Below are 230,686 nucleotides of genomic sequence, written 5' to 3'. Positions count from 1 at the left end.
TCAAGCTGTCGTCCACCTGCCAGGTCTTCTCCATTACCCATCTGCCGCAGGTGGCGTGTATGGCCGATCACCAGTACCTGATCCGCAAAAAAGTCGAAGACGGCCGGACCATGACCGAAGTGGAATCGCTGTCGGCCGACGGCCGGATTATGGAGCTGGCCCGAATGCTGGGCGGGGTGGAAATCACCGAAAAAACGCTGCATCATGCGCAAGAAATGCTTACCCTTGCTGAGGAAAGCAAGCTTTCTGAACCGTAAGCGGGACAATGATTGACAGTAATAAAAGCCTGGGGGCAAGGTTATCTTATAGGTACGCAATTGGCGACCACCTTTTTCGTCAAGCGAAAGAAGCAAAAGGGAGCGTGACGAGCCATTGAAGCCGAACCTCAGGAAGTTAATGCCCGGCCTTTTACTTGCCTTCTTTCTTGGTTATTCAGGCATAACGGGAACTGTCCAAAGCTATGCTGAACCGCTGGTTCCGGGTCCACAGAAGTCTGTGGTCCAGGATCATGAGCTAAGGGTCATTCCCGGAGGACAGACGATCGGCGTCAAAGTTAAATCTGCAGGAGTTCTGGTTGTGGGTCATCATCTGATTGAGGTAACCAAGCAGTCCAAGCTCTCCCCCGGTGAAATTAGCGGCCTGGTCCCCGGTGACCTGATGGTCTCCATTAATGGGGTGAAGCTGAATGAGGTCTCCAAGGTAGCCCAGCTGGTCGAACGTGCAGGCGAAGCCAATCAGTTCCTGACCATCGTCTACAAACGTGCCGGCAAGGAGCATACCGCCAAGCTGAAGCCCGCGTACGACCGCACGGACAAGGTGTGGAGGCTAGGGCTCTATATCCGTGATTCCGCAGCCGGTGTAGGTACATTGACTTTTTATGCTCCTGAGCAAGGGGTGTATGGAGCACTGGGCCATGTCATTACAGACATGAACACAGGAACACCGATTGTTGTAGGCAGCGGTCATATCGTGCAATCCAGCGTTACCTCCATTTCCAAAAGCCAGGATGGCGATCCCGGTGAGAAACGTGCTGTCTTCTACAAAGAAAGCCAAGTGCTCGGCAATGTGGAAAGTAATACGAATTTTGGAATTTTTGGTAAAATGAGTGTAAATCCCGAGCACAGCCTGTACAAAGAACCGATTCCGGTTGCCATGAGCGAGCAGGTAAAAGAAGGTCCGGCCCAGATCCTGACCGTGGTGGATGGCCAGCAGGTGGAGCGTTTCGATGTCGAGATCATCCATGTGTCCCACCAGCAGACACCCGCCACCAAGGGAATGGTGCTGCGAATCACTGACCCACGGTTAATCGACAAGACCGGCGGCATCGTACAGGGCATGAGCGGCAGCCCGATTGTGCAGGATGGCAAGCTGATTGGAGCCGTTACTCATGTGTTTGTGAATGACCCGAGATCAGGGTATGGGTGTTTCATCGAATGGATGCTGAAGGATTCCGGCGTCTCCGGACAGATCAACCTGTCCCCAATTAATCTTAAGGCGGTTTAGCCTTAAGATTTTTTTGTCGAAGGGCAGCGATTAACATCGGATTTTGAATTAAAATATTTAATTATAATCTAAGGTAGAAAAAAAATAAAGAAAAATAATTTTCGACAGAAGGATATTCGATCAGCATGTCGAAAACCTAAGGGGTGAAGAAAAATATGTTATTTTCGAATAGCAGATATATTTAAGGAGGAAGCAGCCAGTGCAGAATATTGAAGTGTTGTTGGCCGATGATAACAGGGAATTTACGAACTTGCTATCCGAGTACATTACGGAACAAGAGGACATGACTGTAACAGGAATTGCCTATAATGGTGAAGAAGTGCTGCAAATGCTCAGTGAAGCCCGCAAGGTACCTGATGTGCTGATTCTTGATATCATTATGCCTCATCTGGATGGACTCGGTGTGCTGGAGCGGCTGCGCGATCTGAACCTGAATCCTCAGCCCAAAATCATCATGCTGACCGCCTTCGGTCAGGAGAACATCACACAACGAGCTGTACAGCTGGGCGCATCTTACTATATTCTGAAGCCGTTTGACATGGAGGTCCTGGCGAACCGGGTCCGCCAGCTGGTCGGCAATCAGGGAAGTATGAGCACTTCTTCCAGCATGTCTAATTATTCTTCGTCCCGTTCCAACAACGTCGTGCCGTTGTCCAAGGGCAGAAACCTGGATGCCAACATCACCTCCATTATCCATGAGATCGGCGTTCCGGCCCATATCAAGGGCTATCAATACCTGCGTGAAGCCATTACAATGGTGTATAACAATATTGAGATCCTGGGAGCGATCACCAAAACTCTGTACCCGGCGATCGCCGAGAAATTCAAAACAACGCCATCCCGCGTGGAACGCGCCATCCGCCATGCGATCGAGGTCGCCTGGACCCGTGGCAACATTGACAGCATCAGCCACCTGTTCGGCTATACCATTAATATCTCCAAATCCAAGCCAACTAACTCGGAATTTATTGCCATGGTAGCCGACAAGCTGCGGATTGAGCATAAGGTTTCTTGAAAGGGTAAGGATCAGGATATGTGAAGGGTTTGTGGGGGATTGGGAATTGATAAGTGTACTAATACCGTTGTTTATTGGGTTTGTCAAAAACCTAATGAAGGGCGGTATTTTTTATTATGACAGGCATCCAATTTCAATTGGATAACTTTATGCTTTATTGTTCATCCAAGAATTTGTCGCGAAAAACACTTGCGAGTTACGAGCTATCGTTGAAGCTATTAGCCAAATAGTGGATTAGGAAAATTGAAGCTCAGGGATTCACAGTGAAGCTGGAATTCGCCGAAGCTTCTTAAAAGATTTGGACATTCTTGGTTTTAGGAGAGAGTGTCTTTTTGCGGTAAAAATGTGGCAATGACCTATAATCAGCAGTTGTGACTCCCACGTATTTCCCTATATTCCCTTTTTAACACAGGGTTGAAGAGCCAACTAAAAGAATTGGATTCAAAGACCCTGTTTGATTAAACTCCAGATACGTTCGAACCTGTCTTGGTAGTCTGGTAAATTCCAGGATTCTTTGAAGGACGGGAGGCTAAACACCGCAAACGCGGAAAGAATCGCCTCCGCCCGTTCTAAGTGGGGATCGTGATAGTCCATGAATCCGTCAATAATTTGGTAGGAATCCCATAGAACGTCGCGTAACACCAGTGGATTGCTATCCACGTATTGTGTATTCAAGGCAAACATCTTGGGATTCTCGTTATAGGCGCGTTTTTTGGCGTTAGCAAATGCCCAGAGCCAATCGTGGAGCAAGTCCTGTGCATTCATCAAATTAGTCATATCTAATTTAATTTGTTCTGAAATCATCCGGTTGAACCAGCTCTTAGACACGGCTGCCCAGAGCTCTTGCTTATTTTTGAAGTGTTTATAAAGCGCTGCGTGGGTGATACTTAATTCATCCGCAATTTGTGAGAGCGTCACTTCGGATTTTTCCGTGCGTTCAATTAATGCCTCGGCTGTTTCAATAATGAGCTCTTGTGTGATTTTAGCCATTTAATTTGGCCGGTGAATATGGGTATTTTGAAGCAAATCATTTGCCTTCAAGCACCCGCGTAACACCGTGCTGCCAACCCTTCTTTCTGCAAAAAATTCTTTAATAACTGTTTGTACGTTTGCCTGTATCTTAGCACAAAAAAGGATGAGTAACAATTGTTGACTTTTGTAACCTCTGGTATTATGCTTGTTGTGTAAGTTACAAAAACGAATAAATGTTACTTATTATTCAGTGCATAGGAGGTCATTAATCATGAAAGCGGCACAGATCACCAAATATTCAAAAAAGTTCATAGTAGAAGTCAACGATATTCCAGTCCCGGAAATAAGTGATAACGAAGTTTTGGTCAAGGTGAAAGCAGCGGCGGTTAATCATTTGGAATTGCTCATCGGTACCGGGAGCGTGAAGCTGATCCAGGATTATGAGTTCCCATTGGTACTCGGTAACGAGCTGACGGGTGTTATTGAAAAGGTCGGCAAGAAAGTCCAGGGTTTCAAAGTTGGCGATGCAATTTATTCACGCCTGCCACTACAAAAAATCGGTGCCTTTGCGGAATACGCGGCGATTAATGCAGATGCCATCGGGCATTTACCCGCTAATCTGGATTTTGTGACCGGTGCTGCTGCACCATTAACAGGATTGACTGCCTATCAAGGTTTGCATGAAGAATTAGCTGCTAAAGCTGGCGAAAGCGTGTTTATCCCCGGAGGCTCTGGGTCATTTGGCCAAATGGCCATTCCTATCGCCAAAAGCATGGGGCTCAAGGTCATCGTCAGTGGAAATCCGCAAGCACGTGAACGGACAATGGCGGCTGGAGCAGACCGATTGGGAACAACTTAGTAATGTTGATTATGTGATTGATACCTTGGGACCAAGCGAATTTGATCATGAACTTTCAATTATTAAAGCAGGAGGTCGCCTTCTTTCTCTGCGGACCGGTCCTAACAAACGTTTTGCCGAAGGCCTGGGCATGCCAGGTTGGAAACAAAAGCTCTTCACCATTGCTGGGGCTAAGTATGATCACAAAGCGAAGAAAAAGAAAATTCAATATCATTTCATTTTTGTTCGCAGTGATGGCGAACAATTAAAGAAAATTACGAAGATTATTGAAGATAACGGGATTGTACCAGCGGTGGACCCGACAGAATTCCACATAGAAGATATTAACGAAGCACTGAATCTTGTTGCAACAGGTCATCCTAAAGGAAAAGTCGTTATCCAATTTTAAGGAGAGCACCCAATGAAGGGTGCACAAATTTATGCCGCGATTGCTAAGATTGCGACGGGCCATAGCCAAGGGAAAGTCATATTGAAAGTAGATGATGAAGAATGAAATTGAAAAATAGAACGATATTGGTGACAGGCGGGACGTCTGGGATTGGCTTTGCTTTTGCTAAACGTTTTCTCGAGATGGGAAATACCGTGATCATCACGGGGCGCTCACAACAACGTATCGACCAGGCAGTGCAGAACAATCCCGGACTCATTGGGATGGCGGCAGATGTTAGTGATCCCAAAAGCGTTGAGCAGCTTGCTAAAGAACTAACCATACACTATCCGAAACTGGATATTGTTTTCAATAACGCTGGTATTATGCACGAGTTTGACTTATTTGATGAAAGTATCACCTATGAGCACCTTACCGCAGAAATCACCACAAACTTGAACGGCACAATCTATGTCACCAAGGCATTGTTGCCATTGTTAGCCAAACAACAGGAGGCAATGATTGTTAACGTTAGTTCACTACTTGCTAATGTTACAGTTGCCAACGCACCGACTTATTCTGCAACGAAGGCTGGCGTCCACATGTTCAGTGATGCATTACGTGAGCAAATCCGTGCCAAAGGAAAAAATATTCATGTGATGGAACTTTGTCCACCCGTTATTTCTGAAACCAATCTCACAGACACTTATGATGAAGGGTTCCTGAATAAAATGATCTCTTTGCCATTAGCAAAGCTTGTTAATGCTGGTATTAAAGGTATGGAGAAAAACAAACTACGCGTGAACGCAGGTTTTACCAAAGTTATGCGCTTTTCAATGAAGTTCGCCCCGGATTTCATCACGCATACTTGGGGTCAAATGATTCTTAAAGCAAATTAATACGAGAGTATTTAAAATGACAGATCGGGTGTTTCTCAATTGTTTTTCACCTTTCATTAAAAAATTCTTTACCGATCGTTCTAGAATTGATATACTTAGTACAAGTTAGATCTAACAGTTTAGTTTTCCTGTTCTAATTAGAATGATCATTCTTTAATTGTCCGAAATCAGAATATTTATATTGAAAGGGAGAGAATAATATGAAGTACACAGTGATTACAGGAGCAAGCTCAGGAATTGGATATGAGACGGCATTGGCGTTTGCTGCACGTGGCAATAACTTAATTCTGGTAGCTAGAAGATTAGATAAATTAGAAGAGCTTAAATCAATAATTCAGGATATGGATTCTAATGTAAATGTTATTGTTTGTTCAAGTGACCTGTCTGTTACAGAACAGGCCTATACACTGTATAACACTTTAAAGGAATACCAAATTGAGACCTGGATTAACAATGCCGGGCTTGGTGAAGCTTCTTTTGTAGCAGACCAGAATTTAGATAAAGTTGAAACTATGTTACGTGTCAACATCGAATCCTTGACGATCCTTTCTACACTATTTGTGCGAGATTATGCTGATGTAGAAGGAACTCAGTTAATTAACGTATCATCTGCACTCGGATATGCCATTGCTGTTGGGAGTGTTGCTTATTCTGCATCTAAATATTATGTTAGTGCCTTCACCGAAGGGCTTGCAAAAGAACTAGAGCTTAAAGGTGCGAAATTAAAGGCAAAAGTTTTAGCACCTGCAATAACCGAAACGGAATTTGTGAAGAAATCAATAGATGCTGAAGAATTTGATTACAAACTATAAATGAGCAAAAACGGATACAAAAAATTCCAAATCAAAGATCATGCTAATTTTAATCGTTTTTGAATCACTTGAAAAGGAATGTTCTTTCGGCCGCAGTCATAGATAAACTGGGCGATATCTTGTTTGACTTGCTTGCGAACGGTGCGTAGCCCATCGCCAAAGGAACAAGGCTGTTCAAGCCCCACGGTACAGAACAAATGTGTCCAGGCGAGTAGTGCCCATAGACGAATAAACGCAGTGGCCGAGCGAACTTGATACGTCTCGAATCCTAAATTACCTTTGGATTGTCTAAAGAAGATTTCAATCGGCCATCTTTTGCTGTAATACGTACAAATCGTCTCTGTCTCTAAAGACACATTCGTGCACAAAAAGGCGCGTAAAGCTTTCGGCTGACCAAAGGCTTGCTCAGGCCAACAGAGAAGTACGACTGCATTCGGGATGTCGTTTAAGGCTCCCTCATATCGGTACGTCCAGTACGAAGAACCATTCACGGTCACGAGGTGAACGTCTTTTTTGGACACATGCGCGGCAAAATGCTGAACCGAGATCCGGATGCCTTGCGGATAGAGAATACGATTGGTTTTTAAAGCGCCAATCAGGTGGTATCCTGCAGTCGCGTAGCTGTCAATGATCCGGGAGCAAGTAAACCAGGAATCGACAAGCGCATATCCCCCATATGGAGGCAAAGGCATCGTCGCAGCCATGTCACACACATGATCGATTTTAGTATAGACGGAGCCATCCGGATGAACTTTTTTTCTGTCGTATAGATCTATAGAATGAATCAATGCCGCTGCACCACATTGTACGATAGTGGCCTGAACCTGATGGCCCCAGACGGTTTTACCTTCGAGATGCGAATGATGATATCCAGTCTGTTCGATGGGAGACTTGGCCTGTGACGAAGGCTTGGTCTTCTTGCAAATCGAATCATCATGAATCACAAATAGAGGCTCCGCCGTTTGTGTGGACTCGCGGAGTACATGACGAATAGATTCTTGCTTCACTTTATGTTGAAGAATCCTTTCGTCCCAGTGCCCGTGAGTCAAAAAGTGCCCGAGAGCAGTGCGGTGACACGGGCTATAATCGGCTAGATCTACGACCTTACCCCGAAATCCTTTGGACGTTGCTGCTGCCATGTAAGATAGGATATGATTCATCACGGGTTTAGAGAAATATAAAGGCAACCGGTGCTGCAATAAATAGTTGCGAAGCATTTGATGATCAGGTACGATGGCGGTATGGGACATTGTGAGTTCTCCTTCGGCTAAAAAGTGTGTTGTGGTGACTACTTTTTAACACAAGGAGAGCACTTTGTCTCTATTCTTTTTGATTTTACAGTTTACTGGAAGCGAATTTGCTCATTTATAGTTACAAAGCAAACATGCCTAAGTACCACACTGCCAAACAAATGGCGGGCTTCATGGTGGAGCTTTATGATAGCAACGAAGTGGTAGGTATTGTTGACCAGAACTATGTTTTCAATCTGAGAGGCCAAATCTATCCAATAATTTCAGAATTTTAAATTGAATTAATATATCCGTGTAAATTCATTTAAAGAGGAGAATATCAGAATGGAAAAATTATGGAGTAAAACGAAAATTGGAAACCTGGAATTACCACATCGCTTAGCGATGGCACCAATGACACGCAGCAGAGCGGAAGAAGATGGTACACCGGGAGAACTAAGTTCCCTTTATTATGCTCAAAGAGCTTCTATGGGATTACTTATTAGTGAAGGTACACAACCTTCTGATGATGGTCAAGGGTACTTATGGACACCTGGCATCTATACTGAAAAGCATATTGAAGGATGGAAAAAGGTTACAGATGCGGTGCATGAAGCAGGTGGATTTATGTACATCCAATTAATGCATGCTGGTCGTATGTCGCACCCCGACAATACAGCACATCATCGTCAAGCCGTTGCACCATCTGCAATCGCACCCGGTGTAGAAATGTTTACGGCTACAGGAATGCAGGACATACCCGTTCCGCGCGAGTTAAGTAAAGAAGATATTCAAACGACCATTGCCGATTTCCGAAAAGCAGCAGCAGCAGCTATTCAAGCCGGTGCGGATGGCGTTGAAATTCATGGAGCCAATGGATATCTGATTAACCAATTTATCGGAGAAAATTCGAATACACGGACGGATGAATATGGAGGATCTATAAAAAATCGTGCTCGCTTTGCGATTGAAGTCACGAAAGCCATCGTCGAAGAAATTGGAGCAGAAAGAACAGGCTTCCGTATTTCGCCAGGGACACCTCTTGGTGGGATTCAAGATGGTGAACAAGGCCCTGAACTTTATCTCTACCTTGTAAAAGAATTAGCTCAATTGGATTTAGCTTACCTACATGTCATGCATCTTGGAAATGAAAAACTGCTCCGTGAAATTCGTTCCATTTGGACGAATCCCTTATTAGTCAATCGGGCTGGACGGGCTCTAGAAGATCTTAGTATCGATCTTGATAATGGCTTGGCTGATATGGTACCCGTCGGTGCATGGTCATTAGCTAATCCGGATTTAGTAGAACGGCTTAAAGAAGGTGCTCCATTGAATGAAGCAGATCCCGCAACATTCTTCGGGACCGGAAGCAAGGGTTATACGGATTATCCTACGTTGAAAGAAGTGGAATCGCAGAAGGGCTAAGATTAGTCCTTTGATCAGTGGGTACAGGTACATTTGGTTTGTGGGGGAACAACACGGAGAAGGACTGTGCCCCCATTCTGGATGAAGCTTTGGCTGGAGGGATTAACCTAATCGATACGGCGGATGTCTATTCAAGTGGTCAAGCAGAAGAAATTTTGAGGAGAATTACTAAAAGGACGCAGACAAAATGTCATTCTGGCCACTAAAGGCGGTATGCCCATGGGCGGTGGACAGAATCAATCTGGAAATTCAAAATACTGGATCAAACGAGCAGTAGAGGATAGTTTGAGAAGGCTGCAAACCGATTATATCGAAGAATAAAATCAAGCACCTTGCTTGATTTTATTTACGTTTGACACTTTAGTTTGCGGATCGTTTACTTAAATGTATAATGATTGCTTGAGGTGATTACATTGGCAAGAACCAAAGAATTTGAAGTTAATGAAGTATTAGATAAAGCGATACAACTGTTTTGGATGCAAGGTTACGAGAAAACTTCAATGCAAGATTTAGTAGACTTTATGGGAATTCACAGAAGAAGTATCTATGATACTTTTGGTGATAAGCACGTCTTATATATGAAGGCACTCCAACGGTACGAATCTACTCAATACAAAAAAATGAGATTCTTGGTTGAGAAGCAAGAACCGGTAAGGGAATTAATCCGGCAATTTCTAGAGTCCTCAATGAGGAAAGAAGGAGAACCTCAAGGATGTTTCATTGTTAATTCGGGTGTGGAGCTGGGAGTACTAGATCCCGAAGTTGCATCCCTTGTTGAAAATAGCTATTCAAAAACGGAGAAGTTGTTATATGACCTCGTTCAGACGGGTCAGCAAAGAGGTGAGCTTAGAGCTTCACTGGAGCCTCAGGCCATTTCTCATTATTTAATGAATGCCTGGTTAGGACTGCGTACGATGGTAAAAACAGCAACGGATCAAGGGAAATTAACAAGTATTATTCATACCATACTGAACACTCTAGATTGAAACTTCTTTATCGATATGCTTAGACGGCCGTTGATCGCAAAGGATGAGTACAACTGTCAGAGCATTGATGCGGATTTATTTATTGATGATGACGATAAGCCTTATCTATTGTGGGGACAGGGAGAGAAGAAGCTGCTATCGAATAGACGCAAACTGAGATACCCCGTCGCGGTGGTTTCGGCTATGCCACGCAAGGTTTGAGGAGCTTGATTTATCGGAGTTGATGCCCCAAGGCCGTCATGGATGGAACAGGCGGTCAGATCGACATTCTGCCGACAGTAGCCAATTTGCTCGGGATATCTGTTAACGACCAGTTGCAGTTAGGCAGTGTATACAAACTATCTGTACAACTTCTAGGCATGCGAAAGATAACTTTCGCATGTCTTTTTTATCTAAAGGGCTGCCCAAAGGGGCAAGTTCTGCCGCCCTTTTGGACGATGTGTAAAGCTCTTGGAATTTATAAGATAAAAGCATATAGAAAACTTATGTGTAAGAGGAGAGATACTGTATGGCAAAAATATTATACCGGCTGGGATTTTGGTCGGCGAAGAACCGGATTAAAGTCCTTCTGGGAAGCATTACGCTTTTGGTGGCTGCTGCTATTGTGGCGCTGTCGATGGGAATTCATTTTGGTGAGGAGACTAGCATTCCCGGACTTGCCTCGCAAAAAACACTGGAGGTTATGGAAAAGGAATTTCCAAACCCGCAGGGTGATCAAGGCAAAACCCAATTCGTACTGAAGGCTCCGGAGAACGAAACGCTATCCTCTGAAGCAGCGCAGCAGCTAATTGTTGCCAAGCTCCAAGAAGTTGCAGCAGATCAGGAGGTTGCTTCGGTGGTTGGTCCGTACGATAACCATTCATTGAATGCGGACAGCACGATTGGCTATGCTACAATTACGTATAAAGTGCCAGGTGATGAAGTTACAGAGGAATCAAAAGATTCGGTCACCGAGATTGCGGAAAGTCTGCGGGATGCGGGCTGGCAGGCTGAATTAATCGGAGACGGTTACGTAAAAATGGCAACCAGCAGTCCGACCGAAGCGCTCGGGGTATTGCTGGCCCTTGTGATCCTTGCGGTAGCGCTTGGCTCTATCCTTACCGGCGTCTTGCCGATCCTAACGGCGGCTTTGGGACTTGGCTTTGGGATTATGCTGATTATTATCGGAACGAGTCTGTTTGACATTCCTTCATTCGCTTTATCACTAGCCGGTATGCTTGGTCTGGCTGTTGGCATTGATTATGCGCTATTCATTATCGCCAGATACCGCCAGCAGCTTGCTGAAGGATATGAAAGACGGGAAGCAATCGCCATTGCGAACGGAACAGCCGGGAGTGCAGTGGTGTTTGCAGGAGTAACCGTTATTATTGCTCTACTCGGCTTTTCCTTTGTAGGGGTACCGTTCCTTAGTGCAATGGGCATGGCAGGTGCGCTATGTGTATTCACCGCTATATTGATGACTATATTCGTGGTTCCGGCGATTCTGGAACTGCTGGGTAACCGGATTAAAGCACCAGTCAAACGTTCCAAGCACACTGCCAGTAATCAGAAGCCGGCAAACCGCGGCAATCTGTGGGGAAGATTTGTTACCGGACAGCCTTTAGTGGCTGTAGTGCTGGGTGTAGCGCTGCTGGCAACCATTGCTCTGCCGTTCTTCCACATGGAGACGGGTCTTGGCAATGACGGGCATAAATCGCCGGATAAAACCGAACGCCGGGCCTACGATCTTCTGTCTGAAGCTTACGGTGAAGGGTACCATGGACCGTTAGTTATTCTGGCCGAAACGGACGGCGGGGAAGAGGCTGCGGCCCATCTTCATAAAGTGATTGAAGAAGTGAAAACCTACCCGAATGTCGTTGCAGTAAACCCGGCAGTGACCGGACCCTCCGGGAAGGTGTCGCTGATTACCGTCATGCCGGCAACGGGACCCAATGATTCGGAAACGATAGATCTTGTCCACCTGATTCGTGATAAGGCGACGGAAATAGAGCAGCAGGATCATGTCAAGATTGGTGTAACCGGCAGCACTGCTGTCAATATCGATATCACCCAGAAATTGAACCAGGCCTTGCCTAAATTTTGCCTGATCATTGTAGGTTTGGCCTTTGTACTTCTAATGCTGGTGTTTCGTTCGATTCTGGTGCCGATCAAGGCAGTGCTCGGATTCATCCTGTCACTTGGTGCGACCTTGGGATTTGTCACCTATGTTGTTCAAGACGGTCATTTCCAGAAGCTGTTTGGATTCTATGCGGAAGCGCCGGTGTTTAATTTCCTGCCAATCATTGTAGTTGGTGTTCTGTTCGGTCTGGCGATGGACTATGAAGTATTCCTGGTCAGCCGGATGCGTGAGGAATTCAAGAAGAGCGGAGATGCCAAAAAGTCCGTTCTTGCCGGTATCCGCCACAGCGGCGGAGTCGTATCGGCAGCAGGACTCATTATGGTTGCCGTCTTTACCGGATTCATTCTGGCAGACGAACCTATGGTCAAGGTTATGGGATTGGCGCTTGCATTCGGTGTTCTCTTTGACGCCTTTATAGTCCGGATGCTTATTGTACCTGGTCTTATGACCTTGCTTGGGAAGTCAGCCTGGTATTTTCCGAAGTGGCTGGACCGCTTGCTGCCGAACCTCGATGTAGAGGGGGAGGAAGTAATGAAGGCAGTCGAGCTGAAACGACTGGATGCAGCGGACGAAACCAGAATCAGGCTTCTTGGCTGAAGAAATAAAGGTAGCTCGCTTTGAGAACAGGTGTTATTGGCACGTGATCTGTATGGGAAGCGCAGCATGCGAAAGAACTCTTTCGCGTGCTTTTTTTGCAATTGCAATAAACCTGGTAGCACGTGTCTGCATTGTGATCCTGTCTAAAAGGCTGCCCGAAAGGGCAATACGGTCCGCCCCTATGGACGATGCCGGAAACTCTCCCATCCTATAAGATAAATATATAGAGCAACACATGGGTGAAGAGGAGACGATATTTTTTTCATTATCTAATTCAGAAATTGAGGTGTTTCCCGATGATCCGTCTTTCAGTCGTTTTGGCTGACTCAAAAAAAGAGGGATTATGTACCGTTTGTAGAATGCGTAAAGTTTCATGATTTTTATGCCCAAAAGGGCAGATACCAATTGCCCTTTTGGACGGTGTTGAAAGTCTTACAACATTATAGAATTAAAAGGGGATTGCAGCAAAATACAGTTAGTTAATTATGTTTTGGATAGAGGGCAACAAGTAATAACTGACGCTGGCATAGCCGCGAATTACATGGAGGGAGACACTGGCTTCTATGTATCTTCAGGGTTAAGATATTAGCAGGGTAGGTAATTCCTTAAATTAAAGTTCTAATCATATTAAAGAGTTAATATCAGAAATAGCCCATATCACGCAAAGCTTAAATGCATCAAGCTATTCGCTTATGGGAGCGACCAAAAACTCATCTTCTAACCTTAATAGTATTCATACAACTTCATCCGTTCTTTCTGATGAGGCAGGGAAAATAGTAGACGAAATTGAAATTATTTCGGCTAGAGCATTTAATACAGATAAGGGGGAGGACAATTGAATGAAAAAAACGGAATACAGAATATTAGTGAATTATTCGCTTCCAGGCTGCCGACTTTAATTTGGGTGTCAATTGTATATGCAGGAACGATAATCCTGCAATTTTTAAAGGAGCCCTTAATTTTAGAGGGTGCTGCATTTACCTGTTTATTTACAATTCATGTATTATTACACTGGAATTCCTACAGAATCTCACACAAAAAATTCTGGCTTTATTTCTCAGTTCAAGCCGCTTTAATCTATTTGTGTGCGATTTTAATGCGCGAAGGCTATCAGGCGGTTTTAATTGGACTGCTGCCTATACTGATAGCTCAAAGTCTTAGTTTTTCATTTCGGATTAAGAGAGCAGTGTTCGTTTCACTTATCAGTATTATGGTTTTTTTTGATTCTGCTTTGACTGTTGGAGATACCGATGAACTTATCTTATTTCTTCCTATATTTATTCTGATGCTGATTATTGTGCTGGCTTATGCAATATTGTTCTTCAAGCAGGTTCAGGAGCGGCTCAGAATCCAAAGCTATCTGGAGGATTTGAGAGAAGCCCATGATAAGGTGGAAGAATTAACCCTTGCGAATGAACGTCAGCGTATGGCCCGGGATTTGCATGATACACTGGCACAAGGGGTTGCCGGACTCATTATGCGGCTCGAAGCCGCAGATGCCCATATGTCACAGAATCATGCGGAGCGGGCGCAGGAAATTATCAAGCAGTCGATGCAGCAGGCACGCCAGACATTGGCCGAAGCCCGAAGAGCGATTGACAATTTACGAATGAAATCAGCACCTGAGATGGATTTCAAGGAGGCAATTGGCGATGAAATTCAACATTTTAATGACGCCACAGGGATCCTTGTATCCACGGAATATCATTTGAACAAGCGGTTGTCCAGATTGCTGATGGAACACAGCTTGCATATCATTAAAGAATGTCTGACCAATATTGCCCGCCATGCAAAGGCTGATAAAGTATGGGTTGTGGTTTCTACGCAAAACGACAGGCTTATTATTGAGATTCGGGACAATGGCATTGGATTTAAAACGGATGATATTGGAAAAGATGTCGGACACTATGGATTGCTGGGAATTAAAGAGCGGGTAAGACTAATTGGAGGAGAAATTTACGTGAACAGTAACTCAGAAGGAACCCTTATTAAGCTGGAGACGCCTTTCATTGAAGGAGAACTTAGATGAATTTATATAAAATTCTGATTGTTGACGATCACTTTGTTGTCCGGGAAGGATTAAAGCTGATTCTGGAGACAAGTGAGCAGTTTCAAGTTGTTGGTGAAGCCGAGAACGGCTTACAGGCTCTGCAATTGATTAAGGAGCTGCATCCAGACGTGATTCTGATGGACTTGAATATGCCGGTCATGGGCGGTCTGGAAACGATGAAGGAGTTAAGGAACCAAGGATGCCCGATTCCAGTGATAATACTCACGACCTACAACGAGGATGAATTAATGATCAGCGGCCTGGCTATGGGGGCGAAAGGATATTTATTAAAAGATACCAGCCGTGAAAATCTATTCAGAAACATTGAGTCGGCAGTACATGGGGAGACCTTGCTTTCAGCAGATATAATGGAACGAGTGATTGCTGTCAAGGCGCAGCCGCAAGATCCAATCATTCCTCAACATGAAGCCACTCGCTTGACCGACAAAGAAATACTCATTCTGCAATCTGTCGCCCGAGGGTTGAAAAGCAAAGTAATTGCTATGGATAGGGGGATCTCCGAGCGTACCGTAAAAGCGCATTTAACGACCATTTACAATAAACTGGGAGTGGATTCACGCTCGCAAGCCGTTGCCGTTGCGCTGGAGCGGGGAATTTTGAAAATGTAGCAACGGACTCAGGGGCCCCTATTCCAGAAAGCGGTTCATCTTGAAAACAAACTGCAGTGCTGTCTCCAATAATACGCACGCTGAAATTCGTAGGGACGCATATAATAAACCCTGCCAATCCTTACGCTTTTCGGCGTACGGTATTGGTCGATAACGAATTGATTTACAGGCTTGGAGAAACACGAAGTTTGCCCATGGGCGAGGTGGTTAATCAAAGTGAATGAGAACACGTTGTTATCCCAGGGGTGGTGGTCTTTCTCACAAAGCTATTCATAGAAACGGAAAAATTATGTAAATGTCCCTAATTACAAGATGCAATATTGGAGAAACTTAAATGAAGGAAGGATTGGGTATGAAGTGGATCCGCTTTCAACGAAGCTTTTTTTTACGAATAAGAAATCACGGAAAACGGAGCCTGTTATGATGGCGAGCCATCCCAAGGAAAAGTTCAAGATGGAAAGCGTATAGAATATCTAAGTAAGCATTTGACGCAGTTAAGCCGGGCAATGGAGTCCGGTGTCCAAGTGAAGGGATATTTTGCTTGGTCTCTGCTGGATAATTTTGAGTGGGCTGACGGATACAGCAGGCGTTTCGGATTAATTCATGTGGACTTTAATTCGTTGATACGAACGCCTAAAGACAGCTTTATCTGGTATAAAAAAGTAATAGCCAATGGATGGATGGAGATTTGATACCTTAAAGTCAGCAGTTATGAATTGACAAGCTGTAATATAAAAGAGCAAAGCCTGCAGACATTGTCCGCAGGCTTTGCTCTTGAATAATTCGGGCGGACGGCGATGATGCCGTCCGTTTTGTTATTTCTTGTGTCCGCTCTCGGCATGCAGCTTGGCGATCAGCTTATCGCCTTCGACATCGAGATTCGGAAGCATGCGGTCCAGCCATTTCGGAAGCCACCAGGCCTTGTCACCGAAGACCGCCATTATAGCCGGAACGAGCGTCATACGGATGATGAAGGCATCGATCAGGATACCGAAGGCCAGAGCGAAGCCGATCTGCTTGATCATCGCGTCAGGTGCGAAGATGAAGCCGGCGAAGACAGAAACCATGATTACGCCTGCGGCAAGCACGACGCGGCTGGCGAGATCGTAGCCGTGAACGACACTTTCGTTGCCATGGCGTCCGTGGACGTAGGCCTCGCGCATGGAACTGACCAGGAAAACCTGATAATCCATCGCCAGCCCGTACAGAATGCCGGTGACCAGAATCGGCATAAAGCTAAGCAGCGGTCCTCCCGTATCAAAACCAAACAGGGAGTGCAGCCATCCCCACTGGTAGACAGCTGTAGTCAGACCGAAGGTCGCGAGAATGCTGAGAATAAAGCCGACGGTTGCTTTGATCGGAACGATGATCGAGCGGAAGACAAGCAGCAGGATGATCAGTGACAGAATTACAATAATGGCAATATACACAGGGAATGCATCGGAAAGCTTGGATGACATATCAATATTGATGGCGGTGAAGCCGGTCACACCGAGCTTGACACTATTTCCGGAGGCGAGGCTGGAAGCGGGATCGCGCAGATCCTGCACCAGATCTCTTGTTGCTGTATCCGTTGGGCCTGTTTTGGGGATCAGGCTGATAATGGCGATATCGCCGGTTGCATTGACGCCCATCGGGGACACCAATGTGACGTTATCATGCATTTGCAGCTCCTGAACCAGCTTGCCGAGCAGCTCCATTGAAATTTTATCAGACGGATTTTCCGGTTCGGCTACCAGCAGCAGCGGTCCGTTGAAGCCTTCACCGAAGCCTTTGGAGGTGATATCATAGCTTTGGCGTGCCGGAGTATCCAGGTTGGCCGAGGCGCCGGACGGAATGCCCAGCTCCATTTTTGTTACAGGAATTGCCGCTGTTCCAAGAACCAGGACAACCAGAATAATAATGGCCCAGCGGTATTTCACTGTAATGTTCGCCCAGCGGTGCGAGAACCCGTGGCGGGCTTTGTTTCCTGAAGCCGTGTTTTTCGTGCGCGCCTTGGCTGTGCAGATCCGTTCGCCGACCAGACCCAGCAATGCAGGCAGCAGGGTTAGCGCCAGCAGAACGTTGATCAGAACGCTGGCAGCGGCAACGAGCGCCATGGTCGACAAGAATCCGATGCCGATAACCAGCATGCCGCACAGGGCGATAATTACGGTTAGACCGGCGAAGAATACGGCGCTGCCGGCGGTACCCAATGCCCGGCTTGCCGCTTCGCCGGCGCTTAATTTCTCATCGAGAATGAGTCGCCGCTGCCGGTTCACGATAAACAGCGAGTAGTCGATACCGACAGCCAGACCGATCATCACGGCGAGAATCGGCGTAATGTCATTCATCTGGATAATGCTTGAGAGGGCAAACGCGCCTCCGACGCTGATTCCGACGCCCAGGAGCGCGGTGATCAGCGGCAGTCCTGCGGCAACGACCGAGCCAAGCGTAATGAACAGTACAACAGCAGCAATAACAATGCCGACGGCTTCCGTCGATCCGATGGCTGGAATGCTCTTGAGCGAAGCACTCGGAATGGCTGTGATGCCGGAGCCTGCCTGCTCGACTTCGGTCACGGTATCGATGATGTTATCCGCTACGGAAGAAGGCAGCGACGTCTGCTGGACGGTGAACTGGAACTGGAACAAGGCGATGCTGCCATCGGCGGACAGCATGACGCCGGGAACCGGAACGCCGTCAGCTATCAGCGGGCCGTAAGGGGCAGCTTGACCTGCGGCAGCAGACTGACCTGCAGCGGCCGATGGATCCGCCGTGGCAGACTGACTTGCAGCGGCCGATGGATCCGCCGTGGCAGCTTGGCCTGCCGCGGCAGACGGAGCCGCAGCCGCTGCTTGACCCGCAGCCGCTGCGGCTTGGGCAGCCAGCTCCAGAGGGTTGATGATGTAGTCCATGTTGTAGACATCATTAATGGCCTTCAGGAGCAGCGCTGCACGTTCCGGTGTGTCCAGACGTTCTCCGTCCGGTGCGGTGAAGGCAATGCTCGCCTGGCCTCCGGCAGCAGCAGGAAGCTCCTGTGTCAGCTTATCCAGCACTTTTTGTGATTCGGTGCCTTCAATTTTCATTTCGGAGCTGGACTGGATGCCATTGACACCCAGCAAAGTGCCTACAACACCGAGTACGATGATCCAGGCTGCGATGAAATACCAGGGCTTGGAATAAGCTGACTTGCCTAATCGGTATAGAAATGTTGACATGTAGTGGTTTCTCCTTTTTATCTCTGGGTTAGAAGCCGTTGCGTAAATAAGCAAACATGGAATTCAAATATTGATCAAACGAAAGCGCACCGGAGTGTTCATCCTGTGCTTCGCCCGGCAGCATAACGTTCAGCCGTCCATCCAGAATGGGCACGAATGCTCCATAGACGGCACCGGCAAGAAGATGGGTATATCCGTCGGCATAACGTCCATGGGAGAATTGTTCGAGCAACTCCTGAGCGGCGATCTGCAAGCGGCGGAATACGCTGAGGATATAAGGCTCCAGCGACGGGTACTGATTTGCGAGCGATACGGACTGCCGCAATTTGTGCAGAAACTCAGAAGTGAATTGCAGCTTGAGCAAACTGTACAAGGCATCCAGCGGTGTAGCATCCGCAGGCAAACCAGCGAGCAGCATGTTCTCATCTTCTTTCGTAGCGCTGCCAATAAAATACTCCGCTACCGCTTCCTCTTTGCATGAGAAGTAATTGGCAAAGGTCCGCCGGGAATAACCGGCCTTCTGGACAATATCATCGACGATGAAGCCCTCCATACCTTTCTCAAGCGCAAGCTCAAAGGCAGCTTCGGTTAATGCATAGGCAGTGGCCTCTTTTTTTTTATCGCGCAGCGTCAGCTTGGGGTTCAAGTTCCATGCACCCTCCTTTTCTTGGTCCAGTGAACACTCTGAACTCTATTTACCTGAGTTATTATTGCACAAAGAGCAATAATGCGCAATGAGCAATTAGTTGCGAAATTGTGAACTGCTTTACCTAAATGTGTTCGCTATTTTGCTACAATAGTTAGGTGAAGTACCTGAAATGAAGATTTGCATATCTTTTTTAGGTTTGCCGAAAACCCTTGATTCTACAAAGTTTTGTACAGATTGCAGGTTCCCTTATATTCCGGGGGTGAAGTCTGAATAACTTCTAGGACTCAAAATCCTGCGCTATCGAAACTGATGATAAATAAACCATTAAATGCATTCATAAAGATGCTTAAATCTTGATTTTGATCAAGCGTTCAAGAGCAAGATCGAGATAAATGATAAGATGAGTTGGCGTTAGGATTCAGTCCATACAACGTACCAAAAAAGCAGACACATTGTATTGTGACTGCTTTTTTGGTTAAACAAAAATAAGGATCAGGCTTAAACAACAGAGCTATAAAATCTAACACAACACCTACAAATAAAAATCCAGCTGTAAAGAAGTAAAGAATACCCATAAGTGTTTTACCTTCGTAAAATTTATGTCCATCTAGGAAACCATCAAATACACAGAGCAGCAAGGCAATCCACTTACTTTTGCGTATTCCAATGTAGCCTCCCTTAGCCTTTGACAGCGCCCGCCGTAAGTCCGCTCACAATATACTTCTGGCAGAAGAGATACAGGATGAACACCGGCAGAGAGGTCAGCACCAGATCTGCGAAGATGAGATTCCAGTCACGACTGTATTTGCCGTAGAAATTGTACACGGAGAGCGGCATGGTCCAGTCGGAGCTGTCGGTCAGGAAATAGAGCGGGATGGTGATGTCGTTCCAGACAGACATGAAGACCATGATTGCAACGGTGGCATTGACCGGAATAATCAGCGGAGTCACGATTTTGAAGAAGACATCGAACGTATTGGCGCCTTCCAGAAAAGCCACCTCATCCAGCGCTTTGGGGATGGAGCGGATGAACCCGCTGTAGAGAAATACGCTGAAGGCGGCATTCAGTGAAGCATAGATAAAGATAACGCTGGTGATGCTGCCGTAGAACCCCATCCACTGTACGACACGGATGGTTGTAATAGTAGACATGGGAGCAATCAGGCCCATGAAAAAGAACATATACAGGAAATTCGCTAATTTAGTCTCTCTGCGGACCAGGATGAAAGCCGCTGCCGAAGAGGTGAGGATGTTCAATATAGACGAAATCCCGGTAATCAGCATTCCGTTCAGAAAAGCCCGCCCCAGACCGCCTTCCCGGAACACCTCTGCATAGTTGGAGAACATCCATTTGTCCGGGAGCCGTAGAGAGAATTTGAGCACCTCGGTGCTGGTCATAAAACTTCCGAAGATCATGATGAGCAGCGGCAGAATGATCAGCAGTGAGGACAGAATCAGCAATCCTTCGACCAGGTAGTTGCGCCAAGCCAGTTTACGTGAATAACCCATTATTCCGATACCTCCTTACGGCGCATAAAGATCAGCAGTGGAATGGCGATGATGGTAACTGCGGCGAACAGAAGCGTATTAACCGCCGTCCCTAGCCCCCAGCTGCCTTCCCCGAAGGAGCGCAGGATGATGGTACCCACTACCTGTGAAGCATTGCCCGGGCCCCCGCCGGTGAGCACAAACACTTCGGAGAACACTTTAAGCCCGCCGATCAGGGTGAGCATCAGATTGATATTGATCGCAGGGAGCAGGAGTGGCAGGGTAATGCTGACGAAACTTCTCCACGAACCGGCCCCGTCGATGGTGGCGGCTTCATAATAGTCCTTGGAGATTGACTGGAGTCCGGCCAGGTAGATGGCCATCTGGAATCCGGTATGCTGCCAGATGGAGACAGCGGCAACCGTCCAGATAACGATCGAAGGATTGGTCAGCCAAGCTTGGCTTAAGGAATGCAGGCCCACAGCGTCGAATATGCGGTTAATCGTTCCTTCGGAGCGCAGCATAGGTGTAAACACAATGCTAATAACCAAAACGCTTAAGATCGAAGGGGAATAGAAAATGGCCCGCAGAAAATTTTTGGATTTTAGCTTCATGTTTAAACCGACGGCAAGTGCGATGCCGAGCAGGTTCTTGCCTAGTACGGTAACTACTGCGAAGATACAGGTGTTCTTCATGGCAAGCAGCAGCGTTTTGTCGGTAAAAATACGCTCAAAGTTGTCCCAGCCGATAAATTTGATCGTCTCGCGGTCCAGCCGCCAGTCGGTAAAGGAATAAAACAAGCCAATAAGGGCAGGAAGTACGAAAAAAATAGAATAGATCAACAGCGCGGGCCAGATCAGATAATACGAGTATAGTTTTTTTGATATTTTCATCTCTTCACACTCCATTATAGCTTGGGGCAGAAGTAGAGCCCGGAACCGGACTCTATTTCTGCCTCTGGTATCGTGAATTAGAATCCTTCGACTCCCTTGTCTTTCATCAGCTGGCTGAATTTCTCATCCCATGCTTGGAGAACGCCCTCAGGGTCCAGTCCGCCGGCGAATTGATCTTGAAGCAGACGGTACAGCTCTGCGCGGTCTACAATCATGTAAGCGTCGGTGGTCAGCGCGGTTTTCTTGGGTGTGATGTATTGATCGACAATTTCCTGTTTGTATTCCGGAAGCTCCGGTGTGGTTACATCACTGAAGTTGGATACGTAACTCTGGGTGTCTACGATCTTCTGGGCTACTTCTTTGGTAGCGATGTAATCCAGGAATTTCTTGGCTTCCTCCATATGTTTGGCTTTCTTCGGAATGAACAATTGTCCGCCCAGCGGGCTGGCGCCGAGACTTGGGTCGTCGGAAGAAGGAATAGCGAACAGACCCAGGTGCATATTCGGATCTTTTTCGGTTACATTCTCAATCAGCCAGTCTCCCATGAACATCATAGCCACTTCTTTGTCCAGAAATTTACCAACCGCCATATCATAGCTGTCGCTCAGAATATCAGCGTTGGTATAACCTTTCTTGTAGACGTCATATTGCTGCTCCAGGAAGGTCGCGAACTCCGGAACATCGGCCCATTTCTTCTTGTTGGCATTGATGTCATCAAAAAGAGCCGGTTCATTCTTCGCAGCCCAGTCGGCAAAAGCGGCAGCCGGCCAAATGTTCGCGGCCCAGTTATCCTTGAACGGCATGAAGACCGGTATAACTCCGCTTGCTTTGATCTTCTCGCATACCGCCAGGAATTCTTCGAAATTGTTTGGTATGGCGATCCCCAGCTCTTTAAACATATCCTTGTTGTAGACAACGCCCTGCATGCCTGTATCTTGGCTGACATGAAAGCTGTAGACATGCCCGTAAGCGGAGAGTACTTCTTTATTCAGCAATCTGCTCACCCAAGGCTCGTTGTCGAGAATTTCAAAGTTGCGCTCCAGGTTCAAATCTGTTGTGGCACTGGCGAGGTTGTATTGAACAATGTCCGGTGTCTCGTCAACGGCAAGTTTGGTCTGCAGAACAGTTGCCGTCTGCTCCGCCGGAAGCAGCTGAAGATTCACTTTGATCCCGGTCTCCTGTTCGAACTCATTCAGCAGTTCCTTGGCGACAAACGCCGAATCCTGCGAGCTCTTGGAGATGGCCAGCTCGATGGTAACCTTGCTGCCTTTACTGCCGCTGTTTCCGTTCCCGGTTGAAGAGGTATTCTTAGAGCCGGAGTCGCCGGAGCCGCATGCTGCCAGCGATACTGTCATTACACCGGCCAGTAGGCCTGTTGCCATTTTTTTCATTGTGTCATTCATAGGATCGCCCCCGAATTATATTTGATCTGCCTATTGAATCCGCTTACATTTTGATTATAGATGGATGTCTGTTTAAGGTACATGGCTGTGCTTGACACTTGTTGTGTAATATTCTGAACCGTATTATTCTGAACTGTATACTACTTGTTCATTCACTGGTTTGGTTGTAAAGTAGGAGCATCATACAGAATGAAGGAGGATTCAGCTTGGCGATTATCAACAGAAAATTCCGCAGCGGCCCGTATCAGGCCAGTCTGCAAACCAAGTTCTTTCTGACCTTCGTGTTCCTCCTGCTGATTGTGCTGGGCTGCTTCCTGATCTATGTCAACTTTCTGGTCATCCAGCCGCTGAAGGGGAAGACGGAGAATGAAATGCAGAGGGCAGCCGCCAAAGTCAGCGATCAGCTGAACATCTATATCAATAATCAGAATCAGCTGTCCCAGCGGATTCTTTCGAACAAAGACGTATTCACGCTGCTGTCCGGCGGCGATTACTCCAGGCTGACGATTGAAGGGCTGACGCGAAGCCGCAAGCTCAAGGATATCATGTTCCAGGCCATTGGGCCGAGCCTGAACATTGAGGATATGATTATTTATGATCTTAAAGGTGCGGAGATCGCTTCTTATATCGGCTACGCCGGAAACCCTACTTCCCTGGTGCCGTTCCTTGCGGAAAGTGGAAAGCTCGCGACTTGGAATGCAAGCGGTTACGCCTTGTATCGCCAGGCGGGTGGAATATCCTTTGTGCGGGCGATTATGAATCAGAACGGGCAGGTATTCGGCTATCTGGCGATCCAGCTGAATCAGGAATATCTGAGAAGATCTGCGGCCGGCATCGCCGACAGTGAGGTCTATATTCTGGACCAGGAGAAGCAATTAATCACAAGTTCGCCCGCGCTGCAAGAAGGACAGCAGGTTCCCGAATTTGCGGCGGCAAGAGCGGCCGGAGGGATCTATCTCGACAGCCGCCGCAATTATGTTGCCTATGATCAATCGGTTGAGACAGGCTGGACCACCTATATTATTACCCCGAAGAGTTTTGTGCTGGGACCGGTAAATTCGGTTAAAAATATCTCCATTCTGCTCATCACATCGCTGATCTTGTTCTCTTTCGTCTATATCTATTTCTCTGCCAGGAAGCTGCTGCTGCCCATCCGCAAGCTGCGCGGCCAGATTCTGCGGATCAATTACAGCAATATGAAGGTGAAGGTGGACACACGCTCCCATAACAATGAGCTGATTCAACTGAATGAAGCTTTTCAAGAGCTGCTGGAACGGCTGCAGGAGTCCATTGACCGGGAAAAGCTTGCGCTACATGAAGAGGTCAAAGCCCGGAATTCGGCGCTTCAGGCGCAGATTGCGCCCCACTTTATCCACAACGTCCTGTATCTGATCAGCATCGCTGCACAGGAGGGCAAAAACGCCGTCGTATCGGAGATGTGCAAGCATCTGTCAGACAGCCTGCGCTACATTGTTTCCTCTCCTTATCAGCATGTGAGCTTGACGGAGGAATTGAAGCATACCCAGCATTATCTGGCGCTCGTTCAGCAGAATTTCGAGGATGATCTGGAATGGGAGATTGACGAGGATAGGGCATTTGACCTGATCCATCTGCCTCGCCTTGTCATTCAGCCGTTCGTCGAGAACTGTATTGAACACGCCTTCAAAAGCACCGATCCGCCATGGAAGATCCAGGTGAAGGTGAAGGTGTACAACGGACTGTGGGCCATTGAGATCAGAGATAACGGGGATGGCTTTGAGCCGGGTAAGATTCTGGAGATTCTGGACAATATCCACGGCTCCGACTCAGGGATATACGAGCTTCAGCACAATACGTCCGGGATCGATAATATGGGCATTGTGAATACAGTGAACCGCATGAAGCTGATGTACAAGAACCGTTTGTTTTTTAACATTTACGATCATCCGGAGGAGGGTAAAGGGGCCACGGTCCAGCTGATCGCATCACTTACCAAAGATTTCTACTAGGAGGTAGCTTCAAACCCAATAAACAGGTAGGGAGATACTCTCTAAACGGGGAGGCACAGCTATGTATACCGCAATCATTGCCGAAGACAGCAAGCCGATTCTGCGCAATATTTGGACGCTGATGCAGTCCATGGAGCTGCCAGTCCGCATAACTGCCATGGTGTCGAACGGGGTCGAGGCGCTGGAATATATAAAGTCGCATCCTGTCGATATTCTGTTGACAGATATCCGTATGCCGAAGCTGGACGGGCTTGCGCTGATTGAACAGAGCAAGCTTGTGAATCCGCAGCTGAAGGCGGTGCTGATCAGCGGATACAGCGATTTCGAATATACACGTAAAGCGCTGAACCTGCAGGTGTTTGACTATTTATTGAAGCCTGTGGAGCGCCACCAGCTTGTTGACGTTATGGAACGGCTGGTCAAGCATATGCAGGAGCAGCAGGGGAGTGATAAAGATTTCTTGGAGGGCATTGTGGAACCGCAATTCCTCTCGTCCCTGGAACTTGGAGCGGACTTTCATGCCGCGGATAAAGTGATGCTGATTCTGCGCAGACAGCCGTTCACACCTGCACCCGGACCGGACCGCTGGACGCAGAAGATGCTGTTGGCTTGTCTTGACGAAGCCTGTGCACCGCATGGACGCTGGATCTTTCCTGCCTTGCTGCCGGAACAATATCTTGTCTTGGTGAACGCTTCGGTGCTGGATGTTTACCCGTCCGTTTACGGCTGTATGGAGGCGGTAAGCGGGGCGATGCTGGCTCAAGGCATCCGTGTCTCCATTGCGGCAGAGGCACAGCCTGTCAGGAGCCGGGTTCTGGCTGCATGCTATGAGAAGCTGGACAAGCTGATGAATGAACAGTTGTCCGTATCAGGCCAGCTTATGGACACCAAGTATCCCCTGCCCCAGGGCGTGCTGTCCAGCAGGGAAATGGAGAAACTGGCAGGACTTTTCGCAGATATGATCGGACAGCGGCAAAAAGAACGTTTTACGCTGCTGCTCCAGCAGCAAGTGCTGAATTTTCAGAATTCTAATATCCGGATGGCCGAGCTGGAAAGGTTCATCTGGTCCTTGGCGGAAGCTTTTGGCAGCCTAGGCTCCGATCAGCATTCACGGGATCGGCCAAGACTGGCCGGTGAAGTGCAGCAACTTCTGGCGGCAGAGAGCTATGAGGCTTTCGGGGAAGCACTGCTCTCGTGGACTGGCCAGAGCTTTGAAATGCTGCACCAGAACAAGAAAAGCAGCCAAGAGCTGTTCCAGCAGCTGGAACAATATTTGCGTCAGCAGCTCTATTCCCAGCTGTCCATTTCCGAGGTGGCGCTGGAATTTCATGTGAGTCCTTCTTACATCAGCAGAATGTTCAAGAAGTATTCGCAGAGTACCTTCGTGCATTACTATACGCAGCTTAAAATAGACGAGGCCCGCCGGTTGATTGCCGCCAAACCGGAGATGAAGGCGAGGGAAATCGCGGAGGTTCTGTCTTTCGGAGATCAGCACTATTTCTCCAAAGTATTCAAGGAATACACAGGATGCAGTCCAACTGAGTATAAGCAACAGACCAGAACGGAGGAGGAATAAGCAGAATCTTGTCCTCCGGTTAGCAAGTAAGAGCTCTTTAGCAAGCTGGTACAATGAACTGCCAAATGATAGTATTAGAAGGGCCACCGGTTGCCCCGGCGGCAGACTCTAATAATAAAGTAGGTAATCTCATGGCTGAGACTAATATTCGCGATGCCGCATTAATACATTTTGCCCGTAACGGCTATGAAGGGGCTTCACTGGCGGATATTGCCGAGGATGTAGGCATTAAGAAACCTTCCATTTATGCGCATTACAAGGGCAAAGATGATTTATTCATGTCTGTTGTCGAGTATGCCTGTATCTCCATACGCCAACGGATTATTGGCTATTTTATTCTTAATCAAGAACTGCCTCTGCGGATTAAGCTCGAAGGATTCTTTGACTGGTTGCAGACAGAATATGAGACCGATGAAACCATGAAATTTTTACTTCGTGTATTGTTTTTTCCTCCCGCCCGGCTACATCAGCAGGTGATGGGAATCTCCAACCCATTTATCGAGAGAATGGAGCGTGTTCTCATTTACATGCTCAGAAATCAGGTCAAAGACCCTAAAAACGTAGGGATCGCTTATTTAACAATTGTAGACGGCTGTTTGGTGGAACTGATCTATGCAGGAGCCGATAAATACCAGAGACGTCTGCAATCGATCCTCCCGATATTCTGGAGAGGGATTCAGGAGTAGTGTTACTTTCTTATCATATGGTTGAACTAAGGCCCCTTCGCTCTAGCGAAGGGGTTCTAATTGTTGGCTGGACAGGATTCACAAGAATATTGACTTAAACCGCAAATTGAAGTATATTTTAGCTAACGACCGTTAGTTAGGTAAAGGAAGTGAGATGTTGAGATGATAAACCGTAATTGGTTGTATGTGTTTTCTTCGGGAATTTTAGAAATTTTCTGGGTGTCAGGCTTGAAGCATTCAGAGACTATAGCCGGATGGATATTTACAGTAGCAGCTTTGGCCTGCAGTTTTTATCTGGTTGTGCTGGCGTCGCGGCAGCTTCCGGTTGGAACGGTATATGCAGTTTTTGCCGGTATTGGAACAGGTGGGACCGTTATGGTAGAGAGCCTCGTCTTCGGTGAACCTTTTAAGCTGCTCAAGATCCTACTCATCGTAGTGTTGCTTGTGGGAGTTGTGGGACTGAAGATGGTTACTGCCAATACAGAGAAAGCGACAACATAAGGAGGAATTCAGTATGGCTTGGCTGGCACTTGTTGGAGCAGGTTGCATGGAGGTGTTCGGTGTCATCAATATTAAGCGATTATCCCAGCAGAAGTGGGATGCGCTAGTTTATATGATGTTTACCTTTGGTCTTAGCTTTTATCTGCTCACGTATGCGATGAAGACGATCCCGATGGGTACGGCGTATGCGATGTGGACCGGAATCGGAACGGTAGGGGCAGCGTTTGTAGGGATGGTTTTGTATGGAGAATCCAAGAGCTGGAAGCGTTTGGTTTTTGTCGTACTGATTCTGGGAGCATCCGTTGGCTTGAAATTTGTATCATAGGCGCGCAAGTTCATTAAACCGCTATTCAATTGGGTTCCCCACAATCCAATCGAAGGCGGTTTTTTGTGACTGATATTGAAAAAGGGTATTCGAGTTCGAGTAATCCATCCATTTTATGCTAAAATTGATAGGTGCAAATTCCCAAAATACGGAGTAGATGGAGGTCTATCATGAAACGGATGCCATTTGTAAGACCAACAGAACACTATGATCCGCAGATTATCACGGTGGATAAGGAACTGTGTTCATTGATACAGCAACGCAAGCAGCTCTCAGACAACAATCCGGGGTTCCCGCCATTGGAGCTTATTTCGGAGTGGGCGTCGGAGTATGATCTCTATGATGATTTCTTGAAAGCGGTCTTTGGAACACTGCTAAGTGAAGAATACTTCAAACCTTACGTCGAGCCGATGGGATTCAGACAACACATTCCTGTTCTACAAGCTATAGAAAAAGAAGGGTTGTTCTTTACCTTAACCTCGATCCGCCAATACAGTAATGTAAGTGTGATCACGCTCAGCATGGACTGGGATATGACTGCGCTGCAGGATCAGAATTCTTATAAACACCGCCATTTTGAACTGTTCATAGGAGAGGCATAGGACTGTAAAACGAGTGATGGTGGAAGCACATCTACATCCGGGCATGCATCGTATAATTATGTGGTGACTCCTCCTTTGCCTGATGATATCTCAGGAATGGAGCTGGAGTTCAGGGAATTCAACAAACCCTTCAAGAGGGAAGAGACGGGACTCAATCTCGTTTTTAGTATCTAAAGATAAACATCATATGAAGGGACAACGATGAAACGATCGCAGGTATTCTGATAACTTTACCCTTTCATTCTTAAGTTCATCTTAGATAACTGTATTTCGTACATTTATTTGGCGTGAAAATGGGCGAGAAACGAATTTAGCTGTATTTTGTACATTTATTTCTAAGCAAAATGGGCCTAAATGGCTAAACGGAGAGATTTAGTTGTACGAAATACAGTTAAACCTCTCCCGTCGGCCAAATCAGCCAATATAGCTGTACGGAATGCAGTTAGGCCCCAGCGAGTAAGCCGCGATGAACCTTGCGCGAATCCCGCGAGGGCAAGTGGCAACCGCACAACTGAAGCGTCTTAACCACAGTAGACACAACCGCAGCGTCATAACCGGCATAATCACAGTAGACACAACTGCAGCGTCGTAACCAGCATAATCACAGTAGACACAACCGAAGTATCATAACCGGCATAACCACAGTAGACACAACCGCAGCGTCATAACCGGCATAATCACAGTAGACACAACCGTAGCGTCGTAAACGGCATAATCGCAGCAGACACACCACAGTAGACACAACCGCGTCTGCTCCTCAAGCAATGGCAAACATAATCTCGGCTGCGCAGACCAGCTCACCGTTTACGGTGGCGGTGCCGTGGCCTTTTACAATTTGGCCTTTGACACGGGTGACCTCGAATTCGAGCCGCAGCTGATCGCCCGGCGTGACCTGGCGTTTGAAGCGGCAGTTGTCGATGCCCGCGAGCAGGCCTATTTTGCTGCCGGCGTCTTCTGAGCGGAACATCGCCACTCCTCCTACCTGGGCCAGTGCTTCAACGAGTAGAATGCCGGGCATCACAGGATACTCGGGGAAATGGCCGGTGAAAAAGGGCTCGTTGATGCTCACATTTTTGCACCCCACCGCACGTTTGCCTGGTTCTAGCTCTATGATCCTATCAATCAGCAGAAAAGGATACCGGTGAGGAATAACCTCCCGGATCTGCCCAACATCTAACATGCTACTCGCTCCTCTCAGACCGCGGTGAAACCCGCATAGCTAAACTATACAATATTTCCCTGCCTATGGGCAGCGATCCAGGAGGTTCATATGAACATTTATCTAGTCAGACACGGCAAGGATGAGGAAGGCTACCGGGGGGGTGGAGTACAAGAGGGCTGGTGAGCGAAGGCATCCAGCAGTCCCATAAACTCGGACGTTATCTCAAAGAGCACAGCGATGAGTACAATATACATAGAATTCTGTCCAGCGACTTGACGCGGGCTGTGCAGACGACGCAGGCCATCGAGGATGAGCTGCAGCTGCCAGTTGAGCACAGTGCAGATTGGCGTGAAACTAACAACGGATTGCTGGCGGGGATGCCTGAGGAGCTAGCGCTTCAGAGGTATCCTGGGTTGTTTTTCTCAACGCTAAAGATGGATGAACGGTTTCCGGGTGGGGAGAGTCCAGTTGAATTCGCTGCGCGTATCCAAGATACCTTAGGCAAGATATGTGCTGCTCAGTTAGCAGGCAACCCCGATGAGAATCTGCTGATCGTTACTCATGGCGGGGTGATCAACGTAATCTATCATCTGCTGCTGGGGATTCCTTGGACAAATACTGGCCATTGGTTCCCGGCGGGAAATACGGGTGTGCATGAGCTCACCTACAGTCAGGATCAATGGAAGATTACTAGAGAGAATGGTCTGGATCATTTAAACTTGGTGGATTAAAAAAAAGCTCATTCACAAATGGCCAACCGCCTATACTCTCTTAACATTCTGCCCTATTGTTCCCGCGTTATCTTATACAGTTAACAATAACTGTTGTTTGATTTTATCGTGAGGTTACGTTTCAAAGGTAGTATTTACCCTATCATGTCGTGCTAATCTGACAAAAAGCGACATCCTTAGGGAGGGTTTCAACCAAGTGAGAAGGTATTTACGTTTGTGGAATGCTGCAATTATCGCATCTCTGTTTCTCTCGTTAGTTCAGCCGGGTCTGATCGCAGACGCTTCCAATTCTGCTCTGGCATCGGAAAGCTATGGTACCGTAATTGATTCGCGCCAGGCGGAGCTTGCTCCGGGAGCCAGCTATTCATGGACAGATCTGCAGGATGCGCGCGGCTATCAGAAGGTTCATGCTGTAGAGTTCAATCCGCAGCAGCCCAATCTGGAACTGCAGGCAGGCACCAAAGACGGCAAGGTCTACGGGATGAAAGGTGTTACCGAAATGGCCAAGCATGCCGATGCGCCGGGCAACCGTGTGGTTGCTGGGATCAATGGTGATTTCTACGAAATCTCCGGTTTTGCCACAGGCGTGCCGAATGGTCTGTTTATGGGCGATGGAGTCATCCTGAACAGCGGCTCGGGGTACACCTTCGGTCTGAAGGCGGACGGCGGTTCGATCTACGGCACGCCCAAGCTGACCCGGACGGTGACTATTAATGGACAAACAAGTGATTTGACCAGCATCAACCGTTACCGAAATACCGATCAGCTGGTGCTTTATACAGCAGATTATAATACATCGACCAAATCGACCGCCGAAGGGGACGAAGTGGTGCTGGACATCATCTCCGGCGAGGTCAAAAGCGGACAGACCCTGAGCCTGAAGGTGTCCGAGATCCGCAGCAACCTGGGAGATACTCCGCTGGTAGCCGGCAAGGTGGTGCTCTCGGCACACGGCACTTCCCGCCAGTTGCTGCAAGGCTTGGCACAAGGCGATGAAGTCTCCGCCCGTTTCCAGCTGGACGGTGAGTGGGATCAGGTGAGCGTGGCTATCGGCGGACAAGGTCCGCTGGTCAAGGATGGCGTGGTGCAGACCAACGTTGGTCCGGCAGGGGTGCATCCCCGCACAGCGATCGGGACCAAAGCGGATGGCAGCATCATCCTGTTCGAAGTGGATGGACGCTCGCCCGGCTTCAGTGAAGGTGTAGAGACGCCGGAGCTGGCCCAGATGCTGAAGGACATGGGCGCGGTGCAGGCGATGAATCTGGATGGCGGCGGCTCGTCGACTTTTGCGGCCAGAATGCCTGGCACCAGCGGAGTGAAGATGCTGAATCAAGGCTCGGACGGATTCGAGCGCAAGACAGGCAACGGGCTGCTGCTGGTCAACACAGCGCCGGAGCTGGCCACGGCTGCGAAGCTGGCGATTCAACCGAATGCCGAGCGAATTCTGCAGGGTGCAAGCTATAGCTTCACAGCGGCAGGCGTGGATGCGAACGGGCATCCAACGCCAGTTGAAGGCGCGCTGAGCTGGCAAGCAGATCCTGCGCTTGGCGTGATTGACAGCAATGGGCTGTTCACTGCAGGCAAGACGGCAGGCACAGGGAAAGTTACTGCGGCAGCGGGCGCTGCCGAGGGGAGCGGAGCCCTTGAAGTAGTGGATTCGCTGACCGAGCTGAAGTTTCCCGACGAGATCAAGACCTATACCAGCGGAGCCATCGCACAGCTGAGCGTGAAGGCGCTGCGTGGTGGCCAGGTGGTTCAGGCTGACAACCACAGCTTCGAGTGGCAGGTGGAAGGCAATATCGGTTCGGTGGATGAGAACGGCGTGCTCACGGCAACCGCTGAGAATGGGCAGAACGGCAGAATTATTGTCCGTTATGGAGAAGTTGAGACTTCTTTTGAAGTCAATGTCGGACTGCCTCCGGTAGTGATGGAGGATTTCGAGTCCGGCATCGGCAAATACAGAGCCTCCAGTTCAGCTGCCAAAAGCGTGTTGATCAGCGAGGTAACTGATCTGGATTATGTGCGCAGCGGCAGCAAATCGCTGAAGCTGGAATATGATTTTAGCGGAATGACAGGGACCTCGGGGGCGTATGTGACAGCAACCTCTACCGAGAACCGGGTGCAGATTCCCGGCTATCCCGAGAAGATCGGCATGTGGATCTATGGCGACGGCAACAAACATTGGCTGCGTGGACAGATCCGTGACGGCAACAATGCGGCAAGCCCTGTTGATTTCACCGATCAGGTGAACGGGGTGAACTGGACAGGCTGGAAGTATGTAGAGGTGAACGTGCCGAAGGGCAGAACCACACCACTATCGATGGACATGCCCGTGCGCTACATGGAAACCAGCAATCTGAAGAAAAATGCCGGAGCTATCTATGTGGATGATATCCGCGCTGTGTATGGTCCTTTGAATGAAGACAGAACCCCTCCGGTGTTCACGGAAATAGTTCCGGGTGTGAATGAAATCGTCAAAACGGCAACCCCGACCCTATCCGTTACCGGCCAGGATGACGGGTATGACCCCGTAGCTCACCCCGGTACTACGCTAATTAATCCGGACGCCACCCGCGTCTATGTGGATGGCGAGCTGGTGGAGCATGGATTCTATCCGCCAAAAGGACAGATTAGCTACAAGCCCAAGGTTCCGCTTGGGGAAGGACGGCACAAGGTGAAGGTGGCCATCCGTGATTTAAGTGGCAATCAGACGATTAAGGAATGGTTCTTCACTGTAAATCTGGGTTCTCCGTTCTACGTGTATGATACGCCGGAGGTCGTCTATGCCGGCAATGCGTATACAGTGGACATTAGCGCAGAGAAAGCGGACAAGCTGAAGGAGGGGTTCATCACCTTCCAATTTGATCCGGCGGCCGTAGAGAAGCTGGAAGTGGTCCGAGGCAGCGGATTAAACGGGCAGCAGCTGGAGCCTGTCATTGATGAGGCTACTGGCACAGTCACCCTGAAGTTTAACGGGATCAGCGAAGCCAAGCTGAAGGACAGTGATCTGCTCGGCCAGATCCGCTACACCGTGCGCAGTGATTATGCCGGTCCGTTCACGCTGGAACAGGCTGCGGGAGTGACCGATAAGCCGCTGGTGATTGAGAATACCGCCGGTTCGGTTACCTCTACGGAGGGCAGCGGACAGCCGCTCAGCTCCATTGGTGCTTCGCTGGAAACCACGGTGAAGACGCAGTTGCAGCTGAGCTGGAATCATTATGACATCGCCAAAGGCCTGAATGCAGTATTCACTGTAAAAGATAGCAGCGGCGCGGCAGCAGAAGGTGTGAAGCTGCTCATGGATGGCGTGGAGACGGCCGATGCGGCTTCAGGTGCAGACGGGCTGTTAACCAGTTCTGCCGCAACCGTTGCAGAAGGATCCTATAAGCTGCAAGCGGTGAAGGGCGAGGCCTTCAGTCCGGTGATGGTCTTCAACGTGGCTGCTTACAGCGGGACTGCGGCTCCGCGCAATATCAACGTGACGATGGGAGCCGATGCCGCGACTTCCCGCCAGTTCACCTGGCAGACCGAGCCGCTGACGGCGGATACGGTGCTGGAACTGGTGAAGCAGTCGGAATTCACTACATTTGAGGACAGCAATGTACTGAGAATTAACGGCAACAGCCGAATTTACAACACCAACAACGACGGAACCATGCGGGTGCATAAGGCGGAAGCGCTTGGGCTTGCTCCCGGAACCACTTATGTGTACCGGGTAGGGGACGGTGGCAGCCAAGTAAGCGCGTTGGGAAGCTTCACTACAGCCGATGAGGCAGGTGCGGCGGATAACTTGACCAAGTTCCTGTTCATCGGGGACTCGCAGGCAGACTCCAAGGCAGGCTTTGATCTGTGGAAGGATACGGTAGAGAAGGCTTTTGCCACTATGCCGGATGCAGAGATGCTCGTTCATGCGGGCGACATGGTCGACAAAGGATTCGAGCAGGAGCAATGGAACTGGTGGTTCGATGCCGCCCAGCCGCAGCTGCTGAACACGACGCTGGTGCCGATTATCGGGAACCATGAGGTGATGGGCACGAACGGGAACGGCGATTACCTGGCCCAGTTCCATAATCCGCAGAACGGTGCGGACGGCGTCAAAGGCAGCAACTATTCCTTTGATCTGGAGGATACGCATTTCGCAGTAATGAATACCGAAGTCTCCGCCAGTCTGATGGAGGAGCAGGCCAACTGGCTCGATCAGGACCTGGCCGCCAGCGGCAAGAAGTGGAAGGTGGTATTTTTCCATCAGGGGCCTTACGGCAGCATCTATTCGAATGAACGGGTGCAGTCCACCTGGGTGCCGGTGTTTGACAAGCATGGTGTGGATCTTGTAATGAACGGACATGACCATATCTACCTTCGGACATATCCGATGAAAGGCGGCAAGCAGGTTGCCGATGGAGAGGGCACGCGTTATGTGATCGGCGGATCGTCAGGTCCGAAGTTCTATGCGCTGACGGAGCGGGTATGGCAGGAGAAAATTTATGATGAAGATGAGCAGATTTTTACCGCCGTGGAGATTGAAGCCAATCAGATTACGGTTGTTGCCCGTACAGTGGACGGAGCAGAGATTGACCGCCTCGTAATTGGCAAGGTGCTGCCGCAGTCGGTCACGCTTGACCCAATCGCTGCTCAGCTTGAGCCGGGACAGCAATTGCAGCTGAATGCAGCCGTGTATCCGGAGCAGGCAACCCGCCAGAAGATCGAGTGGTCTGTGGTGCCGGGTGTTGAACCCGCATCAGTGACCGTAGACACCTACGGACTGGTGACTGCTCTGCAGCCGGGAACGGCCAAGGTTAGAGCCGCAGTTCAGGGTTATCCGAATGTGTACGCGGAGAGCACCATTACCGTAGATGTGTTGCAGGGGCTGTCGCTTAAGGGCGCAACTCAGCTGAAGCCGGGGGAAACGTCCCTTACGGTAACGGAGACTGTGTATGCATCTGGCAAACGGACTCTTGTAGGAGAAGGGCTTCGCTATGCCAGCTCCAATGAGCAGATCGCTACCATTAATGAACAAGGACGGGTGGAAGCCCTTCAGGAGGGTTCAACCGTGATCTCTGTCACATACAAGGAGTTCACCGCTTCTTATCAACTGCAAGTCAGCATGGCTGATCCGGTGATCCAAGGCCTGAAGCTGAAAGGGCCGGAGCAGCTGAAGGCGGGAAGCACAGGGGTTGTAGTTGCACAAGCCGTATACAGCGATGGACGCCTATGGGAGCTTCCGGCTGGTGTGGTGTTTACAAGCTCTGAACCGGCTGTTGCCGGGATCACCGCAGGTGGTCAGCTTACCGCCTTGGCAGCAGGCAAAACAACGATCAGCGCCAGTTATGAGGGATTGAACGGCAGCTATGTGCTGACGGTAACTGCGGCGGGAGACGGCGAAGAGCCAGAGCCGACGCCGACGCCAACGCCAACACCAACACCGACACCGACGGCGGAGCCAACGCCGACGCTAACACCGACACCGACGGTGAAGCCAACACTGACGCCACAGCCGACGCCGACACCGCAGCTTACACCGGACCCAGGTCCGGGATGGAATCCGGGACCCGTGGTGACGCCGTCACCAACACCATCACCGTCGCCAACGCCAGCAGCTACGCAGCAACCGGGTGTGGTGGACGTAGCGGCCGAGCAATTAAGCGGTGCCCGCAATACAGCGGGTGAGGCGGTAGTTACGGTGGAAGGCCGGCTCACGGAGCTGAATCTGCCGGGTAATGCCGCCGACCTACTGGGCAATGCTCCGCTGCGCGTGAATGCCGAAGGGATGTCGGTAGTGATTCCGGCGCAGCTGCTCGCGCAGCTTACTGCGCTGGCCCCGGCCGGGGCCGGTGCTGACAGCAAGATCACGCTGCGTGCAGACACGCTCTCTGCCAGCAGCGCGGTACAGCTGCTGGAACGTGCGGCAGCCGCTGCCGGAGCGCAGCTGAAGACGGGAACGGAGCTGCTGGACTGGTCCTTTACGCTGACAACAGCAGCGGGCCAGAGCTTCACACTGCGGGAGTTCAACTCACCGCTGACGATCTCTCTGAATGTAGATTCCACGGAAGACCGGAATCTGCTCGGCCTCTATGTCCTCACGGAGGATGGCGGGCTGGAATACATCAAGAGCCAGTGGGAGGGCAGCACACTGACAGCGTCTGTCAGCCACTTCAGCACCTATGCGGTGCTGGCCTATGACAAGAGCTTCAGTGACCTGAAAGCCAGCCACTGGGCGCTGGCTGCCGTCAAGCAGCTGGCCGCCAAGCAGCTGGTGCAGGGGGTGAGTGTGGACCGGTTCGAGCCGAACCGGAACATCACCCGGGCCGAGTTCGCCGCGCTGCTCGTGCGCGCGCTGGGCTTGGCCGGTGAAGGTGGCACAGCGTCCACCTTCACGGATGTGGCGGCTGGCAGCTGGTATGCCGATGCGGTAGGCCTGGCTGCGCAGGCCGGCATCGTGAACGGCAGCCAGCCGGGCGCGTTCCGTCCTGGCGCGGCGATCTCGCGCCAGGAGATGGCGCTGATGCTGGTCCGCGCGTACGCCTATGCAGCCGGGACCCCGGCTGCGGCGGACTTCAGCGGACCGGCATTCACGGACCTTGCCGCGGCGAAGCCGTGGGCAAGGGAAGCGATCGGGCAAGCGCAGGCCCTCGGGCTGATGCAGGGCCGCTCTGCCGAGCGGTTCGAAGCAGCCCAGAACGGTACGCGTGCCGAAAGTGCGCAGATGATCCTGAATCTGCTGCAGATCATCGAATAGACCAACTGCAAGAGACCGCGGCCGCAGGGCTCGCGGTCTCTTGCAGTTCTGGCAGACGCAGCACCCCTGTCAGAACTGCAGGGTTTAATTTCTGGTTACTACCTAGGCGTCCGTAGGATAGGAGCACCCAAGACTAAGCCGCTGCAACACCAAATAAGTCCAATCCACCGATTTAGTTGCAGAACTGGTTACTACTTAGGACCCAATATGAGAGGAGCATCAAAGTCTGATCGCCAGATAAGTCCAGTCCACACCGAATTAGTTGCGAATCTGCATCTAATTAGAAGATTTTTTCTGTTTTAGAGCAAATAAGTGCAAAAACGCATCTAATTTCGTGTTCTGAACGCTGAATGAGCGATTTGCGTGAAAATAGTTGCAGATTCGCACTTATTTACCCGATATCATCCGTTTCCAGAGAAAATAGATGCACTTTCGGTTACTACTTAGGACCCTGCGACACTCCAAGCCCTTGAACTAGGTAACCTACATTCTAGCGGACCGTATAGCCCCTATTTCCTCCTATCTGCGATCTTTTGACGTCTTACGGACCGTATAGCCCCTAAGTCGTCAAAACAGGCTCTAAAGCGAGGGTTTTCTGTGATATAGAGGCTCCTGGGTCCGTTAATCCTGCAAAACGGCCTATGTACAGCAAATAGAGGCTCCTGAGTCCGCAACCGTCTGAAATCGAAGCGAGGGTTACGAGCGAAGAGGGCTAGGGGACCTAAGTAGTAACCAGATTCGCAACTAATTCCGTGATTGGACTGATGTGGCGATCAAAATTTGATGCTCCTTTCCTATGGGGTCCTAAGTAGTAACCACTTTCGCATCTAATTTCTCTGGATGCTCTAGTGCATCACGTTACATCCTTAGTGGGATCTAAGTAGTAACTAATCCACTACTTATTTCATGACGCGAATGCCTTTTTCACCGGGCCGGTTGCAGGACCTGCATGCCTTCTCTTTCTTCGACCTCTGAGAGAGCGGCGTTTCTCTTGCTTCTGCTGCTTTCCTGCGCTGGGTTTGCTTGGTGTCTGGCTTGTGCGGTAAATGCACCCTTGATCATCGGTACATTTCACCAGGCGCAGCGGTGTGTTCATCCTGGTCTTGGGGTGGGTTTCCCCTTAAGACGATGGCATTGCGAGTCACTTGACGATAGGCAGTTTAAGCGCCCATCGCAGGCGTTCCGCTCACCCGGCTGGAAGATCCAGCTTCTAAATCCTCGCCGGACCCATTATAAATAATATATTCCATTATCCAGCCGCTCTGAAAACGCCAAAATTATCTTTCAGAACATTATTTTCAGGGAATGATTGTTATAATGAAACACAAATTGTTGCGTTGTGTTATGATAGAAGGGAGGTGACTCCTATGAACGCTTCACAGAACAGCCCTGGTGAGCTGGGAAATTTCATCCGGCACATCAGAAAGATCAGAGGACTGACCTTAAGAGGACTTGAAGACAAGAGTGGGATCAGTTACTCCCAGCTCAGCAAGATTGAACGCGGCGAGAGCATTCCGCTGAAGGACAATCTCGACAAGATCATCGAAGCGTTGGGGGCGGACCTTAAGAACCGGATGTACCATCTGGCTGATTATATGCCGGATCTGGAATATATCAAGACCTTGAAGCAAGGGTATCAGTTGCCGCTGCATAACCAGTCCCAGGACTACATCTATGAGACGGCCTTCAACAAGCTGAAGGAGTTTCGGGCTAAGGAAGGCCAGGAGACATCGTTTGTTTCCTTTGATGCCAACGAGGTGATTGTTTACGAAACCGAATATGGGGCAGGAATGGTAATTGAGAAGATTGAGAAATATAATCTTAACGATGTCCTGAATGACAAGTTTGAAGGCAGTTTGGATTCTTTGAGGAAACAGCCGCGGAAAGGGCGCCAGGCCTTTATGTTTGGGGAATGGCTGCGGGAGTACATCTATGAGCTGCAGGAAGAAGAGCAGGAGCAGGTTATAGGGGCACTCAAGGAATTTACTGAGTTCAAAATACATCAAATCAAAGGCGCATTCAAGTAACCGAGGGTGTTAGTATCAACTGCTTTCAACAATGAATAATGTTGCCCTCTCTTGCAGCCATCTATTCATCTTGATCCATAAACAACTACAAAAAATGGTTTGACAGAAAAGGGGATATCCACAAATGAGAATTAACATGAAATTTACCAGCAAGGGCAAAGCCGCTATCGAGAACTTCAACAACGAAGAGCTGCTGGAAATCTTTGCACGGTACATCAAGACTCTGACCAAGAAATATGACATCGAAGTGGACGTGCCGCTTGAAGCCAACCAGAATATTGTACAGGATGGAACGGTTATCGCCATGGCACAGAACGTCAAATGTGATGTGGATACTTTCTTCAAGGAGCTGGGCAGAGATATCAAAGTGCCTTTGAAGAAGAGACTTGGCGGTAAACTTGAGAATGTGTTCAAAACCGAATTTATCGAGTAGAGCACGCTTCAGCAGCAGCCTTGTGGACCGTGCAAATGAAATAAGCCATCCTCCGCTTGGGCAGAGGATGGCTTATTTCAAGTAGAAACGGTTACCCTCCCTAAAGGGACGGTAACCGTTTCTACTTGCCACGTTCAACGCTTATCAACATCCAGCACTTTCCGGCTGGTGAGCACATTACGTACGATTTCGATAAATTCAGGTGAAGCCTCAACCTGCACCGCCAATTCATAAATGTTCAACAGTTGTTCGTCAGACAACATCTCAAGGGATGAGGGGCGCGGAGAAGGATGAAAGTGATATTCCATGAGATTCCTCCATCGGTTATTCAGAATAATATAGCTATATAAGATGAACTTAAGAATGGAGTAGCGGAGTTGTCAGAAAGCCTGATGCATAGGGCTCCGTATGTAACATTCTATAAGTTCACGTTCTAAAGATCATTTAAATGGTACCATTTGGAATTGATCCCGTCTCCTGTCATTCATCCGCTGAATTTTTCTTTACATATGATGGGTAATATGGGATAATTGGAGCTTCTGTAGCCAAATACATATTCTTTTATCTAAGTCTAGGTTCTATTGTTAACATGAGAGGGGTTTATCTATGTTAGAGCGTCCGCAGAGCCATGAATATCCCGATTATCAGGAGCACTATGTTTCTCTGGTACCTCCGGAAGGAGAACTTCCTGCCGTATTTCAGCAGCAGACGGAGCTGTTGCTGGATACCTTTGGTGGATATAGTGAAGAGCAGGGGGACTACCGCTACGCGCCCGGCAAATGGAGTATCAAGCAATTAATTGGACATATGGCCGACACTTGCCAGATCATGTCTTACCGCTTGCTGGTCATTGCCCGCGGTGATCAGACGCCGCTGCCCGGCTTCGACGAGAATGTCTATGTGGATGCCACCCATTTCGAGCGGTTCCCGCTATCTCAGCTGATTGAGCGCTACAGACTTGTGCGGGAAGCTGCAGCAGCGCTGATGTCTGCCCTCCAGGAAGAGGAATGGACCCGGATCGGAACCGTTAACGACCGACCGTTGTCAGCGCGGGGACAGGCCTGTGTGCTGATCGGCCATGATTATCATCATCTGAAGGTGCTTGAAGAGCGGTACCGGATCAGCGTTTGAGTATAGCCCTTATTTTAGGATACAAGCATTCCCGGACCGGACGGTTTAGGAATGCTTTTTGCTGCGCTCTTCTTGTTACAATGGCGGATTCTTATGGCATTTGCGGCAGACCGGATAATAGGCCTCATTGCCGCCGATCTGAATCTGCTTGCCGCTGTAGACGGGTTTGCCGTTCTCGACCCGCAGCGCCATGGTGGCTTTCCGCTCGCAGAACCAGCAGATCGTCTTCATTTCCTCTATTTTGTCCGCATAGATCAGCATATATTTACTGCCCTCAAACAGATTATTCTGAAAATCATTCTTTAGTCCAAAGGCCATCACGGGAATGTTCAGCTCATCAACGATCCGCACCAGCTGGAGAATGCAGTCCTTGCTGAGAAATTGGCATTCGTCAATCAACACACAGTGAGGTTTAGGAAGATTTGTACTAACTATGTCATAGATATTGGTATGCTCATCAATGGCAATGGCCTGCTTGCGCAGACCGATTCGTGAGGAGATATAGCCCACCTCATCCCGGTCATCCAGCGAAGGCGTGAAGATCAGCACGGATTTGCCCTGCTCTTCATAATTGTGTGCAACCTTGAGGATTTCGATGGATTTTCCGCTGTTCATTGCCCCGTATTTGAAAAACAACTGTGCCACATTCATCGTTCCTTTCGTTACCAACTGAGTAATCAAGCCAAAAACCGACTTTACTAGAGTATCATATTCCTTGCGGGAGAAGCCAGTGAAAACATGTTCTCGGCTGCAGCGGATACACGTACCTGCTAAAGTTCATCCTATGGAATGTGTTATAATTGGCGGTAATCTGTTTATGGAAAGGAAGAGCATAGTAATGGCTGATACGATGGAGGAATGGAAGCAACGAATTACTGCATTGCAGGAAACCGGCGAAATCTCCGGCGGGGCTGTTGCCCTGCTGGAAGAAATGGTGGCGGAAATGGCTGAGCTCAGCCGCAGCAACAAGGCGCTTCGCCGGGTCATCCTGAAGTCCGGACAGGCATCAAGCATGTCTACCCGGCTGCGTGAAGCACTCTACGAATAAATAAATGGGGTAATGCCAAATGGTCCTGATCCTGTCTTATCTGAAAAAATACCGTGTTGCCGCCATCGCCGCACTGGTGATGATGTTGATTGAGCTTGCGGTGGAGCTGTCACAGCCGCTCTTGATCTCCAAAATCATTGACGAGGGCATCAGCAAGCAAGATGCTTCGGTCGTATGGTTCTGGGGAACGGTGCTGGTGGCCAGTGCCGGAGTGGCTTTTGGCGCCGGAGTGCTTAGCTCCTTCCTGGCCTCCCACGCCAGCCAAGGGTTCGCTTTCGATCTCAGAGACAAGCTGTATGCTAAAGTGCAGTCGTTCTCTTATGAAGTATTCAACCGCTTCGCGGCCTCCTCGCTGATTACCCGGCTGACGGGTGATGTGTCGCAGCTGCAGGATACCGTCTTTATGAGCCTGCGGTTTATGACCCGGGTGCCGCTGGTCGTTATGGGCAGCGTAATTATGGCTCTCGTGGTGCATGTGAAGCTGGGGCTGCTGCTGGTAGTCACCCTGCCTCTGTTGATCGGGTTCCTCTATTGGGTCATGCGCAAGGCTTCCGCCTTGTTCCGCATAGTCCAAATCCGGCTGGATACGGTGAATGGAGTCATTCAGGAGAATCTGACCGGCATCCGGCTGATCCGCGTGTTCGTGCGGATGGTACATGAGATGGGCCGGTTCGCCTCATTCAGTACAGAACTGATGAAATCCAGTATGTCCGCGCTGCGGCTAACCGAAACCACGATGCCGTTTATTATGTTGATCGTCAACGCGGCGATTCTGGCTGTGCTGTGGTTTGGACGCATTGAGATTGCCGCCGGGGAGGCTACCCTTGGGCAGACCGTGGCTGTGATTAATTATTCGACCCGGATGATCGGGGCGCTCTCTGCCTTGTCCTGGATCGTCGTCACCTTCTCCCGCGCCCGGGCGTCATCCCAGCGGATTGGCGAAGTGATGGAGCAAGGGGCGGAAGCGAGTGAAATGAGTGTGGAAGCTGGTGAGCGGAAGCAAGCCGGTGGAAGTGTGGCTGGTGAGTGGAAGCAGGCAAGTGCTACTGCAGTCGGTATGGTGTACATAGGGCAGCAGGGAACACCGGAGGCAGCAGGTCACGCTCCTATCCAAGGAGCGGTGGAGCTCAACCACGTAAGCTTCTCGTATCCCGAGAGCGACATCCGTGTGCTGGAGGACATTTCCTTCGCTGCGCGTCCAGGGGAGCGGATTGCGATTATGGGAGCCACCGGCTCCGGCAAGTCCACGCTGGTGGCGCTGATTCCACAGCTGTATAAGCAGACTGCTGGCTCTATTTTGATCGATGGGGTAGAGAGCTCGGGTATGGAAATCTCCCGGCTGCGGCGTAATATCGGTTATGTTCCCCAAGAGGTGCTGCTGTTCAGTGGTACGGTGCGCGAGAACATCAGCTGGGGCAACGAACATGCCAGTCTGGAGGAGATCCGGCAGGCAGCGAAGGCTGCGCAGATCCACAAGACGATAGAGGGATTGCCGGATGGCTATGAGACGATGCTCGGCCAGCGGGGTGTGAACCTCTCCGGCGGGCAGAAGCAGCGGCTCACGATTGCCCGGGCGCTGGTCCGGAGGCCCGCGATCCTGATTCTGGACGACAGCACCAGTGCGCTGGATGCCGTAACGGAGGGACAGCTGCTGCAAGCGCTTAAGCAGATGTCCTGCACTACGTTTCTAATTACACAGAAGATCAGTTCCACGGTGTCGGCTGACCTGATTCTGCTGCTGGATGAAGGCAGGCTGATCGGACGGGGCACCCACCGGGAGCTGATGGCAGAGTCGGATCTCTACCGCAAAATACAGGAATCCCAGACAGGAGGCGGATTGCCGCATGTTCAAAGCATTACTTGAGCCTTTCCGCCATCCCAGACCGAACTTTGAGCTGGGGGAAGCCGCAAGCTTCGGTTCTCCCCGGGGGCGCAAGGCGAAGGCCAAAGCCAAGGACTGGGCAGGCACGCTGAAGCGGCTGTGGCAGTATCTAGCCAAACGCAGAGCCAAGCTTATACTTGTGCTGCTGATGGTTGTGTTCAGCTCGGCCCTGGCCCTGCTGGGCCCATTCCTGATCGGGCAAGCGGTGGATGATTACCTGGAGGGTGCGGGAGGGCGCTCATGGAGCTTGTTTCTCCTCTCCCTGGCACTGGTCTATATCCTGTTCTCGCTGACCTCCTGGCTGCAGAATATCTGGATGATCGAGATTGCCCAGGAAACGGTGCTCAGGATGCGCACGGACCTGTTCTCCCATCTGCATACGCTGCCGATCTCCTTCTTCAACCGCAGGCAGCAGGGTGAGATAATGAGCCGCTTGACCAATGATATCGAGAGCGTCAGCTCCACGCTGAACAGCTCGGCGATTCAGATTTTCTCCAGTGTGCTGACATTGGTCGGCACGCTTGGCGTCATGCTCTGGCTCAGTCCGCTGCTGACGCTGCTGACCTTCATTGTGGTGCCGCTGATGCTGCTTGGCATGCGCTGGATTACGCGGCGCACAGGTCCCTTGTTCAAGGAGCGCCAGCGCAATATGGGCGAGATGAACGGATTCATCGAGGAGACCTTGTCCGGCCAGCGGATCATCAAGGCCTTCTCCCAGGAGGAGCGGGTGCTGACCGGCTTCCGTGAGCGCAATACGCGGATTATGCTGTCAGGCTATTGGGCGCAGGCGATCTCCGGCTTCATTCCCAAGCTGATGAATGGGCTGAACAACCTCAGCTTTGCAATTGTGGCTGGCATCGGCGGGTTGCTGGCGATCCGCGGCTCGATTACGGTTGGCGTGATTATCGTCTTCGTGGAATATACCCGCCAGTTCACCCGGCCGCTGAATGACCTGGCGAACCAATGGAATACGCTCCTGTCGGCGATTGCCGGAGCGGAGCGGGTATTCGAGGTGCTGGATGAGGAGAAGGAAGCCAAGGATGAAGGAGCGGCAGTTACACTGGACAAGGTGGAGGGTGCTGTGCGGTTCAGCGGGGTTTCTTTTGCCTATGAAGGCGCAGCGGATACGCTGCATGATATCAGCTTCGAGGCGAAGCCGGGTGAGATGATCGCCTTGGTCGGACCTACCGGAGCCGGCAAAACGACGCTGATCGGGCTGCTGTCCCGCTTCTATGATCCCCGTGCGGGTCTGATTACGCTGGATGGTCAAGATCTGACCACGATCCGCCGCGAGAGCCTGCGCAGCCAAATGGCTTTTGTGCTGCAGGATTCGTTCCTGTTCAAGGGCAGTATCCGCGATAATATCCGCTATGGCCGGCTGGATGCCACGGATGAAGAGGTGGAGGAGGCGGCTAGGCTGGCGAACGCGCACCCCTTCATTATGCGGATGACCGATGGCTATGAGAAAATGCTCTCTGCCGACGGCAGCGGCATCAGCCAGGGGCAGAAGCAATTGCTGGCGATTGCCCGGGCCATCCTGGCTAATCCGGCCATGCTGGTGCTGGATGAAGCGACGTCCAGCATCGACACGGTCACCGAGATCAAGATTCAGGAAGGGCTGCAGGCGCTGATGAAGGGACGCACCAGCTTCGTGATCGCCCACCGGCTCAATACGATCCGCGCCGCAGACCGGATATTGGTCCTGCAGGACGGCAAACTGCTGCAGCAGGGCTCGCATGAGGAGCTGCTGCGCCAGGGAGGCTTGTACAGCGAACTGGTGCACGGGCATGCCGAGGAGCAGCAGGAGGCGCTTAGCTGAGCCGGGGCTGGATTAGGGCTGATATATGAAGCGGCAGACTGACATGATGAATGTGCAGACTGACATGATGAAGCTGCACCTGACATGATGAAGCTGCAAATTGCAGACAGATCCCAACATCCCACTCCGCCGCTGCTGCCACTCAGCCTTGCGATGTAAGTGACATTTAGACTAGCTGAAGGTTCACTCGGATAAAGTGGCTGCTTGGCAGGTAACAGAATGTTTGTCCAATGAGTACCACGAACGTACAACTAATTAGCGGGATCGCAAAACAGGGGGAATGAACTGCGATTCTGCAGCTAATTTAGCGTGATCAACCACCAGTACCACCATCACTGCCAGCACCCACCAGCAGCCGAATAAAGCGATTCTGGTTACTATCTAGTTAGGCTTCGGTATCTACTCTCACTGCTATTTATGCCATATCAAATGTGAACAACGAACACTCAGCGGCATGGTTGACTCCTAAGTTCGATTGATTGATTTAGTTGCGTAAATGCATCTAATTAGCCGCTTTTTTGTGTTTTAGAGGAAATAGATGCAAAAAGGCATCTAATTTGGGATTTTGAGCATAAGAGGGGCAGTAATTTTGCAAAGAACATCACACGAGGAGGCGTGGTAGGCTTATTTACTGTAAGTTACGTTTTGGGAGGGGCGTATTTTGTACACTTTCCCTGGCCCCAGGCGAACGCGTCTGGGGTCTACTCAAAAAAAGCAAAAAAAAGCCACCTCCACTTAAGCCTACACACACCTCATTTTTTTGGATTGGTCTAGCTTCAGTTGTTCATCACTTGTAACTTACCTAAAATTGGATAGGCTTAGGCTTCAACACTTTCGGCCGAGTCGCTGGTCTGCCTCCCTTGTTCCTTCGCCCTTTGCTCGTTCGCTCTTTCGGTCGGTTTAGATGCTTCAGGAAATCCGCCAACGTTCCTTTTATATACAAGCGGAACACGGCTAGCACCCGGCCGATTCGCTGCTTCGGTGCATAACACAGACGGAGCTCTTCGCAGAGCACATACGCAATCAGGTAGAGGTAGATCAGGTTCCATACGGCTTCCGGGTTCCGGCTGCTATAGATTTTTTTCAGGTGTAAGTTGGATTTCATACATTTAAAAAAGAGTTCTACTTTCCAGCGGTAGCGGTACAGCTGTGCGACTTCGAGAGCCGTGATATCCCAGCGATTGGTGAGAACACGAACCAGGTGAGCCTTCTTTTTCTTGTCCGTATACTTGTACTCCACGAGCCGAAATACACCGGTTTTCCCCGTCTTCGGACACGTCAGCTCCACATCCGCATCCAGCACCAGTCCCGCTGCCTTCACCTTCCGCGTTTTAAGCACCTTCACTTTGCTATTTTGCTTGAGGCGAGCGACGAACAGAATACCTGCCTGGAGCCATTGTAGATATTGAGTGTAGTGAATATACCCCCGGTCGAACAAATACGTAATCCCTGTTTGCCAAACCAATGCCGCTAGCACATCAGTGTCCATATCGGCCACCGTCGCGGTAGAAAGCACCGGAGCCATGGGAATCGCCGAGTGCTCGCCCGTCAGGTGCAAGCAGGTATGCATCTTGACGGCGTTTTTTCCAGTTTGCTGGTAGGCCCATTGGCCGCGAACCCGCCCCAGCGTCAGGCTGGTGGAATCGACTGCTGCGAGGGGGCCCAACTTTTTCAGTTTTTTAGGCAGGGACGGTCCTTCCTGTTCCAACAGATGCTCCAGGCGAGAGAGGTATAGCTCACGGAGCACCTCCGGGGGCAGTTCGCCGAGCTTGCGGTTCAAGGACGACTGGTGAATGGATTGAATTCCGGTGCATTCTTGCATCCACGTAGAACTCTCTACATGATCTGCAATCTCTTGAGTCCCTTTTCGTCCTCTAAATATGGCCTCTAAAAAGAGAAACACCGTGTTGCCCCAGTGAAGTTTTTTGGCATAACGGTCGCCGAGCAGCAAGGAAGCATTGCGATCTAACCATTGGGTGACTTGACATAACAACACCTTTTCAGCTACTTTATTAACCAAGAGATCTCCTTTCGTGGGTGTGTGTATACTTCTACGATAATGGAGTCTCTTTTTTTTGTAAATATTCCCTGACTGCTTTGATGTCAGGTTCTTTGCAAAATTACTGTAAGAGGGGGTGATTTACTCGAAATTAGTTGCAGAAACGCACTTATTCGCCCTCTGATGGAGGATTTGACTGGAATTAGATGCATATTCGCAACTAATTGCTCTGAACTTTCCAGGGCAACAGGCTAAATTCTTGATGGGACCTAAGTGGTAACCCATTTGCATCTATGTGCTCCGATCATTCAAGTGGGTCATATTAAATCCTTGCTGTAACCTAGGTGGTAAGCAATTTTTGCATTTAATTGCCCAAACGTTCGAGTGGGACATATTAAATCCTTGCAGGAACCGAAGTGGTAACCACTTTTGTATCTAAATGCTCCGATCATTCAAGTGGGACATATTTAATCCAAGCTGGAACCTAAGTAGTATCTTACTTTTTCCTTTATTTACTCCGAACGTTCCAGCAGCAACAATCCCCGCTGAGATCTATCAGTAACCAGTATTACAGTTAAATTAAATGAACTCTTAAGTATGCTGTGCCGAAATCAGCGGATTGGATGGGTACGAGGAGTTGGATAGGTACGGTTGGGATAGGTAGGGTTGGAATAAAATATAGCAGAAAAAGTAGTGTGGATGATAGGTTTAAGGGGCTTTGGGGACGTCTGGAGCGGAGGCAGCCTGAGCCTGTTGTTTCTCGCGAAACCGCGGACCGGCGTAGCCTTTTTTGCGGTCACGGGTCAGTATCCAGCCGCCGAGGAAGCTCATGCCCGCCAGAAACAGCAGCAGTCCGCCGCCGAAATGGAGCCAGGCGAACACGGGAGTTGTCGTCTCATCGCCATGCATGGAGTAGTAATCGAAGATATCGTCTTTCATCATCAGAAACCCGTTCATGGCCATCAGGCCGGGAACGACCAGAATCAGGATGGCAATGAAGCGTGAAATCAGCAATTTCATCAGAACCCCCACCCCTCCAGAGCCGCTTGGGGCTCTTTGAATTCCTTTTTATGATAACGCTTCATCGTAAAAAAGTCCACGGACATATGACGTTTGTTGGTTTTGTAAAGCGTTCGAAACAGAGTACAATAGTATAGTTCATAGATTGCACGAATGACTGGAGGATACATATCATGACGATTTCATGTGACGTGGCAATACTTGGCGGAGGTACCGGAGGGTACGTGGCCGCGATTCGCGCCGCTCAGCTGGGGAAATCCGTTGTTGTGATTGAGATGGATAAATTAGGCGGCACCTGCTTGCACCGGGGCTGCATTCCGAGCAAATCGCTGCTGCGCAGCGCCGAGGTCTTTGCAGATATCAAGGACAGCGAGAGCTATGGCATCGAGACGGAAGGCGTGAAGCTGGTCTTCCCGAAGGTGCAGCGGCGCAAGGAGAGCGTAGTGGAGCAGCTGCACCAGGGAGTTCAATACCTGATGCGCAAGAATAAAATTCAAGTGCTGAAGGGGAAGGGGCGCGTGATAGGCCCCTCGATTTTCTCACCGCGCAGCGGGGCGGTGGCGGTAGAGCTTGCGGATGGAGAGATGGAGACGGTAGTCTCCGCGAACCTCATCCTCGCCACCGGCTCACGCCCGCGCGTGCTGCCCGGCCTGGAGCCGGACGGGCAGGTAATTCTCAGCAGCGAGGAAGCGCTGCTGCTGGAAGAGCTGCCCGCCTCGATCCTGATCGTCGGCGGCGGCGTGATTGGGGTGGAATGGGCCTCGATGCTGGCCGACTTCGGCGTCGAGGTGACCGTGGTGGAAGCGGCGGACCAGCTGCTGCCGCTGGAGGATGAAGAGATCGCGCGTGAGCTGCAGCGGCTGCTCAAGAAACGCGGGATCAAGGTCCTGACCGGGATGACCGTGGATGCGGCCTCCAGCCGGATCACAGCAGAGGGCATAACGCTGCAGGCCAGCAAGGGGGACCAGGCCCATAGCCTGTCCGCCGAGAAGCTGCTGGTATCGGTAGGCCGTGTAGCCAATGTGGAGAACATTGGCCTGGAGAATACCGATATCCGCACCGACAAAGGCGTGATCGCGGTGAACGCCAATATGCAGACCGGGGAGCCGCATATCTATGCGATCGGCGACTGTATCGGCGGCCTGCAGCTGGCCCATGCGGCCAGCCATGAGGGTATCCGGGCCGTCAACCATCTGGCCGGAGAGAAACTTCACGCCTATGAGACGCACAAGGTGCCGCGCTGTGTCTACACGCGTCCTGAAGTAGCCAGTGTCGGCCACACGGAGAAAGAGGCGAAGGCACTCGGCCGGGACGTCGTGACCGGCAAATTCCCGTTCTCGGCCATCGGCAAAGCCATTGTGCAGGGCCATAAGGACGGGTTCGTCAAGGTGGTCGCCGACCGCGCGAGCGGCGACATTCTGGGCGTGCAGATGCTCGGACCGCATGTGACCGAGCTGATCGGGGAAGCGGCACTGGCGCAGCTGCTGGATGCAACACCATGGGAGCTGGGCGAAGCCGTTCATGCCCATCCCACGCTTTCCGAAATCGTAGGCGAAGCGATGCTGGCGGTAGATGGACGGTCCATCGGCTTCTAAGTTTTCGCGCCGCCACTCCCGGCTGCAGGAATTACTAGAAAGGCGGCAAGCCTTTTATCCAGGCTTTTCTTTTTGGGCAGAATGGGATTATAATGGTCATAAGCCATGAATTAGTACCTGGTTATAAGATCAGGTACGTGGTGAGGGTGGAATTTAAGCCTTTATCCCAATTTTAGGAGGTACCTAACCATGAACAACCCAGGTACTGTAGGAACAGTTAACAGACATAAGCAACTTGGACTCAGTGACGGCCAGGTCATCGATATGTACAGATATATGCTGCTCGCCCGCAAATACGACGAGCGCAGTCTGTTGCTCCAGCGTGCCGGCAAGATCAACTTCCACGTCTCCGGCATCGGCCAAGAGGCGGGACAGGTGGCGGCGGCATTTGCGCTGGACCGGGAGAGTGATTACTTTCTACCGTATTACCGCGATTATGCCTTCGTACTAACCGTAGGGATGACCACGCGCGAGCTGATGTTGTCCGTATTCGCCAAGGCGGAGGACCCGAACAGCGGCGGACGGCAAATGCCGGGCCACTTCGGAAGCAAACGGCTGCGGATTGTGACCGGCTCCAGTCCAGTAACTACCCAGGTACCGCATGCAGTCGGCTTTGCGCTTGCTGCGAAGATGAAGCGCCAGAAATTTGTCTCCTTCGTGACGTTTGGAGAAGGCTCCAGCAACCAGGGGGATTTTCATGAAGCGTGCAATTTCGCCGGTGTCAACAAGCTGCCGGTAATCTTCATGTGCCAGAATAACCAATATGCGATTTCGATTCCGGCTCACAAGCAGTTGGGCGGCAAGGTCAGCGACCGTGCGCTCGGCTACGGATTCCCCGGCATCCGCGTAGATGGCAATGATCCGCTGGAGGTCTACCGTGTCGTCAAGGAAGCGCGTGAGCGTGCCATCGCCGGTGAAGGGCCAACCTTGATCGAAGCGATGATGTACCGGCTGTCGCCGCATTCCACCTCGGACAATGATCTGGCATACCGGACCCAGGAAGAGATTGATGAGAACTGGGCAAAAGACGGCGTAGCCTTTTTCCGCAACTACCTGATAGATCTGGGTTTGTGGAGCGAAGAGCAGGAGCAGGACATGATTGCCGAGTGCAATCTGGAGCTGAAGGCAGCGATTGAATATGCTGACAATGCCCCTTTTCCGAAGCCGGAAGACACACTGCTGCATGTATACGACGAGTCCGCGTCTGAAGGGGAGGCTTAAACGATGGCTATGCTTGAATATATCGAGGCAATCCGGCTGGCGATGAAGGAAGAAATGGAGCGGGATGATTCCGTATTTGTGCTGGGTGAGGATGTGGGCGTCAAAGGCGGCGTATTCACCACCACCAAAGGGCTGCAGGAGCAGTTCGGCGAGGAGCGCGTGCTGGATACGCCTCTGGCGGAGTCGGCGATTGCCGGGGTGGCGATCGGCGCGGCGATGTATGGCATGAAGCCGATTGCCGAAATGCAGTATTCCGATTTCATGCTGCCGGCCACGAACCAGATTATCAGCGAGGCGGCCAAAATCCGCTACCGCTCCAACAACGACTGGAATTGTCCGTTGGTGATCCGCGCGCCGATTGGCGGCGGTATTTTTGGCGGGCTGTATCACTCCCAGTGCCCGGAATCGATCTTCTTCGGCACGCCGGGGCTGAAGATTGTTGCGCCGTATTCGGCTTATGATGCCAAAGGGCTGCTGAAGGCGGCGGTACGCGACCCTGATCCGGTCCTGTTCTTCGAGAACAAGAAATGCTACAAGCTGATCAAGGGAGAGGTGCCGGAAGGCGACTATACGGTGCCGATCGGCGAAGCCAACCTGCTGCGGCAAGGCGACGATATCACGGTTATCGGGTATAGCATGCCGCTGCATTTTGCAATGCAGGCCGCGGAGGAGCTGGAGCGTGAGGAAGGCATCACCGCGCATATTCTCGATCTGCGTACGCTGCAGCCGCTGGACCGCGAGGCCATTATTGCGGCCGCCCGCCAGACGGGCAAGGTGCTGATCGTCCATGAGGACAACAAGACCGGCGGCATCGGCGGCGAGGTGGCTGCGATTATCGCCGAGCATTGTCTGTTCGAGCTGGATGCGCCGATCTTCCGCCTCTGCGGCCCCGACGTGCCGGCGATGCCGATCAGCCCGCCGATGGAGAAGTTTTTCTTGCTCAACAAGGACAAGGTGAAGGCCGAAATGCTGCGCCTGGCGCAATATTAAGCACGGCAGAAGCCGGGCTGATGTAGGGATTCTGCTGTTGACGTTGACGGAATTCAGCTTAAGAAGTAATTCAACTTAAGACGGAATCCAACCCAAAGACGGAATTTTAACTGACCATAGTTATCCAGTTGCTGCCCGGAATTAGAGTTGGAACGTTGGCTTGTAGAAGCTTGCAGAAGCCGGGTATTGGGAGCTATGTACGATGCGCTGTGCTAAGAGCTATGCCTTAAAGGCTATGGCTAAGCGCTAGGAGCTAGGTTCTAGGAGCCAGGAGCCAGGAGCCAGGAGCCAGGAGCCAGGAGCCAGGAGCCAGGAGCCAGGAGCGAAAGCCTGCAATAGTACAGGAATTTTAGACAATTTGAGTATAATTGGAGTAAATACCTGCGAAAGTGCAGGTATTTCCGGTTTAAGCAGGCTGGAAGGCGATATTTACTCTAAAAAGATGTATTTTTGCAGGAATTGGAGCTTAACTCCTACGGTGGCTCGAAAAAGATGTACAAATGCAGGCATTTACTATATTGCGCGCATGTGTATGTGAATACGGAAAAAGCAAATTCTATCGAAGCAAATCAAATTCTGTGAAGTGTGTAATGTGAAGTGTGTAAGAAGAAACGGCTTCGCGGTTCTCTGTAAGAGGCGGTATCCGTTTTTTTAAGAAATAGAGTTACTGCTTAGGCCTTGGTATGATGAGAACATAGAAGATTTGACTTCGTAGTGGTTTCCTAAGTCCAAGCAATTGATTTAGTTGCAAAATTGCATCTAATTAGCCGTCTTTTTCCGTTTTGGAGCAAATAGTTGCAAAAATGCACTTAATTCCGGCGTTTGAACGTAGAGAACTTGATTTACTCGAAATTAGTTGTAATATCGCACTTAATTGCCTCCTGATAGAGGTTTCAGCTGGAATTAGTTGCACTTTCGCATTTATTTACGCCATCACGTTCCGGATTAACATCTAAACCTCGTTGGAACCTAAGTAGTAACGAAATAGAAGGCTAATTTATGGTGTGGAACCTATAAACTCTTATATTTGTAGTAAAACTTTGAGGAGTGAAATCATGAACAACTCTAAGCTGATCGACGTGATCATGCCCCAGCTGGCGGAATCGCTGGTGTCGGCCACTATCGGAAAATGGCTGAAGCAGCCGGGCGATCCTGTTGAGCAATACGAGCCGCTGTGTGAGCTGATCACAGATAAAGTAAACGCGGAGCTGCCATCTACCCTGGACGGGGTGATGGGTGAGCTGCTCGCGGAGGAAGGCCAGACCATCAATGTGGGCGAGGTCATCTGCCGCATTGCCGTGGCCGTGGCTGCGCCAGCGGCCATCCAGGGTACCGCTCCTGCACCGGCGCAGGAGCCTGCCGCACCCGCCGCGCCGCCGGCAAGCCCGACGGCGCGAACCGCAGCCGGCCAAGCTCCGGCTGCGGCTACACCCGGCAGCAGCCGTGCCGCGGCTGCCTCCACAGCTGGCGCGCCGTCTGTCTCCGGCGCAGCTGCTTCCGCCGCTTCCCACGGGGACACGCCTATGCGTGCCCGTTATTCACCGGCGGTGCTGACGCTTGCAGCTGAGCACAACCTTGAGCTGAGCGCCGTGCCGGGCACCGGCCTCGGCGGGCGGATCACACGCAAGGATGTGCTAACCTACCTGGAGAGCGGTGCCGCCGCGACTCCGGCAGCCTCTGCATCGGTCTCTGCCGTCAATCCATCGGCAGGCCCAGCTTCGCCAGCGTCTGCTGTCAATCAATCATCAGTCTCTGCTAGCAATCAATCCCCAGCCTCTGCCGTCAATCCACCGGCCGGAGCCCAGATGCAGCAGCCCACTGTGGAGGAGCAGCAGCAGATATCGGAGCCGCTGCGCCAGTCCGGTCTGCATTTAAGCGAATCGCCGAAGATTCCGACGATTGAAGTGGAAGGCGGGCGCGGCAGCAGCTCGGAATTCCTGATCGATGTAACGCCGGTCCGCAATACGATTGCTACCCGGATGCGGCAGAGCGTCTCGGAAATCCCGCATGCCTGGACGATGATTGAGGTGGACGTGACCAATCTGGTCGCGCTGCGCAACAAGCTGAAGGATGAGTTCAAGCGCAAGGAAGGGATCAACCTCACCTACCTGGCTTTCTTGATGAAAGCCGTAGTCAGTGCGCTCAAGGACTACCCAATTATGAACTCCGTCTGGGCCGTCGACAAAATCATCATCAAACGCGATATCAACATCTCGCTTGCGGTAGGCACCGAGGATTCGGTGATGATGCCGGTGATCAAAAAAGCCGACCAGAAGAACATCGCAGGGCTGGCCCGCGAGATCGACGAGCTGGCGCAGAGAACACGGGAAGGCAAGCTGAAGCTGGATGATGTGCAGGGAGGAACGTTTACGGTCAATAATACCGGTTCGTTCGGCTCCATACTGTCCTATCCGATCATCAACTACCCGCAGGCGGCGATTGTAACCTTCGAGTCGATTGTCAAGAAGCCGGTAGTGATCAACGATATGATTGCCGTTCGCTCGATGGCTAATATCTGCCTGTCTCTGGATCACCGGATTCTGGACGGTGTCATCTGCGGCCGGTTCCTCCAGCGTGTCAAGGACAATGTGGAGGGGTACAACGCCGATACGAAGCTGTATTGATCGGTGGCTGCGGAAAGGGTAAACTTGGAATCAGAAGTATGGAAGAGGAGGGAGCTGCAGATATGAACAGCAAGGTTATCCGCAGATTAGAGATATTCTATGAGTCTATGATGGAATACGGCCAGGCCTGGGAGCTGCAAAAAACAGCCGTAGCACAAATTGATGCCGGTACCCGGCCGGAGCGGCTTCTGTTAATGCAGCATCCCCCTACCTATACGATAGGTTCACAGAATCATCCCGAGCATCTTCTGCTGGATAGTGCGCAGCTGAAGGAGCGGGGCATTACGCTGTTTGAAATCGACAGGGGAGGAGACATTACATATCATGGACCGGGGCAGCTGGTGGGTTATCCGCTGTTGAAGCTCGGTGAAGAGGGCAGGGTCGACCTGCATGGTTATCTGCGCAGCCTGGAGGCTGTGGTGATTGAATATTTGGCCTCCTGCGGGATCGAAGCCGACCGCAAGCCGGAGTATACAGGGGTTTGGGTAGGCGATCGCAAAATCTGCGCCATAGGCGTGAAATTCAACAAAGCCAAATCCAGCCGGGGATTCATCACCAGCCACGGGTTTGCTCTGAATGTGAAGGCAGGGATAGCCGAACACGGATTTGCAGGCATCATCCCCTGCGGAATCAGCGACTACGGCGTAACCTCGCTGGAGGAATGCAGCGGCCGCAGGGTTGAAGTAAGGGAAGTTGCCGAAGCGCTGCTGCCCTTTTTTCTGCAGGAATTTGGCTGTGAAGCCGGTCAAGCCCCCTTGCTCTCCATCAGAGAGGAATGACCGGTGCACATACCAAAATAACGGCAGGGTATCCCTGCCGCTAATGGTTAACGCTGCTGGCGGAAGATTAGCCCGCGAAGAAAGGCTCAATCACCATAAACAGCGTAGAGGCGACCATAGCAATCAACATAACGTAGATGACAACTTTAAACCATTTTTGACGTTGCATGAGTGACTCCTTTGAGATTAGTTTAAGTAATGAGCATAAGTGTTATTATGCCTAGTACAACCATTGTAACGTATCCGCGAAAGAGAGGGAAGTCCAGTGATAGCAGAACAACGATTGATTGAAGAATTCATGGAGCTTGTCCGTGTAGATAGCGAGACCGGAAACGAATCACAGATTGCAGAGGTGCTGAAGCAGAAATTCGGCGCTCTGGGACTGGCCGTAACCGAAGACGATTCCAAGGAAAGAACCGGACATGGTTCCGGGAACTTGTTCGTGACCTGGCCTGCGACTGAGGGTGTGAGCGCTCCTAAGCTGCTGTTCACCTGCCATATGGATACAGTTGTTCCCGGGCAGGGCATTAAGCCGGTGTTGAATGAGGATGGCTGGATTACAAGTGATGGAAGCACGATTCTTGGTGCGGATGACAAGGCGGGACTTGCCGCATTGTTCGAAGCCATTCGTGTCATCCAGGAGCAGGGCGTTCCGCACGGACAGATCCAGTTCGTGATTACAGCCGGTGAAGAATCCGGGCTGCTGGGTGCGCGGGCCATGGACCCGCAGCATCTGGATGCCGATTTCGGCTTCGCTCTTGACTCCAACGGCGAGGTTGGTGCCATTGCCGTTGCCGCACCTACACAGGCGAGAGTTACGATGCAGATCTTCGGCAAATCGGCGCATGCCGGTGTGAATCCCGAGGATGGCATCAGCGCCATTCAGGTGGCGAGCAAGGCGATCGCCGCGATGAAGCTGGGACGCATCGACAATGAGACAACAGCCAACATCGGCAGATTCGCCGGCGGCGGTCCAACGAATGTGGTATGCGATCATGTGCAGCTGGATGCGGAAGCACGCAGTATCGTGCAGGAGAAAGTGCAGGACCAGATCGCATCCATGCGGGAAGCGCTGGAGACGACGGTTCGTGAGTATGGGGCGGAATGCGAGTTCCGCAGCGAGATTATCTACCCGGCCTTCAGCTTCAATGAGCATGATGAAGTCGTGCAGCTGGCGCAGCGGGCGATTTCGGCGCTGGGGCTGACTCCGCGGCTGTTTGCATCCGGCGGCGGCAGCGATGCCAATGTGTTCAATGGTCTGAAGGTGCCAACTGTCAATCTGGCTGTGGGGTATGAGCATATCCACACGACCCAGGAGCGGATCCGGGCCGAGGATATTGTCAAAGTGGCTGAGCTTGTCGTCTCGATTGTGAATGAGAGCGTCAAAGGCTGATTGGCCTCAAGGCAACGAAAGGAGCTGTTCCCGGCTGCAACCCGGGAGCAGCTCCTTATCTTGTCTTGTTGATCTATGAATGCTTGGAAGGCTTGAAGGGCTTACCCGGCCTTGGACTGTGGAGATGAAGTTCTCCGTTTCTGATCCTGCAGCAGCAGAATGTAGCACAGGGGCATGTCGCGTCCATACTGCTCGATCCACCCGGCCAGGACGGCCTTGATTTGATGGGGTTTACCTGCCAAAAGTACAGCGGACGAGCTGGTGCGTTTGAAGATATCGTTCATGTGTGAATTCCTTCTTTCCCCTTAAGTTTGCTATAATACACCCTATGCAGCACCGAGACAAAGGAGACCTGAATCTATGAAAAAAGTTGAAATAAACAGCAACCCCGCATTGGATGAAGTCACACTGTCGACGCAACCGATTTTTGACGGCAAAATTATTACCCTCCAGGTGGACACGGTTAGAATGCCTGACGGCAACACGGCTACCCGCGAGGTAGTCAAACATCCGGGAGCCGTGGCGGTACTGGCGCTGAATGCCGGCAAAATGCTGGTTGTGGAGCAATACCGCCAGCCGATGCACCGCACAGAGGTCGAGATTCCGGCCGGCAAGCTGGATCCGGGAGAAGATCCGCTGGCTGCCGCCGGGCGTGAGCTTCAGGAGGAGACAGGCTTCCACAGCGGTGAGCTGAAGCTGCTGAAGTCGTTCTATACCTCTCCGGGCTTCGCCGATGAAATTATTCATCTGTATGTGACCGAGAATGCGGAACCCGGAGATATGTCGCTTGACGAGGATGAATTTCTGGAGGTTTCCGAGCTGAACCTGGAGGAAGCGTATCAATATATCGAGGACGGGCGGATCGCCGATGCGAAGACGATTATGGCCGTATATGCCTGGCACCTCTATACGCTGACCGGACAATGGCAGTAGAACCTGATCTGCAGAGTTATTACTGTGATCTGCATGTCCATATCGGCCAGACGTCTGAGGGACAAGCGGTCAAAATCAGCGGCAGCCGCGCCCTGACCTTCGCCGGAATCGCCAAAGAGGCTGCTGAGCGCAAAGGAATCGGGCTGGTCGGCATTATCGACAGCCATGCGCCCGGCGTGCTGCGTGACATCCGCAGCCTGCTGGATTCCGGCGAGATGGCCGAGGCAGAGGGTGGAGGCATCGCCTACGGCCAGACGACGATCCTGCTCGGCACGGAGATCGAGATCCGCGAGCCGGGACGCAAGGAATGCCATGTGCTGGCCTTCCTGCCGGATCTTGCGGCAATGACCGACTTCAGCGGCTGGATGAGCCGCCATATGAAGAACGTCAATCTCAGCTCGCAGCGGCTGTATGTTCCGGCCAAGGAGCTGCAGAGCGAGATCTGCGGCCGGGGAGGGCTGCTGATTCCGGCGCATATTTTTACGCCACATAAAGGTCTGTATGGCTGTGCTGCGGAACGGATGGCGGAGATTTTCGATCTGGATCAGATTGCTGCCGTGGAGCTGGGACTCAGTGCAGATTCGGAAATGGCCGGCTATTTGTCGGAGCTGGACCCCTACACATTCCTCACCAATTCGGATGCCCATTCGCTGGGCAAGCTGGGCCGGGAATACAATGTGCTGGAGCTGGCGCAGCCTTCCTTCACAGAGCTGAAGCTGGCGCTGGCGCGTCAGGAAGGGCGGCGGGTCAGCGCCAACTTCGGCCTCAACCCCCGGCTGGGCAAATACCACCGCACCTATTGCAGCAGCTGCGGCAGCATTATCGACGAGGCCTTCGCTACTTCGGAACGCTGCCCTTACTGCGGCGGTGTGAAGCTGGTGAAGGGCGTATTCGACCGGGTGCTGGACATCGCGGATCGTGAGCGGCCGCAGGTGCCGGAGCATCGCCCGCCTTATCATTATCAGGTGCCGCTGGACTTCATACCGGGCCTGGGCCCGGCGAAGATGAGGCTGCTGCTGGAGGCTTTTGGCACAGAGATGAATATTCTGCATGAAGCTGGCGAAGCAGAGCTGTCATTGGTAGCGGGTGTAGAGCTGGCGGCTGCGATTGTGCTAGCCCGTTCCGGGCAGCTTGATCTTACGGCTGGAGGCGGAGGCACGTACGGCAAGGTGGTAAGGGACCCCAAGTAACATCCCGACTTAAGGACAAGTCATAACACGGAAGTCTTTCTCATATGGTGTAACATGTAACCGGAAAGGAGAAGCTCCCTTATGCGAACCTTAAGGCTGATGGTGAAGGAACAGACGCCTCTGTATATTTTTGTGGCTGTATTATTTCTGGTGGGCGTAGTATTCGGGGCATTGATTGTCGGTGCGCTGACGATGGACCAGCAGCAGGAGCTGAGCGATTACCTGGGGAATTTCTTTGTCACCGTTGACCAGCAGGGCTTGGCGTCTGCATCGGATTCATACTGGAGTATTGCTGCGCTGAACCTGAAATGGATCGGGCTAATCTGGATTCTGGGGCTGTCGGTAATCGGGCTGCCGGGCATCCTGATCCTTGATTTTCTCAAAGGCGTGATGATCGGCTTCACCGTTGGCTGCCTGGTCAGCCAGTATTCGTGGCATGGCATGCTGTTTGCGCTGGTCTCTGTCGCTCCGCACAATCTGGTGCTGATTCCGGTGCTGCTCGTGTGCAGCGCGGCCGCGATCGCCTTCTCGCTGCTGATGATCCGCACCCGGGTGCTAGGCCAGCCGAAGCGGACGCCGATCACCCGCCCTTTTACCCGCTACACCTTGCTCTCCTTCGCCATGGCACTGCTGATCCTGGGGATCTCCTGCTTCGAGGCCTGGGTCACGCCTTCTATGATGAGATGGGTGACGCCCATGCTGGTATCGGTGGGATTGTAATCAAACAATAGGTAATCGGGTCGGTAATCGAACCGAAGTTAAATCCATACGCCGAATGGGCGGTAAGTGCGGGGTGTGGCGAAACGGATGTCTTCCTTAGATAAGGAGGGTATCCGTTTTTTGTTGGTTTGTGACCATGTTGTTCAGTCTTGCTTGATTGATACAGCCGGGTTGGACGGCAAATAAGCTGACATGAGCAGATAGCTTGAATCTGATCTAAATCTATCATAAAACCGTTTGACTTCTCAAACCGCGACCCCCTATAATGGAAGAAGTGGTTTGAAGCCCGGTGCGGTAATTTTCCAAGGGGGAGGCAGACAATGGAAGCTCGGATAGACAAAATCAAGCAACAGCTACAATCCCATGGATACAAGCTTACCCCCCAACGGGAAGCAACCCTAAGAGTGCTGCTGGAGAACGAAGAGGATCACCTCAGCGCTGAGGATGTATTTATGCTAGTGAAAGAGAAGGCACCCGAGATCGGTCTAGCCACCGTATATCGTACCTTGGAACTGCTCAGCGAGCTTCATGTCGTGGAGAAGATTAACTTCGGTGACGGTGTAGCCCGCTACGATCTACGTACGGATACCGCCAAACATCATCATCATCATTTAATCTGTGTGCAGTGCGGTACGATGGATGAGATCCGCGAGGATTGGCTGGGTCCGCTGGAGGAACGCCTGGAGAAGGAATACAATTTTACGGTCCTGGACCATCGGCTTGATTTTCATGGCATCTGCCATCGCTGTAAGGACAAGAACAATTCGGACGGGAATACTCCCGAGTAAGCTAATGATCTAATGAGAATTTACCGCACAAGCTCTCTCCGGTTCGCCGGAGGGGGCTTTTTAATGGTTACTGCGAGAATACGTATGCGAAAGACGTCAATAGACCACACTCGCAGCGACTAACTGCATTCTATACATTTAAAATGAAGCGATTCGTCTGAAAAGTAACTTTAGTTGTATTTCGTACAGTTAAATCGGGGCGAAACCTCGTATTTGGGGCTATGGAGGAAATATAGCTGCAGGAAATACAGTTAAAGTGACTTTTGCCGTCAAAAGTGGCTTTTTAGTTGTACAAAATACAGTTAGTTTAAGAGCGAGGGTAGGAGTGAGCGCACCAGCGGATCTGTCTGGTTGCTTGGATTATTGTGCTAAGCACAGTATAATAGATTTTCTGTAGCCGTGCGTGTCCGTGGCGGCACATTCATAAATCCGGCTCCCGGCGCATAAGGTGGAGGACGAGCAGAATTACGAAGCAAGTTTTACCGAAGCGATTCCATGAAGCTGATGCTTGTAAAACTAATTGAATGCTTCCGAAGTAAGTTTTACCGAAGCGGATTCCATGAAGCTGATGCTTGTAAAACTAAGCGAATGCTTACGAAGCGAGTTTTACCGAAGCGATTCCATGAAGCTGATGCTTGTAAAACTAAGCGAATGCTTACGAAGTAAGTTTTACCGAAGCGGATTCCATGAAGCTGATGCTTGTAAAACTAAGCGAATGCTTACGAAGCGAGTTTTACCGAAGCGGATTCCATGAAGCTGATGCTTGTAAAACTTTGAGGAGGCCACAATATGATCATCTCTATACCCAAAACTGTGCGGCGGATGTATTTGTTTATTTTGTTTATCGCGCTGAGCTGGCTGATCTATTCGGTGATGAGCTGGGTAGGGGAATGGATCAGTCCGGCAGATAATTACGGGATTCCGGAAGGTACGGCAGTTAAGGCTTTTCAGAATGTACATCAAGGCGGAGACGGGCTGAGCACCGGAGAACGTCTGCGTTTCTACTATTGGTACGGGGAATGAATACAGCATCCCAAGCAGGAAAAAACTCAAAGACTGTCGAATGAAGCGTAAGGTGGATGTATGCCTTGGCATGTCCCAACTTGGAGCAAAGCTGCCAAAGCTCAGGCTTGAAATGCTGCACAATATCACCGGGAGTAGCTGCGAAAGACAGGAGCGTGAATAGATGAAGTCATATTTGCAGCCGTTTATGCGGTATTTGTCCGGAGATAAGGGCTTGTCGCCGAATACGCTGGAATCGTACGGCAGGGATGTCTCGCAATTCCTGGGATTTGCCGAGGAGCGTGGCGCAGTTCTTCCGGGCGATATCAGAAAATCACATATTATGCTCTATCTCAGCTCCCTGCGCGGAGCGGGAAAGGCCGCCGCAACGGTGAACCGGAATGTGGTGTCACTGCGTGCATTCGTGCATTATTTAATGAAGGAGCAGCTGATTGTCCAGGACCCGACGCTCGGTATGGAAGCGATGAAGCCGGACAAGAAGCCGCCGATGGTGCTGACGATCAGCGAAATCGAACGGCTGCTGGCTGCCCCGAATGAAGAGACTGCACAGGGAATGCGGGATAAGGCGATGCTGGAGCTGCTGTATGCCACAGGCATCAAGGTATCCGAGCTGATCTCGCTGAATGTGGGCGATGTGCATACAGAGATGAAATACGCGCGTTGTACCGGCGGTTCCGGCAAGGAGCGGATTGTACCTATCGGCACGATTGCAGCGGAGACGGTGTCTGTCTACACGGCGGCCATGCGGGACAAGCTGCTGCGCAAGAACCAGGAGGAGCCGGCGCTGTTTCTGAACAGTCTGGGTGGACGTCTAACCCGGCAGGGCTTCTGGAAAATCATCAAAAAATATGCCCGTGAAGCTCATATCGAGCAGGATATCACACCGCATACCTTAAGGCATTCGTTCGCGGCCCATTTGCTGGAGGGCGGAGCCGATCTGCGCTCGGTGCAGCAGATGCTGGGGCATGCCGATATATCGACTACCCAGATTTATAACGGAATCGCACGCCGCAACATGAAGGAAGTCTATGAGAATCATCACCCGCGTGCGCATTAACCGGCTGTAAAAGATGCATTTTGTGAGTAAGAAAGTTATGATGTAATCATACTGTAAGGAAAGCCTGCGGAAGATCATCCCAGGCCTTCCTTAAGGCAGAAACGGATACCGCAAAGCGATCTTGTGCATCGCTAGCTTCGAAGGTTCACCCTTCAGAAGACGGTACAGCCGTTTCTTGTTGTTGGAAATAACAGAGGAAGAACTAACCATTAAAGGAGCGGGATGTAAATGTCCTCATTTAAACGGATCGGATTCATAGTGCTTGACAGTGTCGGAATTGGCGAAGCGCCTGATGCTGCAGATTTCGGCGATGCCGGCTCCCATACACTGGGCCATATCCTGGAGCGAGTTCCCGGTCTGAAGCTGCCGAACCTGCAGAAGCTGGGCTTAGCCAATATTGCCCCGCTGCCGCCGCTTGAGCCGGTAGCTGCCCCAACCGCCTATTACGGCAAAATGCAGGAGGTATCGGTCGGCAAAGACACCATGACCGGCCACTGGGAGCTGATGGGGCTGAAGATTGAGGTGCCTTTTAACACCTACCCTGACGGTCTGCCTGCGGCACTGATCGAGAAGTTCGAAGAAGCTACCGGCCGCAAGGTGATCGGCAACAAGCCGGCTTCCGGCACCGAGATCCTGGTGGAATACGGCGAGGAGCAGATGAAGACAGGCAACTGGATTGTCTACACCTCCGCCGACAGCGTATTCCAGCTGGCCGCCCATGAGGGGATTATTCCTCTAGACGAGTTGTACCGCGCCTGCGAGATTGCCCGTGAGCTGACGATGGCTCCCGAGTTCTCTGTAGGGCGGGTTATTGCCCGTCCGTATGTAGGTGAGCCGGGGAATTTCGTGCGCACCTCGAACCGCCACGATTACGCGGTGAAGCCACCGGAGCCGACCGTGATGAATGCATTGGAGGATGTCGGCAAGGATGTGATTGCTGTCGGCAAGATCAACGATATTTTTACCGGTGAAGGGGTAACGGCAACCTATCCGACGAAGAGCAATGAGCATGGCATCGAAATTACGATTGAGCAGCTGCGTCAGCCGTTCAACGGCCTGCTGTTTACGAACCTGGTCGATTTCGATTCGCTGTATGGCCACCGCCGTGATCCGGAGGGCTATGGCCGGGCGCTGGAGGTGTTTGACCAGGCGCTGCCGGAGCTGCTGTCCACGCTGGGTGAAGACGATCTGCTGATCATTTCGGCCGATCATGGCAATGATCCGATCCACAGAGGAACGGACCATACCCGTGAATATGTGCCCCTGCTTGTATACGGACCTGGGCTGAAGAACCCAGGCAACCTGGGTATCCGCGCGACCTTCTCCGATGTGGCAGCAACGATTGCCGACAACTTCGGGGCGAAGGCTCCCCAATACGGTACAAGCTTTTTGGCAGAATTGAAATAGAGGCGGGCAGGGTGCTGCGCCGCATACGAGTGAACATCCAAGGAGGAATATAAGCATGCAAGCGATAACTCAGAAGGAAATTCAAGAAGCAGCAATTTATATCAAAGACCAGAGTCCGGTCGCACCCGAGATTGGCCTGATTCTGGGCTCCGGGCTGGGCGTGCTGTCAGAACTGATTACAGACGGAATTAGCATTCCTTATCACGATATCCCCCATTTCCCGGTATCGACCGTGGAAGGGCATGAAGGAGAGCTGCTGATCGGCATGATCGAAGGCCGCCGTGTTGTGATGATGAAGGGCCGCTTCCACATGTATGAAGGTTATGGTCCTGAAGTTACGGCGTTTCCTGTCCGGGTCATGAAGGAGTTGGGCGTGGCCAGTCTGCTGGTAACGAATGCGGCAGGCGGAGTGAACACTGAGTTCACCCCCGGCGACCTGATGCTGATCACCGACCACCTCAACCTGACCGGACGCAATCCGCTGACCGGACCCAATGATCCGCAGCTGGGTGTACGTTTCCCGGATATGTCGTCGGCATACAGTCGCCGCCTGATTGAAGCGGCCAAAGAAACGGCTGCTGCCCAGAACTTCACCTTCAAGGAAGGCGTATATGCCGGTCTGCTTGGTCCTTGTTATGAAACTCCGGCTGAAATCGTCATGCTGCGTCGCCAGGGTGCGGATGCGGTAGGGATGTCCACAGTGTCGGAAACCATAGTTGCCCGTCATGCCGGCATTGAAGTGCTGGGCATTTCCTGCATCACCAACATGGCTGCCGGAATCCTGGATCAGCCGCTGAACCATGCTGAAGTCATGGAAACTGCGGAACGCGTACGCGAGTCTTTCCTGAAGCTGGTGCTGGCGCTAATTCCTAAAATGTAATCTAAGCACAGCTGTGCTGAAAGCGACATTACAATCTATTTTCCATGGAGGATCACATATGACACCAACCAATACCGCTTCAGACGCTGTGGCCTACGGCACACAGGTCAAAGAAGCTGCAGCTTATATTCAATCCAGACTGGGCGGATACACTCCGGTCATCGGGCTGATCCTCGGTTCAGGGCTTGGCGATCTGGGCGACCAGATTGAAGATGCCGTATACCTGCCTTATGAAGAGATTCCCCACTTCCCGCGCTCCACGGTGGAAGGACATGCCGGACGTTTCGTGATCGGCAAGCTGGAAGGCAAGACGTCATCATTATGCAGGGGCGTTTCCACTACTATGAAGGATACGCTATGCGCAAGGTGGTCCTGCCGGTATACGTGCTGGCGAAGCTTGGTGTGGGAACACTGGTCATTACGAATGCGGGCGGCGGCATGAACAAGACGTTCACGGCCGGTGACCTAATGCTGATCACCGACCACCTGAACATGACAGGCGACAACCCATTGATCGGACCAAACGACCCGGAGCTGGGTGTGCGTTTCCCGGATATGTCCCGTGCTTACGACCCGGAATACATCCTACTTGCCAAGAAGCTGTCTGCTGAAGTCAAGGGCAGTGACGGGGAAGCTCTTGTGCTGCAGGAAGGCGTATATGCGAGCATCAGCGGACCGACTTATGAAACTCCCGCCGAACTGAACATGCTGGCGTATCTGGGCGGGGATGCCGTAGGCATGTCCACGGTTCCCGAAGTAATTGTAGCCAGCCACAGCAAGCTGCGTGTGCTTGGCATCACCTGTATCACGGACATGGCGATTGGCGAGGAGCTGGAGCCGCTCACCCATGAGCAGGTAGTGAAGGTAGCGAATCTGACCAAGCCGAAGTTCATCGGTCTTGTCCGCGCCTTTGTTCGCGAGGTGCAGCTATAATGAGAGCCGTAGATCTGATCCAGAAAAAAAGAGATGGCGGCGAGCTGAGCCGCGAAGAAATCGCCTTCCTGATCCAAGGCTACAGCCAGGGTGAAATCCCGGATTACCAGATTTCAGCCTGGGCGATGGCCGTCTATTTCCGGGGCATGAATGCCCGCGAGACCGGCGACCTGACCCTCGAAATGGCAATGTCCGGCGACCAGATAGACCTTAGTCCGATTGCCGGCATCAAGGTGGATAAACACTCTACCGGCGGTGTGGGCGACAAAACAACCGTTGTCCTGGCGCCGCTTGTGGCGTCTGCGGGCGTACCGGTGGCCAAAATGTCCGGGCGCGGCCTGGGCCACACCGGTGGAACGCTGGACAAGCTGGAGTCGATCAGCGGGTTCTCGGTGGAGATGACGCGGGAGAAGTTTTTTGACCAGGTGGGGGAGATCGGGGCGGCCGTCATCGGCCAGTCCGGCAATATTACCCCAGCCGACAAGAAGCTCTACGCGCTCCGTGACGTGACGGCAACCGTGGAATCGATTCCGCTGATTGCCAGCTCGGTCATGAGCAAGAAGATCGCCGCCGGAGCGGATGCGATTGTGCTCGATGTGAAGACCGGCAGCGGCGCGTTCATGAAGACGCTGGATGATTCCATCGCACTGGCACAGGCCATGGTAGACATCGGCACGCATCTGGGCCGCAACACGGTTGCGATAATCAGCGATATGGATCAGCCGCTGGGCTTCGGCATCGGCAATGCTCTGGAAGTGAAGGAAGGCATTGAGACGCTTAAGGGCCAGGGGCCCAAGGATCTGCAGGAGGTCTGCCTGATTCTGGGCAGCCAGATGTTGGTGCTTGGCGGCAAAGCCAAGGATGAAGCCGAGGCACGGATCATTCTGCTGTCCCATATCGAAGATGGCAGCGCACTGGCGAAGTTCAAGCAGATGGTAGGCGCGCAGGGCGGAGACGTGTCTCAGGTTGATGCCCCGGATACCTTGCCTGCGGCAAGTCTGCTGGTGGAGGTGACCGCCGTGACCGGCGGGTACGTGGAAGGCATTCAGGCCGAGGAGATTGGCGTGGCCGCGATGTTGCTGGGCGCCGGACGTGAAACCAAGGAGTCGGTCATTGATCTGGCAGTTGGCATTCAGCTGTCCAAGAAGGTCGGCGACGTGGTAGCGGAAGGCGAGATTCTGGCGGTGCTGCATGTCAACGAAGCCAGTGAGGCGAAGGTGGAGGAAGCCAGAGCGAAGGTGCTGGAAGCCTACCGGATCAGCGCCGAGCCGGTTCCGCCGCAGCCGCTGGTGTTCGCTCTGGTGACGAAGGATGGCGTTACGCGGTATTAGGCTGCTGAAGTCTAATTTATCGTTACTACTTAGGACCAGCAAGGAATTATAGGGAAATTCTACCGCTATTTCATCTCAGTAAGGCGATTCGATAAGGTTATAGGAAGTTTTTACCGCTAATTCCGTCTGATCCACTCAATACGCTCTGGATGGACAATTTAGCGGTAACTTCTCCCTATATCCCATGGAAACCGCACATTTGTCTGGATTTAACGGCAGTTTTTCCCTGTAGCCACCTTAGCGTTACTCTTTGGTAACCTCAAACCTGCTTCGGAAGGGCAAGGCTCTAAGTAGTTACATTTTTTGTTACTACATAGGACTACGTATGATAAGAACAGCTCAGACTCAGCTCCATGATCGTTTTCATACGTCCAGACCACCGATTTAATTGCGAAAATGGTTACTACTTAGGACCCCATAGGAAAGGAACATCAAATTTTGATCGCCACATCAGTCCAATCACGGAATTAGTTGCGAATCTGCATCTAATTCACCGATTTTTCCCGTTTTGAAGCAAATAAGTGCCATAATGCACTTAATCTCCGATTCTGAGCGCTGAACAAGCAATTTACTCGAAATTAGTTGCATATTCGCACTTATTTCCCTTCTAACAGCCGTTTACGTTGAAATTAAGTGCGTTTTCGCATCTAATTTCTTTGAAAGGATCTAGTGCAGCATTCACATCCTCAGTGGACCTAAGCAGTAACCGAAAATGCATCTAATTAGCCGAATTTTTCCGTTTTGAAGCAAATAAGTGTGATAACGCACCTAATTTAGGATTTTGAGCGTCATAGGGGTAGCGTCAAGAAGTTTGTGTAATTATTTTTAAGGGTTGTAGGATATCCATTGGGACAATGGATATGAATGGTATTCAAAGGGTCAGGGGGGATCCCCCTGCGAAAATTTCCTTTCATATCCAGTTACGTCTGCCGTCGGTTTTGTTCTTAGCTGTCTTGGGCTGGGGGATACTTTTCCGCAAACTTTTTACTCAAAACGGCTTTCGTTTTGGGGTCCCCAAACCCCCGTAGGACACGTCGGCTCCATCTCTCGTTGTACCCAATCGCTTCCAAATAGACAATCTTTTCGGCGGCATCCATATTGGTCAAACTGTTCATGGGACGCAGCCGTTTGCGGATTTCTTTGTTGGTTCGCTCGATCGGGTTGGACGTGTAAATGGCGTACCAGATCTGGGGTGGGTAGTCGTAAAAGCGCAGCAACACATCCAGCTGTCCCCCCAGGACTCTAGTTCCTTGGGATAGATTTTGCCCCATTTCTTCAGCACCACATCAAAGTTGGCAAGTGCCACATCCTTATCCGGTGCGGTGTAAATGGTCTTCAAATCGCCGACCATCTCGGTCTTGTGGGTATCCCGAATTTTGGGCAGCGTGTTGCGCATCTTGTGGGTCACACAGCGCTGGACATCGGCTTTGGGGTAGGTTTCCTTGAAGGCTTCCTCCAGCCCGGCCAGCCCGTCAAAGACGCCCAGCAGCACCTCATGCACGCCTCTGCGGTGCAGGTCTTGCAGCACTTCCCGCCAGCCATACGCGCTCTCCTTGCCGCCAATAGCGAAGCTGAGAATTTCCCGGTGCCCGTCTTCGTCGATCCCCATCGCGATGTAGATGACTTCACTGGCCACGGTTTGACGCTTCAGTTTGACGTACATGCCATCCAGATAGATGACGGAGTAACGCTTAGAGAGCGGACGATTTTGCCAGGCGGCAACATCTTCCAGCACCGTGCCGGTGATGTTGCTCACGGTGGTTGGCGAGTACGAGGTCCCGAACATTTTTTCGATAAACGAGGCGATATCCCGGGTGCTCATGCCCCCTTTATACATGTGGATCACGGTGTCTTCAAGCCACGCCTCCCGGCGCTGGTAGGGCTCAAAGAGCTCCGTTTGGAATTGACCCTGCCGATCCCGTGGGACGTTCAGGTCGGGGATCAGGCCGTGGCGTGTTTCCCAGGTGCGGGTGTAATATCCGTTGCGAGTATTGGAGTCTTCCGGATGTTCGACACCGAGATAATTTTTGATTTCTTCGCGGAGCATGAGTTCAATCTTTTCTTTCAGAAAACTTTGGATGCTATTTTCGAGTAGATCATGGAACGGGTTTTGTTGTATACTGGTCATTGAGTAGGGCTCCTTTTCTTGGTGACTTTCGCAATCCCAAGGATACCCTACTTTTTTGTCGTTTACTAGACTCCCCGGTCCTTACACAAACTATTTTACGCCATCGTCATAGGCCTGTTTTACTCGAAATTAGTTGCAGATTTGCACCTATTTGGCTGATAATGGACGTTTTGGCTGAAATTAGTTGCAGTTTCGCATCTAATGACTCCAAAGTTTCCAGGGAGCACTCTACATCCTAACTGGAGCTTAAGTAGCAACCATTTTCCAAACTAAAAAAGCGCAACAGAACAGTTCGGAACTGTTCTGCTGCGCTTTTTGTGCATGGATAGGAAACTATTATTTAGTTTTGTTGTGGGTAAGGTCTTGCGCATTCCGCAGGAACAGCTCGCCTTAGACCTTAATCTCAGGCCTGCATCCCGTCAGGGATAGCGGGCCAGCCCCTGCGGCGTTCAAGCGGTCCCGCAGGGATAAGCGCTCCACCCTCCCACCCTCCAAAACACAGTGCCGCCAGACTCATTCGCCAAGCTTGCGGGTGTCCAGAGGGTGCAACCCTTTGGGGCCCTCCCTTGGAAGGGAGGGTTTGGGAGGGATCGATATTTTATTCAAGAATAAATTCTTCTACAGTCTCCAGCAGCCGGAAAGGGCCGCGGCTTGCATTGCTCAGCATAGCTGCACTGACGCCAGAAGCGGGATAGACGGCCGAGTGGAAGGAGACGCCAGGATCGTAGCCCATCACATGGTATTTGAACACTTCATCTCCGCGTTTGGTGATCCACACCCCGTAGCCATAATACTCCTCATTCTCCTCATGCATATGTGGTGTCAGCAGCAGAGAAGTCAGCTCTGGACTCAGCAAGCGGTGGTCAAGCAGCGCCTGCCAGAGCAGCAGCATGTCGGGAGCGGTCACAAAGGCCCCGCCGTCCGACCCTCCTTGGACCGGCAGGGAATACACATTGGTCCGCCAGCCGCCTTGTTCATCCTCTATGTAACCTAACGCTGTATTGCCCGGCAGTGCATCCATGGCGAAATAGCCGGAGTGCTCCATTCCACAGGCTCTAAAAATATGCTGCTCCACATAATCCGTGAACCGCATTCCGCTAAGCTCCTCCACCAGCAGCCCAAGCACAATAAAGCCCGCATTGTTGTAATGGAACCGCTCGCCAGGCGTGAACTTCATCGGTTGACTGCTGAACATCGGCACGAAGTCTGCCAGCCGCCGCAGAGTGTACATCGGCTTCGTTATCCACAGCTCCTCGAAGTCATCCATTAATTCTTCATCGAAATAATCGGCAATCCCCGAGCTGTGCGTGAGCAGCTGATGAACCGTTATGGCCGGATCAAACAGCGGAAACTGCGCTGTATCCATGCAAGCCGCTAATGGGCTGTCGAGGCTAAGCTTGCCCTGCTCCACCAGCTGGCAGACCGCAATCGCTGTAAACAGCTTGCAGCCTGAAGCAATCCCGAAGCGTGTGTCGCTGCGGTTCACAAGTAGCTCTGCCCGATTGGCATAGCCGAAGCTGCCTGCGGCAATGTCCTGTTGGTTATGCTGTACCAGATATGTCCCTGAATAAGTATTCTCTGTAGCCGTCTCAGCCAATTGTGATGCTAATCTACCAAAATTCAAATTATGACCCCCTAAAAGAATCCAATATAGTAACTATTCAACAATTTTACGCTAGTTAACGGAGGCTGTACAGTAAAGAGTTGGCGAATCTTTTACATGGGAATGCAGGGCTGAGTGAGGTTTATCTGTTCGGGACAAGAAAAGCGGGTTAGGTTTGGCAGGTGTGTACATTGTGGACGTTTCCGAATTTGCGATAGTATAAACCCTAACATTACACCAGCAGTCCTGTACTGCCAACGCTGAGGAGGAACTCTTATGGCACTTCAACAAACATTAACCGTTCTTAACGTTTTGGATAGCGCTTTTGTCACAGGGGAGCATGTCCGGCAGTTATTTAGCGAATATCCGCAGGTTACCGTTCAGGTTCAGAAAGTGGAGGGGGCCAAAGGAAGCACTGATTTCGTTAAAATCAACATTCCGGGCAGCGCCGGGAAATCCATAGGCGGAGCAGCACCTACCTTCGGCATTGTCGGCAGACTGGGTGGCATTGGCGCCCGGCCGAGCCGTGTCGGGATTGTCTCGGATGCAGACGGTGCGGTCGCTGCGATTGCGGCAGCCTTGAAGCTGGCCGACATGCAGACCAAAGGTGATGTGCTGAAGGGGGATATTCTGATTACGACCCATATCTGCCCGGATGCTCCAACGCTGGCGCATGAGCCTGTCGACTTCATGGACTCGCCGGTCGATATTATGCAGATGAATGAGCATGAGGTGCTGCCCGAGATGGAAGCGATTCTATCCATTGACACCACCAAAGGCAACCGCGTGATCAATCATAAAGGGATCGCGATTTCACCTACGGTCAAGGAAGGGTATATTCTGCGCGTGAGCGAGGATTTGCTGCGGATTATGGAGATGACGACAGGCCAGTTCGCGGTTACTTTTCCGGTGACGACCCAGGATATTACGCCTTATGGCAATGATCTGTACCATATTAACTCCATTCTGCAGCCTGCGGTGGCTACCGATGCTCCGGTTGTTGGCCTGGCGATTACCGCCCAGTCGATGGTTCCGGGCTGCGGCACCGGCGCCAGCCATGAGGTGGATATTGCTTCTGCGGTCCGGTTCGCGGTGGAGACAGCCAAGGAATATACGTCAGGCATCTGCTCCTTCTACAATAAGGCGGAATTCGCCCGCATCAATGAGCTGTACGGCCCGATGAAGGTACTGCAGTCGCTTGGCAAACCGGCGGTATCTACGCTGTAAGAGGAGATGCGGGCCATGAGGAAGATCGGACTGATTACAATCGGACAAGCGCCGAGGCATGATGTCGCTCCGTTGATTGAGAAGTACCTGGAAGGACGCGCCCGGCTGGTCCAGGCGGGAGTGCTTGACGGTCTTACGGCAGAGCAGATCCATGAACGTTACGCTCCCGGCGACGGTGAGTACGTCCTGACCTCCAAAATGACAGACGGAACTGCCGTCGTGGTCTCCAGAGAACGAATAACGGCTAGGCTGCAGGGCAAAATTGATCAGATGGAGGCTGACGGCATCGGTACGATTTTGCTGCTCTGCACAGGGGTTTTTCCCGGTCTGCACACGTCCGGGGCCCATCTGATCGAGCCTGACAAAATCATTCCGGGGGCCGTTCTCGCCATGACCGGCGGGCGGCGTCTGGGGCTGATCGGACCGCTGCCTGAGCAGGAGCAGGCGATGCATGAGAAGTTCGGCGGGGCGGGGATGGCTGGGTTTGTTTTTGCCGCGGCGTCGCCTTATACGGGCAGTGAGCAGGACTTCCGTGCGGCCGCGGAGCAGCTGAAGGGCCGCGCCGACCTGATTGTGCTTGACTGCATGGGCTATGTGGAGCAGCATAGAGAGTGGGTTGCCGCCGCAGGAATTCCTGTAGTGCTGTCCAATACCTTAATGGGCAAGCTGGTAGCCGAAATGGTGTAATCGGGAGGAAATGACACAATGAATGAACAGCGGATCAAGAATAGTATGAACGTGCTGCGGACCTGTCTTGGGCTGGCGAGCCATGAGGTGCTTGCGGTTATAGCAGATGACTCGAAGCGGGAGCTGGGGGAATCGATTTATGAGGCTGGCAAAAGACTCGGAGCCGAGTCGCTGCTCCTCATCATGCCGGACCGCAGCCGGTCCGGGGAAGAGCCGCCCGCTCCTGTCGCGGAGGCGATGGCGAAGGCAGATGTGGCCGTGTGCATCACGGTTCACTCGTTGACGCATACCGCTGCGCGCAAGCAGGCAGCAGCAGCGGGCACCCGACTGGCGACCATGCCGGGCATGACCGACGACATGTTCAGCCAGGGCGCCATCACCGCAGATTATCTGCAGGTGCAGGCCTTGACGGAGAAGGTCGCCGCCATCTTGACCGGTGGGCAGCAGGTCCGCATCGAGAAGGACGGCTTCCGCCTGTCCTTCCCGATTGCCGGGCGGGACGGTATTCTCAGCACCGGCCTGTATCTTAACCCCGGCGAGTCCGGCAATCTGCCCTCCGGCGAAGCTTATATTGCGCCGCTGGAAGGCCGCGCTGAAGGGCAGATCCTTGTGGACGGCTCTATCGCTGGCATTGGTGCCCTGACGGCACCGGTGCTGCTGACCGTGGAGCAGGGACGGCTGGTCGCAGCGGAAGGAGAATCCGGTGACCGGCTGCTGGCCATGCTGGGCGACGGTGACGGCAGGCTGCTGGGTGAGTTCGGCATCGGCACGAATGACCAGGCCAGGATCACGGGTGTGGTGCTGGAGGATGAGAAGGTCTATGGGACGATCCATGTCGCTTTTGGCAGCAACAATACATTCGGCGGCATTGTGGCTGCCGGGGTGCATATCGACGCGGTGGTGCAGAAGCCGGATGTGTATGTGGACGAGGTTCTGATTATGCGTGCGGGCGAGCTGGTTTAGGATAGAATACGGCTATATTCAGCTGTGGAGATGGAAGCTGTGGAGTCAGCAGAAAGCTTGGGCATAGCTTCTCCCGATAAATGTGGATGCTGCATCATCAAGTTCACCAAAACTCGCTGAAGGAGGTGGCTGTATGCTGGGAATGATACGTGTGATTACGCTGCAGGACGAGCTTGCCATTCACAGGCATGGCGCGCTGATTGAGGAGCGATTCGGCCTGCGGGTGCTGAGCCGCTGCATCCCGGACCAGCCTCAGGGCGTGTTCGATGCGGAGACGGAAGCCGCCTCGGTGCCCAAGATCCTGGCGCTGGCCCAGGAGCTGGAACGCAGCGGCTGCAGCGCGATCGGGATCAGCTGCGCGGCTGATCCGGCACTGGACGAAGCGCGGGCCGCCGTGCGGATACCGGTGCTGGGCGCAGGCTCGTGCGCGGCGCATCTGGCTTTGACGTCCGCGCGGCGCGTAGGCGTGCTGACCATCCTGCACGAGATCCCGCCGCGGATAACGGACATTCTGGGCAGCGCCTGCGTCGGCATGGACCGCCCGGACGGCGTAACCACGACGCTGGACCTGAACACGCCCGCAGGGCGTGCGGGTGCGCTGGCCGGCGCAGCCCGGTTGGTCGAGCGCGGCGCGGAGGCGATCGTGCTGGCCTGCACCGGCTTCGCTACGATCGGCCTTGCGGCCGAGCTGGAGAAGAAGCTGGGCGTGCGCGCTTTTGATCCGATCCTGGCGCTTGGGGCCGCAGCTGCTGCGGCGGCGGTCTGGAACGAGCCGGAATTGTAAATGTGAAGTACAAGGATAGACGCATGACTGCGCGATGGCATAACCGACAGCAGTAGCACAACGGTACAAACACACAACGGTACAACGCTCCATGAATGCCCTTCGCGAACAAATAGTTCGTGGGGGCATTTTTTGTGCCACAGGATAAGTAGGGTTCGAACACCTACTCTACGGCACCACTGCCCAGCTAATTAATTTTTCGGTTATTGCCATACCTGAGCCGAAACCTGCAAAAGTGCAGGTATTTACCTCTCGATCAGCCGAAAGGGCGCTAATTACTCTAAAGGATGTATTTTTGCAGGAATTTGGTCTACGGACTAGCCAACTATGCTAAAAAGATGTACTTTTGCAGGAATTTGCTCACCCCTCGCCCGTTGAGTCCTCTAAGCCAACAGACCTCCCCAATTTTCATCACATTATTAGTCGTTGGCCGACTTTAATGTTCCCTCGGAAAGCTCCAAACTAAAATCTAAATCCTCGCTGGACCTATACAGTAACTTTAAGAGTAGCTATTATTTTGGTAATTGTCATACCTGAACCCAAAACCTGCAAAAGTGCAGGTTTTTTAGCCGTTTAGGGGATGAATAGGGCAATGCCTGCAAAAGTGCAGGCATTTACCTCGCGATCAGCTGGAAGGGCGCTATTTACTCTAAAAGGATGTATTTTTGCAGGAATTTGGTCTGCGGACTAGCCAACTCTGCTGAAAAGATGTACTTTTGCAGGAATTTGCTCAAACCCTCGCTCGTTGAGTCCTCTAAGCCAACAATCCTCCCCAATTTTTATCACACTATTAGCCGGTGGCCGACTTTAATGTTCAGTCAGAAAGCTCCAAACTAAAATCTAATCCTCGCTGGACCTATACAGTAACTTTAAGAGTAGCTAATTTTTTTGGTTAATGCTATGCCTGAGCCATACCTGAATCAAAACTGCAAAAGTGCAGGTTTTTTAAAATATAATTTATATGTTTCACACCATCAATTATCCTTCTATTTCTCGCAGAAATGGATGCCGCCTCTTGCAGAGGACGGCGAAGCCATTTCTACTTGGCCGTTTGGCGGATAAGCACGGAAATGCCTGCAAAAGTGCAGGTATTTACCTCTCGATCAGCCAAAAGGGCGCTATTTACTCTAAAAGGATGTATTTTTGCAGGAATTTGCTCTGCGGACTAGCCAACTATGCTAAAAAGATGTACTTTTGCAGGAATTTGTTCAAACCCTCGCTCGTTGAGTCCTCTAAGCCAACAGACCTCCCCAATTTCATCACACTATTAGCCGTTCGCCGACTTTAATGGCCCCCTCGTTCCTCGCCACGCCCACGCCAATTGAGTCCTTTTCGGCCCAAACCCCCCATATTTCTGCCACACTACCAAGCCATGAATCTCGCTTTAATATCCAGCAGTATCACATTTGTTAAATATTTACCTTACAGTGTGAGGGCAATGTCTGCTAAACTATCGGGAAGTCGAATTTTGGCATATTTCAGAAAAATTCATCAAATACTGAAGACAGCAGAAGGAGGGAGAAGGGTATGGATACACGTGGAATTACATTAAGAGAGCTAATGCAGCTCCCCATTCTGGGCAAGGCGCGCGTGGTCAGCGGACAACAGGGGCTGGACCGCGTGGTGCGCTTCGTAGATATCATGGAGGTGCCGGACCTCCAAGGCTGGATCAGTGAAGGTGTGATGCTGCTGACCACCGCTTACTCCATCCGCCATGACCCTTCGCTGCTGACCGAGCTGGTCTATACGCTGGACCAGTTAGGCGCGGCCGCGCTGGCAATCAAGCCAGCCCGCTTCCTGAAGGAGATCCCCGAAGCCGCGCTTGAAGCCAGCAATATCTGCGGGCTGCCGATTGTGGAGATTCCGCCGGATATTCCCTATACCGATATTACCCAGCCGGTAATGGAGCTGCTGCTCGGCCGGCAGGCGATGCTGCTGCGCCGTGCAGAGGAGGTCTACCGCACCCTGACCACGATGGTGCTGGAGAACAGCGGCATCCAGGCGGTCAGCGACAATGTGTCCGAGTTCCTGAAGGCCCCGGTTGCCCTGGTGGATAATGACCGCCGAATTATCGTCTCCTCCCCCTCCGATTATGAGTGGGGCGCAGCGGACGCGCCGCTCAGCTGGAGCATCAACGTAGATCGGCGGCTGGTTGCGAAGCTGCTGGTGGACAAGCAGCAGCTGGATGACATGGAGGAGGTCGGCATTGAGCAGGCCCGGCTTGTATTCGCGCTGGAGCTGATGCGCAACAAGGTGGCTGAGGATACCGAATTCCGGCTGCGCGGCAACTTCATCGACGAGCTGCTGACCCCGCCGCTGCCCTCGCGCCATGAGGTGGAGCGCCGCGCCCGCCAGCTCGGCATGAATCCCGAGCACAGCTGGGAGGTAGCGGTTATCGAAGGCGAGACCGCGCCGAAGGAGGAGACACTGATCAGGCTGCTGGACCGCGAAGCCCGGCGGCGGGGCGTGCTGCCGCATATGGAGTTCCGCTCCAACCGGGCGGTGCTGTTCCTGCCGACCCCGGAAGCCCGCAGGTTCGCCGGGGCAGGCCTTGCCGAAGAGAGCTGGGGAGACACGCTGAAGAGCTGGCTGCTGGACAAGAACGAGGGACTTGGCGGCTACCGCAGCGGAATCGGGACAGCTGAGCCGCTGTGGAATATCCATGCCAGCTACAATGAAGCCCGCAAGGCGTTGTCCGTCTCCAGGCGTCTGGGCGCGGCAGCGGGCGGTGTAACGAATTATGAGGAGATCGAGGTCTATCATCTGCTGGAGGGCACGAGCGGCCCCGGCTTCGCCGCCTTATTCGAGCGCAAGCTGGGCAAGCTGCTGCGCTATGATGAGGAGCATGACAGCAATATGCTGCTGACCTTCTATCATTATCTGGAGTGCCGTGGCAGTCTGGTCGAAACGTCCAATAGTCTGTTCATCCACCGCAATTCCGTCAAATACCGCCTGGAGCGGATCCGCGACATTACCGGGTTCGACCTGAGCGATCCCCGCGAGCAATTTGTTTGCCATTTGTGCCTGATCTACCATTATTTGCAGGAGAAATAGCGAAATCACGAAAATTATGGCAGATAGTGTTAGGTAATATGACACTATGGCCGGTCTGTAGTGCACAATCGACAAACGGTTGTGCTTTTTTTTAGCTGAACGGGACGTAGAGCGGCTGCAGAAATCTATGTAGAATTAGCACAAATACAAATGAGCTGCAGCACGCAGCAAGGTACCTGACATCAAAGGTCTGATCCGGCCAAGTATTGCTGTGGATGACATCAGAAGCTGTAAGGGGGTGGATTCATTGTTTGCTTATACGATAAAAAGATTGCTCCAGATGATTCCGGCTCTGCTGGGCATCATCCTGATCACCTTCATTCTGTCGAGAGTGCTGCCGGGTGATCCCGCCATCATGATGGCAGGCGAGCAGGCACCGGAGGAGATTGTTAACAAAATCCGCGTGGACATGGGGCTGGACAAACCACTGTACACTCAATTCTTCAGTTATGTAGGCCAGCTGTTCCAGGGTGACATCGGCTATGCCTATCATACCGGACACTCCGTAGCCAGTGATCTGTCCACCCGGTTCCCGGCAACGATTGAGCTGACCTTGTTCAGTATCCTGATCGCCATCCTGATTGCGATTCCGGTAGGCATCGTAGCCGCCACCCGCAAGGAATCGATCGTGGACCACATTTCCAGGGTGTTCTCGCTGATTGGTGCGTGTGTGCCGATCTTCTGGCTGGGGCTGATGTTTATCTACATCTTCTATTCGATTCTCGGCTGGGCGCCGGCACCGATGGGACGGATCAGCGGTGATCTCAATCCGCCGGTACACATTACCGGGCTGTACGTACTGGACAGTCTCCTGTCGGGAGACATGATTGCACTGCGAAGCAGTCTGACCCACCTGCTGCTCCCGGCGATCTGTCTAAGCACCGGCACGATGGCGATTGTCGCCCGGATGACCCGCTCCAGCATGCTGGAGATTATCGACCAGGACTTCGTGCGCACCGCCAGAGCCAAAGGGCTGCGCGAATCAGCTGTCATTTACAAGCATGCACTGGCGAACGCCCTGATTCCTACGCTGACCGTACTGGGTCTGCAATTCGGTTACCTGATGGGCGGCGCCGTGATTACGGAGACCATCTTCTCCTGGCCGGGCATCGGCAGCTATGTGACGGACTCCATTCTGGCTGCGGATTATGCGCCGATACAGGCTTTTACCCTGGTCAGTGCGATATTATACTGCGGGATCAACCTCGCCGTTGATCTGATCTACGGCTTGATCGATCCGCGCATCCGCTATGAATAAACCGCGACAAGAGAGGAGGAGATTCCCCGTGAGCACCGCAGCACATTCAGCCGGGGGCCAGGCAGGCAAGTCCGCCGCGCCCCCCAAGCCCAAAACCTTTCTGACCCTGCTTCTGCGCAACCGCCTGGCGACGGTAGGACTTATCTTCATCCTGATCTGGACCGTGACGGCGATTATCGCTCCTTGGATTGCACCTTATAATCCCTATCTGACGGATATGGCGAACAAGCTGCAAGGCCCCTCAGCCCTTCACTGGTTCGGTACGGACAATTTCGGGCGGGATATTCTCAGCCGCATCCTGTACGGGGCACGCATCAGTATCTGGACCGGCCTGATTGCCGTAGCTATTTCCTTCGTCATTGGTGTTCCGCTCGGCGGAATCGCGGCCTACTATGGCGGCAAGACAGGCACGATCATTATGCGTGTGATGGATGTGCTGCTGTCGTTCCCGTCACTTGTACTGTCGATGGCGATTGCCGCCTCCATTGGCGCTGGACTCACCAGCGCGATGATCGCGGTTGGAATCGTCGGCATCCCCGAGTTCGCCCGCCTGATGTTCGGCCAGACCGTCTCGCTGCGGGAGAAGGAATATATTGAAGCCAGCCGCGCGATCGGGGTGAAGGATAAGGTGATTCTGTTCCAGCATATTCTGCCGAATGCGCTCGCTCCTCTGATGGTACAAGCGACACTGGGCATGGGCTTCGCCCTGCTGACGGCATCCAGCCTCAGCTTCCTGGGTCTCGGGGTCAAACCTCCGATTGCCGAATGGGGCGCGATGATCTCCGAAGGCCGGGAATATATTATTTCCGGGCAGTGGTGGCTGGTTACTTTTCCCGGATTATCGATTGCGACTTCCATTCTTGGTTTCAACCTGCTCGGCGACGGGCTGCGCGATGTACTGGATCCACGGTTGCGTTCGGGCAAATAGCAGTGCCTCTGGGTGGGAAACTCCCGGACTCTGGCACGGCATGATTTCCCGGTAAATATATAGCAGCAAGCTTACAACACAGGCAGGTATAGAAAAGGGAGGAATCACAGATGAAAAAAGTTAAGTTGTTGTCCACCTTCATCGCGTTTTCAGTATTGCTGGCCGGCTGTGCAAGCAGCGCCAATCCTCAGACCCCCGCAGCCACTTCCGGCACAGACGGAGCAGGTACAGGGACTGCAGCCAAGCCTTTTCTGACCGTAGCTTATTCCGAGGGCGGAACCACGATGGACCCGGCGGAAGCCAATGACCTCACTTCGGACACCCTGGTGCTTGCCGCCTACGACCAATTGGTTACCTATGGCATTAAGAGCGAGAACGGCTCCGATATCGCCAACACCGAGGATATCAAGCCGATGCTCGCCGAGAACTGGGAAGTGTCTGACGACAATACCGTATATACGTTCAAAGTTCGTGACGGAGTGAAATTCCAGAGCGGGAATCCGGTGGATGCTGCTTCTGTAGCGTACTCTTTTGACCGGGTGGGCAAGTCCAGCTCCGGCAGCTTCCTCTATGGGATGGCTTCGATCAAGTCGGTAACCGCCAAGGATAACTCCACTGTAGAAATTACCCTGACCGCTCCCAACCATATGTTCCTGCAAATTATCTCCATGTACACCTTCTCCATCGTCGATCAGAAGACTGTGGAAGCCGAAGGCGCGGACTATCTGAAGACCCATGCGGCAGGCTCCGGCCCGTTCGTTCTGGACAAATGGGACCCGGCAAGCGAAGCGGTGTTCACGCCGAATGCAGAATATTGGCAGGGTCCTGCCCAACTGGGCAAGGTGACGATGAAGTTCACTAAGGAAGCCTCCAACCGTGTGCTGCTGCTCGGCAAAGGCGATGTGGACATGGCGATCGAGATTCCTCCGAAGGATGTAACTTCACTTGAGAGCAACGATGCGCTGACGATCAAATCGAATGCCAGCAACCGCATCCTGTACTTCGCCATGAACAACAAGATCAAGCCTTTTGACAATGAAAAAGTGCGCCAGGCAATCAACTACGCCATCCCGTATGACGAGTTGCTGAGCGGTGTAATGTACGGACAGGCCAAGCAGATGAAGAGTTCCGTAGCGAGCAACACGCCGGGCTTCACCGATGCCGGATATGTATATGAATACAATCTCGACAAAGCCAAAGAGCTGCTGAAGGAAGCTGGTTATGAGCAAGGGTTTACTTTTGACTTCACCCTGGGCTCTGGTTTCGACGACTGGGAAGATGATGCTGTCCTGATCCAAGCCGAATTGGCCAAAATCGGGGTAACGATGAACATCAACAAGCTGGCCCGTGCGCAGTTCCTGGAGCAGCAGAAAGAGAAGAATCTGACCTCTTATATTTCGAAATGGACTTCTTTTGTCAATGATCCCGGCTACCACCTTGGATTCCTGATGTACGGCAAAGGTTCTTCTAACTACAACAACTACCAGAACGCCGAAGTAGACAAGCTGTGGGAACAAGCCAACACAGAGACCGATGCGGCCAAACGCGGTGAGCTGTACATGAAGGCCCAGGAAATTATCAACACCGAAGCACCATGGGCTTACCTGTACGAATACAACCGGATCGTGGGCATGAGCAACAAGATTAGCGGCTACGCGTTCTACCCGGATGAGGTTATCCGTTTCTACCCGTTGTCCAAGGCAGAGTAACATAGCGGTATTGTGCAAAAAGAGCGGACAGGGCGGAGAGGCCCTTGTCCCTCTTTTTAAAATTAGAAATAGGCTATTCGCAATAAATTATCCTTCTATTTCCCGCAGAAGCGGATGCCTGAAAGCGATACGTAGTATCGCTGCTTCGGGAGCATACGCTTTGCGAGGACGGCTAAGCCGTTTATACTTGCAAATTCAGAGCATGGCGGTTGGAAATATTCACCGTCCAAAGGAGCCGATACTAATGATAGACTGGAAAGCCAAGGTACTGGAAGCTATTGATGAGCAGCAGGACGAGCTGCTGGAGCTGTGCAGCCGACTGATTCAATTCCCGTCGGAGAACCCGGAAGGAGATTCCCGCGAGATTAGCGCATTTATTATCAATTATCTGAAAGAAGCGGGTATTGGCACTGAGGTGCATCTAGCAACGGATACGATGCTGAATCTGGTCTCCACGCTGGAAGGTAAAGGCGGGACTGGCGCTGGCGCGGACCGCAAGCTGATCTTCTGCGGCCATACGGATGTGGTGCCTGCCGGTGACCGATCGCGCTGGGATTTCGATCCGTTCTGCGGCGAGATCAAGGATGGATATATGCTGGGACGGGGCGCTTCGGACATGAAAGCCGGACTGGCCGGGCTGATCTTCGCAACAGCGCTGCTGGCGAAGCTGGGTGTTCCACTGAGCGGCGAGCTCGCTCTGCTGATTGTGCCGGACGAAGAGACCGGCGGCCACCTGGGTGTGCCGTGGGTGCTGGAGCGTGGTCTGATTACAGGCACCGCCGCTGTGATCGCCGAGCCCTCCGGCCCGCAGAACCCGACCATTGGCCAGAAGGGCAGCTGCTGGTTCGAGTTCACCGTCGAAGGCACGCCGGGCCACGGCAGCCTGCAGCCTATAGTGGGCGACAGTGCGATTGTCAAGGCAGCCAAAGGGATTGAAGCACTCCAGCGGCTATGGGATATCAAGGCCGACCTCCCGGAAGAGGTGAAGGAGATTATCCGCATCTCGCAGGAATATGTGAAAGAGCGCGAGGAGTACGGCGATACCGCCTATCAGGTGTTCGATCATGTCACCGTCAACATCGGGACGATCCAGGGTGGAACCAAGGTGAATGTGGTCGCTGACCGCTGTACGATCCAGGTCGATTCACGTGTGCCGTTTGGCGTGGATTACCGCACCGTGCTGGAGCGGGCCAGCTCTCTGCTGCTGGAAGCGGGCATCGAATCGGAGGTCAAAGGGTTCGGCTTCCAGGGCAACGCCAACTGGACCTCCACCGAGGAGCCGATTGTCAGCGATCTGGTGGAGAGCATTAGCGAAGTGAGCGGCGAGGACGCTTACGGCGTGCTGCAATGGGCGTCCAGCGACGCGCGTCATTTCCGTACACACCAGATTCCGGTGCTGCAATATGGCCCGGCTGAGCTGTCTACGATCCATAATTTTAATGAAAAAGCGCCGGTATGGCAGATTATCCAATCGGCTAAAGTATATGCCTTGACCGCACTGAAGTATCTGGGCGTTGAAGGCGGGCAACACAACTAATCGTTATATAAGATGAACTGTAACATTCTTAAGTTCACGTTCTAGAGGAGGGATCAGGATGGAAGAATTGCTCGAAGTTTCCGGGCTGCGCACGGAATTCGTGACGGATGCGGGCACCATCCGGGCGGTGGACGGCATCAGCCTGTCTGTACGCAAGGGCGAAACGCTTGGTATTGTAGGCGAATCCGGCTGCGGCAAAAGCATCACCTCACTGTCGATTATGCAGCTGCTGCCTAAACGGATCAGCCGGATTGCGGAGGGAAAGATCAGTTTTGAAGGCCGGAATATGCTGGATATGTCAGCCGATGAGGTGCGGGATATTCGCGGCAACCGGATCGCGATGATTTTTCAGGAACCGATGACATCGCTCAACCCCGTGTTCAAAATCGGGCGGCAGATCTCGGAATCGGCCCGCTTCCATCTGAAGCTGGGCAAGAAGGAAGCCGCCGAGCGTGCGGTAGAGATGCTGCGCAAGGTAGGCATTCCCCGTCCGGAGAAAATCGCTCAGCAATACGCCCACCAGCTGTCCGGCGGGATGCGCCAGCGCGTGATGATTGCGATGGCGATGGTCTGCAATCCGCAGCTGCTGATTGCCGATGAGCCAACCACGGCGCTGGACGTTACCATCCAGGCGCAGATTCTGGATCTGATGCGTGATTTGCAGCAGAAGGAGGGCATGTCGATCCTGATGATCACTCATGATCTGGGTGTAGTCGCGGAAATGTGCGACCGGGTAGTGATCATGTATGCCGGTCAGATCGTGGAGGAGACGGATGTTAAGACGTTGTACAAAAAGCCGCTGCATCCCTATACTCGGGGGCTGCTGGCTTCCTTGCCCCAGCTTGCCGGAGAGAACGAACGGCTGACCTCGATCCCAGGCCAGGTGCCGAATCCGGCTCAGCTGCCTCCGGGCTGCCGGTTCGCCCCGCGCTGTCCGGTGAAGATTGACCGCTGCGAGACCGTGCAGCCGGAGCTGCTGGAGGTTGAACCAGGCCACAGCTGCCGCTGTCTGCTGCAACAGGAGGGAATCATATGAGTGCTATCCTAGAGGTCACCAACCTGAAGAAACATTATCCGATCCGCAAAGGCTTATTCTCGAAGCAGGTCGGCGCAGTCAAAGCCGTTGACGGAATTACCTTAAGTGTGGAACAGGGGGAGACGCTTGCAGTAGTGGGCGAATCCGGCTGTGGCAAGTCAACCACGGGGCGGGCCATTCTACGGCTGATTGAGCCGACGGAAGGCGAGATCCGCTTCAATGGGACGGATGTGCGCAGCCTGAATCCCGAACAGCTGCGGCGGTTCCGCACCGATATGCAGATGGTGTTCCAGGACCCGTATGCTTCGCTGGACCCGCGCTGGACTGTGCAGCGCATCCTCGAGGAGCCGATGCGCACCCATGAATCGGCTGCGAACAGCGAGCTGAAGAACCGGGTCGCCCAGCTGATGGAGGTTGTGGGCTTGTCGCCTTACCAGGCGGGACGTTTCCCGCATGAATTCTCCGGCGGTCAGCGCCAGCGGATCGGGATTGCCCGCGCGCTCGCGCTCAATCCGAAGTTCATCGTCTGCGATGAGCCGGTATCGGCGCTGGACGTGTCGATTCAGGCCCAGGTGCTGAACCTGATGCAGGATCTGCAGCAGCAATACGGCCTGACGTATATGTTCATCTCGCACGACCTGTCCGTGGTCAAGTTCATCAGTGACCGGGTTGCTGTGATGTATCTGGGGCGGATTGTGGAGTTGGCTCCGACTAAGGAGCTGTTCGCCAATCCGCAGCATCCCTACACGAAGGCGCTGATGTCTGCGGTGCCGGTGCCGAATCCGGAGCTGAAGAAGACCCGGATTGTGCTGACCGGCGATGTGCCGAACCCGGAGACGCCGCCGTCCGGCTGTGCATTCCATCCGCGCTGCCCGTTTGCGATGGACCGTTGCCGCAGCGAGGAGCCGGTGCTTCGCGAGCTGGAGTCGGGACACCAGGTCTCGTGCCACTTGTATTAAGTGGCAGTGGGGCTTGAAGTAAGAATGCAATGAATAGGATGAATAGGCATTGGTGGGATTGAAGGTGCGTTGACCTGTGAATAGGCCAGAACACCACGGAAATCAGCCTGGATACTTGGGAGAATTGGCCAATACCCGGAGAATAGTTACTCTAAGTGCTTATATGCGTTTGGTGTAATGTGCGTACGAAGTGGATGGGTGGAAACGTGTAGGTAACACTTGCTGTCTATTGTCACACAATGCAGCCTATACCGACTCTTGCGCCTGCACTTGAGTAACATGGGCTTAATTACTCCATGAGCACCGAAAGGTGAAATGGCCGCTCATTGTATCGCTTGAATGTCTACGCAACACTTACTGTTTATAGTCACACAATGCAGCCTATACCGACTCTTGCGCCTGCATTTGAGTAACATGGGCTTAATTACTCCGTCGAGCACCGAATAGCGATTTGAGAGGCCAAAAGGCCTTTGAATTACTCCATGGGTGCTGTTGCGAGCGAAAAATAAGGGATAAATCCCCTAAATTCGCTCCGGCAGCCCTGTGCGAGTGAAAAATAAGGGATAAATCCCCTAAATTCGTTCCCGCAGCCCTGTACGAGTAAAAAATAAGGGATAAATCCCCTAAAATTGCTCCGACAGCCCTGTGCGAGCGAAAAATAAGGGATAAATCCCCTAAATTTGATCCCGCAGCCCTGTGCGAGTAAAAAGTAAGGGATAAATCCCCTAAAATTGCTCTGACAGCCCTGTTCGAGCAAAAAATAAGGGATAAATCCCCTAAAATTGCTCTGACAGCCCTGTTCGAGCAAAAAATAAGGGATAAATCCCCTAAAATTGCTCCGGCAGCCCTGTACGAGTAAAAAATAAGGGATAAATCCCCTAAAATTGCTCCGACAGCCCTGTTCGAGCAAAAAATAAGGGATAAATCCCCTAAAATTGTTCCCGCACCCCCGGGCGGGCTAAATCTAAAAATCAGTGGTTGACTAGAAGTGTGAACAGAGCGGAGGGCCCTGCGGGAATCTGAAGAAACGGCAGTGTTCGCCTTTAAACTGATTTTGGTTTTGAACCTCCCCGCCGCCCTTCCCATAGGGCGGCGGGGCTGTTTTTCTAGGTACCATAAGGGGAATGGACAGGCCTAGGGCCGAGGTAGGATTATTCCGGGCAGAACCAGTTTGAGTTTGAAATACTGTCCAAGCTCTCCTATAATGAAGGACAAAAAGAGACAGGAACCTGGAGGAGTTGGAGAATGAATGGAGAAACCGCGTGAACTGTGGATGGATGCCGCCAAAGGCCTAAGCATTATTTTTGTCGTGATGGGACATTCCGGTGACGGTGCAGCTAATCTGTATCTGTCATGGTTCCGAATGCCGCTCTTTTTCCTGCTTAGCGGGATGGTCTTCAAACCGGTGGACCCGGGGCGATACCTCGGATGGGCTGCGAAACGGACGCGGGGGCTGATGACGCCTTATTTTGCCTACGGATTGCTGCTGACTGTGATCTTGCTTGTGACGAACCTGAATCTGAAGCTGTTTGCCGAGAATATCGCCAGGCTCCTGTATGGAGGATTGTCGCTGACCGGTCCGTATGGCGTATTCTGGTTCATTACCTGCCTGCTGGTTACTCAATTGCTGTTCGGTTATATCCTGCGATTCTCGCTGCGTACCCAAATCACCATCATCACCGCCTGCTACCTGCTGGCCCACCTGATCTCCCTTACCTTCTTACGCACCTACAATCTCCCCTGGAATATGGATGTGTCTCTCCTGGCCCTAACCTACTACGCTATAGGCTACTATGGCAAAAAAACGATCCCACGCCTAATTGCCAGCTCTGCCGCATTGCCACTCCTGCTTGTGCTAAGTAGCGGACTGTTCTGGCTGCAGGGTGCTGGAGTGATCAGCTACAGCCTCAATCTGAAATATAAAGAGTATGACGCGCTGGTGCTGGACCTGCTGATCCCTGTTGTGATCTCGCTGACGATCTGCGCCGCCGTCTACCTGCTGTCGAAGCGGCTGCCGCGGCCGATGTCCAGTCTGGGCAACCTGGGACGCAATACGATCACGATTATGTATCTGCATCTGCCGGTCAATTATGCGCTGAAGCATCTCTTCGGGGTCGACTATGGACTGGTTCCATTTACCTTGCTGGGCGTAGGTCTGCCGCTGCTTGTCGCTGCGGGAGTGGGGCGATTCCCGCTGCTGTCGAAGTTGTATCTGGGCCATAACGGCGGCCGCCGCCCTGCCGTGAGCTATGGGAAGCCGGCGTCTGCGCGTCCGGGACTGACGGGGCGGGAGTAGGCGCTATTTTTTTACCGTGATATGGAATATTTTCCACCCTTTCTGACGAAACTGGAAACAGTACCTGTGATATAAGGTTAACGTTCAGGAGGGGAACCATTGTGAGGAAAATGCGTTATGCTATGCTTGTATTGTGTATGGTTATCGCTGTAATTGGTCCACTGTCCGGCGTTCACGCCGAAGAGAAGGGCAAAACCCCGGCTAAGGCTGCTGCCGCAGACCTCGCTCCGGGCGCACGCTCCGCCATCCTGATGGATGCCGGTACCGGCACCGTGATTTATGAGAAGAACAGCCATGACAAGCTGCCTCCCGCCAGTATCACCAAGGTCATGACTATGCTGCTGATTGTAGAGGCGCTGGATGAAGGACGACTGCAGCTGACCGACAAGGTGCGCACGAGTGAATATGCCGCCTCGATGGGCGGTTCACAGATTTTCCTCGAGCCGGGCGAAGAAATGACGGTCGATGAGATGCTGAAGGGGATCGCGATGGCTTCGGGTAATGACGCTTCCGTAGCGATCGCGGAGAAAATTGCAGGGTCGGAGAGCGCTTTTGTCGATCAGATGAATGCAAAGGTGGGGGAGCTGGGACTGAAGGACACCCATTTCGCCAATTGCAACGGCTTGCCTGCGGACAACCATTATTCCTCTGCCTACGATATCGCGGTGATGAGCCGGGAGCTGTTGAAGCATGAGCGCATTATTAAATACACCGGTTCCTATCAGGATTATCTGCGCAAAGATTCGCCGAAGCCGTTCTGGCTGGTCAACACGAACAAGCTGGTGCGTTTCTACACCGGAGCGGACGGACTGAAGACGGGTTATACGGCTGAAGCCAAGTTCTGCTTGTCCGCCACAGCGGCCAGAGATGGTATGCGTGCGGTAGCTGTTGTGCTCGGTGAGCCAAATACGAAGACCCGCAACAGCGAGGTGTCGGGTATGTTCGACTATCTCTTTTCCCAATACAAGGTGCATACGATCCACAAGACGGGGGATACCCTCGGCACCGTGAAGATTGAGAAGGGTGTGAAATCGGCGCTGCCGCTGGTGGCTAAGGAAACCTACAGTGTTCTGCTCAAAAAAGGAATTACCCAGGAGGGCGTCCGTCATGAGCTGGTGCTGCCGCCAAATGTGAAGGCTCCGGTCACTGCAGACCAGACGGTCGGCAAATTGGTCGTCTACCAGGGGAATACTATAATGAAGGAATACGAGCTGAAAGCTGGGGAAGACGTGGCGAAGGCAGGCTGGTGGAAGCTGTTCAAGCGAACCGCAGGCTCTTTGTTCGGTGTTGATTAATTCGTAGGTTTTTGTTGGCTGCCCCTGTGTAATCTGTAGATTCATAGGGGTTTTCTTCTAGTTTTGTCGGGAAGCAGGATTCCTGATTTGCCGCGTAGAAAGCTTGTCCTTGAAGGGAATCGATATTGCATGTAAGGGCGGTTTTCAAAGCAACGAAGAGGAGAGTGGCAAGCATGAATTCTCATGTGGAAATGGAGCATCACCGGGGTGTGCTGATTGTCCGGTTATCCGGGGAGTTGGACCATCACGCAGCCGATTATGTACGGATGGATATGGATGAAGCGATTATGCGGGGCCAGGTGGAGCATCTGGTGCTCAGTCTGAAGCATCTGCAGTTTATGGACAGCTCGGGATTGGGTGTCATTCTGGGAAGGTACAAGCTGATCCGCAGCAAAGGCGGCAAAATGGCAGTCTGTGATGCCACCGCACCTGTGAAGCGTCTGCTAGAAATGTCGGGCCTGTTCAAAATCATGCCCCTATATGATGACGAGAGCGCTGCACTCTCGGATTTGGAGGTTGCGTTATGACAAACCCTAGTGCCGGAAATTTCATGCAGGTCCAGTTTGCCGCACTGTCGGAGAATGAGTCGTTTGCACGAGTTGTGGTGGCCGCTTTTGTATCCCGGCTGGACCCTACCATGGAAGAACTGAATGATCTGAAGACGGTAGTGTCCGAAGCGGTTACCAACTGCATTATTCACGGATATGACAGTGATCCGGCAGGAGTTGTCCGCATCTCGGCATCCATTGACAACGAGACCGTCCATCTTAGCATCGAGGATCAGGGACGTGGCATTGAGGATCTGGAGCTGGCCCAGCAGCCGTTGTATACCTCCAAGCCGGAGCTGGAGCGGTCGGGCATGGGTTTTACGATTATGGAGAATTTCATGGATGAATTCGAAGTCACCAGTGAACCAGGACGAGGCACCTCCATTTCAATGAAGAAAACTATCGTGTCGAAAAAAGCTTTATACAATTAGGGGTTGGAGCCATGGATGCCGAATCAAAAAAAGCTCCGCCGACCTATTTGGACGATGCGGAGGTCAAACGTCTTATCGCGCTGAGTCAGGCCGGAGATAATCTGGCCCGCGACACGCTGGTCAACTGCAACATCCGGCTGGTCTGGTCGGTGGTGCAGCGCTTCATGAACCGCGGATATGAGCCCGACGATCTGTTCCAGATCGGCTGTATCGGACTGCTGAAGTCCGTTGATAAATTCGACCTCAGCTATGAGGTCAAGTTCTCCACCTATGCGGTGCCGATGATTATCGGCGAGATTCAACGTTTCCTGCGCGACGACGGAACCCTCAAGGTCAGCCGCTCGCTGAAGGAGATGGCGAACAAGGTCCGCAAGATGAAGGATGAGATGTCCAAAACGCTTGACCGCCTCCCGACCATCGGCGAGGTTGCGGCGGCACTGGGCGTAACACCGGAAGAAATCGTGTTTGCCCAGGAAGCGAACAAGCCGCCGACCTCGATCCACGAGACCGTATTCGAGAATGACGGCGACCCGATCACGCTGATTGACCAGATCGCGGATGAGTCGCAGGAGCGCTGGTTCGACAAGCTGGCGCTGAATGAGGCCATCGGGGGGCTCAGCGAACGCGAGCGCCTGATTGTCTACCTGCGTTACTACCGCGACCAGACCCAGTCCGAGGTCGCCAGCCGCCTGGGCATCTCCCAGGTCCAGGTCTCCCGGCTGGAGAAAAAAATCCTGGCCAATATCCGCGAGCAGATTGCGCAATAAATGAGCCCAGCCGCTGTCCCATTGTGTGATGTGACGGGTATCTGCTCGTGGGAAAGCGGAGTTCATAGCGTTGCCTGGTCTTGCGGGCTGTAAGCCTGCAGCAAGAGAGCCGTCCCGGTGGGGACGGCTTTCTTGCTGTGCAAATGCATTTATTCTCTTATAGTTGAACAAATCGCCACTTCTTAGGTCCCGCTGGCGGAGTAGACTGCTGCACTAGAGTTTTCCGGGAAATTAGATGCAGATTCGCACTTAAATCGGTGGATCTTTAGCCTGCTTTGCTGCGTTCTAGAAATGCACTACCGCAGGTTCATCAAAGCCAGTTACAACGGTGGCTTCTTTCATCTGTATCTCAAACACCTCCAGCATTTCTCCAATAGCCTTGAGCGTTTCATCATATCCGGGAACCTTGGCAATGAACAATTCCTTAATCTCACCAAGTGTGAGGTCGCTTTTGCGGACGACCGCCTGAGAAGAACGGATGTGTGCAATCCCTTGTTCCGGAATCACTGTAAAGGCCACCTGATTATTAAGGGTAAACTCGGTTACCTTACGATTGTCGCGGTCCGAAGTGAAGTACAGAATACCCGGGCGGCTTGCATCATAAACAAAGTTGACAATTCGGACATTCGGGACCTGATCTATAGCTGTCGCCAGGGCCAGTCTGTTGGTGTGCTCCAGAATCTGCGTATATTCCTGTATGGTATTTCTGCTCATTTCTTTATGCCTCCTAAAGGTTTACTAGCGGCACAAGCTGACTTAACAAACCTGTGCTTGTTTACCTTTAGATCTTATCACGCGTGATTGACATCTATATGGCAACAATTCATTATTGATTATAGTAAAGGGGGGGGATAAGATGAAGATTGACCGACTTCTCTCGATTGTTATGGTACTGCTGGAACGTAAAACGATGAGCGCCAAAGCGTTGGCTGAGATGTTTGAGGTTTCACTGCGTACCATTTACCGGGATATGGATTCGATTAGTCAGGCAGGAATCCCATTGGTATCTTCTCCGGGCATAAATGGCGGATTCCAGATCATGCAGGAATATAAGCTGGACAAAAAACTGTTTACCACGGATGACATGACTGCCATTCTGATGGGACTGGGAAGCCTGACTTCAATGCTGGGCAAGGAGGAGTGGGTACACACCCGGGCAAAAGTGACCAGTCTTCTTCCCAACGAGCAAGTACGTGAAATTGAATTGAGATCCAGTCAGATCACCATTGATTTAAAGCCTTGGATGGGCAATCACAAGGTGACAACTGCACTCCCTCTGCTGAAGAAGGCCTTGCAGGAACGGGTGTTGCTCTCTTTCATGTAATCTGACCGAAAAGGCCGGCTAACGGAGCGAAAGATCGAGCCCTATAGGTTGGTGTTGAAGGATAATTACTGGTACCTTCACGCCTTCTGCCTGGAGCGCTGCGATTTCCGTCTGTTTAAGCTGGCCCGCATATCTGAACTGGAGATTCTGGAGGAGCATTTTGTGCAAAGGGAGCTGCCCGTAGCGCTATCCGATTTCACAGACCGCATGGCAGCCAAGCAAAAAGAGATTACATTGCTCATGGACGAATCCATTCTTGATAGGGTGCAGGATCATTGTGGAACCCAGAACATCCAGCCTTACGGAGATCAGCAGTTTATCGCCCAGTTCCCCTTTATTGCCGATGACTTCGGCTACAATCTGCTGCTCGGCTTCGGTGACAAGTGCGAATGTCTCGCCCCGCAAGAGGTGAGACATGAACTAATACACAGAATTCAAAGTCTGATGAAGGTGTACCAACCAACGATTACATAGATTACTACTGCTGAATCTGTTACGGACTCATGGCCGGGCAGTAAGAACGAGAAGCTGTTGGTGTTATCAGCTTGGAGCCCCAGCAGCCCTGAAATGCCGGACTTCTTCGACCGAGTTAGTCGGTGTGTGCGACCGCGCTAATTTCAACCAGTTGCTCAGGGGACGCCAGGTATGTTACGCCGATGAGACTTCCGGCCGGCCGGTGTTGTCCCATGTATTCCTTGAACAGCCGAATGCATGGCTCGGAATGCTCTTGCGCATGTGTCAGATAGATCTCCACATAAGCGAGGTTCGACCTCGCAACACCAAATCCCGCCAGCACGCGATCAAGATTCTCAAGTGTCTGCCGGGTCTGTGCCTCGATATCGCCCTCTCCAACGAACGCGCCCTCCATATCGTGGGAGAATTGTCCTGAAATGTAGATGGTGCCGTTGACGCTGTAACCTTGGGTGACGCCGTTACCTTCTTCCCATGCCACACCGTGATTATAGGTTTTGATATTCGTCATTTTTTTTCTCTCCTTTACTTCAAAGTAAGGCTAGTATAGAATGAACGCAAACAAAAATATAGTACGCACTTTTTTGATAGGTACTATCAGAAAGGATAGTATAAATATGAGTATGGCTGAATACAAAGGTAAAGTTAAAAATATTCAAGACACACCTTTTGGTTATACATTGTCAGTCATCGGTGGTAAATGGAAGATGGTTATTATTTACCTCCTAGCAGAAAATCAACCGGTTCGCTTCAATGATCTGAAAAGACAGATAGGAGCTATTACTTATAAAACCTTGAGTTCACAACTTAAAGAATTGGAAGCGGATGGTATGGTGATGCGCAAAGAGTATCCTCAGGTTCCCCCTAAAGTCGAGTATAGTCTCACAGATAAAGCGGAAACACTATTACCCGTTCTGGAAGAGTTATGTGAGTGGGGAGCAAAAAACCAAAATAATTAAATCCCGTTGATGATAGGGTTTGAATTCTTAAAAACTTTGATAGTGGATACCCAATGTTATAATGTTACGTCGAACAGGTTGATTATGGTCAGAACCCACCATGATTGGCCTGTTTTTTTGTTATCTTCTGATAGAGGTAATTCTCCCGACAAAAGCGAGTATTCGATAGTTGGATACACGCTTTTTTTTATTTGGATAGTTAGTCTCATTTCAGATTCAGCACTAGTCTTCAGAACTTGTAATATACTATTATTATGAAGTCGAGCTTACATCATAGATTAGTTAAATGCCTTCACACAGGTGCATAGGTACCAGAGCGTATATATAAAGGAACTGCTAAATTCAGGAGGAATAATCTATGAAGAAGATGGTTATTTTGTGATGCGGGATATCGAGGTAATCGCCAATCAGCCATTATGGGATCATTTTATTGAAACCGCAGCACAAGGCAATAACGCAGGGGTTCGAATAGCCAGGTTTGATACGGATGAGGCCAAGAGTCCTTTTTTTAGTGATTTGTTTTTCAATGACGGACATTACTATCTATTTGATAACAGTGCCGACAACCAAAGAGAAGAAGCATTTTCGTATCTGTTAACATTAAAAGGGAAATCCAACAAATCTTAGTCCGCCGGACGCCCCGATTATCAGACAGTATATAGGAAAAGAATGATTGTGGAGGAGTGGAGAATTTTGATCTATTTATTGGATCAGAACAATGGGCAAGCGTGGTATTTTGAAGTGGATGAAGAGGGGACGGCCTTTAGACAGATGCTGCTGGAGGATGGCAAGGAGAGCAAGATATCTAATCAAAAGAAGTTTGAGTTCTTTCTGTCAGATCAGGACCTGGATATCAATGATCCGAACTTCATAAGAATCTTGCGAGAAGAATTTGAGCAACTCTGGCAGACCCTTAATCAAGATCAGCAGCCGCTGTGGCAAAAGATCAAACAAACCCTGCCGACTGGAACGATAGTTAATGGGTACATCGAAGTTTTTTATCCACAAGGTGTGATCGTAAATATCCCTGCATACAGTGCCTTGGGTTTGGCTGATTATGAAGAATGTGCCGCTAACTCCAAACAGAAAAATATGCATAAGGACTTGCAAGTTCAAGCAGAAATCATAGGCTATGATGATGTGAATTTGTGGGTATTATTAGGTCACCCGAAGGTTTCGGATGAGAGGTGGAATTGAAATTATATTTTCTCAGTCGAGTATTTTTCATAATTAATTTTTTGAGAGAACAAGGCGTAAATGGAATTTACGGAAGGTTAAAATTTTAAGCGGCGGTTGCGACTCGTTGTCTCGATACGGCTATCGCAGAAGCAAGCAGCGCAAATCGCATTAAAATAATGGTAAGTCTGAATTTGAATGCCCCAAACATGCAGTTGGTCTGCGGTTAAATAGTTCTTCATTCAAGAGTTGCAGCGTTCTACACTGGTTCGCTTGTTGTAGAGTTCCTTCCAGCCTCGACTTTCTCGGTGCGGCATCGCATAACGGCGGAGGTCTTGCTGAGTGTTGACCTTGACCACCATTCCATAAATGGAGTAGAACAAGCCGCCATACCCAAGGGCAATCGACAGGGGAATCTAATAAGAGAGAAACTATGTTAATAAGTAATGGCCAAGAAGGAATACCCTTTTGGCCTCTTTCTTATTGAATTTGGAAATTTCAATTTCTATTTATTGAGAAATCATCTAGATATACTTTGCCTGATGCTTTATCTGCTGAGGCATGAAGATGAAGATGGATGCGAACTGTAGCCGCGTTACTGGGTGGAGCAAAGTTTCCATTAAAAGTTACCCAATCCGCAGTATTTTGAGTGAATTCATTAGGAGTAATACCGCCAATCATTTGTCCATTAGAATCATAGTAGAAGAGAATCACCGAAAACTTTGATCGACTCATGCCTTCTAGCTTTACTTTACCTTTCAAATTGTAAGGATTGCCTCCAGAAACCAAAAACTCCTGCCAAATATTCATCGCATTTCCCGATTTAGGAATGGAGGATGCTGAGATCATTTGCGCCTGTTTCCCCTCCGATACTACCGCTGTGGTTAGATCGTATTTTCCAATGATGCCTTGATCAATATGTACTGACCATCCATCTGCCGTACCAGCGTTGCTAAACCCATCTTCAAATTGGGAGTTAAACAGCAGGTTAGTCACTTCTCCCTTGCGTGCTGATAGGCCGTCGATATAGACCGTGCCAGTTCCATTAGCAGCTATGGCATGAAGATGAAGATGGAGTCGAACTGTAGCCGCGTTACTGGGTGGAGCAAAGTTTCCATTAATGGTTACCCAATCCGCAGTATTTTGAGTGAATTCATTAGGAGTAATACCGCCAATCATTTGTCCATTAGAATCATAGTAGAAGAGAATCACCGAAAACTTTGATCGACTCATGCCTTCTAGCTTTACTTTACCTTTCAAATTGTAAGGATTGCCTCCGGAAACTGAAAACTCCTGCCAAATATTCATCGCATTTCCCAATTTAGGAATGGAGGATGCTGAGATCATTTGCGCCTGTTTCCCCTCCGATACTACCGCTGTGGTTAGATCGTATTTTCCAATGATGCCTTGATCAATATGTACTGACCATCCATCTGCTACGCCTTCTATGTTTTGATCGATTTCAAAACTGGAATTGCTGATTAGATTGTTATTTAATTTGGTTTTTATCCTATTTCCATTCAAATCGTAACTATATTTCACAGTTCCGTATGTTGTTGTTAACTCAATTAATTGATTTTTACTGTCATACAGATATTTTTCTGCACTTGCTTCAGAGATAACAAAGATAATGCTTAAGAATGCAAATAGACTCATACATAATGCTCTTTTATTCATATTAGTCTCCTTTAGACGTGGATTTTCTTTTCAATAGTCTATCTATTGTAAAACTATAAAACAATCCATTCTTGTAATCATCCTATAAAATTAAAAAAGAAAAGATATAAAATACTTAATATTGACATATATCATATGTTTCGCTTCTGAAGGCCATATCGTATGATTGTAAAAGTTGGGAATTCACTAGGAGGAATTATGAACAGAAATAGCTCGAATAAAATAAGTTACCTTTTTTTCTTTACGTTAGTTGTTTCATGGCATTCTTGAGTAATTCAGCTTTTGCAGCTGGAAAAGAAGCAAGCATTATTACTCATACGATCCCTTCAACAATGAAAACCGGAGTAACATATCCAGTTTCTGTATTTCAACATGACTGCTCCATCCGTAGCTGGATCTTATGTTTCGGAGTGGAGATGCTTCAAGAGAATGTCGTATGGTTTGGAGAAGCAGTGAATATGGAAATCAAAGTTCTGAATACCCTCCCCGCCCATCAAGCGACCGTAATCTCAGAGAACATTCCAGAGACAATGGCAAAGGGGCACTTTTATCCAGTGACTATAAATGTACGAAACGATGGGGGCGACACATGGTCAGCAGCCAATGGTCATATGAGGTAAGTGCTTTTATGAAATATACATTACCAGTCGGACATGCAGAAATGATAATCATTGAAGCCGATGACAAAGGTAATATCATTAATCAGAGCAGCAGAAGTGTCAATAACGGTGCATGGAAATGGCACTTCCATTCTATTTTGATAGAACCTAATTGGAAGACCAAGTTTATACAGATTAGATTTGCTGTTGGAGGTGAAGAAAAAGCTTATCTGGATATAGACCGTGTGGAAGTTCAATATGTGAAGAATAAGGATAACTGGAAAGAAGACATTCAAGGTAATTCTCGTTATTATTATGGTCCTAATAATGAGCTGAAATATATACTATTAACCGATGGGAAGATTGTTTCGCTAGAGTACAACAACAATGGTGCTTTGGTAAAAAAGAGATTAATTTGAACCATAATAACTAATTCTGTGAAAAGGAGTCATATTTAGTGCGAAAAATAAGAGTAACTGTTGTAACACTATTTTCACTGTTCTTGTATATCGCAATCGGTCATAGTACACATGCGCTGGCGGAAGGAAGCACAGACTCAAGATATATCTTAAAGGATGTAGGGGATCATTCCCAACGGCAGAACATTTACATTTATAACCGGGGGAGATTAGAGACTGAAATTCTAAAAGATAACTCGATGGTGAACTATAGCTATGACAGGAATGGAAACCTGCTCAAACGAGTCAAGTCTACCTCTTCAGAACCCTACGTTTTTAGTAGTTCCGCACAGTCGTATGATATCTATCTTAAAGGAGTCTCCAAGGGGATACAGCAGGTACATTTCCCTACATGGACTCAACAGGGTGATCAAGATGATGTGGAATGGATCTTAGGAGAAAAGATTTCCGAAGGGGTGTGGAAAGCAACCGTCGTCCTATCGAAGCATGGCTATGAAAAGGGAGTATATATCACTCATATGTATGCCGACGGAAAAATGATAGCTAACGCCAATGCGGAAGTAAAAGATACGATGAAAATTACGTCTCCAAGAGAAGTGTCCATGGCAGATGGACCCTATGAAGTGAAGATAGAAGGAGTAGGCAGCACAGTCAGTGAAGTTAGCTTTCCAACCTGGTCTTTGAAGAATGGCCAAGATGATCTGGAGAATCCATGGATCCAAGGTGAGAGGATAACGGACAACACCTGGAGAATTCTAATCCCGTTCAATAAACATAACTACGATACGGGAGTATATGCGACACATATCTATGCAACAGACAAGTATGGGAACTCCTCAGTACTTGGGGGAACAAACGTCAATGTAAAAGGCGAAGCAGGAGGATCGAAAGAAATAGATCTCGCTGGAGTATCCTACGATGTTTTTATTTATGGGATAGATCCTAAAATTCAGAGTGTACATTTCCCTACGTGGACAGCTAACAAGGGACAGGATGATCTGGAATGGATACAGGGTGTCAAAATTGGAGAAGGTGCCTGGAAAGGTACCGTAGTGTACTCCAAGCATAATTCAGAGACTGGCAGATATATCACTCATATCTACTCTAATAACACCAATTTTCTTGGAGCTTGGGAGTACGATGTTACCCATTCAACTCTTGTAAAGGCGCCTACCACTGCAAAGGTCAGCAGCGGATATTATGACATATCTATTGAAGGAGTACCTTCGAATGTAACGTTAGTGGAGTTCCCGGCGTGGACATTAAATAATGGACAAGATGACATAGAGTGGATTCGAGGAGAACGTGTAAGCTCTAACAAATGGCAAGCGAGGATTTCGTTCAACAAGCACAACAATGAATCTGGGGTTTATGCCACTCATATCTATGCTCATGATGCATATGGGAACAGTCTTGGTATCGGTGGCGCTAATGTGAATGTTGGGAATTAGGACCCGTGCGTCCTTCTACTTATGGAGTGTATAACCAGTCAACCAGCTAATAATTAATAGGAGAGATGAATTTGAAATCCAATACATTAAGATTCAAGTTACTTATTATTTTCTTGTGCCTTGCCATTGTCCTACCCAATCTATCAACAGATTACTCACTTCCAACCGTACAAGCACAAGAGAGTGGACAGCCATCGAATTCATTAACATCACTTTTTGAGGAACCTAAAGAACCTTCAGCTTCCTCTTCTTACCCTGCACCGGATGTGAATTACGAGCCCCAGATTACTCATGAATATTTATTTGATGAAGATTTGAACCGAAATAATCTCAGCAGAGCATTAAATCAAAAGATATTGGAAGTGCCGGAAGTCACATGGGAAACCAAGGTTGAAGTTATCAAACAAAAATATGCAAAGTCTCAAGCAAGAGCACGAGGACTCATGTCTACATCTGCCAAGCTTGAACCTATTGCGCTATCTACAGAAGATATTAAGAAACTAATGGAGCTCGGAGCCAACATCGAAGATATATATGAATTGGCTTATTTAAGCAGCGAACAACAGATGGAACCCTTCGAGCTATACCAGAAAAAAGTAGAATACAAGAGTTCATGGGATTTGTTTAGACAATCTTTACCTACTTCGGATCTTGCTAGGGTAACGGAATCCGTTTATAGCACAGATCTGGCCCCTCTGTCTATCCAAGAACTAAGTGTAGCCGACAGCGTGTATTCCGTAACTCAAACAGTCTATGATCAACTTCTGGGAAAAAGATTTAAAGGTACGATCCTCACTTCACTAGACTATAATATCAGTAGTGTGTTTAACGATTTTCAGATGGAAGTGATTAATCAGACCGCTAAGCCACAGTTCTCAGATCGGTCATTATCCAGCGAGACGGTAGATCCCTCTTCAGGATCGCTTACTTGGAAAGATACCCAGATCAGTCTGCCGGGCAGAGATGGACTGGATCTCAACATCGGAGTGATGTTTAATGGAAACCAGGCCCAGCTCATCGACCCGCAGGTTGGGGCGTATAATTTCAACAATAGAAGATATGATCTGGGTACAGGGTGGAGTTTCCGCTTCCCATCGGTAGAGAGAGATAATTACGGAAATATCTCGTATCATGATGGTCAAGGTGCAATCTATAATGTTACGACTTCTTCAGAGAATGAATTGGAGAACTATACCCATCTTAAAGGCTATAAAGGCAAAGATATGCGTTTTGTCTTCGATGCTGCCCAAACCTTTAACAGCGGCCAGTACGGGTCCGATTATTATCTGGAATATGCAGATGGGAAAAGAGAATATTTTGGCGGATATGACAATGTCCTGCTGGGCATCAAAGACCGTTTTGGTAACGTAATCACCTTCAAATACGAAGGTAAACCTTCAGATCATGGAGCTCAGCTCTTGTTGTCCGAAATTAATGACAGTTTGGGACGAAAGGTACTTTTCCAATATGATTACATCAAGAACGCCAGATTGGAGCCGAATCAGGAAACGCCCGAAGAACGGATTACGGTGTCCGTTCTGAAAGCTTCGGGTGAACAAAGCGAGCAGGTCACCTATACCCGAAAGCGAGTGACCTACGAACTGCATAGAGTCTATCCCGGAGGCTACTATGACCGCGCGTGCCCGGGAATCGCAGTCCCTGTATTAACGTCGATTACCCGCCAAAACGGAGAAAAGACGCAATTTTCACACATTGTGGGTAATTTCTTTTATAACACGCAACTGAAGGATTTTAAACCTTGGGATTCCTATACGGAGAACACCGCGTACATTAAATTATGGGAGGTGAAGTACCCTCACTCTCTGACCAAATATAACTATGAATATGGAAAGCGGAATTATGGTTATTACGGGGCCATGGTCACTGAATATGTAAGCTCACGCTATGACCAAATGATAAAATCAGGTGCGTTTACCGGTGAATACAATAAGGTGGAGTATAGCAGAAATGGAAGTTATGATGCTTACCCTACATATTATGAACAAGATAAGTATCCGGCTGAATTCACGTATTCCACGGCTGCCAGTCAAAAGGCGTCAAGTGGAAATATAGATACCAAGTACACCTTTAATGGGAAGGGACAACTGCTCTCTACAGAGCAAATGGCCCAAAATGGCGAGAAGACAGTGATACGAAATTCGGCGTTTCACCCTCTGTTCTCCCAATCGCCAACCCTAAGTGAAAGTCTGGACTTTGGAGCTGGAGATAATGACAGCACAGCCAATAAGCTCTACTCTGACTTTACCTACGATGAGTGGGGGAACATCGCCAGCGCTACCCAGCCGCTAACCGAGAGTCAGCGAAACAACCCGGGACTCAAACAGAAATATACGACAAGCTATAGTTATGAGCCCAACTTCAGGTTTATATCCGGTAAATCGTGGTATCAGAATGAGAACGATGCAGCACCAAGCTCAGAAAGCTATACGTATACTGCTCAAGGCCGGGTTAATAGCTTTACTAACCCGCTGGGTGAGGTCAGCAGCTACACTTATGAGAATGCCCCAGATGGTTCAGGTAAACTCCACCGAATCACCGAAACCAAAACGTCTGCAGGACAGTTGGTTGCTAAAACGGTTACTGTTCTTGGTGCTGAAACAGGATATGCGTATCCTACGGAGCAGCAGCAATACTTCAATGTGAATCAACCGAACGAGCAAGCTGTAAGAAAGACTATCCGTTATGACATGGCCAGTGGACGGGTGTTGGAAGAAAGAGATGGAAATGATCGCGTCACCTCTTACCAATACGATGCGTTAGGGAGAACCCAGAAAGTTACGTATCCAAACACAACAAATGATCTCGGTGTCATCTATAGCGAAGTCGACGAAATTAATTATTATAATAATACTGGACATCATGAATTCGATGCCGAGAATGCAGGCACATCAACTCTCAAAGTAGATACTGTAAAGACTATTACCCAAGTATCTACAGGGGCAAATATTAAAACCTATCGCAATACACTATATAATGGTTTCGGTTTAGCTTTAATGGAAGAACAGTGGGACGAGTATTCGGGAAAATGGACGCACAGTGAATATCATTATGACAACTATGGCCGGCCGATCTATGCAGCAGATCCGGCTGGAAATATTACTACGGTCGGTTATGATGCTTGGGGCAGACAGAATCGGGCGGTTGACCCCTTTGGAAATATCTATGTCTCAGACAGCAATCTGAAACAACGCCATAGTATTAGTTATCTGATCGATGTTCGAACGAACGAGAAGCTGAATTATGTGGAAGAATATAACGATCAATGGGGAAATCAAACCTCTAAACGAACCTTTAAGACCTGGCCCCAGACTTCAGCGCCGATCGGCGAATCGTATCGGTACGATCTGTTAGGGAATGTCACGGCCTATACGGATCCGAATCAGAACCTGAATAATGAAGGGGTGACGACCAGTTACCGGTATGACCGATTAAACCGTCTGATTTCACTCAAGGATGCGTTAAACCAAACAAGCGCCTATGGGTATGATGGCAACGGTCAAATCATCAGCTCGACTATTCAGGCAGCAGGTGGCAGTCCGCAAACAATAAATACCAAAACCTATAATGAATTAGGATTACAGACCATTAAAAGAGATGCGGCATCTCTAAATGAAACCCAGCACTACAACAACCTGGGATTAGTGCAACAAAAGACGGATCGAATGGGGACGGTTTCGGACTATCGTTATGATGAGCGGAGTCAGCTGAAGAGCGCCAGCTATAAGGGAACTGTTAATGGAGTCGCGCAAACGCAAGAGAAGCGCCTTATCTTTGGTGATGGCGGTCCGCGTTATCAGACTTCGCAGACCTACATGAACGGGGGACAATCGGCAAGTCGTACCTTGTATATCGATAGTTTCGGACGTGCTCGCCAAAAGACGGAGAGAGTAGGGAGTCATAGTTCCATCATTCGGACCGGATATAATATTCTGGGGCAGGTTACCGAAGTAAATGATGACTATCTGGCGTTTAATACACAGTATAAGTACAATAAGCTGCGTCTCGACCAAGTTCAAACCAATGGCAATGGCGTAGTTAATAACAGCGCAGCCGTAAATGTTCAGTATCAGTATACCGGTTCTGGACAAGTGGCAAGCCTCACCTATCCGACTTTGACAGATAGCAGTCTCTTAAAGACCGAATACCAATACAAGAAGGCACTGGGCTGGGTCGAAAGTGTGACCAACTGGAAGGGCAGCACCGTGTTATCCAAGTCGGAATATGAGTATGACAATAACGGGAATATCACCAAATCGATCGAGACGAGAAAGGATCAAGCGACGGAAACGAGCAGTTATACGTATGATGCGTTAAACCGGCTACTCACCGTCACCCGAGCGGATGGCAGCCGAGAAGCGTATACCTATGATTTAAGAGGGAATCGATTAACGCTGGAGAGTAAAACCTCTATAGAGGCAGCTTTTGCAGAAACCACGTATGGGTATGATCTGCTTAATACATTAACGACACTCAGCCAAGGCGGCAAGACGACCCACTTCACGTATTATGCAGATGGGCTGCGGTTCAAAAAAGTGACAGGGAACAGTCAAACCCAATACAACTACAACTTGAACGGAGAAGTCATTACCGAAGAGAAAAATAGCGGGCAGAAAGCCAATTATGTACGAGGCGACCGGGTACTGGTGAAAAAAGACAAAACGGCGGGAAAGGATTATTATTATCTGTACAATGGTCACGGAGATGTGGTACAGATTGTAGATACGAGCGGTAAGCCGGTGAATACGTATTCGTATGATGTATGGGGTAACATTACCAACCAAACCGAAGGGATTTCGAATCCGTTTAAGTATACGGGCGAAATCTATGATGAAGAGACTGGGCTTTACTATCTACGGGCACGGTATTATGATCCGAGTATGGGACGGTTTTTGAATGAGGATACGGTTGAAGGGCAGATTACGAACCCCTTATCGTTAAACCTGTATACTTATGTAGGTAATAATCCGCTCATCTATGTAGACCCAAGTGGGAATGTGTGGAAATGGGTTGGAGACGGTTGGAAGATGGTGAAGTCAGCGGCTGTCGCTGTGGCAAATTTTATGGTCGTTGACGATATTCGGACGATTATCGATCCGAATGCCTCAACGTTCGATAAATCGCTCGCTATTGCAGGTTTCATCCCCGTAGGTAAATTTATTAAGGGCGGTAAAATAGTTGTAAAGCTGATTAGCAAGGAAGGTAAAGTAATTGAGAGAGCAGTTGAAAAAACGGTAAAAAATGAAAAGGCGATCGCTAAAGCGTTAGGGTGTAATTGTTTTACAGCAGGGACGAAGGTGCAAACAGAGGATGGGGAGAAACCTATCGAGGAAATCGAGGTAGGGGACAAGGTTCTCGCAAAGTCTGATGAGACTGGAGATGTGGCATATAAAGAGGTCGTAGGGCTGTTCCAAAAGCAGGCTGATGAAATTTACAATGTCCACATTGGTGATGAAATCATCGAGGCTACGGGTGAGCATCCGTTCTGGTTGGATGGCAAGGGATGGACGTTTGTCAGAGACCTAAAAGGTGGCGACTTGCTTGTTTCGAGTGACGGTTCTAAACTGGCAATAGATAAAATTGAAAAAGAGCCACGCGAAGCAACGGTTTATAACTTTGAAGTTGCGGACTTTAATTCATACTTTGTTTCGAACCTTGGGATTTGGGTGCATAACTGCTTTACAAAAATTAGCTTCCAGACAGATTTATTTAAGCGATATGAGGGTCACGTATTCTCAGCCGACCATATTAAAGACGGTATAATGAAGTTAGGGAGTGACAAAAAATCTATATTCAGTAGTATAACTGGAAAAATCGGATCTGTAGACTCCTCCAAGTTAAAACAAGGTTCAAACCAAATGCACACCAAAATTAATGGATATGATGTAACGTTAAGATTTTACGTTAATGATAATGGTACAATTATTAACGTGAATGCCTTTATGGGAACTGCTGACAGGGTAATTGGAAACCTCGTTAAATAAAATGGAGTGGTTAAATGAAAGATCTAATATTGCAAGCGACTGTATCAAAATTAGTTATGAATAGAGACTCTCTTGAGGAAGCGGAAAACCTAATGTTAGACTATTTGAAAATTAATCCGTACGATGCTGATGGTTGGTCTAGATTAGTGATTTTGGAGACAATGTCTCCGATTGAAGATTACGAACGAGCTACTGAGTATCTCAACACTGCACTAACCTATCACAAGGACAATTCACTATTTTTTGTATTAAAGTTATTCTTTATAGATTGGTATTTAGGTGGCTTAGATGAAATACTTGTAAACAAAGCACTCGATCTAAAAAGTGTGGTAAATTGTGAAACATCCTCTATGTTATCTTACATTCTTGCTTGGCATTACAAGTGTAAAGATATTTCAAAATTTGAATCATTATTAAATGAGTCAATACAAGAGTGTTCAAAACATGTTTCCAACTATTCTGATTTGGGAAAGCACTATTTAAGTAAGGGAGATAAAGAACTAGGCAAGAAAATGATTCGGGAAGGGGTATCAAACGTTAAACTCATTTATGGAGAGTCCAATATTGATTATGACCCACTCGATATAGTACGTTTTATAAATGAGAGAATAACTGGAGTATTTATAACAGAAGTGATGTATGACTCTCTTAAAAAATTAATACAAACGTAAAAATGTATGACCTTGGGGCTTGAATCCTCAAGGTCTTTTTTCCCCTCCCAGTGCCGAATGAATCCTAAGAAGCCGGGGGAATGTTAGTTGATCAAAATTATCATATTTTTTTGGAGGATTGAAATGAAAATTAATATTAATATGCCTGCTTATTCATCTGAAATGGGATTTAAATTAGAATGGGAAGATAACTTTTATATTGATTGTTCTGTAGATAAAGAGACTGTTAAAATTTCTGCTAATCAAGAAGGTCTTATTTCATTAGCAAATCATTTGTTGAATTTAGCTCAAGGTGAGGTGCCATTAAATACACATTTGCATTTTGATGATCATAATTCACTTGAAGAAGGATCATCGCAAATAATAATTGAAAAGGTTAAATGAAAAAAACTCGCTTTTTTTATTGTTAAATATTTAAAATAATACTGGACATCATGATTTCGATGCCGAGAATGCAGGCACATCAACTCTCAAAGTAGATACTGTAAAGACCCTTACCCAAGTATCTACAGGGGCAAATATTAAAACTTATCGCAATACACTATATAATGGTTTCGGTTTATCTTTAATGGAAGAGCAATGGGACGAGTATGCGGGAAAATGGACGCACAGTGAATATCATTATGACAACTATGGCCGGCCGATCTATGCAGCAGATCCGGCTGGAAATATTACTACGATTGGTTATGATACTTGGGGCACGCAGAATCGGGCAGTGGATCCCTTTGGAAATATCTATGTCTCAGACAACAGTCTGAAACAACGCCATAGTATTAGTTATCTGATCGATGTTCGAACGAACGAGAAGCTGAACTACGTAGAAGAATATTACGACCAATGGGGAAATAAACGAACCTTTAAGACCTGGCCGCAGACCTCGGAGCCGATTAGCGAATCGTACCGCTACGACCTCTTGGGGAATGTGACGGCCTATACGGATCCGAAGAACAATCAGAATAATGAGGGCGTAACGACAGCCTACCGTTATGATGCGCTTGGCCGTCTTAGTGCCGTCAAAGATGCGCTGAGCCAGACGACGAACTACAGCTACGATGGCAATGGACAACTGACCAATGTGAGTGTGGAGAGCAGTGGTGGAACGCCGCAACAGATTAACAGCAAAACCTATAATGAACTGGGTCTGCTCACCGAGAAGAGGGACCCCGCATCGCAAAGTGAAGCGATGCAGTACAATACGCTGGGTCAGCTGCTCAGTAAAAAAGACAGGAACGGTACGCTATATGGCTACCAGTATGATGAGCGTCAGCAACTCACGAGTGTTACGCTAAACGGTTTGGTCAACAACACCGCACAGACACAACAAATCCGCTCGATCTTTGGTGGCGACGGCATTCGCACCCGGGTGATGAAGACCTACCTGAACGGATCTCAAACGGCAGCGCAAAGCCTCACCGTAGACAGTTTGGGACGGACCCGGGCCAATCAAGCCAGTGTAGGCAGTCATAGTGCAACCATTCGCAACACGTTAGATACCATAGACCGAATGACACAAATTCAAGATGTGAATCTAGGCTTTTATACCAATTACCAATATAACAAAACGAGGCTGGACAAAGTTCAAACGAATGGCAGTGCGGCACTAACCAGCGCAGCGTCGGCGAATGTGCAATACAGCTACACGGGTAATGGGCTGGTGCAGTCGATCACGTATCCGGCACTAACGGACGGCAGTGTGCTGAAGACCGAATATACCTACAACAAAGCGCTGAACTGGGTCGAGAGTGTGACGAACAAAAAAGGCAGCATGATACTCTCCAAATATGTGTATGGGTACGACAACAATGGAAATATTACCTCGTCCACGGAAACGAAAAGCGATGGAACGACCCAAACGACAAGCTACGCGTACGATGCGCTGAACCGCTTAACAACGACCGTGCACCCAGGCGGGGGGCGAGACAGCTATACGTACGATGTGCGGGGAAACCGTTTGACCCAGGAGCAAAGTGTAAGCAGCCCGGCGGTGTTTGAAGACACGAACTATACGTACGATTTGCAAAATACCCTGACCGCGCTGACCAAAGGCAGCAGTACAACCAGCTTCATGTACTACGCCGACGGACTGCGGTTTAAAAAATCGACGAGTGGGGTGCAAACTCAGTATAACTACAACTTTAACGGGGAAGTCATTACGGAGGAGAAGAGCAACGGCCAGAAGGCGAACTATGTGCGCGGAGACCGGGTGCTGGTGAAGAAGGATAAGATCGCGAGCAAAGATTACTATTACCTGTATAACGGTCACGGTGATGTGGTGCAAATTGTAGATACGAGCGGTAAGCCGGTGAATTCGTATGCATATGACGTATGGGGGAATATCACCAGTCAGACCGAAGGGATTTCGAATCCGTTTAAGTATACGGGCGAGATTTATGATGAAGAGACCGGGCTGTATTATCTGCGGGCACGGTATTATGATCCGAGTATGGGACGGTTTTTGAATGAGGATACGTACGAGGGGCAGATTGATAATCCGCTGACGCAGAATTTGTATACGTATGTGGAGAATAATCCATTGACTCATATTGACCCAACAGGGCATTATACCGAGAGCCAAGTAGATTTATTGATTACAACTGCCCGTATTGCAGGGAGCAAATCACAACTTTATTGGGATATAAGAAGTGATCTTGGGGAACAAAAACCACTCCTATATTTAGGGGAGAAACAAAGAAATCAATGGCTTTATCTTTTCAATATGGCTACATCTTCTAAAAGCACAGATGGACAGTCATCATGGGCAAAGAGTCAATTAATGATAACTTACGGCGAAGATCAAGCTATTAAGGATACAGTTTACGGTATGGTATTAAGTATGTATGGAGGTGGAGGGAACTCCCTAAAACCAGCTGAAGCAGCAGCAAAAATAATTAAGGCAGAGCGAGTAGGGAGTGCATTAAATAAATCAGATCCAGGACATCGGGCGGCTAGCTATTTATCTGAAAAAGTATTAGCAATGGGTCAAACTTTCGTAATTAAAGGAGGAGATGAGATTGAGCGGACATTGCTCCAAGTTAAGGGGGAATTGAATGGGAAATCGGGTATATATGAATATATATTAACTCAAGAAGGAAAGGTTACACATCAAAGATTTATTGTTAAAGGTAAAATTACTGGACAATCAAATCAAAAACCATGAAAGGTGATACTAGTGAATAGTTTAAAAATCATAATTCCATATGAATATATTACGAATTTTGTTAATCTAACGTGGAGCGATCTATTCTTTGCTATTAAACAAGGATATTTGACCTCGGAGGCAGCAACTGAACATGCTATGTACGTCATTAGCGAGGAGCAAAATCTATCCCAAGATGTAATTGATTTAGCATGGGTGAAAAAGGGCGAAGACATCCATCCATATATTAATAAACTTTCAGGATTTATCACTGTAGAAGATAATAATATTGCTCAAGAAAAAATTTTATATGTAGTACTGCAGTGGGTCTATGAAAACAAGGAGCACTATACAGATCCTTTGGAAGTGGTTGAAACTATTTATGCTGACTTTGATTATCCGGAGGAGATTTCTCAATTTGTACGGTATATGCCGCCAAACCAACCTCTACTCGATTCGTTAGAACTAAGCAATGAAAGATTATATAGGAATTGGAGTGAATATTTGGAGATACAAAAAAAGAGATTCTCCGATTCAAATGAAGGGTAATACAACAATTAAATTGAGAAACAGAGACGGTAAAGTAGTGGAATCTCCTGAAATCGGTAATTTGAATATTTTTTAGGTTCGACATAAGTCTCTAAATTAATTGATAAAACATTTAACCACGTGGAGAGTATTACCCCAGGTGATTTAAACGTAAGCGTCAAATAGCCCTCATCTTGGTGTCAAGGTTTGGGCTATTTGACAGGGTAATCGCTTACGAAATTTTAACTACGAACAGGTAATTTCTTTCCAATTGCCGAATTCACAAGTAAAGACTCTAGAACTTTAAAGGGAGCTGAACTTGTGATATCAAAAAGCTTACTGGAACTGTTTGAAGACATTCCCGAACCGCGAAAAGGGAACGGAATTCGCCATAAATTAGAAGAAGTGTTGGTTATCGCGGTACTTGCTCTACTTAGCGGATATGGAGATTTTTGCCAAGGTGCGGGAAGAATGGTTGCGTACGTTTTTAGAGTTGGCCGGCGGATGCCCTTCCCACGACACGTTTGGTGACATTCTCTCTCTGCTGAACCCCGCAGCGCTGCATCAGGCCTTCCCATTCGCACCCGGGTGATGAAGACCTACCTGAACGGATCTCAAACGGCAGCGCAAAGCCTCACCGTAGACAGTTTGGGACGGACCCGGGCCAATCAAGCCAGTGTAGGCAGTCACAGTACGATTACACGGAATAATATAGATATCATAGATCGGACGACACAAATTCAAGATGTGTACCTGAGCTTTTATACGAATTACCAATATAACAAAACGAGGCTGGACAAAGTTCAAACGAATGGCAGTGCGGCACTAACCAGCGCAGCGTCGGCGAATGTGCAATACAGCTACACGGGTAATGGGCTGGTGCAGTCGCTCTCGTATCCGGCACTGACGGACGGCAGTGTGCTGAAGACCGAATATACCTACAACAAAGCGCTGAACTGGGTCGAGAGTGTGACGAACAAAAAAGGCAGCACGTTACTCTCCAAATATGTGTATGGGTACGACAACAATGGAAATATTACCTCGTCCACGGAAACGAAAAGCGATGGAACGACCCAAACGACAACGTACGCATATGATGCGCTGAACCGCTTAACAACGTCGGTGCACCCAGGCGGGGGGCGAGACAGCTACACGTATGATGTACGGGGAAACCGCTTGACCCAGGAGCAAAGTGTAAGCAGCCCGGCGGTGTTTGAAGACACGAGCTATACGTACGATTTGCAAAATACCCTGACCGCGCTGACCAAAGGCAGCAGTACAACCAGCTTCACGTACTACGCGGACGGACTGCGGTTTAAAAAATCGACGAGCGGGGTGCAAACTCAGTATAACTACAACTTTAATGGGGAAGTCATTACCGAGGAGAAGAGCAACGGCCAGAAGGCGAACTATGTGCGCGGAGACCGGGTGCTGGTGAAGAAGGATAAGACCGCGAGCAAAGATTACTATTACCTGTATAACGGTCACGGCGACGTGGTGCAGATTGTAGATACGAGCGGTAAGCCGGTGAATTCGTATTCATATGACGTATGGGGTAACATTACCAACCAAACCGAAGGGATTTCGAATCCGTTTAAGTACACGGGGGAGATTTATGATGAAGAGACCGGGCTGTATTATCTGCGGGCGCGGTATTATGATCCGAGTATGGGTCGGTTTTTAAATGAGGATACGTATGAGGGGCAAATTGATAATCCGCTGACGCAGAATTTGTATACGTATGTGATTAATAACCCGTTGATTTATAGTGACCCATCTGGACATTCACATGAAATGGGAGGATCTGGATTTGAAACTAGAGTTTTAGGTTCAAATGGTGTGTTATACAACAAGGATGGTAGTGTAGCATGGGATTATTATCTTGCGTGGCGTGATAGGGATCGTCTAGGTTTCGACAAACTTGCAAACTCAGGAAAAGGTCTCACTAAAGATCAAGTCCTTACCATGCGGCTTACACTTTCATTTGTTACTTATGTTGATGATGGAAGTTTACTATTATTTATGGAAAGTAGCGGCCAAGGCGGTTTGTCTAAAGGCATTATGGAGAAGTATGGGATTAAAGAAGGTAGTAAAGTTGTAACCAAAGGCATCGCTAATACGGTATCAACTCAACGGGTTGGTCAATGGATGTCAAAAGCCGAGTATGACGTCTTTGCCAAAAATGGAATAATTCCGAGAACAAATGTACTTACGAATGGAAAAAGTGGATACGAAAGACAAGCTAATAAAGGTGATTTATATGTTGAATTCGATATTGATTCTTCTTTGCTCATGACAAAAGATGCAGAACTTGGATGGTCATTGGTCAAATCAAAGAATCAGATGCAAATTAAATTGGCGGAAAAGAAAGGTCAAATTCTTCCGGCTCCATTTGGAAGTAACATTAATATTATTGATATTAAAAAATAACCAGAGGAGTGAGAGAATGTTTGATTTAATAAAACACTTTATTGAAAATCTAATTATCGATATGAAGAATAAAATAATTGTCGAAAGTGAGGTTATATATGGATATTCAAAATTAGAGTATGCATTATCCCATGAGGATTATATGGCTTCTGTTTCCATATTGTCAGATTTTACTTATGATTTTTTTATTGTTGACATTGAAAGTGAAAATACACTTCTTGTAAAGACTAAACAATTTAAAAATATTGATGATTTATTAAAAGAATTGGAACATGATTTATCTAAGTTCTCTACATTGGCGAAGTAATTGGTAAGTATGTTTGAGAATATCACGTATCCGGCACTAACGGACGGCAGTGTGCTGAAGACCGAATATACCAACAACAAAGCGCTGAACTGGATCGAGAGTGTGACGAACAAAAAAGGCAGCACGATACTCTCCAAATATGTGTATGGGTACGACAACAATGGAAATATTACCTCGTCCACGGAAACGAAAATCGATGGAACGACTCAAACGACAACGTACGCATATGATGCGCTGAACCGCTTAATAACGACCGTGCACCCAGGCGGGGGCGAGACAGCTATACGTACGATGTGAGGGGAAACCGTTTGACCCAAGAGCAAAGCGTCAGCAGCCCGGCGGTGTTTGAAGACACGAGCTATACGTACGATTTGCAAAATACCCTGACCGCGCTGACTAAAGGCAGCAGTACAACCAGCTTCACGTACTACGCCGACGGACTGCGGTTCAAAAAATCGACGAGTGGAGTGCACACTCAGTATAACTACAACTTTAATGGGGAAGTCATTACCGAGGAGAAGAGCAACGGCCAGAAGGCGAACTATGTGCGCGGAGACCGGGTGCTGGTGAAGAAGGATAAGACTGCGAGCAAAGATTACTATTACCTGTATAACGGTCACGGCGACGTGGTGCAGATTGTAGATACGAGCGGTAAGCCGGTGAATTCGTATTCATATGACGTATGGGGTAACATTACCAACCAAACCGAAGGGATTTCGAATCCGTTTAAGTACACGGGGGAGATTTATGATGAAGAGACCGGGCTGTATTATCTGCGGGCACGGTATTATGATCCGAGTATGGGACGGTTTTTGAATGAGGATACGGTTGAAGGGCAGATTAATAATCCGCTGACGCAGAATTTGTATACATATGTATACAATAATCCTTTAATATTTAGTGATCCAACAGGGCATTGGGGACAACAATGTTCATTAGGCGACTCAGCTTGTAGTGCAAGGGTTCGGGCTGAACAAGCAGCTAATGTCGATGCATTATATAAAAATATGGCGAATTATCTGAATACTGGATTAGACAATCTTAATGCATTTGGACCAGCAGGCATGGAAATATCAATGGGGCTAAAAGGGGCAGGCTATGGGTTAAAGTATATAGGAGGGGTAATAGAAGCGGCATTTGCAGCAAAATCAATAAAGACTACTATCAGTGTTGTAAACGCTGGGGAGGATGTATGGAAAATGGGGTGGTCTACTCGTGGATTAAAAATAGATGCACTTCTTGGAAACAATCTAGGTGCCGCTTTTCCAACTGTGGATAAACTTAGTAATCGAGTTGTCACAAGTATTAAGAGTTATGATATAGGCAGCAGCTATCAAAAGGCAGGGGCGTGGTTAAGTCAGTTGAAAAAAGATATACGTACCTTGAACGGTCTAACCACAGTTGAAGGTATAGGAACAAATGGTAAGAAAATGATCTTGGATCAATCAATGTACGATAGCAAGATGTTTCAGATAGCTATACCTAATGTAAAAATGAACTCATCGCAAGTTCAAGCTTTGATCGACGCTACTGAATATGCTAAGAACTTCGGTATATCTATTATTACTACAATTGTAAAATAAGGAGAAGATTTATTTGGTCTATTACATTGTTTCGAGTTATCAGAATAAACAAGGGGATATATTTTTAAATGCAACTGCTACAAATGATTTAGGTCTTAATTCCTCAACAAACCGTGTTGAAATACTTTCTGCACCAATAAATTACGGCAATTTAGGAGAGGCCTTGGCAAAAATGTTTCAAGATTGTATCAGACATCCCCATTGGACGGAAGAAGTTGATGGAAGTGTAGAGGAAGTACTTGGAATAAAACCGTATAGTAAATTTAGAAAACTACATCTCAATGTGATTATTATCATGGATCAAGAAAAGAACATATATACACTAAAACCGACAATCCGTAAGAATAACGGTTACGTTAGCGAAGGTAAGGATTACATAATCCTATCGACTGACTCTAATTATGATTCTCTTGGAGAGGCGGTAATAAAAGCTTTTCAATCGGCTAGGTAAGTACATTGCCACATGTGAGTTTTTACTCCATGTGGTTTTTTGACTAAAGAAAGCCATGTAGTTTTTTATCCTGCCTAGCCTGTTTGAAATGCGGGGACGCTTCTTGTATGAATGATGGGATAAACTACTTATATAATGGAAAATTTGGTAAGGAAATGTGGATAGGTTGTAATAGATTTTTGAGAAAAGTAATTGTTTAGAAATAGATATATTTAAAAAGCCTGCGGTTGCGCAGGCTTTTTTATAACAGAAGTTTTGTATGTGCCTGTACGAAATCAGAATGTTTCCTGTGTTGAAATATACTCTATATATCGTATGATTGTAAAAGCTGGTAATTTACTAGAAGTATCCATGTACGGAAAACTGAAGATAATGTATTCATTGCTCATGGCTCTAATGGTAATTTGCTTGGTAAGGCTGCTGAGAAGAAATAATAACCAAAGGAGAAATTTGATGTGAAAACAATAAGAAAAATCCTAATATCCTTACTATCCATTGTAATCGTGTTCACTTGTTTAGGAGGGCGGGTACAACTCGTAACCGGCTTAGTAGTAGCGAAACAACTTACATCATTATCTGCTGCGAGCACAGGTCTCAAGGGTGAGTATTACAATGATATGGCACTTACTGATTTGAAAATGACAAGAACAGATGCCAATATAAACTTCCATTGGGGAGAGGGTTCTCCGGTAGCATCCATCCAACTTGATCACTTTTCTGTACGATGGACAGGTACTATTAAACCTAGATTTACGGAAACATACACCTATGATATGGCTTCAGATGATGGTGTACGGCTCTGGATTAATGGTCAGTTAATTATCGATAAGTGGGTGACGCAAGCTAGTGTACTATCCAGCTCACCTATTAAAATGACTGCCGGACAGAGTTATAGCATTCATGTTGAATATTTTGAAAATGGAGGAGGAGCAACAGCTGAACTGCAATGGTCAAGTCCCAGTCAAAAAAAAGAGGTTGTACCACAAAGTCAATTGTCTCCTCCTATAGAGACAGTTGGCACGGGGCTAAAAGGTGAATATTACGAAAATATGGACTTAACCGGTCTGAAATTAACACGAGTCGATTCTACAGTGAATCATAATTGGGGATCGGGTTCTCCTCACCCTTTTATAGGAGCGGATACATTCTCGGTAAGATGGAGTGGAACGATTAAACCTAAATACAGTGAAAATTATACTTTTTACATCAACTCAGATGATGGTCTAAGGCTGTGGATTAACGGAAAGTTATTGATTGATAAATGGTTAACACGAGCCGGGGAACTAACAAGCTTGCCTATTTCATTAGTCTCAGGACAAAATTATGATATTCGAATTGAATATTTCGAGAATACGGGTGGTGCAGCTTCTATACTTCAATGGGCTAGCGCAAGCCAGACGAAACAGATTGTGCCACAAATCCAGTTATATCCATCTATAGCATTGCCGGGAGTGGGGCTTCGAGGGGAGTATTACAACAACAAAGATCTAAAAGTATTAAGTTTAACCCGTACAGATCCCCTTATCGAGTTTAATTGGTCAGAAGGTTCACCCGATGCCTCGGTGGAAGCGGATACCTTTTCTGCAAGATGGAGTGGAACAATTAAACCTAAATATAGCGAAAGTTATACCTTCTCTTTCTATTCGGATGACGGATTACGCTTTTGGGTAGATGGGAAACTACTGGTTAATCAATGGGTGTCTCAGGCGGGTCAATTTGTGAGTAAACCAATCTCCTTACAAGCTGGACAAAAATATGACATACAAATCGAGTATTTTGAGAATCTGGGTGGAGCTTCAATAGGGTTGTTGTGGGAAAGTCCAAGCCAAATGAAAGAAATTGTGCCACAAAGTCAATTGTATCCACTTGACGAAAGGTCTGGGGTAGGTCTTCAGGCAGAATATTATAACAATATGGATTTAACGGATCTTAAATTCAAGCGTACAGATGCAACGCTGGATTACAACTGGGGGGACAGTTCGCCAGACCCATCTATGGAAGCAGACACATTCTCTGTGCGATGGAGCGGTACAGTTAGTCCTGCCTACAGTGAGTCGTACACCTTCTATTTATCTTCAGATGATGGTGCCCGTCTTTGGGTAAATGGGCAATTGCTGATCGATAAGTGGGAGACACAGGCCAGTGAATTAATTAGTGTTCCTATCACCTTAAATGCTGATCAAAGATATGACATCAAAGTTGAATATTTCGAGAACGGTGTAGGAGCTGTAGCTATGCTGTCCTGGTCCAGTCTCACACAGAGAAGGCAGGTTGTTCCCCAGAACCGGCTGTATCTACCTTACAAGACATATACGCCAACAGAATATAAGTATGATGCAAACGGTAGATTAGAGGAGATGAGAATGTCCGATGGCACAGTTACACGTTATAAATATGATACCAATGGGAATTTGATTAAAAGAATGAATTAAGGTGGAACGAGATTGACTACATAATAAGATGTATTTACAGCAACTGCGCTGATTATCCGATATATTAAAAGAGCAGGCCATTACAGGCGCGATGTACCTGCGAGGCTATACACTACCCGCCTAAGTTTAATCCCGGATAATAGAAAGGGAGTATCGGATGAAACGGATAGGAACCTGCCTGCTGTTGGCGGCCGTACTCGTCTTGGGCACCGGGGCGACTGCTGCAGTCAAGCCCACATCGTCTTTGGGCTACTACCACACGTCAGGCAACCGCATCGTCGATGCGCAGGGCAAACCGGCTAGTTTCAACGGGGTGAACTGGTTCGGATTTGAGACGGACAATTTTTCTCCCCACGGCTTGTGGATGCGGTCGATGGACAGCATGTTGGACCAGCTTGCAAAAGAAGGGTACAACTTGCTGCGTATTCCGTATACAAACGAAATGCTGCTGCCTGGTAAAAAGCCAAGCGGGATCGACTATGTGAAAAATCCCGACCTGAAGGGGCTGACGCCGCTCCAACTGCTGGACAAGCTCGTTCAGAAGGCGGGAAAGCGCGGTATGAAAATCATTCTTGACCGTCACCGCCCAACCGCCTCGGGGCAAGCGGAGCGATGGTATACGCAATTGGTTCCAGAAAAGACATGGATTAAAGATTGGACGATGCTGGCAAAGCGCTACCTGGCTAACGACACGGTGATCGGCGCCGATTTGCATAACGAGCCGCACGGTTCCGTATGCTGGGGCTGCGGTGATTCAGCCAGTGACTGGCGGTTGGCTGCGGAACGGGCGGGCAATGCGATTCTCGCTGTCAATCCGAACTGGCTGATTGTTGTGGAAGGAGTGGACGCGAATGTAAATGGACAGAGCGGCTCCTATTGGTGGGGCGGCAATCTGAAGGGTGTCCGCAAATATCCGGTCCGGCTGAAAGTGCCAAACCGGCTCGTTTACTCACCGCACGATTACGGCCCGGGTGTTTCGTCGCAGCCGTGGTTCGCCGATCGGAAATTTCCCGCCAATCTGTCCGGTGTATGGGATGCTAATTGGGGCTACATCCACAAGGAAAAAATCGCGCCGATACTGCTTGGGGAGTTCGGCGGCCGCAGCGTCGATTCGGCTTCGAAGGAGGGCAAGTGGCAAAACGCGCTTGTCGACTACATCGGCCGGAATGATCTGTATTGGACATACTGGAGCCTGAATCCGAACAGCGGAGATACCGGTGGGTTGCTGTTAGACGATTGGCAGACATGGAACAAGCCGAAGCAAAAAATGCTTGCCAGGGTCATGAAGCCCGTGAACGGCGGAGGCAAGTCGGCCGCTCCGAAGCAGGCAGCAGGCTCGACGGCGCCTGCGAGCGGCGGAACGGACTTGGTCGAGGGACTCGTCGTCCAATACAAAACGAGCAACAGCGGCGCGGCAGAGGACAATATGATTTATGCGACGTTCAACATCACCAATACCGGAAAGACGGACGTTCCGCTGAGTGACGTGAAGCTCCGCTACTACTTCACGAAAGACGGTATCGAGGAGCTCGAATTCTGGTGTGATTGGGCCCAGGTCGGCACAAACGCAGTAGGCGGAACGTTCGCATCGATCGAACCGGCGCGAACAGGCACAGATGGGTATCTGGAAATCCGGTTCGCTGTGTCGGCCGGATCGATTTCGGCGGGTGGCCAATCCGGCGACATCCAGGTGCGTATCGCCAAAAGCGACTGGTCGGATTTTAACAAGACGGACGACTACTCGTTCGACGGGAAGAAGACGTCGTTCAACGACTGGAACAAAGTTACGCTGTATCAGAAAGGTAAGCTCGTATGGGGAATCGAGCCGTAGCTGCTGCAAGATTTTCCCTTGTTGGAGGTGCAGCAAAGAGGCCGAACGGTGGAAAAACCGATTGGGCTTTTTGTAAGCGTCAAATAGCCCCCACCTTGACATCAAGATGAGGGCTGAAAATAAAATGAGGTCAGGACGTTAATACCCGACAGATCGGCGGCAATGCGGGCGACAAAGGCAACAACAGGTCCAGTGCTTCTGTAACCTTCAGATCAGGGAGCTTTGGAAGCTGCTCAAACAGAAACTTTAAATATTGGAACGGATTCAGCCCCAGAACAAGAATTAAAACAACTATATTAGTAGGACAAATTTAAAGGCGTAAAGACCATGAGGGTGGAGAAACCTCAGGGTCTTTTCATTGTTGAACTGCAATTATTATATAAATTAATTCTAAGAGATAACCTGAATTCCCGCCCAAATTATAACGAGGTAAGCCCTACTAATGCAGGCACGGTATTTTCGATGCTTTTAGTTACTTAAATTGTTACTACTTAGGCCGCGGTATGCTGAGAGCAGGATAGACTTAGCTCTGGGGTGGTTTCAAAAGTTCGATCATTGATTTAGTTGCGAAAACGCACTTAATTAGCATGATTTTTCCGTTTTTCGTGAAATAGATGCAAAAAGGCATCTAATTTGGCCTTCTGAGCGAAATAAGCTGGATTTACTCAAAATTAGTTGCACAATCGCACTTATTCATCCGTTGAAGGTGATCCGGCTAAATTTAGTTGCAGTTTTGCATCTATTTGCTCCGAACATTCCAGGTAACATTCTGAATTCACGCTGGACCTAAGTAGTAACCTTAAATTTGTTGGAAATATCAAGTCTATCATTCCTAACAGGAAAAACCACGGTGTTACAAGGTTTTTACATCACCCTCATTATAATTTCTAGGGAATGCAGGAGATAAGTTTGGTGTAAGCTGCAGAGTGGGGATATGTTTGTTCATGACGATTTGTTTGATTTTCTCCGAGCTTATGGACAAGGTGCTGAGGGTGTCCAGCCAATGGTCGCCTGCACTTACGTATTCGATTTCGTTATCGATTGCCGGTTGGTTGAGCCGAAGGATGGCGCCGCTGTGGTTTCCGCTGTCGTATAGGGCTAGACTGCGCTGGATCGCCGCTATACTGTAATGATTCTGCCTTAACATTTAAATAATGCGGAGCCTTGTGATCTCCTCATCCCCATAGATGCGGGATTGGTTATGTCCTCTGGGGATGCCGATCAGCCCGTTGCGTTCCCAATTGCGCAGGACCTCAGGCGTGACTCCTAACAGGCGGGCTGCTTCCTTGTGAGTATAACTGGCTCCTGTGGCCGGCAGTGGCGTTCTCTCCGTCCAGTTTTTGAGTTGAACGGCGGTTTCAAGTACAGCAGCATATTCCTTCTCCACCAGATGCTGATGCGCCTTGGCATAAGCAAGTGCGAATTCCAAGTATTCCGTTGCATCCAGCTGAAATCTGTAACCTTCTCATCCCCAAACGGCACCTATACATAAGAACATGAAGAAAAGAGGTCCGGCAGCTATGCAGCAGTGGATTGAACAGGCACAACAGGGAGATGATGAGGCGTTTGGGCAGTTGATGCAGCATATGCGCGGGATGGCTTACGCAGTATCTTATGACATGCTGAAAGATGTTCAGCTGGCGGAGGATGTGGTCCAGGAGGCGTCCATTGAGGCTTATCTCAATCTGAAAAACCTGCGGGAGCCTGCGGCTTTTCCGGGATGGTTCAAGACCATTGTGGTCCGGCAATGCCACAGGCAGCTGCGGCGCAGCACACACAAGCTGCAACCCTTGGATGAATCGGTGCAAAGGCCAACAGACGCCCCGGGCGTTGCAGAACTGGCTGAACGGAGAGAAGGCGAGCGGGCCTTGCGTGAATCGGTGGGGCATTTGTCTGCGAAGCTGCGGGTGCCGGTAGAGCTTTTTTATTACTACGGGTATTCGCTACAAGAAATTTCTGCTTATCTGGACCTTCCGGTGGCGACGCTGAAGAAACGTCTGTTTGATGCCCGCCGCAAGCTGAGGGGAGCGCTGCCTGTAGCCGATCTTGCTTCCATGTTCAACCTATTCTATGAAGGAGGCAGAAAAATGCTGCATATTGTCAATGGAGACCATGTGGGTGACATGCTGAAGCAAGGGATTGTTCAGGGAGAGGTGCTGGTCTGGAGAGAGGTGTACCCGGCAGGGCCGATATTCGTGAATCCGGCAGGAGAACAGGAACGGGCCTTGCGGGCTGAGGTGCTGGAGCATAGTCTGGGCATTCCTGCGGCTGAGTATAAGGCGGCTTGTGAGCAGCAGGAGAGCAGCATTAGCGGGTTCCAGAAATACGATGAGGTGGTGCTGTGGTTTGAACATGACCTGTTTGACCAGAGCATGCTGGCTTATCTGCTGCACTGGTTCAAGGGGCAAAAGCACGGCAATACCCGGTTCAGCCTGCTCTGCATTGGGGAGTTTCCGGGGATTGAGTTGTTTCATGGGCTTGGCCAGCTCACCAAAGCACAGCTGAAGACCCTGAACGGAACGTGGCGCAGCATCGGGCGGCGGGAAATGGAGCTGGGCAGTGAGTTCTGGCAGGCGTATGCCTCGCCGGACCCGAGCCTCATGGCTGGACTGCTGGAGCAACGAAGAGAGGAGCTGACAGCAGCCGGCCTGCTTTTTATGCATGATGCGTTCCAAGCCCATCTCACCCGTCTTCCTTCGGTGCGTAATGGCTTGGGTAGATGTGAGCAGACAACGCTGAAGATTTTGCAAAAAGGAAGCTGCGCCCTAGTGGAGTTATTCCGGCGCGTCACCGATCTTCTGCATCTGCTGGGGATGGGTGATCTGGAGTTCTTCCGTTATCTGCAGGTGCTGGGGGAGGGGGATCATCCTCTGGTGCGCATGGAAGGGGAAACAAGCAGTTTAGCGTGGAGGCAGGTGCCGGATGTACTGAATCGCCGCGTTCAACTGACCTCGCAGGGCGAGCAGGTTCTGGCCGGATTGGCGGACCGCATAGCGGTTCAAGGCATGGATCAATGGTTTGGCGGCCTGCATCTGCAGGGTCATTCAGTAGCTTGGCGGTGGGATGATTGCGGGGGAGGGCTGGTTGACTATTCCACAATTTGACATCTGATCTAAGTATAGAATAATCTGGAGATGCACTCAATCTCTTCATTTTGTTCTGCAAAGGGGATGGTCAAATGCTAGAAATGCTAGAAACAGAGATGAACGGGAGCAAACGTAAGATGATCGTGGAGGTAAGCAATTTAACCAAAACGTACAGTGGGGCAGGGACGGGGACAGGGGTGAAGGCGCTCAGGGGGATCAGCTTCGAGCTGGCGGAAGGCGAAATGCTGGCTGTTATGGGCACAAGCGGTTCAGGCAAAAGCACCCTGCTGAGTATCCTGGGCGCGCTTGATGCGCCGGACAGCGGGACGATCTCGCTGCATGGAGTGCGGCAAGACGAGATGTTCACCGAACCGATGGCAACGGAATATAGAAGCAAAAATATCGGCTTCATCTTTCAGTCGTTTCAGTTGCTGAAGGATCTGACAGTGGAGGAGAATATCGCGCTGCCGCTGATTCTGTCCGGATTACCCCATCCTGAAGTGGAGCAGCGAACCAGCCGGATGCTGGAGCTGGTGGGGCTGACCTCCTGGCGCAAGCACCGGCCAGTTCAGCTGTCGGGAGGACAGCAGCAGCGGGTGGCCATCGGGCGTGCGCTGATTATGTCTCCTCCGATCATTCTGGCGGATGAGCCCACCGGGAACCTCGACCACAATACCTCAAATGAGATTCTGAACGTGATGGTGGACATGAAGAACAGGCTGAACCAGAGCATTCTCCTGGTCACCCATGATGTCAATATCGCGGCCTATGCGGACCGGATATTGTTCTTTCATGACGGCTATATTGTGGATGAATATACGACGACAGACAGAGAACAGGATCTGCCAGTGATTCTGAAGAAGTTCGAGCAGATCCTGCGGGGGACGCGATGATCCGCTCGATCCGGGGGCTGGCCTTGCGGTTCTTCTGGCGCAACCCGTCCATTGCGGCGGCTTCGGTTTTCAGTATTGCCCTGTCGGTGTTTGTCATTATCACCATGTTCATGTATTTGTTTGGCCTTGATACCGCTTCAGCTTTGGAACAGAACCAGCTGATCATCCAGACCCGGTTCGTCGGAGTTCTGGCCGTTATCCTGCTGCTTTGCACTGCTCTCTTGATCGCCTCGAACTTCCAGTTGTTTATGTATGCCTACAAGCAGCAGTTTGCCGTTATGCGGGCGATGGGTGCAAAGACCGGTGATCTGTTCATGATCCTTCTGATTCAGACGACCCTCATGAACGTGGTCGGCGCCTTGATCGGATATCTTCTGTCCATGGTGGCGGGTGCAGGTGTGCACCGCCTGATGAACCGAATCTATGATGTGCCGCTGCCGTCCGCTGCATTCGATCACCTCTCCGCACTGCTGATCATGGGCGGCGCTATGCTGCTGATCGAGCTGTTTATTCTGGTTCCTGTCTTGCGGAACTCCAGAATTCTGCCGCTGCAAGTTATCCAGCTTAATGAGGACGGCGATTTCCGGTCTGTCGGACCCCGTGGTAAAGGAGGCAAAGTGGTGCTGGCACTGGCACTGCTCTTCTTCGTGTATGCCAAGGTAATGGCCCCCAGTGAAGGAGCAGGTGCGCTGGCGCTGCTGCTGTCAGTGTTAGCTGTAGTGCTAGGTCTTGCGCTGCTCTTCCCGCTATACATAGCAGGGATGTTTAGACGTATCCTTCCTGCGGTGGAACGGCTGGGAGGCCGGACCTCCCTGGTCGCGGTGAAGAATATGATTCCGCAGATCCGGCGCAACAGCTTCGCGATCCTCACTGTATCCTCCATGATGCTGATTATGGTGTTTGGGTCATCTATTCTTCATACGTTCCAAGTTAATGAAGAGAGCTTTTTGGCAGAATCATTTCCTGCACCCATTGTTATGGAATACAGTGGCAACCGGGAGCAAGCACCCAGCCCGGAGCAGTTGAAGCCGCTGATTCTGGAGCAGGCTGGCGTCGCTGAAGCCAGCTTCGTCAGCATAAGTGGAAGCCTGGCAGACCTGTATGTCGATGGACGATATCATTGGACGAACACTGCACGCGCGGACATGTCTGCTCTGATGAAGCAGGGGCTGCTGCCAGAGCTGGAGCTGGACAAGGAGATATCGCAGATCATAATCTCCCAGTCGTTTGCAGACCAATATCAATTAATCGAAGGCTCGGTTATTGAGCTCGGACGATATTCTGTTCCGGATCAGCACAGGCTGCCCGTTGGTCAAGCCCAGGTAGCCTACATCGCTCCTGAATTCTCCTTTACGCCAGCGGATGTATTAATTGATTGGCAGGATGCCCGCTTCTTTAATAACACTACCTATAGATTTCTGGTTACACCTGAATCTAACGGGCAGATCGATCAGGTTAGGACAGCTCTGCAGCAGGAGTTCAGCAGCTTCCAGACCTCCTCTTACGAAGATACGCTGCAGCAGAGCCGGCAGATGTTCTACCAGAACTGGTCCTTTTTTATCCTCGTGATTGTGACCGTAATTATCGGGGTGATCATTGGAGTGTTCAGTACGTTAATCAGCAACATCTACGCTAAACGTAAGGAATACGCCATCCTCCGAACCTTGTCAGTGAACGGAAAAGGGGTGGTGCAGATCATATTGACCCAGATTCTGCTCTATCTCAGTATGGGGCTTGGCTTCGGCGCACTGCTGGGTTTATTGATGACGTATTCTATGTGGCTGCTGGACGGTAATACGAAGTTATATGTCGATTATCCTTCGCTGCTGATGTTGTCCGCCGGCATCATCGGGCTGGCTGTTGTGGTGTTTATTCTGTACGGCAGACATATCGCCCGCCAGAATCTGGCCCGGGAGCTGCTGCAGCAAGCTTGATTGCCTCTTAATTTGTTCCTGCTTAGGCCTCCATAAGATAGGGGCATCCAAGACCTGGTGTCTTGATCGCCACAATAGTCCACCACCGATTTAAGTGCGATAACGCATCTAATTCACCGATTTTTTCCGTTTTGGAGCAAATAAGTGCGATAACACATCTAATTTCGAGGTTTGAGCGTTACAGCATGAATTTTCCCCGAAATAGTTGCAGATTCGCACTTATTTGCCTGATCATGGGTGCTTCGGCTGAAATTAGTTGCAGTTTCGCATCTATTTTCTCTGAAGGTTCCAGAGTAGCAGTCTACATCCTAAGAAAGAATCGATTTACTCAGAAATAGTTGCAGTTTCGCGCTACCTGACAGGAGTTCCGGAGTAATATACTAAATCCTCACGGGGACCTAAGTAGGAACCTTAATTTTAACTGGCAGCCCTAGCGATATTAAAAAGCACCACTTCAACCGTAAACAGCTGCTGCTCTACCGAGATATCCAGCAATCCGTTAGCATCGGCGATGATTTTGCGCATGTTGCTGAGGCCGAGGCCATGGGCCTGCTTGTCTGCTTTGGTTGTGGCTATGTCCCCGTTAGCAAGTCTGGTGATAGGTTGGCTGTACGGATTCTGGACACGGATAAACAGGCTCTCATTGAGGTACTGCATCTGAATGTTGATGTAGCGTTCCCCGGCAGGATTGGCGGTGCAGGCCTCCACTGCATTATCCAGCGTGTTGCCGAGAATCACGCTGATTGCTACCGTGTCCAGCTCCATTCCGGGAGGGACCTTCAGGTCGTGGGAGAAGGTAATCCCGGCGGCCTTCGCAGCCTGCTGCTTGTAATTCAGAATGGAGTCGATCATCAGGTTGCCGCTGCTGCAGATGCCCGAATGCTGCTCGAAGCGGCCCAGCAGCGCATCCAGCTCCTGCAGTGTCTCCTGTTCCGCGCCAGATAACCACTTGGCCCGCAGGCCAAGCAGGATATGTTTGAAATCATGCTGGAACTGATTCGTCTCCTGCTGCCGGTCACGGGTCATCAGATACTGGTTGACGTAATAGGCATTCTGCTGCTCCAGCAGCCGGTTCCTATGCTGGGCCGCTTGAGCCGACAAGGCCCGGTCGCAGAGCGCGAATAAGAGGAAATTGATCAGCAGCAGTCCGATTGAAGTGAAGGTGAACAGGGAAGGATTGTCAAGGAACATGGAATGATGGGCTAATAGAGGTACGCCTACAAGAATAAGCAGCGGACAACAGATCATCGGGACCGAATACCAGCCGGAGAGATGGCCTTCTCCGTAGGCTTTGGCTATTCGAACCCAGATATAGACAAGGAACAAGAGCATCAGCTTGGATACAAACAGCACCAGGATATATCCAATAGTGGTATAGACCGGGATCATCATCTCGCATAACATCATAAGGGCAAACAGAAACAGACCCCCGCAGACTCTCCAGAACAGGCTCCCCCGATAAAGGGCCGCCAGCAGCGCAATGGAGCCAATATTCAGGCCAAGCGTAACTCCGGCTGGCAAGCTGCTGTGGTGAAGCAGGAGGTGGCAGACCCCATACATCGTGTAGCAGAATACAAGCAGCGGCTTCCGCTCTATACGGCAGACAAAGCAGCGGCTGTAGAAGTAATGAATGGCCAGCAGCAGCAGAGGCAGAGAAAGCGCATAGAAGATCTCTTCGAGCAAGGGATTATTATTCAACCAGATCGCTCCTAAATTTCAGATAACCTGTACGGACAGGGGTTTGGTATTTACCGCTGATCGGTAGCTCCTGGCCGGTAAGTAGCAAGAGAGTATTGGCGCGGATTTCCCTGACCTGAGCAAAGTTAACGATATACGATTGATGAATGCGTACGAATTCAACCCCCCGCAGCTTCTGCTCTTCCTGTTTCAGGGTGCTGTAATATTCAAGGCACCCTGTCTTAGCATGCAGCAGCACCTTGCGGAGCTTGCTCTCCAGATACAGAATATCACGGTAAGGCACCAAGGCTTCTTTCCCTTTCAACTGGATGGGGAGGAAGCTTGTTTGACCTTGCTCTCTTCGGCGGATCGCTTTGCGGGCAGCCTGAATCAGCTTGTCGCGGAACAGCTCCGGCTGGACCGGCTTGCGGATGAAGCCTGAGGGCATCACGTCGAACAGCTGCAGATGGTACTCTTCATGGCTGGACATATAGATCAGCTGCACGTGATCATTGCCGTCATCCTTCCGCAGCAGCTCTCCCGCCGTAATACCGTTCATCCCGCCCAGCTCAATATCCATCACAATAATATCAAAAGGGCAGCCGTCCCGGACCGCACGGACGAAGCTTTCACCCGAATAATAGATCGATACCGCAAGCGGTTCACTCACTTGTGTCTGCAGCTCCAGAATCCATTGCTCCGCCTGCTCGGCGGCAGACAGATCATCCTCGCACACTGCGATGTGAATCAAGTTCATTCTCCTTTCGGTCAGCCGTGTCACGGATGGGGAATTTTGTCTTAAATATTACATCATCCCTCCTGATTCTGACAATCGGTCTGCGCACTGGCCGCAGCTATGATATTACTAATGGGTCAGCAGAAGATATCTAAGGAGGAAGCCTACGTTGAGTACAACCATCTTTGAAGCCAACGGATTATGTAAAAAGTACGGCAGCGCACATGCGCTTCAGGACATTCATATGACCATCAGGCAAGGCGAGATTTACGGGTTCATCGGCGAGAACGGAGCCGGCAAAACCACGCTGATGCGAATCATCGGCGGGCTGGTGCATCCTTCGTCAGGACAATTTTCACTTTTTGGCCAATCCGGCGCGAGGCAAGTGAATCAGGCCCGCAGGCGCGTCGGGTTCTTGATAGAAATGCCCTCCCTGTATTCGCATCTGGATGCGGAGGAGAACCTGGGCTTCTATTGCCGAATGTACGGCATTAAGCAGCGGAGCAGAATTGGCGAGGTACTGCAGGCAGTCTCTTTGAGCGACACCGGGCGCAAGCGAGTCTCCGGCTATTCGCTGGGGATGCGCCAGCGGCTGGGGCTGGCGATTGCCCTGCTGAACCGTCCGGAATTTCTGGTGCTGGATGAGCCGATCAACGGTCTTGATCCCACAGGCATTATGGAGGTGCGGCAGATTCTGGAGCAGCTTGCGCAGGAGCAAGGGGTAGCCATCCTGATCTCCAGTCATATTCTCAGTGAGCTGCAGCTGCTGGCCTCCCGGTTCGGCTTCATTCACCGCGGACGGTTCATTCAGGAGATCTCAGCCAGCGAGTTAATGGCTTCCGCCAAGAGCAAGATATGCATCCAGACCGGAAGCAAGGACACCGTGCTGCAGATTCTGCGAGAGCAGCTGTCGCTGGCAGATATTGCGGTGACGGAGAGCGGAGAGATTACCCTTCCCAGCGACAGCATCGATATGGAGCAGCTGATGTCTGTTCTGCTGGAGCACAGGGTCCGGCTGGAGGGGGTTCATCTGTCGGCGCCGAATCTGGAGCACTACTATATGAAGCTGATTGGGGGCGGGAAGTGATGCAGCAGTTCATGAGAGCGGAAGCTTATTATTTGCGCAAAGACCCCATTATCCACGGCATTTCCTTGCTGCTGCTGCTCGCAGGCACGGCGCTGCCGATCTGGCTGGGCATCCGCTTCGGCTTCGAAATGGCCAATCCGTGGGAAGCGGTGAACTCGATTACCAAGCTGTCGCTGTTTCTGTATCTGGTCATTCCCACACAGGCGGCGTATTTTTTCACCGAGGGGTTCGAATCGGGCTCGGTCATTCCAATTGTGGCTTCCGGTCAGAGCAGAAGCACTTATTGCCTCGGCAAATACATCATTCAGCTGGTGGTGCTGCTTGGCTGGCTGCTGTTGTTTTTTGGACTGTATCTGGGGGCTAGCCTGGCCGGAGCTTATTTCTCCGGTTCATCCATAGGACAAGAGGGAGCGGGGGCAACGCTCCACCAGTTCCTGATTACACTCGCTTGCAACTTTCTGTACCTGGCCGCATTTGCGGCGCTGGTCCTGCTCGCAGCCATGATCGTACGCAGAACGGCATCCGTGCTTGTCTTCACCCTGCTGTTTGTGTTCGGTAATATGCTGCTTACCGGGTATATTGATGAGACTTCGGCCGCTTGGCTGCAGGTGATTTCCGATCATACCCTGATCACCATGATTATGAAATTCTCCGGCATGTATTATAAGAACTCTGAGCTTATAGGGCTGTCAGGGCTCGAGGCTTATATTCCGGTGGTGCTTGTTCCTGTGGTGATCATTGCAGTCTGTCTGGCGGCGGCGGTGCTGATTTTTGGACGAAGAGATATTGCTGCCATCTAGTAAGATATTCCATTTGTCACATGTGAAAGTAGATAGTATAGGCTATTATGGCTATAGGTTTGCACTTTCATAGAGACGGGAAGGGATGAAGCATGTCCATTCTGGAAGTAGAAGAGTTGTGCAAGGAATACAAGGGGAAAGGGAGGGGCAGCAGCTTCCAGGCCCTGAAAGGGCTTAGTCTGAACGTGGAGAGCGGCGAGTTCGTCGCTATCATGGGACCCTCCGGAAGCGGCAAAACCACCCTGCTCAACATCCTTAGCGGCATCGACAGAAAATATCAAGGCGATGTGAGGATATCAGAGGTCAGCCTGCGAAAGATGTCGGGTAATGAGCTGGCCTTGTTCCGGCGGCAGCGGATGGGATTCGTGTTCCAGGACTACAATCTGCTGGACAGTCTGACCCTGCGGGAGAATGTGATGCTGCCGATGGTGCTGGACCAACGGGAGGCGGAGGAGATCAATACTCGCACCGATGCCGCCTTGAAGCTGCTTGAGATCGGGGAAGTGGGGGACAAGTATCCTTACACGGTATCGGGCGGGCAGCAGCAGCGGGCAGCGATCAGCCGGGCGGTGATTCATGAGCCGGATGTGCTGTTTGCGGACGAGCCTACAGGCAATCTTGATTCGAAGGCATCCAGCACGGTGATGAAATGTTTCGCCAGACTGAACGAGGCGCAGGGAGCCACAATCGTGATGGTGACACATGACCCCTTTGCTGCCAGCTATTGCAGCCGGGTGATTTTTATCAAGGATGGAGAGGTGAATCTGGAGATTAAACGGGATGGGAAGCGAACCGCCTTTCTGGATACTATCCTGGAGAATCTGGCTGTTATGGGAGGCGAGGCGGATGACCTTTAGCAGCATGTTCTGGCGCATCTTTAAGGCGAATCTGAGAAGATATTTGCTCTATTTCCTGTGCAGCAGCTTCACGATCATGTTCTTCTTCACCTTCACCAGCTTGAACGACAATCCTGACTTCCAAGACTTCTATAAGGTGAACGGGATGATATCGGGCAACCTGTATGCCCCTCTGTTAATTCTTAAAGTGTTCTCGGTATTCTTCATTCTATATGCCCAAAGCGCCTTCGCGAAGCAGCGTAAACGTGATTACGGCCTCTTCATGGTCCTCGGTATGACCCCCGGCAATATCCGTCTGCTAATTCTGTTCGAGAACAGTCTGATTGCACTGGGTTCGATTGCTGCCGGACTGGGTGCGGGAACGTTATTTGCCGGACTCTTCTATCTGATAGTTTCTCAACTGGTGGATCTGGGCCAGGTCTCCTTCAGTTTGAGAGGAGAGAGTTACCTGAACACGGCGCTATATTTCCTGATCATATATGCCATTGTCATTGCTGGCAGCCTGCTGGTCTCGCTGAGATACAATATTGTGACGTTGCTGAAAGAAGCCCGGAGCGCAGACCGTATGCTGCTCAGAGGCAAGCTGCCCGGCTTCTTCGGCCTGGCGCTGATTGCCTACGCCGTAGTGGATGTGAACATTCACAATCCCTATGAAAACACGGTTTTCTTCAGAACCCTGGGCTGCTGCGTTGCCGGAGTATATCTGCTGCTCTGCAGTCTGGGGGATTGGATGGAATACAGCCTGTCCCGCTTCGCTTCGCGGCGTCAGCGGCATCTACTATTCAGCTCCGATGTGAAGCATACGCTGGGCCAGTCGCGGCTGGTGCTGTTTATGATCACGACTCTGGCGATGGTGAGCCTGCTGCTCAGCAGTATGACGTTCTTCATAGATGCCAGCTCCGGGGACGTAGCGCGGATGCATAATCCGTATGATATTGCCTATACGAAGGTTATGGACAAGAACGAGCTTCCGGCAGACGCGGTTCAGGCGATTGTAGAGAGTGGTCCCACTCCGCTACAAGTGCACAAGGAGTTGGAATATGTCGATGACTTCACAATGAAATTCTTCCTGGACCACGAAATTAACAAGTTGACTGGAAGCAGCTATCAGGTCAAGCCGGGGCATTTTCTCAATCTATCCTTATATGACATGAACGATGGTTACGATTATGCTATTCCTGAAATGGCTGACTATACGCTGAAGCTTGCTGCCGGGAACCGCAGTCTTCAGTCCCAGGGCACTGTAGTCGAGATGCTGTTCAACCGTCTACCACCGGTAATCAACGGGCTTCAGGTGATCCTTGACGAAGCAGATTATAACGCGATCAAGGCGGAAATGCCCCGTAGAATTGGGCACATCCAGCTGTTCAGCTTCGAAGACTGGAAGCAGACAGGTACGATCAATGACAAGCTGAATGATGCGCTGGATCAATACAATCAGGAGCACAGCAAGCAATGGTATGACGATCAGCGGCAGGATCGGTTTGTGTTCGGCACGCAGTCCCGAATTGTTGAACACCAGGATCTGGAAGACGGCGGACAGTTTGCGGTGCTGGTGATGCTGACAGTAAGCCTGCTGTTCCTCGGGGCATCCTCGGCGGTGCTGCACTTCAGCATCCTGACCCGAAGGGAGCAGGAGCGGCTCAAATTCCGCAAGCTGCACCGGCTCGGCATTACCTCGGCAGAAGCGGAGGGAGTGGTGCGGGGGCCGCTGATTCTGCTGTTCTTTGTTCCTGCGGCGGCGGGGATAGCGCTGGCGGTGTTCTTTGGTGAGCGTCTCGGCGTTCCGATGTCTACGGGCGGCGGCTTGCAGCCGATTGCTATCCCGGTGGCGGTGAGCTTCGTGTATCTGTGTCTGCAGTTTCTGTTCTACAGACTGTATGCCGGAAGGTATGCCCGCAGCCTGCTGGCTGAGGTGGGGATTGGCTCCTGAGCCTCGGTCAGCGGGCAGGCTTAATACGGTTATCGTCTTTGAATTCGGCACGATACAGCGCCTGCATCCGTTCCAGTACCTGATTGGCGTGAGCAATGAATTTCAGCTCGCGTTCCTTGCCCTTGACCAGGAAGGAACCGGGAGCGGCCTGGCTTGCTGCGGCATGATAGAGCAGGGAAGCTCCCTTGCTTGGCGGCGGGAACAGCAGCTTCATCATGGGCTTCACATAGAACGGCAGTCCTGAATCTTTGCCTTTGCGCAGCGTGTTGTTTCCTCCCGGATCGGCACTTAGAATACGAATGCCTTCGGCAGCGGCTTGGGGTGCGATGGCCCGGGTCCACAACGATAGAGCCAGCTTGGTTGCTGCATAGGAGCCAAATAGCCTGCGGAAGCTGGCGGGACGCTCCAGTAATACGGGATCGAACTCCTTGACGTATTTAAAAGCGCTGGTTGAGGTGTTCACGACTGTCTTACTTGTTCCGCGCTGCAGCAGCTCCTTAAGCTCCATATACATCACATAGGGCACAAGGGTGTGCAGTTCAAATTGTATTTCGCGCCCCTGCGGTGAATAGGCCAATGCCGGAGCGCTGCCGCCGGCGTTGTTGAACAACACGTCAATGTATTCTTCGGCGCCCTTGATCTGTTCAATGGCCGGTTTCAGACTTGTGAAGTCGGTCAGATCAGCCCGATATACCCGCAGCTGGCGGCGCGTTCTGGCTTCCTGAATCGACTGGTCATCCGCTGTGAAGTCGGAACGGACCAGAGCAATCACCTGCCAGCCTTCAGACAATAGCTTGCGTGTAAGCTCTAGCCCGATTCCGTTGTTTGCGCCTGTAATCAGCGCGGTTAGTTGTTTGGTATTCGTTGGCATAGTGGTTTCCTCCATTGTAACTATAATTAATAAACCATCATAAGCTGATAAAACAACGCGTGTTGCTTAGTCAGCGCTTGTTTAGTATACTAAGGTTCACAGGCTCAGCGGTCAACCAGCAATATAGCTCTTCTGTATGGTTACACAACACCTCCAGAAATCTGTTGCCGAACCGGTTAAGCTGCAGCTTGGTTTATATTATATATAGAGGAAAGAGGTGCGTTAGTTGATTGCCAATACGGAAGACCCGCGCGTGAAACGCTCCAGACAGCTGATTAAGGATGCCTTCATGGCGCTGATCATGGAACGCGATTTCGAGTCGATTACCGTCAAGGACATTGCGGAGCGGGCGACGATGAACCGGGCGACCTTTTACGCACATTATGTGGACAAATATATGCTGCTTGAGGTGATGTTTCTGGAATTGTTCGAGCAGCAGCTCGCTGTACAGAAGATGGATCACAGCACCTTCAATACCGATACGCTGGAGCGGCTAATTATGGCTGTATGCAATTTTTTCACATCGGTCAAAATAGGCTGCCACAAAATCTCCTCCTCGGTCATGTCCCTGATGGAAGAGAAAATTATCTCCCGGCTCGCACAGGTTATTGAAGGCATTATGGAGCAGAACACCGGAGCAGGCGGAGCGGCCAGCGAGGAGAATAAACTTACTGTGATTATGCTCAGCTGGTCGATCTATGGAGCGGCCTTGCAATGGAGCCGGAGCTCTAGCCTGTCGATGGAAGCATTGGCAGCCCAGGCAACCGCCGGCATTCTTAACGGCGCTGGACATCTATGCGGGAACACAGAGAATAAGAAGTAGCTGTCGGCAAGCTAACTCCTGTGAACCAGCTACCCGGTTGGGCGTGTTGCATCCGTTCCAGCCTGAGATGAAGGCAATCAATAAACAGCAAGTTCCGCCACAGGGGACTTGCTGTTTGGCGTTTCTTGAAGGCTGCTCAGGAGGTAGAGGATGTTTAATTGTCGGGGGGATCACATTTGTCCATTGCCAAAGTAAGACAATTTCAGCTACAATATGAGAAAGTGATGATAATGAGAATCAATTTCATAGTAAATAGGAATAGGTGACATTCATGAATCAACAGGTTACACCAGGGATAGGATTGCACAAAAAAAAGGGGAAGGCTCAATTAAGCTCCAGACCTTGGGCGGCTACGCTCGTTCTTGTCGGTGGACTGGCCCTCCTGGTCTTGGGACTGGCGATCTCTGTCTCGTTCGGGGCCGCTGACATTAAGCTGTCGGTGGTATGGGCAGCTGTATTCCACTTCAATCCTGATCTAACTGACCACCAGATCATCCGCGAGCTGCGGCTTCCGCGCGTGCTTGGCGGTGCCATGATCGGTGCGAGCTTCGCCGTAGCCGGGGCGATTATGCAGGGAATGACCCGCAACCCGCTGGCCGATTCCGGTCTGATGGGCATTAACTCAGGCGCAGGGTTTGCGCTTGCAGTATGTTTTGCTTTTTTCCCCAATCTGTCGTTTATGTATCTGATCATGTACTCATTCTTGGGTGCGGGACTCGGTGCTGGGATTGTATACGGGGTAGGCTCTATGGCGCAGGGAGGCCTTACTCCTGCCCGTCTTGTGCTTGCCGGTGCGGCCTTCAGCGCGCTGCTCTCAGCCCTTAGTGAAGGCATTGCGCTGTATTTCAAGATCGGCCAGGACCTCGCCTTCTGGTATGCGGGTGGTGTGGCCGGGATCAAATGGTTCCAGCTGAAGATTATGTTCCCGTGGGTCGCAGTGGCTATTCTCGGGGCGATTGCCTTGTCCCGCTCCATTACGATGCTCAGTCTGGGCGATGATATTGCCAAAGGGCTGGGGCAGCGGACCGGTCTGGTTAAACTGGCTGGGGCACTGATTGTGCTGGTTCTCGCCGGGGCATCAGTGGCAGTTGTGGGTGCAGTAGGGTTTATTGGTCTGATTATCCCTCACCTTACCCGCTATATTGTCGGAGTGGATTATAGGTGGATTATCCCCTGCTCAGCCATCCTTGGCAGCTTGCTTGCCGTATTTGCCGATCTGGCCGCGCGAATGGTCAATCCTCCGGCAGAGACTCCGCTGGGTGCAATTATTGCACTGATCGGCGTACCTTTCTTCCTCTATCTTGCTCGTAAAGAAAGGAGGGAGCTGTAATGAAGAAGAACATCGGTTCAGCTTCCTTGAACCCTGCCAGAACCAGACATGGCCTGACGGTTATCGCCGTATTGATCGTTCTGATCCTGATTGTATTCATGATCAGTGTGAACACAGGACACATACGTTTGACTCCGCTGGAGCTGCTGCGCACCTTGTTCGGGCAGGGAACGGACAAGCAGGAGCTGATCCTGTTTGATTTCCGGTTGCCGCGCATCGTGATCGCGGTTCTAATCGGCGCGGGTCTGGCCGTATCCGGGGCGGTTATGCAGGGGGTATTCCGTAATGCGCTTGCAGACCCCGGCATTCTCGGCATTAATGCTGGCGCAGGGCTGATGGTCATGCTGCTGGTTTCCTTCTATCCGACGACGTCGGCGGCTCCGGTCTATGTGCTGCCGCTTGTCGCCTTTGTCGGGGCAGGATGTACCGCCGCCCTGATCTATGCCCTGGCTTATAAGCGCCACCAGGGGATTTCCCCGATCCGGCTGCTGCTCACCGGAGTTGCGGTCGCGGCTGGAATGAGTGCGGCCATGATTGTGCTCACCCTGCGGCTGGACCCGGATAAATATCAGTTCGTGGCCACCTGGCTGGCCGGCAGCATCTGGGGAACCAGCTGGAAATTCGTGCTGTCTCTGTTGCCCTGGATTGTGATTCTGCTGCCTTATATTATCTATAAGGCACGGGTGATGAACGTGCTGCATCTGGGCGAGCATACGGCAACCGGGCTGGGTGCGGCGGTCACACGGGAGCAGTTCCGCCTGCTCGCCGCCGCCGTAGGCCTTGCGGCTGCAAGTGTGGCTGTCAGCGGCGGCATCGGGTTCGTGGGCCTGGTCGGGCCCCATCTGGCCCGGCGGCTGGTCGGTCCGCAGCATCAGCTGATGCTGCCGGCATCCGCGCTGCTTGGTTCGCTGCTGGTAATCACGGCCGATATGATCGGCCGCTGGATTCTGCAGCCTTCAGAGATTCCAACAGGTATCGTTGTTGCTGTCATTGGCGCTCCTTATTTTCTGTATTTGCTAGCCCGCACGAAATCCTAGAATCAACGCAGGCCTGGCTCGATCCACAAATCCATTAACGATACAACAGGAGGGTATATCATGAGCAATGAGCTGGAGTTATATGATGTGACAATTATCGGCGGTGGCCCTGCGGGGATGTATACCGCCTTCTATAGCGGCATGCGTGATTTGAAGACGAAGCTGATTGAGGCGAAGGAAGAGCTGGGCGGCAGAATGCTGATTTATCCCGAGAAAATGATCTGGGACGTCGGCGGAGTCACTCCGGTGCTGTGCCGTCAACTGATCGACCAGCTGGCGCAGCAGGCAATGACCTTTGATCCGACACTGGTGCTGGGGCAGCAGATTGTGGCCCAGGAGCGGCAGGAGGATGGCACCTATATCCTGACCTCCTCCACAGGCGAGCAGCACTGGACCCGCACGGTGATCTTGACCATCGGATACGGCATTCTGCAGATGGCCAAGCTGGAAATTGAAGGCGCGGACCGCTATGAAGTGACGAATCTGCATTATACTGTTCAGGAGCTGGAGCCATTCCGCGGCAAAAGAGTGCTGATCTCCGGCGGCGGCGACTCCGCCGTGGACTGGGCCAACGAGCTGGAATCGGTTGCCGCCAGCGTAACGGTGGTACACCGCCGCGAACAGTTCGGCGGTCATGAGAAGAACATCGCACGGATGAAGGCTTCCTCCGTGCAGATCCTGGTCCCTCACGCCGTCAGCCAGCTGCACAGCAGCGATGGCGAGAAGATCGATGAGGTGACGATTGCCCACACCGAATCAGGCGAGGTGACCCGCGTCGCAGTCGACGCGGTAATCGTCAACCACGGGCTGAAGAGCGACTTCGGCCCGCTGAAGCAGTGGGGGCTGGATATGGGCGACTGGTGCGCGAATGTCAGCGGGCGGCTGGAGACGAATCTGCCAGGCATCTTTGCGGCAGGGGATTTCGTTGACTATACCAGCAAGGTGCGGCTGATCGCCGGAACCTTCACCGATGCTGTGCTTGCGCTGAACAGTGCCAAGCTGTACATGGACCCGTCGGCGCCCAAAGCCGCCTATGTCTCGTCCCACAATGAGCGGTTCAAGGAGAAGAACAAGGCGCTGGGCGTGGCTGAGTAGGTTCACGGCTGCTTGAATCTGCTCAAATGACCAAAATAGATGCCTTTTCGCATCTATTTGCTCCAAAACGGAGAAAAACCGCCAAATAGATGCACTTTTGGTTACTACTTAGGACCCTGCGAGGATATAGAAGGTTTACTTGCGAAGGTTAGGGGATCGCACTACCGTAATCCAAACCCTCCCCCACCCGGAACTTCAAGTAACCTACGTCCTAACGGACCGTATAGCCCTCCTCATTTCTACGCTGGTTTGGAATGTAACGGACCGCATAGCCTCTATATCGGAAAAACAGGCCTTACCTAGTGGGTTTCGGCTTGAATAGGGGCTCCTGAGTCCGTTAATAGTCTGAAAGGTAATCGCTGGTTACCGGCGACAGCCTTCCTTTGTTATGCTTAGCCTCCTTGTCGTGCGGTGTGGTATGACAGGCTCGGACGAGTAACACAAGGAACACAAGGGGGCTCTAAGTAGTAACCACTTTTGCAACTGAATTATGGGTTCAAACCGATGGAGCTACCACTGGACGGAATCCCGGATGTTCTCAACACAATTCGAAGATAGATTTTCTCTGTCTGGTTAGTCAACAGCTTAGATACTCTGCACTTTGGCAGGATTTAAGCTTTGATTACCCCATCGTCATACCTCTGCATATAGATTCCTTGTTTATACACGGACTTAATGGTGAAGTAACCATTTAGCTTGCGGTTGGTCCGGTAAATTAATGAATTGACTTCATCGATACCAATCAGCCCGGAATCCACATCGAACCTCTCCTGCCACACCTCCTGCACAATCTGCTCCCGCGTGACAAAATGATCCAGACAGCCGTAGAGCAGCCTGAACAGCTGGTATTCTTTTTTGGACAACGAGATATGGTTGCCGTCCAGCTCAACCCTCTGCAAGTGATCATTCAGCCTAAGCTCCTCACCACGACAAGATTTCTGCAAATCCAGCTCCCGCATATTCAATTGTTGCCTCTCCAGCTCTCGCATATCCCAATCGCGCACATTCAGCTCCCGCGTGTCTTCCAACTGCAGCCCCTGCTGCACCTGCAGCTCAATACGCCCGTCCACCAGTGTCAGAATATCTCCCACATTCAGCAGGTGAGGGATGTGCGGCGTGAGGTGCAGGCCGTTTAGCTCGGTGCCGTTTTTGCTGCCTAGATCCTCAACATACAGCTTGTCCTGTACCCGCTGGATGGAGCAATGCTGCTTGGAGACAAGCAGATTATTAATGGCCAGATCGACCTGGCTGGCTCCGGTATATCTGCCGATAATCAGGCGCTCGGCTCCCTGCACATAAGCGAATGACCCATCGGTGGGCTGGCCCGCTGTATTTACAATGATTCGGATAAGAGGCATCATCTTAAGATTCTCCTTTTGCGCTCATAAGTAATGATAATTTCATCAGTTTTCTACTATTGTAAACCAACCACAGGGCTTGTATTTTAAAATATAAGAATATATATGTTGCACGCTATAATTTATCCTTCTATTTCTCGCAGAAACGGATGCCTGAAAGCGATACGTAGTATCGCTGCTTCGGAAGCATACGCCTTGCAGAGGACGGCGAAACCGTTTCTTCTTATAAAAAGAGCATATTGCCATACTATTCTAGTATACTAGAGCTGATCCAATAAAACCCATATGTGAGGCGGTAACCTATGAGAAGAAGGTCTATCATCATCGGCACTCTGCTGGTGCTAGTGCTTGCAGGCGGACTCGGGCTCTATTTATATATGAACCAGGAGGAAGAAGAGAAGCCGGAGGTCACGTTGCAAAAATACGTCAGCAGCCTGCAGCAGCAGGATTTCGCAAGCCTGTACAGCCTGATGTCGCAACAGTCGCTGGAGCAGTCCGGATTGACCCCGGAGCAATTTAAAGAGAAATACAAAGTTATCTTTGAGGGCATGAAGGCAGGCGGAATCGAAGTGAAAATGGGCGAGCTGGTGAAGCTCGAAGATCAGCCGATATATACAGTGGATTATTCTGTGCGTATGAATACTTTTGTTGGTGAACTTAGCAAGTCTTACACGCTGAACATGGTCCAGCAGCAAGAGGAAGCGGGAACAAGCTGGAGAATTGACTGGCTGCCCTCGCTGATTCTGCCTGAGATGGTCAAAGGCGATAAGGTGCGGGTCAAGGTGCTGCAGCCGGAACGTGGTAACATTGTCGACAAGGATGATTACTCACTTGCAGGTAAAGGTTCGGTTATGGAATGGGGGATTGTGCCCGGCAAGCTGGTTCCGCGTGATTCCACCCTGCCTGAAGCCGAAGCCAAGGCCGCTTCGATTGCCGCCATTAGCGAGCACTATAAGGTCAGTGTAGAGGTTATTGAGAAGGCGCTGGCGCAGAAATGGGTCAAACCTGAGTATTTTGTACCGATTGCGGTTACGGATGATTCTTTGATCCCTGTAGAGCTGAATGGAGTTTCCATCCAATCCAAGCAGGTTCGTGCTTACCCCTTAGGTGAAGCAGGGGCGCAGCTGATCGGCTATATCCGTCAGGTGACGGCGGAGGACTTGGAGAAGGACAAGGAAGGCTATTATACAGCACAGGACTGGATCGGCCGGGCGGGTCTGGAGCAGTCGCTGGAGAAGCAGCTGCGCGGCGAGAAGGGCGGCCTAATTGAGATTGTGGACGAAGCGGGCACAAGCAAATCTGTTGTACTGCGCAAGGATGCGGTGGATGGGCAGAACATCCGGCTCAGCATCAGCTCGCGCGTACAGCGGGAGCTGTACCAGACCCTCGCAAGCAGCGGAGACGCCGGTGCGGCGGTGCTGATGGATTCCGTCAGCGGCGGACTGCTGGCGCTGGTCAGCGCTCCGGCGTATGATCCGAACCTGATGGTGAACGGCCTGTCGCAGGCCCAGTGGGACAGCTACTCCAAGAATCCCAATCTGCCGTTCACCAACCGGTTCACGAACCGGTATGCGCCAGGCTCTGTATTCAAGGCAATTACAGCCGCAGCCGGACTTACCGAGAACGTGACAACTGTGGACAAGGTGCATCAGATTCAAGGCAAGCAGTGGCGCAAGGACGCAAGCTGGGGCGGTTACTATGTGACCCGGGTCAAGGACTTGGCTAATGTGACCATGAACGATGCGCTGGTCTATTCGGACAATATTTATTTTGCCCAGGAAGCGCTGGAGATGGGCAATGACAGATTCATCGCAGGCATTGAGAAGTTTGGCTTCGGCAGCAACTTTGGTCTGGATGCGCTCTATCTGAAAGCCAGCCAGATCGCCAACAAGGACCATCTCAAGCTGGATTCAGAAGTGCTATTGGCGGATACCGCCTATGGACAGGGAGAGATGCTGATGTCCCCGATTCACATTGCCGCTGCCTTCACTCCGTTCAGCAATCAGGGCAAGCTGGTCAATCCGGTATTGCTGCTTGCAGGCGGACAGGGAACAGCCGCTGCCGGACAGCCCATCCTAACGCCTGAAGTCTCGCAGACGGTAAGAGACTCGCTGATCCAGGTGGTTGAGAATCCCGGCGGAACCGCCCATGCGCTGTCCGAAGTTCCTTACAAGCTGGCCGCCAAGACGGGAACGGCGGAGCTGAAGCAGGCCAAGGGGGAGCAGGGGCAGGAGAACGGGTTTGTTGCCGTTTTTGACACTGAATCTCCCTCGTTTATACTTTCGATGGTGATAGAGAAGGTCAACGGCAGAGGCGGCAGCCACTATGTGGTCGATAAGCTGAAACCGTTCCTGACCGAACTTCCGGGTTATCTCGCCCGTCCATAGATCTGGAGAAGGCAGGCCGTATAGGCTTATGATCAACTATCAGAGAGTATAAGTTTCACCTGATCCTTTCTTCTTCCCTTGACGCAGCTGGTCCTTGTCCTTATTGTTGAGGGTACTCCACAACTCGGGGATAACAGCAGGCAAGAAAGGATGGCATACCAGTTGACGACCTATAACCTGCAAGGGACGGTAAGTCATATATTGATCTGCAACGGCAGCAGCTGCAAGAAGAACAGAGGCGAAGAGGTTGCGGAAGCGATCGAGGCCGAAATTGAGAAGCAAGGCGCACAGAGCCTAATTCATACCACGACTACACGCTGCAACGGAAGATGCGGGGATGCCTGCGTGGTGATTGCCTACCCGGAAGGCGTATGGTACAAGGAGATTACGCCGAAGCTGGGCAAAGCGCTGGTGCGCAAGCATCTGGAGGGCGGACGCTTGGAAGAGAATGTGCTGTACAGCTATGAGAACGGGCTGGTGGCTGTCGACCCGAAGGGTGCCAAAGGCAAGAAAAAGAAATAGAAATGCAAAAAACCGTAGCGGCTTCATTCACAGATGGCAACCGCTGATTTAAGATTGAGCCATAAATACAAATACAAATACAAATAGCTGCTGTACACGTTACTGCTTAGGCCTCCATATGATGAGAACATCGAAATCTCAGCTCCGCGAGGGTTTCTTAAGTCCAATCCGCCGAATTAGTTGCGAAAGTGCATCTAATTGGCGGATTTTTTCCGTTTTGGAGGAAATAGATGCAAAAAGGCATCTATATTAGCCTTCTGAGCGAAATATATCTGATTTACTCGAGATTAGTTGCATTTTTGCACTTATTCGCCTGCTGACAGGAGTTTGAGTTGAAATTAGTTGCACTTTTGGTTACTACTTAGGGACGAGGGTATAGAAGGTTTACTTGCGAAGGTTAGGGGATCGCACTACCGTAATCCAAACCCTCTCCCACCCGAACTTCAGGTAACCTACGTCCTAACGGACCGTATAGCTCCTGTTTCCTCATTTCTGCGCTGGTTTGGAATGTAACGGACCGCATAGCCTCTATATCGGAAAAACAGGCCTTAACTAGTGGGTTTTGGCTTGAATAGGGGCTCCTGAGTCCGTTAGAGCTGCAAAACAGCCTTTGTACAGCAAATAGGGGCTCCTGAGTCCGTTAATAGTCTGAAAGGTAATCGCTGGTTACCGGCGACAGGCTCGGACGAGTAACACAAGGAACACAAGGGGGCTCTAAGTAGTAACCACTTTTGCATCTAATTGCTCCCAACGTTTCAGCGCAACCTTCTACATCCCCGCTGGGACCTAAGTAGGAACCGGTACACGTTCTATCTCATCCCGGATTCCCGGAACATGTCAAAATTATCGTGAATATGATCAAAATACCGTCAAAGTGCTGGCGGTATTTTTTTTATAATCAAACCATAGTAGACGCGTGGCCACTAACCAATAATTGAGGTGTAACTATGGGGCAAAATCTTGAAACCTTATCGCAAAAGCCGCCAGCCAAGGCCAGCCGCAAAACCTGGTCCCTGCAAAAGGGGGAAACCCTGTCCGGTTTCTTGTTCGTCAGCCCGATGCTGATCGGCGTATCAATCCTGGTGCTGATACCGATTATCGCCACCCTGGTGCTCGGCTTTGCCGACTGGAACTTTGTGCAGGGCTTTGACGGCATCAAATGGGTAGGCATCCAGAACTTTGTCAACCTGTTCCAGGATGAGATGTTCCTGCGCTCGGTGCGCAATACGTTTATTTTTCTGCTGACGGTTCCGATCTATATGCTGGTCTCGATGGTGCTGGCGATCCTGATCGACCGTTATGTGTATCTGAAGGGGTATTTCAAAATCGCCTACTTCGTGCCTTATGTATCCATGACTGTAGCCGTTGCTGTGGTATGGCAGGTGCTGTTCCAGCCTTCTTACGGGCCGATTAACGAAATGCTGAAGGCGATCGGAATCTCTGATCCTCCGAAATGGATTGCCGATCCAAACTTCGCCCTGATCTCGATCATGATGATCTCCATCTGGATCTCCATCGGCTTCAATATGATCATCTACATTGCCGGACTGCAGTCGATTCCGAAAGATCTCTATGAAGCTGCCGATATTGACGGAGCCAACGGCTGGACGAAATTCAGACGGATTACCTTTCCGCTGCTGTCGCCGACTTCCTTTTTCCTGCTTGTAACCGGTATTATTGCTACCTTTAAAGTGTTCGACGTGGTAGCGGTCATGACCCAGGGCGGTCCGATTGGCTCTACCTCGATGATGGTCTGGTATCTGTATGAGACAGCCTTCATCAACCTCAAGGTCGGATATGCTTCCTCCATAGCGGTTGTGCTGTTCGCCTTCGTGCTGCTGATTACGTTCGGGCAGTGGATCGCGCAGAAGAAATGGGTCAATTACTAAACAAGAGAGTGAAAGGAGAACGGATGATGCAAACGCGCGAAGGGCTGGACTTACGTAAGATTGTCGTAACGATTGTAATGTTTGTGGGAAGTATCTTGTTCCTGCTGCCTTTTATATGGATGCTGGTAACCTCGTTTAAAGTAGAGTCGGAAGTATTCACTTACCCGATCCAGTGGCTGCCGAAGGAATGGAATGCGATTGAGAACTACAAGGAAGTCTGGTTTGGGCAATATCCGTTTACGATGTATTACTGGAACTCTATTAAAGTGGCTGTCATCACCACCACCTTGTCTTGTCTCGTATCGGCCATGGCCGCGTACGGCTTCTCCAAAATCAAATTCAAGGCCAGCAATTTCCTGTTCATGATCGTGCTGGTGACCTACATGATTCCCGGACAGGCGATCCTGATCCCGCAGTTTATTCTGTACCGCAACATCGGGCTGTTCGACAGCCACCTGGGGCTGATTATGCTGGGCAGCTTCAGTGTATTGGGTACGTTTATGCTGAGACAATTTTTTATGGGACTGCATCAGGAGTTTATCGAATCTGCCAAAATCGACGGCGCCGGCCACGGCCGCATCTTCTGGTCGATTGCCATGCCACTGGTCAAGCCAGCCGTAGCCACCTATGCGATTCTGCGGTTCATCTGGACCTGGAATGACTACCAGAACCCGCTGATCTTCATCCGTAGCGACAGACTGCTGACCCTGCCGATTGCGGTGCAGAAATTCACTTCCATGAGCGGAGAATTTTACTCTCTCATTATGGCGGCGGCGGTATCGGCGATTCTGCCGTTGATCCTAATTTTTATTATCGGGCAGAAAAGTGTTATCGAAGGGATTGCTCTCGGCGGCGTCAAAGGCTGATAATCGGATGTGGACCGCGGCATAATCACTAATATTAAATTAGAAGTAAAAATAATTCAGAAAAAGTAAATATTGTTTCATGTCGACAATGAAAGCGCATTCTATAATGAGTGGGAAGACAAGATGATGAGGGAGGGTTATACATGAGAAAAAGAAAAGTGTGGGCAAGTGCAATGTCGGGTGTCTTGATGTTAAGTCTGCTGGCGGGCTGCGGGGGCAACAACGGCAATAATGCCGCAGGCGGCAAGGCAACTGCAGCTCCGGATGCTACGAATAGTGCCGCAGGCACGGATAGCGGCAGCGGGGAGAATGTGAATCTGCGGTTATACACCTATGGTACAGAAGAAGCCTACAACTGGAAGCATACGCTGGAGGCTTATAAAGAGGTAGAACCCGGCGTAACGGTAGAACTGGTGCAGCTGAGTGAGAAGGGCGATACCCAGGAAGCGTTCAAGAAGCTGGATCTGGAAGCCGCCTCCTCTGCGCAAATGGACATTCTGATGTTCAGTGATGCTGCCGGTTACGCTCAGCGCGTAGCGCTTGGCATGGCTGAGCCGCTGGATGAATTCATCGCCAAAGACGGCTATAAAGTGGAAGAAGACTATAAAGTGGATACGCATCTGGACGGCAAGGTGTATGCGCTGCCCGGGAAATTCAACCCATGGTATGTACTGCTGAACAAAAACCATCTGGATGAAGCCGGACTTGCGGTTCCTGCAGACTGGACCTGGGATGAGTTCGCCGATTATGCCAAGAAGCTGACGCAGGGTGAAGGCGCGCAGAAACGTTACGGCACTTATTTCCACGGCCCGCAGGGCGGAGGCTGGATGGAGTTCCTGAAGCTGAAGCTGGAGAACCAGCCACAGAATGCCGAATTCCTTAAGGCGGATGGTACGTCCAATCTCGACGATCCCAACTTCAAGTCAACGCTGGAGCTGAGATTGAGAATGGAAAAAGAAGATCAATCCTCGGTGCCTTACTCCGATATGATCTCGCAGAAGCTGGCTTACCGCACCCAATTCTTCAATGAATCGGCAAGCATGCTGCTGATCGGCAGCTGGATGAATACCGAAATCGGCGGAACGGACAAGGTGCCGCTTAACTTCAATATGGCCGTTGCTCCATTTCCAAAGAACAATGCAGGCGATGAGAAAGGGCTGACTCCGGTTACGACCGACTACGTGGCTGTGGCCGCCAAATCGAAGAACAAGGAAGCCGCCTATAAATTTGTCCGCTGGTACACTACCGAAGGACAGCTGGTGCAAGGCAAGAACATTCCAGCCTGGAGCAAGGTAACCAGTGACCAGGTCGAAGGCATCATCGATACCATTCTGTCCGGCACCAAGAACCCGGAGAAAGTAGACAAAAAGACCCTGGTAGATACGCTGGTGGCTTCTAAAGCCTCGGCGATCATTCCACCGGCAACCTACCAATCCGAAGTATACAAAGCGATTAACGAAGAGTATGAAAAAATGATTCTCGGCAACCAGGATGTCGACACGACCGTTAAAAACTCCCAGGACCGGGTGAATAAAATTATCGACGCCAACAAAAAATAAAAATTTGCTATAATAGACACAGCTTTCGACAAAAAATGCCAGTCCACTGCATTATGTCGCAGACCCATTTTGGGGGCGGATTCCTCGTCCCCCTTTTTTTAAAAAAATAAGGATAAAGTATAAATTTCACCTTATCCTTTATCCTTCTATTTCTCGCAGAAACGGATGCCGCCTCTTACAGAGGACGGCGAAGCCGTTTCTACTTGTTTAGGGGGGATCACATCATGTTGAAGAAAATCCGGGAGCTGGCCCCCAAATCGATCCGCCACAAGCTGATTATTGCTTCCATCACCTGTATTCTGGTGCCTGCGGTGCTGACCCTGTTCATCTATAATTCGCTTACCCAGGAGGCTGTGAAGCAGCAGGCGGTTGCCAACGCCGAAGATTCGCTGACACTCGTGGGCGGCTCCGTGGCCAACCGGCTGAAAGGCATGCTGACGATTGCCAATTTCGTACAGGTCAACCCCAGCCTGAAGGCATACTTCAAGCTGGTGGCTTCCGGCAATGAGGTCGGGGACAAGTACCAGCGGTTTATGGATTCCAGCCGGGTGCTGGATCAGCTTGACAGTCTGACAGTAGTGGGCGAGACCAGCTATGTGACCATTCTGCTGACCAATGACACCTATTTCATGAACTATTCAGTCAGCGACTACAATCCGCTCGATCTGAAGAAGAAACCGTGGTTCGGGAAGCTGACAGAGTTGACTGGCCTGGAATCCTACTGGATCGGCGTGGAAGAAACGGATTTCGCCTATGACAAGTTCGATCATCCCTATCAAGTGACGATTGCCCGCACGCTGCGCCGGGATGATGCGGAGATCTACGGGTATGTAGTGATGACGATTATGGAGGACCAGCTGCATAATATCTTCAGCAATCTGTCGGCTGGGCAAAAGGTAGTTCTGCTGGACCAGTTCGATACGATCGTCTCCGGGGGCGATCCGGCCAGCGTCGGGAAACCTTTTCCTTACGCAGATGTTACGAACAAGCTGAAGAGCACAACGACGGTCTCGATAGACGGAGACAAGTATCTGGTGGCCCAGCAGCAGATCGGGTTCAGCGGCTGGCGGCTCGTGCTGATGCAGCCCTATAAGCAGAGCATTGTGAACATCAGCTCGATTTTCAACCGTGTGTTTACAATCCAGCTGATCTCTTTTGTAGTGTTCCTGGCGCTGTTGATCACGCTTGTCCGTACGTTTACGAAACCGCTGGTGCGTCTGGGCAAGGTTACGAGCGCTGTCCAGCGGGGCAATCTGCATGTGCGGTCAGGGGTGCGGGGCAATGATGAGATCGGGCGGCTCGGCTTCCTGTTCGACCAGATGCTGGACCGGGTGAAGGAGATGCTGGCCGAGGTGTCGGACACGCAGGCCCGCAAACGCAAAGCCGAGCTGAAGATGCTGCAGGCCCAGATCAATCCGCATTTTCTGTTCAATGTGCTTAATTCGATCCGCATGAAGGTGATGAAACGCGGCGACCCGGAGAGTGCGAAGATGATTGGGTCGTTGTCGATGCTGCTGCGCATGACAATCAGCCGTGAGGAGGATGAGATCTTCCTGCATGAGGAGATCGATCTGGTCTCGCATTATGTTGGGCTGATGAATCTGCGGCAGAAGGAAGAAGCCAGGCTGCTGCTGGACATCGAACCGGATGCTTTTCTGATCAGAGTCCCGCGTTTTTTCCTCCAGCCGCTGGTGGAGAACGCGCTGATCCACGGCCTCAGCCAGCATCAGGGGCAGATCAGCATTACTGCGGTGCTGCAGGAGCATTATCTGCTGCTGACCGTTGAAGACAATGGGCAAGGCATGGATGAGGAGGGGCTGAAGCGGATTGGCCGCAAGATCGAATCCACGGAGAGCCTGGCTTCGGCGCCGGAGGAGGGCAGAAGCTCTTTCTCGGGCATGGGGCTGCATAATACGGTGGAACGGATGAGAATGACGTTTGGGGAGTTTTTTGAGATCAAGGTGAACAGTCAGCCCGGCTCAGGTACCGTCATCGAGATGCACATACCGCTTAAGGAGGAGAACCGCGATGTATAATGTGATGCTGGTGGACGATGATTATCCCGTTATCGAGCTGTTGTCCGAGACCATCTGCTGGGAGGAGCTGGGCTTCCGCCTGATGGGTGCCCATGAGAATGGCCAGATCGCCTGGGAGCATGCGCAGCGTGAAATGCCGGATATTCTGATTACGGATATCGGCATGCCGCAGATGAACGGGCTGGAGCTGTCCGCAAGGATCAAGGAGCTGAAGCCGGAGGTGCGCATCGCCATCCTCTCCTGCCATAATGAATTCCAGTATGCCCAGGCGGCGATGCGGCTCCATGTGCAGGATTATCTGCTGAAGGATGCGCTCGACCCGGAGGATCTGGTACAGCTGCTGCGCCGCTTCAAGCTCTCTATGGATGAGGAGAATAAGGCGGGTTGGGAGAATTCCCGCCTGAAGCATCTCTTCAGCGGGACCCGGGAGCTGCGCATAGAGCAGAGCATCAAGAACTTTATCCAGCAGCCGCTGCTGTCCCCCGAGAAGTGGCGGGCAGAGGCGGCAGAATTCGGTCTGTTCGCCCATGGGGAGTCCTGCTTCCCCGTCATCGCTTATCTGGAGGATTACCGTCATGTGAAATACCGCTTCACCTCCGAGCAGACGCTGCATTTCGCGCTCAGCAATGTAATGAATGAGGTGCTGGAGGGGATGAAGCCAAGTGGCCTCTACGTGGGATATAATGTAAAGTCCTCGTTCCTGCTGTTCTCCTACAAACCGGGGCTGCAGGGCAATATCCATGCCGAGGCGGCGGCTCTGCTGAAGACGATCCAGTCCACCGTGTTCAGGGTGCTGAAGATCCATCTGTCCTTCATCACGGGCGAGGGCTGCGAGACGCCTGAAGGTCTGAAGCAGCGCTTGAACCAGCTGCTTACCGGGGAGGAGCAGCGCTTCTATCTGGAGCATGGAGCCATCGCGAAGTGCAAACCGCCCGCTCCCGAAGGCATCCGCCAGAATCTGTTCAGCTATTATGACCAGGCGAGCATTGAACTGCGGGAAGTGCTGCTCGGACGGCAGCCGGAGCTGGCTGGTGCGGTGTCAGCGAAATGGATCTCCTTGATCCGCGAGCAGCAATATCTGTCCGAGACGGTCAAGGACTGGATGCTGAAGCTGCTGCTGGATCTGAAGCTGAAGCTGCATTCGCTACAGTCGGCCCGGCCGGCCTACTCGGCCGACACCTTGCATAAGGAGATCGTTGATATCGATTCCCTGCCTGCGCTGCAAGAGTGGATGAACAACCATCTGGAATCAATTGTGGCCGCCAAAGGAGCCGGGGCGGGGGCCTGCAAACGGGTGGAGGTCACGGAAGCCTGCCAATATGTGTCGCTGCGTCTGGGGTCCAGAATTACGCTGGATGAGGTCGCAGACCATCTGCATCTGAATGCAAGCTATTTTAGCAGACTGTTCAAGAAGGAGATGGGTGTGACCTTTATCGAATATATTACAAGACTGAAAATGGAAAGAGCCAAGGAGCTGCTCGATGCGACCCATTCCACCGTGGGCGAAATTTGCGAGCAGCTAGGCTATGACAACCAGAGCTATTTTATCAAAACCTTCAAACTGCATACTGGAGCGACTCCGGTTGAATACCGCGGTTAACGAAGGTGATTGTGAAAAGAGGCGGATGGATATGAAAAAAGAAGAGCAGACAGGTTTGAAAAATGCAGGCAAGCGTGAGTTGAGTGCTGGGGCGGTAGCGGGGAAGCAGGGACGTAATGCTGGAGAGCAGGCCGAGAAGCGTGAGTTGAGTAGTGGGGATGCGGGGAAGCGTGAACTGAGTGTTGAGGTAGAGGCGGAGAAGCATCTGCTGAGTGCTGAGAACATGGGGAAGCAGGAACTCGCAGGTGCGGTCAGTTGGTCGAGCCGGCGTCTGCAACCAGCGGGTCTGCAGCTCTATTACCCGGACGGCGACCCGGGCTGTTTCTGGCAGGAGGTGAGGGAGTCACCGGCATATCAAGCTGACGTTGCCGAGATTGTCGCTGAAGGGCAACGTCTGAAAACGCTACCTATTCCACAGCTGACCTATTCGTTATTTGCGCTCTATGCTACAACCGGCTCCCGGCTGGAATATGAGCGGGTATATTTCGAGCGGCGGCGGCGGTTGAATACGTTCGCATTGCTGGCGCTGCTGGAACCGGAGAATTCGGAGCATCTCTCGCAGCTGACAGAGATCATCTGGTCGGTATGCGATGAATATACGTGGTGCCTGCCCGCCCATGTGGGCGGTGAGGATGCCGGGATCTCCAAGGTGATCGACTTGTTCTCGGCGGAAACGGGGTTCACCTTAAGCGAGATAACGCTTCTGCTGGGAGAACGGCTACCGCGGCGGCTGCAATCGCGGGTCAGAGCGGAAGTGAACAACCGGCTGTTTGCTCCCTACTTACATAACGGACCGCATTTCTGGGAGACTGTTACCCATAACTGGGCGGCTGTCTGTGCCGGTTCTATCGGCTCGGCAGCAATGCTGCTGATGGAGGATGCGGAGAGGCTGGAACAGATTATTCATAAAGTGCAGGGGACCATGGAATTTTTTCTGCAGGGTTATGGGGAGGACGGAGCCTGTCTGGAGGGGCTGGGCTACTGGAATTATGGTTTTGGTTATTTCGTCTATTACGCCGATCTGCTCCGCAAGCTGAGCGGCGGGGAGCTGGACTGGTTCAAGCATGAGAAGGTTAGAAGCATCGCTCAGTTTCAGCAGAAATGTTTCCTCGGCGGGGATCTGGTGGCCAATTTCTCCGACTCTCAGCCTCAGGGCAGTGTACATCTAGGGCTGAGCCATTATCTCGCGGCAGAATTCCCGCAAGTGGAAGCGCCGCCATCCGGCTTGGGCGCCGCCTACCGCGAGGATCACTGCAGCCGCTGGGCACCTGCCCTGCGCAGCCTGCTGTGGCGGAATCCGCAGCTGAACCCTGCGGAGTGGGGCAGTTCCAGCAGCTATCTACCGGATGCGCAGTGGCTGCTGTCCCGTCATATTGCCGAGGACGGCGGAGTTTGCGGCTTCGCGGCCAAGGGCGGCAGCAACGGCGAGCCGCATAACCATAACGATCTGGGCCAGTTCATTCTGGCGAGGGATGGAGTGGTCTACATCGCTGATCTGGGCAGCGGGGAATATACGGCAGGTTACTTCGGGGCAGAACGCTATACGTATGATTGCAACGGCTCCCAGGGACATGCTGTGCCGATCATTGACGGCCGCCATCAGTCGGCAGGGCCGCAGGCTGAGGCTGAGGTGCTTGAAGCTGCTGCCGGCGGGCCCGAAGCTGTGCTGGCAGTAGAGTTGAGCCGGGCGTATCAGGTAGAGGGGCTGCACAGCCTGAAACGTTCTTTCCGGTGGCAGCCCGAATCTGCCATTGCGCTGAAGGTCACTGACGATTATGAATTCCATGCTGCGCCCGGCAAGCTGGTCGAACGGTTCGTCAGCTTTTGTCCTCCGGTTTGGCAGGAGGGCAGCGTGCTGCTTGCTGCGCCGGGCTCGCAGGAGCAGGGAGTAAGGATCACTTGCGAGGGGAACCTGCGGCCGCCTGTGTTTACGGCGCACACTTACCGTGACCATTTTGGCGTGGAGCAGATCTGGTACAGCATTGATTATGAGGCGGATCAGCCGGGGACGCAGGAGCAGTATGTATTTGCGTTTCAGTTTGTCTAAGCAGCTTTAGCCGGGAGATTTATAGACAGGAGATTACTGCGGATTAGGCGCAGTGGGAGTTTGGAGAATTTATCTGAGCCTTCAATAGACTTAGAGCGATGTAGCTTACTGCTTAGTCCATGAGGCCAGCAGGGAGTTAGAAGGTTGTCCGGACCTTTCGGAGCAAATAGATGTGAAAATGGTTACTACTTAGGTCCAACGAAGAATTATAGGGAAAATCTACCGCTAATTGGTCTCAGAATGGGGATTCGATGGGGTTATACAGTAATTTTGCAAAGAACATCACACGAGGAGGCGTGGTAGGCTTATTTACTGTAAGTTACGTTTTGGGAGGGGCGTATTTTGTACACTTTCCCTGGCCCCAGGCGAACGCGTCTGGGGTCTACTCAAAAAAAGCAAAAAAAAGCCACCTCCACTTAAGCCTACACACACCTCATTTTTTTGGATTGGTCTAGCTTCAGTTGTTCATCACTTGTAACTTACCTAAAATTGGATAGGCTTAGGCTTCAACACTTTCGGCCGAGTCGCTGGTCTGCCTCCCTTGTTCCTTCGCCCTTTGCTCGTTCGCTCTTTCGGTCGGTTTAGATGCTTCAGGAAATCCGCCAACGTTCCTTTTATATACAAGCGGAACACGGCTAGCACCCGGCCGATTCGCTGCTTCGGTGCATAACACAGACGGAGCTCTTCGCAGAGCACATACGCAATCAGGTAGAGGTAGATCAGGTTCCATACGGCTTCCGGGTTCCGGCTGCTATAGATTTTTTTCAGGTGTAAGTTGGATTTCATACATTTAAAAAAGAGTTCTACTTTCCAGCGGTAGCGGTACAGCTGTGCGACTTCGAGAGCCGTGATATCCCAGCGATTGGTGAGAACACGAACCAGGTGAGCCTTCTTTTTCTTGTCCGTATACTTGTACTCCACGAGCCGAAATACACCGGTTTTCCCCGTCTTCGGACACGTCAGCTCCACATCCGCATCCAGCACCAGTCCCGCTGCCTTCACCTTCCGCGTTTTAAGCACCTTCACTTTGCTATTTTGCTTGAGGCGAGCGACGAACAGAATACCTGCCTGGAGCCATTGTAGATATTGAGTGTAGTGAATATACCCCCGGTCGAACAAATACGTAATCCCTGTTTGCCAAACCAATGCCGCTAGCACATCAGTGTCCATATCGGCCACCGTCGCGGTAGAAAGCACCGGAGCCATGGGAATCGCCGAGTGCTCGCCCGTCAGGTGCAAGCAGGTATGCATCTTGACGGCGTTTTTTCCAGTTTGCTGGTAGGCCCATTGGCCGCGAACCCGCCCCAGCGTCAGGCTGGTGGAATCGACTGCTGCGAGGGGGCCCAACTTTTTCAGTTTTTTAGGCAGGGACGGTCCTTCCTGTTCCAACAGATGCTCCAGGCGAGAGAGGTATAGCTCACGGAGCACCTCCGGGGGCAGTTCGCCGAGCTTGCGGTTCAAGGACGACTGGTGAATGGATTGAATTCCGGTGCATTCTTGCATCCACGTAGAACTCTCTACATGATCTGCAATCTCTTGAGTCCCTTTTCGTCCTCTAAATATGGCCTCTAAAAAGAGAAACACCGTGTTGCCCCAGTGAAGTTTTTTGGCATAACGGTCGCCGAGCAGCAAGGAAGCATTGCGATCTAACCATTGGGTGACTTGACATAACAACACCTTTTCAGCTACTTTATTAACCAAGAGATCTCCTTTCGTGGGTGTGTGTATACTTCTACGATAATGGAGTCTCTTTTTTTTGTAAATATTCCCTGACTGCTTTGATGTCAGGTTCTTTGCAAAATTACTGGGGGTTATAGGGAGTTTCTACCGCTAATTACGTGCTATCCGCTCATAATGCCCTTGAAAGACAATTTAGTGGTAACTTTTCCCTATATGTCATGGAAATCAAACACTAGCTGGGAGTTAACGGTAGATTTTCCCCATAGCCTCCTTTGTGTTTGGACTTAGAACGCTCAAATCTATATGGGAAAAACCCGGGTCCTAAGTAGTAACCGTAAATGCAAACTAAATTCAGCTGAAACTCCCGTAAGCGGGTGAATAAGTACAATTGTGCAACTAATTTCGAGTAAATCAAACCTATTTCGCTCAGAAGGCTAAATTAGATGCCTTTTTGCAGTTATTCGCTCCAAAATGGAAAAAATCCGAAATTTAGATGCATTTTCGCAACTAAATAAGATGCAGATTCGAGAATGATGATGCGAAATGGCAGAGAAGTCCGGCATATCAGCTCTCTCAGTTAGTAAAGTAACATTCTTTAGTTCACGTTCTTTAAGTGTTTTGTTCGATTATCTGAAAATGTGCCGCAAGTTGAGTTCTAGATATCATAAGATCAGGTATCTTATTGTTCGAGACTACGTATCAACGGGAGCTTTAACAACTAACCGGATTGGGGTGGCTACAGATGAGTATAGAGACAAAGCTGGAGTGGGTAGAGGAAGCATGGGTCAAGGCACTGGACAAAACGTTACAGAACAGCCTGAGGGTTGGAGCGGGGTTCCCGCATGCCAGTCAAGGCGGCAGGTATGTACTGGAGCAGCCGTTCTGGTGGACGGCAGGGTTCTGGCCGGGACAGCTCTGGCTGCTGTATAACGGCAGCGGAGAGGAAACTCTCAAGACGCTCGCTGAGCAATGTGAGGAACAGCTGGACGCGGTGCTGAACGAGTATGTGCGGCTGGATCATGATCTCGGCTTCATGTGGACCTTGACCAGTGTCGCCTCCTACAAGCTGCAGGGTAATGAAGCTTCCAAGATTCGGGCGCTGAAGGCGGCAAACTTCCTTGCTGCCCGTTTTAATCTGAAGGGCAGCTTCATTCGCGCCTGGAATCCCTGGTATGAAGGGGAGGATAACCGCGGGTATGCGATTATCGACTGCGCGATGAATACGCCGCTGCTGTTCTGGGCTTCAGAGGTCACCGGCGATCCGCGCTACCGCCATATCGCGGAAGCACATATGGACACGGTGGTGAAGCATTTTATCCGTCCGGACGGCTCGGTCTACCATATTGTCCGCTTCGACCCGGACACTGGTGCATTTGTCGAAGGGATCGGCGGCCAAGGGTTCGCCGCAGAATCGGCCTGGTCGCGCGGAACAGCGTGGGCGATCTACGGGCTTACCTTGGCTTATCATCATACCGGCAAAACCGAATACCTGCATGCGGCCCAGAAGGTAGCTCATTTCTTCCTCGCGCGTCTGCCTGAGGATCATGTGCCGCACTGGGATTTCCGCGCTACCGGTGAGTCGCGGGAGCTGCGCGACTCTTCGGCTGGCGCGTGCGCGGCCAGCGGCTTGCTGCTGCTGGCGGATCAGGTCGCGGAGGTGGAGGCCTCTGTCTATCGCGAGCCGGCAGAGCGGATGCTGGAATCGCTGTACCGCAATTACGGCAGCTGGGACAACCCGGCCGAGGAAGGCCTGATTCTTCACGGCACCAGCAACTACCCGGCGGGCACGAATATCGACGTGCCGTTGATTTATGGCGACTTCTTTTATGTGGAAGGGTTGGCCCGGCTTAAAGGGCAGGGTCCGTTCTACTGGGAGTAAGGGTCGGGGCTTGATCCGGCGGCCGAAAATAAAGGAAATATCCGCTAATTTCGCGCGGCAAAGCTGGGAAAGTCGAGAAATAAAGGGAAATATCCCCTAAATTCGCCTGGCGAGTTTGGAAACGCTGAAAAATAAGGGATATATCCCATAAAATCGTCCGCAGAAGCTACGATCGCTGAAAAATGAGGGATATATCCCATAAAATCGTCTGCAGAAGCTATGATCGCTGAAAAATAAGGGATAAATCCCATAAAATCGTCCGTAGAAGCTACGATCGCTGAAAAATAAGGGAAATATCCCATAAAATCGTCCGTAGAAGCTATGATTGCTGAAAAATGAGGGATATATCCCATAAAATCGTCTGCAGAAGCTGCGATCGCTGAAAAATAAGGGATAAATCCCATAAATCGTCCGCAGAAGCTACGATCGCTGAAAAATGAGGGATATATCCCATAAAATCGTCCGTAGAAGCTATGATCGCTGAAAAATAAGGGGAATATCCCATACATTAGTCCGGCGCAGCTGGAAACGGATATATCCGCTAAATTCGCTCAGGGAAGCTGGAGCATCTGAGAAATACAGCAATTATCCCCTATTTCCTAAACACGTCCTGTCCGTCGGATGTTGAAACAGTGCAGGTAATCGCACAACACGCAGGGCGCAGATGAGTATGTGACTTATTACAGGATGAGTATGTAACTTTTTTCTGGATGCATATGTAACCTATTCTATGTAAGTGGGAGTGGTACAGATGAGTGATACTAGAGTAGTGCAGGCGGGTTCATCGCTTGCAACCAATCCGCTGCAGACCAGAGCGGATCTGCAGCAAGCGTTTCGGCAGCTGAGTGGTCCGCTGAAACGGCATTACAGCCCCGGAGGCGCCCGGCTCAAGCTGGGTATCACCGGGGTGCATTACGGTTCCGAAACCGCCGAGATGGAGGGATTCTCCCGGGTACTGTGGGGAATGGTGCCTCTGCTCGCGGGAGGCGGAGCGGATGATGAGCTGTGGGAAATATGCCTCAGCGGCATCCGCAACGGGACTGATCCGCAGCATCCCGAATATTGGGGCAAGGTTGCCGATTACGACCAGCGGCTGGTAGAGATGGCTGCTTTTGGCTTCGCCCTGTCGTTGATCCCGGAGCGGATCTGGGGACCGCTATCGACGCGGGAACAGGACAACCTGTACCAATGGTTAAACCAGATGAATAGCCACCCTTGCTACGACTGCAACTGGCTGTTTTTTAATGTGCTGGTTAATATGGGGTTTCGCAAGTCGGGGCTTGACTATGACGCGGGGCAGTTGGAGCGCAATCTGCAGCGATTGGATGATTTCTACGTGTCGGACGGCTGGTACAGCGATGGTGTGGGCGGACATATGGACTATTACGTGCCTTTTGCCTTCCATTATTATGGTCTGCTCTATGCCAAGCTGATGGGGGGAGAGGACCCGGACCGCGCCAAGCTCTACAGGGAACGAGCGGTTACATTCGCCAGCAGCTTCATCCATTGGTTCGCGCCGGATGGCTCTGCGCTGCCTTATGGCCGAAGTCTGGCCTACCGGTTCGCCCAATGCGCCTTCTGGGGTGCACTTGCCTATGCGGAAGTTGAGGCACTGCCTGCCGGTGTGCTTAAAGGGCTGGTGCTCCGCAATCTGCGATGGTGGTTCCGCCAAGGTATCCTGGATGGGGAAGGTTTGCTGACTATTGGTTATGCCTATCCCAATCTGGTGATGGCGGAGAATTACAATTCTCCGGGTTCACCCTACTGGTCCTTTAAGGCATTTCTGCCGCTGGCACTGCCGGAGACCCATCCGTTCTGGCAGGCGGAGGAGCTTCCGCTGCCTGATCTTCCGGCATGTTTCGAGCAGAAGCCTGCACATCTGGTCATCTGCCGCCAGCCTGAGACCGGCCATGTAGCGGCGTTCAACAGCGGCCATCCGCAGACGAATGAGCACACCCATACTTCAGCTAAATATGAGAAGTTTGTATATTCCACCGCTTTTGGTTTCAGTGTGCCCCGCTCAGAATGGGGCCTGGGCCAGGGCGCGTTTGATTCCATGCTGGCGCTCAGCGAAGCCGGAGACAATCTGTACCGTGTCAAAAGAACAAGCGAAGACAGCTGGACCCGGGAAAATGTTCTCTTCGCCAGATGGAAGCCCTGGTCTGATGTTGAGGTGCAGACCTGGATCGCAGCTGGTCTGCCCTGGCATATCCGCATCCACCGGGTGGAGACGGCAAGAGCTCTTGAAGCCGCCGAAGGAGGCTTCGCACTGTCGCTGGCTGCGGACACGCTGGAGCTTGCTCCGGCAGGGCAGCTCACAGCAGCAGCCAGCTGTCCGCAGGGCCGCAGCGAAGTGCGCGGCCTGCACGGCTACGGGCAAGCAGTGCTGGTGCGCCCGCATACCAACACCAATGTGCTGCAGCCGCGCACGGTGATTCCGACCTTGCTTGCCACGCTGCTGCCGGGAACACATTGGCTGATCTCTGCGGTCTGCGGACAGCCCGGGACAGCTGAAGACGCTGCTGCAGGCGACCCGCAGGTGAATCCGGCCGAGCAGCTCGGTGTGATAATTACGGAGCATCAGATCACCGTAAGCACTTCCGGGGGACAAGAGATCGTTATCCCAATCGACTAGATCACCAAGAAGCAGACATCAACCAGTTACGCTGGCCCTCCAGCCGCGCCCAATGATTAGGGCGCGGCTATTTTCTTTCTGCACTAGGAGGATTACAATGAACAGATATAGAACGTGAACTTAAGAATGTTACATACGGAGCTGCCAGGAAGCCCTATGCATCAGGCTTTCTGGCAACTCCACTACTCCATTCTTAAGTTCATCTTATACAGCTCAAGCTTTTGCCATATTTAGGGGGGAGTCGGATGTTTAAAGAGTTCGAAACAGGCGATACCGTGCTTGAGGGGATAGAATTCAGGAAGGATGAGGTGCAGTATAACCTGATTCATCAAATCAATGGGTCTGCAGGTGCTATGAAGCTTAAGACGGCAGCAGACAACCTGATCTATGCCCATACCAAAGGCTATAATCCCTGGCTGTGGATCGCGCCTTCCCTTGGCGCGGCACAGCGGGTGCAACTGGTGCAGCAGCTGGCAAGCCAGCTTCAGGAAACCTTTCTTCCCGGCATAACTGCCGAACCTGAAGCGGCCAGACTGTTCGCGGAGACTTGGGGCGGGATCAGAAACATCAGCTATCATACCCACATGACCATGCACGCCTACCAATGTCCCGTGCTCCGGCAGCCGGTACATGTTGAGGGGAATCTGAGGCTTGCGGGTGCAGAAGACGCGGATACTATTGCCGGGTTTATGGCCCATTTTATTCAAGATGCATTTGGACAGTCTTGTGAGCCGGAGAGCATGCTGTCCTTGGCCAAGGCAACTGCCAGTGCCGGGCGGATGTACCTATGGCTGGTGCATGAGACCCCAGTCGCCATGGCCCAGATCGGCCACCGTTCCGCCAGATATGGGCGCATCAATGAAGTTTTTACCTCGCGGGATTGCCGCAAGCAGGGTTATGCCAGCGCAGTTGTGGCTGGAGTATGTGCCAAGCTGCACCGCGAGGGGCTCATTCCTATGCTGTATGCGGATGCCAAGAATCCCGATTCCAACCAAGTGTATCAGTCGCTGGGCTTCCTGGAGGCCGGAACAATTGCGGATATCAAATTTAACTAATTAAGATGGCAGTGGCACCCACGATGGCAAGCACACCCATGATGAGCCATATTCCGCAGTGGAGGCAGCAGGAATATCAACAGCATCAGCTGATTAAGGAGCCTCTTTTGCCGGAGGATATTGCCGATACGGTGATATTTCTGCTAAGCGCCAAATCCAAGGCGTATACAGGTGCTACTTTTGACATCAATAACGGCTGTTATTTGCGCTAGAAACGGTATATAACTGCATGCTACACACAGCCTCTGGGCGGTGGTGGCGTCGAATTTGACTTGCTGCCCTCGGGTTGACTATGCTATTACAAAAGGGAAGTGAGCATTACCTTCCAAAATATGCTATACAGGCAAGGGGTTGGTTGAATGGAGAGGCTGCAGGTATGGCCGGAGAAATTCAGGAAATTTTTTCTGAATAATAAGTTTGTGGTAAGTTTGCTGATTCTATTATTGATTGGTATCAATGTGCTGGTGTTCTCCAGATTGCCGTTTTTGTTCAAGCCGCTCTCAGTGCTGCTGCATACGGTGGCGGCACCGCTGCTGTTATCGGGGATTGCTTATTATCTGCTGAATCCGCTGGTAGACCGGCTGGAACGGCGCAGCAAGGTGAAGCGTGCTTATGGCATCGTTATTCTATATTTGCTGATCGCGGGCATCATCACGCTGATTCTGCTGACGGTCATTCCGATTATCCGCACCCAGCTGTCGGAGTTGATCGGAAATTTCCCGAAATACAGTGAACAGATCCAAGAAGAGTTCATGAATCTGACTGGAAGCGAACTGTTTGGTCAATTTCAGCAGAGTATTGGTAGTGATTTCAGCGAGATTACCAGCAAGGTGACAACCTGGGGAACCTCATTTCTGAACAATGCCTTGAATGGAGTCGGAAGCTTAGTCGGAGCGCTGACAGAGATTGTACTGGCCGTCGTGACTACGCCGTTCATTCTATTCTATCTGCTGCGTGACGGCAAAAGACTGCCTGATTTCATTATGAGATTCATCCCTACCGCGCTGCAGCCGCAGACCCGGATGGTCATGTCGGAGATGAACAGCCAGGTGGCTTCCTACATCCGTGGCCAGATCATTGTCAGCTGCTGTATTGGTGCGCTGCTCTACATAGGTTATCTGATTATCGGCCTGGAATATTCGCTTATTCTGGCGATTGCGGCAGCATGTACCGCGGTGGTTCCTTATCTCGGACCGGCGATAGCTATCACACCTGCGCTGATTGTGGCCATGGTGACCTCACCGTTTATGCTGCTCAAGATGATTATTGTCTGGACCGCCGTCCAGTTGGTGGAAGGGAAGTTTATCTCCCCGCAGATCATGGGCAAGTCGCTCAAGATTCATCCGATAACGATTATTTTTGTGATTATATTTGCCGGCAAAATGTTCGGTTTGCTCGGAATCATTCTCGCTGTGCCTGGATACGCGGTATTCAAAGTGGTCTGTACACATGTGTTCCAGTGGTTCCGGTTCCGCTCGGGATTGTATAAAGAGCTGGAAGTGAGCAAGGACATTCAGGATTAGGAATAGGACGGAGGAATTAGCAAATGCCAGGAATAATAGCAGCAACCGCTTATGGCAAGCTTCAAGGCCGGCAGGAGAGTGGGGTGAATGTGTGGCGCGGCATCCCTTTTGCCGCAGCACCTGTAGGTAGTTTGCGGTTCCATGCGCCCAGACCGCCTGAATCATGGAGCGGTGTCCGCGATGCCTATGACTTCGGCCCGGTCAGCCATCAGCCTGCCGACAGCAGAGGTACCCGGTTTGGAGGGGCGAAACCGCTGCATTCCGAAGACTGTCTGTATCTGAATGTGTGGGCGGCAGCGGAAGGTGCAGCGGATCGGCCGGTCATGGTGTGGATTCACGGAGGAACCTTCGTAACCGGTGCAGGCAGCCAGCCGATGTTTGACGGCTCAAGCCTCGCTGTTCGCGGAGATGTCATTGTAGTTACGATTAATTACCGGCTGGGACCGTTTGGATTCCTGCATTTGTCGCCGCTGGGCGAAGGGTTGTGCTCCAACCAGGGCTTGCTGGACCAGATCGCTGCCCTCGAATGGGTGCAGGGCAATATTGCCGCCTTCGGCGGTGATCCGCAGCGTGTGACGGTGTTCGGCGAATCGGCAGGCAGCATGAGCATCGCTGCCCTGCTGGCCATGCCTGCGGCCAAAGGCTTGTTCTCGGGAGCAATCATGCAGAGCGGAGCGGCGCAGACCCTGCCCGCCAAGCAAGGGGCGGAGGTAGCAGGAGCCTTGCTGGAGGAGCTGGGTTTACAAGCGGATACAGCAGCCGCCGAATTGCCGAAGCTGACAGCGGAGCAGATTATTGACGCTGCCGAGCGGATGGTCTATAAGCTCTCGGGAGATTCGCTCAGCATGTTCTTCCAGCCGGTGATTGATCCGGACACGCTGCCGGTGGAACCGGCAGAGGCGGTAAGAAACGGGGCTGCGCGCGGTATTCCGCTGCTGATCGGAACAAACCGCCATGAGGGCAATCTGTTCTTCCGCGAGGGCACCACGGCTGCAGATTTCGAGCAGTCGCTGAAGGCGCTGGAAATGCTGATGGGCACCGGCAGCCTGGCGGAGATTGCCCGCCATTACCCGGCCTCATGGGAAGGGCAGGCGGAGATCCTGACCGATCTGTACTTCTGGAACAGCTCGGTAGCTCTGGCCGAGAGCCAGCAGGCGTATGCTCCGGTCTGGATGTACCGTTTCGATATGGCGGTGCCCGGGCATCCGCTGCTTAGCAAGGCGGTGCATGGTGCCGAAATCGTCTATGTCTTTAACAATCTGGCGCTGCTCCCGCTGCTGGGAATAACCGTTACTCCGGCCATGACTCGGGTAGCGGAAGCGATGCAGGCGGCCTGGATCAGCTTCGCCCGGCGCAGTGATCCGGCCACGGCAGGCCAGCCCTGGCCGGCATACGACCATCGGCATCGGGCTACGCTGGTCTTCGATGAGCAGTTGCGCGTGGTGTTTGATCCGGATACGGAGAAACGCAAACGGCTGAGCGGCTGGTCGGACGGTCCTGCTGACGAAGCGGGTCAGCCGCAGCAGCCGCTGTGTGACTATCAGCTGCGGCTTGCCGCTCATGCGCACTGGGCAAATACGGAGATTCTAAGGGCGCTGCAGGGTACTGGAGGGACTTCTGCCAAGCTGACCACCTTGTTTGGCCATCTGCTGAGCGCGGAACGCGTCTGGCTGGAGCGCCTTAACCACAGGGACAGCTCTGCGATTGCTATCTGGCCGGTCTCTTCACTGGCAGAGTGCGAAGCGCTGCTGAAGGCGAATTACGCCGGGTATCAGCAGTATTTAAGTGCTCTCAGCGATTCCCGGCTGCCGGATATCGTGAGCTACCAGAACAGCAAAGGGATAGCCTATAGCAGCTCCGTAGCGGATATTCTTAGCCATGTTGCTCTTCACGGCAGTTACCACCGCGGCCAGATTTCGACTTATTTGCGCCTGGAGGGCCAAGAGCCGGTGAACACGGATTTTATTAACTATGCAAGGCTGGAAGATTAGCAGGAGTATAAGTTAGAAGGAGTGTACACACCCGTTTACGCAGCGCCTGCTGTGCAGACGGGCGTTTTTTTGTATATATAGGCTATCAACGGACCGTATAGCCTCTATTTTGCGTATTTTCCACCTGTGACGAGTGTTGCGGACCCTATGGCCCTTATGTAGCATTATTCTGCTACAAAGAGAGCCGTTTGCAGCAAATAGAGGCAACTGAGTCCGTTAGCCAGGCGAATCGGCCGATATAGCCCAGAGGGAGGGCTATGCAGTCCGCATTTTCTGACGCTTACCGAGTCCGTCACCCACCATCCAAGAAGCCAACGTCACTCACCGAGCCTGCCGCCAGCCATTCAAGTACCAATGTTACTCACCGAGTCCGCCGCCCAGCCACCAAGAATCTCCGACGTAACTCACCACGTAACCGCTAACCAAGTCGCCTCTCCCGTAACTCATCCCGCCAACGCCCAATCCACCCAGTCGCCCCCGTAACTCACCCCGCCACCGTCCACTGACAACCATTACTCAGCGCCCAATATCACTTTCTCCATCCTTCTCCCAAAGGGTGTTCTCACCATCCCCGCCCGCCATTTACTCAGATTCTAAAAAACTCGAATAGAGAGTCTGCACCGGAAGTAGGGACGCTTTTGCAACCGGATAACGAACGATTTCCGTCCCAATATTGAACATTTGATTAAGGTTTTTCTTGACATCTTAGGCGGAAGCACTTATTTTGTTTATAGGAATAAGTTTTGCCTTAGGGAAACAAATTTAAGCCAAGCCATTATTGTGTCGTAGTAGAAAGAAATAATCAACGTGGATATCAGAGGCTGAGGGAGGAACAAACATGAAATGGAATAGTAATCAAATGTTATCGAGGCGTGTGACAAAATTAGGGATGCTGCTGATGATGGTATTCATACTGCTGCTGTCGGCATGCTCGTCTGGTTCAGGAGATGTGGCGAGTGGCGCCAAGGACGGGAAAATCTCCATTGTAACCACCATCGCTCAAATTGCTGAGCCGCTTGCGGTTATAGGTGGTGACCGGGTCAGCGTTACCAGCTTGATGGGACCAGGGGTTGATCCGCATCTGTACAATGCCACCCAAGGCGATATCGCCAAGATGAGCTCAGCGGACATCGTATTCTACAGTGGTCTGCACCTGGAGGGTAACCTGACTGAGGTGTTTGAACAGATCGGCAAAAGCAAGCCGGTACTTGCTGTGGCAGAGGCCATCCCGCCAGAGAAACGGCTGAAGGATGAGAAGGGGGACATCGATCCGCATGTCTGGTTTGACATTGAGATCTGGAAGCTGGCGCTGGATTCAGCCGCCGAGGAGCTGAAGACTGAATACCCGGACGATGCCGCGCTGTTTGAAGAGAACAAAACCGCTTATTTCGCCAAGCTGGATGAGCTGAAGGCGGAAGCGGATTCGCTGATGAGCTCCATCCCGGAGAACCAGCGGGTGCTGGTAACGGCACATGATGCTTTTGGTTACTTCGGACGGATGTTCGACCTGGATGTGGTTGGCCTGCAGGGACTGAGCACAGAGGATGAGATCGGTATCACGGATGTGGATGATACGATCAGTCTGCTGCTGGAGCATCAGGTGCCGGCCGTATTCGTGGAGAGCAGTGTGAACCAGAATTCGATCAACGCAGTGATTGAAGGCGCGGCCAGCCGGGGGCTGGAGGTTAAGCTGGGCGGAGAGCTGTTCTCGGATGCAATGGGGAATGAAGGAACCGAAGAAGGGACCTATATCGGGATGTACCGCCATAATGTAAACACCATAGCCAAGGCTTTGGGCGGAGGAGGGAACTAGCATGTCAGAATTGGCAACTGGACTACAAGTGAAAGGGCTGTCTGCAGCCTACCGCAAAAGCACCGTGCTGGAGCAAGTGAACTTCGAGCTGCCGAAAGGTTCGCTGACCGGGATTGTCGGACCAAATGGTGCCGGCAAATCAACCCTGCTTAAGACAATGCTGGAGCTTCATCCGAAGCTGAGCGGCACGGTGACGTTCGCTGGTGAGCCCCTTTCCAATATGCGCAGAAAAATCGGGTATGTTCCACAGCGCGGATCAGTAGACTGGGATTTTCCCACCGATGCGCTGGATGTGGTGATGATGGGCTTGTACGGAGCCGTCGGCTGGCTGAAGCGTCCGAAGGCCAGCCATCGCGAACTGGCGCTTAAGGCATTGATGCAGATGGGAATGACAGACTTCGCAGACCGCCAGATCAGCCAACTGTCCGGCGGCCAGCAGCAGCGTGTGTTCCTGGCCCGCGCCCTGGTGCAGGACGCGGAGATTTATTTCATGGATGAACCGCTGGCCGGAGTGGACGCCGCTACAGAGCAGGCAATCATGTCCACGCTCCGCGAGCTGAAGGGAAGAGGCAAGACGGTGCTGGTCGTCCACCACGATCTGCAGACGGTAGAGGATTATTTTGACCATGTGCTGCTGCTGAACCGCACGGTAACGAATTACGGGCCTACCGCCGATATTTTTACGAAGGACAATGTATACCGGACTTATGGCGGCGGATTGCGCTGGCGGAATGAGGTGCCCTCATGAGCCTGCTGGTGTCTCCGAATACCTGGTGGGTGCTGCTCAGCATGCTGATTCTCGGCATTGCCTCAGGCATGATCGGCTGCCTGGCCTATTGGAAACGGCAGAGCCTGATGAGCGACGCCCTGTCGCATGCCGCATTGCCGGGGGTGGTGATCGCTTTTGCTCTGACCGGAGTCAAAAGCCTGCCCGTGCTGATCTTCGGAGCTGCGGTCAGCGCCCTGCTTGGCGCACTTCTGGTACAGTGGGTCGTGGCCTACAGCCGGATCAAGGAGGACTCGGCGATGGGCATTGTGCTGTCTGTGTTTTTTGGACTGGGGATCATGCTGCTTACTATGGTCAACCGCACGGGCGGCGGCAATGTCAGCGGACTGGACGGCTTCATCTTCGGACAGGCGGCCTCCATGGTGCGCAGCGATGTCTATACGATGAGCGGGCTGGGGCTGCTGGTTATAGCTCTGGTCGGGATTGCCTTCAAGGAATGGAAGCTGTTCCTGTTCGACCCACAGTTTGCCAAGGGCCTTGGGCTGTGGAACCGGACGATGAATGTTCTCTATACGGCCGTTCTGGTGCTCGTTATTGTAATCGGCATTCAGGCGGTTGGAGTCATCCTGATGTCGGCGCTGCTGATTATTCCGTCGGTCAGTGCGCGTTACTGGACACATTCCTTCGGCTGGATGCTGATCTGGGCGGCGGTAGTTGGAGGAGGCTCCGGCGTTGCCGGGACACTCATCAGCACGATGGGCAAAGGCTGGCCTACCGGACCGTTTATCGTAGTGTGCTCGGCAGCCGTGTTTACGGTTTCATTATTGTTCGGTGCTCGCAAGGGGCTGGTTATTACCGCGATCCAACAGCGTAGTGAGAAGAGCAGCAGCCTGCGGAGAGCAGCACTCGAGAGAGAGAAACCACTAAGAGAGGGGGAATGGGGATGAGTTATACAGGCTGGGTATTAATCACGGCAGGTCTGGTTGGACTCTCCTGCGGCATTGTCGGCGTACTGCTGATTCTGCGCAGAATGGCGATGATGGCCGATGCGATCAGCCATACGGTGCTGCTCGGCATCGTGGTTGCTTTTCTGCTGACGCGACAGCTGAGTGGCTATCATATGCTTGTGGGAGCGGTAATTGCCGGACTGCTGACCTCGATCATGATTCAGTGGCTGCAGTCGCGCGGTGTTCAGGGAGAAGCTTCGATCGGAGTGGTGTTTACCACACTGTTTGCCGTGGGCGTGATTCTGATTGCTACCAAGGTAGGCAACGCCCATCTTGATGTGAAGCATGCGCTGATGGGCGAGATTACCTTCATTCCGTGGACTACAGTTTCCCTGCCCTGGATTGGGGAGATTCCCGAGGCGACGCTGATTCTGTCGATTGTGCTGCTGGTGGTGCTGACTGTGATCATTGCCTTCTACAAGGAGTGGAAAATCACTTCGTTCGACCCCGCTCTTGCTGCCAGCCTGGGCATTCCGGTTATCATCATGCATTACGCCTTCATGTCGCTGCTGTCGGTGACTACGGTGGCTGCCTTCGATGCTGTCGGCGCGATCATGGTGGTGGCGATGCTGATTACACCGGCTGCCTCGGCGTATCTCTGGACGGACCGGCTGTCCGTGATGTTCGTGCTGAGCGGACTGTTCGGCATTGTCTCGGCCGTGTCGGGTTATTATATTGCCGCCTGGCTCGATACCTCGATCTCAGGCTCAATGGCTTTTGCCACAGGTCTGCTGTTTATGGCCAGCTTCCTGGGTTCACCGAAGCATGGTCTGGCATCCCGTCTGATGTCACGCAGAACGGTGCAGGAGCAATAATTATTTGAGAGCGGTATAGCCTGTTTTCTCGATCAGCTCCTGGCCCTGCGGCGACAGAATGAAGTCCAGGAAGTGCTGGACGTTCGGATTGCTGCTGCCTGCCGTCACCGCATAGAATTCGGAGGTGAGCGGATAGCTGCCGTTGCGGATATTCTCCTTGTTCGGAGCCGCTCCGTCGATGGCGAGCAGCTTGATGTCGCCACTGGCATTCATCTCGGAGGCATAGAACAGGAAGCTGTAGCCAAGCGCATTTTTGTAGTTGCGGTAGCTGGCCGTCTGCTTAATGATTCCGCTCATCGCATCGGCAATATTATCCTTCAGCGGCTCCATAATCGGAGTGTCTCCCATATATTTCTCCAGCATGGTCTGGCTGCCGCTGTCTGCGGGGCGCTGGAAGGCACGGATCTTATCGTCTCTACCGCCCACGTCCTGCCAGTTCGTCAGCTTGCCGGAGTAGATATCCTTGATCTGGGCTGTGGTCAGTGCGCGGACTGCATTGTTCCGGTTTACAAAAAAGACAAAGGCTTCGCGTCCAATCGGTGTCAGCTTCAGCTCGACGCCCTGGCGCTTGGCCTCTTTCTGTTGGGCAAGCGAGGGGGAGGCTACAAAAATAATATCGGTCTCGCCGTTGATCAACCGCTTGTAGGCTTCTGGAGTGGTAGAGGAAACTACAGGACTCTCTTCAAGAGCATACGGTTCATAGGTGCCGGAAGGATAAACCGCCTGCACAAAAGCCGAATAAAGCGGGTATAGCGCAGTAGCTCCGTCAAGTCTGGGGATGTCCCCGCTAAGCTTATATTCGGCGTCTTCGCTCAGCACGGCGACTTTGGAGCCAGTCTGAAACGGCTCATACTGCCGCAGGTTAACCTCCTGATCGCTGACTGTTGCGAAGCTGTTGTGATACGCTTTATTAATCTCATAGCCTGCAGTAGCCAGCAGGCAGACACCGAGGAAAGAGATCAGACTGATACGCCGGATGCGCAAGCTGAAGAACCTGAAGATGCTGATGACACTGTAAATGGCAAATCCAACAGTCAGCGTTGCTAACAAAGGAACATAAAAGATTAGCCCTCCAAAAAGTCCAGTCAAAAGGCTTGCTACAAAACCGATTGCAATTACGCCAAGCACAGCTACGATGGATGAGAGTAGTTTGGTCCCGAATGAATTATTCACAATTGAACCTCCATTGCTTCATACGTTTACTTAATAAGACAGCCTAACATTTGCCATTATACCTTATTCTGGTTAGCCATGGCTGTGCGGTGCCCAAAGTGGAGCCATAGAGCAAACTATGCTTGCAGTGTTTTATGAAGGTAATATGTCTTTTTTCATAAAAGGCTGGACGAAAGCGTCATAGAGGAGTATTCTAAGATTGTGAAAAATATAACGGAATACAAGATTCTCGGGGTAAGGTGAAATTCCTGACCGGCGGTGATGTTCAAAGCGAACTAAGCCCGCGACTCTCTGCCTCCGCATTCTGCGGGGGAGAGACTGATCTGGTGACAATCCAGAGCCGACGGTAAAGTCCGGATGGGAGAGGATCATAAGGTAAAGGCGCTGCAGTGCATACTGTACGTCTTTATTGAGAATGCCCCGAGTGCTGCCTTTTTCAGGCAATTCGGGGCTTTTGGTCTCTTATCGAGGGTTTGTATCGACAAGGAGAATGGTTGATGAGTAATGTAACAGCTTCACCGACAGGGGTACGCACCGCCCCGCTGCGCAGCGGGTTCTGGCTGGTAGTTATGGGCGCAGCCCTGTGGGGAGCGGACCCGCTGTTCCGCATCCTGCTGCTGAAATCACTGACTTCTTCACAGATTGTCCTGCTGGAGCATGTCATTTTGTTCCTGGCCGCTGCACCAGTGCTGTGGCGTCACCGCGCCGAGCTGAAGGGCATCGGCCTCCGCCAGGGCGGCGCGCTTTTGATTGTATCCTGGGGAGGATCGGCGCTGGCAACCATTTTGTTCACGATGGCGTTGACCCGCGGAGATCTGAACGCTGTGCTGCTCCTGCAGAAGCTGCAGCCGCTGTTCGCCATTGGCCTTGCAGCAGTGATGCTTAAGGAGCGCCTGCCGAGAAATTTCGGACCACTGATTATTGTAGCCCTGGTCGGCACGTATCTGCTAACCTTCGGCTGGACGGTTCCTTTCGGACACGTCAACAGCTTCATGGACACCGGCAGCCTGATGGCGCTGGGAGCCGCTGCGCTGTGGGGTGCATCCACGGTCATGGGCAGATTTTTGCTGGGTTCGATGAAATATGAGACAGTAACCTCCCTGCGCTTTATGCTTGCGCTGCCGTTGTTGTTCGTCATTACGACGGTGCAGGCTGATCCATGGCAATTCAGCGGCGGTATGGGCGCCTCCGCAGCCATTGCCATCAATCTGCTGCTGCAGGCGCTGTTGCCCGGACTGCTCAGCATGCTGCTCTATTACAAGGGGCTTAGTACAACCAAGGCTTCCGTAGCCACACTGGCTGAGCTTAGCTTCCCGATGACCGCCCTGATCATTAACTGGCTGGTGTTCGGACAGCTGGTTACCCTGCCGCAGATTATTGGGTTTGCCCTGATCTGGACGGCGCTGTTTTTCATCTCCAGCCGGCAGTCGCAGCCTGAGCCTGCGGGCGCTGAGCCGGTCAACCTGAAGGCCAGCTGACCCAAGCTGAATTTCCGGCCGCCTGAGGGGACAGCCCCTGGGCATAAGGCTTAATAGAAAGTCCGCTTGCGCAGAGTGATCTGTAGTGGCGGGCTTTTTTTATTATAGGAATATTAGAACACAACGTCGAATAAGAAATAGATGCAAAAAGTGCATCAATTTTACTGATTTTCTCCGTTTTGGAGCAAATAGATGCAAAAAGGGTTACTACTTAGGCCCCCGCGAGACTCCAAGCCCTTGAACTAGGTAACCTGCATTCTAGCGGACCGTATAGCCCCTATTTCCTCCTATCAGCGATCTTTTGACGTCTTACGGACCGTATAGCCCCTAAGTCGTCAAAACAGGCTCAAAAGCGAGGGTTTTCTGTGATATAGAGGCTCCTGGGTCCGTTAATCCTGCAAAACGGCCTATGTACAGCAAATAGAGGCTCCTGAGTCCGCAACCGTCTGAAATCGAAGCGAGGGTTACGAGCGAAGAGGGCTAGGGGACCTAAGTAGTAACCGTATTCGCACTTAAATCGGTGGCTGGACTAAGGTGGTGTTCAAGAAATCACATCTTGGATGCTCCTATCTTATGGAGCCCTAAGCAGCAACCCGTTTCGTAACTAAATGTTCGTCTCCTTAAAGGAGTCCTAAGTAGTAACCACTTTCGCATCTATTTACTCTGAACGTTCGCAGCCGGTTCATTCACAAGTGTCCAACGTTTTGAGCTGGAAAAGAGGAGGGAATATGATTACTTATTTGAATTTACTTGGTCTCTTGATTTCTCTCATCACCGTACTGATATTTTTGTTTTTTTGTTTCAAATTATTTGCTTTCTTCATAAAAAAGAAGCCATTCCCTAAAAAACTGTTACTCGCGACTCTGATAGGATGTGGGGTTGTTTCTGCACAGCTGGCGTATAATAAATACTTCTTTACATTCGATAACCTTGAAGGTGAATTTTATAAAGGACCTGTGAACTCGCCAACAAATAAATATATTGCTAATGCTTACTATATGGCTTATGGCGGTGCCGCTGGCGGAGTTAATTTATGGGTAGATATTACTTATCATGATGATGATAACAATATTAAGACAGTGTATTACAGTGATGCGAAAAGTAACTTTTCTATGGAATGGAAAGATGAAGATACCCTATACATTGTAAATGAAGAACCGAATTTCCCAAGTTCAAACAGAAGTATTACATTGGACATTGAAAAAGAGATTTATCACGATAGAGGACTAGCTTGTCAAAGCTGGATAATGAAAGATAAATTTGAAACTTGTTATCAAAACTAATAATACTTCGTTTGTAGTAGAGGAACCAGATAAACCTTGATGACCCATGGCGGGCATCGAGGTTTTTTTGTGAGGATGGTGAACGCCCCCAATAAAGATTCCATGAAGCAGAGTAAAAATAAACCTTTTCTCCCATACTACCGTTAATCAATTCTGCTCTTAATTTGTTATAAGGCATGCTTTAGGAGGACTGCGGATGAATCGCCATGCTGCTCCTGTCATCTATATCCAACTGAAAAACCGGGTGACGGTGCCCAAGGGCAAACCGATTATCCTACGTGACGTCGCTTCGCTGATTACCGATTCGCAGTGGGAGGAGCCGCTGTATTCGCTCTTGTTAATGGACCCGCGGCAGAGTGACGGCAATCTGATCCTAGTTGATCTGCTGACCGTGATCCCGCTGATTCGCGGATTAATTCCCCAGGCACAGGTTGAGCCAATCGGGGATCACCGCACCATTGTGCAGATTGAAGGCCCGGTAACGGGACGCAAGCCGTCGACGCCTCTGTTTGTTCTGGTCTGGCTGCTGCTATTCTTCGGTTCTGCGCTGACGATTATGAATTTCCATGCAGATGTCAGCATGCAGGAGGTGCAGATCCGGATTGTGGAGATGCTGACGGGACGCCGGGACGAGCATCCGTATGTGTTTCAGATTGCCTATTCGCTGGGGATCGGTCTGGGGATGGTCATTTTTTTCAATCATCTGTTCAAAAAGAAATGGAACGAAGAGCCTACTCCGCTGGAAGTGGAAATGTTTCTGTATCAGAAAAATATCGACCAGTATGTGGTCAATGAGGAGTACAGAAAACGCAAGCGGCACCGGACCGGCGAATCGGGGGACGAGGGGGAGCAAGGATGACTGCACCGATATCTCTTGGATTGAATCTGCTGCTTGGCATTGCCGGGGGGATCGCTGTGGGCGGCGGGGTCATTGCCTTGTTTGTAGTGCTGGATATCGTACCTCGGCTGGCGCAGCTCACTTCTTCTTACCATAGAGTTCACTGGTATGAAGGCGCTATGGTTGGCGGTTCCCTGATCGGCACGGTCAGCGATTTCTGGAACTGGCAGCTGGAGGCGGGGCCGTTGGTTGAGCTGGGTGTGGGCCTGCTGGACGGGATTTTTATTGGCATGCTGGCGGCTGCCTTGACGGAGGTGCTGAACGTGCTGCCCATTCTGGCGAAACGGCTGCATATGACACATTATCTGTTTGGGCTGTTGATGGCTATGGTCTGCGGCAAGGTGGCAGGCTCGTTATTTGACTGGTTTGTGTACCGATATTAGGCGGGGGGTTATAGAGTGAGAAAATATATTCATAGCGGCGATGTGGTCGAAGCTGCCAATAAACAGAGCGAGACACCGTCAGCGCAGAGTGACAGCACGGGTCAGCAGAATACAGAAATGTCCGCCGTACCTGGCATGTTGGCCGAGCAGCAGGTGCAGCCGGAGAGTGGGGTGGACAGTGCCGCGGTGATGGAGAATAACGCGGCAACCGGTCCTGACGCTGAGACAGCAAGCGGGAACGCAGCAGAAGCTCAGCCCCAGGTTGCGGATAACGCAGGTGCTGCGGCGGCTGGAGCGGGCGCTGAGGTGCAGACAGCGGGCGCAGGTGAAGGAGCCGCAGCTGCTGGTGTGCAGACGTCTGGCGGAAATGCTGGAGCCGATGGAGTAGTGGTAGGGGAAACAGCCGGAGTAGAGGCTGGAGGTCAGACGAGTGGCGCGGCTGCTGATGTACAGACAGCTGGCGTAGAGGCTGGCGGTGCGGCGGCTACAGCCGGAGCAGGTGACGACAAGGACGGCCCAACTGCTGGCGGTGCCGCAGTCGGAGCGGACATTGCCGGCGAGGTGGCCGCGCCGGAAGACGTGGCGCCCGGCACCGTAGCGCAGGCGTCCGCAGACCCCGCTGCCGCAGACCCCGCTGCCGCAGCAGGCGGCAATGGCGGCCAGCAGGATGCCGAAGCCGCCGATGAGCTGGGCAGCGAGCAGCCGGAGCCGTCCGGCAAGGGATTTTTTGCCCGGCTGTTCGGCTTCGATGACGAGACGGATGACACGAACGACGAGGACGGCGACGGAACAGGCGGCGAACAACAGACCCAGGCCCAGCAAGCTGTGGGGGCTGCGCCGGAGGAGCAAGGGCAGGCTCAGCAGGCTGGGCCGCAGGCGCTGAAACCAGATGAGCAGAAGCAAGACCCGCTGCAGCTCAAACGCGACATGGAGATGTCCGATTCCCTGGAGGAGTCTGTTGTTTATTGGCAGGGGCATGACAACATTCCACTGACTCTGAAGCAGACGAAGGATACACTGACCGAAGTGATGGGGCTAGGCTCCTCCTTCGATGTGGTGTTCCGCGAGATGTCGTTTGGAGGCCAGAAGGCCGCCTTGTTATGCATTAGCGGTTTCGCTAAGGATACGATTATCGATGAAATCCTGAAGCGCCTGACTTATCTGACCCCCGAGAATCTGTCTACGGATGTACTGTCCCAGTTTATGAGCGAATACATTCCCCACATCCAGGTGGAGCAAGGCCAACTGCTCAGCGAGACCGTCAACAAGGTATTGACTGGCATGAGTGTCTTCTTCATTGAAGGTGAGGAGCAGGCGATCATCATGGATACCCGCTCCTATCCGAGTCGCAACCCGGATGAACCATCGATCGAACGGGTGGTGCGCGGCGCGCGCGACGGGTTCACCGAAACGCTGCTGAGCAATGTGGCATTGGTGAGAAGACGGATACGCGACCCGGGGCTGAAATTCGAGATGCATCAGGTGGGCCGGCGGACAAGAACCGATGTCTGCGTAGCTTACATTGATGACATTGTGGACAAGACGCAGGTGAAGGCGGTCACGGACAAAATCAAAAGTGTCGACCTCGACGGCATTCCCCTGGCGGACAAGCAGTTGGAGGAGGCGATCGTAAGCGGTGGCTGGAATCCCTACCCGCTGGTACGTTATTCGGAACGTCCCGATGTGGTTGCTTCCCATTTGCTGGAGGGCAGGGTCGTTGTGTTTGTCGATACGTCCCCCAGTGTGATGGTGCTGCCTACAACCTTTTTTGATCTCTGCCAGCATGCCGAGGAGAATCGGCAGACGCCGTTTATGGGCACATATCTGCGCTGGGTGCGGTTCATCGGGATTTTTTCCTCGATGTTTCTGCTGCCGCTGTGGATGCTGCTGGTTATTCATCCCGAGCTGAAGCCACCGATGCTGGACTTTATCGGTCCCGAGAAGACGGCCAAAATTCCGCTGCTCGCCCAATTCCTGATCGTTGAGCTGGGGGTCGATCTGCTGCGGATGGCTGCCGTGCACACCCCGACACCGCTTGGCTCGGCGATGGGTCTGATCGCGGCTATTCTGGTAGGCGATATTGCTGTGCAGACCGGCCTGTTCGTCAATGAAGTGGTGCTGTATATGTCGGTAGCCTCCATCGGCATGTTTGCTACTCCCAGCTATGAGTTGGGGCTGGCGAACCGGATTGTCAGGCTGGGGCTGCTGGTGGCGGTGGCGGTCTTCCAGGTTCCGGGATTTATGATCGGGTCGACGCTGCTGATCGTGCTGCTGACGACACACCGGTCATATAACTCCTCATACATGTGGCCGTTTATACCCTTTAATGCAAAAGCGATGGGAGAAATAATCCTGCGTCAGCCGGTACTATTCTCCAAAACAAGGCCATCCTTCAACAAAACCAGAGACAATACGAAGATGAAGCCGGTCCAGGATCAAGAGAACCAGTCGTAGGATAATACAAATCTCCTGCAAAATAGTCCATTCAAGGGGTTCCCTCTCTCTGTTATACTGAATACACTAACCAGCCCCGCAAAACCGGAGATTCTGCTTCCGGAGCGTGATGTGGCACCTTGCGGCGGGCCTGAACATATCATAGAGGGATGGAAATGCTAATTCCCTATTAATTGGAGGACTGCACAATGTTTTTACACGGGACGAGCCAAATTAACAATGCAGGGCATTTGGAAATTGGCGGATGTGATGTGACTGAACTGAAAGCGGAATATGGAACTCCGCTGTATATATTGGACGAGCAATTGGTTCGCCAGCGTTGCCGTGAATATATGGAAGCCTTCAAGGCTTCAGGACTTGGTTTCCAGGTCGCTTATGCGAGCAAGGCCTTTTCGGTTATGGCGATGTGCCGTTTGGCTGATGAAGAGGGACTGTCGCTGGACGTGGTTTCCGATGGAGAGCTGTTTACTGCACTGAAGGCGGGATTCCCGGCCGAGCGGATTCATTTCCATGGCAACAACAAGACAGCCGACGAGATTGAGATGGCGATTGATTCCGGGATCGGCTGCTTCGTGGTCGACAACCTGGTGGAGCTTAGCCTCCTGCAGTCGATTGCCAGCCGCAAGGAAGCGAAGGTGAATGTACTGCTGCGTGTGACCCCAGGGGTTGAAGCGCATACGCATGAATATACCTCGACCGGCCAGACCGACTCCAAGTTTGGTTTCGATATCGGGAACGGATCAGCTTATGAAGCGGTTAGAGCAGCTGCCTCCAAAAGCAATCTAGTTCTGCTCGGCGTTCATTCGCACATTGGCTCCCAAATCTTCGAAACCGACGGCTTCGAGCTTGCGGTGGAGCGGGTAGCCGGCTTTGCGCGCAGCGTGCGCGAAGGCTTGGCAGTTGACTTCCGTGTCGTCAATCTGGGCGGCGGCTTCGGCATCCGTTATGTGGACGGCGATACGCCGCTGCATGTCTCGGAATATGTGGCCGCGATTACAGGTGCGGTGAAGACTTATTTTGCCGGAATTTATGATGCCCTGCCGCAGATCTGGGTAGAGCCGGGCCGCAGTATTGTCGGCGATGCGGGAACTACACTCTATACTGTGGGAACCCAGAAGGATATCCCTGGCGTACGCAAATACATTGCGGTGGATGGCGGAATGACTGACAACCCGCGTCCAGCGCTGTATCAATCCAAATATGAAGCGCTGCTCGCCAACCGGGCGACAGAAGCCGCTTCCGAAACGGTTTCGATTGCCGGCAAATGCTGCGAGAGCGGCGACATGCTGATCTGGGACGTAGAGCTTCCGGAAGCGCAGAGCGGTGATCTGCTGGCGGTAGCCTGCACAGGCGCATACAACTATTCGATGGCGAGCAACTATAACCGGATTCGCCGTCCGGCGGTAGTCTTCGTGCAGAACGGGCAGAGCGATCTGGTCGTGCGCCGCGAAAGCCATGATGATCTGATTGCCAACGATATCGTACCCCAGCGGATTGCCAAGCAAGCAGTATTGAAATAACTGTCCGCATATTTATAGGATGCAGAGCTAAGACCGGAGGGATGGCCTTCCGGTTTTGCTTTGTGCGTGGTTTCATAGTAGAATAAAAAAAGTGTTCAACATTTGGTAAATTCGAAAGGGGTATTTACATATGGCAAAGCAAGCAAAAGTTACACTTGAAAACGGCGGCGAAGTGCTGATCGACTTGTTCGAACAGGATGCGCCTAACACAGTAGCCAACTTTGAGAAGCTGGCAACAGAAGGTTTCTACAATGGTTTGGTATTCCACCGTGTCATTCCAGGTTTCGTAGCACAAGGCGGATGTCCTAGTGGAACAGGCTCCGGCGGGCCAGGTTACACCATCAACTGCGAGATTAACCCTAACAAACACGAGCGCGGTTCCCTGGCTATGGCACATGCCGGCAAGAACACAGGCGGAAGCCAGTTCTACATCGCCTACGCTCCACAGCCTCACCTGGACGGAGTACACACCGTATTCGGTAAAGTAGCCAAAGGCATGGAATATGTCGATGCTTTCCAAGGCCGCGACAAGATGAAATCCGTAGAAATTATCGAAGCTTAAGATCATATATGGCGTAGCAATAAGGCTGTCCCACAAGCAGAAGTTCTGCGAGTGAGGACAGCCTTTTGTTTAAAATATAAGAATTTATATGTTTCACGCTCTCAATTATCCTTCTATTTCTCGCAGAAAACGGATGCCTGAAAGCGATACGTAGTATCGCTGCTTCGGAAGCATACGCTTTGCAGAGGACGACGAAGCCGTTTCACTTAATATCGAAGACTCGGCACAGTAGTGGCTTGTTAAGTTGGCGAACCCATGATTTAGTTAGGAAAGTGGTTACTGCTTATGCCTCAGTATGTTGAGAACATCGAAGTTTTCGCTCCGGTAGTGGTGTCATGAATTTGGCCGATTGATTTAGATGCGCAAGTGCATCTAATTTTCGGTTTTTTGGTGTTTTGGATCAAATAGTTGCAAAAAGGCACTTAATTCCGGCGTCTGAGCGCTGAAGGATTGATTTACTCGAAATTAGTTGCAATATCGAACTTAATCACCTCCTGACAGAGGTTTCAGCTGAAATTAGTTGCACTTTCGCATCTATTTGCTCCGAACGATCCAGGCTCCCTTTTAATTCCCCACTGGGAGCTACCGCAGGGCCAGCTCGGCCTGCTTCTTGAACTGCAGCGGGGTCTGCTGTTCATATTTGAAGAAGACACGCGAGAAATAGGCTGCGTCCGAGAACCCCAGATCAATTGCCACCCGGTAGACCGGCAGGCTGCTGTGCAGCAGCATATCCTTGGCCCGGCTGATCTTCTGCACGGTGACGTATTCGGTAAAGGTGACCCCGGTGCGGCTTTTGAACAGGCGGCTGAAATATTGCGGATTCAGGTGAATGGACGCGGCAACCTCAGACAGAGTCAGCTCGCTTGTAATGCGCCGTTCAATATATCGCAGTGCTGTCTCAATCAGATCTTTGTCTGGCTTGGGAGCGGCAGGGATTGCCTCTACGTCCATAGCTTCGCCTTGATTCAAGGACTGGATCGCCTTGTCGAGCGCAGATTTGAGCTGGTGGGGCGGCACAGGCTTCAGCAGATAGTCAATGACCCCACACTGCAGGGCTTCGCGGGCATATTGGAAATCACTGTAGGCAGTCAGAATAATCGTCTTCGTCTGCGGGAAGCTGTGAATAATCTGCTGCTGGGCCTCCAGTCCGTTCTTCTCGGGCATGCGGATATCCATCAGCAGAATTTGCGGCCGCAGCAACTGCACCTTGCGGATCGCCTCCTCGCCGTTGCGGGCATCCTCCACCACTTCTATATCCAGCGGCAGCCGCTGAATCATTGTGCGCAGCGCCAGCCGCTCCAGCGGCTCATCCTCAACTATCATCAGTTTAATCACAAATGTTCATCCTCCATTCGGGGCTTGCAGCTGTTCCTTCAAGCAGGGCAGGGTGATATGGACCAGCGTGCTGACATCCGGCTGGCTGCGGATACTGAGGCCGTATGATTTGCCGAAATAGCCGCGCAGCCGTTCATGTGTGTTGAATAGTCCGATTCCCGTATGTGTGCCGTTGTCCTCATCCCAGCTGGCGAACGCGCGCAGAATATCCGGCTTAAAACCTCTGCCGTTATCCGCAACGGTGATGACAATCCGGTTATCCGGCGTTCGGCAGCCGCTGATCCGCACGGTGCCGCCGTCGCGCTTCTGCTCCAGTCCGTGCATGAAGGCATTCTCCACCAAGGGCTGCAGCACCATCGACGGGATGCGGTAATCCATAATCTCAGGGTCGACTTCAATTTCATATTGAATCCGGTCGCTGTAGCGCAGAGTCTGGATGTAGAGATATTTCTTAATCGACTCGATTTCCGAGCGGATCTTGGGGAATTCCTCGACATTCTTCAGATTATAGCGCAGCAGGTCGCAGAGGTTATAGATCAGCTCCTCCGTTTCCGGGGCATTTTCGATCAGGGCCATACGGGCGATGGTGTTCAGTGTGTTGAACAGAAAATGGGGATTAATCTGTGCCTGAAGTTTCTTCAGCTCCATCGTTTTGGCTTTCTGCTCCAGCAGCAGATTCTCGCGGCTTTCCTTGAGAAATTGTTCCTGCACCATTTTTTTCATACTGATCTCGGCAATATAGTTCGCAACAAAGGTATCGAAATTGACCGAATCCTCCAGGTATTGCCGGCTGACGAGCGGAATCTGCCCAATCGCCTCCAGCACCTTCTGCAGCGGCAGTCCGAATTCAGCTGAGATACGCTCGGCGTCAATCTTCGCACGGTCCGCTTCATCCGTCAGGACCTGCCCTCCCAGCACCGCCCCCAGAAAATAACCTTCGGCAATGATTGGCGCCACACAGTCCTGCAGACCCAGATGACAGCGGTAGATTTGTGGTTTGCGGTGTTTCATCGCCAGCTTCCCGGCCTCATAATCACAGCCGATGCATTTCCGCTCCCCTTCGGGGGAAGAACGCACCAGCTTGCAGAATGGGGAGAAATTGCTCCACGTGCCCATTGGATTGCCTTCCGCATCAATCGTTATAACGGGAAACACCACGATTTTGGCCAGCTTCTCTTGTATGCTCTTAAATGCTTCCACTTCAATAATGTCGGCAAGTTGAATCACTTCGGACATGGTTATCGCCATTCCTTTCAGAAACCCTGCTCCTCCGGCAAGGAGGCAGCTGTCAAGATAGTGGCATTATGCCACAGCTTATTTGTAAGCGCAATCAACTATAGCATATTAACTACATGTAATTTTATGACATGTCATTAAAGTACAAGGCAGCTAGTCATTATAATCCTGTTTCGAGTGGTTAAAGTCAAATATTTGCGGCCCGGTTCTTCGTACAATGGACATGAAAACGCAAGTTCAAATCTATGGAGGTGCGCAAAATTATGCGGCAGGAAGCACTCGGACTTATTGAAACAAAAGGGCTGGTCAGCGCAATCGAAGCAGCGGATTCAATGGTAAAGGCTGCGAATGTGACCTTGATCGGCTATGAAAAAATCGGCTCCGGTCTGGTAACCGTTATGGTCAGAGGAGATGTAGGTGCTGTCAAGGCGGCAACGGATGCGGGAGTAGCTTCCGCGAAACGGGTAGGCGAGGTCATTTCGGTACATGTGATTCCAAGACCGCATATGGACGTTGAGAAGATTCTGCCGAAGCTGCCTGAACAATAAAACCGGGGTGAGAGTATGGATGAAGCAATTCTGAAGCAGGTGATTGAAGCGGCCGTCCGGGCAATTCCCGGCGGCGTGCCTTCTTCCCCGGCAGCCGATGCTGCCGCAGGCCTTCCGCTGAACAACCAACAGTATACGGAAAAGAGGGAACAAGACGTGACAACCGATTACAAAGCGATAACGGAATATGTCGGCTCAGCCATGGGGGATACCGTGGGCCTGGTGATCGCCAATCTGGACCGCCATCTGCATGAGAGCATGGGCCTGGATCCGAGATACCGTTCAATCGGCATCATCAGCTCGCGTACCGGCGCAGGTCCGCATATTATGGCCGCTGACGAGGCGGTGAAGGCGACCAACACGGAAGTGGTTTCGATTGAGATGGCACGGGACACCAAGGGCGGGGCTGGACACGGCTGTATCATTATTTTTGCCTCCGAGGATGTCTCCGACTCCCGCCGGGCGGTGGAAGTGGTGCTCAAGGAGCTGCCGCGTACCTTCGGGGATGTCTACCCTTGCGATGCCGGACATGTAGAACTGCATTATACGGCACGTGCGAGTCTGGCGCTGGAGAAAGCTTTTGGCGCACCGGCGGGCAAATCCTTCGGTATTCTGGTTGGTGCTCCGGCTGCGATTGGCCTGCTGATGGCAGACACCGCGCTCAAAACAGCCAATGTGGAGATTGTAACCTACGCCAGTCCGGATAAAGGCACAGCCCGTTCGAATGAAATTATCGTGACGATTACAGGCGATTCCGGCGCGGTCCGCCAATCGGTGATCTCCGCCCGCGATGTAGGCGTAAGCGTACTGAGATCGATGGGCCACAACCCGGTATCGATGACACAGTCCAATCTGTAGAGCAGCACAAGCATACATGTAAAACGTTGAAGGAGTGGCTACTGTGAATGGGAATGCCCTTGGTCTGATTGAGGTGGTCGGTTATCCGGCGGCGCTGGAGGCTGCCGATACCTGTGTGAAATCGTCCCATGTCAAGCTGCTGGGCTACGAGAAAGCGCTGGACGGGCGGATCGTGGTCAAAATTACCGGAGATGTGGGTGCGGTCAAAGCTGCGGTAGAGGGAGCGAAGAGCAGCGCCAGCAAGCTGGGAGCGGTTATAGCGGCGATCGTCATTGCCCGCCCGGCGGAAGGCATCAGCCGGCTGGTCCATTCCCCCGAAACCGTATTCACCGAGCCGGGGGCGGAACAGATGCCGGCAGAGCCGCTGGAGGAAACTGCGGGCGGGAAGACGAAGGCGGCAGAGTCTGCTGCCGGTCAGCGTGCTGCTGACAGCCCTGTTGCAGAGGAAGAGGCAGCTGAAGCTGAGCTGTCGGCAGCTAATGAGTCTGATGTGGAAGAGCTCGATGCAGAAGAGTCTGCAGGCGGGGAACCTGCAGCGGATACGGAAGCGGAACAGGCGCCAGTGGTCGAAGCTATGGATCAGGAGTTGCAGCAGGAGCTGCAGCCAGAGCCGGAAGAGCCACAGCATGAACCGCGGCAGGAGCTTCAAGAGCTACAGCAAGTGCTGCAGCAAGAGCAGCAAGGGGAGCAAGTGCAGCAAGTGCAGCAAGTGCAGCGGACCGAGATCAGCTGCAATCTGTGCGGCGATCCGCTGTGCGGGCGGATCAAAGGCCAGCCGGCCAGTCTCTGCCTGCACTACCGGCCGCGCCGCGCCAAAACAAATAAGGATGGTCAACCGTGATGGACATAAATAATCAACTGGTTCACAGCCTTGCGGCGGAAATCGCAAGCACGCTTAGAGTAAAGGACCGCAGCTATAGCATTCCGGTTGGAATCTCCGCCCGCCATATCCATCTGAACCGCCAGGATATGGAGGTGCTGTTCGGAGCTGGCCATGAGCTGACGGTCCGAAGCAATCTGAAGCAGCCCGGTCAATTTGCCGCTGCGGAAACTGTTTGTATCGCCGGACCCAAAGGCTGTTTTCCGAGTGTCCGCGTACTGGGGCCGCTGCGGCCTGACAGCCAGATCGAAATTTCGCGCAGTGATGCTTTTGCGCTCGGGATTAACCCCCCCGTCCGCGATTCAGGGGATACGGCAGGCTCCGCGAGCCTGTGTGTGATCGGACCCAAAGGCATGCTGGTGATGAACAATAAGACGATCTGCGCCAAACGCCATATTCATATGAGCGAAGAGGATGCAGCTCGGTATGGGGTGAAGAATGGGGATTCGGTTGCTGTAGAGTCGGCGGATTCCGGCAAGAAAATTACGCTTCATGATGTGCGTATTCGTGCCAGCCGTGATTTCGTGCTGGAGATGCATATCGATACCGATGAGGCAAATGCGGCAGAGGTGAAGAACGGAGACACCGTTCGGATCACTGCAGTGCAGCAAGAGTGAAGCCTATGGGCGCTGAGCACAGCATGGAGCGGGTCAATCTGCTGGTCCGTGAAATGGAGCTGGCGATGGATGATTCACAGCCTTTTGAGGATAAAGACTTTAAGCTGCCCTACAAGGTCGGCGTGGATCTGGGTACCTCGAATATCGTGATTACGGTGCTTGACCAGGATGATAGGCCGGTAGGCGGCGCTCTGGAGAAAGCCCATGTGGTCAGAGATGGCATTGTGGTTGAATACGTCCGTGCGGTTACGCTGCTGCAAGAGATGAAGGAACGTCTGGAGCAGCGCCTCGGCACGGTGCTATACGAAGCGGCTACGGCCATTCCGCCTGGGATTTCGCCCGGCAACGTGAAGGTGATCACCCATGTGGTTGAAGCTGCGGGCTTCCGGGTGATCCATGTGATTGATGAGCCTGAAGCGGCAGCGAAGGTGCTGCAGGTAAGTAGCGGCGCGGTGGTGGACATCGGCGGCGGCACAACCGGCATCTCCATTATCAGGGACGGCACGGTGGCGGCTTCCGCCGATGAACCGACAGGCGGCGTGCATATGACGCTGGTAATCTCCGGGAACCTCGATGTGGATTTCGCTGCGGCGGAGCAGCTGAAGCATGACCCGGAGCAGCACCGCATGCTGTCCCCCGTCGTGCAGCCGGTGATTGAGAAAATGGCCCATATTGCGATGAGCTACATTCCGCAGGATATCGAAACGGTGTATCTGGCAGGAGGCAGCTGCTGCCTGCAGGGGATCGAGGAGGTCTTCGCCAAATACACTTCGCTCAGCGTACGGAAGCCGGATAATCCGCTGCTGGTTACTCCGATCGGGATCGCAATGAGTGCGGGAAGAGGTGGCCTGTGATGAACGCCGAGGCCTTAATCCGCCAGATGCTGGAGTCGCTGCTGCCTGCGCTGAGCAGGAGAGTCGTTGTGTTTCTCAGCGGCGGTACAGTGAACGAAGGTTGTGTAGCCAGGGTGCTGGCGGATTACCCGCTGTACCGCTACAGCCTTGTCATCGATGACAGTCCCGGCTTGCCTATGCTGGATGAGAAGCTGCTGTCACAGCTGTCCGCGTCTAGATTAACGGAGCTGGCCGAAATCGAGCAAGCCTTGCGGGAGGCGGAGCTGGTGCTGATTCCGCTCGCCACCCGCGGCGCATTAAGCAAGATCGCGCTTGGCATAACCGACAGCCCGTTAACTGCTGGCATCGCCGCAGCGATTATGCTGCGCAAGGAGATCGTCGCGGTCCGTGATGGCTATGATCCGCTGCATGCCGTGCAGGCCGCAGCCGGGATGGGCGGCAACGCGGCGTACAACGGGATGCTGCTGGGCTATGAGCGCACGCTGCAGGATTTCGGCGTCAAGGTGGTCACACTGGCGGAGTTCCGTGAAACGCTGAGCCCGCCTGGACTGCTGCCGGAGGGATACGCTGCAGCAGGCATTTCGCCAGGCAGCGAAAGGGCAGCCGCCCTGAACCCGCCGGACGCCATCCATCTGCCGGATTCGGTCATTACCCTGGCCGATGTGCAGCATATTCCAGGGGGTACGCTGAGCACACGGGAGGATGCCATCATCACACCGCTGGCCCGCGAGCTGCTGGAAGCGCGCAGGATAGAGCTCCGTTTTCTGAAGAAATAAGTCAGCAACAAGCATTAAGAAGCAGGAGGAAACAGCAATGAAGATTCTGGATCATGATCTGCAATCCATACAGGAGGTTCGCGTCATTCTCGCAGCCGCCAAAGAAGCACAGAAGATTCTGCAAAGCTACAGCCAGCAGCAAATTGACCACATTGTAGCGCAGGTGGCCGCAGCTGCGGAGCAGTCCGCCGTCAAGCTGGCCCAAATGGCCCATGAGGAGACCGGCTTCGGCCGCTGGGAAGACAAGGTGATTAAGAATACATTCGCCAGCAGGCATCTGCACCGGCATATTAAGGACATGAAGACCGTTGGTGTAATCGCCAGCCATGAAGCCGATCAGATCGTGGATATCGCCGTACCGGTCGGTGTAATCGCCGGGCTGATTCCTTCAACCAATCCAACCTCGACGGTGATTTACAAAAGCTTGCTAGCGCTGAAGACAGGCAACGCTATCGTCTTTTCGCCTCATCCGTCCGCACGCCGCTGCATCAGCGAGACGGTAGCCATTCTCTCCGCTGCGGCGGTGCAGGCGGGAGCGCCTGAAGGCATTCTGGGCTGCCTGTCTATTCTCAGCATGCCGGGCACCAGCGAGCTGATGAAGCACCGCGACACCTCGCTTATCCTGGCCACCGGCGGAGAAGCAATGGTGAAGGCGGCTTACAGCTCCGGCACACCTGCCATCGGCGTCGGCCCAGGCAATGGCCCGGCCTTCATAGAGCGGTCGGCGGATATCCCGCGCGCGGTCAAGCAGATTATCGACAGCAAAACGTTTGATTACGGCGTGATCTGCGCTTCCGAGCAATCGATTGTGGTGGAGAAGGAGAGCAGACAGCAGGTTGTACAGGAGCTGCTGCGGCAAGGCGCCTATTTCCTCAGCGGCGTGCAATCGGCCCAGCTCGGCTCCTTCCTGCTGCGGGGCAATGGAACGATTAATCCGCAGGCGGTTGGCAAGGCGCCGGAGAAACTGGCGGCAATGGCCGGCTTCAGCATTCCGGCCGGAAGCCGGGTGCTGATCTCGGAGCAGACGACCGTTTCGCACAGCAATCCTTATTCCCGGGAGAAGCTGACGCCTGTGCTGGCTTTTTATGAGGCGGAGGATTGGAAATCGGCCTGCGAGCGCTGTATGGAGCTGCTGGAAGGGGAAGGTAAAGGGCATACCATGACGATCCATTCACGCAATGAAGCCGTGATCCGGGAGTTTGCGCTCCACAAGAAGGTGTCACGCCTGCTTGTTAATACTCCGGCAGCGCTGGGCGGCATTGGAGCCACCACGAATCTTCCTCCGGCCATGACGCTGGGCTGCGGTGCGGTTGGCGGCAGCTCCACATCGGATAACATCGGGCCAATGAACCTGCTGAATATCAGGCGGCTGGCTTATGGTGTGCGCGAGATGGAGGATTTGCGGGAGCCTGCGCCGGTGTGTGCGGCGAAGCAGGGGACGCCTGAAGTAGCGGCAGCAGCGGCGGCACCGGCAGCAATGAATGAGGCTGAACTGGAAGCGATGGTACAGCAGCTGCTCCGGCAGTTGATGGGATAAGGGAGGAATCACAGCATGCATCTGGCTACAGTAATCGGCAAGGTCGTCTCTACCCAGAAATGTGAGAAGCTGATCGGCGCCAAGCTGCTTATGATCAAATCAGTGGACGAGAAGCGCAGAATTACCGGTGATGAAGTGTTCGTTGCCATTGATATGGTTGGCGCGGGAATGGGGGACCTGGTGCTGATTGACTGGGGCAGCTCCATGTATGAGGACATCCGCTTATCCGCAGATATGTCGATTGTCGGGATTGTGGACGATTTGCAGACCGACGAAGGGCGTGGAACGGAGGCAGAGGAATGAACCGCTTTTGTGTAAAGACGGAGATTTATTTTGATTCAGGTGCGCTTGAATATTTAACGCTGCTCGATAACCGCCGGGCGCTGATCATTACCGATCCATTTATGGTGCAGGCCGGGTTCGCGGATACCTTAATTCATATTCTGAAGACCAGTGTGGAGGATTACCAGCTCTTCACCGGCATCCGGCCTGATCCGCCTGTTGAGGTGGTGGCCGCCGGAGTGAAGGAATACCTGGCCTTCCGTCCCGATCTGATTATTGCTCTGGGCGGAGGGTCCACCATTGACGCGGCCAAAAGCATTCTGCTCTTCGCCCGCCAGCTTGCCGGGAATGCGGATGACGGCGGCAAGCCGCTGTTCATTGCCATCCCGACGACAAGCGGCACCGGATCGGAAGTGACCTCTTATTCGGTCATGACAATGGGCGACACGAAGATTCCGCTCGTCTCCCAGGATATGATCCCGGATGTGGCAATTATGGATGCCACCTTTCTGAGAACCGTGCCGCCGCAGATTACAGCCGATACCGCCATCGATGCGCTGACGCATGCCATCGAAGCCTATGTGTCGACGGAGCATTCCGATTATACGGATGCGCTCAGCGAGAAGACCATCGAGCTGATCTTTGATTATCTGCTGCGTGCTTACCACAGCGGCGACGATCTGGAGGCGCGGGAGCGCCTGCACAATGCTTCCTGTCTGGCAGGCATGGCGTTTACGAACGCGGCGTTGGGCATCACCCACAGCATGGCACATACGCTGGGCGGGCATTTCCATCTGCCGCACGGACGGGCGAACGCCGTGCTGCTGCCCTACATTATCGAATACAACGCTGACCTGGAGAGCGGCGGTGAGAGCCAGGCAGCGATGCGCTACCGCAAGCTGGCTTATCACCTGCATCTCCCGGCGGCAACGGTGTCGGAGGGAGTGGGCAGTCTGGTTTCGGCGGTGCAGGCACTGCAGAAGCTGACCGGCACGCCGGCGTCGCTGGAAGCTGCCGGCATCGACCGGGAGGCTTATGAAGCGGCGCTGCCCGCGATGAGCCTGGCAGCGCTGAAGGACAAATGCACCGCGACCAATCCGCGCGGGGTCAATGTTCAGCAGCTGGAACAGCTGTTTCGTAGAGTGTATTAGCGCTTACGAAGAGAGTTTTGCCGAAGCATATTCAAAGAAGTAACGCTAACAAAACTAGGTAACGCTTACGAAGAGAGTTTTGCCGAAGCATATTCAAAGAAGTAACGCTAACAAAACTTGTGGGAGAGTGAATCATGAAAAAGACGCTGCTCGGCGAATGCCTCGCGGAGTTCATTGGAACCTTCATCTTTCTGTTTATCGGGCTCGCGGCTGTAGTCTCGCTGGTTGCCGGAGGTTCAGACATTACCTGGGCGGAGCTGACGCTGACCTGGGGGTCCGCAGTCATGCTAGGGGTCTTTATTGCCGGTCATGTCTCGGGCGCACATCTTAATCCGGCGGTGACGATCAGCCTGGCCGTCTGGAGCGGATTCCAGCGCAGCAAAGTGATCCCTTATATTGCGGCGCAGATCCTCGGCGCATTTGCCGGAGCAGCGACTGTGTACGCGATCTACCGCAATACCATCCTTGCTCATGAGCAGGGAGCAGGCATTGTCCGCAGTACGGACGGCGGCTGGGCCACGGCCGGAATGTTCAGTACGTTCCCGCAGAGCGGGCTGTCCCTGCTGCAAGCCGGACTGATCGAACTCATCATCACCGCCGTTCTTATGCTGGTGATCCTGGCCGTAACCGACGGCCGCAATGGCGCCGCCCCCAAGGTGGGTCTGGCCGCCGTATCCATCGGGCTGACCGTGGCCGTGCTGGGGATCAGCTTCGGCCACCTCACCGGCTTCGCGATGAACCCGGCGCGTGACCTGGGTCCGCGCTTGCTGCTGCTGCTCTCCGGCTGGGGAACGAACGCCCTCGGGCCGAATCTTTACGGGCTAATCGTGCCGGTATTTGGCCCGATTGCGGGTGCACTGGTCGGCGGCGCGGTGTATCACAAGCTGATCGTACCCTTTTATCCGGCGATGCCGGCAGTGGTGCTGTCAGACAAGGATCAGGACCAGCTGGCATCCTAACCGGGTGTTTCATGAACAGCTAAGCAACCATTATGAACGCAAACTGAAGGGGGAAGCTTTACGATGACAAAAGTGTATGATATGCCCAAATCAGCAGCAGTAACCGGCCGGATCGGCAACCTGATCGACAACCTGATGTCCGGCACACCGGAGATCGAAGCCGAAAGAGCGGTCCTGATTACGGAATCTTTTAAGCAAACCGAGCACCTGCCGATGATTATCCGCCGCGCCAAAGCGCTGGAGCATATTCTGCAGAACATGACGCTGGTGATCCGGGACAAAGAGCTGGTCGTGGGCAATCTGACGGCTAAGCCAAGAGGCTGCCAGATCTTTCCCGAGTTCTCGAACCGCTGGCTGTTGAGCGAATTCGATACGGTGGCCCGCAGAACGGGTGACGTGTTTACGATCTCGGACGATGCTGTCAGCAAGCTGAAGTTTTCTTTTGAATACTGGAACGGTCGCACGGTGCAGGAGCTGGCAACCTCCTTCATGTCTCCCGAGGCGCTGACAGCGATGGACGCAGACGTGTTTACGGTAGGTAATTATTATAATAACGGCGTTGGCCATATTTCAGTGGATTATGGAAAGGTGCTGTCCAAGGGCTTCAAGGGCATCATCGAGGAGGCGCAGCAGGCCAAAGCGGACTCAGACCGTTCGTTGCCGGGTTATATCAAAAAAGAACAGTTTCTGAACGCGGTGATCATCTCTGCTGAAGCAGCTATCCAGTTCGGCAAACGGTTCGCGGAGCTGGCCAAAAGCCAGGCTGCAGCCTGCAGCGACGGTGTCCGCCAGCGTGAGCTGCTGCAGATTGCCCGCAATTGTGAGCAGGTTCCGGCGAATCCGGCATCCAGCTTCAGCGAGGCGGTGCAGTGCTTCTGGTTCGTGCACATGCTGATCCAGGTGGAATCGAATGGGCACTCCGTGTCTCCGATGCGTTTTGACCAATACATGTACCCGTATTACAAACAGGATATCGAGCGCGGTGCCATCCGCCATGAAGAAGCCCAGGAGCTGCTGGACTGCCTGTGGGTGAAGCTAAACGAAGTTAACAAAATCCGCGACGAAGGCTCCAGCAAAGCTTTTGGCGGATATCCGATGTTCCAGAATCTGGTGGTCGGCGGCCAGAATGAGGAAGGGCTGGACGCCACCAACGAGTTGTCGTTCGCCTGCCTGGAGGCGACTGCCCATGTGAAGCTGCCGCAGCCTTCCGTCTCGATCCGCGTCTGGAACCGTACACCGGATGATCTGCTGCTGAAGGCAGCGGAGGTCAGCCGTCTGGGTCTTGGACTCCCGGCTTATTATAACGATGAGGTCATCATTCCCTCGCTGGTCAGCCGCTCCGTAAGTCTGGCGGATGCGCGTGACTACGGCCTTATCGGCTGCGTGGAGCCGCAGAAAGGCGGCAAAACCGAAGGTTGGCATGACGCCGCATTCTTCAACCTGCCGAAGGTGATGGAGTATGTCATCGGCAACGGTACCGTCAATGGCAAAAAAGCCGGGATCACCACTGGAGACTTCGCCTCCTTCACCTCTGTAGATCAGATTATGGATGCCTACCGCAAGCAGATGGAATATTTCGTCAGCCTGCTGGCCCAAGCGGATAACTCGGTGGATTATGCCCATGCGGAAAGAGCACCGCTGCCGTTCCTGTCCTCCATGGTGTATGACTGTATCGGCAAAGGCAAATCGCTGCAGGAAGGCGGCGCCTTCTATAACTTCACCGGACCGCAGGGGGTAGGTATTGCCAATGTGGCAGATGCCATGTACGCCATCCAGAAGGTGATTTTCGAAGAGCGGAAAACAACGTTGTCGGAGCTGAAGGCAGCGCTTGAACGCAACTTTGGCCTGGCTCAGCCGGCAGCTGTTGCAGCCTCCGCCCCTGTCTCGCTGGATACGCTGACCCAGGAGCATATTGTGGAGCTGATCAAAAAGTTCATCCTGGAAGGCAACCAGATTTCGTTAGCCCAGCTGGGCGCTCCAGCGAATGTGAAGGTGGATCTGGGCAACGGCCAGAGCCAGGGCCAGGGCCAAGGCAATGATACCCGCCTGCGCGAGTGGCTGATTGCCGCGCCGAAATTCGGCAACGACATCGAAGAGGTCGACGAATTGGCCCGCCAGGTAGGGCTTGTCTACTGCCGCGAGGTGCAGAAGCATGTCAATCCGCGCGGCGGAACCTTCCAGCCGGGACTGTATCCGGCTTCGGCCAATGTGCCGATGGGAGCCGCTACCGGCGCAACGGCAGACGGACGGCAGGCAGGCGAACCGCTGGCCGATGGTGTGTCGCCGGTGTCCGGCCGCGATACCAGTGGACCTACGGCTTCGGCCAACTCCGTCTCGAAGCTGGATCATCATATCGCCTCCAACGGCACGCTGTTCAACCAGAAGTTCCATCCGTCCGCGCTCAGTGGACCGGCGGGACTGGCGAAGCTGGCGGCGTTGGTCAGAGGGTATTTTGACCAGAAGGGGATGCACGTGCAGTTTAATGTGATCAGCCGCGATACGCTGCTGGAGGCTCAGCGCAATCCTGAGAAATACAAGAACCTCGTCGTCCGTGTGGCGGGCTACAGCGCCCATTTCACCACACTCGACAAGAAACTGCAGGATGACATTATTAACCGGACGGAGCAGACGATGTAACTATAGAAGGAAGGGGAGGAGAGGAGCAGTATTGGCTCCTCCTTCTCCGCATAAGGACAGGACATCACATTGATCAGGAGGCACACCATGAATGAAGTCATTTGGGAAGCCAAGGGGATGGTCAGCGATATCCAGCGCTTCTCGCTCCATGACGGTCCAGGTATCCGCACGATCGTATTTCTGAAGGGCTGTCCGCTGCGCTGCACCTGGTGCAGCAACCCCGAAACCCAGGCTCCCGGCACCCAGCTGATGGTGCAGGAGGACAACTGCGTCAGCTGTGGACGCTGCGCCAAGGTCTGTCCGGTGGGGGCCATCAGCTATCAGCCGAAGGTGACGGTTAACCGGTTAAGCTGCGTATCTTGTGGACTGTGCAGTGCCGAATGCGGCAGCGGGGCGCTGACCATGAACGGCAAAGAGATGAGCACCTCGGAGATTGTGTCCATACTGCGCAAGGATGAGGCTTATTACCGACGTTCCGGCGGCGGTATTACCCTCTCCGGCGGTGAACCGCTCTATCAGAGCGACTTCGCTCTGAACCTGCTGCGTGCCTGCAAGGATAAAGGCTGGAACACGGCGATTGAAACCACGGCCTTCTGCAATCCGGCTGTGCTGGATAACGTGCTGCCGCTGCTCGATACGGTCCTGCTGGACATCAAGCATATGGAGGACAGCAAACACTATGCTTACGTGAAGCAGTCCAACTCACTGATTCTGGAGAACGCCCAGCGGATTGCCAGGCAGGGGGCGAAGGTGATTATCCGCGTGCCTGTCGTTCCAGGCTTCAACGACTCCATCCGTGAGATTGCTGCCATCGCCTCGTTTGCTGCGGAATTGCCAGGTGTGGGGGAGCTGCATCTGCTGCCTTTTCACCGGCTGGGTGAGAATAAATACACTTATTTGGACACCGAATACAGCATGAAGCATCAGACTCCGCCGCCAAATCAGGAGATGGAGAGTCTGCGCCATGTCGTGGAAGGTTATGGTCTGTACTGCCAAATCGGCGGTTGAATGTAAAAAAGTAGTACGCATGGAAGAGGAGGAGCCGTTTATGAAGGTGCTGGTCATTAACAGCGGCAGCTCATCCTTGAAATATCAGCTGTTTGATATGAAGGATGAATCGGTGATCGCGAAGGGGATTATTGAGGAGATTGGAACGGAGCAGGCGATTCTTCGCCAGGATTGTACGCCTCCGCTGCCTGTGCAGACCGGTCTGCGCATTCTGGAGCATAAGGAGGCTATCACCCATATGCTTGCGGCACTGACTGATCCGGGCAGCGGGTCTATCGCGTCGGTGCAGGAAATTGCTGCGGTGGGGCACCGGATTGCCCATGGCGGCGAATTTTTCTCGGATTCAGCACTGGTGGATGCTGAGGTACTGCAGGCGGTAAGACGCAATATCGAGCTGGCGCCGCTGCACAATCCGGCCAATCTGAAGGGGATCGAATCGTTCCGTCAGCTGCTGGGCGAGGAGACGCCGATGGTGTGTGTGTTTGATACCGCTTTTCACCAGACGATGCCGCAGGAGAGCTACATGTATCCCCTGCCCAGAGTCTTGTATGACCGCCACAAAATCAGAAGATACGGGTTCCATGGAACCTCGCATAAATATGTCAGCGCACGCCTGGGCGAACTTAACGGCCAACCTCTCCAGGGAACCCGTGTAATCTCCTGCCATATCGGCAACGGGGCCAGCATTGCCGCCATCCGGGACGGGGAGTCTGTGGATACCAGCATGGGCATGACCCCGCTGGAAGGCCTGATGATGGGAACCCGCTGCGGCGATATCGACCCGGCGATCATTCCTTTTGTGATGGCCAAGGAGAATCTGAGTCTTGGTGAGATCAATTCGCTGCTGAACAAGCACAGCGGGCTGGCCGGCATCTCCGGCCAGGGCTCCGATCTGCGCGAGATCATCCGCTGCGCCGATGAAGGCCATGAGGGCGCAAGGCTGGCGCTGAACATGTATGTGCAGCGCATCCGCAAATACATCGGCTCCTATTGCGCCGTGCTGAATGGCCTGGATACACTGATCTTTACCGGTGGGGTCGGAGAGAATTCCGACTATATCCGCGCCAAGGTCTGCGAGAGCCTGTCCTATCTGGGGCTGGAGCTGGACACGGAGCTGAACCGGACCCGCTCGCCCGGCGAGCGCAAGATCAGTGCCCCCGGCTCCCGCGTGGCCGTGCATATCATTCCCACCAACGAGGAGCTGATGATTGCCCGTGACACGCAGCGGCTGGTCCAGCAGCAGACTGCTTCTGTGCCCCTCCAGTCTGTGCCGCTGTGAAGCAACCAGTGTTAGTGTCAAAAACCCTTGTCATACCGGTAATCTACCGGTATGACAAGGGTTTTTGTTTGTTGGTGGCTCTAGAAGCAAACCGGGAACCTCACACTCCGCAGAGTATTCTGTCAAACGCAGGGCGCAGCTACTGCTTCTTATTTACTCCAAACTGCCTGCTTCTGAGCGAAATTATAGACCAGAGGGAGTGCCATACGGTCTGTTAACCAGCCGCCAGCAGCATAAAAACACGAATAGAGGCAATACGGTCCGCTATATCATATTCCGCAATAAAAGCAACTGGATTTATGCTTGGAGCAGGGCGGATGATGCAGTCGGCAACAGAAGCAGCTCAGAAGGATCGACGCCCCTGCCGCCGGCGCCCTGGCTTCATGCGGCCCGGCAACCAGAAAAATATCATATACATCAGCAGGAAGATCAGGAACGCGAACGCCTCCTCCACCAGCAGGTAATATGGATAAGGTCCGAAATAATCCAGCACCGAATAGGTGCTTGGCTTATGGGCCAGGAACATGTAGTTGGAGTCCAGCAGGCGGTTGGCGGCGAACACCAGGGCAGCGACCATATTCAGGCCGAGCATGGTGAAGAATAGCGATTTCCATGTAGGCCGATATCCCTCCACCCAGGTCATGTATAGGGAAGCCAGAATAATGGAGCCATGAGCCACAAAAAACAGCAGAAAACGGAAATGTGGAAACGGATACACCAGATTCGGTGTCAGCAGGGCGATAAAAGCTCCGCCAATCCCCGCGAAAAAGAGAAAGGAATAGAGCAGCCGGCTGCGGGTAAGCAGCATGATGACCGATAGCAGCAGTGTAATCCCGCATAGTTCCAGCGGCAGCGAGGACCGGGTTCGCCAGAGCTCCTGTGACAGATACCACAGATGAAGTCCGGCTTCGGAGCATAGCAGGATAGCGGCGAGCAGCAGGCGTACCGTTTGGCGCAGACCGGAATGGGTGCGCAGGGCAAACCGCGAATAATAAAGGATAAGGCAGACTATGCCGACCAGACCAATGGCGATCCAGTGGGAAGCTGAGAACATGACGAAATCCTCGGTACGCCTGCTGCTGAATAAACCTGAAATTTCCATAGTTATTCCCCTTTTCCCACCAAGAATGAATAAAGAATTTTTAATGTCCAAATTTTAGTCTCTTCCTGATTCTAAAGATCTATGAGAAGGTGATATACATATATATTGTCTTAACCGGGCGATAAATGAAAGGGAAATCAGCAATGGGCTCATTCTGATTCCCTAATTCAACCTAAAGGAGGCATTAAAAAGAATGCTGAAGAAAAAAGCGAGCCTGATTATTCTGGCCCTTATGCTGATAGTACAATATTCCTATGGCATAAGCTTCACCATGCCGGCAAAAGCGGCAAGTATTGAGAATGAAACAGACCTGATTACCAGTGTTTCCATGACGGTTTATGGTGCAGGCGGACAGGTGGTTACGGATTCTGTGTACGGACAGGATTCCAGAGTTGTGCTTGATTACACCTGGTCGCTGCCCCCGGAGCACGGGTACAAGCAGGGAGATACCTTCAGCTTTCAGCTTCCCGAGCAGTTCAAGTTGTATAACGACATCAACGGATCTTTGGTATCAGGGGAAGGAGATGTAGGGAGCTTCACAGTAAGCCAAGCTACAGGCCGCGTGGTTATGACCTTCAATAACTACATAGAAACGCACGACCAGGTGCGCGGAACCCTGCAGATCCAGACTCATTTTGACCGGCAAAAAATAGCGGGCAGCACCGTTCAGGAAATTGTATTTCCGGTAAACGGAGGGACACAGACGGTAACGGTAAGGTTTAAACCGGATGTAGGCTCCACCATTTCCAAGTCGGGTGTGGCTGAGGGCTTCAATGCCCGCTCCATCCGCTGGACAGTCGATGTCAATAAAGCGCTGGACAATGTAAGCAATGCTGTAGTTACCGACCCGATTCCTGCAGGTCTTTCCCTAGAAGCGCCAGAAGCCATAGAGGTTTATGCGCTTGAGGTGAAGCTGGACGGTTCGCTAACTCAGGGCGCGCAGATTGACGGCAGCCGTTATACGGCCAACGTGACGGACGGGACGCTTACTGTACGTTTCACCGATCCGCTGATTTCGCAGGCTTACCGGCTGCAATATTCCACCGCTATCGTTAACGACAGCGTGGACAGCTTTACGAATACGGCGACTTTTGCCGGTGAGGGGATCTCTCCCGCCTTGGCTTCAGCAACGGTCGACATTGAGCGGGGCGGCAGTCTGAAGAAATACGCAACCGGTTATGAATGGGGCGCCCAGACCATTTCCTGGGCTATTGAATACAACTACAACAACCGAACGATTCCTAAAGAGCAGGCCGTGCTGACGGATTTGTTCAACGACTCGCAGAGCCTCGTGGGGAATTCACTGAAGGTCTTTCCGGTTACACTGGATACTTCAGGGAATGCAGTGAAAGGTTCGCCGTTGACTGAAGGGGTAGAGTACACGTTGGCACCTGCGGCGGATACCGGCACCGGCACCACCGGATTCAAGCTGCAGTTCAACGATAACATCAACTCTCCTTACCGCCTGGAGTACAAAACGGTAGCCAACGGACGTGTACTCAGCGACACTACGATCACCAATACCGTTACCGGCAGCACATACAGTGACCAGGCCACACAGCTGATTCGGCCGGTGGTTATCTACAAAACCCTGTCGGGCGTAGATTACCGGACGCATACAGCAGAATGGAAGGTTACTTTCAACGGAGACCGTTATCCGATGAAGGATGTGCGGCTGACGGATACTTTTCCACAGGGTGGACTCGCCTTCATCCCGGAAACAGTAGTAATCCGCAGCGAGAGCGGAGCTATTGTCAACTCGAATCAGTATGAGCTGGTCTACGAAACGCCGGTTCAGCCCAACAAAGGCTTCAAGGTGAATTTCAAGTCACCGGTTACAGGTACTTATACGATTAGTTATTCCACCTTGTTTGACAACAGCTGGATTTGGGGAACGACGGATAATTTTATCAATAATGCCCGGATCGACTGGAAGGACACTACCGATACGGCCCGATGGAGCGAGGCCAAGGGGCTTTTTATTCCCCGCATAGAGTATAAGAACAACGGGTTCAAGTCCGGGTCGTACAATGCCTCCACCAAGGAAATTGCCTGGACGGTAGGGTTCAATTACAACAGCAAAAGTATTAATAATCCGGAATTGATTGATCTGCTGCAAGCGGGACAGAGCCTGATTCCGGGATCGCTGAAGGTATATGCCATGACTCTTGCCAAAGACGGCACGCCTTCCCGAGGCGCTGAAATAGCAAACAGTGAGTACACCTATAGTGTAAATGACAAGCAGGAGCTGAAGCTGGCGTTCGCCGCTCCGGTCAACAGCCCTTATGTTCTGGTGTTCAACACCAGCCTTGAGGGTCAGGTGATTAACAGCACCATTCCGAATACCGCCAATCTGTGGGATGGCAGCCGCAAAGTCTCCAAGGATCTGACCGCTTCGGTCAAGATTCCACACGGCGGAGAGTTTGTATCCAAAAGCGGGCTGCAGCGCGGCGACAAGATCGATTGGAGCATCCAGATCAACCGCAGTCAGTCCACGGTGAAGGATGCCGTGGTTACCGACACGCCAAGCTTGAATCAAATGCTGCTGCCTGACACGTTTCATCTCTACCCTGGTGTAACCGCCGCGAACGGCAAGGTTGCCAAGGGTGGACCTGAGCTGGTGAAGGGCAGTGATTATACGGTGGTTTTTGCGGAGAACAGTGAAGGCAAACCAACCTTTGTACTGAGCTTCAGCAGTGATATCAGCAGACCGTATGTACTGGAGTACCAGTCACTGATCATGGCGAATACGGGAGACAAGGTGACCAACAGAGTTAATCTCAGCGGTCACAACAACCAGCTGATCTCCCAGGACTACACCAAAGAAACCATTGTGGGCGTCTCCAGCGGCTCTGGAACGGGCAGCGGGGAAAGAGGGGCGCTGCGCATCAAGAAGGTTGATGCCGACGACAACCTCAAGACCCTTGCTGGGGCCACCTTTAACCTGTATCGCCTGACCGGAACGGAACAGGTGCTGATGGCAACGAAAACGACCGACGAGCAGGGCTCAGCAGTCTTTACGAACCTGTGGCTCGGCAATTACGTGCTGACCGAAACCACTGCCCCTGCCGGGTATATGCTGGATTCCACGGAATATCCCGTGACCATCCAATCGGCGGCAGGAGCACAGCTTAGCATCACCAACAAACAGGTGATGCCAACAGCTACCCCGTCTCCGTCCGCCACGCCGGATACGGGAGCTACGCCGTCTCCGTCGGCAACGCCGGATACGGTAGCCACCCCGTCTCCGTCGGCAACGCCGGATACGGTAGCCACCCCGTCTCCGTCGGCAACGCCGGATTCGGTAGCTACGCCGTCTCCGTCGGCAACGCCGGATACGGTAGCTACGCCGTCTCCGTCGGCAACGCCGGACACGGTAGCCACCCCGTCTCCGTCGGCCACGCCGGACACGGGAGCTACGCCGTCTCCGTCGGCAACGCCGGATACGGTAGCCACCCCGTCTCCGTCGGCAACGCCGGATACGGTAGCTACGCCGTCTCCGTCGGCAACGCCGGAGACTCCCGACATTGACATCGGTGAGCCTGAAATCCCGGTAGGACCGGGAAATCCGGCTGAACCTCAGCCGACATCTCCAGCCGCCGGTGAAACTCCGGCTCCTGGAACAACACCGGCTCCCGGAACTGTGAATCCGGGAGCGCCGGGCGATGGCGGGACCCCGCCGGGAGATATCGAGCTGGACAATGACGATATCCCGCTCGGCTCTGGAACGGATGGCGGCACACTGCCGCAGACCGGAGAGAGCAGCCCATGGCCGCTATACGTGGCCGGCTTTGGCTTAATCCTCACCGGCTTCACGTTGAACCGGATTTACAGACGCAAGAAGACGGAGTAATCCGTAATCAAAGTTTGCAGCCTAAGTCCTCTGCAGCAACGAGTATAGGCTTATGATTCAGTGCACCCGGCGGGAATTCCCACCGGGTGTTTGCCGTGTGACGAAATGCTGTTTATTAGGCAGCATGTAAGGTTGGGAAGGGAGCGGCTCTGCCACTTTTATGGGGAATTGTAACCGTTAAAAGGGCACAATCTTCAAGTCAGCGGTTGACAATAAGTGGGAAGAGAGCGTAAGGTCGGAAGGATTCCGGGGAAACATTTAATGAGAATATGGAAGATTTAACTTCGCAGTGGTTTCCTAAGTCGAGCCATTGAATTAGTTGCATAAGTGCATCTAATTAACCGGATTTTTACGTTTTGGAGCAAATAGTTGCAAAAAGGGTTCTACTTAGGACCCTGCGACACTCCAAGCACTTGAACTAGGTAACCTGCATTCTAGCGGACCGTATAGCCCCTATTTCCTCCTATCAGCGATCTTTTGAAGTCTTACGGACCGTATAGCCCCTAAGTCGTCAAAACAGGCTCAAAAGCGAGGGTTTTCTGTGATATAGAGGCTCCTGGGTCCGTTAATCCTGCAAAACGGCCTATGTACAGCAAATAGAGGCTCCTGAGTCCGCAACCGTCTGAAATCGAAGCGAGGGTTACGAGCGAAGAGGGCTAGGGGACCTAAGTAGTAACCAAAAAGGCACTTAATTCGGGCGTTTGATCGAAAAATATTTGATTTACTCGAAATTAGTTGCAGTATTGCACTTAATCGCCTCCGGACAAAGGTTTCAGCTGAAAATAGTTGCACTTTCGCATCTATTTAGGTTGAGCGTTCCGGAGTAACATTCTAAATCCTCGCTAAGACCTAAGTAGTAACCCGAACTCATTCATCCTTTAATTAGATTGCCATCAGAAAATCGGGCTTTAACAGCGATCGTAAGAACTCGCTAGTAAGAGGTACATGGGTCTGACTTAGATTGACTCAGGTGGCTTAGGCGACATTAGCGAATTTGGTATCTTAGCAGGCCAATTTGGGTTGAATACGGTAGACTCCGGCTAACATTTACTATATAAGTTGAACTTTAGATTTCATATTGGGTCTGGTCGCAACTGCGAGGAATGTTTGGACTTGTGGCCGCTGTTGTCTGCAGATTTCTTGATGGGTACCGCTCCTACAGTTCCATACTTCCCCTCCGCACTTCTACCCTTTTTATTATTTTTTTAAGTTCATCTTATATAATTTCATTAACTATACCGCCTTTAGCTATACGATTCTTTTTGGCGAACAACGTTTGTGATGCTATAATAATTTAAAATTCAAAGGTTCGGGGGAGAAGTGGTCATGTGGAATGAATTCAAGAAGTTTGCACTTAAAGGAAATGTGCTGGATTTAGCGGTGGCGGTAGTGATTGGCGCGGCTTTTGGCAAAATTGTGTCCTCGCTGGTCAATGACATCATTATGCCGCTGGTCGGTCTGCTGGTGGGTGGCATTAATCTGCAGGATTTGAACTTTACCCGTGAAAACATGCTGGGCAAGGATGTAGTGGTGAATTACGGCATGTTCCTGCAGTCGGTGGTGGACTTCTTCATTATTGCCTTCTCGATCTTCCTGGTCGTTAAGCTGGCGAGCCGCTTCAAAAAGAAGGAGACCGTCAAGGTTGAGGTAGTGGAGCCTGCCGCACCCGCGCCGGAGGTTGTGCTGCTGACCGAGATTCGTGATCTGTTGCGCAGCGGCAAGCAAGGCCAGTCAGAGTAGTTACATAAATATAGTTAATTCACTTTCCGTACTTGCAATTTAGCCACGTAAGTGATAATTTTGTTGTAAGCAATAAATGCTGATCTGAATTGAATATAGTATCAATCCTTCAGGGCAGGGTGTAATTCCCTACCGGCGGTGATGCTGCTGCATATCGGCTTATTCCGAATGCATAAGCTTAGTCCGCTACCCGCTGCACATAGTAGTTGTGTGCACGGTGGACCCGGTGCAATTCCGGGACCGACAGTATAGTCTGGATGGAAGAAGGAGAGATTGACGTTCTGCAGAGCTTACAGCCTTGCAGGCGTACTGCAGTGTTTTCAAATATCATGTGCGAAATTTCACAATACCGTGAGCCTCACGGTTATTTCGGCACAGTTTTATTAGAACTGCATGAAGCTCTCATTTAACCCATCCATACTCCTCCCGGAGATCATGCGATGGGTTTGTTTGTGTTGGTTGTTGGATTTGGATCTTACTTACGAGGCTTACAGCTTGTAGTGCAGCTGGCCGATAGGAGGGGTGCCTGTGGATACGATGAATGATGAGTTCTATATGTCGCTTGCGCTGGACATGGCGCAGCGGGCACAAGGACAGACCGGGATCAATCCGGTTGTAGGTTGTGTGGTGGTGAAGGATGGCGTAATGATTGGCCTTGGCACGCATCTGCAGCGCGGCGGCGGCCACGCCGAGGTCCATGCGCTGAATATGGCGGCAGGACAGGCACAGGGCAGCACAGCTTATGTAACACTGGAGCCGTGCAGCCATTATGGCAAGACGCCGCCGTGCAGCCAGCGGCTGATCGACGAAGGCGTTACCCGGGTGGTAGTTGCCTGTGAAGACCCCAATCCGCAGGTGGCCGGACGGGGCGTAGCGATGTTGCGTGAGCAGGGCATTGAGGTGGAAGTGGGGCTGCTGCGCAGCCGTGCCCTGCGGCTGAATGAGCGGTTCATCAAGTATATTTTGACCAAGCAGCCTTTTGTTACCCTGAAGACTGCCAGCACACTGGATGGCAAGATTGCGACCCGTACCGGCGACAGCAAGTGGATCTCCAACGCAGAGGCGCGGAAGATTGTACATACCCTGCGGCACCGCCATCAGGGCATTATGGTCGGGGTGAATACGGTGCTTGCCGACAATCCGACGCTTACCACAAGAATGGATGTGCCCGGCTTGAATCCGCTGCGTATTGTAGTCGATTCTACTCTGCGTATCCCGCTGGACGCCAAGGTGGTCAGCGATGGGGGAGCGCCTACGGTTGTGCTGACTACGGAGGCAGCCGACAAGGTCAAAGCGTCCGCCTTGGCCGCTGCCGGAGTCCAGGTCATCGCATGCGGGCCAGGCCCGCGCGTTGACCTGCACAAGGCGATGACAGCGCTTGGCGAGCAGGAGATCAGCTCGATTCTGCTGGAAGGCGGAGGCACGCTCAATGGCGCGATGCTGGAGAGCGGCCTCGTGGACCGCGTGATCCTGTTCTATGCCCCGAAGATTGTAGGTGGAACTGCCGGGACAATTACGTTCCCGGGTGTAGAACGGATGAGGGATGCCATTACGCTGGAGGGATTGGAAGTGGAGGTGCTCGGGGATAATGTCTGTATCAGCGGGACCCCGGCCCGGAAATATCCCGAAGATGATGTGAATTAGCGGCAGGCAGTAGAAGTGATTAGAAGATTCAGGAGGGATCACATGTTCACTGGTTTGATTGAAGAAGTGGGCGTCTTGCGCGGCGTGACCAGCGGCTCTGAGATGATGGTGCTGAATATCTCGGCCTCTGTAATCATGGACGACCTGAAGATTGGCGACAGCGTCTCGGTGAATGGGGTATGCCTCACGGCTACCACACTTGGCGAGCATTCGTTCACCGTTGATGTGATGCCGCAGACCTACCGCAACAGCAATCTGAAGGAGCTGCGCCCCGGCAGCAAGATGAACCTGGAGCGTGCGATGGCAGCCGGAGGCCGGTTCGGCGGACATATTGTTCAGGGGCATGTCGACGGGACGGCAACCATTCAAGGTGTGAAGCGGGACCGGAATGCGATGGTGTTCACGCTTGCGCCGCAGCACCCGTCCCTGTTCAAGTTCATTATTCCGCAAGGCTCGATTACCATTGACGGCATCAGCCTGACGGTGGTGGAGGTGGACGGCTCAACCTTCAGCGTGTCCATTATCCCGCATACGCTGGGAGAGACGGTGCTGGCTCACAAAAAAGCCGGCGACACCGTCAACATCGAATGTGATGTGCTGGGCAAATACGTTGACCATCTGCTGCATTACGGTTCGGCGTCAGCGAACAAAGCCGAGGCGGGAAGCTCCCGGCTCAGCCATGATTTTCTGGCAGCCAACGGTTTTCTATAAAATATAAGAGTTTATATGTTTCACGTTATCAATTATCCTTCTGTTTCTCGCTGAAACGGATACCTGAAAGCGGTCCGTAGTAGCGCTGCTTCGGAAGCATACGCTTCTTTAAGGACGGTGTAGCCGTTTCCACTTGGCATTGAAGTTAAGCTCAGCTTACAGAGTAAGCGGTAATGAAGCTCTGTAAAGCAAACTGGAGGTCACACATATGAACCAACCCAATACTAAAGAATTTGTGCTTGATCCGATTGAAGATGCCATCTATGATCTTATGCGCGGCAAAGTGATTATTGTCGTCGACGATGAGGACCGCGAGAATGAAGGGGACTTCATAGCCCTTGCCGAGAAAGCTACGCCTGAAGTGATCAACTTTATGATTACCGAGGGACGCGGGCTCGTCTGCCTTCCGATTACGGCCGAACGGGCCGAGGAGCTGGATCTGAAGCCGATGGTAGCCCAGAATACGGATTTCCACGGCACGGCGTTTACCGTCTCAGTCGATTATAAGGATACGACTACCGGCATTTCCGCTTCCGAGCGTTCGATGACTGCCAAAGCCATCATGGACCCTAATGCCAAGCCGTCCGACTTCCGCAGACCGGGCCATATGTTCCCGCTGATCGCCAAAAAAGGCGGCGTCCTGCGCCGCTCCGGCCACACCGAAGCCGCAGTCGATCTGGCCCGCATGTGCGGTGCTTATCCGGCCAGTGTGATCTGCGAGATCATCAAGGAAGACGGAACCATGGCCCGCATGCCGGACCTGGTGGAGATTGCCCGTAAGCATGATCTGAAGCTAATCAGCATCAAGGATCTGATCCACTACCGCAATGAGAAGGAGCAGCTGGTTAGCCGTGAGGTGTCCGTGACGCTGCCAACCGATTTCGGCGATTTCCAGACGATTGCCTATACCAATGAAGTGGACGACAAAGAGCATGTTGCCTTGGTTAAAGGCGATATCTCCGGCGAGGAGCCGGTGCTGGTACGGGTGCACTCCGAATGCCTGACCGGCGATGTCTTCCACTCCCACCGCTGCGACTGCGGACCACAATTCGAGGCGGCGCTGCGCCAGATCGAGCAAGCCGGACGCGGCGTGCTGCTCTATATGCGGCAGGAAGGCAGAGGCATCGGGCTGATCAACAAGCTGCGCGCCTACAAGCTGCAGGAAGAAGGGCTGGATACGGTGGATGCCAACCTGAAGCTGGGCTTCGCCGCCGATCTGCGTGATTATGGCATTGGAGCACAGATTCTGAAGGACCTCGGTATACGCAAGATTAAGCTACTGACGAATAATCCGCGCAAGATCAAAGGGCTGGAAGGTTATGGCCTGGAGGTTGTGGAGCGGATGCCGATCCAGATGCCTGAGAATAAGGACAATACCAACTATCTGCATACCAAGCAGGCCAAGCTGGGACATATGTTGAAGTTTGACACGATTGAACAGAACGAAGACGCCAAAGGTTGACGGCCGGCTTGCCCGTTGCGGGCAACGGAACCGATTCCCATATAATCCAACCATGAAGGGTAGATGAACCATATGCCAAATTATTTTGAAGGACATTTAGTTTCCGAGGGTCTGAAATACGGTGTGGTCGTAGGACGTTTCAATGAATTTATTACCAGCAAGCTGCTGTCCGGCGCATTGGATGCCTTCAAGCGCCACGGCGTGGGCGACGATGAGGTGGATGTGGCCTGGGTGCCGGGTGTGTTCGAGATTCCGCTGATTGCCCAAAAAATGGCGGAAAGCGGCAAATACGACGCCGTAGTCACGCTCGGAACCGTCATTCGCGGCTCAACCACCCATTATGATTATGTCTGCAATGAAGTGGCCAAGGGTGTGGCTGCGATCAACCTGAAGACTGGTGTGCCAACGATTTTTGGTGTGGTAACCACCGAGAACATTGAGCAGGCGATTGAGCGCTCGGGAACCAAAGCAGGCAACAAAGGCTGGGATGCGGCTACCTCCGCGATTGAAATGGCCAACCTGAACAAGCTGTTCAAATAAGACAGCTATTGACGAATCCGCCTAAATCGTGCTTATTTATAGTATAAGAAGAAAGCATGAACTATAGAAATCTTTCTACTTGTGTAGCGTCCTTTGCGGCGCTGCACTTTACTTTTGTAGGGCGGAGGAAACCTCGTGACTGTATTGTATAAGCTGGAGACGTTTGAAGGTCCGCTGGATCTGCTCTTGCATCTCATTGATAAGGCGGAAATCGATATCCAGGACATTCCGGTCGCCGAGATTACCGAACAGTATATGGAATATTTGCGCAGCATGCAGGAGCTGGAGCTGGACATAACCAGTGAATTTCTGGTGATGGCCGCCAGCCTGCTGTCGATCAAGAGCAAGATGCTGCTGCCGAAACCGCCGGTGATCGAAATCGAAGACTTCGATTATTATGAGGATGACGGCCTTGACCCGCGGGAGGAGCTGATTCAGCGCCTGATCGAATACCGCAAATACAAGAGCATCGCTGTGCACTTGATGGATATGGAGAGTGAGCGCAGCTTGATTTTTACGAAGGAGCCTGAGGATCTGGGGCCGTTTGTGCCGCTCCAGCTGGACAACCCGCTGAAGGGGCTGCACACTGCCGATCTGATTGCCGCCTTCCGCAAGGCGCTGGGCAAGGCAGCCAGACGGACCTCCTATCAGCGGATTACCAGGGACGAGATCTCGGTCAAGGACCGGATACGCGACGTCTCGGCAGCGCTGGAGCGCAAGGGCAAGGGCGGCAAGCTGCTGTTCTCTGCCCTGCTGGACGACGAGATGGCCCGTCATGAGATCGTGGTCACTTTCCTGGCCATTCTGGAGCTGATGAAGATGCGAGCCATCTATTGCTATCAGGAGAAGATGTTTGAAGACATTGTGATGGAGTGGAGAGGAGGAGAACACTCCCATGGAGTACAAAGCGCTGAAATCGATTATTGAAGGGCTGCTGTTTCTCTCGGGCGACGAAGGCATTTCCATCCGCCAGATCGCCGAGATTACCGAGCAGCGGGCCGAGCTGGCATCCGGAGCGCTGGAGGAATTGAAAGAGGAATACGTCTCGCTGGGACGTGGTCTTCAGGTTGTGCAGATTGCCGGAAATTACCGGCTGGCTACGCTTCCTGAGCATGCGCAGTATTTCGAACGGCTGGCCTATTCGCCATCGCGTTCAACCCTGTCCCAGGCGGCACTGGAGACGTTGGCGATTGTCGCTTACCGCCAGCCGATTACCCGTGTCGAGATTGAAGAGATCCGCGGGGTGAAGTCGGAGCGCGCGATTCATACGCTGGGCAACAAGGATCTGATCCATGAGGTAGGCCGGGCTGAAGCGGTGGGACGTCCGATTCTTTATGGGACGACGAAGTCTTTCCTGGAGAGCTTCGGTCTGGCCAGCCTGAAGGAGCTGCCGGAGCCGACCAGCTTTGAGAGCACCGACAGTCTGGAAGAAGAGACCCAGCTGCTGTTCAGTAAACTGGACAGCCAGATGACGTTTGGGGACGAGGAACCGCAATCTTAATTATTAGATCTTACACTACTGTTTCGGCCTGCAGTCCAGTCCACCGATTTAGTTGCGAATCTGCATCTAATTTCCCGGTTTTCCCCTTTTTAGAACAAATAAGTGCGAAAACGCATCTAATTTCGGATTTGGACCTTTAAACAAACGTTTTTCTCGAAAATAGTTGCAGATTCGCACTTATTTGCCCGATAATATCAGTTTCAGCCGGAATTAGATGCAGTTTCGCATCTAAATGTGTTGAACGTTCCGGAATAGCCGTTGTCCCCTGGGGACAGCGGTTTTTTTGAAATATAGCGTGCCCAGAGGCACGCGTTATCTAGTTGGTGAAAGTCCAACCCAAGGAGGGGCCAAGCCACCTTTGTAGCTAGGATGCTTGCGCATGGCGAAATCTGTGTGTAAAAGCGCATCGACAAAAGTACCTGTCAGAGATAGGGCGAGCAACGACCCAGGCCGCAACACCAAGTGAATCCTGCCGCGTCGTCAAAAAGGCCCTGCAAAGGGGAAAAGAAGGAGCCGAGTCTCGTGTATTTAGACGAAGGCCAAGGAAACTGTATAGAACTTGGAACCACAGTGAAGAACCTTCCGGCGTATAGGGAACGGCATGGGTTGAAAGATAGCGCAGTGAACTGGGGAGACCCTCCCCTGCACGGGATTATTTTTTTTTTTTTTTAGAAACCGTAAATAGACGCTCTATAAGCCCAAAAGGCGAAGTGAACCGTCTGCAGGAAGGGAGTCCGAGGGGCTCATAGTACCGAAGAACCTAAGGACAACATAACCTTAGGGAGGGAAGGGGCCCTGCTTTGTTCATGTTTGACCAAGAGGTACGAGTTCGTGAATGCCAAAAGGCTAACGACACGCAAGAAAATGCTCAATAACTCTAAGGGGAAACTAGGTCATGAGGCCAAAGTCAATAGGCTGCATGCCCATGAATGACGAACATCGGAAAGCCGTATGAGGGAAAACCTCACGTACGGTTTGATGAGGAGGGGCTGGTCAGGCCAGTCCTTTACTCTAGAGAATTTATATGTTTTACGCTATAGATTATCCTTCTATTTCTCGCTGAAACACCCTGTCCTTCAAAAGGACGGCGTAGCCGTTTCCACTTGATTACTTAACATCGAAGAAGAGATCGAGTATGCAGTGGTATTTATTATATCATTTAATCTCACCCTGTTCATATCAGAGCGTTCCTGGCTTACCGGAAGCGCTTTTTTTTACATTGCCGAATTTTTTCCAGTGATCATTGCCATACTATTCTTACAAGCTGTTTATTTATGGTGTCCTGGAGGTTAGTGCGTGAGTGTATGGCTGGCAATACCGCTTGCTCTGCTGCTGTTGGTGCTGATTCTGGTCCTGGCTTCCTCAATTCATTTTCACTTTCGAGTCTTCCGGCTTGGCAAGGACGACCGGGTGGAGTTTGATCTTAAAGCGCTGTATGGTTTGGTCAAGGTTCATTATGAGCTCCCCAAAGTCATCTATGAAAGTCTACTGCAGGGAGTGAAGGTTAAGGTAGAGGCCAGCGGGATCGCTCCGGTGCAGAAAGACACGGATAAGGAAGGCCAAGTGGATAAGAAGACGCTGAGCGATTGGCTGGACGATGCCAAGAAGGCGCTCAAAGCTACAAGAGATTTAAAGGGCTGGCTGTTCGATACACTGGCCCATGTCAGAATCAGCAAGCTGGATTGGTCAACTGATTTCTCACTGGGGGATGCTGCCGCTACAGCTACGGCTGCCGGAGCCTTGTGGGGCTTGAAGTGGATGCTGACCGGCTGGTTCTCACGGGTGGTCCGGCTGGAGCATGCTCCGCGTCTGTACGTGAAGCCGGTATTTGTGGATCAAGCCGGATTCAGCACCGAGTTGGTCTGTGCAGGCAAGCTGTCGCTTGCTTATGTACTATATGCCGGACTGAAGCTGTTGCGGAAGGTGTCCAAGGCGGCGAGTGGTTTCAGGCAGTGGAAGGAGTTGATCGCTGCTGCGCGTCATCGCTCTTTCGGGAAAACGACCGATTGAAGCAGGCTTTACATACAAATTGCGTAATGTGGCAATGATATAGCTGTGATGCAAGAGTATAAACAGAAATTAAAAGGAGGACAACAATATGTCTGACCATCCTATTCAAGGTTTAATGCAGACGGCGATGGAGAATATCAAGGGCATGGTAGATGTGAATACGATTGTCGGTGATCCGGTGGAAACGCCGGACGGTACGGTGATTCTGCCGATCAGTAAGGTGGCTTTTGGCTTCGCTGCCGGCGGCAGCGATTTCCGGGTGGAGGATGATACGCCAACCGCAGCCGGAGGCGTCAAAATGCTTCCCTTCGGGGGCGGCAGCGGGGGCGGGGTCTCCATCCGCCCGATTGCTTTTCTAGTGGTAGGCCGTGACGGTGTGCATATTGTGCCGCTCGACAACCAGACGCATCTGTTTGAGAAGATTATCGACGCCACGCCGGGAATCATCGACAAGATCCAGAATATGTTCCAGACCCAGACCCAGACTCCGGACCCTCAAAAAAAGGATGCAGCACCGGTTGTGGTTGTCACAAGCGATCATTAGCCTTCCGCGCATTAAATGGCTCGGCAAAGCTCAAATGCAGTTCAACCAGAAGGACATTGCCCGGACAACCGGCAGTGTCCTTCTTGGTGTGCTTACGTATGGTGAATAAGGACATACCCACCGTGCTCACCGCATACACTTGTACAACAGAGGGAGCTATGACAAGCCCATGGTGAAGAACGTCCTGAGAATGATAGAAGCCGGAGGATGAAGATGAAGACAATAACCTGTAAGAGCATATGTACCTTAATCTTGTGCACCTTGCTGCTGCTGACCCTTGCGCCACAGCCTTCTCTCCGTGCGGAGAACAGCTCCATATCCACACATGCAAAGGCGGCGGCGCTGATCGACGTGGAATCGGGGCGGATCCTCTACAGCAGCCGGGGAGACGAGCCGATGCTGATTGCCAGTCTCACCAAGATTATGACCGCACTGGTTGCCATAGAGAACGGTGATCTCGAGTCCAAGGTCAAGGTGGGTAAAAATGCCTTTGCCAAGGAGGGCTCCTCACTGTATCTTCAGCTGGGGGAGGAGATGACACTGGAGAACATGCTGTACGGGCTGATGCTTCGTTCAGGCAATGATGCGGCTACGGCCATTGCGGAGCATGTGGGAGGGTCGGAGGAGGGTTTTGTGTATCTGATGAATGCCAAGGCCGAGGAGCTGGGTCTTATCCATACCCATTTTGCCAATCCGCACGGTCTGGATGCCGAAGGCCACTATTCCAGTGCCAATGATCTTGCCCGACTGACGGCGTACGCGATGCATAATCCAGTCTTTAAGGAGATCGTGAAGACACCGGAGAAGACGGCTGACAATCCCAATGACAAATGGGACTATAAATGGAGCAATAAGAACAAGATGCTGCGCCTCTACGAAGGCGCAAACGGAGTCAAGACAGGATATACCAAAAAAGCGCTGCGCTGCCTGGTTAGCTCGGCTACCCGCCAGGGGCAGCAACTGGTTGCTGTAACGATTAATGATGGGAATGACTGGAATGATCATGCTGCGCTGCTGGACTACGGCTTCAACCATTATCCGCTGACAAGCCTGATCGAACGGGGGGAGCCGGTAAAAGGCTATAATCTGGTGACCTCCAAGGCATTCCGGTATCCATTTGGCGAAGGAGAGCAGGCACGGCTGGTTACCAAGCTGGTACTGACAGCGCCGCAGAGCCGGCGGCAAGCTCAGAGCTCAGCAAGAGATCGAGCCCGAAATGACAGCAGCTTTGGTCTACAAGGAGCACTCGTACTGCAGCTTGGCGGCCGCGAGATCGGCCGGATTCCGGTGTATTTCCCGGATAAGCTGCCGCCGGAGCCTTCTGTCCGTCAAATAAGCAGCGCCCAGGCTGCCGCGTATTCGGGACGGCATTTCCTGGATTCGCTGGGAAGTGTGCTCCGGGCCTTATTCGGGCAGGCAACGGGCGGAAACTGATCCAGGCAGATGGAATAGAGGAGGGGCAAGGATGATCAATGCCATATGGCTAGGAATGATTGTGATCGGTTTTGGATTCGCGGCCGTCAATGGCCGGATGGATGAATTTACGGCTGCTGTATTTGACGGCGCGAAGAACGGGGTCACTGTAAGCTTTGGCCTGATCAGCGTGCTCGTCTTCTGGCTGGGTATTATGCGGATTGCCGAGGATGCCGGCCTGCTGCGCCGAATTGCCCGTCTGCTGGGTCCTTTGGTAGGTTTTCTGTTCCCTGATGTGCCGAAAGGGCATCCGGCGATCGGCTATATACTTTCCAATATGAGTGCCAATCTGCTGGGCCTTGGTAATGCGGCTACCCCGATGGGCATCAAGGCGATGCAGGAGCTGCAGACGCTGAATCCGGACAAGTACACAGCAACCCCGGCAATGTGCACGCTGCTGGCGCTGAATACGGCAAGCATCACCTTGATCCCGACCACATTGATTGCGATCCGGCTCAACTACGGCTCGACCGATCCGGCAGCCATTGTCGGGACAACCCTGGCGGCTACCGCTGTGGCTACCGTGGCGGCGATTGCCGCCGACAGGGTATGCAGGCGGCTGACCCTGCTGCGCAAGCCGCCGAAGCCGCCGGTTATCCGCGGCGGCCCGGCCGCTGCAGGGAACGCGCCGCTTCCCCCAACCTCAGTGAAAGGGTGAATCTCATTTGTACCAGCTAATCAGCCTCCTGTCGGCCTGGGCGATCCCGCTCATGATAACCTTTATCCCGCTTTATGCCTTTGCACGCAAGGTGCCGGTCTATGAATCTTTTGTGGAAGGCGCCAAGGATGGCTTTGGTACAGCGGTTGCGATCATCCCTCATCTTGTAGGCATGCTGGTGGCCATCAGCGTGTTTCGCGCTTCCGGCGCACTGGACTTCCTGATGGGCTTTATCGCTCCAGCCCTGCAGGGCTTCGGGGTTCCGGCAGAGGTGCTGCCCCTCGGTCTCTTGCGTCCGCTTACCGGCACCGGGTCGCTGGCCTACACCACCGATCTGATCCGCGTCCACGGTCCCGATTCGCTGATCGGGATGATTGCTTCCACCATTCAGGGCAGCACGGATACCACACTGTATGTCCTGACGGTGTATTTCGGGGCTATTGGTATTCGCAATGGGCGTTATGCGCTTAAGGTTGGCCTGTTCTCCGATATTGTAGGTTTTATCGCAGCGATCGTCGTTTGTCTGCTAGTATTCGGCTAGCGTCTGACCTGTTCTCCCGGCTGTCACCCCGCCCCTTCCTGCCACATATGCTATTGCAGACATATGTAGGTAGGAGGTTATACTGCTATGCCATACGAAGGATTTATTGTGCATCATTCCCGCTGCCCGTCGATTAACGGCAAGGGGTTCGATTTCTGGGTGGGAACAACAGGGCTGGTATATGCCGCACCGCTGCTGACGGACGCGCAGCGGATTCATATTTGTCTGGAGGGAGATTTTGACAGCCGAGGCGAAACTTCTGTGCAGAGCAGCAGCGAAGAGCAGTTGTTTGCTGCAGGGAAATTGATTCTGGAGCTGGCCGAGCGCTATCAAATTGCTCCTTTAAATATCGAATCTCACAATAATTACTGTCCAGGAGCATTTTTTCCTTGGAATGAACTTGTGGTTTATCCCTCTGATGGTTATCATTAATCTGAGGTGACTAGTCGAATATGGAAAGATTACAGAAAATTCTGGCGCAGGCAGGTGTCGCGTCCAGACGCAAGTGTGAAGAAATGATTTTGGCCGGCAAAGTGGAAGTTAACGGGGAGCTGGTAACTACGCTGGGTACGAAGGTGGACCCCGGGCAAGATATTATTAAAGTCTCCGGGAGATTGATCCGGGGCGAGAACAAAATCTATATCATGTTCAACAAACCTAAAGGTGTGATTACCAGTGCCTCCGATGATAAAGGCCGCAAGGTGGTAACTGATTACCTGAAGGGAATCAATGAACGTGTGTACCCTGTAGGACGGCTGGATTATGATACGGAAGGGCTGCTGCTGCTGACCAATGACGGGGAGTTCGCCAACCTGCTCACACATCCGAAGCATCATGTACCGAAGACCTATCATGCCACTGTCAAAGGGGTGCCCCACGGCACCGCGCTGGACAAGCTGAAGAGCGGAATCAAGCTGGAGGACGGAATGACGGCTCCGGCGGAAGTGGAATACAAGGATATTGATGAAGCGAATAAGGAAGCGGTCATCAGCATCACGATTCACGAAGGCCGTAACCGCCAGGTGCGGCGGATGTTTGAGGCGATTTCCCACCCGGTTATCCGCTTGAAGCGGATCTCCTTCGGGGACATTATGCTGCAGAACCTGAAACGCGGCTCCTACCGCCATCTGACCAAGGATGAGATCAATCATCTGCAGCAGATGGCCAAGGCCGGTTTGCTTAGAGAAAGAACACCACGCAAAGACACATAATGTTCACAAAATAAATCCCGAAAACTGTGGCGAAATTCGTTATAATGTTCATAGGATGTTCACACCTTATAACAATAGTATGAATTGCGTCACAGAAGGGGGCTTTACGTGTGGGCAAAGCGAGAAAGCCGATTCAAATCGTAATTCTGTTTCTGATTGTACTGGTGGGGGGCTATGCCATTGGCTCCTCCGTGTTTGGCGGCGGGGGCGTACCCGAGGAGGGCAGCAATGCGCCCTCCTTTGAACTGCTTGGATTGGACGGTAAGACCCATACGCTGGAGGAATACGAAGGCAAGGCGGTTGTGCTCAATTTCTGGGGCTCCTGGTGTGCGCCCTGCGTGAAGGAAATGCCGGCGCTTCAGACTCAGTGGGAGAAATGGAAGGATCAAGACGTAGTGATAGTGGGAGTGAATGTAGGCGAGGACCAGATGACCGTGGAGAATTTCGTCAAGCAAGTGGCGATTGATTTCCCCATCGTCATGGACCCCGGACGTGATGCTGTGCGCAGCTACGGCATTTCCCCGCTGCCCACTACGTTTTTTATTAATGCGAAGGGAAAAGTCGACAGCATCCATATCGGCCAGCTCGATTTGAATTCGCTGGACAGTGAAATCGGGAAGCTGGTGAGCCGATGACCAGCAGCGGACCTTGGCTGGCAGAAGCCAAATGTGAATGCGGGCATATCAATCCGGTGGGAACCGTGCTCTGCGAAGCCTGCGGCAAGCCTCTGCACGAGGAGAAACCGTCCGCAGAGAATCTGGAGATGCGATATGACGGGGTTGCCAGGCGCTCACAGCGCGTGAATCCGGGGATCATTGACCGGGTGTGGAATTTCTTCTCATCGGTCAGAATTGCGATTTATCTAATCGTGCTTACGCTGCTGGGTGCGATGCTGGGGACGATTTTTCCGCAAGAAAGCACTTTTCTGAATATCAATGCCGCCACCTATTATAAGGAAGAGTATGGAACCGCAGGCGCGATTTATTACAAGCTTGGCCTGACGCATACCTACGAATCCTGGTGGTTTGTGACACTGCTGGTGATGATTGGCGCTTCACTTGTCATCTGCAGTCTGGACCGTGTGCTGCCGCTGTACAAGGCGCTGACCCGCCAGAAGGTGCGCAAGCACCGCCAGTTCCTTATCCGGCAAAAAGCTGTACTGGTGACTCCCGTGGAAGCAGAACCGGAAGCTTGGGTGAATTCGCTGGTCGAGCCGCTGCGCAGCAGAGGCTACCGAGTCAAGACCGACGCTGGCGCGCTGCTCGCGGAGAAGCACCGTTTCAGCCGCTGGGGTCCCTATGTGATACATATTGGCCTGATTATCTTTCTGCTCGCTGTGCTGGCGAGAGGGCTGCCGGGCCTGAGCATGGACCAGCATCTTGCTTTTCCGCAAGGCGAGGTAACGCCCATACCCGGCACCACCTTCTATCTGCAGAATGAGAAGTTTACCGTAGAATTCTATAAGGATGAAGAGATGCCGGAGGAATTCCGCGGCACCAAGGTTCTTCCGAAGCTGTACGAGACACAGGCCGTGCTCTATGAATGTACAGCAGATTGCACCGATCCGGCGAAGGAGCCGAAGCTGAAGCAGGTTGCCGCCCATGACATTCAGGTCAACTCGCCTTTGAATTACCAAGGTTTGAAAGCGTATCAGTTTGACTATGACCTGACGCCCGTGCTGCGCTCGGTCCAGCCGCAGCTGAAGAATACCGCCAGCGGCAAGAGCTATGGCAAGTTTAAACTGGATATGAAGAACCCGCAGCGGGAATTCCAGTCCGGGCCTTACAGTCTCAGTCTGAAGGAGAAATACATGGATTTCGGCCTGAATGAGCAGGGGCAGCCGATCTCCTTATCGCCTTATCCGAACGCGCCGGCATTTCTGTTTCTGCTGAAAGGCCCGCAGCTTCCAGCGGAGGGGCAGCAATATTTCTATTTTCCGAAGCAAAATGACAAATCACGCTTTCAGCAGGGCAGCATCAACGACAAGCTTGGCGGGGAAGACCGCTTCCTGGAGCTTGAGGTCGAAGGGATGGAAGATGTTGATTTCTCCGAATCCACAACCTATCTGAATGTGCGGATAGACCGTGCGATGCCTTATGTCTGGGTGGGGGCGGGTATAGTGATGCTGGGGCTGGTGTTGGGCTTCTACTGGCAGCATCGCCGCATCTGGCTGATTGTGGAGAATGGAGAGCTGGTGCTTGGGGGACATACGAACAAGAACTGGTTCGGCTTCCGCCGTGAGATCGTTTCTATTTTGCACAGAATAGAGCTGTCAGTCGATGAACAATCATTGGACAACGGAGGTGGCCTGTCATGACCCTGCTTGATTTCAGCAGTGATGTTTTTATTGGCGCTTTTTTATTCTACAGTGTGGCTTTTATGCTGTTCACGATTGCGGTGATGGGCCGCAAATGGTCCGGCCGCAAGCCGGAGCAGCACACTGCCCGCTGGGGCACCATCGCATTTGTTGCTTCCTCAGTAGCTCTGCTGGGCCATCTGCTGTATTTCATCACCCGCTGGATCGGCTCGGGCCATATTCCGGTCAGCAATATGTATGAGTTCATGACTTTTTTATCGATGATGGTTATAGTAGCCTTTACAGTCATTTATGCGATCTACCGCACTACGGTGCTGGGCGTGTTCGCGATTCCGATTGCGCTGATCCTGATGGCTTATGCAGCCGTATTTCCCCAGGAGGTTCAGCCGCTGATTCCTCCGCTGAAATCGATCTATCTTAATATTCATGTGACGCTGGCGGCGCTGGGTGAATCGTTTTTTGCGGTTGGATTTGCTTCGGGGCTGATGTATCTGCTGCGTACGGTGAATTTTGCAAGCCGGGAGCGCAGTGACCGCAAACAGCAGCGGCTGGTCGAATTCACCCTGTTTTCCATCCTGGTTATCATTGCGTTTCTGGGCACCGTGTTCGCTTTTCGGGGGGCAGGATACGAAACCATTTTCGTAAGGACAAACGTAACGATTGACAGCCCTGGGCAGGAAAATAGTACAATAGAGAAAGTGAGTTATAAAATGCCGCCTATTGTGGCACCTTATCAGGGCGAAATTGAGAGTTTCCAGCCATTTCTTGGCCTTCGCCAGCCTCTCTTTGAAGCACCGTCCTGGATGAACGGGGTGAATGCGGGGCGGAAATTCAACACTGTGCTCTGGTCCCTGCTCTCAGGGCTTGTTCTTTATATCTTCATCCGTCTTCTTGTCCGCAAACCTCTCGGCAGAGCGCTTCATCCCGTAATGGATGGCATTGATGAGCGGGATCTCGATGAGATTACGTACAGGGCCATAGCTATAGGGTTCCCGATCTTTACTCTGGGAGCGTTGATCTTTGCAATGATCTGGGCTGAGGTGGCCTGGGGCCGATTCTGGGGATGGGACCCCAAGGAAGTCTGGGCGCTGGTTACCTGGCTGTTCTACAGCGCGTATCTCCATCTGCGGCTGGCCCGCGGGTGGCAGGGGCGCAAATCTGCGTGGCTTGCCGTACTTGGCTTTCTAGTTGTAATGTTTACCCTGGTGGGTGTCAATCTGGTCATCGCCGGGCTTCATTCATATGCGGGGACGGACTGAGCACAAGTTTACCTGCTGAAGCAGCACAATGAATTTAGGTAGTATCGTTCTAGTGTATTTGATGAAGGGGTTGTTGTGAAATGGCAGAGCATTATAATAGAATTCTGGTGGTGGATGACGAGGAACGCATCCGCCGTCTGCTGAAAATGTATCTGGAGAAGGAAGGCTATGAGATCGATGAAGCGGAGGATGGCGAAATTGCGCTGCGCAAAGCGACAGCCAATGACTATGGCCTGATTCTGCTGGATGTGATGCTGCCGGGCATCGACGGTATTGAAGTGCTGACAAGGCTGCGTGGAGTCAAGTCAACACCGGTGCTGATGCTTACGGCAAAAGGCGAGGAGATCAACCGGGTGCAGGGTTTTGAAATGGGAGCCGATGATTATGTGGTGAAGCCCTTCAGCCCGCGCGAGGTCATCTACCGGGTGAAGGCGATTATGCGCCGTTCTTCCGCTACGGCGTTTTTATCCAAAGAGAGCAACTCGAGCAACAATATTGTATTTCCGCATCTCATTATTGAACACGATGCCCACCGCGTAACCGCAGGCGGACAGGAAGTGAGCCTGACGCCCAAGGAATATGAGCTGCTGCATTATTTGGCGATTTCCCCGGACAAGGTATTCTCGCGTGAGGAATTGCTGAAGGATGTATGGAACTATGAATTTTTCGGAGATCTGCGCACCGTGGACACTCATGTGAAGCGGCTGCGCGAGAAGCTGAACAAGGTATCTCCGGAGTCGGCAGCGATGATCACAACGGTATGGGGCGTCGGCTATAAACTAGAGGTGCCCAAATAAGTGAACTTCTGGAGAAGCCTTGTAGGCAAGCTGTGGGCGACGATCATCTGTCTGGTTGCTGTCGTGCTGGTTACACTGGGGCTGTTTCTGTTGCCTTATATTGACAGTAATTTTGCTAATTCCGGGGCTATCAAACGATTATTCACCTATACCTGTATGATTGGTTTTGCTTTAACGACTATATTCGCCTTATTTCTATTCACCAAAATCACCCAGCCGCTGCAGAGTGTCATTGCAGCGGCGAACAATATCCGGCGCGGTGAATACGGCACCCGGCTGAAGCTGGTGACCAGCGATGAGATCGGCCAGCTGGCAACCACCTTCAATCACATGGCCGAGGAGCTGGAAGAGAATATCCGCAGCCTGAATCATGAGAAGGGGCATCTGTCCAGTGTGCTGCGCAGCATGAGTGATGCGGTCGTAACCTTCGATACGGATGGGCGGATTATTCTCACCAACCCGCACGGGCAGACACTGCTGGAAACCTGGAGTGGCCTAGACTGGGGGCAGGAGAGTCAGTCGGAGCTTAATCTGGCTTCCGCTGCGTCTGTCCTCAAAGAAGTGCCGCCGCCGCTGCAGCCGTTGTTCATCAGTACGCTGAAGCAAGGCGGTGATCAGCGCGCCAATGTGCATGTACGGCAGGGTGTATGGTCTGTGCACATGGCTCCGCTCCATTCCGACAATACGATCCGCGGTGCGGTAGCTGTGCTGCGGGACGTAACAGAAGAGGTGCGGCTGGAGAAGATGCGCCGCGACTTCGTGGCGAATGTCTCCCATGAGATCCGCACGCCGCTCTCGATGATGCAAGGTTACAGCGAGGCGCTGCTGGACGGAATGGCCTCTTCGCCGGAAGAGAGCAGCGAGCTGATCCAGGTGATCCATGACGAATCCCTGCGGATGGGCCGGCTGGTGAAGGACCTGCTGGACCTGGCCCGTATGGAGGCTGGCCACACGGATATCATGAAGGCCGAGGTGGACATGAACGAGCTGTTGGAGCGGGTCTACCGCAAATTTGCCGTTCGGGCGAAGGATCGGGAGATTCAGCTGGAATTCAGTCCTCCGGAGCAGCCGCTCCTGTTGAAGGCAGCAGATGAAGACAAGCTGGAGCAGGTGCTGACGAATCTGCTCGACAATGCATTCCGCCACACACCGGGCGGAAATCATATCCGCATCGCCGCTGAGAGCAGGCTTCTCGAAGGTAAACGATATGCCGAGATTGAGATCCGTGATCAGGGTGTGGGCATTCCACCGGAGGATCTGACTTATATCTTTGACCGCTTCTACAAAGCGGACAAAGCGCGGGTGCGCGGCGAATCGGGCGGCACGGGACTTGGGCTGGCGATCGTCAAGAACATCGTCGAGTCACATCACGGCAATATCTCCGCCGCCAGCAAGCTGGGCGAAGGCACCACCTTCACCCTTCGACTGCCTGTCGAAAAATAGATAATACAAACAAAGCATGACAGCGCCTCTGACAGCAGAGGTGCTTTTTGTTGAAACGAACACATTAATCTTGTTCAACGTGGAACAAAGGCAATCAATCGGCTCATGGAGTCAGACTTATGCGGGATATGGTTAAGTTTTGCACGAAGAAAACTCAGAAAGTTTATGCTGACAAAACTAAGATAATGCTTACGAAGTAAGTTTTGCCGAAGAAAATTCAAGGAGTCAATGCTGACAAAACTTTTAGGAGGACAAGAGATGATTTTGTCATTGGACCAAGGGACAACCAGCTCCAGAGCCATCTTATTCGACGCGCAAGCGAATATGCTCTCGCAGGGGCAATACGAGATTACACAGTCCTTCCCCCGGCCCGGCTGGGTGGAGCATGATCCGCTGCAGATCTGGGAGACACAGCTTGCAGCTGCCAGGGATGCGATTGCTCGCAGCGGGCTGGGCGCAGAGGAGATCTCCGCGATTGGAATTACCAATCAGCGCGAAACGGCACTGGTCTGGGATAAAGCAACCGGCGAACCGATATACCCGGCCATTGTATGGCAGGACAGACGTACGGCGGAGCATTGTGAGCAGCTGAAGCTGCGCGGACTGGAGCAGGAAATTGCCGCCAAGACCGGACTGGTGGTCGATGCCTATTTTGCCGCCACCAAAATCTGCTGGATTCTCGATCACGTGGAGAACGCCCGGGTACGCGCGGAACAGGGGGAACTGCTTGCCGGAACGGTGGACAGCTGGCTGATCTGGAAGCTTACAGGCGGAGAGGTACACGCCACAGACGTTACCAATGCTTCGCGCACCATGTTATATAATCTGCACGAACGGCAGTGGGATGAGCAATTGCTGAAGGAACTGCGGATTCCGCGCGTGATTCTTCCTGAGGTGCGAATGTCCGGCGGTGAGTTCGGGATCGCGGCCGCAAAGTGGTTTGGTGCAGATATCCCGATCCGGGCGGTGCTCGGAGACCAGCAGGCGGCTCTGTTCGGGCATACCTGCCTCGAAGCAGGCAGCGCCAAGAATACATATGGCACAGGCTGTTTCATCCTGATGAATACCGGCACCGAAGCCGTCGCCTCGAAGCATGGGCTGTTGACTACCGTAGCTTGGGGAATGGGCGATGAGCTGTATTATGCGCTGGAGGGCAGTGTGTTTGTGGCGGGAGCGGCGGTGCAGTGGCTGCAGGAGGGCCTTGGCTTGATCACCGAACCGGCAGGCTCGGAGCACAAAGCACGTGAGGTGGAGGATAGCGAGGGTGTCGTAGTTGTCCCGGCCTTCACCGGTCTGGGCGCTCCCTACTGGGATATGTATGCGCGCGGGGCTGTGTTCGGCCTGACCCGGGGCACAACAGCGGCGCATCTGGTCCGTGCAACGCTGGAATCACTGGCCTTTCAGTCGAGAGACGTAATCGGTGCGATGGAAAAAGACGCCGGCATGCCGCTCACCGGCCTGCGGGTCGACGGAGGTGCCGTGCGCAACGATCTGCTCATGCAGTTCCAGTCTGATATTCTCGGCAGTGAAGTGACGCGGACCACGTATGCGGAGACGACTGCGCTGGGTGCGGCGCTGCTGGCGGGGCTAACCTCCGGGTTATGGACCCGTGAGCAGCTGGAGAGCTTCAACAGCGCGGAGAAGGTCTTCTCCCCGGTGATGGAGGCGGAGGAACGGGAGCGGCGCTACAACGCCTGGAAGGACGCGGTATCGCGTACGATGGGCTGGGAGAAGCATGAGGGTTACCGGTAAACGGACTTTTATATAGTTTATAAAGCAAGAGGCAAGTCTCCTGAGGGACTTGCCTCTTTATCGTTACTACTTAAGCCACAGCGAGAATTTAGAATGTTAGACCAGAATGTTCAACGCAATTAGATGCGAATGTGGTTACTACTTAGGTCCAGCGACGAATTAGCGGCAACTTTTCCCCATGTGCAAAAGCAACTGAACCTTAGCCGTGGGATTAACAGTAGTTTTTCCCCATAGCCACCCACCCTACGCGTTACTCCTTAGAAAGCTAAAACCTCTATCAGAAGGCAAGGGGCCTTACGTAGTAACCTATACCTCATCAAATAAGCCTCTCTTCCGCTATAGGAAGAGAGGCTTATTCTCACATTTCGTTACTGCTTAGGAATCAGCCAGGATTTAGAGTGTTGCCCTGGAACCTTCGGTGGAATTAGATGCGAAACTGCAACTAATTTCAGCCGAAACGCCCATATCAGGATAATAAGTGCATATCTGCAACTAAATTCGAGTAAAGCAAGCTTAGTACGCTCAAAATCCGAAATTAGGTGCGTTTTCGCACTTATTTCCTCCAAAACAGAAAAAAATGGCTAAATAGATGCAGTCTCGCAACTAATTCTGTGGACTGGACACATATGAGACTATATAAGATGAACTTAAGAATGAAACGGTGGAGTTGTCAGAATGCCTGGTGCATAGGGGGCTACCCGAACAATTCGAATATAACATTCTTACGTTCACGTTCTATATCATGGAACTGAATCTGAAGTGTTCTTATCCTACGGAGGCCTAAGCAGTAACCTTTTATCGACCTAATGTATGGGGGTTATCCTAGTCGCTGAAGTGATCTCCAGTGTGTCCAAGCCGGCTTTTCGGCCCAGCCGGGCCAGCTGCATTTTTAGTATGGGGTTATTCTCCAGGATAAGATTTACATTGGAGAACTTATCTCTTTTAAACATCACAAAGCAGGTCTCAAGCAGCGGCACCGTTTCCGGCGCAGTCACATGCAACTGGCGGCAATCGATCTCCAGACGGTAATCTTCGGAGTTGATCGGATTCACTCTTTGCTGGTAAGCCAGTATGGAATTAAGGCCGTCCTCCTGAGAGAAGCTGCCTTCCAGTTCAACCTTAACAATCTTATGGACACAATCCGTGTCCAGACTAAATGTTCCCATGTGTGCACACTCCCGGATGTGAAATAATACAGGCTCCTTCGGAGACTGGACTCAGAAAGAGCAAGCAGAGTAATCTTCAATATAGTAAGCGGTTGTCGTTTTGTCAATTATTTCTGCAGAATAAACTCGTAAAATGACGAATAAAGTAGAATTATATCTTTTTAAGGCTTATTTTGACAAATAAAAAGGGCTGCCGCCTAAGCCAGAAGCTTAAGCGGCAGCCTTGTCTGTAATGCCGATCTACCCTTTAGAATTTGAAGACATGAATCGTTTTCTGCAGATTGAACACGGCTTGGGTCATCTTCTCCGTCTCATCGGCTACGGATTGCAGGGCATGGATCTGCTCATTCATGGCAGCCGATACCTCCTCGGTACCAGCCGCAGTCTGCTCGGTAATCGCCGAGATATTCTCGATGGCGCTGGAGATCTTCAGCGCACTCTCCAGCATAACATCACTCTCCGCAGAGAAGGAAGCAATCTGCTCGCTTATGTACTGTACACTCTGCACAATTTGGGCGAAGATATGGGCCGTTTCGGTAATCATTTCATTCTGAACCTGTACGACCTCTTCGTTAATTGCGATATGGTCAATGGCCTGCTTGATATCCGTTTCAATGCTGCGCACCAGTCCGAATACTTCCTTGGTGGAAGCGGTCGACTCTTCGGCTAGCTTGCGGACCTCCTGGGCTACGACGGCGAAACCGCGTCCATGCTCTCCGGCCCGTGCGGCCTCAATCGAAGCATTCAATGACAGCAGGTTGGTCTGCTCGGCAATTTCAGTGATTGTCTTGGTGATCATTGTAATCCCGCGTGCATTCTGGGAGAGAGCCTCAATCGTATCTGCGACCTTCTGGGTAGCCTGGATGTTCTTGCGCATCCCCTCGGCTTGGGTATCCATAGACTGGCGGCCTTTTTCGACAAGTTCCAGCGTATGTACCGAGCGTTTGTTCATTTCTTTGGTGGAGCTTGTATAATTGGAAACCTTGGTTTCAATATCCTTGATCGATTCCGTCATATCGGCGATATCTGTGGAGATTTCATTGGCTCCAAGCGCCAGCTCATTGGAAGAAGAGGCCACCTGCGCCATAACCACCTTCAGACTATGATTCTTGTCCTCGATGCCCTGGCTGGCATCCATAACCTGGCGGGTGATCTGTGAAGCCTCGGTCAGGATTTTCTTCAGCTTGTCAATCATCATATTGAAGGAGCGACTGATGTCGCCCATTGAACCGGACTCGTCGGCTCTGCTGGTGAAATCTCCTTTGGAGATGCTGTGCGTCACGTTGGAGATGTCATCAAAGGAAGATGTAAGCGTTCTCTCAATAAAGCGCGAAAGAGGGTAAGTTAACACGGCCAACAGTGCAACCAGAATGATACCAATGACAATTTTGCCCATAAGAATAAACGTAATCAGAACAGGTATAGCAAATAACGCGGCGACCAGGTAACATCCGGCAACAATCCTTTGTTTCAGCGGAAGGTTGTTCATCCAGCTCATAGGAAAATATCCCCCTCATTAGTTATATGTGTATTGTAATATTATAGGGGATTCATGGGTCTTTGGTCTATTGTAAGAACTGACATAAATCCTGTTTTGGCGAGGAAAGGCACTTAATTAGAACATTGTATGTCTAAATATCCACAGATCGACTCTTGCAAGATAACAAGAATCTGTTCACGCAGCTCTGCTGGAGCACACACCCGGATATTCGCGCCAAAAGAAAGCAGAATCCGGCAAGCCGACTCGGGGGTGTTGAATTCGGTCTCAACCTTCAGCCAGCCAGGCTGAGAGGAAGGCTCACTGGCGAATACCGAAACATAACGTTCCCGCTGCAGCTCCTTCAGTACCGTTTCTTTCACCAGCAGGCTGGCGGGATAACGGGGTAAGGCTTGTTTGAAGGCGAGTGTAGATTGGGCCCAATAGGCCATAAGATCGAAGTCTTCCGGTCGGATGAAGGGTTGGCCTGTCAGCTCAGCATGGCTGATTCTGGAGACACGGAAGGTCCGCAGCTCGCCTTCATATTCGGCCACGACGTACCAGACCCCGCGTTTCGACACCAGTCCGAGCGGGTTGACGAGTCGTTCCCGGGTCTCGCCGCTGCGTGTATAGTCCATTTGTACTGTGCGGTTCTCCCCTAGCGCCTGCTGCAGGATGGAAAGGTATGGATAGGCCTCATCCGATGGATGCCAGCCGTCCGTATCAATATAGATCCGCTGGGTCATATCACTTCCCTGGCCGTCAGGCTGCTTCGGAGCGGCTGCCTCCAGCTTGCGGATTGCGGAGGTATAATCCTCTGCAATACCCAGGTCGCTTAAGACAGCGGAATTGGAGGCCAGCAGCAGCGATGCGGCCTCGCGAGGCTTCATGCCGGTCAGGGAGGTGCGGTAGCCTTCAGTGAGCTTCCAGCCCCCTTCGCGGCCCCGCTCCGCCAGCACAGGGATTCCGGCTGCGCTTAAGGCCTCCATATCGCGGAAGATGGTCCGTTCCGAGACCTCCAACGTTTGGGCCAGCTCCCGCGAAGTCATTTTGCCGCGGTTCTGCAGCTGGAGCAGGATGGACAACAGACGGTCGGCTCTCATGTTTCCAAGCCCTCCTTCATAAGAATTGATTTATTTAAGCCTATCTTATTAATATGTCAATGGATGACATATATAAAGGATAAACTTTAGGAGCAGGTAGTTCAACTGCGTTCTTAGTATGATAATCAGTGAGGAGTGGAGTGACGATGGAGATGCAGTCCAAGCCCTTGCAGGGCAGAGTAGCGCTTGTCACAGGCGGCAGCAGAGGAGCGGGCCGGGGAATTGCCCTGGAGCTGGCCCAGGCGGGGGCTTATGTCTACATTACAGGCAGAAGCAGTACGGCAAGCATGGATGAACCATCAGCAGGCCCGGGTACTCTGGAAGAGGTGCTGGAGGAAATTGAACGGTATGGAGGAGCGGGAGCGTCGATTCGTTGTGATCACACCCGTGACAAGGAGACGGAAGCGGCGCTTGCCCGGATCGATGCAGAGCAAGGCAGGCTCGATATTCTGGTTAATAATGTATGGGGAGGCAACGCGCTGCCGATTGAGAACAAGCCGTTCTGGGAGCAGCCTGTCAGGCATTGGGACAACATGTTTGACTCCGGAGTCCGGGCGCAAGTGATGACCAATTATTATGCGATTCCGCTCATGCGGCGTACTGAAGGCGGGGGGCTGATTATCCATACGACCTTCTGGGACCGTGATAGATATGTAGGCAATTTCTACTATGATCTTGCCAAAAACGCGCTGGTGCGCATGGCGTACGGCCTGTCCCGTGAGCTGAGAGCCGATGGAATTGCCGTCATTCCGCTTTCGCCTGGCTGGATGCGCACAGAGCTGGTGCTGGACAGCATGCAGAGTGATGAGCGTCACTGGCAGGAGGTAGAGGCGCTGAAGGACAGTGAATCGACTGCTTATATCGGACGGGCCGTAGCCGCACTTGCCGCTGATCCTGGTGTTATTGACAAAAGCGGCTTGCCTCAGCAGGTTGGCAAGCTGGCAGCGGAATATGGCTTCACAGATACCGATGGCCGCCTGGTGCCTGTGTTTGAGCTGCCTGAGTAGCAGCTGCCTTCGGTGTAACTGCCAGTATAGAGAACAGGCCCTCCCCAAGAAGTGAAATGGGGAGGGCCTGTTCTATTTGAAAATATAAGAATTTATATGTCTTCTTGAGCAACCTTACAGCAGAATGATCTCTTCCGCAGTGTTGATCTGCGGCAAGCCGGCCAGCTTGACCAGTACGGCCTGTGGCACAGCCTTGTCAACCGTCAGCAGCATGATTGCCGCACCGCCGACAATTTTGCGTCCTACCTGCATCGATGCGATGTTGACATCGTTCTCTCCAAGCAGCGTACCCACCAGTCCGATGATACCCGGCTTATCATTGTGTGATACCACGATCTGATGGCCTTCCGGTGCGATATCGACCGGGAACTTGTTGACCTGTACAATACGCTCGCCGTAGCCCTGCAGCAGGGTTCCGGCAACCAGACGCTCTTCATCCAGATCAGCCTTCAGAGTAACGGTAATCAGGTTGGTGAAGCCTTTGGTTTTGGAGGCTTTGGTCACAACTACGTTGACGTCACGGGTTTTGGCCAAGTGCATCGAGTTGACGATATTGACATCATCTGCAAAATAGCGCGAAAGCACGCCCTTAACGATATAGCGGGTAAGCGGCTGAGTGTCCACGTCAGACAGGTCACCTGCGTATTCTACATGAATCTCACGGATCGCTCCGTCTGTAAGCTGGGTGGCGAAGCTGCCCAGCTTCTGGCCCAGATTGAAGTAAGGCTGCAGCTTGTTCATTACGCTTGGGGCTACCGGCGGAATGTTGACCGCGTTGATGAATGGTTCGTTGCGCAGAATATGCAGCACCTGCTCAGATACGTCGATCGCTACATTCTCCTGCGCTTCCACGGTCGATGCGCCCAGATGCGGGGTCACGATGATTTTGGGATGGGACAGGAACGGGTGGTCGGCCGCTGGCGGTTCCTTCTCGAATACGTCAAAGGCAGCTCCGGCCACGATGCCGCTGTCAATGGCTTCCACAAGGGCCATTTCGTCAATTACGCCGCCACGGGCACAGTTGATGATGCGCATGCCTTTTTTCATCACTTCGAATTGCGGGCGGGAGATCATATGGCGTGTTTCCGGAGTAAGCGGTGTATGCACAGTGATGAAATCCGCACCACGGACGATATCGTCAACTGAGGCCAGCTTCACCTCCAGCTTCTCAGCGCGGTCAACGGTCAGGAAGGGGTCGTAGGCGAGAATATCCATCCCAAAAGCCTTAGCCCGCTTCGCAACTTCGCTGCCGATCCGTCCCATGCCAAGCACGCCCAGGGTCTTGCCGCGCAGCTCGACGCCGAGGAAGGACTTCTTATCCCATACACCACCAATGGTCTTGGCATAAGCCTGCGGTATATGGCGTGCCAGAGCCATCATCATGGCAAAAGCATGCTCACAGGTTGTAATGGTGTTACCGTCCGGAGCGTTAATGACAACAACGCCGCGCTGGGTTGCCGCCTCCAGCTTGATATTGTCGACGCCAACACCTGCGCGTCCGATAACCTTCAGGTTTTTGCCGGCTGCAATAATCTTCTCGGTAACCGTGGTCTGGCTGCGTACGAGCAGGCCGTCATATTCGCCGATGATTGCAATAAGCTCGTCTTCGCTGAGACCTGTTTTTTTGTCAACAGTCACATCGCTTGCGTCCATCAATTTCTGAATGCCCAAATCGCTGATTGGATCCGATACTAATACTTTAAACATGGTTTCTTGTCCCCCTTAAAGTTAGAAAGCATAATATATCGAGGATGCCCCGAAGGGGCGGTCCACAGTACCGAATGTACACAACAACAGACTCGAATAACGGGGCAACGCGGTGTCGTATAAAAGAATCGGGCTGCAGGAATACTGCAAACCGGCCGGCAGGCGGGTCCTGAGACAGGCAGTGACGCCATTTCCGGACACAAAAAAACTTCCGACCCCATACTACTGCCGTAGTAAGGGACGAAAGTTGTCGTGGTACCACCCTAATTCGCTGCTACTTCAATAACAGCCTCATTGGCCTGCAAAGGCCACACTGGTAACGGAGTGATCCGATTGTACCTACTCATGAGTTCGATACAATATCTCGGGAGCGCTAAAGAAGGCTGAAAGGCCACCGGTTTGCACCAACCACCGGCTCTCTGAAGGCTTGCAGGTTCTTTGTTCCTTCATCGGTTTTGCTTGATTAATTTTTCATAATGTAACATGCGATGCTAGAGTGTGTCAATAGCCTTTTGGAATGGTTCGCCTTGAAGTGGCCGGTAATTTTGGTTATGATGCAATAACTGATTCTACTCATAGAAGAACGGCAGCTGGGGCATCGTTTCCTTGCCATAATATTGCTCACGCCATTTAATGAAATCCTGCTCCTGAACCGCTCCTGTGGAAGTAATCAGGGTCACGGAGGCCTGGACGTTCGTCAGCTTCAGGGAGCTGGCCGTGCCGGAATAGATCATATCGTCAATCTTGGCGGTCACATCCTGAGGGTCATACCCTTCATAGATGCCACGGTTCAGCATCATGTCGGCAATGGTCGCATTCTTGAGCAGCAGAGGCATCTTCTTCCACTGGACAAAAGACAGCGTAGTGGTGACCGAGGCTTCAGCCGGAATATTCTTGCCCGCCTTGGCGCCCCATTTCAGCATGGAATCATAATAATCCTTCTGGGCCAGCAAGCCGAACTTGACGGCACCGGCGGTAAATGGATCGTTCTTAAGCAGCTTGGCCGTTTCTGCACCTGCAGCACCCGCTGATACCTTTGCCGTGGCCTGGGAAAACAGGGTCAGGCTCTTCAGAATATTAATCTGGGATTGATGCAGCAGCGGTGAATTGGTGAAGATGGAGTCTTGATTGACCTTGGCATGCTGTTTGTCAGCCAGGATGCCGAGGTTCTTAAGGGTTGCTCCATTCTCGCGGGCGTCTGTGCTGCGGGAGAGCTTGTCTACCTCCAGGTTCCAGTTGCGCTTGAATTCCCGGTAAGGCAAAAATACGTTATGATAGAACGTAACAAGATCCTGCTGCTGATAGGAACCCGAGAATTCCACGGGCCCGCCTGTGGTGTCCAGCAATTCATATTTGGCTTCAGTTTTATCCGCACCCACTTTGACCCCCGTAAAAAAAGCGGCAAATGCGGAAATCAGAAAGAAAATAAAACCAAGCGAGTATAACATTTGAGTGCGGGAGGTACGGCTGTTCATAATAAGTGCTCCTTTGTCTGGGGAAATGATCGTTATGTATAATGCGGCAACTCAGGGCAAGACACAAAGGCCGCCCGGAAAACAATCCAAGAACAGGCAGGTTAAGATGAAAAAATTCAAATTTGGCGAGATAAAAATAAAAAAGGTAGACCCTGCGCAGCTTACAGACCGTCTGCTACTTCTGAATCTTTATATTACACAAGGGCTTACCTTAATTATCGGCTTGATATGGATTTTATTTCAGAAAAGAAATCCGTTTCACGTATTAAATTTCCCTGAAAACGTACAATTTGTGGCGTGGGGGCTTGGTTTGGCAGGCGTTATGCTGATTGTGGACTTTTTATTAACCTATGTAATACCGGAAGACAGCATGGATGACGGCGGCATCAACGAGCTGTTATTCGGCAATCGGCCGGTCTGGCATATAGTGTTTATTGCCGCACTGGTGGCGGTATGTGAGGAGCTGCTCTTCCGCGGAGCTATACAATATGCGTTTGGACCTTATTGGACCAGCATTTTATTTGCCGTAATTCACGTCCGCTACCTGCGTCATTTCGTCCCGACAGGCTGGGTGTTCCTGAGCAGCTATGGCCTGGGTTATATTTACATTATATCCGGTACTCTCTGGGCCCCGATTCTGTGCCATTTCTTCATCGATCTATTCTCGGGCCTTGTGATCCGTTACCGGAGGCAGTCATGAGTGAGCAGCTAAGCCGGGTCAAATCCCGCCAGAAACAGTATAATCGCCAAACGCCACCAGCTGTCAAAGAAAAAAAAGTAGCCGCGCAGACTGCCGTGACGAAGCAGCAGGCTCCGGCCCAGCCGTCGCGGCGGGCAACCGCTTCTGCGGGCTTATCACGCAAAGTCCGTCTTGACGCCGCACAAAAACAGGCGGGCAGCACAGTAAGCGAAGGGGAGAATGTGCCGTCCCGCACCAAAACCTATAATACAGACCGTTTCCGTTTTAGCAAAATATTTGTAAATTCCCTGATTGCCCTGTTTGTGGTGCTGCTGCTCTTTTTACTCTACTGGGGGCTGATCGGGGCGCCGGATCTGAAGGATTTATGGTGACGGGCCTGCTGCTCATGGCCGGATTCGTTCTGCTGCTTGCCGCAGTTGTAATCGGTGCAGTAATGGTGGCGGAAGCCTTCGGCAAACAGATTATTGCCGAGGAAATAGTTCTGTATTCGCTGCCTGAAGCCTTGGACGGATTTCGCATCCTGTTTATATCCGATATTCACCGCCGTACTCTTCCGGCCGCCATGCTGTCTTCCCTTGGACATGTGGATGCCGTATTTCTCGGCGGCGATCTCACGGAGAGGAACAGTCCACTTGAACGTCTAAGAATGAATATGAAACTGGTTACCTCCATTGCTCCTACTTATGCAGTCCACGGCAATCATGATTACCGCGCCGATATTGGCAAGGTCGATGATATAATCCACAGCAGCGGAGCAGTGCTGCTGCGGGACCGGAACACAGTAATTGAGCACGGCGGTGGGCAGCTGTGGCTGACCGGGGTAGACTTCCCCGCCACAGGGGGGAAGAAGGGCTACGCTCCATTGCCGCCGCTTCCGCCAGGCAGTGAAGGCAGCTGCCGGATTATTCTGGTCCATGATCCGTTGTGGCTGTCAGAGCGCGGGCCACAGCCTGCCAATCTGATCCTGGCCGGGCATACGCACGGAGGGCAGGTGGTCCTGCCCTTTATCGGCCACGGTCATGTGGACAACTTCTACCGTACCTATAATGCAGGCTGGTATGAATGGCCACAGGTCGGTGCTGCCGGTGCCAGAGCGCAGCTGCTGATCAGCCGCGGCTTCGGTACCGCGCATCTCCCGCTGCGCTGGGGCAGTCCGGCCGAAATGCATGTCCTTACGCTACGTTGTCCACAGGACTGAATAGGGCACCGGGTGTGTGCGTAAGGCAGTTTATGATAATGAATGCCAAAAAGAGGTATCCGGCCGCAGATGCGGAGGATACCTCTTTGACATGAACTTCACTTTATTATGAACTTCACTGCAATGTTTAACGCATCTTCAACTCAATGCTGCGCGGATCTACGAAGCTGTAGCCTTTGCCTTCGAGCGTGGTCAGCAGTTGGTCCAGCCCGTCCACTGTCCACTGCAGCTCATGCATCAGGATGTTACTGCCGGAATGCAGCTGGTCGGTCACATTGCTGATCAGCTTCTCCGTTTTGTTGCTGTCCGTTTCTTTCATTTCCCAGTCCAGGGATCCAACAGACCAATTCATATAGAGCATATTGTTCTCGGCTGCCACTTTCTTGCCGACATCTCCGCCAGCGCCGTGCGGCGGCCGGAAGAAGTTGGGGGCTTCACCTGTGACTTCCTTAACGATCGTCTGCACATCCTCGATCTGCTTCTTCACTTCGGCGTAGGATTTATCCTTCAGCACAATATGATCCCAGCTGTGATTGCCAAGAATGCCGCCGCGCTCATGGATCAGTTTCAACAGCTCAGGATGCTCCTTGACCCGGTAGCCGTTGACAAAAAAAATCGCTTTCGCCTTGTGCTTGTCCAGAATATCCATCAGCGGATTGATCATGGCCGCATCCTTGGGACCGTCATCAAAGGTCAGCAGAACGACCTTCTTATTGGTGCCTTCTTCATTGGGGACAATATCATAATTCTTGTTCATATGGTACAGCAGCGGAACTTCCTCATTGGCAGCCGCTACGGCTTCCTGTGCCTGCGCTGTTGCCTGCGCTGTTGCCTGTGGCGCAAGCGATGCGGCAGGGGCTTGTGTAGCTGCAGGAGCAGCGCTCTGCGGAGCCGCTGTAGCCTCAATCATTGGTGTGGCAGTCGCAGTGGACTGGTTATCCGCTTCCTGCGCCTGACTGTTGTTCGCATCTCCACTGTTGCTGCAAGCAGACAGCAAGAGGGTAGCGAGCAGCAGCACAGATGTCATTTTACCCACTTTTTTCATCTCTCTTTCCTGTGATTAGATTGTATGAGCCGGAATCTTTCAGAGAACACTAGACATGATTTTACCATACAAGGAGGTTAGAAATATGAATACTTCGTCATTTCTATGCGGAGTGGTATTAGGTGCCGCAGCCAGCATGATGATGTCCAAGAAACGCGGCAACATGATGTCCTCGCTGGGACAATCCGGAGGCTCGATGGGCTCCGCAGCAGATAAAGCCAAGGACAAGATTATGGGCATGGCCATGACCGGATTCGGCAGCACAGCATCTTCGGGAGAGGATACCCACAGCAAAAAGTCTCATGCCGTGGATAACGGGCACAAAGATGAAACACTGCTGAAATCGAAGGAGTCCAACCTCAGTATGCTGAAGGATTTCATCCGCAGCAACCCTGATGTGAAAAACGAAGTGGAGCAGATTCTCAAGGAAACACATACGTCCATACCTGGATTGTAAACGCAAAGGGTTGCAGCAGAATCATTTTGGGGGTGTAACTGTCCGCAAAATGATTCTTTTTATTGAAATTCATGTGGTTTCCAATTGGATATTTATTTGCGTGCATTTACGGCGGCAAAATGATAACATACATACATAGTAACCATTTTTGGCTCATTACTCAGGACTCATCATACATTATAATAAATGAGCTTGCAAAAGGAGGATCCTGTCATGAGAATAGAGCGATTAAGTCAAGATAAGATACGGATTTTCCTCACTTTTGACGACCTGAGCGAGCGGGGCATCCAGAAGGAAGATATGTGGCAGGAGGTTCCCAAGGTGCACGACCTCTTCACAGAAATGATGGACCAGGCTTACAGTGAGCTTGGCTTTGATGCTACAGGTCCATTGGCTGTGGAAGTGTTCGCATTGCCCGCGCAAGGCATGGTCGTTATTGTGACCCGAGGGAAATATGATCACCATCAATACGGCGCTTCAGGAGAAGAAGAATTGCCAGAAGAGATTTATGAAATGGAAGTTACTCTTGAACAAAGCGACTCCATTGTATATGCATTCCGCGATTTTGAGGTTTTGATTGAAGCGGCCCATGTGCTCATCGGCAATATTACTTCCTTGGGGAAACTGTATTCTTATAATGATAAGTGGTATCTATACTTCGATCCGAAGGAGTTTGAAGAGGGCGCATTGTCCGGACTAGTCGGTGTGCTTGCGGAATTCGGGGATTCCTCGCCAGTTACGGAAGCTGTGCTGGAAGAGTACGGTAAGACAGTCATGGCGGAGAACGCCATAGAACTGCTGTGCACGCACTTTAAACGTCAGGAATAAGGAATGGCAGGGCTGGCAGGCTTGAACCGCTGTTCGGCCCTGCTGTTTGCATTACAGATTGAGATGAAAGTGTCTTAGCGGCATAGGGAGGTTTTTCGGTGCTTTTGTTATCGGTTATTTCGTCGGCAGTGGCGCCGGGACTTGCTCTGCTGACCTTCTTTTATCTGAAAGACAAGTATGACCAGGAGCCGCTTCATATGGTTATGAAGGTGTTCCTGCTGGGCCTGCTGATTGTTTTTCCTGTAATGATTATTCAGAGAGGTCTGATGCTTGGCCTGGAAGGCGGTCCTTATGTAGAATCGTTTCTGATTTCGGCTGGTGTCGAGGAGTGTCTGAAGTGGTTTGTGCTGTACCATATGGTTTACAACCATACTGAATTTGACGAGCCTTATGATGGAATACTATATGCCGTAGCGATTTCGCTCGG

Annotated in this window: 189 protein-coding genes, 11 pseudogenes, 2 riboswitches and 1 other annotated feature (2 of these 203 cut by a window edge); of the genes and pseudogenes, 162 read left to right on the top strand and 38 right to left on the bottom strand. The window is 51.6% G+C overall.

The features are described from left to right. The 4 genes and pseudogenes from recN to B9T62_RS41845 form a co-directional block, all read left to right on the top strand. Nucleotides 1-257, top strand: the 3' portion of a protein-coding gene (gene recN / locus B9T62_RS21180) for a DNA repair protein RecN (protein ID WP_087920356.1). 1,471 nt of this gene lie to the left of the window's left edge; only the last 257 of its 1,728 coding nucleotides appear in the window; its start codon lies beyond the left edge, outside the window; it ends in the stop codon at nucleotides 255-257. A 139-nt stretch (nucleotides 258-396) separates the two neighbouring features. Beyond that, nucleotides 397-1,503, top strand: a complete 1,107-nt coding sequence (gene spoIVB, locus B9T62_RS21175; RefSeq protein WP_087917107.1) for a SpoIVB peptidase — start codon at nucleotides 397-399, stop codon at nucleotides 1,501-1,503. 199 nt (nucleotides 1,504-1,702) lie between these two features. Next, nucleotides 1,703-2,518 (top strand): sporulation transcription factor Spo0A, encoded by an 816-nt coding sequence (gene spo0A, locus B9T62_RS21170; protein ID WP_087917106.1) that lies wholly within the window; start codon nucleotides 1,703-1,705, stop codon nucleotides 2,516-2,518. A 116-nt stretch (nucleotides 2,519-2,634) separates the two neighbouring features. After that, a pseudogene (locus tag B9T62_RS41845) lies at nucleotides 2,635-2,736 on the top strand (tyrosine-type recombinase/integrase); the annotation flags it as partial. Between the two features lie 223 nt (nucleotides 2,737-2,959). Here the strand turns inward: B9T62_RS41845 and B9T62_RS21160 are convergent. Beyond that, nucleotides 2,960-3,508 (bottom strand): TetR/AcrR family transcriptional regulator, encoded by a 549-nt coding sequence (locus B9T62_RS21160; RefSeq protein ID WP_087917105.1) that lies wholly within the window; start codon nucleotides 3,506-3,508, stop codon nucleotides 2,960-2,962. A gap of 253 nt (nucleotides 3,509-3,761) precedes the next feature. On the opposite strand from B9T62_RS21160, the pseudogene B9T62_RS21155 reads away from it, so the two are divergent. From B9T62_RS21155 to B9T62_RS21145, 3 genes and pseudogenes are all read left to right on the top strand, one after another. Further along, nucleotides 3,762-4,737: pseudogene (locus B9T62_RS21155) on the top strand (NADP-dependent oxidoreductase). Between the two features lie 101 nt (nucleotides 4,738-4,838). Further along, nucleotides 4,839-5,615 carry an SDR family oxidoreductase gene (locus B9T62_RS21150; RefSeq protein WP_087917104.1) on the top strand — a complete coding sequence of 259 codons (777 nt, stop codon included), beginning with the start codon at nucleotides 4,839-4,841 and terminating at the stop codon, nucleotides 5,613-5,615. A gap of 200 nt (nucleotides 5,616-5,815) precedes the next feature. Further along, nucleotides 5,816-6,421, top strand: a pseudogene (locus B9T62_RS21145) (SDR family NAD(P)-dependent oxidoreductase); the annotation flags it as partial. Between the two features lie 44 nt (nucleotides 6,422-6,465). On the opposite strand, the gene B9T62_RS21140 reads toward B9T62_RS21145, so the two are convergent. Further along, nucleotides 6,466-7,677, bottom strand: coding sequence for an IS701 family transposase (locus B9T62_RS21140; RefSeq protein WP_087913645.1), 1,212 nt, complete (start codon nucleotides 7,675-7,677; stop codon nucleotides 6,466-6,468). Between the two features lie 116 nt (nucleotides 7,678-7,793). On the opposite strand from B9T62_RS21140, the pseudogene B9T62_RS40795 reads away from it, so the two are divergent. The 9 genes and pseudogenes from B9T62_RS40795 to B9T62_RS21105 form a co-directional block, all read left to right on the top strand. Then, nucleotides 7,794-7,952, top strand: a pseudogene (locus B9T62_RS40795) (SDR family NAD(P)-dependent oxidoreductase); the annotation flags it as partial. Nucleotides 7,953-8,001: 49 nt separating this feature from the next. Next, on the top strand, nucleotides 8,002-9,081 hold the full coding sequence (locus B9T62_RS21135; RefSeq protein ID WP_087917103.1) for an alkene reductase: 1,080 nt from the start codon (nucleotides 8,002-8,004) through the stop codon (nucleotides 9,079-9,081). Nucleotides 9,082-9,098: 17 nt separating this feature from the next. Further along, nucleotides 9,099-9,287 (top strand): aldo/keto reductase, encoded by a 189-nt coding sequence (locus B9T62_RS40790; protein ID WP_245863958.1) that lies wholly within the window; start codon nucleotides 9,099-9,101, stop codon nucleotides 9,285-9,287. A gap of 7 nt (nucleotides 9,288-9,294) precedes the next feature. Beyond that, entirely contained in the window at nucleotides 9,295-9,402 is a 108-nt protein-coding gene (locus B9T62_RS40785; protein WP_342746084.1) for a hypothetical protein, read from the top strand. Between the two features lie 83 nt (nucleotides 9,403-9,485). Further along, nucleotides 9,486-10,067, top strand: coding sequence for a TetR/AcrR family transcriptional regulator (locus tag B9T62_RS21125; RefSeq protein ID WP_245863955.1), 582 nt, complete (start codon nucleotides 9,486-9,488; stop codon nucleotides 10,065-10,067). Nucleotides 10,068-10,575: 508 nt separating this feature from the next. Beyond that, nucleotides 10,576-12,783: an MMPL family transporter gene (locus B9T62_RS21120; protein ID WP_087917101.1), complete on the top strand. Its 2,208-nt coding sequence runs from the start codon at nucleotides 10,576-10,578 to the stop codon at nucleotides 12,781-12,783. 835 nt (nucleotides 12,784-13,618) lie between these two features. Further along, nucleotides 13,619-14,812 carry a sensor histidine kinase gene (locus B9T62_RS21115; protein ID WP_087917100.1) on the top strand — a complete coding sequence of 398 codons (1,194 nt, stop codon included), beginning with the start codon at nucleotides 13,619-13,621 and terminating at the stop codon, nucleotides 14,810-14,812. Continuing rightward, on the top strand, nucleotides 14,809-15,462 hold the full coding sequence (locus B9T62_RS21110; RefSeq protein WP_087917099.1) for a response regulator: 654 nt from the start codon (nucleotides 14,809-14,811) through the stop codon (nucleotides 15,460-15,462). The genes B9T62_RS21115 and B9T62_RS21110 overlap by 4 nt, the downstream gene beginning before the upstream one ends. Nucleotides 15,463-15,860: 398 nt before the next feature. Beyond that, nucleotides 15,861-16,154: pseudogene (locus B9T62_RS21105) on the top strand (family 1 glycosylhydrolase); the annotation flags it as partial. A gap of 123 nt (nucleotides 16,155-16,277) precedes the next feature. Here B9T62_RS21105 and B9T62_RS21100 read toward each other — a convergent pair. The 6 genes from B9T62_RS21100 to B9T62_RS21075 form a co-directional block, all read right to left on the bottom strand. Further along, complete coding sequence (locus B9T62_RS21100; RefSeq protein WP_087917097.1) at nucleotides 16,278-18,662, bottom strand: MMPL family transporter; 2,385 nt, start codon at nucleotides 18,660-18,662, stop codon at nucleotides 16,278-16,280. Nucleotides 18,663-18,690: 28 nt separating this feature from the next. Next, entirely contained in the window at nucleotides 18,691-19,308 is a 618-nt protein-coding gene (locus tag B9T62_RS21095) for a TetR/AcrR family transcriptional regulator (protein WP_087917096.1), read from the bottom strand. Between the two features lie 374 nt (nucleotides 19,309-19,682). Further along, nucleotides 19,683-19,973, bottom strand: coding sequence for a TM2 domain-containing protein (locus B9T62_RS21090; RefSeq protein WP_211296521.1), 291 nt, complete (start codon nucleotides 19,971-19,973; stop codon nucleotides 19,683-19,685). Between the two features lie 16 nt (nucleotides 19,974-19,989). Further along, nucleotides 19,990-20,820 carry a carbohydrate ABC transporter permease gene (locus B9T62_RS21085; RefSeq protein ID WP_087917094.1) on the bottom strand — a complete coding sequence of 277 codons (831 nt, stop codon included), beginning with the start codon at nucleotides 20,818-20,820 and terminating at the stop codon, nucleotides 19,990-19,992. Next, nucleotides 20,820-21,692 (bottom strand): carbohydrate ABC transporter permease, encoded by an 873-nt coding sequence (locus B9T62_RS21080; RefSeq protein WP_087917093.1) that lies wholly within the window; start codon nucleotides 21,690-21,692, stop codon nucleotides 20,820-20,822. The genes B9T62_RS21085 and B9T62_RS21080 overlap by 1 nt, the downstream gene beginning before the upstream one ends. Before the next feature lie 77 nt (nucleotides 21,693-21,769). Beyond that, nucleotides 21,770-23,095 (bottom strand): ABC transporter substrate-binding protein, encoded by a 1,326-nt coding sequence (locus B9T62_RS21075; RefSeq protein WP_087917092.1) that lies wholly within the window; start codon nucleotides 23,093-23,095, stop codon nucleotides 21,770-21,772. Nucleotides 23,096-23,310: 215 nt separating this feature from the next. Here B9T62_RS21075 and B9T62_RS21070 point away from each other — a divergent pair, with 215 nt between their 5' ends. The 6 genes from B9T62_RS21070 (at nucleotide 23,311) to B9T62_RS21045 (ending at nucleotide 28,773) form a co-directional block, all read left to right on the top strand. Beyond that, nucleotides 23,311-25,083, top strand: a complete 1,773-nt coding sequence (locus tag B9T62_RS21070; RefSeq protein ID WP_087920355.1) for a cache domain-containing sensor histidine kinase — start codon at nucleotides 23,311-23,313, stop codon at nucleotides 25,081-25,083. A gap of 61 nt (nucleotides 25,084-25,144) precedes the next feature. Next, nucleotides 25,145-26,659: a response regulator gene (locus B9T62_RS21065; RefSeq protein ID WP_087917091.1), complete on the top strand. Its 1,515-nt coding sequence runs from the start codon at nucleotides 25,145-25,147 to the stop codon at nucleotides 26,657-26,659. A 53-nt stretch (nucleotides 26,660-26,712) separates the two neighbouring features. After that, the gene (locus tag B9T62_RS21060; protein WP_245863951.1) at nucleotides 26,713-27,345 is read left to right on the top strand and encodes a TetR/AcrR family transcriptional regulator; all 633 of its coding nucleotides are present in this window, start codon (nucleotides 26,713-26,715) and stop codon (nucleotides 27,343-27,345) included. Between the two features lie 165 nt (nucleotides 27,346-27,510). Then, nucleotides 27,511-27,846, top strand: coding sequence for a DMT family transporter (locus B9T62_RS21055; protein WP_087920354.1), 336 nt, complete (start codon nucleotides 27,511-27,513; stop codon nucleotides 27,844-27,846). Between the two features lie 13 nt (nucleotides 27,847-27,859). Beyond that, nucleotides 27,860-28,171, top strand: coding sequence for a DMT family transporter (locus B9T62_RS21050; protein ID WP_087917089.1), 312 nt, complete (start codon nucleotides 27,860-27,862; stop codon nucleotides 28,169-28,171). A gap of 170 nt (nucleotides 28,172-28,341) precedes the next feature. Beyond that, complete coding sequence (locus tag B9T62_RS21045; RefSeq protein ID WP_087917088.1) at nucleotides 28,342-28,773, top strand: hypothetical protein; 432 nt, start codon at nucleotides 28,342-28,344, stop codon at nucleotides 28,771-28,773. Between the two features lie 757 nt (nucleotides 28,774-29,530). On the opposite strand, the gene fabZ is transcribed toward B9T62_RS21045, so the two are convergent. Next, nucleotides 29,531-29,953: a 3-hydroxyacyl-ACP dehydratase FabZ gene (gene fabZ / locus B9T62_RS21040; RefSeq protein WP_087917087.1), complete on the bottom strand. Its 423-nt coding sequence runs from the start codon at nucleotides 29,951-29,953 to the stop codon at nucleotides 29,531-29,533. A 161-nt stretch (nucleotides 29,954-30,114) separates the two neighbouring features. Between fabZ and B9T62_RS21035 the strand changes: the two genes are divergently transcribed. From B9T62_RS21035 to B9T62_RS21020, 4 genes are all read left to right on the top strand, one after another. Further along, nucleotides 30,115-30,666, top strand: coding sequence for a histidine phosphatase family protein (locus tag B9T62_RS21035; protein WP_245863948.1), 552 nt, complete (start codon nucleotides 30,115-30,117; stop codon nucleotides 30,664-30,666). Nucleotides 30,667-30,862: 196 nt separating this feature from the next. Further along, nucleotides 30,863-37,402 (top strand): phosphodiester glycosidase family protein, encoded by a 6,540-nt coding sequence (locus B9T62_RS21030; protein ID WP_157793947.1) that lies wholly within the window; start codon nucleotides 30,863-30,865, stop codon nucleotides 37,400-37,402. 1,367 nt (nucleotides 37,403-38,769) lie between these two features. After that, complete coding sequence (locus B9T62_RS21025) at nucleotides 38,770-39,429, top strand: helix-turn-helix domain-containing protein (protein ID WP_087917085.1); 660 nt, start codon at nucleotides 38,770-38,772, stop codon at nucleotides 39,427-39,429. A gap of 124 nt (nucleotides 39,430-39,553) precedes the next feature. Beyond that, on the top strand, nucleotides 39,554-39,862 hold the full coding sequence (locus tag B9T62_RS21020) for a hypothetical protein (protein WP_087917084.1): 309 nt from the start codon (nucleotides 39,554-39,556) through the stop codon (nucleotides 39,860-39,862). Nucleotides 39,863-39,996: 134 nt separating this feature from the next. Here the strand turns inward: B9T62_RS21020 and sda are convergent, their stop codons facing one another. Then, a complete protein-coding gene (gene sda, locus B9T62_RS21015) occupies nucleotides 39,997-40,170 on the bottom strand; it encodes a sporulation histidine kinase inhibitor Sda (RefSeq protein ID WP_087917083.1) in 174 nt (57 codons plus the stop codon). A gap of 298 nt (nucleotides 40,171-40,468) precedes the next feature. On the opposite strand from sda, the gene B9T62_RS21010 reads away from it, so the two are divergent. Continuing rightward, the gene (locus B9T62_RS21010) at nucleotides 40,469-40,993 is read left to right on the top strand and encodes a DinB family protein (protein ID WP_087917082.1); all 525 of its coding nucleotides are present in this window, start codon (nucleotides 40,469-40,471) and stop codon (nucleotides 40,991-40,993) included. 75 nt (nucleotides 40,994-41,068) lie between these two features. On the opposite strand, the gene B9T62_RS21005 is transcribed toward B9T62_RS21010, so the two are convergent. Next, a complete protein-coding gene (locus B9T62_RS21005; RefSeq protein WP_087920353.1) occupies nucleotides 41,069-41,638 on the bottom strand; it encodes a thymidine kinase in 570 nt (189 codons plus the stop codon). A 193-nt stretch (nucleotides 41,639-41,831) separates the two neighbouring features. Between B9T62_RS21005 and B9T62_RS21000 the strand changes: the two genes are divergently transcribed. Genes B9T62_RS21000 through B9T62_RS20990 form a run of 3 tightly spaced genes read left to right on the top strand, consistent with a single transcriptional unit; the run spans nucleotide 41,832 to nucleotide 45,742 of the window. After that, nucleotides 41,832-42,041 carry a hypothetical protein gene (locus B9T62_RS21000; RefSeq protein WP_087917081.1) on the top strand — a complete coding sequence of 70 codons (210 nt, stop codon included), beginning with the start codon at nucleotides 41,832-41,834 and terminating at the stop codon, nucleotides 42,039-42,041. A 19-nt stretch (nucleotides 42,042-42,060) separates the two neighbouring features. Beyond that, a complete protein-coding gene (locus B9T62_RS20995) occupies nucleotides 42,061-43,905 on the top strand; it encodes an ABC transporter ATP-binding protein (RefSeq protein ID WP_087917080.1) in 1,845 nt (614 codons plus the stop codon). Next, nucleotides 43,886-45,742 (top strand): ABC transporter ATP-binding protein, encoded by a 1,857-nt coding sequence (locus tag B9T62_RS20990; protein WP_087917079.1) that lies wholly within the window; start codon nucleotides 43,886-43,888, stop codon nucleotides 45,740-45,742. Before B9T62_RS20995 ends, B9T62_RS20990 begins: the two co-directional genes overlap by 20 nt. Before the next feature lie 802 nt (nucleotides 45,743-46,544). Here B9T62_RS20990 and B9T62_RS20985 read toward each other — a convergent pair. Continuing rightward, nucleotides 46,545-47,762 (bottom strand): IS4 family transposase, encoded by a 1,218-nt coding sequence (locus tag B9T62_RS20985; protein WP_087913723.1) that lies wholly within the window; start codon nucleotides 47,760-47,762, stop codon nucleotides 46,545-46,547. A gap of 687 nt (nucleotides 47,763-48,449) precedes the next feature. Continuing rightward, on the bottom strand, nucleotides 48,450-48,761 hold the full coding sequence (locus tag B9T62_RS20980; protein WP_087917078.1) for a DUF2627 domain-containing protein: 312 nt from the start codon (nucleotides 48,759-48,761) through the stop codon (nucleotides 48,450-48,452). 173 nt (nucleotides 48,762-48,934) lie between these two features. Between B9T62_RS20980 and lpdA the strand changes: the two genes are divergently transcribed. The 5 genes from lpdA (at nucleotide 48,935) to lipB (ending at nucleotide 55,970) form a co-directional block, all read left to right on the top strand. Next, nucleotides 48,935-50,356 carry a dihydrolipoyl dehydrogenase gene (gene lpdA / locus B9T62_RS20975; RefSeq protein ID WP_087917077.1) on the top strand — a complete coding sequence of 474 codons (1,422 nt, stop codon included), beginning with the start codon at nucleotides 48,935-48,937 and terminating at the stop codon, nucleotides 50,354-50,356. Nucleotides 50,357-50,545: 189 nt separating this feature from the next. Further along, nucleotides 50,546-51,577 carry a thiamine pyrophosphate-dependent dehydrogenase E1 component subunit alpha gene (locus B9T62_RS20970; protein ID WP_087917076.1) on the top strand — a complete coding sequence of 344 codons (1,032 nt, stop codon included), beginning with the start codon at nucleotides 50,546-50,548 and terminating at the stop codon, nucleotides 51,575-51,577. Between the two features lie 3 nt (nucleotides 51,578-51,580). Continuing rightward, nucleotides 51,581-52,567 (top strand): alpha-ketoacid dehydrogenase subunit beta, encoded by a 987-nt coding sequence (locus B9T62_RS20965; RefSeq protein WP_087917075.1) that lies wholly within the window; start codon nucleotides 51,581-51,583, stop codon nucleotides 52,565-52,567. A 1,052-nt stretch (nucleotides 52,568-53,619) separates the two neighbouring features. After that, entirely contained in the window at nucleotides 53,620-55,191 is a 1,572-nt protein-coding gene (locus B9T62_RS20960; RefSeq protein WP_087920352.1) for a dihydrolipoamide acetyltransferase family protein, read from the top strand. 62 nt (nucleotides 55,192-55,253) lie between these two features. Continuing rightward, on the top strand, nucleotides 55,254-55,970 hold the full coding sequence (gene lipB, locus B9T62_RS20955; protein ID WP_087920351.1) for a lipoyl(octanoyl) transferase LipB: 717 nt from the start codon (nucleotides 55,254-55,256) through the stop codon (nucleotides 55,968-55,970). A 67-nt stretch (nucleotides 55,971-56,037) separates the two neighbouring features. Here the strand turns inward: lipB and prli42 are convergent, their stop codons facing one another. Next, nucleotides 56,038-56,139, bottom strand: coding sequence for a stressosome-associated protein Prli42 (gene prli42, locus B9T62_RS20950; protein ID WP_087917074.1), 102 nt, complete (start codon nucleotides 56,137-56,139; stop codon nucleotides 56,038-56,040). 96 nt (nucleotides 56,140-56,235) lie between these two features. Here prli42 and B9T62_RS20945 point away from each other — a divergent pair, with 96 nt between their 5' ends. Next, nucleotides 56,236-57,363 (top strand): tripeptidase T, encoded by a 1,128-nt coding sequence (locus B9T62_RS20945; protein ID WP_087917073.1) that lies wholly within the window; start codon nucleotides 56,236-56,238, stop codon nucleotides 57,361-57,363. A 101-nt stretch (nucleotides 57,364-57,464) separates the two neighbouring features. Here B9T62_RS20945 and B9T62_RS20940 read toward each other — a convergent pair whose 3' ends face one another. Next, nucleotides 57,465-57,647 carry a hypothetical protein gene (locus B9T62_RS20940; protein ID WP_087917072.1) on the bottom strand — a complete coding sequence of 61 codons (183 nt, stop codon included), beginning with the start codon at nucleotides 57,645-57,647 and terminating at the stop codon, nucleotides 57,465-57,467. 76 nt (nucleotides 57,648-57,723) lie between these two features. On the opposite strand from B9T62_RS20940, the gene B9T62_RS20935 reads away from it, so the two are divergent. The 10 genes and pseudogenes from B9T62_RS20935 to B9T62_RS20890 all read left to right on the top strand — a co-directional run bounded on the left by B9T62_RS20935 (nucleotide 57,724) and on the right by B9T62_RS20890 (nucleotide 67,625). Beyond that, nucleotides 57,724-58,296: an NUDIX domain-containing protein gene (locus tag B9T62_RS20935; protein ID WP_087917071.1), complete on the top strand. Its 573-nt coding sequence runs from the start codon at nucleotides 57,724-57,726 to the stop codon at nucleotides 58,294-58,296. After that, complete coding sequence (locus B9T62_RS20930; RefSeq protein ID WP_087917070.1) at nucleotides 58,287-59,486, top strand: endonuclease Q family protein; 1,200 nt, start codon at nucleotides 58,287-58,289, stop codon at nucleotides 59,484-59,486. Before B9T62_RS20935 ends, B9T62_RS20930 begins: the two co-directional genes overlap by 10 nt. Before the next feature lie 81 nt (nucleotides 59,487-59,567). Next, nucleotides 59,568-60,206 (top strand): stage II sporulation protein M, encoded by a 639-nt coding sequence (spoIIM, locus tag B9T62_RS20925; protein ID WP_087917069.1) that lies wholly within the window; start codon nucleotides 59,568-59,570, stop codon nucleotides 60,204-60,206. 320 nt (nucleotides 60,207-60,526) lie between these two features. After that, nucleotides 60,527-60,994 carry a ferric iron uptake transcriptional regulator gene (gene fur / locus B9T62_RS20920; protein ID WP_087917068.1) on the top strand — a complete coding sequence of 156 codons (468 nt, stop codon included), beginning with the start codon at nucleotides 60,527-60,529 and terminating at the stop codon, nucleotides 60,992-60,994. Between the two features lie 789 nt (nucleotides 60,995-61,783). Then, on the top strand, nucleotides 61,784-62,017 hold the full coding sequence (locus tag B9T62_RS20915) for a DUF4227 family protein (RefSeq protein WP_087917067.1): 234 nt from the start codon (nucleotides 61,784-61,786) through the stop codon (nucleotides 62,015-62,017). Between the two features lie 163 nt (nucleotides 62,018-62,180). Then, nucleotides 62,181-63,074: a site-specific tyrosine recombinase XerD gene (gene xerD, locus B9T62_RS20910; RefSeq protein WP_087917066.1), complete on the top strand. Its 894-nt coding sequence runs from the start codon at nucleotides 62,181-62,183 to the stop codon at nucleotides 63,072-63,074. Between the two features lie 228 nt (nucleotides 63,075-63,302). Further along, nucleotides 63,303-64,481, top strand: a complete 1,179-nt coding sequence (gene deoB, locus B9T62_RS20905; protein ID WP_087917065.1) for a phosphopentomutase — start codon at nucleotides 63,303-63,305, stop codon at nucleotides 64,479-64,481. Between the two features lie 55 nt (nucleotides 64,482-64,536). Further along, complete coding sequence (locus B9T62_RS20900) at nucleotides 64,537-65,361, top strand: purine-nucleoside phosphorylase (protein ID WP_087917064.1); 825 nt, start codon at nucleotides 64,537-64,539, stop codon at nucleotides 65,359-65,361. 58 nt (nucleotides 65,362-65,419) lie between these two features. Further along, a pseudogene (locus tag B9T62_RS20895) lies at nucleotides 65,420-66,294 on the top strand (purine-nucleoside phosphorylase). Then, nucleotides 66,294-67,625 (top strand): pyrimidine-nucleoside phosphorylase, encoded by a 1,332-nt coding sequence (locus B9T62_RS20890; RefSeq protein WP_087917063.1) that lies wholly within the window; start codon nucleotides 66,294-66,296, stop codon nucleotides 67,623-67,625. Before B9T62_RS20895 ends, B9T62_RS20890 begins: the two are co-directional and overlap by 1 nt. Nucleotides 67,626-68,569: 944 nt before the next feature. Here the strand turns inward: B9T62_RS20890 and B9T62_RS20885 are convergent. Beyond that, a pseudogene (locus B9T62_RS20885) lies at nucleotides 68,570-69,753 on the bottom strand (IS256 family transposase). A 598-nt stretch (nucleotides 69,754-70,351) separates the two neighbouring features. After that, on the bottom strand, nucleotides 70,352-71,377 hold the full coding sequence (locus B9T62_RS20880; protein ID WP_087917062.1) for a serine hydrolase domain-containing protein: 1,026 nt from the start codon (nucleotides 71,375-71,377) through the stop codon (nucleotides 70,352-70,354). Nucleotides 71,378-71,632: 255 nt separating this feature from the next. Here B9T62_RS20880 and B9T62_RS20875 point away from each other — a divergent pair, with 255 nt between their 5' ends. The 16 genes from B9T62_RS20875 (at nucleotide 71,633) to sigF (ending at nucleotide 90,835) form a co-directional block, all read left to right on the top strand. Then, a complete protein-coding gene (locus B9T62_RS20875) occupies nucleotides 71,633-72,583 on the top strand; it encodes a DUF1177 domain-containing protein (RefSeq protein ID WP_087917061.1) in 951 nt (316 codons plus the stop codon). A 15-nt stretch (nucleotides 72,584-72,598) separates the two neighbouring features. Beyond that, nucleotides 72,599-73,270: an AroM family protein gene (locus B9T62_RS20870; protein ID WP_087917060.1), complete on the top strand. Its 672-nt coding sequence runs from the start codon at nucleotides 72,599-72,601 to the stop codon at nucleotides 73,268-73,270. An 18-nt stretch (nucleotides 73,271-73,288) separates the two neighbouring features. Continuing rightward, nucleotides 73,289-74,233, top strand: a complete 945-nt coding sequence (locus B9T62_RS20865; RefSeq protein WP_087917059.1) for an aminopeptidase — start codon at nucleotides 73,289-73,291, stop codon at nucleotides 74,231-74,233. A 133-nt stretch (nucleotides 74,234-74,366) separates the two neighbouring features. Continuing rightward, on the top strand, nucleotides 74,367-75,017 hold the full coding sequence (locus tag B9T62_RS20860; protein ID WP_087917058.1) for an aspartate/glutamate racemase family protein: 651 nt from the start codon (nucleotides 74,367-74,369) through the stop codon (nucleotides 75,015-75,017). 1,527 nt (nucleotides 75,018-76,544) lie between these two features. Beyond that, nucleotides 76,545-78,071, top strand: a complete 1,527-nt coding sequence (locus B9T62_RS20855; protein ID WP_087917057.1) for a PucR family transcriptional regulator — start codon at nucleotides 76,545-76,547, stop codon at nucleotides 78,069-78,071. Nucleotides 78,072-78,318: 247 nt separating this feature from the next. Further along, nucleotides 78,319-79,329, top strand: a complete 1,011-nt coding sequence (locus B9T62_RS20850; protein ID WP_211296336.1) for an ABC transporter permease — start codon at nucleotides 78,319-78,321, stop codon at nucleotides 79,327-79,329. 28 nt (nucleotides 79,330-79,357) lie between these two features. Beyond that, nucleotides 79,358-80,257, top strand: a complete 900-nt coding sequence (locus tag B9T62_RS20845; RefSeq protein ID WP_245863947.1) for an ABC transporter permease — start codon at nucleotides 79,358-79,360, stop codon at nucleotides 80,255-80,257. Between the two features lie 110 nt (nucleotides 80,258-80,367). Further along, the gene (locus B9T62_RS20840) at nucleotides 80,368-81,966 is read left to right on the top strand and encodes an ABC transporter substrate-binding protein (RefSeq protein WP_087917055.1); all 1,599 of its coding nucleotides are present in this window, start codon (nucleotides 80,368-80,370) and stop codon (nucleotides 81,964-81,966) included. Between the two features lie 244 nt (nucleotides 81,967-82,210). Then, nucleotides 82,211-83,503 (top strand): M20 family metallopeptidase, encoded by a 1,293-nt coding sequence (locus B9T62_RS20835; RefSeq protein ID WP_087917054.1) that lies wholly within the window; start codon nucleotides 82,211-82,213, stop codon nucleotides 83,501-83,503. Nucleotides 83,504-83,561: 58 nt separating this feature from the next. Continuing rightward, complete coding sequence (locus tag B9T62_RS20830; RefSeq protein WP_087917053.1) at nucleotides 83,562-84,539, top strand: ABC transporter ATP-binding protein; 978 nt, start codon at nucleotides 83,562-83,564, stop codon at nucleotides 84,537-84,539. Further along, the gene (locus B9T62_RS20825; RefSeq protein WP_087917052.1) at nucleotides 84,536-85,498 is read left to right on the top strand and encodes an ABC transporter ATP-binding protein; all 963 of its coding nucleotides are present in this window, start codon (nucleotides 84,536-84,538) and stop codon (nucleotides 85,496-85,498) included. Before B9T62_RS20830 ends, B9T62_RS20825 begins: the two co-directional genes overlap by 4 nt. Before the next feature lie 1,249 nt (nucleotides 85,499-86,747). Next, nucleotides 86,748-87,794, top strand: coding sequence for an acyltransferase family protein (locus tag B9T62_RS20820; RefSeq protein WP_087917051.1), 1,047 nt, complete (start codon nucleotides 86,748-86,750; stop codon nucleotides 87,792-87,794). Between the two features lie 137 nt (nucleotides 87,795-87,931). Next, nucleotides 87,932-89,089, top strand: a complete 1,158-nt coding sequence (locus B9T62_RS20815; RefSeq protein ID WP_211296519.1) for a D-alanyl-D-alanine carboxypeptidase family protein — start codon at nucleotides 87,932-87,934, stop codon at nucleotides 89,087-89,089. 173 nt (nucleotides 89,090-89,262) lie between these two features. Next, on the top strand, nucleotides 89,263-89,616 hold the full coding sequence (gene spoIIAA, locus B9T62_RS20810; protein WP_087917050.1) for an anti-sigma F factor antagonist: 354 nt from the start codon (nucleotides 89,263-89,265) through the stop codon (nucleotides 89,614-89,616). Further along, on the top strand, nucleotides 89,613-90,068 hold the full coding sequence (gene spoIIAB / locus B9T62_RS20805; RefSeq protein WP_087917049.1) for an anti-sigma F factor: 456 nt from the start codon (nucleotides 89,613-89,615) through the stop codon (nucleotides 90,066-90,068). The genes spoIIAA and spoIIAB overlap by 4 nt, the downstream gene beginning before the upstream one ends. Before the next feature lie 11 nt (nucleotides 90,069-90,079). Then, nucleotides 90,080-90,835 carry an RNA polymerase sporulation sigma factor SigF gene (gene sigF / locus B9T62_RS20800; protein WP_087917048.1) on the top strand — a complete coding sequence of 252 codons (756 nt, stop codon included), beginning with the start codon at nucleotides 90,080-90,082 and terminating at the stop codon, nucleotides 90,833-90,835. A 285-nt stretch (nucleotides 90,836-91,120) separates the two neighbouring features. On the opposite strand, the gene B9T62_RS20795 is transcribed toward sigF, so the two are convergent. After that, nucleotides 91,121-91,549, bottom strand: a complete 429-nt coding sequence (locus tag B9T62_RS20795; RefSeq protein ID WP_087917047.1) for a pyridoxamine 5'-phosphate oxidase family protein — start codon at nucleotides 91,547-91,549, stop codon at nucleotides 91,121-91,123. Nucleotides 91,550-91,691: 142 nt separating this feature from the next. Here B9T62_RS20795 and B9T62_RS40770 point away from each other — a divergent pair, with 142 nt between their 5' ends. The 3 genes and pseudogenes from B9T62_RS40770 to B9T62_RS42015 all read left to right on the top strand — a co-directional run bounded on the left by B9T62_RS40770 (nucleotide 91,692) and on the right by B9T62_RS42015 (nucleotide 92,633). Then, the gene (locus B9T62_RS40770; RefSeq protein ID WP_245863945.1) at nucleotides 91,692-92,159 is read left to right on the top strand and encodes a helix-turn-helix transcriptional regulator; all 468 of its coding nucleotides are present in this window, start codon (nucleotides 91,692-91,694) and stop codon (nucleotides 92,157-92,159) included. A gap of 18 nt (nucleotides 92,160-92,177) precedes the next feature. Beyond that, nucleotides 92,178-92,294: pseudogene (locus tag B9T62_RS42020) on the top strand (WYL domain-containing protein); the annotation flags it as partial. A 72-nt stretch (nucleotides 92,295-92,366) separates the two neighbouring features. After that, on the top strand, nucleotides 92,367-92,633 hold the full coding sequence (locus tag B9T62_RS42015; protein ID WP_483869958.1) for a WCX domain-containing protein: 267 nt from the start codon (nucleotides 92,367-92,369) through the stop codon (nucleotides 92,631-92,633). Between the two features lie 115 nt (nucleotides 92,634-92,748). Here the strand turns inward: B9T62_RS42015 and B9T62_RS20785 are convergent, their stop codons facing one another. After that, a complete protein-coding gene (locus B9T62_RS20785) occupies nucleotides 92,749-93,141 on the bottom strand; it encodes a RidA family protein (RefSeq protein WP_087917046.1) in 393 nt (130 codons plus the stop codon). 106 nt (nucleotides 93,142-93,247) lie between these two features. On the opposite strand from B9T62_RS20785, the gene B9T62_RS20780 reads away from it, so the two are divergent. The 3 genes from B9T62_RS20780 (at nucleotide 93,248) to B9T62_RS20770 (ending at nucleotide 94,786) form a co-directional block, all read left to right on the top strand. Next, complete coding sequence (locus B9T62_RS20780; RefSeq protein ID WP_087917045.1) at nucleotides 93,248-93,589, top strand: winged helix-turn-helix transcriptional regulator; 342 nt, start codon at nucleotides 93,248-93,250, stop codon at nucleotides 93,587-93,589. Between the two features lie 378 nt (nucleotides 93,590-93,967). Beyond that, nucleotides 93,968-94,216, top strand: coding sequence for a hypothetical protein (locus B9T62_RS20775; RefSeq protein WP_169834418.1), 249 nt, complete (start codon nucleotides 93,968-93,970; stop codon nucleotides 94,214-94,216). A gap of 66 nt (nucleotides 94,217-94,282) precedes the next feature. Next, the gene (locus B9T62_RS20770) at nucleotides 94,283-94,786 is read left to right on the top strand and encodes a hypothetical protein (RefSeq protein ID WP_087917043.1); all 504 of its coding nucleotides are present in this window, start codon (nucleotides 94,283-94,285) and stop codon (nucleotides 94,784-94,786) included. Nucleotides 94,787-94,871: 85 nt separating this feature from the next. Here the strand turns inward: B9T62_RS20770 and B9T62_RS41840 are convergent. Both B9T62_RS41840 and B9T62_RS20760 read right to left on the bottom strand, forming a co-directional pair. After that, a pseudogene (locus B9T62_RS41840) lies at nucleotides 94,872-95,165 on the bottom strand (transposase); the annotation flags it as partial. Nucleotides 95,166-95,263: 98 nt separating this feature from the next. Then, nucleotides 95,264-96,442, bottom strand: coding sequence for a carbohydrate binding domain-containing protein (locus tag B9T62_RS20760; protein WP_087917042.1), 1,179 nt, complete (start codon nucleotides 96,440-96,442; stop codon nucleotides 95,264-95,266). Nucleotides 96,443-97,031: 589 nt separating this feature from the next. On the opposite strand from B9T62_RS20760, the gene B9T62_RS20750 reads away from it, so the two are divergent. The 16 genes and pseudogenes from B9T62_RS20750 to B9T62_RS40030 all read left to right on the top strand — a co-directional run bounded on the left by B9T62_RS20750 (nucleotide 97,032) and on the right by B9T62_RS40030 (nucleotide 119,412). After that, entirely contained in the window at nucleotides 97,032-97,460 is a 429-nt protein-coding gene (locus B9T62_RS20750; RefSeq protein ID WP_157793945.1) for a hypothetical protein, read from the top strand. Nucleotides 97,461-97,498: 38 nt separating this feature from the next. Next, complete coding sequence (locus tag B9T62_RS20745; RefSeq protein WP_245863941.1) at nucleotides 97,499-98,911, top strand: GBS Bsp-like repeat-containing protein; 1,413 nt, start codon at nucleotides 97,499-97,501, stop codon at nucleotides 98,909-98,911. A gap of 71 nt (nucleotides 98,912-98,982) precedes the next feature. Further along, nucleotides 98,983-104,913 (top strand): polymorphic toxin-type HINT domain-containing protein, encoded by a 5,931-nt coding sequence (locus tag B9T62_RS20740; RefSeq protein ID WP_169834417.1) that lies wholly within the window; start codon nucleotides 98,983-98,985, stop codon nucleotides 104,911-104,913. A 14-nt stretch (nucleotides 104,914-104,927) separates the two neighbouring features. After that, nucleotides 104,928-105,584: a tetratricopeptide repeat protein gene (locus B9T62_RS20735; protein ID WP_087917038.1), complete on the top strand. Its 657-nt coding sequence runs from the start codon at nucleotides 104,928-104,930 to the stop codon at nucleotides 105,582-105,584. 123 nt (nucleotides 105,585-105,707) lie between these two features. Then, entirely contained in the window at nucleotides 105,708-105,968 is a 261-nt protein-coding gene (locus B9T62_RS20730; RefSeq protein WP_087917037.1) for an Imm32 family immunity protein, read from the top strand. Nucleotides 105,969-106,152: 184 nt separating this feature from the next. Next, the gene (locus B9T62_RS20725; protein ID WP_245863939.1) at nucleotides 106,153-108,741 is read left to right on the top strand and encodes an RHS repeat domain-containing protein; all 2,589 of its coding nucleotides are present in this window, start codon (nucleotides 106,153-106,155) and stop codon (nucleotides 108,739-108,741) included. A gap of 12 nt (nucleotides 108,742-108,753) precedes the next feature. Further along, the gene (locus B9T62_RS20720) at nucleotides 108,754-109,269 is read left to right on the top strand and encodes a DUF2247 family protein (protein ID WP_087917035.1); all 516 of its coding nucleotides are present in this window, start codon (nucleotides 108,754-108,756) and stop codon (nucleotides 109,267-109,269) included. 300 nt (nucleotides 109,270-109,569) lie between these two features. Beyond that, a pseudogene (locus tag B9T62_RS41835) lies at nucleotides 109,570-109,840 on the top strand (transposase family protein). Beyond that, nucleotides 109,840-111,678, top strand: coding sequence for an RHS repeat domain-containing protein (locus B9T62_RS20705; protein WP_087917032.1), 1,839 nt, complete (start codon nucleotides 109,840-109,842; stop codon nucleotides 111,676-111,678). The pseudogene B9T62_RS41835 and the gene B9T62_RS20705 overlap by 1 nt, the downstream one beginning before the upstream one ends. Nucleotides 111,679-111,694: 16 nt before the next feature. Then, entirely contained in the window at nucleotides 111,695-111,985 is a 291-nt protein-coding gene (locus B9T62_RS20700; protein WP_087917031.1) for a hypothetical protein, read from the top strand. A 9-nt stretch (nucleotides 111,986-111,994) separates the two neighbouring features. Continuing rightward, entirely contained in the window at nucleotides 111,995-112,282 is a 288-nt protein-coding gene (locus tag B9T62_RS40755) for an RHS repeat domain-containing protein (protein WP_087917030.1), read from the top strand. A gap of 11 nt (nucleotides 112,283-112,293) precedes the next feature. Beyond that, nucleotides 112,294-113,568 carry an RHS repeat-associated core domain-containing protein gene (locus tag B9T62_RS20690; RefSeq protein ID WP_245863938.1) on the top strand — a complete coding sequence of 425 codons (1,275 nt, stop codon included), beginning with the start codon at nucleotides 112,294-112,296 and terminating at the stop codon, nucleotides 113,566-113,568. Nucleotides 113,569-113,581: 13 nt separating this feature from the next. Continuing rightward, nucleotides 113,582-114,019 carry a hypothetical protein gene (locus B9T62_RS20685; RefSeq protein WP_087917028.1) on the top strand — a complete coding sequence of 146 codons (438 nt, stop codon included), beginning with the start codon at nucleotides 113,582-113,584 and terminating at the stop codon, nucleotides 114,017-114,019. Nucleotides 114,020-114,474: 455 nt separating this feature from the next. Continuing rightward, the gene (locus B9T62_RS20680) at nucleotides 114,475-116,451 is read left to right on the top strand and encodes a PA14 domain-containing protein (protein ID WP_087917027.1); all 1,977 of its coding nucleotides are present in this window, start codon (nucleotides 114,475-114,477) and stop codon (nucleotides 116,449-116,451) included. Nucleotides 116,452-116,608: 157 nt separating this feature from the next. Beyond that, nucleotides 116,609-118,282, top strand: coding sequence for a cellulase family glycosylhydrolase (locus B9T62_RS20675; RefSeq protein ID WP_087917026.1), 1,674 nt, complete (start codon nucleotides 116,609-116,611; stop codon nucleotides 118,280-118,282). Nucleotides 118,283-119,226: 944 nt separating this feature from the next. Next, nucleotides 119,227-119,412, top strand: a complete 186-nt coding sequence (locus B9T62_RS40030) for a hypothetical protein (RefSeq protein ID WP_169834416.1) — start codon at nucleotides 119,227-119,229, stop codon at nucleotides 119,410-119,412. Between the two features lie 17 nt (nucleotides 119,413-119,429). Here the strand turns inward: B9T62_RS40030 and B9T62_RS20665 are convergent, their stop codons facing one another. Beyond that, complete coding sequence (locus B9T62_RS20665; RefSeq protein ID WP_157793942.1) at nucleotides 119,430-119,711, bottom strand: MerR family transcriptional regulator; 282 nt, start codon at nucleotides 119,709-119,711, stop codon at nucleotides 119,430-119,432. Between the two features lie 91 nt (nucleotides 119,712-119,802). Here B9T62_RS20665 and B9T62_RS20660 point away from each other — a divergent pair, with 91 nt between their 5' ends. From B9T62_RS20660 to B9T62_RS20650, 3 genes are all read left to right on the top strand, one after another. Further along, nucleotides 119,803-121,386, top strand: coding sequence for a sigma-70 family RNA polymerase sigma factor (locus B9T62_RS20660; protein ID WP_087917023.1), 1,584 nt, complete (start codon nucleotides 119,803-119,805; stop codon nucleotides 121,384-121,386). Between the two features lie 74 nt (nucleotides 121,387-121,460). Continuing rightward, entirely contained in the window at nucleotides 121,461-122,261 is an 801-nt protein-coding gene (locus B9T62_RS20655) for an ABC transporter ATP-binding protein (protein ID WP_087917022.1), read from the top strand. Next, nucleotides 122,258-124,195: an FtsX-like permease family protein gene (locus B9T62_RS20650; protein ID WP_087917021.1), complete on the top strand. Its 1,938-nt coding sequence runs from the start codon at nucleotides 122,258-122,260 to the stop codon at nucleotides 124,193-124,195. The genes B9T62_RS20655 and B9T62_RS20650 overlap by 4 nt, the downstream gene beginning before the upstream one ends. Before the next feature lie 417 nt (nucleotides 124,196-124,612). Here the strand turns inward: B9T62_RS20650 and B9T62_RS20645 are convergent, their stop codons facing one another. Continuing rightward, complete coding sequence (locus B9T62_RS20645) at nucleotides 124,613-125,893, bottom strand: ATP-binding protein (RefSeq protein WP_087917020.1); 1,281 nt, start codon at nucleotides 125,891-125,893, stop codon at nucleotides 124,613-124,615. Next, complete coding sequence (locus tag B9T62_RS20640; RefSeq protein WP_169834415.1) at nucleotides 125,886-126,623, bottom strand: LytR/AlgR family response regulator transcription factor; 738 nt, start codon at nucleotides 126,621-126,623, stop codon at nucleotides 125,886-125,888. Before B9T62_RS20640 ends, B9T62_RS20645 begins: the two co-directional genes overlap by 8 nt. A gap of 154 nt (nucleotides 126,624-126,777) precedes the next feature. On the opposite strand from B9T62_RS20640, the gene B9T62_RS20635 reads away from it, so the two are divergent. From B9T62_RS20635 to B9T62_RS20620, 4 genes are all read left to right on the top strand, one after another. Further along, nucleotides 126,778-127,695, top strand: a complete 918-nt coding sequence (locus tag B9T62_RS20635) for an ABC transporter ATP-binding protein (protein WP_087917018.1) — start codon at nucleotides 126,778-126,780, stop codon at nucleotides 127,693-127,695. After that, the gene (locus B9T62_RS20630) at nucleotides 127,695-128,495 is read left to right on the top strand and encodes a hypothetical protein (RefSeq protein WP_087917017.1); all 801 of its coding nucleotides are present in this window, start codon (nucleotides 127,695-127,697) and stop codon (nucleotides 128,493-128,495) included. Before B9T62_RS20635 ends, B9T62_RS20630 begins: the two co-directional genes overlap by 1 nt. A gap of 92 nt (nucleotides 128,496-128,587) precedes the next feature. Then, nucleotides 128,588-129,352 carry an ABC transporter ATP-binding protein gene (locus tag B9T62_RS20625; protein WP_087917016.1) on the top strand — a complete coding sequence of 255 codons (765 nt, stop codon included), beginning with the start codon at nucleotides 128,588-128,590 and terminating at the stop codon, nucleotides 129,350-129,352. Further along, nucleotides 129,342-131,285 carry an FtsX-like permease family protein gene (locus B9T62_RS20620; RefSeq protein ID WP_157793939.1) on the top strand — a complete coding sequence of 648 codons (1,944 nt, stop codon included), beginning with the start codon at nucleotides 129,342-129,344 and terminating at the stop codon, nucleotides 131,283-131,285. The genes B9T62_RS20625 and B9T62_RS20620 overlap by 11 nt, the downstream gene beginning before the upstream one ends. Before the next feature lie 7 nt (nucleotides 131,286-131,292). Here B9T62_RS20620 and B9T62_RS20615 read toward each other — a convergent pair whose 3' ends face one another. Next, on the bottom strand, nucleotides 131,293-132,156 hold the full coding sequence (locus B9T62_RS20615; protein WP_087917014.1) for an SDR family NAD(P)-dependent oxidoreductase: 864 nt from the start codon (nucleotides 132,154-132,156) through the stop codon (nucleotides 131,293-131,295). Nucleotides 132,157-132,382: 226 nt separating this feature from the next. Here B9T62_RS20615 and B9T62_RS20610 point away from each other — a divergent pair, with 226 nt between their 5' ends. The 4 genes from B9T62_RS20610 to B9T62_RS20595 all read left to right on the top strand — a co-directional run bounded on the left by B9T62_RS20610 (nucleotide 132,383) and on the right by B9T62_RS20595 (nucleotide 136,441). After that, entirely contained in the window at nucleotides 132,383-132,979 is a 597-nt protein-coding gene (locus B9T62_RS20610) for a TetR/AcrR family transcriptional regulator (RefSeq protein WP_087917013.1), read from the top strand. Nucleotides 132,980-133,250: 271 nt separating this feature from the next. Beyond that, nucleotides 133,251-134,309 (top strand): FecCD family ABC transporter permease, encoded by a 1,059-nt coding sequence (locus tag B9T62_RS20605; RefSeq protein ID WP_087917012.1) that lies wholly within the window; start codon nucleotides 133,251-133,253, stop codon nucleotides 134,307-134,309. Then, entirely contained in the window at nucleotides 134,309-135,346 is a 1,038-nt protein-coding gene (locus B9T62_RS20600; protein ID WP_087917011.1) for a FecCD family ABC transporter permease, read from the top strand. The genes B9T62_RS20605 and B9T62_RS20600 overlap by 1 nt, the downstream gene beginning before the upstream one ends. A 60-nt stretch (nucleotides 135,347-135,406) precedes the next feature. Then, nucleotides 135,407-136,441 carry an NAD(P)/FAD-dependent oxidoreductase gene (locus B9T62_RS20595; RefSeq protein ID WP_087917010.1) on the top strand — a complete coding sequence of 345 codons (1,035 nt, stop codon included), beginning with the start codon at nucleotides 135,407-135,409 and terminating at the stop codon, nucleotides 136,439-136,441. Nucleotides 136,442-137,052: 611 nt separating this feature from the next. Here B9T62_RS20595 and B9T62_RS20590 read toward each other — a convergent pair. After that, nucleotides 137,053-137,802: an FHA domain-containing protein gene (locus B9T62_RS20590; protein ID WP_087917009.1), complete on the bottom strand. Its 750-nt coding sequence runs from the start codon at nucleotides 137,800-137,802 to the stop codon at nucleotides 137,053-137,055. A gap of 299 nt (nucleotides 137,803-138,101) precedes the next feature. Here B9T62_RS20590 and pbp4 point away from each other — a divergent pair, with 299 nt between their 5' ends. The 8 genes from pbp4 to B9T62_RS20550 all read left to right on the top strand — a co-directional run bounded on the left by pbp4 (nucleotide 138,102) and on the right by B9T62_RS20550 (nucleotide 150,705). Continuing rightward, nucleotides 138,102-140,186, top strand: a complete 2,085-nt coding sequence (gene pbp4 / locus B9T62_RS20585) for a penicillin-binding protein PBP4(5) (RefSeq protein WP_087917008.1) — start codon at nucleotides 138,102-138,104, stop codon at nucleotides 140,184-140,186. A gap of 162 nt (nucleotides 140,187-140,348) precedes the next feature. Next, nucleotides 140,349-140,708: a (2Fe-2S) ferredoxin domain-containing protein gene (locus tag B9T62_RS20580; RefSeq protein WP_087920347.1), complete on the top strand. Its 360-nt coding sequence runs from the start codon at nucleotides 140,349-140,351 to the stop codon at nucleotides 140,706-140,708. Between the two features lie 947 nt (nucleotides 140,709-141,655). Beyond that, nucleotides 141,656-142,597 (top strand): carbohydrate ABC transporter permease, encoded by a 942-nt coding sequence (locus B9T62_RS20575; RefSeq protein ID WP_087917007.1) that lies wholly within the window; start codon nucleotides 141,656-141,658, stop codon nucleotides 142,595-142,597. 26 nt (nucleotides 142,598-142,623) lie between these two features. Continuing rightward, on the top strand, nucleotides 142,624-143,463 hold the full coding sequence (locus B9T62_RS20570; protein WP_087917006.1) for a carbohydrate ABC transporter permease: 840 nt from the start codon (nucleotides 142,624-142,626) through the stop codon (nucleotides 143,461-143,463). 143 nt (nucleotides 143,464-143,606) lie between these two features. Then, complete coding sequence (locus B9T62_RS20565) at nucleotides 143,607-145,022, top strand: ABC transporter substrate-binding protein (RefSeq protein WP_087917005.1); 1,416 nt, start codon at nucleotides 143,607-143,609, stop codon at nucleotides 145,020-145,022. Between the two features lie 224 nt (nucleotides 145,023-145,246). Then, on the top strand, nucleotides 145,247-147,058 hold the full coding sequence (locus B9T62_RS20560) for a cache domain-containing sensor histidine kinase (protein WP_087917004.1): 1,812 nt from the start codon (nucleotides 145,247-145,249) through the stop codon (nucleotides 147,056-147,058). Beyond that, complete coding sequence (locus B9T62_RS20555) at nucleotides 147,051-148,658, top strand: response regulator transcription factor (protein ID WP_087917003.1); 1,608 nt, start codon at nucleotides 147,051-147,053, stop codon at nucleotides 148,656-148,658. Before B9T62_RS20560 ends, B9T62_RS20555 begins: the two co-directional genes overlap by 8 nt. A 31-nt stretch (nucleotides 148,659-148,689) precedes the next feature. Next, on the top strand, nucleotides 148,690-150,705 hold the full coding sequence (locus tag B9T62_RS20550; protein WP_245863937.1) for a heparinase II/III family protein: 2,016 nt from the start codon (nucleotides 148,690-148,692) through the stop codon (nucleotides 150,703-150,705). A 483-nt stretch (nucleotides 150,706-151,188) separates the two neighbouring features. On the opposite strand, the gene B9T62_RS20545 is transcribed toward B9T62_RS20550, so the two are convergent. Beyond that, nucleotides 151,189-152,406 (bottom strand): IS4 family transposase, encoded by a 1,218-nt coding sequence (locus tag B9T62_RS20545; RefSeq protein ID WP_087913723.1) that lies wholly within the window; start codon nucleotides 152,404-152,406, stop codon nucleotides 151,189-151,191. A 721-nt stretch (nucleotides 152,407-153,127) separates the two neighbouring features. Here B9T62_RS20545 and B9T62_RS20540 point away from each other — a divergent pair. Continuing rightward, nucleotides 153,128-154,264 carry a glycoside hydrolase family 88 protein gene (locus tag B9T62_RS20540; RefSeq protein WP_087917002.1) on the top strand — a complete coding sequence of 379 codons (1,137 nt, stop codon included), beginning with the start codon at nucleotides 153,128-153,130 and terminating at the stop codon, nucleotides 154,262-154,264. 44 nt (nucleotides 154,265-154,308) lie between these two features. Here B9T62_RS20540 and B9T62_RS20535 read toward each other — a convergent pair whose 3' ends face one another. Beyond that, the gene (locus tag B9T62_RS20535; protein WP_157793938.1) at nucleotides 154,309-154,773 is read right to left on the bottom strand and encodes a hypothetical protein; all 465 of its coding nucleotides are present in this window, start codon (nucleotides 154,771-154,773) and stop codon (nucleotides 154,309-154,311) included. Nucleotides 154,774-155,015: 242 nt separating this feature from the next. Here B9T62_RS20535 and B9T62_RS20530 point away from each other — a divergent pair, with 242 nt between their 5' ends. The 9 genes and pseudogenes from B9T62_RS20530 (at nucleotide 155,016) to B9T62_RS20490 (ending at nucleotide 165,830) form a co-directional block, all read left to right on the top strand. Further along, the gene (locus B9T62_RS20530) at nucleotides 155,016-156,899 is read left to right on the top strand and encodes a DUF2264 domain-containing protein (protein ID WP_087917000.1); all 1,884 of its coding nucleotides are present in this window, start codon (nucleotides 155,016-155,018) and stop codon (nucleotides 156,897-156,899) included. Nucleotides 156,900-157,144: 245 nt separating this feature from the next. Continuing rightward, on the top strand, nucleotides 157,145-157,954 hold the full coding sequence (locus B9T62_RS20525; RefSeq protein WP_087916999.1) for a GNAT family N-acetyltransferase: 810 nt from the start codon (nucleotides 157,145-157,147) through the stop codon (nucleotides 157,952-157,954). A gap of 8 nt (nucleotides 157,955-157,962) precedes the next feature. Then, nucleotides 157,963-158,166: pseudogene (locus B9T62_RS20520) on the top strand (SDR family oxidoreductase); the annotation flags it as partial. 147 nt (nucleotides 158,167-158,313) lie between these two features. Beyond that, entirely contained in the window at nucleotides 158,314-159,477 is a 1,164-nt protein-coding gene (locus B9T62_RS20515; protein ID WP_087916997.1) for an AI-2E family transporter, read from the top strand. 23 nt (nucleotides 159,478-159,500) lie between these two features. Next, on the top strand, nucleotides 159,501-161,468 hold the full coding sequence (locus B9T62_RS20510; protein ID WP_087916996.1) for a DinB family protein: 1,968 nt from the start codon (nucleotides 159,501-159,503) through the stop codon (nucleotides 161,466-161,468). An 859-nt stretch (nucleotides 161,469-162,327) separates the two neighbouring features. Continuing rightward, nucleotides 162,328-163,281, top strand: coding sequence for a metal ABC transporter solute-binding protein, Zn/Mn family (locus B9T62_RS20505; protein ID WP_087920345.1), 954 nt, complete (start codon nucleotides 162,328-162,330; stop codon nucleotides 163,279-163,281). Nucleotide 163,282: 1 nt separating this feature from the next. Further along, nucleotides 163,283-164,029, top strand: a complete 747-nt coding sequence (locus B9T62_RS20500) for a metal ABC transporter ATP-binding protein (RefSeq protein ID WP_087916995.1) — start codon at nucleotides 163,283-163,285, stop codon at nucleotides 164,027-164,029. Beyond that, nucleotides 164,026-164,955 (top strand): metal ABC transporter permease, encoded by a 930-nt coding sequence (locus B9T62_RS20495; protein ID WP_087916994.1) that lies wholly within the window; start codon nucleotides 164,026-164,028, stop codon nucleotides 164,953-164,955. The genes B9T62_RS20500 and B9T62_RS20495 overlap by 4 nt, the downstream gene beginning before the upstream one ends. Then, nucleotides 164,952-165,830 (top strand): metal ABC transporter permease, encoded by an 879-nt coding sequence (locus B9T62_RS20490; RefSeq protein ID WP_087916993.1) that lies wholly within the window; start codon nucleotides 164,952-164,954, stop codon nucleotides 165,828-165,830. The genes B9T62_RS20495 and B9T62_RS20490 overlap by 4 nt, the downstream gene beginning before the upstream one ends. On the opposite strand, the gene B9T62_RS20485 is transcribed toward B9T62_RS20490, so the two are convergent. Then, nucleotides 165,831-167,003, bottom strand: coding sequence for a PstS family phosphate ABC transporter substrate-binding protein (locus B9T62_RS20485; protein ID WP_087916992.1), 1,173 nt, complete (start codon nucleotides 167,001-167,003; stop codon nucleotides 165,831-165,833). Nucleotides 167,004-167,224: 221 nt separating this feature from the next. Beyond that, nucleotides 167,225-167,376, top strand: a riboswitch (FMN riboswitch). 124 nt (nucleotides 167,377-167,500) lie between these two features. Between B9T62_RS20485 and B9T62_RS20480 the strand changes: the two genes are divergently transcribed. From B9T62_RS20480 to B9T62_RS20450, 7 genes are all read left to right on the top strand, one after another. After that, nucleotides 167,501-168,481 (top strand): DMT family transporter, encoded by a 981-nt coding sequence (locus B9T62_RS20480; RefSeq protein ID WP_087916991.1) that lies wholly within the window; start codon nucleotides 167,501-167,503, stop codon nucleotides 168,479-168,481. 728 nt (nucleotides 168,482-169,209) lie between these two features. Further along, nucleotides 169,210-169,764: a DUF5412 family protein gene (locus B9T62_RS20475; RefSeq protein WP_087916990.1), complete on the top strand. Its 555-nt coding sequence runs from the start codon at nucleotides 169,210-169,212 to the stop codon at nucleotides 169,762-169,764. A 196-nt stretch (nucleotides 169,765-169,960) separates the two neighbouring features. Next, entirely contained in the window at nucleotides 169,961-170,623 is a 663-nt protein-coding gene (locus B9T62_RS20470) for a stage V sporulation protein AA (protein ID WP_087916989.1), read from the top strand. Continuing rightward, on the top strand, nucleotides 170,620-171,045 hold the full coding sequence (locus B9T62_RS20465; protein ID WP_087916988.1) for a stage V sporulation protein AB: 426 nt from the start codon (nucleotides 170,620-170,622) through the stop codon (nucleotides 171,043-171,045). The genes B9T62_RS20470 and B9T62_RS20465 overlap by 4 nt, the downstream gene beginning before the upstream one ends. A gap of 927 nt (nucleotides 171,046-171,972) precedes the next feature. Beyond that, nucleotides 171,973-173,499, top strand: a complete 1,527-nt coding sequence (locus tag B9T62_RS20460) for a spore germination protein (RefSeq protein WP_087920344.1) — start codon at nucleotides 171,973-171,975, stop codon at nucleotides 173,497-173,499. 188 nt (nucleotides 173,500-173,687) lie between these two features. Continuing rightward, nucleotides 173,688-175,019 (top strand): diaminopimelate decarboxylase, encoded by a 1,332-nt coding sequence (gene lysA, locus B9T62_RS20455; RefSeq protein WP_087916987.1) that lies wholly within the window; start codon nucleotides 173,688-173,690, stop codon nucleotides 175,017-175,019. 130 nt (nucleotides 175,020-175,149) lie between these two features. Continuing rightward, a complete protein-coding gene (locus tag B9T62_RS20450) occupies nucleotides 175,150-175,581 on the top strand; it encodes a peptidylprolyl isomerase (RefSeq protein WP_087916986.1) in 432 nt (143 codons plus the stop codon). 582 nt (nucleotides 175,582-176,163) lie between these two features. Here the strand turns inward: B9T62_RS20450 and B9T62_RS20445 are convergent. Further along, nucleotides 176,164-176,916 (bottom strand): response regulator transcription factor, encoded by a 753-nt coding sequence (locus B9T62_RS20445; protein ID WP_087916985.1) that lies wholly within the window; start codon nucleotides 176,914-176,916, stop codon nucleotides 176,164-176,166. 6 nt (nucleotides 176,917-176,922) lie between these two features. Next, nucleotides 176,923-178,164: a sensor histidine kinase gene (locus B9T62_RS20440; protein ID WP_245863934.1), complete on the bottom strand. Its 1,242-nt coding sequence runs from the start codon at nucleotides 178,162-178,164 to the stop codon at nucleotides 176,923-176,925. Nucleotides 178,165-178,415: 251 nt separating this feature from the next. Between B9T62_RS20440 and pduA the strand changes: the two genes are divergently transcribed. From pduA to B9T62_RS20375, 13 genes are all read left to right on the top strand, one after another. Continuing rightward, the gene (gene pduA / locus B9T62_RS20435; RefSeq protein WP_087916984.1) at nucleotides 178,416-178,700 is read left to right on the top strand and encodes a propanediol utilization microcompartment protein PduA; all 285 of its coding nucleotides are present in this window, start codon (nucleotides 178,416-178,418) and stop codon (nucleotides 178,698-178,700) included. A 15-nt stretch (nucleotides 178,701-178,715) separates the two neighbouring features. After that, nucleotides 178,716-179,558 carry a propanediol utilization microcompartment protein PduB gene (gene pduB, locus B9T62_RS20430; protein ID WP_087916983.1) on the top strand — a complete coding sequence of 281 codons (843 nt, stop codon included), beginning with the start codon at nucleotides 178,716-178,718 and terminating at the stop codon, nucleotides 179,556-179,558. 43 nt (nucleotides 179,559-179,601) lie between these two features. Next, the gene (locus B9T62_RS20425; RefSeq protein WP_087916982.1) at nucleotides 179,602-180,399 is read left to right on the top strand and encodes a BMC domain-containing protein; all 798 of its coding nucleotides are present in this window, start codon (nucleotides 179,602-179,604) and stop codon (nucleotides 180,397-180,399) included. A gap of 5 nt (nucleotides 180,400-180,404) precedes the next feature. Then, nucleotides 180,405-181,055 (top strand): phosphate propanoyltransferase, encoded by a 651-nt coding sequence (locus tag B9T62_RS20420; RefSeq protein WP_245864639.1) that lies wholly within the window; start codon nucleotides 180,405-180,407, stop codon nucleotides 181,053-181,055. Between the two features lie 5 nt (nucleotides 181,056-181,060). Further along, nucleotides 181,061-181,909: an ethanolamine utilization protein EutJ gene (gene eutJ / locus B9T62_RS20415; RefSeq protein ID WP_245863933.1), complete on the top strand. Its 849-nt coding sequence runs from the start codon at nucleotides 181,061-181,063 to the stop codon at nucleotides 181,907-181,909. Then, complete coding sequence (locus B9T62_RS20410; RefSeq protein WP_157793936.1) at nucleotides 181,906-182,685, top strand: hypothetical protein; 780 nt, start codon at nucleotides 181,906-181,908, stop codon at nucleotides 182,683-182,685. Before eutJ ends, B9T62_RS20410 begins: the two co-directional genes overlap by 4 nt. Nucleotides 182,686-182,722: 37 nt before the next feature. Next, entirely contained in the window at nucleotides 182,723-184,222 is a 1,500-nt protein-coding gene (locus B9T62_RS20405) for an acetaldehyde dehydrogenase (acetylating) (RefSeq protein ID WP_087916979.1), read from the top strand. Nucleotides 184,223-184,237: 15 nt separating this feature from the next. Beyond that, nucleotides 184,238-184,525 (top strand): EutN/CcmL family microcompartment protein, encoded by a 288-nt coding sequence (locus B9T62_RS20400; RefSeq protein WP_087916978.1) that lies wholly within the window; start codon nucleotides 184,238-184,240, stop codon nucleotides 184,523-184,525. Then, on the top strand, nucleotides 184,522-185,655 hold the full coding sequence (locus B9T62_RS20395; protein ID WP_087916977.1) for a 1-propanol dehydrogenase PduQ: 1,134 nt from the start codon (nucleotides 184,522-184,524) through the stop codon (nucleotides 185,653-185,655). The genes B9T62_RS20400 and B9T62_RS20395 overlap by 4 nt, the downstream gene beginning before the upstream one ends. 134 nt (nucleotides 185,656-185,789) lie before the next feature. After that, nucleotides 185,790-186,614 carry an MIP/aquaporin family protein gene (locus tag B9T62_RS20390; protein WP_087916976.1) on the top strand — a complete coding sequence of 275 codons (825 nt, stop codon included), beginning with the start codon at nucleotides 185,790-185,792 and terminating at the stop codon, nucleotides 186,612-186,614. A gap of 63 nt (nucleotides 186,615-186,677) precedes the next feature. Continuing rightward, nucleotides 186,678-189,251 carry a glycyl radical protein gene (locus tag B9T62_RS20385; RefSeq protein ID WP_087916975.1) on the top strand — a complete coding sequence of 858 codons (2,574 nt, stop codon included), beginning with the start codon at nucleotides 186,678-186,680 and terminating at the stop codon, nucleotides 189,249-189,251. Between the two features lie 87 nt (nucleotides 189,252-189,338). Next, entirely contained in the window at nucleotides 189,339-190,259 is a 921-nt protein-coding gene (locus tag B9T62_RS20380) for a glycyl-radical enzyme activating protein (RefSeq protein WP_087916974.1), read from the top strand. 40 nt (nucleotides 190,260-190,299) lie between these two features. Then, the gene (locus B9T62_RS20375; RefSeq protein WP_087916973.1) at nucleotides 190,300-191,538 is read left to right on the top strand and encodes an acetate/propionate family kinase; all 1,239 of its coding nucleotides are present in this window, start codon (nucleotides 190,300-190,302) and stop codon (nucleotides 191,536-191,538) included. A 343-nt stretch (nucleotides 191,539-191,881) separates the two neighbouring features. On the opposite strand, the gene B9T62_RS20370 is transcribed toward B9T62_RS20375, so the two are convergent. Further along, nucleotides 191,882-192,640, bottom strand: a complete 759-nt coding sequence (locus tag B9T62_RS20370; RefSeq protein ID WP_087916972.1) for a YwaF family protein — start codon at nucleotides 192,638-192,640, stop codon at nucleotides 191,882-191,884. Nucleotides 192,641-192,833: 193 nt separating this feature from the next. On the opposite strand from B9T62_RS20370, the gene B9T62_RS20365 reads away from it, so the two are divergent. From B9T62_RS20365 to glpK, 22 genes are all read left to right on the top strand, one after another. Further along, nucleotides 192,834-196,493, top strand: coding sequence for an LPXTG cell wall anchor domain-containing protein (locus tag B9T62_RS20365; protein ID WP_087916971.1), 3,660 nt, complete (start codon nucleotides 192,834-192,836; stop codon nucleotides 196,491-196,493). A gap of 1,326 nt (nucleotides 196,494-197,819) precedes the next feature. Then, nucleotides 197,820-198,233 carry a large-conductance mechanosensitive channel protein MscL gene (gene mscL / locus B9T62_RS20360; RefSeq protein ID WP_087916970.1) on the top strand — a complete coding sequence of 138 codons (414 nt, stop codon included), beginning with the start codon at nucleotides 197,820-197,822 and terminating at the stop codon, nucleotides 198,231-198,233. 101 nt (nucleotides 198,234-198,334) lie between these two features. Further along, nucleotides 198,335-198,506: riboswitch (FMN riboswitch) on the top strand. A 255-nt stretch (nucleotides 198,507-198,761) separates the two neighbouring features. Continuing rightward, nucleotides 198,762-199,877: a bifunctional diaminohydroxyphosphoribosylaminopyrimidine deaminase/5-amino-6-(5-phosphoribosylamino)uracil reductase RibD gene (gene ribD, locus B9T62_RS20355; protein WP_087916969.1), complete on the top strand. Its 1,116-nt coding sequence runs from the start codon at nucleotides 198,762-198,764 to the stop codon at nucleotides 199,875-199,877. Nucleotides 199,878-199,919: 42 nt separating this feature from the next. Continuing rightward, on the top strand, nucleotides 199,920-200,588 hold the full coding sequence (ribE, locus tag B9T62_RS20350; RefSeq protein WP_087916968.1) for a riboflavin synthase: 669 nt from the start codon (nucleotides 199,920-199,922) through the stop codon (nucleotides 200,586-200,588). A 208-nt stretch (nucleotides 200,589-200,796) separates the two neighbouring features. After that, nucleotides 200,797-202,050 (top strand): bifunctional 3,4-dihydroxy-2-butanone-4-phosphate synthase/GTP cyclohydrolase II, encoded by a 1,254-nt coding sequence (locus tag B9T62_RS20345; RefSeq protein WP_087916967.1) that lies wholly within the window; start codon nucleotides 200,797-200,799, stop codon nucleotides 202,048-202,050. A gap of 72 nt (nucleotides 202,051-202,122) precedes the next feature. Then, nucleotides 202,123-202,590 carry a 6,7-dimethyl-8-ribityllumazine synthase gene (gene ribH, locus B9T62_RS20340; protein ID WP_087920341.1) on the top strand — a complete coding sequence of 156 codons (468 nt, stop codon included), beginning with the start codon at nucleotides 202,123-202,125 and terminating at the stop codon, nucleotides 202,588-202,590. 135 nt (nucleotides 202,591-202,725) lie between these two features. Beyond that, a complete protein-coding gene (locus tag B9T62_RS20335) occupies nucleotides 202,726-203,517 on the top strand; it encodes a segregation and condensation protein A (protein WP_087916966.1) in 792 nt (263 codons plus the stop codon). Further along, complete coding sequence (gene scpB, locus B9T62_RS20330) at nucleotides 203,486-204,091, top strand: SMC-Scp complex subunit ScpB (protein WP_087916965.1); 606 nt, start codon at nucleotides 203,486-203,488, stop codon at nucleotides 204,089-204,091. Before B9T62_RS20335 ends, scpB begins: the two co-directional genes overlap by 32 nt. Before the next feature lie 1,296 nt (nucleotides 204,092-205,387). Further along, the gene (locus B9T62_RS20325; RefSeq protein ID WP_087916964.1) at nucleotides 205,388-206,101 is read left to right on the top strand and encodes a DUF2953 domain-containing protein; all 714 of its coding nucleotides are present in this window, start codon (nucleotides 205,388-205,390) and stop codon (nucleotides 206,099-206,101) included. Nucleotides 206,102-206,189: 88 nt separating this feature from the next. Then, on the top strand, nucleotides 206,190-206,645 hold the full coding sequence (ytfJ, locus tag B9T62_RS20320) for a GerW family sporulation protein (protein WP_087916963.1): 456 nt from the start codon (nucleotides 206,190-206,192) through the stop codon (nucleotides 206,643-206,645). Further along, a complete protein-coding gene (locus B9T62_RS41315; RefSeq protein ID WP_281257639.1) occupies nucleotides 206,620-206,754 on the top strand; it encodes a hypothetical protein in 135 nt (44 codons plus the stop codon). The genes ytfJ and B9T62_RS41315 overlap by 26 nt, the downstream gene beginning before the upstream one ends. A gap of 98 nt (nucleotides 206,755-206,852) precedes the next feature. Next, nucleotides 206,853-208,079 carry a D-alanyl-D-alanine carboxypeptidase family protein gene (locus B9T62_RS20315; RefSeq protein WP_087916962.1) on the top strand — a complete coding sequence of 409 codons (1,227 nt, stop codon included), beginning with the start codon at nucleotides 206,853-206,855 and terminating at the stop codon, nucleotides 208,077-208,079. 31 nt (nucleotides 208,080-208,110) lie between these two features. After that, nucleotides 208,111-208,776 (top strand): nucleoside recognition domain-containing protein, encoded by a 666-nt coding sequence (locus B9T62_RS20310; protein WP_087916961.1) that lies wholly within the window; start codon nucleotides 208,111-208,113, stop codon nucleotides 208,774-208,776. Nucleotides 208,777-208,828: 52 nt separating this feature from the next. After that, nucleotides 208,829-209,317: a spore maturation protein gene (locus B9T62_RS20305; RefSeq protein WP_211296514.1), complete on the top strand. Its 489-nt coding sequence runs from the start codon at nucleotides 208,829-208,831 to the stop codon at nucleotides 209,315-209,317. An 87-nt stretch (nucleotides 209,318-209,404) separates the two neighbouring features. Continuing rightward, nucleotides 209,405-209,749 carry a peptidoglycan recognition protein family protein gene (locus B9T62_RS20300; RefSeq protein WP_087916959.1) on the top strand — a complete coding sequence of 115 codons (345 nt, stop codon included), beginning with the start codon at nucleotides 209,405-209,407 and terminating at the stop codon, nucleotides 209,747-209,749. A 20-nt stretch (nucleotides 209,750-209,769) separates the two neighbouring features. Continuing rightward, nucleotides 209,770-210,528 carry a pseudouridine synthase gene (locus tag B9T62_RS20295; RefSeq protein ID WP_087916958.1) on the top strand — a complete coding sequence of 253 codons (759 nt, stop codon included), beginning with the start codon at nucleotides 209,770-209,772 and terminating at the stop codon, nucleotides 210,526-210,528. 110 nt (nucleotides 210,529-210,638) lie between these two features. Beyond that, complete coding sequence (locus B9T62_RS20290) at nucleotides 210,639-211,163, top strand: redoxin domain-containing protein (RefSeq protein WP_087916957.1); 525 nt, start codon at nucleotides 210,639-210,641, stop codon at nucleotides 211,161-211,163. Continuing rightward, nucleotides 211,160-212,845, top strand: coding sequence for a cytochrome c biogenesis protein ResB (gene resB, locus B9T62_RS20285; protein ID WP_087916956.1), 1,686 nt, complete (start codon nucleotides 211,160-211,162; stop codon nucleotides 212,843-212,845). The genes B9T62_RS20290 and resB overlap by 4 nt, the downstream gene beginning before the upstream one ends. Then, complete coding sequence (gene ccsA / locus B9T62_RS20280; RefSeq protein ID WP_087916955.1) at nucleotides 212,842-214,104, top strand: cytochrome c biogenesis protein CcsA; 1,263 nt, start codon at nucleotides 212,842-212,844, stop codon at nucleotides 214,102-214,104. The genes resB and ccsA overlap by 4 nt, the downstream gene beginning before the upstream one ends. 80 nt (nucleotides 214,105-214,184) lie before the next feature. After that, on the top strand, nucleotides 214,185-214,901 hold the full coding sequence (locus B9T62_RS20275) for a response regulator transcription factor (protein ID WP_087916954.1): 717 nt from the start codon (nucleotides 214,185-214,187) through the stop codon (nucleotides 214,899-214,901). After that, a complete protein-coding gene (locus B9T62_RS20270) occupies nucleotides 214,902-216,344 on the top strand; it encodes an ATP-binding protein (RefSeq protein ID WP_087916953.1) in 1,443 nt (480 codons plus the stop codon). It begins immediately after the preceding gene. Between the two features lie 258 nt (nucleotides 216,345-216,602). Continuing rightward, nucleotides 216,603-218,096 carry a glycerol kinase GlpK gene (glpK, locus tag B9T62_RS20265; protein ID WP_087916952.1) on the top strand — a complete coding sequence of 498 codons (1,494 nt, stop codon included), beginning with the start codon at nucleotides 216,603-216,605 and terminating at the stop codon, nucleotides 218,094-218,096. 803 nt (nucleotides 218,097-218,899) lie between these two features. Here glpK and B9T62_RS20260 read toward each other — a convergent pair. From B9T62_RS20260 to B9T62_RS20250, 3 genes are all read right to left on the bottom strand, one after another. Next, entirely contained in the window at nucleotides 218,900-219,262 is a 363-nt protein-coding gene (locus tag B9T62_RS20260) for a hypothetical protein (RefSeq protein ID WP_087916951.1), read from the bottom strand. A gap of 247 nt (nucleotides 219,263-219,509) precedes the next feature. Further along, the gene (locus B9T62_RS20255) at nucleotides 219,510-220,760 is read right to left on the bottom strand and encodes a methyl-accepting chemotaxis protein (RefSeq protein WP_087916950.1); all 1,251 of its coding nucleotides are present in this window, start codon (nucleotides 220,758-220,760) and stop codon (nucleotides 219,510-219,512) included. Nucleotides 220,761-220,873: 113 nt separating this feature from the next. Continuing rightward, entirely contained in the window at nucleotides 220,874-221,842 is a 969-nt protein-coding gene (locus B9T62_RS20250; protein WP_087916949.1) for a helix-turn-helix transcriptional regulator, read from the bottom strand. A gap of 146 nt (nucleotides 221,843-221,988) precedes the next feature. Here B9T62_RS20250 and B9T62_RS20245 point away from each other — a divergent pair, with 146 nt between their 5' ends. Then, the gene (locus B9T62_RS20245; RefSeq protein ID WP_245863932.1) at nucleotides 221,989-222,849 is read left to right on the top strand and encodes an SDR family NAD(P)-dependent oxidoreductase; all 861 of its coding nucleotides are present in this window, start codon (nucleotides 221,989-221,991) and stop codon (nucleotides 222,847-222,849) included. 114 nt (nucleotides 222,850-222,963) lie between these two features. On the opposite strand, the gene serA is transcribed toward B9T62_RS20245, so the two are convergent. Continuing rightward, nucleotides 222,964-224,556, bottom strand: a complete 1,593-nt coding sequence (serA, locus tag B9T62_RS20240) for a phosphoglycerate dehydrogenase (protein WP_087916948.1) — start codon at nucleotides 224,554-224,556, stop codon at nucleotides 222,964-222,966. Nucleotides 224,557-224,789: 233 nt separating this feature from the next. Then, nucleotides 224,790-225,015: a binding site (T-box leader), on the bottom strand. Nucleotides 225,016-225,125: 110 nt separating this feature from the next. After that, on the bottom strand, nucleotides 225,126-226,031 hold the full coding sequence (locus B9T62_RS20235) for a hypothetical protein (protein ID WP_087916947.1): 906 nt from the start codon (nucleotides 226,029-226,031) through the stop codon (nucleotides 225,126-225,128). Nucleotides 226,032-226,137: 106 nt separating this feature from the next. Between B9T62_RS20235 and B9T62_RS20230 the strand changes: the two genes are divergently transcribed. The 3 genes from B9T62_RS20230 to B9T62_RS20220 are packed head-to-tail and all read left to right on the top strand — an operon-like array spanning nucleotide 226,138 to nucleotide 227,929. Beyond that, complete coding sequence (locus tag B9T62_RS20230) at nucleotides 226,138-226,731, top strand: CPBP family glutamic-type intramembrane protease (RefSeq protein ID WP_087920339.1); 594 nt, start codon at nucleotides 226,138-226,140, stop codon at nucleotides 226,729-226,731. Then, the gene (locus tag B9T62_RS20225; protein ID WP_087916946.1) at nucleotides 226,728-227,102 is read left to right on the top strand and encodes a hypothetical protein; all 375 of its coding nucleotides are present in this window, start codon (nucleotides 226,728-226,730) and stop codon (nucleotides 227,100-227,102) included. Before B9T62_RS20230 ends, B9T62_RS20225 begins: the two co-directional genes overlap by 4 nt. Beyond that, nucleotides 227,096-227,929: a metallophosphoesterase gene (locus tag B9T62_RS20220; RefSeq protein WP_087916945.1), complete on the top strand. Its 834-nt coding sequence runs from the start codon at nucleotides 227,096-227,098 to the stop codon at nucleotides 227,927-227,929. The genes B9T62_RS20225 and B9T62_RS20220 overlap by 7 nt, the downstream gene beginning before the upstream one ends. 127 nt (nucleotides 227,930-228,056) lie before the next feature. Here B9T62_RS20220 and B9T62_RS20215 read toward each other — a convergent pair whose 3' ends face one another. Next, entirely contained in the window at nucleotides 228,057-228,974 is a 918-nt protein-coding gene (locus B9T62_RS20215) for a polysaccharide deacetylase family protein (RefSeq protein WP_342746083.1), read from the bottom strand. Nucleotides 228,975-229,059: 85 nt separating this feature from the next. On the opposite strand from B9T62_RS20215, the gene B9T62_RS20210 reads away from it, so the two are divergent. The 3 genes from B9T62_RS20210 to prsW all read left to right on the top strand — a co-directional run. Continuing rightward, nucleotides 229,060-229,431 carry a hypothetical protein gene (locus tag B9T62_RS20210; RefSeq protein WP_087916944.1) on the top strand — a complete coding sequence of 124 codons (372 nt, stop codon included), beginning with the start codon at nucleotides 229,060-229,062 and terminating at the stop codon, nucleotides 229,429-229,431. 213 nt (nucleotides 229,432-229,644) lie between these two features. Next, on the top strand, nucleotides 229,645-230,259 hold the full coding sequence (locus B9T62_RS20205) for a genetic competence negative regulator (RefSeq protein ID WP_087916943.1): 615 nt from the start codon (nucleotides 229,645-229,647) through the stop codon (nucleotides 230,257-230,259). Between the two features lie 98 nt (nucleotides 230,260-230,357). Then, nucleotides 230,358-230,686, top strand: the beginning of a protein-coding gene (gene prsW / locus B9T62_RS20200) for a glutamic-type intramembrane protease PrsW (protein WP_087916942.1). The gene runs 367 nt beyond the window's last position; only the first 329 of its 696 coding nucleotides appear in the window; the start codon lies at nucleotides 230,358-230,360; the stop codon falls past the right edge of the window.

The organism is Paenibacillus donghaensis, assembly GCF_002192415.1.
Taxonomy (GTDB): domain Bacteria; phylum Bacillota; class Bacilli; order Paenibacillales; family Paenibacillaceae; genus Paenibacillus_AQ; species Paenibacillus_AQ donghaensis.
The sequence above is the reverse complement of the archived record's forward strand: the minus strand, read 5'-3'. Positions and strand labels throughout refer to the sequence as shown.

Excerpts from the sequence above, each read along its gene's own strand:
- lpdA (WP_087917077.1), top strand. The coding sequence starts at position 48,935 with ATGACGATTTCATGTGACGTGGCAATACTTGGCGGAGGTACCGGAGGG.
- B9T62_RS20220 (WP_087916945.1), top strand. The coding sequence starts at position 227,096 with ATGGTGACGGGCCTGCTGCTCATGGCCGGATTCGTTCTGCTGCTTGCC.
- B9T62_RS20365 (WP_087916971.1), top strand. The coding sequence starts at position 192,834 with ATGCTGAAGAAAAAAGCGAGCCTGATTATTCTGGCCCTTATGCTGATA.
- spoIVB (WP_087917107.1), top strand. The coding sequence starts at position 397 with ATGCCCGGCCTTTTACTTGCCTTCTTTCTTGGTTATTCAGGCATAACG.
- B9T62_RS20855 (WP_087917057.1), top strand. The coding sequence starts at position 76,545 with ATGGATACACGTGGAATTACATTAAGAGAGCTAATGCAGCTCCCCATT.
- B9T62_RS20235 (WP_087916947.1), bottom strand. The coding sequence starts at position 226,031 with ATGAACAGCCGTACCTCCCGCACTCAAATGTTATACTCGCTTGGTTTT.
- xerD (WP_087917066.1), top strand. The coding sequence starts at position 62,181 with ATGAAGTCATATTTGCAGCCGTTTATGCGGTATTTGTCCGGAGATAAG.
- fur (WP_087917068.1), top strand. The coding sequence starts at position 60,527 with ATGGAAGCTCGGATAGACAAAATCAAGCAACAGCTACAATCCCATGGA.
- spoIIAB (WP_087917049.1), top strand. The coding sequence starts at position 89,613 with ATGACAAACCCTAGTGCCGGAAATTTCATGCAGGTCCAGTTTGCCGCA.
- B9T62_RS20735 (WP_087917038.1), top strand. The coding sequence starts at position 104,928 with ATGAAAGATCTAATATTGCAAGCGACTGTATCAAAATTAGTTATGAAT.
- B9T62_RS20530 (WP_087917000.1), top strand. The coding sequence starts at position 155,016 with ATGAGTGATACTAGAGTAGTGCAGGCGGGTTCATCGCTTGCAACCAAT.
- B9T62_RS20595 (WP_087917010.1), top strand. The coding sequence starts at position 135,407 with ATGAGCAATGAGCTGGAGTTATATGATGTGACAATTATCGGCGGTGGC.
- B9T62_RS20440 (WP_245863934.1), bottom strand. The coding sequence starts at position 178,164 with ATGGCGATAACCATGTCCGAAGTGATTCAACTTGCCGACATTATTGAA.
- B9T62_RS21100 (WP_087917097.1), bottom strand. The coding sequence starts at position 18,662 with ATGTCAACATTTCTATACCGATTAGGCAAGTCAGCTTATTCCAAGCCC.
- B9T62_RS20300 (WP_087916959.1), top strand. The coding sequence starts at position 209,405 with ATGCCATACGAAGGATTTATTGTGCATCATTCCCGCTGCCCGTCGATT.
- pduA (WP_087916984.1), top strand. The coding sequence starts at position 178,416 with ATGCGGCAGGAAGCACTCGGACTTATTGAAACAAAAGGGCTGGTCAGC.
- B9T62_RS20700 (WP_087917031.1), top strand. The coding sequence starts at position 111,695 with ATGTTTGATTTAATAAAACACTTTATTGAAAATCTAATTATCGATATG.
- B9T62_RS20390 (WP_087916976.1), top strand. The coding sequence starts at position 185,790 with ATGAAAAAGACGCTGCTCGGCGAATGCCTCGCGGAGTTCATTGGAACC.
- sigF (WP_087917048.1), top strand. The coding sequence starts at position 90,080 with ATGGATGCCGAATCAAAAAAAGCTCCGCCGACCTATTTGGACGATGCG.
- lysA (WP_087916987.1), top strand. The coding sequence starts at position 173,688 with ATGTTTTTACACGGGACGAGCCAAATTAACAATGCAGGGCATTTGGAA.
- B9T62_RS20370 (WP_087916972.1), bottom strand. The coding sequence starts at position 192,640 with ATGGAAATTTCAGGTTTATTCAGCAGCAGGCGTACCGAGGATTTCGTC.
- B9T62_RS20460 (WP_087920344.1), top strand. The coding sequence starts at position 171,973 with ATGGAGATGTCCGATTCCCTGGAGGAGTCTGTTGTTTATTGGCAGGGG.
- sda (WP_087917083.1), bottom strand. The coding sequence starts at position 40,170 with ATGGAATATCACTTTCATCCTTCTCCGCGCCCCTCATCCCTTGAGATG.
- B9T62_RS20615 (WP_087917014.1), bottom strand. The coding sequence starts at position 132,156 with ATGCCAACGAATACCAAACAACTAACCGCGCTGATTACAGGCGCAAAC.
- B9T62_RS20990 (WP_087917079.1), top strand. The coding sequence starts at position 43,886 with ATGTTCAAAGCATTACTTGAGCCTTTCCGCCATCCCAGACCGAACTTT.
- B9T62_RS20560 (WP_087917004.1), top strand. The coding sequence starts at position 145,247 with ATGTTGAAGAAAATCCGGGAGCTGGCCCCCAAATCGATCCGCCACAAG.
- B9T62_RS21080 (WP_087917093.1), bottom strand. The coding sequence starts at position 21,692 with ATGAAAATATCAAAAAAACTATACTCGTATTATCTGATCTGGCCCGCG.
- B9T62_RS20515 (WP_087916997.1), top strand. The coding sequence starts at position 158,314 with ATGGAGAGGCTGCAGGTATGGCCGGAGAAATTCAGGAAATTTTTTCTG.
- prli42 (WP_087917074.1), bottom strand. The coding sequence starts at position 56,139 with ATGCAACGTCAAAAATGGTTTAAAGTTGTCATCTACGTTATGTTGATT.
- B9T62_RS20660 (WP_087917023.1), top strand. The coding sequence starts at position 119,803 with ATGCAGCAGTGGATTGAACAGGCACAACAGGGAGATGATGAGGCGTTT.
- B9T62_RS40785 (WP_342746084.1), top strand. The coding sequence starts at position 9,295 with ATGCCCATGGGCGGTGGACAGAATCAATCTGGAAATTCAAAATACTGG.
- B9T62_RS21075 (WP_087917092.1), bottom strand. The coding sequence starts at position 23,095 with ATGAATGACACAATGAAAAAAATGGCAACAGGCCTACTGGCCGGTGTA.
- pbp4 (WP_087917008.1), top strand. The coding sequence starts at position 138,102 with ATGAGAAGAAGGTCTATCATCATCGGCACTCTGCTGGTGCTAGTGCTT.
- B9T62_RS20575 (WP_087917007.1), top strand. The coding sequence starts at position 141,656 with ATGGGGCAAAATCTTGAAACCTTATCGCAAAAGCCGCCAGCCAAGGCC.
- B9T62_RS21045 (WP_087917088.1), top strand. The coding sequence starts at position 28,342 with ATGAAACGGATGCCATTTGTAAGACCAACAGAACACTATGATCCGCAG.
- B9T62_RS40755 (WP_087917030.1), top strand. The coding sequence starts at position 111,995 with ATGTTTGAGAATATCACGTATCCGGCACTAACGGACGGCAGTGTGCTG.
- B9T62_RS20495 (WP_087916994.1), top strand. The coding sequence starts at position 164,026 with ATGAGCCTGCTGGTGTCTCCGAATACCTGGTGGGTGCTGCTCAGCATG.
- B9T62_RS20840 (WP_087917055.1), top strand. The coding sequence starts at position 80,368 with ATGAAAAAAGTTAAGTTGTTGTCCACCTTCATCGCGTTTTCAGTATTG.
- lipB (WP_087920351.1), top strand. The coding sequence starts at position 55,254 with ATGAACAGCAAGGTTATCCGCAGATTAGAGATATTCTATGAGTCTATG.
- B9T62_RS20480 (WP_087916991.1), top strand. The coding sequence starts at position 167,501 with ATGAGTAATGTAACAGCTTCACCGACAGGGGTACGCACCGCCCCGCTG.
- B9T62_RS20465 (WP_087916988.1), top strand. The coding sequence starts at position 170,620 with ATGACTGCACCGATATCTCTTGGATTGAATCTGCTGCTTGGCATTGCC.
- B9T62_RS20860 (WP_087917058.1), top strand. The coding sequence starts at position 74,367 with ATGCTGGGAATGATACGTGTGATTACGCTGCAGGACGAGCTTGCCATT.
- B9T62_RS21150 (WP_087917104.1), top strand. The coding sequence starts at position 4,839 with ATGAAATTGAAAAATAGAACGATATTGGTGACAGGCGGGACGTCTGGG.
- B9T62_RS20730 (WP_087917037.1), top strand. The coding sequence starts at position 105,708 with ATGAAAATTAATATTAATATGCCTGCTTATTCATCTGAAATGGGATTT.
- ribH (WP_087920341.1), top strand. The coding sequence starts at position 202,123 with ATGCCAAATTATTTTGAAGGACATTTAGTTTCCGAGGGTCTGAAATAC.
- B9T62_RS20475 (WP_087916990.1), top strand. The coding sequence starts at position 169,210 with ATGATTACTTATTTGAATTTACTTGGTCTCTTGATTTCTCTCATCACC.
- B9T62_RS20865 (WP_087917059.1), top strand. The coding sequence starts at position 73,289 with ATGAATGAACAGCGGATCAAGAATAGTATGAACGTGCTGCGGACCTGT.
- B9T62_RS20540 (WP_087917002.1), top strand. The coding sequence starts at position 153,128 with ATGAGTATAGAGACAAAGCTGGAGTGGGTAGAGGAAGCATGGGTCAAG.
- B9T62_RS20940 (WP_087917072.1), bottom strand. The coding sequence starts at position 57,647 with ATGAACGATATCTTCAAACGCACCAGCTCGTCCGCTGTACTTTTGGCA.
- B9T62_RS20380 (WP_087916974.1), top strand. The coding sequence starts at position 189,339 with ATGAATGAAGTCATTTGGGAAGCCAAGGGGATGGTCAGCGATATCCAG.
- B9T62_RS21020 (WP_087917084.1), top strand. The coding sequence starts at position 39,554 with ATGAGAATTAACATGAAATTTACCAGCAAGGGCAAAGCCGCTATCGAG.
- B9T62_RS21060 (WP_245863951.1), top strand. The coding sequence starts at position 26,713 with ATGAACTGCCAAATGATAGTATTAGAAGGGCCACCGGTTGCCCCGGCG.
- B9T62_RS20900 (WP_087917064.1), top strand. The coding sequence starts at position 64,537 with ATGCAAGCGATAACTCAGAAGGAAATTCAAGAAGCAGCAATTTATATC.
- B9T62_RS20705 (WP_087917032.1), top strand. The coding sequence starts at position 109,840 with ATGAAGACCTACCTGAACGGATCTCAAACGGCAGCGCAAAGCCTCACC.
- B9T62_RS21010 (WP_087917082.1), top strand. The coding sequence starts at position 40,469 with ATGTTAGAGCGTCCGCAGAGCCATGAATATCCCGATTATCAGGAGCAC.
- B9T62_RS20965 (WP_087917075.1), top strand. The coding sequence starts at position 51,581 with ATGGCTATGCTTGAATATATCGAGGCAATCCGGCTGGCGATGAAGGAA.
- B9T62_RS20820 (WP_087917051.1), top strand. The coding sequence starts at position 86,748 with ATGGAGAAACCGCGTGAACTGTGGATGGATGCCGCCAAAGGCCTAAGC.
- B9T62_RS20245 (WP_245863932.1), top strand. The coding sequence starts at position 221,989 with ATGGAGATGCAGTCCAAGCCCTTGCAGGGCAGAGTAGCGCTTGTCACA.
- B9T62_RS20620 (WP_157793939.1), top strand. The coding sequence starts at position 129,342 with ATGACCTTTAGCAGCATGTTCTGGCGCATCTTTAAGGCGAATCTGAGA.
- B9T62_RS21025 (WP_087917085.1), top strand. The coding sequence starts at position 38,770 with ATGAACGCTTCACAGAACAGCCCTGGTGAGCTGGGAAATTTCATCCGG.
- B9T62_RS20555 (WP_087917003.1), top strand. The coding sequence starts at position 147,051 with ATGTATAATGTGATGCTGGTGGACGATGATTATCCCGTTATCGAGCTG.
- B9T62_RS21120 (WP_087917101.1), top strand. The coding sequence starts at position 10,576 with ATGGCAAAAATATTATACCGGCTGGGATTTTGGTCGGCGAAGAACCGG.
- B9T62_RS20205 (WP_087916943.1), top strand. The coding sequence starts at position 229,645 with ATGAGAATAGAGCGATTAAGTCAAGATAAGATACGGATTTTCCTCACT.
- B9T62_RS20275 (WP_087916954.1), top strand. The coding sequence starts at position 214,185 with ATGGCAGAGCATTATAATAGAATTCTGGTGGTGGATGACGAGGAACGC.
- B9T62_RS20875 (WP_087917061.1), top strand. The coding sequence starts at position 71,633 with ATGGCACTTCAACAAACATTAACCGTTCTTAACGTTTTGGATAGCGCT.
- B9T62_RS20255 (WP_087916950.1), bottom strand. The coding sequence starts at position 220,760 with ATGAGCTGGATGAACAACCTTCCGCTGAAACAAAGGATTGTTGCCGGA.
- B9T62_RS20230 (WP_087920339.1), top strand. The coding sequence starts at position 226,138 with ATGAAAAAATTCAAATTTGGCGAGATAAAAATAAAAAAGGTAGACCCT.
- B9T62_RS20215 (WP_342746083.1), bottom strand. The coding sequence starts at position 228,974 with ATGAAAAAAGTGGGTAAAATGACATCTGTGCTGCTGCTCGCTACCCTC.
- B9T62_RS20505 (WP_087920345.1), top strand. The coding sequence starts at position 162,328 with ATGTTATCGAGGCGTGTGACAAAATTAGGGATGCTGCTGATGATGGTA.
- B9T62_RS20470 (WP_087916989.1), top strand. The coding sequence starts at position 169,961 with ATGAATCGCCATGCTGCTCCTGTCATCTATATCCAACTGAAAAACCGG.
- B9T62_RS20535 (WP_157793938.1), bottom strand. The coding sequence starts at position 154,773 with ATGTATGGGATATTCCCCTTATTTTTCAGCGATCATAGCTTCTACGGA.
- B9T62_RS40770 (WP_245863945.1), top strand. The coding sequence starts at position 91,692 with ATGAAGATTGACCGACTTCTCTCGATTGTTATGGTACTGCTGGAACGT.
- B9T62_RS20385 (WP_087916975.1), top strand. The coding sequence starts at position 186,678 with ATGACAAAAGTGTATGATATGCCCAAATCAGCAGCAGTAACCGGCCGG.
- B9T62_RS20760 (WP_087917042.1), bottom strand. The coding sequence starts at position 96,442 with ATGAATAAAAGAGCATTATGTATGAGTCTATTTGCATTCTTAAGCATT.
- ytfJ (WP_087916963.1), top strand. The coding sequence starts at position 206,190 with ATGTCTGACCATCCTATTCAAGGTTTAATGCAGACGGCGATGGAGAAT.
- B9T62_RS20995 (WP_087917080.1), top strand. The coding sequence starts at position 42,061 with ATGGTCCTGATCCTGTCTTATCTGAAAAAATACCGTGTTGCCGCCATC.
- B9T62_RS20785 (WP_087917046.1), bottom strand. The coding sequence starts at position 93,141 with ATGACGAATATCAAAACCTATAATCACGGTGTGGCATGGGAAGAAGGT.
- ribE (WP_087916968.1), top strand. The coding sequence starts at position 199,920 with ATGTTCACTGGTTTGATTGAAGAAGTGGGCGTCTTGCGCGGCGTGACC.
- B9T62_RS20395 (WP_087916977.1), top strand. The coding sequence starts at position 184,522 with ATGAACCGCTTTTGTGTAAAGACGGAGATTTATTTTGATTCAGGTGCG.
- B9T62_RS42015 (WP_483869958.1), top strand. The coding sequence starts at position 92,367 with ATGGCAGCCAAGCAAAAAGAGATTACATTGCTCATGGACGAATCCATT.
- deoB (WP_087917065.1), top strand. The coding sequence starts at position 63,303 with ATGTCCTCATTTAAACGGATCGGATTCATAGTGCTTGACAGTGTCGGA.
- B9T62_RS20780 (WP_087917045.1), top strand. The coding sequence starts at position 93,248 with ATGAGTATGGCTGAATACAAAGGTAAAGTTAAAAATATTCAAGACACA.
- B9T62_RS21065 (WP_087917091.1), top strand. The coding sequence starts at position 25,145 with ATGTATACCGCAATCATTGCCGAAGACAGCAAGCCGATTCTGCGCAAT.
- spoIIAA (WP_087917050.1), top strand. The coding sequence starts at position 89,263 with ATGAATTCTCATGTGGAAATGGAGCATCACCGGGGTGTGCTGATTGTC.
- B9T62_RS20605 (WP_087917012.1), top strand. The coding sequence starts at position 133,251 with ATGAATCAACAGGTTACACCAGGGATAGGATTGCACAAAAAAAAGGGG.
- B9T62_RS20345 (WP_087916967.1), top strand. The coding sequence starts at position 200,797 with ATGAACCAACCCAATACTAAAGAATTTGTGCTTGATCCGATTGAAGAT.
- B9T62_RS20570 (WP_087917006.1), top strand. The coding sequence starts at position 142,624 with ATGCAAACGCGCGAAGGGCTGGACTTACGTAAGATTGTCGTAACGATT.
- B9T62_RS20500 (WP_087916995.1), top strand. The coding sequence starts at position 163,283 with ATGTCAGAATTGGCAACTGGACTACAAGTGAAAGGGCTGTCTGCAGCC.
- B9T62_RS20250 (WP_087916949.1), bottom strand. The coding sequence starts at position 221,842 with ATGAGAGCCGACCGTCTGTTGTCCATCCTGCTCCAGCTGCAGAACCGC.
- B9T62_RS20450 (WP_087916986.1), top strand. The coding sequence starts at position 175,150 with ATGGCAAAGCAAGCAAAAGTTACACTTGAAAACGGCGGCGAAGTGCTG.
- serA (WP_087916948.1), bottom strand. The coding sequence starts at position 224,556 with ATGTTTAAAGTATTAGTATCGGATCCAATCAGCGATTTGGGCATTCAG.
- B9T62_RS21000 (WP_087917081.1), top strand. The coding sequence starts at position 41,832 with ATGGCTGATACGATGGAGGAATGGAAGCAACGAATTACTGCATTGCAG.
- B9T62_RS20310 (WP_087916961.1), top strand. The coding sequence starts at position 208,111 with ATGATCAATGCCATATGGCTAGGAATGATTGTGATCGGTTTTGGATTC.
- B9T62_RS20825 (WP_087917052.1), top strand. The coding sequence starts at position 84,536 with ATGAGTGCTATCCTAGAGGTCACCAACCTGAAGAAACATTATCCGATC.
- B9T62_RS21160 (WP_087917105.1), bottom strand. The coding sequence starts at position 3,508 with ATGGCTAAAATCACACAAGAGCTCATTATTGAAACAGCCGAGGCATTA.
- pduB (WP_087916983.1), top strand. The coding sequence starts at position 178,716 with ATGGATGAAGCAATTCTGAAGCAGGTGATTGAAGCGGCCGTCCGGGCA.
- B9T62_RS20750 (WP_157793945.1), top strand. The coding sequence starts at position 97,032 with ATGGTCAGCAGCCAATGGTCATATGAGGTAAGTGCTTTTATGAAATAT.
- B9T62_RS20890 (WP_087917063.1), top strand. The coding sequence starts at position 66,294 with ATGAGAGCCGTAGATCTGATCCAGAAAAAAAGAGATGGCGGCGAGCTG.
- B9T62_RS20970 (WP_087917076.1), top strand. The coding sequence starts at position 50,546 with ATGAACAACCCAGGTACTGTAGGAACAGTTAACAGACATAAGCAACTT.
- B9T62_RS20510 (WP_087916996.1), top strand. The coding sequence starts at position 159,501 with ATGCCAGGAATAATAGCAGCAACCGCTTATGGCAAGCTTCAAGGCCGG.
- glpK (WP_087916952.1), top strand. The coding sequence starts at position 216,603 with ATGATTTTGTCATTGGACCAAGGGACAACCAGCTCCAGAGCCATCTTA.
- B9T62_RS40030 (WP_169834416.1), top strand. The coding sequence starts at position 119,227 with ATGACGATTTGTTTGATTTTCTCCGAGCTTATGGACAAGGTGCTGAGG.
- B9T62_RS20930 (WP_087917070.1), top strand. The coding sequence starts at position 58,287 with ATGGCAGTAGAACCTGATCTGCAGAGTTATTACTGTGATCTGCATGTC.
- B9T62_RS20405 (WP_087916979.1), top strand. The coding sequence starts at position 182,723 with ATGAAGATTCTGGATCATGATCTGCAATCCATACAGGAGGTTCGCGTC.
- B9T62_RS20375 (WP_087916973.1), top strand. The coding sequence starts at position 190,300 with ATGAAGGTGCTGGTCATTAACAGCGGCAGCTCATCCTTGAAATATCAG.
- B9T62_RS20565 (WP_087917005.1), top strand. The coding sequence starts at position 143,607 with ATGAGAAAAAGAAAAGTGTGGGCAAGTGCAATGTCGGGTGTCTTGATG.
- B9T62_RS20630 (WP_087917017.1), top strand. The coding sequence starts at position 127,695 with ATGCAGCAGTTCATGAGAGCGGAAGCTTATTATTTGCGCAAAGACCCC.
- B9T62_RS20725 (WP_245863939.1), top strand. The coding sequence starts at position 106,153 with ATGGAAGAGCAATGGGACGAGTATGCGGGAAAATGGACGCACAGTGAA.
- B9T62_RS20980 (WP_087917078.1), bottom strand. The coding sequence starts at position 48,761 with ATGAAATTGCTGATTTCACGCTTCATTGCCATCCTGATTCTGGTCGTT.
- B9T62_RS20525 (WP_087916999.1), top strand. The coding sequence starts at position 157,145 with ATGTTTAAAGAGTTCGAAACAGGCGATACCGTGCTTGAGGGGATAGAA.
- B9T62_RS20550 (WP_245863937.1), top strand. The coding sequence starts at position 148,690 with ATGAAAAAAGAAGAGCAGACAGGTTTGAAAAATGCAGGCAAGCGTGAG.
- B9T62_RS20600 (WP_087917011.1), top strand. The coding sequence starts at position 134,309 with ATGAAGAAGAACATCGGTTCAGCTTCCTTGAACCCTGCCAGAACCAGA.
- B9T62_RS20315 (WP_087916962.1), top strand. The coding sequence starts at position 206,853 with ATGAAGATGAAGACAATAACCTGTAAGAGCATATGTACCTTAATCTTG.
- B9T62_RS20295 (WP_087916958.1), top strand. The coding sequence starts at position 209,770 with ATGGAAAGATTACAGAAAATTCTGGCGCAGGCAGGTGTCGCGTCCAGA.
- spoIIM (WP_087917069.1), top strand. The coding sequence starts at position 59,568 with ATGCGAACCTTAAGGCTGATGGTGAAGGAACAGACGCCTCTGTATATT.
- B9T62_RS21110 (WP_087917099.1), top strand. The coding sequence starts at position 14,809 with ATGAATTTATATAAAATTCTGATTGTTGACGATCACTTTGTTGTCCGG.
- B9T62_RS20650 (WP_087917021.1), top strand. The coding sequence starts at position 122,258 with ATGATCCGCTCGATCCGGGGGCTGGCCTTGCGGTTCTTCTGGCGCAAC.
- B9T62_RS20625 (WP_087917016.1), top strand. The coding sequence starts at position 128,588 with ATGTCCATTCTGGAAGTAGAAGAGTTGTGCAAGGAATACAAGGGGAAA.
- B9T62_RS20655 (WP_087917022.1), top strand. The coding sequence starts at position 121,461 with ATGCTAGAAATGCTAGAAACAGAGATGAACGGGAGCAAACGTAAGATG.
- B9T62_RS20935 (WP_087917071.1), top strand. The coding sequence starts at position 57,724 with ATGAAAAAAGTTGAAATAAACAGCAACCCCGCATTGGATGAAGTCACA.
- scpB (WP_087916965.1), top strand. The coding sequence starts at position 203,486 with ATGGAGTACAAAGCGCTGAAATCGATTATTGAAGGGCTGCTGTTTCTC.
- B9T62_RS20225 (WP_087916946.1), top strand. The coding sequence starts at position 226,728 with ATGAGTGAGCAGCTAAGCCGGGTCAAATCCCGCCAGAAACAGTATAAT.
- B9T62_RS20590 (WP_087917009.1), bottom strand. The coding sequence starts at position 137,802 with ATGATGCCTCTTATCCGAATCATTGTAAATACAGCGGGCCAGCCCACC.
- fabZ (WP_087917087.1), bottom strand. The coding sequence starts at position 29,953 with ATGTTAGATGTTGGGCAGATCCGGGAGGTTATTCCTCACCGGTATCCT.
- B9T62_RS20400 (WP_087916978.1), top strand. The coding sequence starts at position 184,238 with ATGCATCTGGCTACAGTAATCGGCAAGGTCGTCTCTACCCAGAAATGT.
- B9T62_RS20305 (WP_211296514.1), top strand. The coding sequence starts at position 208,829 with ATGATAACCTTTATCCCGCTTTATGCCTTTGCACGCAAGGTGCCGGTC.
- B9T62_RS20835 (WP_087917054.1), top strand. The coding sequence starts at position 82,211 with ATGATAGACTGGAAAGCCAAGGTACTGGAAGCTATTGATGAGCAGCAG.
- B9T62_RS20490 (WP_087916993.1), top strand. The coding sequence starts at position 164,952 with ATGAGTTATACAGGCTGGGTATTAATCACGGCAGGTCTGGTTGGACTC.
- eutJ (WP_245863933.1), top strand. The coding sequence starts at position 181,061 with ATGGGCGCTGAGCACAGCATGGAGCGGGTCAATCTGCTGGTCCGTGAA.
- ccsA (WP_087916955.1), top strand. The coding sequence starts at position 212,842 with ATGACCCTGCTTGATTTCAGCAGTGATGTTTTTATTGGCGCTTTTTTA.
- B9T62_RS21135 (WP_087917103.1), top strand. The coding sequence starts at position 8,002 with ATGGAAAAATTATGGAGTAAAACGAAAATTGGAAACCTGGAATTACCA.
- B9T62_RS20795 (WP_087917047.1), bottom strand. The coding sequence starts at position 91,549 with ATGAGCAGAAATACCATACAGGAATATACGCAGATTCTGGAGCACACC.
- mscL (WP_087916970.1), top strand. The coding sequence starts at position 197,820 with ATGTGGAATGAATTCAAGAAGTTTGCACTTAAAGGAAATGTGCTGGAT.
- B9T62_RS21140 (WP_087913645.1), bottom strand. The coding sequence starts at position 7,677 with ATGTCCCATACCGCCATCGTACCTGATCATCAAATGCTTCGCAACTAT.
- B9T62_RS20260 (WP_087916951.1), bottom strand. The coding sequence starts at position 219,262 with ATGGGAACATTTAGTCTGGACACGGATTGTGTCCATAAGATTGTTAAG.
- B9T62_RS21085 (WP_087917094.1), bottom strand. The coding sequence starts at position 20,820 with ATGGGTTATTCACGTAAACTGGCTTGGCGCAACTACCTGGTCGAAGGA.
- B9T62_RS20210 (WP_087916944.1), top strand. The coding sequence starts at position 229,060 with ATGAATACTTCGTCATTTCTATGCGGAGTGGTATTAGGTGCCGCAGCC.
- B9T62_RS20815 (WP_211296519.1), top strand. The coding sequence starts at position 87,932 with ATGGTTATCGCTGTAATTGGTCCACTGTCCGGCGTTCACGCCGAAGAG.
- B9T62_RS20830 (WP_087917053.1), top strand. The coding sequence starts at position 83,562 with ATGGAAGAATTGCTCGAAGTTTCCGGGCTGCGCACGGAATTCGTGACG.
- B9T62_RS20915 (WP_087917067.1), top strand. The coding sequence starts at position 61,784 with ATGATCATCTCTATACCCAAAACTGTGCGGCGGATGTATTTGTTTATT.
- resB (WP_087916956.1), top strand. The coding sequence starts at position 211,160 with ATGACCAGCAGCGGACCTTGGCTGGCAGAAGCCAAATGTGAATGCGGG.
- B9T62_RS21050 (WP_087917089.1), top strand. The coding sequence starts at position 27,860 with ATGGCTTGGCTGGCACTTGTTGGAGCAGGTTGCATGGAGGTGTTCGGT.
- B9T62_RS20675 (WP_087917026.1), top strand. The coding sequence starts at position 116,609 with ATGAAACGGATAGGAACCTGCCTGCTGTTGGCGGCCGTACTCGTCTTG.
- B9T62_RS20870 (WP_087917060.1), top strand. The coding sequence starts at position 72,599 with ATGAGGAAGATCGGACTGATTACAATCGGACAAGCGCCGAGGCATGAT.